Source organism: Methylorubrum sp. GM97 (genome assembly GCF_024347855.1).
Classification (GTDB): Bacteria; Pseudomonadota; Alphaproteobacteria; order Rhizobiales; family Beijerinckiaceae; genus Methylobacterium; species Methylobacterium extorquens.
Genome location: NZ_AP025942.1, coordinates 226,886 through 450,578 on the forward strand (window position 1 = coordinate 226,886; position 223,693 = coordinate 450,578).

General features: G+C 68.5%; 202 protein-coding genes, 3 tRNA genes and 11 pseudogenes (1 of these 216 only partly in view). 118 read left to right on the plus strand and 98 right to left on the minus strand.

The genetic code is table 11. The features are described 5' to 3' along the window. A protein-coding gene (locus tag MSPGM_RS01090; protein ID WP_012751997.1) for a sensor histidine kinase crosses the window boundary here: on the plus strand, positions 1-1,191 show its end. Its footprint begins 1,527 nt before the window's first position; only the last 1,191 of its 2,718 coding nucleotides appear in the window; its start codon lies off the left edge, out of view; the stop codon is at positions 1,189-1,191. Continuing rightward, positions 1,188-1,934 carry a response regulator gene (locus tag MSPGM_RS01095; protein WP_003603511.1) on the plus strand — a complete coding sequence of 249 codons (747 nt, stop codon included), beginning with the start codon at positions 1,188-1,190 and terminating at the stop codon, positions 1,932-1,934. The genes MSPGM_RS01090 and MSPGM_RS01095 overlap by 4 nt, the downstream gene beginning before the upstream one ends. Before the next feature lie 248 nt (positions 1,935-2,182). Here MSPGM_RS01095 and MSPGM_RS01100 read toward each other — a convergent pair whose 3' ends face one another. Beyond that, positions 2,183-2,419, minus strand: a complete 237-nt coding sequence (locus MSPGM_RS01100) for a hypothetical protein (RefSeq protein ID WP_003603510.1) — start codon at positions 2,417-2,419, stop codon at positions 2,183-2,185. Positions 2,420-2,625: 206 nt separating this feature from the next. Between MSPGM_RS01100 and MSPGM_RS01105 the strand changes: the two genes are divergently transcribed. Further along, positions 2,626-3,987: a TAXI family TRAP transporter solute-binding subunit gene (locus tag MSPGM_RS01105; RefSeq protein ID WP_261926125.1), complete on the plus strand. Its 1,362-nt coding sequence runs from the start codon at positions 2,626-2,628 to the stop codon at positions 3,985-3,987. Between the two features lie 113 nt (positions 3,988-4,100). On the opposite strand, the pseudogene MSPGM_RS01110 reads toward MSPGM_RS01105, so the two are convergent. The 20 genes and pseudogenes from MSPGM_RS01110 to MSPGM_RS01205 all read right to left on the minus strand — a co-directional run. Continuing rightward, positions 4,101-4,244: pseudogene (locus MSPGM_RS01110) on the minus strand (IS3 family transposase); the annotation flags it as partial. A 47-nt stretch (positions 4,245-4,291) separates the two neighbouring features. Further along, the gene (locus tag MSPGM_RS01115) at positions 4,292-5,230 is read right to left on the minus strand and encodes a hypothetical protein (protein WP_003603508.1); all 939 of its coding nucleotides are present in this window, start codon (positions 5,228-5,230) and stop codon (positions 4,292-4,294) included. After that, positions 5,227-6,015, minus strand: coding sequence for a TIGR04290 family methyltransferase (locus MSPGM_RS01120; protein WP_003603506.1), 789 nt, complete (start codon positions 6,013-6,015; stop codon positions 5,227-5,229). The genes MSPGM_RS01115 and MSPGM_RS01120 overlap by 4 nt, the downstream gene beginning before the upstream one ends. Next, on the minus strand, positions 6,012-6,797 hold the full coding sequence (locus MSPGM_RS25330) for a histidine phosphatase family protein (RefSeq protein WP_003603504.1): 786 nt from the start codon (positions 6,795-6,797) through the stop codon (positions 6,012-6,014). The genes MSPGM_RS01120 and MSPGM_RS25330 overlap by 4 nt, the downstream gene beginning before the upstream one ends. Beyond that, positions 6,794-7,891 (minus strand): inositol-3-phosphate synthase, encoded by a 1,098-nt coding sequence (locus tag MSPGM_RS01130; protein WP_003603503.1) that lies wholly within the window; start codon positions 7,889-7,891, stop codon positions 6,794-6,796. Before MSPGM_RS01130 ends, MSPGM_RS25330 begins: the two co-directional genes overlap by 4 nt. Further along, a complete protein-coding gene (locus MSPGM_RS01135; RefSeq protein WP_003603501.1) occupies positions 7,891-8,931 on the minus strand; it encodes a UDP-glucuronic acid decarboxylase family protein in 1,041 nt (346 codons plus the stop codon). Before MSPGM_RS01135 ends, MSPGM_RS01130 begins: the two co-directional genes overlap by 1 nt. An 11-nt stretch (positions 8,932-8,942) precedes the next feature. Continuing rightward, complete coding sequence (locus MSPGM_RS01140) at positions 8,943-10,058, minus strand: glycosyltransferase (RefSeq protein ID WP_003603500.1); 1,116 nt, start codon at positions 10,056-10,058, stop codon at positions 8,943-8,945. Beyond that, on the minus strand, positions 10,055-11,161 hold the full coding sequence (locus MSPGM_RS01145; RefSeq protein ID WP_003603499.1) for a glycosyltransferase: 1,107 nt from the start codon (positions 11,159-11,161) through the stop codon (positions 10,055-10,057). The genes MSPGM_RS01140 and MSPGM_RS01145 overlap by 4 nt, the downstream gene beginning before the upstream one ends. After that, a complete protein-coding gene (locus MSPGM_RS01150) occupies positions 11,158-12,285 on the minus strand; it encodes a glycosyltransferase (protein WP_003603498.1) in 1,128 nt (375 codons plus the stop codon). Before MSPGM_RS01150 ends, MSPGM_RS01145 begins: the two co-directional genes overlap by 4 nt. Further along, positions 12,282-13,388, minus strand: a complete 1,107-nt coding sequence (locus MSPGM_RS01155) for a glycosyltransferase family 4 protein (RefSeq protein ID WP_012752003.1) — start codon at positions 13,386-13,388, stop codon at positions 12,282-12,284. Before MSPGM_RS01155 ends, MSPGM_RS01150 begins: the two co-directional genes overlap by 4 nt. Beyond that, entirely contained in the window at positions 13,379-14,674 is a 1,296-nt protein-coding gene (locus tag MSPGM_RS01160) for a TIGR04295 family B12-binding domain-containing radical SAM protein (RefSeq protein ID WP_003597223.1), read from the minus strand. Before MSPGM_RS01160 ends, MSPGM_RS01155 begins: the two co-directional genes overlap by 10 nt. Then, positions 14,671-15,762 carry an NAD-dependent epimerase/dehydratase family protein gene (locus MSPGM_RS01165; RefSeq protein ID WP_003597226.1) on the minus strand — a complete coding sequence of 364 codons (1,092 nt, stop codon included), beginning with the start codon at positions 15,760-15,762 and terminating at the stop codon, positions 14,671-14,673. The genes MSPGM_RS01160 and MSPGM_RS01165 overlap by 4 nt, the downstream gene beginning before the upstream one ends. After that, complete coding sequence (locus tag MSPGM_RS01170) at positions 15,759-16,871, minus strand: SDR family NAD(P)-dependent oxidoreductase (protein WP_261926127.1); 1,113 nt, start codon at positions 16,869-16,871, stop codon at positions 15,759-15,761. The genes MSPGM_RS01165 and MSPGM_RS01170 overlap by 4 nt, the downstream gene beginning before the upstream one ends. Before the next feature lie 301 nt (positions 16,872-17,172). Further along, positions 17,173-17,457, minus strand: coding sequence for a DUF2971 domain-containing protein (locus MSPGM_RS01175; RefSeq protein ID WP_003597232.1), 285 nt, complete (start codon positions 17,455-17,457; stop codon positions 17,173-17,175). 8 nt (positions 17,458-17,465) lie between these two features. Continuing rightward, a complete protein-coding gene (locus MSPGM_RS01180) occupies positions 17,466-17,843 on the minus strand; it encodes a hypothetical protein (RefSeq protein WP_003597234.1) in 378 nt (125 codons plus the stop codon). A gap of 350 nt (positions 17,844-18,193) precedes the next feature. Beyond that, positions 18,194-18,625, minus strand: coding sequence for a hypothetical protein (locus MSPGM_RS01185; protein WP_012752009.1), 432 nt, complete (start codon positions 18,623-18,625; stop codon positions 18,194-18,196). A 669-nt stretch (positions 18,626-19,294) separates the two neighbouring features. Further along, positions 19,295-20,290 (minus strand): helix-turn-helix domain-containing protein, encoded by a 996-nt coding sequence (locus MSPGM_RS01190; protein WP_003597235.1) that lies wholly within the window; start codon positions 20,288-20,290, stop codon positions 19,295-19,297. A gap of 48 nt (positions 20,291-20,338) precedes the next feature. Then, complete coding sequence (locus MSPGM_RS01195; protein WP_261926128.1) at positions 20,339-20,896, minus strand: PilZ domain-containing protein; 558 nt, start codon at positions 20,894-20,896, stop codon at positions 20,339-20,341. Next, positions 20,896-21,777, minus strand: coding sequence for an alpha/beta hydrolase (locus MSPGM_RS01200; protein ID WP_003597237.1), 882 nt, complete (start codon positions 21,775-21,777; stop codon positions 20,896-20,898). The genes MSPGM_RS01195 and MSPGM_RS01200 overlap by 1 nt, the downstream gene beginning before the upstream one ends. 2 nt (positions 21,778-21,779) lie before the next feature. Next, positions 21,780-22,670: a helix-turn-helix domain-containing protein gene (locus MSPGM_RS01205; protein ID WP_244426830.1), complete on the minus strand. Its 891-nt coding sequence runs from the start codon at positions 22,668-22,670 to the stop codon at positions 21,780-21,782. Positions 22,671-23,051: 381 nt separating this feature from the next. Between MSPGM_RS01205 and MSPGM_RS01210 the strand changes: the two genes are divergently transcribed. From MSPGM_RS01210 to MSPGM_RS01230, 5 genes are all read left to right on the plus strand, one after another. After that, the gene (locus MSPGM_RS01210; protein ID WP_209688023.1) at positions 23,052-24,350 is read left to right on the plus strand and encodes a flagellin; all 1,299 of its coding nucleotides are present in this window, start codon (positions 23,052-23,054) and stop codon (positions 24,348-24,350) included. Between the two features lie 213 nt (positions 24,351-24,563). After that, a complete protein-coding gene (locus MSPGM_RS01215) occupies positions 24,564-24,890 on the plus strand; it encodes a hypothetical protein (RefSeq protein WP_261926129.1) in 327 nt (108 codons plus the stop codon). A gap of 17 nt (positions 24,891-24,907) precedes the next feature. Then, a complete protein-coding gene (locus tag MSPGM_RS01220; protein ID WP_003597241.1) occupies positions 24,908-25,819 on the plus strand; it encodes a hypothetical protein in 912 nt (303 codons plus the stop codon). A gap of 30 nt (positions 25,820-25,849) precedes the next feature. After that, positions 25,850-26,359 (plus strand): hypothetical protein, encoded by a 510-nt coding sequence (locus MSPGM_RS01225; RefSeq protein WP_003597242.1) that lies wholly within the window; start codon positions 25,850-25,852, stop codon positions 26,357-26,359. 168 nt (positions 26,360-26,527) lie between these two features. Further along, positions 26,528-28,276 carry a flagellin gene (locus MSPGM_RS01230; RefSeq protein WP_003597243.1) on the plus strand — a complete coding sequence of 583 codons (1,749 nt, stop codon included), beginning with the start codon at positions 26,528-26,530 and terminating at the stop codon, positions 28,274-28,276. Here MSPGM_RS01230 and MSPGM_RS01235 read toward each other — a convergent pair. Beyond that, complete coding sequence (locus tag MSPGM_RS01235) at positions 28,198-29,847, minus strand: DUF6538 domain-containing protein (RefSeq protein WP_245265516.1); 1,650 nt, start codon at positions 29,845-29,847, stop codon at positions 28,198-28,200. The two genes, MSPGM_RS01230 and MSPGM_RS01235, sit on opposite strands and share 79 nt — an antisense overlap. A 169-nt stretch (positions 29,848-30,016) precedes the next feature. Continuing rightward, positions 30,017-30,105, minus strand: a tRNA-Ser gene (locus MSPGM_RS01240). Between the two features lie 132 nt (positions 30,106-30,237). On the opposite strand from MSPGM_RS01240, the gene MSPGM_RS01245 reads away from it, so the two are divergent. From MSPGM_RS01245 to MSPGM_RS01285, 8 genes and pseudogenes are all read left to right on the plus strand, one after another. Continuing rightward, complete coding sequence (locus tag MSPGM_RS01245) at positions 30,238-31,551, plus strand: replication-associated recombination protein A (protein WP_003597247.1); 1,314 nt, start codon at positions 30,238-30,240, stop codon at positions 31,549-31,551. A 35-nt stretch (positions 31,552-31,586) separates the two neighbouring features. Beyond that, positions 31,587-33,080, plus strand: a complete 1,494-nt coding sequence (locus MSPGM_RS01250; protein ID WP_003597249.1) for a carboxypeptidase M32 — start codon at positions 31,587-31,589, stop codon at positions 33,078-33,080. A 162-nt stretch (positions 33,081-33,242) separates the two neighbouring features. Next, positions 33,243-34,490, plus strand: a complete 1,248-nt coding sequence (locus MSPGM_RS01255) for an Hsp70 family protein (RefSeq protein WP_003597250.1) — start codon at positions 33,243-33,245, stop codon at positions 34,488-34,490. Positions 34,491-34,716: 226 nt separating this feature from the next. Then, complete coding sequence (locus MSPGM_RS01260) at positions 34,717-36,108, plus strand: RluA family pseudouridine synthase (RefSeq protein ID WP_003597252.1); 1,392 nt, start codon at positions 34,717-34,719, stop codon at positions 36,106-36,108. Positions 36,109-36,752: 644 nt separating this feature from the next. After that, a complete protein-coding gene (locus MSPGM_RS01270) occupies positions 36,753-37,454 on the plus strand; it encodes an HAD-IA family hydrolase (RefSeq protein WP_003597254.1) in 702 nt (233 codons plus the stop codon). A 60-nt stretch (positions 37,455-37,514) separates the two neighbouring features. After that, positions 37,515-38,317 (plus strand): annotated as a pseudogene (locus MSPGM_RS01275) (ATP12 family chaperone protein). Between the two features lie 171 nt (positions 38,318-38,488). Further along, on the plus strand, positions 38,489-38,626 hold the full coding sequence (locus MSPGM_RS01280) for a hypothetical protein (protein ID WP_003597261.1): 138 nt from the start codon (positions 38,489-38,491) through the stop codon (positions 38,624-38,626). A 285-nt stretch (positions 38,627-38,911) separates the two neighbouring features. Beyond that, positions 38,912-40,444 (plus strand): acyl-CoA carboxylase subunit beta, encoded by a 1,533-nt coding sequence (locus MSPGM_RS01285; protein WP_003597263.1) that lies wholly within the window; start codon positions 38,912-38,914, stop codon positions 40,442-40,444. Between the two features lie 60 nt (positions 40,445-40,504). Here the strand turns inward: MSPGM_RS01285 and MSPGM_RS01290 are convergent, their stop codons facing one another. Further along, positions 40,505-41,059 carry a TerB family tellurite resistance protein gene (locus MSPGM_RS01290; protein WP_003597265.1) on the minus strand — a complete coding sequence of 185 codons (555 nt, stop codon included), beginning with the start codon at positions 41,057-41,059 and terminating at the stop codon, positions 40,505-40,507. A 138-nt stretch (positions 41,060-41,197) separates the two neighbouring features. Further along, a tRNA-Val gene (locus MSPGM_RS01295) sits at positions 41,198-41,272 on the minus strand. 223 nt (positions 41,273-41,495) lie between these two features. Between MSPGM_RS01295 and MSPGM_RS01300 the strand changes: the two genes are divergently transcribed. The 4 genes from MSPGM_RS01300 to MSPGM_RS01315 all read left to right on the plus strand — a co-directional run bounded on the left by MSPGM_RS01300 (position 41,496) and on the right by MSPGM_RS01315 (position 44,953). Then, positions 41,496-42,143 carry a TetR/AcrR family transcriptional regulator gene (locus tag MSPGM_RS01300; RefSeq protein WP_003597266.1) on the plus strand — a complete coding sequence of 216 codons (648 nt, stop codon included), beginning with the start codon at positions 41,496-41,498 and terminating at the stop codon, positions 42,141-42,143. A gap of 33 nt (positions 42,144-42,176) precedes the next feature. After that, complete coding sequence (gene ilvC, locus MSPGM_RS01305) at positions 42,177-43,196, plus strand: ketol-acid reductoisomerase (RefSeq protein WP_003597269.1); 1,020 nt, start codon at positions 42,177-42,179, stop codon at positions 43,194-43,196. A 167-nt stretch (positions 43,197-43,363) separates the two neighbouring features. Beyond that, positions 43,364-44,017, plus strand: a complete 654-nt coding sequence (locus MSPGM_RS01310; RefSeq protein WP_003597270.1) for a pyridoxamine 5'-phosphate oxidase family protein — start codon at positions 43,364-43,366, stop codon at positions 44,015-44,017. Between the two features lie 111 nt (positions 44,018-44,128). Further along, on the plus strand, positions 44,129-44,953 hold the full coding sequence (locus MSPGM_RS01315; RefSeq protein WP_043706707.1) for a class I SAM-dependent methyltransferase: 825 nt from the start codon (positions 44,129-44,131) through the stop codon (positions 44,951-44,953). Between the two features lie 72 nt (positions 44,954-45,025). Here the strand turns inward: MSPGM_RS01315 and ccrA are convergent, their stop codons facing one another. Together ccrA and MSPGM_RS01325 are read right to left on the minus strand one after the other, a co-directional pair. Continuing rightward, positions 45,026-46,324 (minus strand): crotonyl-CoA carboxylase/reductase, encoded by a 1,299-nt coding sequence (ccrA, locus tag MSPGM_RS01320; RefSeq protein WP_003597276.1) that lies wholly within the window; start codon positions 46,322-46,324, stop codon positions 45,026-45,028. A gap of 180 nt (positions 46,325-46,504) precedes the next feature. Then, positions 46,505-47,977, minus strand: a complete 1,473-nt coding sequence (locus MSPGM_RS01325; protein ID WP_003597278.1) for a catalase — start codon at positions 47,975-47,977, stop codon at positions 46,505-46,507. A gap of 366 nt (positions 47,978-48,343) precedes the next feature. Between MSPGM_RS01325 and MSPGM_RS01330 the strand changes: the two genes are divergently transcribed. Further along, positions 48,344-50,410 carry a protein meaA gene (locus MSPGM_RS01330; RefSeq protein ID WP_003597279.1) on the plus strand — a complete coding sequence of 689 codons (2,067 nt, stop codon included), beginning with the start codon at positions 48,344-48,346 and terminating at the stop codon, positions 50,408-50,410. 109 nt (positions 50,411-50,519) lie between these two features. On the opposite strand, the gene MSPGM_RS01335 is transcribed toward MSPGM_RS01330, so the two are convergent. Together MSPGM_RS01335 and MSPGM_RS01340 are read right to left on the minus strand one after the other, a co-directional pair. After that, positions 50,520-51,206 (minus strand): DUF2490 domain-containing protein, encoded by a 687-nt coding sequence (locus MSPGM_RS01335; protein ID WP_003597281.1) that lies wholly within the window; start codon positions 51,204-51,206, stop codon positions 50,520-50,522. A gap of 297 nt (positions 51,207-51,503) precedes the next feature. Next, positions 51,504-52,250: an SDR family oxidoreductase gene (locus MSPGM_RS01340; RefSeq protein ID WP_003597283.1), complete on the minus strand. Its 747-nt coding sequence runs from the start codon at positions 52,248-52,250 to the stop codon at positions 51,504-51,506. A gap of 108 nt (positions 52,251-52,358) precedes the next feature. Between MSPGM_RS01340 and MSPGM_RS01345 the strand changes: the two genes are divergently transcribed. Together MSPGM_RS01345 and trpS are read left to right on the plus strand one after the other, a co-directional pair. Next, positions 52,359-52,688, plus strand: a complete 330-nt coding sequence (locus tag MSPGM_RS01345) for an ArsR/SmtB family transcription factor (protein ID WP_003597287.1) — start codon at positions 52,359-52,361, stop codon at positions 52,686-52,688. Positions 52,689-52,839: 151 nt separating this feature from the next. Next, the gene (trpS, locus tag MSPGM_RS01350) at positions 52,840-53,901 is read left to right on the plus strand and encodes a tryptophan--tRNA ligase (protein WP_003597289.1); all 1,062 of its coding nucleotides are present in this window, start codon (positions 52,840-52,842) and stop codon (positions 53,899-53,901) included. 13 nt (positions 53,902-53,914) lie between these two features. Here trpS and MSPGM_RS01355 read toward each other — a convergent pair whose 3' ends face one another. Continuing rightward, positions 53,915-54,088: a hypothetical protein gene (locus tag MSPGM_RS01355; protein ID WP_261926131.1), complete on the minus strand. Its 174-nt coding sequence runs from the start codon at positions 54,086-54,088 to the stop codon at positions 53,915-53,917. A gap of 172 nt (positions 54,089-54,260) precedes the next feature. Between MSPGM_RS01355 and leuD the strand changes: the two genes are divergently transcribed. Then, positions 54,261-54,866, plus strand: coding sequence for a 3-isopropylmalate dehydratase small subunit (gene leuD / locus MSPGM_RS01360; protein ID WP_003597293.1), 606 nt, complete (start codon positions 54,261-54,263; stop codon positions 54,864-54,866). 7 nt (positions 54,867-54,873) lie between these two features. Here the strand turns inward: leuD and MSPGM_RS01365 are convergent, their stop codons facing one another. Both MSPGM_RS01365 and meaB read right to left on the minus strand, forming a co-directional pair. Beyond that, on the minus strand, positions 54,874-55,494 hold the full coding sequence (locus MSPGM_RS01365) for a peptidase C15 (protein WP_003597294.1): 621 nt from the start codon (positions 55,492-55,494) through the stop codon (positions 54,874-54,876). Beyond that, positions 55,491-56,480: a methylmalonyl Co-A mutase-associated GTPase MeaB gene (meaB, locus tag MSPGM_RS01370; RefSeq protein WP_003597297.1), complete on the minus strand. Its 990-nt coding sequence runs from the start codon at positions 56,478-56,480 to the stop codon at positions 55,491-55,493. Before meaB ends, MSPGM_RS01365 begins: the two co-directional genes overlap by 4 nt. 146 nt (positions 56,481-56,626) lie before the next feature. Here meaB and MSPGM_RS01375 point away from each other — a divergent pair, with 146 nt between their 5' ends. Together MSPGM_RS01375 and MSPGM_RS01380 are read left to right on the plus strand one after the other, a co-directional pair. Next, a complete protein-coding gene (locus tag MSPGM_RS01375; protein WP_003597299.1) occupies positions 56,627-57,661 on the plus strand; it encodes an alpha/beta hydrolase in 1,035 nt (344 codons plus the stop codon). 185 nt (positions 57,662-57,846) lie between these two features. Further along, positions 57,847-58,194: a hypothetical protein gene (locus tag MSPGM_RS01380; protein WP_003597301.1), complete on the plus strand. Its 348-nt coding sequence runs from the start codon at positions 57,847-57,849 to the stop codon at positions 58,192-58,194. 77 nt (positions 58,195-58,271) lie between these two features. On the opposite strand, the gene MSPGM_RS01385 is transcribed toward MSPGM_RS01380, so the two are convergent. Together MSPGM_RS01385 and MSPGM_RS01390 are read right to left on the minus strand one after the other, a co-directional pair. Then, positions 58,272-60,152 (minus strand): S9 family peptidase, encoded by a 1,881-nt coding sequence (locus MSPGM_RS01385; RefSeq protein ID WP_003597303.1) that lies wholly within the window; start codon positions 60,150-60,152, stop codon positions 58,272-58,274. Positions 60,153-60,220: 68 nt separating this feature from the next. After that, positions 60,221-61,138 carry a L,D-transpeptidase gene (locus MSPGM_RS01390; protein ID WP_003597305.1) on the minus strand — a complete coding sequence of 306 codons (918 nt, stop codon included), beginning with the start codon at positions 61,136-61,138 and terminating at the stop codon, positions 60,221-60,223. 726 nt (positions 61,139-61,864) lie between these two features. Here MSPGM_RS01390 and MSPGM_RS01395 point away from each other — a divergent pair. The 3 genes from MSPGM_RS01395 (at position 61,865) to MSPGM_RS01405 (ending at position 68,392) form a co-directional block, all read left to right on the plus strand. Further along, positions 61,865-63,112, plus strand: a complete 1,248-nt coding sequence (locus MSPGM_RS01395; RefSeq protein WP_003597310.1) for an exonuclease SbcCD subunit D — start codon at positions 61,865-61,867, stop codon at positions 63,110-63,112. An 11-nt stretch (positions 63,113-63,123) separates the two neighbouring features. Beyond that, positions 63,124-66,870, plus strand: a complete 3,747-nt coding sequence (locus MSPGM_RS01400) for an AAA family ATPase (RefSeq protein ID WP_012752018.1) — start codon at positions 63,124-63,126, stop codon at positions 66,868-66,870. Between the two features lie 262 nt (positions 66,871-67,132). Continuing rightward, complete coding sequence (locus tag MSPGM_RS01405; protein WP_003603607.1) at positions 67,133-68,392, plus strand: MFS transporter; 1,260 nt, start codon at positions 67,133-67,135, stop codon at positions 68,390-68,392. Positions 68,393-68,473: 81 nt separating this feature from the next. Here the strand turns inward: MSPGM_RS01405 and MSPGM_RS01410 are convergent, their stop codons facing one another. Next, a complete protein-coding gene (locus MSPGM_RS01410) occupies positions 68,474-69,241 on the minus strand; it encodes a ComF family protein (RefSeq protein ID WP_003603608.1) in 768 nt (255 codons plus the stop codon). Between the two features lie 29 nt (positions 69,242-69,270). Further along, positions 69,271-69,498 carry a hypothetical protein gene (locus MSPGM_RS01415; RefSeq protein WP_003603609.1) on the minus strand — a complete coding sequence of 76 codons (228 nt, stop codon included), beginning with the start codon at positions 69,496-69,498 and terminating at the stop codon, positions 69,271-69,273. A gap of 203 nt (positions 69,499-69,701) precedes the next feature. On the opposite strand from MSPGM_RS01415, the gene MSPGM_RS01420 reads away from it, so the two are divergent. Both MSPGM_RS01420 and MSPGM_RS01425 read left to right on the plus strand, forming a co-directional pair. Further along, positions 69,702-70,595 (plus strand): methyltransferase domain-containing protein, encoded by an 894-nt coding sequence (locus MSPGM_RS01420; protein ID WP_003603610.1) that lies wholly within the window; start codon positions 69,702-69,704, stop codon positions 70,593-70,595. Next, on the plus strand, positions 70,592-70,948 hold the full coding sequence (locus MSPGM_RS01425) for a DUF427 domain-containing protein (protein WP_012752021.1): 357 nt from the start codon (positions 70,592-70,594) through the stop codon (positions 70,946-70,948). The genes MSPGM_RS01420 and MSPGM_RS01425 overlap by 4 nt, the downstream gene beginning before the upstream one ends. Positions 70,949-70,956: 8 nt before the next feature. Here the strand turns inward: MSPGM_RS01425 and MSPGM_RS01430 are convergent, their stop codons facing one another. From MSPGM_RS01430 to argJ, 4 genes are read right to left on the minus strand one after another with little or no spacing between them, the layout of a single operon-like run. Further along, positions 70,957-72,498 carry a DUF6880 family protein gene (locus MSPGM_RS01430; protein ID WP_003603613.1) on the minus strand — a complete coding sequence of 514 codons (1,542 nt, stop codon included), beginning with the start codon at positions 72,496-72,498 and terminating at the stop codon, positions 70,957-70,959. Positions 72,499-72,529: 31 nt separating this feature from the next. Continuing rightward, positions 72,530-72,946 (minus strand): (deoxy)nucleoside triphosphate pyrophosphohydrolase, encoded by a 417-nt coding sequence (locus MSPGM_RS01435; protein ID WP_003603614.1) that lies wholly within the window; start codon positions 72,944-72,946, stop codon positions 72,530-72,532. Further along, positions 72,943-73,665: an SIMPL domain-containing protein gene (locus tag MSPGM_RS01440; protein WP_003603616.1), complete on the minus strand. Its 723-nt coding sequence runs from the start codon at positions 73,663-73,665 to the stop codon at positions 72,943-72,945. Before MSPGM_RS01440 ends, MSPGM_RS01435 begins: the two co-directional genes overlap by 4 nt. Next, positions 73,662-74,906, minus strand: a complete 1,245-nt coding sequence (argJ, locus tag MSPGM_RS01445) for a bifunctional glutamate N-acetyltransferase/amino-acid acetyltransferase ArgJ (RefSeq protein WP_003603618.1) — start codon at positions 74,904-74,906, stop codon at positions 73,662-73,664. The genes MSPGM_RS01440 and argJ overlap by 4 nt, the downstream gene beginning before the upstream one ends. Before the next feature lie 380 nt (positions 74,907-75,286). Here argJ and MSPGM_RS01450 point away from each other — a divergent pair, with 380 nt between their 5' ends. Together MSPGM_RS01450 and MSPGM_RS01455 are read left to right on the plus strand one after the other, a co-directional pair. Further along, positions 75,287-75,757, plus strand: coding sequence for a sensor histidine kinase (locus MSPGM_RS01450; RefSeq protein ID WP_012752023.1), 471 nt, complete (start codon positions 75,287-75,289; stop codon positions 75,755-75,757). Positions 75,758-75,848: 91 nt separating this feature from the next. Next, positions 75,849-76,403 carry a glutathione peroxidase gene (locus MSPGM_RS01455; RefSeq protein ID WP_003603621.1) on the plus strand — a complete coding sequence of 185 codons (555 nt, stop codon included), beginning with the start codon at positions 75,849-75,851 and terminating at the stop codon, positions 76,401-76,403. Positions 76,404-76,419: 16 nt separating this feature from the next. Here MSPGM_RS01455 and MSPGM_RS01460 read toward each other — a convergent pair whose 3' ends face one another. Next, positions 76,420-76,644 carry a hypothetical protein gene (locus MSPGM_RS01460; protein WP_244426834.1) on the minus strand — a complete coding sequence of 75 codons (225 nt, stop codon included), beginning with the start codon at positions 76,642-76,644 and terminating at the stop codon, positions 76,420-76,422. A 101-nt stretch (positions 76,645-76,745) separates the two neighbouring features. On the opposite strand from MSPGM_RS01460, the gene MSPGM_RS01465 reads away from it, so the two are divergent. Both MSPGM_RS01465 and MSPGM_RS01470 read left to right on the plus strand, forming a co-directional pair. Beyond that, positions 76,746-76,973, plus strand: a complete 228-nt coding sequence (locus MSPGM_RS01465; RefSeq protein WP_003603625.1) for a hypothetical protein — start codon at positions 76,746-76,748, stop codon at positions 76,971-76,973. 87 nt (positions 76,974-77,060) lie between these two features. Beyond that, positions 77,061-77,303 carry a DUF2188 domain-containing protein gene (locus tag MSPGM_RS01470; protein WP_003603627.1) on the plus strand — a complete coding sequence of 81 codons (243 nt, stop codon included), beginning with the start codon at positions 77,061-77,063 and terminating at the stop codon, positions 77,301-77,303. Positions 77,304-77,309: 6 nt separating this feature from the next. Here the strand turns inward: MSPGM_RS01470 and putA are convergent, their stop codons facing one another. The 3 genes from putA to MSPGM_RS01485 form a co-directional block, all read right to left on the minus strand. Then, positions 77,310-80,417 (minus strand): bifunctional proline dehydrogenase/L-glutamate gamma-semialdehyde dehydrogenase PutA, encoded by a 3,108-nt coding sequence (gene putA, locus MSPGM_RS01475; protein ID WP_261926391.1) that lies wholly within the window; start codon positions 80,415-80,417, stop codon positions 77,310-77,312. A gap of 87 nt (positions 80,418-80,504) precedes the next feature. After that, on the minus strand, positions 80,505-84,032 hold the full coding sequence (locus MSPGM_RS01480; RefSeq protein ID WP_261926132.1) for an AsmA family protein: 3,528 nt from the start codon (positions 84,030-84,032) through the stop codon (positions 80,505-80,507). 160 nt (positions 84,033-84,192) lie between these two features. Then, on the minus strand, positions 84,193-84,444 hold the full coding sequence (locus MSPGM_RS01485; RefSeq protein ID WP_003603766.1) for a hypothetical protein: 252 nt from the start codon (positions 84,442-84,444) through the stop codon (positions 84,193-84,195). A gap of 115 nt (positions 84,445-84,559) precedes the next feature. On the opposite strand from MSPGM_RS01485, the gene MSPGM_RS01490 reads away from it, so the two are divergent. Both MSPGM_RS01490 and MSPGM_RS01495 read left to right on the plus strand, forming a co-directional pair. Next, positions 84,560-86,947 (plus strand): ATP-dependent helicase, encoded by a 2,388-nt coding sequence (locus MSPGM_RS01490; RefSeq protein ID WP_003603767.1) that lies wholly within the window; start codon positions 84,560-84,562, stop codon positions 86,945-86,947. A 396-nt stretch (positions 86,948-87,343) separates the two neighbouring features. After that, the gene (locus tag MSPGM_RS01495; RefSeq protein ID WP_003603768.1) at positions 87,344-88,060 is read left to right on the plus strand and encodes a PhoH family protein; all 717 of its coding nucleotides are present in this window, start codon (positions 87,344-87,346) and stop codon (positions 88,058-88,060) included. Between the two features lie 70 nt (positions 88,061-88,130). Here MSPGM_RS01495 and aqpZ read toward each other — a convergent pair whose 3' ends face one another. Both aqpZ and MSPGM_RS01505 read right to left on the minus strand, forming a co-directional pair. Continuing rightward, positions 88,131-88,871 carry an aquaporin Z gene (gene aqpZ / locus MSPGM_RS01500; RefSeq protein ID WP_003603769.1) on the minus strand — a complete coding sequence of 247 codons (741 nt, stop codon included), beginning with the start codon at positions 88,869-88,871 and terminating at the stop codon, positions 88,131-88,133. Between the two features lie 371 nt (positions 88,872-89,242). After that, entirely contained in the window at positions 89,243-90,136 is an 894-nt protein-coding gene (locus tag MSPGM_RS01505) for a 3'-5' exonuclease (protein WP_003603771.1), read from the minus strand. Between the two features lie 150 nt (positions 90,137-90,286). Here MSPGM_RS01505 and MSPGM_RS01510 point away from each other — a divergent pair, with 150 nt between their 5' ends. Continuing rightward, positions 90,287-91,501, plus strand: a complete 1,215-nt coding sequence (locus MSPGM_RS01510; protein WP_003603772.1) for an oxalate decarboxylase family bicupin — start codon at positions 90,287-90,289, stop codon at positions 91,499-91,501. Between the two features lie 5 nt (positions 91,502-91,506). Here the strand turns inward: MSPGM_RS01510 and MSPGM_RS01515 are convergent, their stop codons facing one another. Both MSPGM_RS01515 and MSPGM_RS01520 read right to left on the minus strand, forming a co-directional pair. Then, a complete protein-coding gene (locus MSPGM_RS01515) occupies positions 91,507-94,464 on the minus strand; it encodes a bifunctional [glutamine synthetase] adenylyltransferase/[glutamine synthetase]-adenylyl-L-tyrosine phosphorylase (protein ID WP_261926133.1) in 2,958 nt (985 codons plus the stop codon). Between the two features lie 106 nt (positions 94,465-94,570). Beyond that, on the minus strand, positions 94,571-95,248 hold the full coding sequence (locus MSPGM_RS01520) for a DUF2161 domain-containing phosphodiesterase (RefSeq protein WP_209688018.1): 678 nt from the start codon (positions 95,246-95,248) through the stop codon (positions 94,571-94,573). 434 nt (positions 95,249-95,682) lie between these two features. Between MSPGM_RS01520 and MSPGM_RS01525 the strand changes: the two genes are divergently transcribed. Continuing rightward, positions 95,683-95,898: a hypothetical protein gene (locus MSPGM_RS01525; protein ID WP_003600770.1), complete on the plus strand. Its 216-nt coding sequence runs from the start codon at positions 95,683-95,685 to the stop codon at positions 95,896-95,898. A 7-nt stretch (positions 95,899-95,905) separates the two neighbouring features. Here MSPGM_RS01525 and MSPGM_RS01530 read toward each other — a convergent pair whose 3' ends face one another. The 7 genes from MSPGM_RS01530 to MSPGM_RS01560 all read right to left on the minus strand — a co-directional run bounded on the left by MSPGM_RS01530 (position 95,906) and on the right by MSPGM_RS01560 (position 101,945). Further along, positions 95,906-97,336, minus strand: a complete 1,431-nt coding sequence (locus MSPGM_RS01530; protein WP_003600769.1) for an ATP-binding protein — start codon at positions 97,334-97,336, stop codon at positions 95,906-95,908. After that, the gene (locus MSPGM_RS01535) at positions 97,333-98,031 is read right to left on the minus strand and encodes a response regulator transcription factor (RefSeq protein ID WP_003600768.1); all 699 of its coding nucleotides are present in this window, start codon (positions 98,029-98,031) and stop codon (positions 97,333-97,335) included. Before MSPGM_RS01535 ends, MSPGM_RS01530 begins: the two co-directional genes overlap by 4 nt. A gap of 26 nt (positions 98,032-98,057) precedes the next feature. After that, positions 98,058-98,567, minus strand: a complete 510-nt coding sequence (locus tag MSPGM_RS01540; protein ID WP_003600767.1) for an OsmC family protein — start codon at positions 98,565-98,567, stop codon at positions 98,058-98,060. Positions 98,568-98,642: 75 nt separating this feature from the next. Beyond that, positions 98,643-99,422, minus strand: a complete 780-nt coding sequence (locus tag MSPGM_RS01545; RefSeq protein WP_003600766.1) for an ABC transporter ATP-binding protein — start codon at positions 99,420-99,422, stop codon at positions 98,643-98,645. 7 nt (positions 99,423-99,429) lie between these two features. Then, positions 99,430-100,269 (minus strand): ABC transporter permease, encoded by an 840-nt coding sequence (locus tag MSPGM_RS01550; protein ID WP_003600765.1) that lies wholly within the window; start codon positions 100,267-100,269, stop codon positions 99,430-99,432. A gap of 60 nt (positions 100,270-100,329) precedes the next feature. Further along, entirely contained in the window at positions 100,330-100,962 is a 633-nt protein-coding gene (locus tag MSPGM_RS01555; protein ID WP_003600764.1) for a LysE family translocator, read from the minus strand. A gap of 8 nt (positions 100,963-100,970) precedes the next feature. Further along, a complete protein-coding gene (locus MSPGM_RS01560) occupies positions 100,971-101,945 on the minus strand; it encodes an aliphatic sulfonate ABC transporter substrate-binding protein (protein WP_003600763.1) in 975 nt (324 codons plus the stop codon). A 159-nt stretch (positions 101,946-102,104) separates the two neighbouring features. Here MSPGM_RS01560 and MSPGM_RS01565 point away from each other — a divergent pair, with 159 nt between their 5' ends. Both MSPGM_RS01565 and grpE read left to right on the plus strand, forming a co-directional pair. Then, positions 102,105-104,891, plus strand: coding sequence for a [protein-PII] uridylyltransferase (locus MSPGM_RS01565; protein ID WP_003600762.1), 2,787 nt, complete (start codon positions 102,105-102,107; stop codon positions 104,889-104,891). A 91-nt stretch (positions 104,892-104,982) separates the two neighbouring features. Continuing rightward, complete coding sequence (gene grpE, locus MSPGM_RS01570; RefSeq protein ID WP_003600761.1) at positions 104,983-105,591, plus strand: nucleotide exchange factor GrpE; 609 nt, start codon at positions 104,983-104,985, stop codon at positions 105,589-105,591. Between the two features lie 107 nt (positions 105,592-105,698). On the opposite strand, the gene MSPGM_RS01575 is transcribed toward grpE, so the two are convergent. The 4 genes from MSPGM_RS01575 to MSPGM_RS01590 all read right to left on the minus strand — a co-directional run bounded on the left by MSPGM_RS01575 (position 105,699) and on the right by MSPGM_RS01590 (position 107,990). Continuing rightward, complete coding sequence (locus MSPGM_RS01575; protein ID WP_003600760.1) at positions 105,699-106,016, minus strand: BrnA antitoxin family protein; 318 nt, start codon at positions 106,014-106,016, stop codon at positions 105,699-105,701. Next, a complete protein-coding gene (locus tag MSPGM_RS01580; RefSeq protein ID WP_003600758.1) occupies positions 106,006-106,281 on the minus strand; it encodes a BrnT family toxin in 276 nt (91 codons plus the stop codon). Before MSPGM_RS01580 ends, MSPGM_RS01575 begins: the two co-directional genes overlap by 11 nt. 91 nt (positions 106,282-106,372) lie before the next feature. Further along, positions 106,373-107,230: a prephenate dehydratase gene (locus tag MSPGM_RS01585; RefSeq protein ID WP_003600757.1), complete on the minus strand. Its 858-nt coding sequence runs from the start codon at positions 107,228-107,230 to the stop codon at positions 106,373-106,375. Between the two features lie 16 nt (positions 107,231-107,246). Next, the gene (locus MSPGM_RS01590; RefSeq protein ID WP_003600755.1) at positions 107,247-107,990 is read right to left on the minus strand and encodes a 3-deoxy-manno-octulosonate cytidylyltransferase; all 744 of its coding nucleotides are present in this window, start codon (positions 107,988-107,990) and stop codon (positions 107,247-107,249) included. A gap of 307 nt (positions 107,991-108,297) precedes the next feature. Here MSPGM_RS01590 and MSPGM_RS01595 point away from each other — a divergent pair, with 307 nt between their 5' ends. The 8 genes from MSPGM_RS01595 (at position 108,298) to MSPGM_RS01630 (ending at position 117,566) form a co-directional block, all read left to right on the plus strand. After that, positions 108,298-109,215 carry a c-type cytochrome gene (locus MSPGM_RS01595; RefSeq protein ID WP_003600753.1) on the plus strand — a complete coding sequence of 306 codons (918 nt, stop codon included), beginning with the start codon at positions 108,298-108,300 and terminating at the stop codon, positions 109,213-109,215. A 172-nt stretch (positions 109,216-109,387) separates the two neighbouring features. Further along, positions 109,388-111,301: an extracellular solute-binding protein gene (locus MSPGM_RS01600; protein ID WP_261926134.1), complete on the plus strand. Its 1,914-nt coding sequence runs from the start codon at positions 109,388-109,390 to the stop codon at positions 111,299-111,301. Continuing rightward, positions 111,298-113,172, plus strand: a complete 1,875-nt coding sequence (locus tag MSPGM_RS01605; RefSeq protein WP_003600750.1) for an extracellular solute-binding protein — start codon at positions 111,298-111,300, stop codon at positions 113,170-113,172. The genes MSPGM_RS01600 and MSPGM_RS01605 overlap by 4 nt, the downstream gene beginning before the upstream one ends. A gap of 92 nt (positions 113,173-113,264) precedes the next feature. Then, positions 113,265-114,362, plus strand: coding sequence for a microcin C ABC transporter permease YejB (locus MSPGM_RS01610; RefSeq protein WP_003600749.1), 1,098 nt, complete (start codon positions 113,265-113,267; stop codon positions 114,360-114,362). A gap of 68 nt (positions 114,363-114,430) precedes the next feature. Then, positions 114,431-114,934, plus strand: coding sequence for a GNAT family N-acetyltransferase (locus MSPGM_RS01615; protein WP_003600748.1), 504 nt, complete (start codon positions 114,431-114,433; stop codon positions 114,932-114,934). A gap of 113 nt (positions 114,935-115,047) precedes the next feature. Further along, positions 115,048-116,595, plus strand: coding sequence for an acyl-CoA synthetase (locus MSPGM_RS01620; RefSeq protein ID WP_012752030.1), 1,548 nt, complete (start codon positions 115,048-115,050; stop codon positions 116,593-116,595). A gap of 60 nt (positions 116,596-116,655) precedes the next feature. Continuing rightward, on the plus strand, positions 116,656-117,438 hold the full coding sequence (locus MSPGM_RS01625) for a glycosyltransferase family 2 protein (RefSeq protein WP_003600746.1): 783 nt from the start codon (positions 116,656-116,658) through the stop codon (positions 117,436-117,438). Positions 117,439-117,473: 35 nt separating this feature from the next. Next, positions 117,474-117,566 (plus strand) — tRNA-Ser (locus MSPGM_RS01630). A gap of 372 nt (positions 117,567-117,938) precedes the next feature. Here MSPGM_RS01630 and MSPGM_RS01635 read toward each other — a convergent pair. The 3 genes from MSPGM_RS01635 to MSPGM_RS01650 all read right to left on the minus strand — a co-directional run bounded on the left by MSPGM_RS01635 (position 117,939) and on the right by MSPGM_RS01650 (position 122,754). Beyond that, complete coding sequence (locus MSPGM_RS01635) at positions 117,939-119,387, minus strand: DUF1254 domain-containing protein (RefSeq protein WP_261926135.1); 1,449 nt, start codon at positions 119,385-119,387, stop codon at positions 117,939-117,941. 1,040 nt (positions 119,388-120,427) lie between these two features. Next, a complete protein-coding gene (locus tag MSPGM_RS01645) occupies positions 120,428-121,426 on the minus strand; it encodes an alpha/beta fold hydrolase (protein WP_003605755.1) in 999 nt (332 codons plus the stop codon). Between the two features lie 144 nt (positions 121,427-121,570). Then, a protein-coding gene (locus MSPGM_RS01650) for an IS3-like element ISMex5 family transposase (RefSeq protein ID WP_209688052.1) occupies positions 121,571-122,754 on the minus strand; the annotation gives its coding sequence in 2 pieces (ribosomal slippage) (positions 121,571-122,490 and positions 122,490-122,754; 1,185 coding nt in all). Positions 122,755-122,805: 51 nt separating this feature from the next. Between MSPGM_RS01650 and MSPGM_RS01655 the strand changes: the two genes are divergently transcribed. Continuing rightward, complete coding sequence (locus MSPGM_RS01655) at positions 122,806-123,087, plus strand: hypothetical protein (protein ID WP_261926136.1); 282 nt, start codon at positions 122,806-122,808, stop codon at positions 123,085-123,087. Positions 123,088-123,315: 228 nt separating this feature from the next. Here the strand turns inward: MSPGM_RS01655 and MSPGM_RS01660 are convergent, their stop codons facing one another. Together MSPGM_RS01660 and MSPGM_RS01665 are read right to left on the minus strand one after the other, a co-directional pair. Then, complete coding sequence (locus MSPGM_RS01660) at positions 123,316-123,558, minus strand: hypothetical protein (RefSeq protein ID WP_003606541.1); 243 nt, start codon at positions 123,556-123,558, stop codon at positions 123,316-123,318. 2 nt (positions 123,559-123,560) lie between these two features. After that, complete coding sequence (locus MSPGM_RS01665; RefSeq protein ID WP_003606542.1) at positions 123,561-123,815, minus strand: hypothetical protein; 255 nt, start codon at positions 123,813-123,815, stop codon at positions 123,561-123,563. 140 nt (positions 123,816-123,955) lie between these two features. Between MSPGM_RS01665 and MSPGM_RS01670 the strand changes: the two genes are divergently transcribed. Next, positions 123,956-124,411, plus strand: a complete 456-nt coding sequence (locus tag MSPGM_RS01670) for a LexA family protein (protein WP_261926137.1) — start codon at positions 123,956-123,958, stop codon at positions 124,409-124,411. A gap of 46 nt (positions 124,412-124,457) precedes the next feature. Beyond that, positions 124,458-125,134 (plus strand): annotated as a pseudogene (locus MSPGM_RS01675) (DUF4113 domain-containing protein); the annotation flags it as partial. A 366-nt stretch (positions 125,135-125,500) separates the two neighbouring features. On the opposite strand, the pseudogene MSPGM_RS01680 reads toward MSPGM_RS01675, so the two are convergent. Together MSPGM_RS01680 and MSPGM_RS01685 are read right to left on the minus strand one after the other, a co-directional pair. After that, positions 125,501-125,895: pseudogene (locus tag MSPGM_RS01680) on the minus strand (hypothetical protein). Between the two features lie 74 nt (positions 125,896-125,969). After that, a pseudogene (locus MSPGM_RS01685) lies at positions 125,970-126,236 on the minus strand (hypothetical protein). A 143-nt stretch (positions 126,237-126,379) separates the two neighbouring features. Here MSPGM_RS01685 and MSPGM_RS01690 point away from each other — a divergent pair. Then, positions 126,380-127,393, plus strand: coding sequence for an IS110 family transposase (locus MSPGM_RS01690; RefSeq protein ID WP_261926138.1), 1,014 nt, complete (start codon positions 126,380-126,382; stop codon positions 127,391-127,393). Positions 127,394-128,310: 917 nt separating this feature from the next. Here MSPGM_RS01690 and MSPGM_RS01695 read toward each other — a convergent pair. The 3 genes from MSPGM_RS01695 to MSPGM_RS01705 all read right to left on the minus strand — a co-directional run bounded on the left by MSPGM_RS01695 (position 128,311) and on the right by MSPGM_RS01705 (position 131,265). Further along, positions 128,311-128,763 (minus strand): c-type cytochrome, encoded by a 453-nt coding sequence (locus MSPGM_RS01695; RefSeq protein WP_082222820.1) that lies wholly within the window; start codon positions 128,761-128,763, stop codon positions 128,311-128,313. An 89-nt stretch (positions 128,764-128,852) separates the two neighbouring features. Further along, complete coding sequence (gene tehA / locus MSPGM_RS01700) at positions 128,853-129,872, minus strand: dicarboxylate transporter/tellurite-resistance protein TehA (RefSeq protein WP_261926139.1); 1,020 nt, start codon at positions 129,870-129,872, stop codon at positions 128,853-128,855. 1 nt (position 129,873) lies between these two features. Next, positions 129,874-131,265 carry a PLP-dependent aminotransferase family protein gene (locus MSPGM_RS01705; protein WP_043765813.1) on the minus strand — a complete coding sequence of 464 codons (1,392 nt, stop codon included), beginning with the start codon at positions 131,263-131,265 and terminating at the stop codon, positions 129,874-129,876. A gap of 190 nt (positions 131,266-131,455) precedes the next feature. Between MSPGM_RS01705 and MSPGM_RS01710 the strand changes: the two are divergent. Further along, positions 131,456-131,859, plus strand: a pseudogene (locus MSPGM_RS01710) (DUF983 domain-containing protein). 106 nt (positions 131,860-131,965) lie between these two features. Beyond that, positions 131,966-132,567, plus strand: a pseudogene (locus tag MSPGM_RS01715) (aminotransferase class I/II-fold pyridoxal phosphate-dependent enzyme); the annotation flags it as partial. A gap of 215 nt (positions 132,568-132,782) precedes the next feature. On the opposite strand, the gene MSPGM_RS01720 reads toward MSPGM_RS01715, so the two are convergent. After that, entirely contained in the window at positions 132,783-134,177 is a 1,395-nt protein-coding gene (locus MSPGM_RS01720; protein ID WP_012752038.1) for a PLP-dependent aminotransferase family protein, read from the minus strand. A 404-nt stretch (positions 134,178-134,581) separates the two neighbouring features. On the opposite strand from MSPGM_RS01720, the gene MSPGM_RS01725 reads away from it, so the two are divergent. The 11 genes from MSPGM_RS01725 (at position 134,582) to MSPGM_RS01775 (ending at position 144,641) form a co-directional block, all read left to right on the plus strand. Continuing rightward, entirely contained in the window at positions 134,582-135,064 is a 483-nt protein-coding gene (locus MSPGM_RS01725) for an MSMEG_0572/Sll0783 family nitrogen starvation response protein (protein WP_012452016.1), read from the plus strand. An 83-nt stretch (positions 135,065-135,147) separates the two neighbouring features. After that, positions 135,148-136,224, plus strand: a complete 1,077-nt coding sequence (locus MSPGM_RS01730; RefSeq protein WP_012752039.1) for a Nit6803 family nitrilase — start codon at positions 135,148-135,150, stop codon at positions 136,222-136,224. Further along, positions 136,178-137,281 (plus strand): MSMEG_0568 family radical SAM protein, encoded by a 1,104-nt coding sequence (locus MSPGM_RS01735; RefSeq protein WP_043766645.1) that lies wholly within the window; start codon positions 136,178-136,180, stop codon positions 137,279-137,281. The genes MSPGM_RS01730 and MSPGM_RS01735 overlap by 47 nt, the downstream gene beginning before the upstream one ends. Continuing rightward, a complete protein-coding gene (locus tag MSPGM_RS01740) occupies positions 137,278-137,823 on the plus strand; it encodes an MSMEG_0567/Sll0786 family nitrogen starvation N-acetyltransferase (protein ID WP_012752041.1) in 546 nt (181 codons plus the stop codon). The genes MSPGM_RS01735 and MSPGM_RS01740 overlap by 4 nt, the downstream gene beginning before the upstream one ends. Continuing rightward, positions 137,823-138,818, plus strand: coding sequence for a sll0787 family AIR synthase-like protein (locus tag MSPGM_RS01745; protein WP_012752042.1), 996 nt, complete (start codon positions 137,823-137,825; stop codon positions 138,816-138,818). The genes MSPGM_RS01740 and MSPGM_RS01745 overlap by 1 nt, the downstream gene beginning before the upstream one ends. Beyond that, positions 138,815-139,990: an MSMEG_0565 family glycosyltransferase gene (locus MSPGM_RS01750; RefSeq protein WP_012752043.1), complete on the plus strand. Its 1,176-nt coding sequence runs from the start codon at positions 138,815-138,817 to the stop codon at positions 139,988-139,990. Before MSPGM_RS01745 ends, MSPGM_RS01750 begins: the two co-directional genes overlap by 4 nt. Beyond that, on the plus strand, positions 139,983-140,264 hold the full coding sequence (locus tag MSPGM_RS01755) for an MSMEG_0570 family nitrogen starvation response protein (RefSeq protein WP_043765827.1): 282 nt from the start codon (positions 139,983-139,985) through the stop codon (positions 140,262-140,264). Before MSPGM_RS01750 ends, MSPGM_RS01755 begins: the two co-directional genes overlap by 8 nt. A 38-nt stretch (positions 140,265-140,302) precedes the next feature. Then, on the plus strand, positions 140,303-141,571 hold the full coding sequence (locus tag MSPGM_RS01760; protein WP_012752045.1) for an MSMEG_0569 family flavin-dependent oxidoreductase: 1,269 nt from the start codon (positions 140,303-140,305) through the stop codon (positions 141,569-141,571). Between the two features lie 342 nt (positions 141,572-141,913). Continuing rightward, positions 141,914-142,846: a transporter gene (locus tag MSPGM_RS01765; RefSeq protein WP_043766648.1), complete on the plus strand. Its 933-nt coding sequence runs from the start codon at positions 141,914-141,916 to the stop codon at positions 142,844-142,846. A 232-nt stretch (positions 142,847-143,078) separates the two neighbouring features. Continuing rightward, positions 143,079-143,825, plus strand: coding sequence for a Pnap_2097 family protein (locus tag MSPGM_RS01770; RefSeq protein WP_244426947.1), 747 nt, complete (start codon positions 143,079-143,081; stop codon positions 143,823-143,825). 549 nt (positions 143,826-144,374) lie between these two features. Beyond that, positions 144,375-144,641: a hypothetical protein gene (locus tag MSPGM_RS01775; RefSeq protein ID WP_012752048.1), complete on the plus strand. Its 267-nt coding sequence runs from the start codon at positions 144,375-144,377 to the stop codon at positions 144,639-144,641. Positions 144,642-144,857: 216 nt separating this feature from the next. On the opposite strand, the gene MSPGM_RS01780 is transcribed toward MSPGM_RS01775, so the two are convergent. After that, entirely contained in the window at positions 144,858-145,814 is a 957-nt protein-coding gene (locus tag MSPGM_RS01780) for a GlxA family transcriptional regulator (RefSeq protein ID WP_012752049.1), read from the minus strand. 145 nt (positions 145,815-145,959) lie between these two features. Here MSPGM_RS01780 and MSPGM_RS01785 point away from each other — a divergent pair, with 145 nt between their 5' ends. The 5 genes and pseudogenes from MSPGM_RS01785 (at position 145,960) to MSPGM_RS01805 (ending at position 150,887) form a co-directional block, all read left to right on the plus strand. Next, positions 145,960-146,364: a DUF3817 domain-containing protein gene (locus MSPGM_RS01785; protein ID WP_012752050.1), complete on the plus strand. Its 405-nt coding sequence runs from the start codon at positions 145,960-145,962 to the stop codon at positions 146,362-146,364. Then, positions 146,361-146,765: a CopD family protein gene (locus MSPGM_RS01790; RefSeq protein WP_012752051.1), complete on the plus strand. Its 405-nt coding sequence runs from the start codon at positions 146,361-146,363 to the stop codon at positions 146,763-146,765. The genes MSPGM_RS01785 and MSPGM_RS01790 overlap by 4 nt, the downstream gene beginning before the upstream one ends. A 460-nt stretch (positions 146,766-147,225) precedes the next feature. Beyond that, positions 147,226-147,489, plus strand: coding sequence for a hypothetical protein (locus MSPGM_RS01795; protein ID WP_012752052.1), 264 nt, complete (start codon positions 147,226-147,228; stop codon positions 147,487-147,489). Positions 147,490-147,640: 151 nt separating this feature from the next. Further along, positions 147,641-148,882, plus strand: a complete 1,242-nt coding sequence (locus MSPGM_RS01800; RefSeq protein ID WP_209688010.1) for a DUF3829 domain-containing protein — start codon at positions 147,641-147,643, stop codon at positions 148,880-148,882. A gap of 821 nt (positions 148,883-149,703) precedes the next feature. Continuing rightward, positions 149,704-150,887 (plus strand): annotated as a pseudogene (locus tag MSPGM_RS01805) (IS3 family transposase). Between the two features lie 32 nt (positions 150,888-150,919). On the opposite strand, the gene MSPGM_RS01810 reads toward MSPGM_RS01805, so the two are convergent. Continuing rightward, complete coding sequence (locus MSPGM_RS01810) at positions 150,920-151,468, minus strand: hypothetical protein (protein WP_043766658.1); 549 nt, start codon at positions 151,466-151,468, stop codon at positions 150,920-150,922. A 606-nt stretch (positions 151,469-152,074) separates the two neighbouring features. On the opposite strand from MSPGM_RS01810, the gene MSPGM_RS01815 reads away from it, so the two are divergent. The 6 genes from MSPGM_RS01815 (at position 152,075) to MSPGM_RS01840 (ending at position 155,886) form a co-directional block, all read left to right on the plus strand. After that, the gene (locus tag MSPGM_RS01815; RefSeq protein WP_012752054.1) at positions 152,075-153,535 is read left to right on the plus strand and encodes a helix-turn-helix transcriptional regulator; all 1,461 of its coding nucleotides are present in this window, start codon (positions 152,075-152,077) and stop codon (positions 153,533-153,535) included. A 95-nt stretch (positions 153,536-153,630) separates the two neighbouring features. Continuing rightward, entirely contained in the window at positions 153,631-153,786 is a 156-nt protein-coding gene (locus tag MSPGM_RS01820) for a CsbD family protein (RefSeq protein ID WP_012605517.1), read from the plus strand. Positions 153,787-153,844: 58 nt separating this feature from the next. Then, a complete protein-coding gene (locus tag MSPGM_RS01825; protein WP_012752055.1) occupies positions 153,845-154,186 on the plus strand; it encodes a CsbD family protein in 342 nt (113 codons plus the stop codon). Positions 154,187-154,229: 43 nt separating this feature from the next. Then, positions 154,230-155,141 (plus strand): hypothetical protein, encoded by a 912-nt coding sequence (locus MSPGM_RS01830; protein WP_012752056.1) that lies wholly within the window; start codon positions 154,230-154,232, stop codon positions 155,139-155,141. A gap of 90 nt (positions 155,142-155,231) precedes the next feature. Next, positions 155,232-155,435, plus strand: a complete 204-nt coding sequence (locus tag MSPGM_RS01835) for a CsbD family protein (RefSeq protein ID WP_012752057.1) — start codon at positions 155,232-155,234, stop codon at positions 155,433-155,435. A gap of 67 nt (positions 155,436-155,502) precedes the next feature. After that, complete coding sequence (locus MSPGM_RS01840; protein WP_012752058.1) at positions 155,503-155,886, plus strand: CsbD family protein; 384 nt, start codon at positions 155,503-155,505, stop codon at positions 155,884-155,886. A 220-nt stretch (positions 155,887-156,106) separates the two neighbouring features. Here the strand turns inward: MSPGM_RS01840 and MSPGM_RS01845 are convergent, their stop codons facing one another. From MSPGM_RS01845 to apaG, 3 genes are read right to left on the minus strand one after another with little or no spacing between them, the layout of a single operon-like run. Next, positions 156,107-157,027 (minus strand): bestrophin family protein, encoded by a 921-nt coding sequence (locus tag MSPGM_RS01845; protein WP_003601776.1) that lies wholly within the window; start codon positions 157,025-157,027, stop codon positions 156,107-156,109. Between the two features lie 10 nt (positions 157,028-157,037). Then, entirely contained in the window at positions 157,038-158,213 is a 1,176-nt protein-coding gene (gene argE / locus MSPGM_RS01850) for an acetylornithine deacetylase (protein ID WP_003601775.1), read from the minus strand. Next, on the minus strand, positions 158,210-158,602 hold the full coding sequence (gene apaG, locus MSPGM_RS01855; RefSeq protein WP_003601773.1) for a Co2+/Mg2+ efflux protein ApaG: 393 nt from the start codon (positions 158,600-158,602) through the stop codon (positions 158,210-158,212). Before apaG ends, argE begins: the two co-directional genes overlap by 4 nt. A 167-nt stretch (positions 158,603-158,769) precedes the next feature. On the opposite strand from apaG, the gene MSPGM_RS01860 reads away from it, so the two are divergent. Both MSPGM_RS01860 and MSPGM_RS01865 read left to right on the plus strand, forming a co-directional pair. Continuing rightward, the gene (locus MSPGM_RS01860; protein ID WP_003601771.1) at positions 158,770-159,219 is read left to right on the plus strand and encodes a hypothetical protein; all 450 of its coding nucleotides are present in this window, start codon (positions 158,770-158,772) and stop codon (positions 159,217-159,219) included. Beyond that, a pseudogene (locus MSPGM_RS01865) lies at positions 159,216-160,333 on the plus strand (2'-deoxycytidine 5'-triphosphate deaminase). The gene MSPGM_RS01860 and the pseudogene MSPGM_RS01865 overlap by 4 nt, the downstream one beginning before the upstream one ends. Positions 160,334-160,381: 48 nt before the next feature. Here MSPGM_RS01865 and MSPGM_RS01870 read toward each other — a convergent pair. Both MSPGM_RS01870 and MSPGM_RS01875 read right to left on the minus strand, forming a co-directional pair. Further along, entirely contained in the window at positions 160,382-161,269 is an 888-nt protein-coding gene (locus tag MSPGM_RS01870; RefSeq protein WP_003601768.1) for a formate/nitrite transporter family protein, read from the minus strand. 111 nt (positions 161,270-161,380) lie between these two features. Beyond that, the gene (locus MSPGM_RS01875) at positions 161,381-162,118 is read right to left on the minus strand and encodes a competence/damage-inducible protein A (protein ID WP_003601766.1); all 738 of its coding nucleotides are present in this window, start codon (positions 162,116-162,118) and stop codon (positions 161,381-161,383) included. Positions 162,119-162,201: 83 nt separating this feature from the next. Between MSPGM_RS01875 and sfsA the strand changes: the two genes are divergently transcribed. Beyond that, positions 162,202-162,948 (plus strand): DNA/RNA nuclease SfsA, encoded by a 747-nt coding sequence (gene sfsA, locus MSPGM_RS01880; protein ID WP_003601764.1) that lies wholly within the window; start codon positions 162,202-162,204, stop codon positions 162,946-162,948. On the opposite strand, the gene MSPGM_RS01885 is transcribed toward sfsA, so the two are convergent. Beyond that, on the minus strand, positions 162,905-163,846 hold the full coding sequence (locus MSPGM_RS01885; RefSeq protein ID WP_003601762.1) for an FkbM family methyltransferase: 942 nt from the start codon (positions 163,844-163,846) through the stop codon (positions 162,905-162,907). The two genes, sfsA and MSPGM_RS01885, sit on opposite strands and share 44 nt — an antisense overlap. Positions 163,847-163,889: 43 nt before the next feature. On the opposite strand from MSPGM_RS01885, the gene MSPGM_RS01890 reads away from it, so the two are divergent. Next, the gene (locus tag MSPGM_RS01890; protein ID WP_003601761.1) at positions 163,890-164,666 is read left to right on the plus strand and encodes an alpha/beta fold hydrolase; all 777 of its coding nucleotides are present in this window, start codon (positions 163,890-163,892) and stop codon (positions 164,664-164,666) included. A 138-nt stretch (positions 164,667-164,804) separates the two neighbouring features. Beyond that, positions 164,805-165,269: a hypothetical protein gene (locus MSPGM_RS01895; protein WP_003601759.1), complete on the plus strand. Its 465-nt coding sequence runs from the start codon at positions 164,805-164,807 to the stop codon at positions 165,267-165,269. 24 nt (positions 165,270-165,293) lie between these two features. Here the strand turns inward: MSPGM_RS01895 and MSPGM_RS01900 are convergent, their stop codons facing one another. The 3 genes from MSPGM_RS01900 to MSPGM_RS01910 form a co-directional block, all read right to left on the minus strand. Next, positions 165,294-166,073, minus strand: coding sequence for an ABC transporter permease (locus tag MSPGM_RS01900; RefSeq protein ID WP_003601757.1), 780 nt, complete (start codon positions 166,071-166,073; stop codon positions 165,294-165,296). Beyond that, the gene (locus MSPGM_RS01905) at positions 166,070-166,996 is read right to left on the minus strand and encodes an ABC transporter ATP-binding protein (protein ID WP_003601755.1); all 927 of its coding nucleotides are present in this window, start codon (positions 166,994-166,996) and stop codon (positions 166,070-166,072) included. The genes MSPGM_RS01900 and MSPGM_RS01905 overlap by 4 nt, the downstream gene beginning before the upstream one ends. A gap of 215 nt (positions 166,997-167,211) precedes the next feature. After that, positions 167,212-169,209, minus strand: coding sequence for a 4Fe-4S binding protein (locus MSPGM_RS01910; protein WP_003601753.1), 1,998 nt, complete (start codon positions 169,207-169,209; stop codon positions 167,212-167,214). A gap of 182 nt (positions 169,210-169,391) precedes the next feature. Between MSPGM_RS01910 and MSPGM_RS01915 the strand changes: the two genes are divergently transcribed. The 12 genes and pseudogenes from MSPGM_RS01915 to MSPGM_RS01970 all read left to right on the plus strand — a co-directional run bounded on the left by MSPGM_RS01915 (position 169,392) and on the right by MSPGM_RS01970 (position 179,665). Next, positions 169,392-170,150 carry a biotin/lipoate--protein ligase family protein gene (locus MSPGM_RS01915; protein WP_003601751.1) on the plus strand — a complete coding sequence of 253 codons (759 nt, stop codon included), beginning with the start codon at positions 169,392-169,394 and terminating at the stop codon, positions 170,148-170,150. Then, entirely contained in the window at positions 170,147-170,713 is a 567-nt protein-coding gene (locus tag MSPGM_RS01920; protein WP_003601749.1) for a DUF6505 family protein, read from the plus strand. Before MSPGM_RS01915 ends, MSPGM_RS01920 begins: the two co-directional genes overlap by 4 nt. Next, positions 170,710-171,720: a DUF6352 family protein gene (locus MSPGM_RS01925; RefSeq protein ID WP_003601748.1), complete on the plus strand. Its 1,011-nt coding sequence runs from the start codon at positions 170,710-170,712 to the stop codon at positions 171,718-171,720. Before MSPGM_RS01920 ends, MSPGM_RS01925 begins: the two co-directional genes overlap by 4 nt. 8 nt (positions 171,721-171,728) lie before the next feature. Beyond that, complete coding sequence (locus MSPGM_RS01930) at positions 171,729-172,247, plus strand: DUF3305 domain-containing protein (RefSeq protein WP_003601746.1); 519 nt, start codon at positions 171,729-171,731, stop codon at positions 172,245-172,247. After that, positions 172,244-172,954, plus strand: a complete 711-nt coding sequence (locus MSPGM_RS01935; RefSeq protein ID WP_261926140.1) for a DUF3306 domain-containing protein — start codon at positions 172,244-172,246, stop codon at positions 172,952-172,954. The genes MSPGM_RS01930 and MSPGM_RS01935 overlap by 4 nt, the downstream gene beginning before the upstream one ends. 87 nt (positions 172,955-173,041) lie before the next feature. Continuing rightward, positions 173,042-173,676: pseudogene (locus MSPGM_RS01940) on the plus strand (molecular chaperone). A gap of 76 nt (positions 173,677-173,752) precedes the next feature. Continuing rightward, positions 173,753-173,998 (plus strand): formate dehydrogenase, encoded by a 246-nt coding sequence (locus MSPGM_RS01945; protein WP_003601742.1) that lies wholly within the window; start codon positions 173,753-173,755, stop codon positions 173,996-173,998. A 7-nt stretch (positions 173,999-174,005) separates the two neighbouring features. Next, entirely contained in the window at positions 174,006-176,948 is a 2,943-nt protein-coding gene (locus MSPGM_RS01950; protein ID WP_012752061.1) for a formate dehydrogenase subunit alpha, read from the plus strand. A gap of 17 nt (positions 176,949-176,965) precedes the next feature. Then, positions 176,966-177,562: a formate dehydrogenase FDH3 subunit beta gene (gene fdh3B, locus MSPGM_RS01955; RefSeq protein ID WP_003605051.1), complete on the plus strand. Its 597-nt coding sequence runs from the start codon at positions 176,966-176,968 to the stop codon at positions 177,560-177,562. A 68-nt stretch (positions 177,563-177,630) separates the two neighbouring features. After that, positions 177,631-178,668, plus strand: coding sequence for a formate dehydrogenase subunit gamma (locus MSPGM_RS01960; protein WP_003605053.1), 1,038 nt, complete (start codon positions 177,631-177,633; stop codon positions 178,666-178,668). Positions 178,669-178,763: 95 nt separating this feature from the next. Further along, complete coding sequence (locus MSPGM_RS01965) at positions 178,764-179,003, plus strand: hypothetical protein (protein WP_003605055.1); 240 nt, start codon at positions 178,764-178,766, stop codon at positions 179,001-179,003. Between the two features lie 44 nt (positions 179,004-179,047). Then, a complete protein-coding gene (locus tag MSPGM_RS01970) occupies positions 179,048-179,665 on the plus strand; it encodes a hypothetical protein (RefSeq protein ID WP_003605056.1) in 618 nt (205 codons plus the stop codon). Between the two features lie 38 nt (positions 179,666-179,703). On the opposite strand, the gene MSPGM_RS01975 is transcribed toward MSPGM_RS01970, so the two are convergent. Next, the gene (locus MSPGM_RS01975; RefSeq protein WP_003605058.1) at positions 179,704-180,297 is read right to left on the minus strand and encodes a YgjV family protein; all 594 of its coding nucleotides are present in this window, start codon (positions 180,295-180,297) and stop codon (positions 179,704-179,706) included. A 319-nt stretch (positions 180,298-180,616) separates the two neighbouring features. On the opposite strand from MSPGM_RS01975, the gene MSPGM_RS01980 reads away from it, so the two are divergent. The 4 genes and pseudogenes from MSPGM_RS01980 to MSPGM_RS01995 all read left to right on the plus strand — a co-directional run bounded on the left by MSPGM_RS01980 (position 180,617) and on the right by MSPGM_RS01995 (position 185,944). After that, positions 180,617-180,931, plus strand: a complete 315-nt coding sequence (locus MSPGM_RS01980) for a hypothetical protein (protein WP_003605060.1) — start codon at positions 180,617-180,619, stop codon at positions 180,929-180,931. A gap of 113 nt (positions 180,932-181,044) precedes the next feature. Beyond that, positions 181,045-181,449, plus strand: a pseudogene (locus MSPGM_RS25460) (TetR/AcrR family transcriptional regulator); the annotation flags it as partial. Between the two features lie 109 nt (positions 181,450-181,558). Continuing rightward, positions 181,559-182,800 (plus strand): efflux RND transporter periplasmic adaptor subunit, encoded by a 1,242-nt coding sequence (locus tag MSPGM_RS01990; protein ID WP_012752062.1) that lies wholly within the window; start codon positions 181,559-181,561, stop codon positions 182,798-182,800. A 48-nt stretch (positions 182,801-182,848) separates the two neighbouring features. Further along, a complete protein-coding gene (locus tag MSPGM_RS01995; protein WP_003604861.1) occupies positions 182,849-185,944 on the plus strand; it encodes an efflux RND transporter permease subunit in 3,096 nt (1,031 codons plus the stop codon). A 144-nt stretch (positions 185,945-186,088) separates the two neighbouring features. Here the strand turns inward: MSPGM_RS01995 and MSPGM_RS02000 are convergent, their stop codons facing one another. Together MSPGM_RS02000 and hrcA are read right to left on the minus strand one after the other, a co-directional pair. Then, a complete protein-coding gene (locus tag MSPGM_RS02000) occupies positions 186,089-186,478 on the minus strand; it encodes an EamA family transporter (protein WP_003604862.1) in 390 nt (129 codons plus the stop codon). A gap of 229 nt (positions 186,479-186,707) precedes the next feature. After that, positions 186,708-187,799 carry a heat-inducible transcriptional repressor HrcA gene (hrcA, locus tag MSPGM_RS02005; protein WP_012252194.1) on the minus strand — a complete coding sequence of 364 codons (1,092 nt, stop codon included), beginning with the start codon at positions 187,797-187,799 and terminating at the stop codon, positions 186,708-186,710. Positions 187,800-188,076: 277 nt separating this feature from the next. Between hrcA and MSPGM_RS02010 the strand changes: the two genes are divergently transcribed. The 4 genes from MSPGM_RS02010 to hemW all read left to right on the plus strand — a co-directional run bounded on the left by MSPGM_RS02010 (position 188,077) and on the right by hemW (position 191,272). Then, positions 188,077-188,340: a hypothetical protein gene (locus tag MSPGM_RS02010; protein ID WP_012752063.1), complete on the plus strand. Its 264-nt coding sequence runs from the start codon at positions 188,077-188,079 to the stop codon at positions 188,338-188,340. Between the two features lie 164 nt (positions 188,341-188,504). After that, entirely contained in the window at positions 188,505-189,218 is a 714-nt protein-coding gene (rph, locus tag MSPGM_RS02015) for a ribonuclease PH (protein ID WP_003604865.1), read from the plus strand. Next, entirely contained in the window at positions 189,215-189,850 is a 636-nt protein-coding gene (gene rdgB, locus MSPGM_RS02020) for an RdgB/HAM1 family non-canonical purine NTP pyrophosphatase (RefSeq protein WP_003604866.1), read from the plus strand. The genes rph and rdgB overlap by 4 nt, the downstream gene beginning before the upstream one ends. Positions 189,851-190,093: 243 nt before the next feature. Further along, positions 190,094-191,272, plus strand: coding sequence for a radical SAM family heme chaperone HemW (hemW, locus tag MSPGM_RS02025; protein WP_003604867.1), 1,179 nt, complete (start codon positions 190,094-190,096; stop codon positions 191,270-191,272). A 4-nt stretch (positions 191,273-191,276) separates the two neighbouring features. On the opposite strand, the gene MSPGM_RS02030 is transcribed toward hemW, so the two are convergent. Then, positions 191,277-192,488 carry a penicillin-binding protein activator gene (locus MSPGM_RS02030; RefSeq protein ID WP_012752065.1) on the minus strand — a complete coding sequence of 404 codons (1,212 nt, stop codon included), beginning with the start codon at positions 192,486-192,488 and terminating at the stop codon, positions 191,277-191,279. Between the two features lie 120 nt (positions 192,489-192,608). On the opposite strand from MSPGM_RS02030, the gene rsmI reads away from it, so the two are divergent. Beyond that, positions 192,609-193,559 carry a 16S rRNA (cytidine(1402)-2'-O)-methyltransferase gene (gene rsmI, locus MSPGM_RS02035; protein ID WP_003607541.1) on the plus strand — a complete coding sequence of 317 codons (951 nt, stop codon included), beginning with the start codon at positions 192,609-192,611 and terminating at the stop codon, positions 193,557-193,559. Further along, a complete protein-coding gene (locus MSPGM_RS02040; protein ID WP_012752066.1) occupies positions 193,543-193,929 on the plus strand; it encodes a YraN family protein in 387 nt (128 codons plus the stop codon). Before rsmI ends, MSPGM_RS02040 begins: the two co-directional genes overlap by 17 nt. 29 nt (positions 193,930-193,958) lie before the next feature. Here the strand turns inward: MSPGM_RS02040 and MSPGM_RS02045 are convergent, their stop codons facing one another. Next, positions 193,959-194,351: a response regulator gene (locus MSPGM_RS02045; RefSeq protein ID WP_012252201.1), complete on the minus strand. Its 393-nt coding sequence runs from the start codon at positions 194,349-194,351 to the stop codon at positions 193,959-193,961. 292 nt (positions 194,352-194,643) lie between these two features. On the opposite strand from MSPGM_RS02045, the gene MSPGM_RS02050 reads away from it, so the two are divergent. Genes MSPGM_RS02050 through MSPGM_RS02060 form a run of 3 tightly spaced genes read left to right on the plus strand, consistent with a single transcriptional unit; the run spans position 194,644 to position 197,419 of the window. Beyond that, positions 194,644-195,555 carry an ABC transporter substrate-binding protein gene (locus tag MSPGM_RS02050; RefSeq protein ID WP_003607414.1) on the plus strand — a complete coding sequence of 304 codons (912 nt, stop codon included), beginning with the start codon at positions 194,644-194,646 and terminating at the stop codon, positions 195,553-195,555. Next, on the plus strand, positions 195,552-196,694 hold the full coding sequence (locus tag MSPGM_RS02055) for an ABC transporter permease subunit (protein ID WP_012752067.1): 1,143 nt from the start codon (positions 195,552-195,554) through the stop codon (positions 196,692-196,694). Before MSPGM_RS02050 ends, MSPGM_RS02055 begins: the two co-directional genes overlap by 4 nt. After that, positions 196,691-197,419 carry an ABC transporter permease gene (locus MSPGM_RS02060; protein ID WP_261926141.1) on the plus strand — a complete coding sequence of 243 codons (729 nt, stop codon included), beginning with the start codon at positions 196,691-196,693 and terminating at the stop codon, positions 197,417-197,419. The genes MSPGM_RS02055 and MSPGM_RS02060 overlap by 4 nt, the downstream gene beginning before the upstream one ends. 6 nt (positions 197,420-197,425) lie before the next feature. On the opposite strand, the gene MSPGM_RS02065 is transcribed toward MSPGM_RS02060, so the two are convergent. After that, on the minus strand, positions 197,426-198,535 hold the full coding sequence (locus MSPGM_RS02065; protein ID WP_261926142.1) for a L,D-transpeptidase: 1,110 nt from the start codon (positions 198,533-198,535) through the stop codon (positions 197,426-197,428). A 106-nt stretch (positions 198,536-198,641) separates the two neighbouring features. Then, on the minus strand, positions 198,642-199,559 hold the full coding sequence (locus MSPGM_RS02070) for an extensin family protein (RefSeq protein ID WP_043766660.1): 918 nt from the start codon (positions 199,557-199,559) through the stop codon (positions 198,642-198,644). A 198-nt stretch (positions 199,560-199,757) separates the two neighbouring features. Here MSPGM_RS02070 and MSPGM_RS02075 point away from each other — a divergent pair, with 198 nt between their 5' ends. Then, positions 199,758-201,857, plus strand: a complete 2,100-nt coding sequence (locus tag MSPGM_RS02075) for a M3 family metallopeptidase (protein ID WP_043708200.1) — start codon at positions 199,758-199,760, stop codon at positions 201,855-201,857. A 113-nt stretch (positions 201,858-201,970) separates the two neighbouring features. Here the strand turns inward: MSPGM_RS02075 and MSPGM_RS02080 are convergent, their stop codons facing one another. Both MSPGM_RS02080 and MSPGM_RS02085 read right to left on the minus strand, forming a co-directional pair. Then, the gene (locus MSPGM_RS02080) at positions 201,971-203,644 is read right to left on the minus strand and encodes a formate--tetrahydrofolate ligase (protein WP_003606333.1); all 1,674 of its coding nucleotides are present in this window, start codon (positions 203,642-203,644) and stop codon (positions 201,971-201,973) included. A gap of 241 nt (positions 203,645-203,885) precedes the next feature. Beyond that, positions 203,886-204,107 carry a heavy-metal-associated domain-containing protein gene (locus tag MSPGM_RS02085; RefSeq protein WP_003606334.1) on the minus strand — a complete coding sequence of 74 codons (222 nt, stop codon included), beginning with the start codon at positions 204,105-204,107 and terminating at the stop codon, positions 203,886-203,888. A 287-nt stretch (positions 204,108-204,394) separates the two neighbouring features. Between MSPGM_RS02085 and MSPGM_RS02090 the strand changes: the two genes are divergently transcribed. Then, complete coding sequence (locus MSPGM_RS02090) at positions 204,395-205,873, plus strand: EAL domain-containing protein (RefSeq protein ID WP_012752069.1); 1,479 nt, start codon at positions 204,395-204,397, stop codon at positions 205,871-205,873. 34 nt (positions 205,874-205,907) lie between these two features. Here the strand turns inward: MSPGM_RS02090 and MSPGM_RS02095 are convergent, their stop codons facing one another. The 3 genes from MSPGM_RS02095 to MSPGM_RS02105 form a co-directional block, all read right to left on the minus strand. Beyond that, positions 205,908-206,135, minus strand: a complete 228-nt coding sequence (locus MSPGM_RS02095; protein WP_003604013.1) for a hypothetical protein — start codon at positions 206,133-206,135, stop codon at positions 205,908-205,910. Positions 206,136-206,305: 170 nt separating this feature from the next. Then, positions 206,306-206,842 (minus strand): protein phosphatase CheZ, encoded by a 537-nt coding sequence (locus tag MSPGM_RS02100; protein WP_003604012.1) that lies wholly within the window; start codon positions 206,840-206,842, stop codon positions 206,306-206,308. Between the two features lie 183 nt (positions 206,843-207,025). Next, positions 207,026-207,409 (minus strand): response regulator, encoded by a 384-nt coding sequence (locus MSPGM_RS02105; RefSeq protein ID WP_003604011.1) that lies wholly within the window; start codon positions 207,407-207,409, stop codon positions 207,026-207,028. 306 nt (positions 207,410-207,715) lie between these two features. Between MSPGM_RS02105 and MSPGM_RS02110 the strand changes: the two genes are divergently transcribed. Next, complete coding sequence (locus MSPGM_RS02110; protein WP_003604010.1) at positions 207,716-208,729, plus strand: bifunctional riboflavin kinase/FAD synthetase; 1,014 nt, start codon at positions 207,716-207,718, stop codon at positions 208,727-208,729. Positions 208,730-208,920: 191 nt separating this feature from the next. Here MSPGM_RS02110 and MSPGM_RS02115 read toward each other — a convergent pair whose 3' ends face one another. Continuing rightward, positions 208,921-209,925 (minus strand): 2-hydroxyacid dehydrogenase, encoded by a 1,005-nt coding sequence (locus MSPGM_RS02115; protein WP_003604009.1) that lies wholly within the window; start codon positions 209,923-209,925, stop codon positions 208,921-208,923. A gap of 326 nt (positions 209,926-210,251) precedes the next feature. On the opposite strand from MSPGM_RS02115, the gene MSPGM_RS02120 reads away from it, so the two are divergent. Next, complete coding sequence (locus tag MSPGM_RS02120; RefSeq protein ID WP_003604008.1) at positions 210,252-210,845, plus strand: SH3 domain-containing protein; 594 nt, start codon at positions 210,252-210,254, stop codon at positions 210,843-210,845. Between the two features lie 105 nt (positions 210,846-210,950). On the opposite strand, the gene irrA is transcribed toward MSPGM_RS02120, so the two are convergent. Then, entirely contained in the window at positions 210,951-211,451 is a 501-nt protein-coding gene (irrA, locus tag MSPGM_RS02125; RefSeq protein WP_003604007.1) for an iron response transcriptional regulator IrrA, read from the minus strand. A gap of 276 nt (positions 211,452-211,727) precedes the next feature. Here irrA and fabA point away from each other — a divergent pair, with 276 nt between their 5' ends. The 5 genes from fabA to MSPGM_RS02150 all read left to right on the plus strand — a co-directional run bounded on the left by fabA (position 211,728) and on the right by MSPGM_RS02150 (position 216,244). After that, positions 211,728-212,267 carry a bifunctional 3-hydroxydecanoyl-ACP dehydratase/trans-2-decenoyl-ACP isomerase gene (gene fabA / locus MSPGM_RS02130; protein ID WP_003604006.1) on the plus strand — a complete coding sequence of 180 codons (540 nt, stop codon included), beginning with the start codon at positions 211,728-211,730 and terminating at the stop codon, positions 212,265-212,267. A gap of 159 nt (positions 212,268-212,426) precedes the next feature. Further along, entirely contained in the window at positions 212,427-213,653 is a 1,227-nt protein-coding gene (fabB, locus tag MSPGM_RS02135) for a beta-ketoacyl-ACP synthase I (protein ID WP_012752073.1), read from the plus strand. Positions 213,654-214,126: 473 nt separating this feature from the next. Further along, entirely contained in the window at positions 214,127-214,957 is an 831-nt protein-coding gene (fabI, locus tag MSPGM_RS02140; protein ID WP_003604003.1) for an enoyl-ACP reductase FabI, read from the plus strand. A gap of 67 nt (positions 214,958-215,024) precedes the next feature. Continuing rightward, on the plus strand, positions 215,025-215,786 hold the full coding sequence (fliP, locus tag MSPGM_RS02145) for a flagellar type III secretion system pore protein FliP (RefSeq protein ID WP_003604002.1): 762 nt from the start codon (positions 215,025-215,027) through the stop codon (positions 215,784-215,786). A 56-nt stretch (positions 215,787-215,842) separates the two neighbouring features. Continuing rightward, positions 215,843-216,244, plus strand: a complete 402-nt coding sequence (locus MSPGM_RS02150) for a DoxX family protein (protein WP_003604000.1) — start codon at positions 215,843-215,845, stop codon at positions 216,242-216,244. 3 nt (positions 216,245-216,247) lie between these two features. On the opposite strand, the gene MSPGM_RS02155 is transcribed toward MSPGM_RS02150, so the two are convergent. From MSPGM_RS02155 to MSPGM_RS02165, 3 genes are all read right to left on the minus strand, one after another. Beyond that, a complete protein-coding gene (locus MSPGM_RS02155) occupies positions 216,248-219,598 on the minus strand; it encodes a hypothetical protein (protein ID WP_012752075.1) in 3,351 nt (1,116 codons plus the stop codon). Between the two features lie 115 nt (positions 219,599-219,713). After that, positions 219,714-220,145, minus strand: a complete 432-nt coding sequence (locus tag MSPGM_RS02160) for a hypothetical protein (protein ID WP_003606494.1) — start codon at positions 220,143-220,145, stop codon at positions 219,714-219,716. A 153-nt stretch (positions 220,146-220,298) separates the two neighbouring features. Then, positions 220,299-222,443, minus strand: coding sequence for a S9 family peptidase (locus MSPGM_RS02165; RefSeq protein ID WP_261926143.1), 2,145 nt, complete (start codon positions 222,441-222,443; stop codon positions 220,299-220,301). Between the two features lie 428 nt (positions 222,444-222,871). Here MSPGM_RS02165 and MSPGM_RS02170 point away from each other — a divergent pair, with 428 nt between their 5' ends. Next, the gene (locus MSPGM_RS02170) at positions 222,872-223,309 is read left to right on the plus strand and encodes a MucR family transcriptional regulator (protein WP_003606492.1); all 438 of its coding nucleotides are present in this window, start codon (positions 222,872-222,874) and stop codon (positions 223,307-223,309) included. A gap of 150 nt (positions 223,310-223,459) precedes the next feature. Further along, entirely contained in the window at positions 223,460-223,654 is a 195-nt protein-coding gene (locus MSPGM_RS02175; protein ID WP_003606491.1) for a hypothetical protein, read from the plus strand. The last annotated feature ends 39 nt before the right edge of the window (positions 223,655-223,693 follow it).

A 223,693-nucleotide genomic window follows, 5' to 3' on the forward strand; every position in this document is an offset into this window, starting at 1 on the left:
GTGGTCAGCCAGGGCCGTGCGAAGGCGACGGAGCGGCTCTTCGGATTCTCGCGCAAGCTCGCGGCCTGCGGGACCCTCGACGACGTGCTCTGGGCGACCTCCGCGCAGGTCGCGGCCATGCTGAGGGTGCGCGTCGTCCTTCTCCTGCCGGATGCTCAGACCGTCGCAGTCCGTGCCGGCTACCCGCCGGAGGACATGCTGGACGAGGCCGACCTGGCGGCGGCGCAGTGGGCCTTCGACAACGAGCGCCCGGCCGGGCGCGGCGCCGACACCCTGCCCGGGGCCAAGCGCCTGTTCCTGCCGATGCGCACCGGGCGCGGCACCATCGGGGTGATCGGCCTCGATGCGGACGGCACGGGACCGATCCTGACGCCGGAAGGCCGGCGCTTGCTCGACGCACTCGCCGATATGGGCGCGCTCGCCCTCGAGCGGGTGCGCCTCGTGGAGGATCTCGACCGGGCCGAGCGTGCCGCCGAGACCGACCGCCTCGCCCGGGCTTTGCTGACCTCGATCAGCCACGATCTGCGCACGCCGCTCGCCTCCGTGCTCGGAGCCGCCAGCACATTGCGGGACCTCGAGGGCGCCCTCCCGGTCGAGTCCAAGGCGGAATTGTTGACGACCATCATCGAGGAATCGGAGCGGCTGAACCGCTTCATCGTGAACCTGCTCGACATGACGCGGCTGGAGGCCGGAGCCGTGGCGCCGAACCTGGCGCCTCAGGATGTCGCCGAGACCATCGACACCGCCCTGCGGCGGACCCAGAAGATCCTTGCCGGCCACCGGGTCGCGGTCGAGATCGCACCCGACCTGCCGACCCTGCGGCTCGATCCGGTCCTGTTCGAGCAGGTGCTGGTCAACCTGCTCGACAACGCCGCGAAGTACGCCCCCGAGGGCTCGACCGTCACTTTGCGCGCCCGGCAGGACGGCCGCACCGTGCGCATCGAAGTTCTGGACGAGGGGTTCGGGCTCCCGGAGGCCGACGTCGAGCGCGTGTTCGACAAGTTCTACCGCGTCCGGAAGAGCGACCGGGTGCGGGCCGGGACCGGACTCGGCCTCGCCATCTCGCGCGGCTTCGTCGAAGCCATGGGGGGCACGGTCACCGCTGGCAACCGCCGGGACCGGTTGGGGGCCGCCTTCACCGTGATGCTCCCGGTTCCGGCCCGGACCACGCCAAGGGATATCGCCGCATGAGCCCGACCATCCTGGTCATCGACGACGAGCCGCCGATCCGCAAGCTGCTGCGCATGGGGCTCGCCACCCAGGGCTACGCCATCCTGGAAGCGCCGAACGCCGCCACCGCCCTGGAAGTGCTCGGCCGCGACAGCCCGGACCTCATTATCCTCGACCTGGGGCTTCCCGACATGCGCGGGCACGACCTGCTCCGCGCGATCCGGGCGAGCCATCCCGGCCTGCCGGTGGTGGTGCTGTCGAGCCGGGACGACGAGGGCGGTAAGGTCGAAGCGCTCGATCTCGGCGCCGACGACTACGTCACCAAACCCTTCGGCATGGCGGAGCTGCTCGCGCGCCTGCGTGCGGCCCTTCGGCACCAACTGGCCGCCCGCGGCGAGCGGCCGGTCTTCCGGGTCGATGGGCTCTCGGTCGACCTCGTCCGGCGCATCGTGAAGGTCGATGACGTCGAGGTGAAGCTGACCCCGCGCGAGTACGCTTTCCTGCGCATCATGGTGCTGCATGCCGGCAAGGTGCTCACCCACGCCCAGCTCATGCACGAGGTCTCGGTCTCGTCGGACCCACAGTATCTTCGCGTCTACATGCGCCAGCTCCGGCAGAAGCTGGAGGCCGATCCGGAGCGGCCGCGCATCCTACTCACCGAAACCGGTGTCGGCTATCGCCTGCGGGCACCCGACGACGAACCGAACCTCAAGCTGCGCGCGGCGAACGATGCCAAGCCGGCCGTGACGGAGGCAGGCCCGTGATGGCGATCTCCGAACGTCGTCGGCTGGCACGATGACCCTCGACGTGTTCCTCGATTCGGCAGTGTTCGCGCGCGCATGGAGAAGCGCCGGAACGGCCGTGCGCCGACCGAGCAGGTGTTCAGTCGAGGCAGCATCCGGAGCCCAGCGGCCGGCTCGGACGGAACGGATGGATGCTGAAAACCCCCACGGCGATTGACGGGAGGGATTTGGGTGCCGGGCATGGCCGCACTAGGCCAACGCCCGCAGCCTCAGATGCGCAGCTCGATGCAGGCGCCGGACAGGAGCACGGCATCGGGCCGGTGGTCGGTCTCGTCCTCGGCGAAGTCGATGGCGTCCTTCCGGCTCCGGAACAGGCCGCCGGCACGCCCGTGGATCTCGATGGCCACCCAGTGACCCTCGGGGTCCTGTCCGACGATGAACCGGTCCGCGTCCGTGGCGGAAGCGTCGGCGTGGATGGCGGCGATTTGGAGGGTGGGCGACATCATATGTCTGGGGCTCACGCGGTCCTCTGGGGACCGCGCCCCTAAGCTGTACCGGAACGCGTAAAGGTTCGAGCGGGTCGCGGGGCCGATCCCATAAGCGTCTCGTTAGGATTCCGCGGGGCCGGCAGGCCGATCCCCTCGAAAACCGGTGGCGCGTCGCCCACCTGGGCAGCAGGGCCGAACCAGCCCAGAGCAAGCGAGGGGCGTGCGTGCGTCGGTTGGGGTTTTCGAGTGTTCGCGAGGTATTTCTCCCCCTCGGCTTGGCGCTTCTGCTCGTGCTCGGAGCCGTCGCGGCGTTCCATCTCACGCGTCCCACGACCCTGACCATCGCGGTCGCCCCCAATGGCGGCACCGAACCGGCGCTGCTGCGGGCCTACGCCGACGAGCTCGCCCGGCGGAACCTCGGCATCCGGCTGAAGGTCGTATCCTTCGCCGGGGTGCGCGAGAGCGCGGAGGCGTTGAAGGCCGGCAAGGCCGACCTCGCGGTGGTTCGGCCGGACGTGGCGATGCCGGGTAACGGCCTGACCTTGGCGGTCCTGCGGACGCTCGCCGCCTTCGTCGCCGCGCCAGGCGCCTCCGGCACCAAGGACATCCCGGATCTGGCGGGAAAACGACTGGGTATGCTCGCGAGCCGGACTGCCGACCGGACGCTGCTCCACGAGCTCGTCGGCCACTACGGGTTCGAACTCCTGACCGACGCTCCGGCCGGGGCCGTGAACACCACCGCGGTGGTGCTGGTGCCGATTGAGGAGGCCGATGTCGCAACGGCGCTCCGCGACGGGCGCATCGACGCCATGGCTCTCGTGACGACGCCCAGCTCCCCGGCTGCGCGGCGGGTGGTCGCCCTGGTGGGCGAGGCGAGCGATGGCAGTGAAGTCGCGCTGATCGGTTTGCCCGATACCGCAGCGGTGCTGGCGCGGCGGCCGCGCCTGCAGCCGGTGACGGTGCCGGCCGCCCTGTACGGCGGCAATCCCCGCCTGCCGGCCGAGGACGTCGCGACCGTAGGCTCATCCTACCGCCTGATGGCGCGGGCCGACCTGTCGCGGAGCGTGGCCGCGGAGGTGACCCAGCACCTGTTCGAAATGCGCGCGGCCCTGGCCGAGACAGTACCGGCGGCGGAGGACGTCAGCCACCCGGATTACGAGGATACGGCGGACGCGACCAGCGCCCGTTTGCCCATTCATCCGGGAGCCCTCGATTACTACGAGCGCGAGCAGGAGACTTTGATCGAACGCTACGAGAGCTGGATCTACCTCGTGGCAATCCTGGGGGGCGGCTTGGGCTCCACAGCAGCTTGGCTCCGGCAGCGCATCGGGCGCCAGCGCCGTGAACGGATCGAGGTGGCCACCGCACGCCTGCTGGAACTGCGCTCCGAAGCCCGCCGCGAAACCGACCGCGAGCGTCTGGAGGCGATGGCAGGCGAGGTGGATGATCTCGCGGCCAGTATCGCACGCCACGCCCTGAACAAGCCAACCGAACCGCGGACCTTGAGTGCTGCCACCGTCGCCATTGACGCGGCACGCTCGACACTCAAGCGGGCACTCAGCGGTGCGGGTAGGCCAATCGGCTGACCGCCCGAACGACCGAGCGAGGTTCGGCGACGCCAATACGAAGCTCTGCTGATCGGTCCTCACGCGGTGGTCCGACTTCGAAGTCAGTGCAGGGTCGGTCTCTGCACGACGATTCGCTTGGCCGGCACCTTCCGGCCTTCCCGCCGCCAGATCCGCTCGACCCGCTTGTCGTTGACCCGTCAGCCGACCGCCTTCAGCCACGCGCTGATCTTGCGATCGCCGTCGCGGCCGTAGCTCTCAGCCGACACGACGAGGTCGATTGATGGAGTCCGAAGCTACTCGATTCGGCGAAAACTGCCTTACACTATAAAAACGGCATCTCCGGTATCGGCAAGGCCTCGACTTGGACAGGCTGGCGATCCGCGTATCGACGCACCATCGCGGCGCAAAATTCCGCGAACTCTTCTCGAACCAGCGGCGGGCTGGTGTGGTGGGCGGCGATGCCGCGATGCTCGGGCGTGAAGCAGAAGGTCACCGTCACTTTGAAGTCCTGCAGAGCCGTCATCTGCCGGTCGAACCAGTCGAGGGCGTCGGGGCGGAAGCTGTCGGCCCAGGACAGGCCGGTGCGCAGGTAGGTGACGCCGAGGCGCTTCATCCAGGCTACCGCTTCGTCCAAGCGGTGATCCTGGTAGTGGAACCATTGGCACAGCCCGAAATCCGGGGTGCAGCGGACGAATTCCTCCAGCGCGAGCTTCGGCGTGCCGTCCTGGCGCAGCAAGCCCATGTGGAAGTGGCGGTAGTAGGAGGAGCCCTCCGCCTCGCGGTGGCGGGTGGTGGCCTCCCATTCCCGCGGCAGGTCGTAGAGGCTGTACCAGTGGATACGTGGGGCCTGCCCCCGCAGCAGCTCCGCGGTGCGGCGGCAGCCCCAGGCCTGGACCTCCTCGGCGCCAAAACTCGACACGCCGACCTCCGAGACCCAGACCGGTAGGTGGGTCACCGCGCGGATCTCGGCGATCTTCTGGGGCCAGTCGTGGATCGGCCACAGGTTCCAGTCGAGAGGGAAGCCGTGCACCGCCACCGCATCGAGCCCATCGAGCACGCCTCGGGCCTGCATGTGCTGCATGAACACCGGATCGATCGGCGAGATGCCGCCGAGCACCTGGGGCAGGTCCGGTGCCTCCGCCCGGATCGCGCGGGAGGCCTGCTTCACCATCTCGCCGAACAGAAACCAGTCGGGGTCGATCTCCGGATCCCAGTGAGACTTATTGTTGGGCTCGTTCCAGAGCATGACCGCTTCGATCATCGGCCCTCCCTCCCGTTGATCCCGCGTGCCGGATAGACGGCTTCTGCCCCAGCCGGTGCGGGCGCCCGCCGACAGAGATAAACCTCCGCCTCCGGCCGGCTCTCGATCGTAAAGCCGCTCGCGCGCAGCATCGCCTCCATCCCCGCGCGGTTGGGGATCCACCAGTTCGTCCAGTCGTGGGCGTAGGAATGCTCGACGAAGTGCAGCCGCGGGTAACCGGGCCGCTCGAACTGATCCATGTCCCAGAAGTCGTAATCGTCCGCGACCGGCTCGACCTGAGACGATCCGCGCAGCATCGACTGGAACACCAGGAGATCACCGGCCACGTGCTCGTGGATCAGGTCCAGGGCCAGCATCGGGTGGCGCAGGTGATAGAGCACCCCCATGAAGAGAACCACGTCGAAGCGCTCGGCCAAAGCCCCGACATCGTAGACCGAGAGCTTGCGGAACTCGATGTCGTGGCCAAGGTGGCTGGCCGCGAAGCGGGCCTGCGCGAGGTAACGCTCGTCGGAATCGAGGCCGAGCACCCGGGACGCACCGCGACGTTTCATCTCGATCGAATAGAAGCCGCCGTTGCAGCCAATATCGAGCACGGACTTGCCGGTGAGATCGGCGGAAAGTGCGGACGCGAACCGACGCCACTTCAACCCTGGATAATCGCCGAGGAAGTGATCGGGCGCAGTCCAGACCCCGCCGAGGTCGATGTTGTGGAACCAGGGCCCGAGGGCGTCGGCCTCTCGGCGTAACGCCTCGGAACTGGCGGCATCCGTCGCAAGACGCGTCATGGGCTCGCTCGCTCATTGATCGACACCACCCGGCCGCCGCCGGGCCAGAGCGCGAGCTCGCTCCACGAGGACGGGGCGACGACGAGGCGGTCATAGGCGTCGAGGCCGAGCCCCAACACGCCAAGCAAGGCGGCGCGGATCGTATCGGCGTGGCTCACGAGGATCGCGGGCGGGCCCTCCTCGCGGCCGAGGCGGTCGAGCAGACGAAGGGCGCGCGCCTGCGCCTCGCCCATGCTCTCGCCGCCCGGCGGGCGGGCGGTGGCACGTTCCGCGTTCCAGGCGACCCAAGCGGGATCGGAGGCGAACTCGGCAAAGGCGCGACCGGTCCAGGCGCCGAATTCGATCTCGTCGATCTCGTCGGCAGTCTCGATCGCGGCGCCGAGCTTCTGCGCGAGCGGCGCGGCGGTTTCCTGCGTGCGGGTCTGCGGGCTTGAGAGGACCCGGATGCCGCTTCGGGGCGTTCGTTCCCCATCGCTCACCGGGGCGAGACGCGTGCGCTCCCCTCCTCCCGGCGAGTCAGGGGCGGGCAGTGGGTACCGGGGCGCCTCGTCCTGAGCCACCTCCGGCTCCTCCCTCCTCCCCGCAAGGACGAGGAGAGGCGCGCGATCCTGCTCGGTTGAAGATGTGTGAAGGTCGGGAGCGAGCCGTCGCGCGAGCACGGTCGCCATCGCCTCCGCTTCGGCCCGACCCTGCGCACTCAACGAAACGTCGGGCATTCGCCCGCACAGCACCTTCCCGAGCCGGTCATGGCTCGCATGGCGCACGAGAAAGACCCGCCTCATCGGGTAGCGGGCTCCTCCGCCTCGCCCGCGGCGAAGCGGAGCGTGCGCGCATGCGCCTCGGCGTCGGTGAACTGGACCGGAGGCGACTTCATGAACCAGCCCGAAGGCCCGAGCAGCGCGCCGCCGATGCCGCGATCGAGTGCGATGCGGGCGCAGCGCACGGCGTCCACGACGACACCCGCGGAATTGGGCGAGTCCCAGACCTCCAGCTTCAGTTCGATATTGAGGGGCACGCCGCCGAAGCCGGTGCCCTCCAGCCGGATCTGCGCCCATTTGCGGTCTTCGAGCCAGGGCACGTGGTCGCTCGGGCCGACATGGATGTCGCCGTCTGCCAGCGGCGTAGCAAGCTGGCTCGTCACCGCACGGGTCTTGGAAAGCTTCTTCGATTCCAGCCGCTCACGCTCCAGCATGTTGAGAAAGTCGGCATTACCGCCGAAATTGAGCTGGTAGGTGCGCTCCAATTTCACGCCGCGCTCGCGCAGAAGATTCGCCAGCATCCGGTGCACGATGGTGGCGCCGACCTGACTCTTGATGTCGTCGCCGACGATCGGCAGGCCCCGCTCCTCGAAACGCTTCCGCCAGCCGGCATCCGAGGCGATGAACACCGGGATGCAGTTCACGAGAGCGCAGCCGGCCTCCAGCGCGCAGTGGGCATAGAACTCGCCCGCCGCTTGCGAGCCGACTGGCAAGTAGGAGAGCAGCACCTGCGTGCGGCTGCGCTGCAACTCCACCGCCACGTCGGCAACCGGCTCGTCCGATTCAGCGATGACGCCCTGAAGGTAGCGGCCGATCCCGTCCAGTGTCGGCCCGCGCCGCACGGTCACGCCGGTCGGAGGCACCGCAGCGAAGCGGTGCGTGTTGTTGGGTGGAGCCAGGATCGCGTCGGCCACGTCGCGCCCGACCTTGTCCGCCGCCACGTCGAAGGCGCTCACCACTTCGATGTCGCCGATGCGGTAACCGCCCAGTTCGGGCGAGATCAGGCCCGGCACCGCCGTATCGGCGTCAGCCTCGCGGTAATAGTGCAGGCCCTGCACGAAGGAGGAGGCGCAATTGCCCACTCCGATGATGCCGACGCGGATCGGTGCGGAGGCCATCACGGGGCCTGCCGCGCAAGGGCGGCCTCGACCGGGCGAAGGTGGCGTCCGCCGATGGATCGGGGCTTCGCAACGGGTTGCTCGGGCGCGCGGATCTCATCGGCAAACCACGCGATTGTCGCCTCAAGGCCCTGTTCCAGCGCCACCTTCGGCGACCAGCCGAGCAGCGCCTGGGCGCGGGCGATGTCCGGGCGGCGACGCTGCGGGTCGTCCACGGGAAGCGGGCGGCGCACTACGGGCGAGCGCGTGCCGGTCATTTCAGAGACCAGGCTGACGAGTTCGGCCACCGTCATCTCGCGCGGGTTACCGAGGTTGACCGGGCCGCCCGACGCGGCCTCGCACGCCATGAGCCGCATCAGCCCCTCGACGAGGTCGGTGACGTAGCAGAACGAGCGGGTCTGCTCGCCGTCGCCGTAGACGGTGACGGGCGCGTCGGCGAGCGCCTGACAGATTACGTTCGAGACGACGCGCCCGTCATCGGCCCGCATCCGGGGTCCGTAGGTGTTGAAGATGCGCGCGACCCGGACTTCCAGCCCCTGGCCCCGCTCGAAATCGAAGGCCAGCGTCTCGGCGGCGCGCTTTCCCTCGTCGTAGCAGGCGCGCGGGCCGGTCGGATTGACGTTGCCCCAATAGGCTTCCGGCTGCGGATGCACGAGCGGGTCGCCGTAGACCTCGCTGGTCGAGGCCTGGAGGAAGCGCGCCCCGTCGTTGCGCGCTCGCTCCAGCAGACGCAGGGTTCCGACGACGCTCGTCAGCATCGTGTGGATCGGATCGGCCTGATAGTGCGGGGGTGAGGCCGCGCAGGCGAGATTGAATACCCGTTCGAAGCGCGGCAGCCGCGGCAGCGGCTCCGTAATGTCTGCCTCGACGAACTCGAAACGCGGCTCGCGGCTGAGATGGGCGAGGTTGTCGCGGCGGCCGGTGAGCAGGCTATCGAGGGCGACGACGCGTGCGCCCCGCGCCAGCAGAGCATCGACGAGATGTGAGCCGATGAAGCCGGCCCCACCTGCGACGAGCACCCATTCAGCCTGTCTGTCCATCGCTGTTGTCCTCAGTTGGTGACCGTTCGAGGAGGCGTTCGGAGGAATGCCAGTCGGGCCGCTGCTTCGCGCAGGTGCGTTTCGAACTCCGCGGCGCGGTGGGCGGCGGAATGCCGGGCGAGGATCGCGGCACGGCCCGCCTCGCCGATCCGGAGGCGCTCGGGTTCAGGCCGGTCGCGCAGGATCGCCAGCACGGCGTCCGGCCCCTCGGGGCACAGGATCTCGCGGCCAGGCGCGAGGATCGTGTCGAGGCCGTCCCAGCGGTCGCTCAGGATCGGGATGGCGCAGGCGGCGGCCTCGAACAGGCGCACGCTCGGGCTGTAGCCCGCCGCGGTCATGTCGGCGCGGGTGACGTTCAGAGTGTAGCGGCTCTGCCCGTAGAAGGCCGGATGGGCCTCCGGCGGAAGGTGATCGCTGCGGGTCACGTTGTCCGGCCAGTCGATCCCGTCCGGGTATTGCGGGCCGGAGACCGCGAAGCGCAGCTCGGGCGCGCGGCGCGCCGGCTCGAGCAGCAATTGCTCCAGGATCGGTTGCCGGTCGGGGCTGTAGGTGCCGAGATAGCTCAGGTCATAGGCTTTTTCTCCTGCAAACGGCGGATAGGCCTCCGGATCCACCGAGCAGTAGAGAGCACGCGCCGCGGGCGAGCCGTAGCGCTCCTCCAGCCGCTCCAGGGTCGGGCCGCCGGTGAAGGAGAGATAGAGGTCGTAAGCTTCGATCTGATTGGCTTCGAGATAGGTGCAGGTGCCGGCGGCGAGGCTCGCCAGCGTCACCGGCGTGTCGATGTCGTAGAAGGCGCGGGTGCCCTCCGCCCAGGCGAGGACGCGGCGGCCCACCGCGATCCCATCGGGCACGTAGGAGCCGACGACGACGGCATCCGCCTGTTCGATCGCTGCGCGGTGGTCCTCGAGGTCGTCGAGGTCGGCGTAGAGGGTCAGTCTGCAGAAGCCCGGATCGGTGAGGTCACGGTGGGCCGCGTACCAGGGCACGTCGCGCTCCAAGAACAGGACATCGTGGCCGCGGGCCGCGAAGGCCCGGAGCAGGGCGCGGTAGGTGGTGGCGTGGCCGTTGCCCCATGACGAGGACAGGCTCAGACCCAGCACAACCAGGCGCAACGGCGTGCACGTCATGCGACGCTCCGGCGAAGCGCTCCGCAGGCCCGGCGCTCCCTCTCGTCCCGGAGAATCGCGTCGACCTGGGAACCGCGGCGCGCATAGGTGTGCTCGGCGGCGATCCGCAGGCGGGCGGCCTCGCCGATGGCGCGGGCGCGCTCCGGCGTCAGCGCGGCGACGTGGTCGGCGACGTCGCGCCCGTCACGGGCGACGAGCACCTCCTCGCCCTCCTTGAGGAACAGGCCGAGGCCTTCCCAGGCGTCGGTGATGAGGCAGGCGCCCGCGCCCGCCGCCTCGAACACGCGGGTGGCGGGCGAGAAGCCGACCGCCGCCATGCTGTCGCGGGCGATGTTGAGAACGGCGCGGGGGGTGACGTTGAAGGCGTTGTGATCGCGCGTCGAGACGTGGCCGAGATGGCGGACGTTGAGCGGAAGCCCGCGGCTTTCCCAGCCGCTGCCGCCGAGTAGAAAGCTCCGCTCCGGCAGACGCGCAGCGGCCGCGAGGAAGAAGCGCTCGACCCGCGCCTCACGGTCCGGCAGCCGGTTGCCGAGAAAGGCGAGGTCGGCCGAGAAGCGCGGATCAGGCGGGACCGGATGGTGAGTCTCGGAATCCAGCGCGTTGTAGACCGGGATGCAGGCACGCGCTCCGAAACCCTCATACGCTGCGATCACCGGCGGGCCGCCGCCATAGGTCAGCACGAAGTCGAGAGCGGGCATCGCCCGGTGCAGGGCGTGGTCCGGGTTGGCCCGCATCTCGGCCAACGTCGCGGGCGCGTCGACATCCCAGAAGATGCGGATGGCGTCCGGACGCGCGGCGGCGACGACGCCTTCAAGCAACTCGTCGTCGAACACGCCGACGCCACTTGCCTTGACGACGACGTCGGCCTGCGCGGCTTGCGCGATCACCGCGCGGGCGGCCTCGATGGTCGCGGGATAGACCTGCACCTCGGCCCAGTCCGGCGGGTCGATGTCGCGGTGGCTCTGCCGGTCGAAGGCGTCCGGCTCGTAGAAAGTGATGCGGTGGCCGCGCCTTGCGAGGTCGGCGAGCATGCCCCGGTAATAGGTCGCCGCCCCGTTCCAGTAGGACGAAAGCAGGGAGGAGCCGTAGAACGCGATTTTCACGGTGCGGCCTCCATCCGGACAGGCAGGTTCAGGGGCGTGGTCAAGGATTCATGGATCGCGAGGAGTTCATCGGCGCGGTGCCGGCAGGTGTGGCGGGCTCGGATCGTGGCGAGGCCATGGGCGGCGAGCGACCGGCGCAGGCTCGCATCCTCGCGCAGCGCCAGCAGGTGGGCCTCCATCTGCTCTCCGTCGCGGGCGATCAGGTAGTCCGAGCCCGGCGTGAACAGCCCTTCGGCATCGTTCCAAGGAGCGCAGGCCAGCGGCAGGCCGCAGGCGAGGGCCTCGAACACCCGGATCGTCGGGATGCCCGGTAAGGCCTCGACATAGAAGCGGCGCGGCACGTGAACCGTCGCCAGCGCATGGGCGAACAGGGTGGGCGCGGCGGCGTTCGGGGCCCAGCCGTGATAGCGGGCGCCGTAGCGTTCGAGCGTGGCGAGCGCCTCGGCGGGGTAGCGCACGCCGTGGATGTCGAGGGAGAGGCCCGCGGCCTGAGCTGGACGAAACAGGAACGTCTCAAGTTCCTGCGTGCGCTCGCCGTCGCCCCAGTTGCCGATCCAGACGAGACCGGCCCGCGTTACCTCCGTCTCTGCGGGTGGCCGGAACAGGCGCGTGTCGGCGGCCTCGTGCCAGACGTAGGCGCGCGCGCCCCAGCCCCAGCTGCGATAGACCTCGGCCAGCGTCTCGCCGAAGGCGAGGATTCCGTCGTAGCCCGAGAGGTCGAAGCGGCGCATCGCGTCAGGCGCGCTCACCGCACGGTGATGCGTATCGTGGAACAGAAGCGTGTCGACGCGGCCGCCCTTCCGGGCCCGGCCGAGCGCAGCGACCAGAGCCGGCTCGTTCCATTCGTGGACGACGACGAGGTCGGCTCCCTCGACGTATTCCACGGCCGCCTCGATCGTGGCGTAGGTCTTCGGCGACAGCTCAGGATAGGGCGCGAGCGAGGCCTCGAGTCCAGCCGGGCCGTGGTCGCGAAGCAGGTTCTCCCGGCTCCAGGCGCCCTCTGGCTCGTAGGCCTCGATTGCATGGCCGAGGTCGGCCAACTCGCGCAGCACGCCGCGCAGGAAGTGGGCGTTGCCGTGATTCCAGCACGAGGCGAGGGAGTGGGTGAAGTAGACGATCCTCATGCCGCCGCCTCGTCGAGCGCCGGGTGCAGGCCGCAGACGATGCGGGCCACGCCCGCAACCATGGCCTCGGTGCCATAGGCGGCGGCGCGGGTGCGGGCGGCCCGGCCGAGCGCCGCGCGGCTGGCCGGGTCGGCAAAGAGGTCTTGGACGGCGCGGGCCGCCGCCGCGTCGTCGTCGGATGGGACGAACAGCGCCGCGCCGTCCCACAACTCGCGAAAACTCTCGATGTCGGAGAGCACCAGGGCGCAACCGGCGCCCGCTGCCTCCAGCACCGCGAGGCCGAACGGCTCGTAGCGGGCAAGACTCACGAAGACCGGCCGGAGGCTCAGCTCCCGCGCGATCTCCTCGTCGTCGAGGCGGCCGAGGCAGTCGAGGGTGGTAAGCGTCACCCGTTGGCCGGTCGGCCCAGCCATGGGGCCGGCGGCGCGAACCGGCACCGATAGGCGCGCGGCCAGCCGATCGAGCGCGGCGGCGTTCTTGGCCAGGTCCCACAGGCGCCCGGCGGTGAAGACGTGGGACGCGGGTTCCGCCTCGGACGAGACGGGGACATCCCGGCCGTTGCGCACGACGAGGGGCGCCTGCGCCAGTCCGTAGGCTGCCTGCGTCGTCCGGGCGAAGGCGTGGGTCGGGGCGATCAGCCGGTCGGCTTTGCGGCAGCCCTGCGCATTGAGGTCGCGCCGCCACGCCAGATCAGCGGGCAGCGGGCCCGACCCCACAGTGGCCCACCAGGTCGCAACGCAGGAATGGCAGACCGCCACGACCGGCGCGGTGAAGTCGGCGAGGGCCAGAGCCGGGCTATGCAGGTGGACGAGGTCGGCGCCGGTCTCCTCCGCGAGTTGGGCGAGCGCGTCCGATGCATCTCGAACTTCGGCGGCACTCTCGGCGGTCCAATCGAGGGGCAGGTTCGTCGTGAGAATGCGGACGCCGCTGATCTCTTGCGCTCGCGCGATCCGCTCGGGCGCAGGCGCCGGTCCCATCAAGGCGACGCTGACGGAGGCGCCCCGGCGGGTGAGACCGGCAGCAAGGTCGAGGGTGTATTGCCAAACGCCGCCCAGCGCGTCGGCGCTCATCAGAATGTGGGGACGGGCGGCAGTCAGCGGCATCCGCAGGTCGCTTCCAACTCGGGCAGCGGGAGCGGGCGCTCCTCCTGGATGTCGCTGAAGCGGGTGAACTGACTGAGATAATGGGCGTGCGCCCGCTCCCAGGCCGCATCGTCCGGCTCACCCCACAGCCGCCGGTAGTCGGGTGAGCTGGGATAGGGGTAGAGCGGCACCGGATCGTTCGCCCAGACTCCCGCGCCGCGCAGCCGGTCGCGCCAGGCGGCGACGAGGTCGGGATCGTCGCCGGCCACCGCGATCAGGTTCGCCTGGACGAATGGCACGGTGCGGCGGGCGTGGATCAGGCGCTCAGCGAGGTCGTCGGTCGAGGCGCGGCAGCGCTTGTCGAGTGCGGCGCGTCCCTCCTCGGTCAGACTCTCAATGCCCGCCTCGATCGAGACGCAGCCCGCCGCCCCGAGCAGGTCGAGCATATCGGGCTTCCACAGATCGATCCGGGTCTGTACCCCGAACTTCACCCGGCGTCCGACCAGGGCTTCCAGAAGCGGCTTCTGCGGCAGAAAGATCTCGTCGACGAAGTAGAGGTAGGTGACGCCTTGGGAGATCAGCCCGTCGATCTCCTCGAGGACGATCGGCAGGTCGCGGCGACGATAGGCATCGCGAAAATCGATCTTCGCGCAGAAGCTGCAAGTGTAGGGGCAGCCGCGCGAGGCCTCGATCTCGGCGCCGGGCCCGTCGGGCGCGGTGTCGAAGCGGTGGTGATGGTGATGGTGGCGGGCAATCCAGGCATCGGGCCAGGCAAGCGCCGGCAAGTCGGTGAAGCGCCCGGCATGGGGCGGCCCTGTCACGACCACACGGCCCTCTGCATCGCGATACGCCAGGGCGGGCAGGCTGCGCAGATCGTTCGTCTCGGCGAGACGGGCCACGACCTCCTCGCACTCGCCCCGCACGACCACGTGGCAACCGAGTTTTTCCAGCGTCGGGCGTGGCGTGGATGAGCCATGCGGGCCGACCGCGACGGTGCGCCCACCGCGGCCTTGAAGCGCGTCGAGGAAGGCGCGCGGCACCCGCATCTCCGGCGGGGCGCAGCGCCAGAACAGGTAGGTCGGCGCCGTCGTGATCACGGTCATCGCGGGCGCGAAGGCCGCGATCCGCTCGGCGCCCTCTGCGGCACACAGGCCTTCGAGATGGCAATCGACGAGCAGCGTCTCGTGGCCGCCCGCCTCCAGCAAAGCGGCGGCGTAGCCGAGTTCGAGCGGCAGATGGGGCTCGCGGCAGCCGAAATAGATGCTGTTGCGGTAGTCCCAGGGCGGATTGACGAAGGCGACCCTCATAGCACCGCCTCCGGTTGACGGGCGGCCCGGCTCGTCGCGGCCTCCGCGGCGAGCCATTGCGTGAGCCACGCTGCGAGGTCGGCCACGCCCTCGCGCCAGGGTAGCGGGGGTTCAAGCCCGAGCATCGATGCGGCGCGGCGCGTATCGGAGACGTAGTAGCGCTGGTCGCCGGGCCGCCATGCGCCGGTCTCGATCCCGACCTCGCGGTCGAGCAGCGTGCCGAGATAGGCGATCAGTCCGCGCAGGCTCACCGCGTTGTCCGGGCCGCCGCCGAGGTTGAACGCTCGCCCGGCCACCCGGTCGATCCGCGCGAGCGCCGCTCGGTAGGCCGCGACCGCGTCGCGGACATGAAGGATGTCGCGCACCTGCCGCCCGTCGCCGTAGAGGGTCACGGTTCGGTTCGTCAGTGCCCGGATCAGGAAATGGGCGACCCAGCCCTGGTCCTCGTTGCCCATTTGGCGGGGGCCGTAGATGCAGCTCATGCGCATCACGACGGTCGGCAAGCCGTAGCTGCGGGCGTAGTCGAGCACGTAGGCATCCGCCGCGCCCTTCGAGCAGCCGTAGGGGGTGTGAAAATCGAGCGGGCGATCCTCGCCGACACCATGGGCGCGCAAGTTTGAATCGGTCGGTCGGTAGGCGTCGCCCTCGACCGCCAGCTCCACGTCGGGCAAGCCGCCATAGACCTTGTTGGTCGAGGCGAAAAGCAATGGGACCGCACCCCGGCGGGCGCGCAGGGCCTCCAGCAAGGTCAACGTACCGCCGAGATTGACCTCCATGTCCTCCCAAGGCGCGGACATGCTCGTCGTCACAGCCACTTGGGCGGCGAAGTGGAACACCGCGCCGGCCTCCCGCACGGCGAGGGCGAGCTCGGCGCCGTCGCGGATGTCGGCGATCACCGGCACGATCCGCGCGCCGTGGCGCTCGGTGAGCCAAGCCAGGTTCGCCTCGACGCCGGGACGCGTCAGAGCATCGTAGACCAGGACGGTCTGCCCCTCGCCGGCGAGCTGGTCGGCGAGGTTGGCGCCGACGAAGCCGGCACCACCCGTGACGAGGACCGGGCGCGTGGCGGTCGTGGCCGGCCCGCTCACGCGACGAGACCTCGGGCTTCGAGTTCGCGCCTTGCCTCGGCCACGCGGTCAACCGCCTGCTGCTCGGCAACCCATGCCGCGAGTTCGGCTAATCCTTCGGCGAAGTCGCGCTTTGGCGCGTAGCCGAGTTCGCGGGTTATCTTGCCGATGTCGGCGATGCAGTGCCGGATGTCGCCAGCCCGCGCCTGCCCCGTAACCTGCGGAGCGATCTCCTCGCGACCCATGGCGCGGGCGAGCAGACGCGCCACCTCGTTGACGGTGCGGTCCTCGCCGGAGCCGACATTGTAGACCTGCCCGGCGGCGGCCGGGTGCTCCAGCGCCAGCACAAAGGCCTGGGCCACATCCTCGACATGTACGAAATCGCGCCGCTGCTCGCCGTCCTCGAAGATCATCGGCGGCTGTCCGTGGAGGAGGCGCGCCGCGAAGATCGCCAGCACGCCGGTATATGGGTTCGAGAGCGCTTGGCCCGGCCCGTAGACGTTCCAAAGGCGGAGCGCCACGCCCTCCATGCCGTAGGCGGGTGCGAGCGTGAGCGTCAGGCGTTCCTGCATGTACTTCGTCAGCGCATAGACCGAGGCGAGTGCAGGGCGCTTCGATTCCGGGGTCGGCACAGGGCGCATCGGGCGGCCCTGCTGATCGGGCGGATCCCACGGTTCGCCGGGGCGGCGCGGCGGGCGCACGGCGTCCTCGACGGTGGCATCGGCTTCCGTCCGGTAAAGGCCCTCGCCGTAGATGCTCATGGAGGAGGCGACGACGACGCGCTGGACCGGCGCCTCGATCAGCGCCTGAAACAGGGTCGCGGTCCCACAATCATTGACCGAGACGTAGCGTTCGACCGCGTACATGCTCTGCCCGACGCCGACCTCCGCCGCCAGGTGGACGACATGGGTCGCACCCGCGATCGCCCGCGCCACCGCCTCGGCATCACGGACATCGCCCTCGACGAACTCCACGGCCGGATCGAAAGAGAGGGGCTGGCCGGTGCCGCCATGCACCTGCTCGATCAGGCTATCGAGCACGCGGACTCGGTAACCCCGCGCCAGCAGCGCAATCGCAAGATGCCGGCCTATAAAGCCCGCTCCACCGGTGATCAGAGCCAGTTTCTTCATATTTGCGCGACGACTCCTGTGCTTACAGAAAACGTGCAAATATAATCAAAAATCAAATTTCGTAACTTAAGTTATTTTATCGCACCTTCATGGATTGATGGTCGATAAGCGACCGATTTCGCCGAGGTGTATGGTCTCGTTGCGGCGAAACACTGGGATGAGGATCTTTGTTCCTGCTTTTCATCTGGCGATGACGGGAAGCCGTCCGACCGGCCCGGCATCGAAATTGGCCTACGCCTCGCTGTGGCGGCATGCGCGGCCAAGACGTGCATTGGGGTGTCTACTCGGAAGCACAGTGGCGTTAATTGCCTTCTTGAGGGAGGGCGATCAGCCTCACCTCCTGCTCGTGTTGCCAGTCCGGCCGTTTCCGAAGGAAAAGCTTGAAGGGAACGGCCTTGAGCTTAGATTCTAGAATGTCCTTGTCCCTGATCGTCGCTCCGAGGATCCAAACCCACCCGTCGTTGGCCGAGACCTTGAACGGCGTGTCGGAATATTCAACCTCGAAGCAAGAGCCGGCGAAGAGCGGGTGGTTCTCGTTGAATCCTACGACGAGTCCGGCGTGGCTGTCGGAGTTGTAGGCCCGCATCGGCTCATTCAGAACCCGGCTGAGGCTGAAGATGCCGACGGACTGTCGGCCAGCTCGCCTACGAGTTCGACGGCGCGTTCGCCGACGCCGCGGTCGAATTCCGCGGTCGTAGCGAAGGGCTCCGGCCTCAGTCGTAGCTCCTTAACCGGCCACAATCCTGGAAAGCTCACCTCGTCGAACCGCCTCGACGGAAACGGAGTCATGAACATCGCTTCCAATTTCCGGGTCGCCTTCTCCCGGGCTACAGCGTAGTCCTCCTCCGTGAACCGTCCGAACAACAAATTCGGAAGGGACTCGTCCGGATCGTTCAGAGCACTCGGTTGGGTGAAGCGGACCATCTGTTTCTCGAAGAACCGCACCGTCGGATAGTATTCGTACAGCTTCATAGTAACCCCGCCCGCGAATGATCCTAGAAGGCGTTCGCGCGCCGGATGTACCCCGCCACAGTCCTCGGGTTGTGATGGCCCGACTGCTCCATGATGCAGGCTAGGTCCGCGCCGCGCTAGCGGCTGAGGTGATGTAGCTGGCGCGCAGGGAGTGTGGGCCGAAGGCCGTAGGATTGAGGTCCGCTGCGACGTAGCGCTTAACGACGTTGCCGACGGTCCGGCTCGTCAGGCGGCGGCTTCGGCCTCTACCGCTAGGATCCTCGCCACCGTTTCGAGGCTTGCTGGCCAGGGCCTGTTGCCGTGCCCGGCACACCAAGCCTTGAACGCCGCACGATCAGCTTGGCAGGCTATCAGGTTGGCGTCTGCCTTGCTGGCGCGCCGATAACAGGCCCGCGCGGTTGGCGAGCGCCGCGGGTAACGCCGGCTCGGCCACGGCGGCGACGATGGGGCTGGCGAAGCCGTTGTCCATTACGGTCGAGTCGGTCGATGAGCCCGCAGAGGATTCCAGCATACCGTTCCTGCCGCGCATCCGCCGGCGGGCGGGTGTCCGCCTCAGAGGGACCTTGGATCATGCGCAGCTGGCCGCGGACGTAGGGCATCAGCCGCTCCTTCTCGGTAGAGACGGCCGCCGCGTGCGCCTCGATGGGGGCGACGTAATCGTCGATCCCCGCGCGCGGTTCAGCGCCAGGATCCATCTCGTGCTTGGTGGCGAGTTGGCACGCCTCATCGACGAATTTCCGCCCGTAGAGCGGCGGGGATTGAAAGGGATCCTGCGGGGTCATGCGGGCGTTTCGCGTGGAGCGTGTGATGCCGACGTCGCGTCTATAAGCGAAAGAGCTCAGACGGAGTCATATCGCTAAAACAATCAGAAAGAATCAATCTGATCGCCGCGCAGCTGGTAAAGGCCAAGCATTGCACGGGTTGACTCACACAAAACGGTGATAAATCATTGCATGATCATTCGGAGATTTCTGCGCTTGTTCTACAAACTTATGATAAAAAGAGACGTTGAAGCAGGTCGGGAGAAAACAGCAACAATTCGCAGGGTATTTATCCCTGCCACCAGCGACTCAGAGGCACGCGATTTTGCGGAGCAGCTCCGCGTGCCCGAGATGCAGCCTGGAGATAGTCTAGAATTAATTCGACCTGACGGCACGATGGTCGCGAAGCGTCTGTTAGGCGAGCGCTAAATTCCGGCATCTGTCTCGCGCACCGGCTCTCAAATGCGACGTCCGGCCGGACATCGGCCCGGCGATTGAACGCACCCGGTCCTACATCGGAGATTGGTGGCGAACGGCGGGCTGGGGATGGGCGGAACGCCGCCGGGGTGACGTGATCGTGTCCGCCCGGCTTCAAGCGCAGGGATAGACCTGCCACCGTCCGCACGCCACTGATGCCTCACGCGAGATCAGTCCTGTGAGCCGTATCCACTCGTGCCGCCATCGGGTCGGTCAGAGGGCGTTGATCCACGACATCAGGGTCGCCCCGTATTCGAGATGCGCCTGCGGGCGGTAGCCGGCGTCGACCTCGCTGGGGTTCACGCCGTACTTCCGCTTGAACGCCCGGGAGAACATCGTCTCGGTCTCGAAGCCGCAGGCATAGCCGACGCTGGAGATGCGCCGGCGGTCGCCCGCCTCAAGGCCGGCGAGGATGCGCATCGCGCGGGCGAGCCGCCGGTCGCGGATGTAGGAGGCCACGCCTCCATCGGCCTCGAACAGCGCGTAGAGCCGCGTGCGCGAGATCGCAAATCGGGCGCAGAGCTTCTCGATCCCCAGATCGAAGCTCCGCAGGTCGTCCTCGATGAAGCGGCGCATGGCGACACCTAGCACCGTGTCCCGCTCGTAGGGGCCGTCTCCGGGCTTGGTCAGGACGGCATTCACCATCGAAACCGTGGCCGCCGTGAGTGCGGTCCGCTGCCCTTCGTCGGCGGCGTCGATGCAGGCGGCGAGGCTGCGCATATGGTCGGTCATCAGCCGGGTCAGCGGGCTGGCGTCGGGACGGATCGTGCTGCCGTGAAATGCGGACACGTCGCCGAGGCGCTTCTCGAACAGCCGGCGTGGCACGATCAGGTGGATGACGGGCTTAGACCCGTGCGACGTCGACCGCATCCATTGCGATAGGTCGAGCATCTGCAGGTCTCCCGCCCGCAACACGGAGGAACGTCCATCCACGTGCAGGTCGGAGGTTCCGCTAAGGAATAGCCTAAAGGAGATATGATCCAGCGACTGCCGCGAGATCTGCTCCAGCGACCGTTCCATGTACATCTCCGGAGCGATGCTTTTACCAAGGATGCAGGTCCCGAGGTTGAAGTTCCGGATGAAGACGTCGTCTCCCACTGGCACGTCACGATCGATGTCGGTGCGATAGAGTGGGGCGGCCGATTCGATCCAGGCCTCGCGGCGGAGTTTGAGATCTGGGATCTCGCCGAATGTCTGCTGGTAAATCATGCGGGAACGTCGGCGAGGTTCGTGTGAACGGTTCGGTGCGGTCGCGGGTCAGAGGCGAATGTCGGCACTCACGTCCTGGGGACGCAGCGGCAGCACGAACCGGACGGCGATGCCGGCGTCCGTCTGCCTAACGACGCGGGCGCGGCGCCGTCCCACGGTCAGAACAGCATCTACGGGAGGCATGAGGACCATTTCCAGCGCCGCCCCGGTTGCGGACAAGTCGGCAATCCGCGCCTCCACGGCCATACCGTCCGAGAGCGTCACCTCGACGGATGGGTCGAGCGGTATCACCCGCATGGCACCGCGCTGGTCCTCACGCCCGTCCAGTCGCGCGCGATGCCACGCTAGACGCGTCGCTAGGCGGGCCATGTGCGCCGGTGAACCCTCGACCGACAGCCGAAGGCTGCCCCTGGAGACGGTGGTGACGCTCGCCTCGATGACCCCCAGCCCGTCGACGTGGCAGATGACGCGCGAGCCGACGGCCGCGCTGGCATCCCCGATCACAACGTACACTTCGTCGGCCCGAGACAGTCGGCAGAGGCAATCCCGCTCCGCGCCGCAAGGCAGCAGGATCCGGCCGGCCAGCGCGACAGGCATCGTGTCCATCACGACAGCGCCTCGGCTTGCTCTACGCCGCCGACCGGCTCGTTTGCCCATCGGGCAATGTCGCCGCTGCGAGGCTCTTCGCGGCGGGCACCGATGGTCTGCGCCCAGGCGGCGATGCGGTCGGCGACGGTCTCCCAGCCGGGCTCCAGCATCATGTCGTGTGCCATGCCCGGGACGAACTCCAGGCCAGCCCCATGCGCCGCCGCGACCTCTTCCATCTCTCGGCGCGTGAAGAGGGCGTCCGCGCCGGCTCCGAGCACGAGCATCGGCGACGCTCCCCACCTGGGCCGGCAGAGATCGAGGCCCAGCAGGTCGAGATAGGCGAGGAAGGCTTCGCCCTGGAGACGGGCCTGATGGCGGCGAACCGCTTCCTCGGGCATCCGCGCCGAGAAGAAGAGTGCGCGCGCCATGGCCGGGGTCGCGGCGATGGGGCGTGCGCCGAAGCTGGCATGGATGCGCGCGACCGCCCCTGGTACGCGCCGCAGGAGCCGGCCCATGCAGGGAGCGACGCCGAAATGCGGCATCGGCGCGAGAAGCACTGCACCGGCGGCGGCAGCCGTTTCCAGGTGCTTCTGGACTACGTAGGCGCCCCTCGAATGACCGACCAGGAGGACCGGGCCACCGACCGCATCGATGACCCGCCGCAGGTCGGCGACATGATCCCGGATCCGCGCCCGCCACAGACCGCGACGGCCCTCGCTGTTGCCGTGCCCCCGCAGGCTGACGGCATGCACGTCGCGCCCGTATGCTGCGAGCCGGGCGGCAAAGCCCTCGTCCCAGCACCACGCCGCGTGCCAGGCCCCGTGGACCAGGATGATGGACGGCCCGGCCGGAGCTCCGGCCGCCGAATGGGAGATGACCTCAAGGCCGGAGACCCGCATCCCTACAGGTCCTTCATCCAGGACATCAGCGTGGCGCCCTGCTCGAAATGCGCCTGCATCCCGAAGGAGGCATCGACCTCGCTCGGGTTGACGCCGTAGCGGCGCTTGAAGGCCCGGCTGAAACTCTTCTCGGTCTCGAACCCGCAGGCGTAGCCGACGGAGGCGATGCGCTGCCGCGGGCCGCGCTCGATGCCGGCGAGGATGCGCATGGCACGGGCGAGGCGGCGGTTCCGGATGTAGGAGGCCACGCCTCCGTCCGGCTCGAACAGGGCATAGAGATTGGTGCGGGAGATCCCGAACCGCGCCGTCAGCTTGTCCGCGTCGAGATCGTAGGCGGTCAGGTCACCATCAATGAACTGCCGGATCGCGATGCCGAGCATCGTGTCCGGCGTGTAGGGCGTGTCGCCCCCTTCCGGCGTCAGCATGGCGTTGCAGAGGGCGACGGTCGCGATGGACAAGCTGTCCCGCTGCCATGCATCGGCCGCCTCGACGCAGGTCGCGAGGCTGCGGAGGTGATCCCCCATCAACTGCGTGAGCGGGGTCAGATCCTGCCGGAACACCCGGCCATGAAGCGGCGACAGGTCGCCGAGCCTGCGGTCCAGGGAGCGGCGCGGCATCAGGAGGTTGATGCTCGCGATCTCGCCCGTGTCCGAGCGCATGACCTGGGACAGATCGAAGATGGTGAAGTCTCCCGGCTTGACGGCGCGGTCGCCGCCGCCCGCATCCACGCGGGCGGTGCCGTCGAGGTAGATCCGGATGAGCAGGTGATCGACGGCCTGGACCGAGATCTGGCTGGGCGTCCGCTCGATCCTCTGGCGCGGGGCGCGCAGGACGCCGAAGAGGCATCGCTGCAAGTTGTGGTTCTTCATCAGGACATGGGGCGGAACCGTCACGGCCTCATCGACGGTCGCATGAAAGATCGGCGAAATCGCATCGATCCAAGCCCGTTTTCGCGCGCGCTCGTCTTGAATGTCGCCTGGCTGAATATCGGGACGCATACGAACGCCGGAAGTCGGAAGAGGATCACTTGGGCAATCTGTCGTTGTGTTTATCCGGGTCGATGGCGGTGTCCAGCCCCGCTGGAGCAAAAAGCCCGCAGTCGTCTGTGGAAAGCTCCGCAAAAAGCGCTACTGGACGAAAAGTACCCTGATCTGTATAAATAGTACCTAAGTAACCGCCAGCAACTGTTGGAATTTATATTTGAGGAAAGGTCGGTCTTTGAGGATGTGCGGGCCGCCAGAACGGGCGGAGGTCGGCCCAAATCGGAGCCTCGCATGTCCTCTTCGATCACCTTGTCCGCTGCCACGCGCCAGAACCTGTTGTCTCTGCAGGACACCGCCGGCTTGGCCGCCACGAACCAGGGCCGGCTCGCCACCGGCAGGAAGGTCAACTCCGCCCTCGACAACCCGGTGAACTACTTCACCGCCCAAAGCCTCTCCGACCGCTCCTCCGCTCTGTCGGGCCTGCTCGACGGCATCTCCAACGGCATCCAGACCATCCAGGCCGCCAACACCGGCGCCTCGAAGATCGCCGACCTCGTGAAGTCGCTGCAATCGACCATCGCGCAGGCCCAGTCCGATGCCGCCGCCAATCGGCCGACCGTGACCGGCTCGGCCCTCGCCACCGCCGCCCAGGCGAAGTCCGCCGGCACCAGCCTGCGTACGACGGTAATGAACATGGCACTCGGAGGGACCGCCGCGCCCCCGAGCGACACGGCGGCCGGGGCGCTCGGCATCTCCGGAGCCGCCCTCTCCGTCACCCTGACGGACGGCGAGAACACCTTCACCCGCGCCCTGACCCCGACCTCGACGGTGGGCGACCTCGTCGATGCCATCAACGCCTCGGGCCTTGCGACGGCCGCGGTCGACGACGCCGGCAAGCTCACCGTGACCGGCAACTCCGACAAGCTCAAGGTCGGCGTGGGCGGCGGCACGAACGCCACCACCGCGCTGGCGGATGCGCAGCTCGGCACGGGCAACGCCGCACTCGGGCTGACGGCGGGCGCCTACACGACCGGCCTGACCAACGACAGGACGTCGGCGGCCCGCACGGCGCTGGCCTCGCAATTCAACGACCTGCGCACGCAGATCGACCAGGTCGCCAAGGATTCCGGCTTCAACGGTACCAACCTGCTCGGCGGCGACGCGCTGAGCGTGATCTTCAACGAGAAGACCGGCTCGGACCAATCGAAGCTGACCATCGCCGGGCGCAAGCTCACCGCCGACAGCCTCGGTGTCGACAAGGCGGTGAATGGCACGGCGGCCACCGGCGAGTTCAACATCCAGACCGACAAAGGCCTGTCGGCGATGCAGGACACGCTGAAGACCGCGCTGGCCAGCCTGAAGAACCTGCAGTCGGGTTTCGGCTCGAACCTGTCGAACGTGCAGGTGCGCCAGGACTTCACCAAGCAGGTCGGCAACATCCTCGACACCGGTTCCGCCAACCTCGTCAACGCCGACATGAACGAAGAGGCGGCGAACTCGCAGGCGCTGTCGACGCGGCAGTCGCTCGGGGTATCGGCGCTGTCGCTCGCCAACCAGGCCAACCAGGGCATCCTCCAGCTCCTGCGCTGAGCCGTCTCCCGGCGAGATCCCGGTCGCCGCGCCGCACCCTCGATACGGCGACTGGGGTCGCGCTTCTGCCTCGCACCATCCTCGCGCGCCGCCGTTCCCGACCGCCCTGCAACACCTGCGGCGCCTCCATTGCGGACACATGTCCGCGCGCTTCCACGCCCCCGCCTCTCATCGGAGCCTTCTTCCGTGATCTCGAAGCTCGCCCTTCTTCCCATGGCCGCGCTCGGCCTGACCCTGGCCGCTTGCTCCGGCGAGCCGTCGGAAGCCGAGATGCTTCAGGCCGTCTCCCGCTTCACGTCGAGCGTGTACCAGCAGCAGGCGGCCGCGTTGGCGTTCCTGGTGGGACCGTCGCGCGGCGGCGTGCCTCAAGTGCCCACCATCACGGCCTTCCGGAAACTCGGTTGCGAGCCGGCTACAGGCGGCGCCTCCGGACACGTCTGTCAGTTCGAGGCGACCATGAACAACGGCAAGGGCGAGACGCGGGATCGCGCCCGCTTCTTCAAAGCGGCCGACGGCTCCCTGGCGATGTCCATCAACTGACCGGCGCGGGGAACGACATGCTTCGCGTGGCTCTCACCGCATGCCTGCTCGCTGCGGGTACCGTCCTGGCGTCGGCGAACCCGGCGCGGTTGGAGAAGGGGATCGTACCGTCCGGACCGGCGAAGGCCGCTGTCGAGCGCTGGTTCACCGCGGGCTCCGGACCGATCTGCTCCGATACGAACGGGGCCGATGCCCCCTGCGATCTCGGACGGGCGCTCGCCTTCCGGACGTTCTACGATGCCGGCGGGACGGACGCGCTGGTGTTCGCCCACTACTCGCCGTCCATCGGCAATGCCGTTTCCCTGGCGGTCGCACAGTTCCGGCGCGCCGGACAGGATTGGACCCTCGTTCGCACCGTCACGGGCGTCTACGGTGAAGGACCGGACGGCCTGTCCTTCGAAAGCGGCCGGGCGACCTTCACGATGGACGCCTTGATGCCGGGGGATGCCCGCTGCTGCCTCACCGGCAAGCAGCGTTACACGCTCGACCTCGCGACGGGGGCGGTGACGGCGGGTCCGAAAACGGCGGCCAAGGCGACGCCGGCGTCCGGCAAGCGGAGCTTCGCCCCGCGTCCCGAGGGCTTCGAGGGTGCCACCTACTTCCACAACGGCAGCGAGGTGTTGATCGACGAACGCGCCGGCGTGATCCGCTACGACGTGCCGAAGGCCTCGATCCGTGCGGCAGTGAGCAAGGGCACGGTCCTGTTCCGCGGAACCTTCGCCGCGAGCGGGGCGGTGACCAGCACCGCCTACGTGTTCAAGGCGGGATGCGAGCCGGCTCCCTACGCCGTTTCAGGTCATTCGAAGGGCTCGACCATCACTCTGAAGGGCAATGCCCCCCGTCGCGATGCGAACTCCTGTGCCGTCACCGGGACGACTGCGCGCGGCGCGCACACCGTCCTGACCTTCCAGGAATACGGCGACTTCTGATCTCCCCAACCCGATCCGCAGGAAGGCATCATGGCACGGTGGAACTTCAGGGCCCAGGTCATCGACCTGGGCGTCATCGAGATGGGCACGCACTTCGTGACCTATAGCGGCGTCAAGGTCGTTACCCCTGACGGGAAGCGAAACTTCCTGGGCAGGGTGACGATGCACAATGAGATCAACGCCCTCTTCCGGGAGACGGAAGGGGAGTTCGTGGACCTTCATTTCGTCGGTCCCAAAGGGAATCACGTGCCGCTGCTTTACGGCTTGAAGACTGATCGAGAGGACGCGCACAGCCGGTTCACTCCCATGTACGAGGCCAAGGCACAGGTTTACGGCGCTCTCATCGTATCGCTGCTCTTGTGCTTTCTCCTGATCGGCTTCGTGATGATTCCGGTCTGCCTGCTTTGCCTCGCGCATCTGGCGCGATGGAACCCGCCCTCGCGGAAGGTTTTCGAGGCCCTGACCGACCGGGGTACATCATCCCCTGGCGCCGGCTCGGGACGCGTCATCGCGCAGGAGCAGCCAAGCCCCGCTACATGACGTCAAGCGATGGACTGCGGATGCCGAGGATGGCTGTCCGAAACGAGCCATAACGAGGCCGTCGGCCGCGATCATCGCGGCGGTCGGGCCACCGAGTGATTTCGGCCGCCTCGACCGCCTGCTGCATGAGCCAAAACGCCTGCTGACTGAGTCAACAAGAGCAGTCCCGTGACGAGCCTCTCGACGAACATCGCTGCCATGACCGCTCTCGGCACGCTCAAGGGCATCACGGCGCAACTCGCCACGACGGGCAACCGCCTGGCGACCGGCCAGAGGATTGCGGCCGCCTCGGACGGTGCAGCCTACTGGTCGATCGCGACGGCGATCCGAACCGACAATGCCTCGCTGCGTGCGTTGGGCGACACGCTCGGTTTGGGTGCCGCGGCGTTCGACGTGGCCTATGCCGGCCTCGACAGCGTGCTCTCCGATCTCCGGTCGCTGCGCGCGACGCTCCAGACCGCCTTGGCGCCCGGCATCGACCGGGCCAAGGTCCAGACCGAGGTCGCCGCGATCCAGAACCGGATGCGCGCGACCGCCGACACCTCCGTGTCGGCCGGCCGGAACTGGCTCTCGGTCGATTCCGCGTCCGCCACCTATCGCCCGCGAGAGGACATCGTCGCGGGGCTTTCCCGCGGCCCCTCGGGCGCGGTGACCTTCTCGACCTTTCCGGTCGAGGTCGAGGTGCTGAAGCTCTACGATGCTAGCCCGACGGTCATCCGCGCCGCACCGACGCCAGCCTCGCTGTCCGGCGACATCCCCATGGCGATGACGAGCGCCTTCGGTGGCAGAGGACGCGCCGACTTCACGACCACCACGGAAGTCGGCTTCCGCCTATCGACGGGAAGCGGCTCGGACGTCATCAGGTTGAATGCGGTGAACCTCGCCTCCCGGGTCCGCGACATGTCCGCAGTTACCCCGGCCGAGCTGACGAAGGCCATCAATGCCGAGATTGCCCTTTCGCCGACGCTGTCCGGTCACGTTACCGCGTCCCTGATGGCGGACGGGCGCCTGAGCTTCGCCACGATGGCGACGGGTGCCTCCGCGTCACTCATCCTGCATCACCTCGTGCCGTCCCCGGGCTACACAACAGCCGACCTCGCCATCGTCTCTGTCGACAGAAGGCAATCGTTCAGCCCCCTGGCCTTCGCGCCGGATCTCTATCGAAACGTCGATCTTTCGGGTTCGAACACGAAGTCCATCACGCTCGGCGACGGCACCGCATCGGTTACCTACACCTTCGGCGCGAGCAGCCGACCGCCGCCGGCCGACCGGACCTCGGTCACGTTCGACGAGATGTCGGCCATGTTCGTGCACGAACGGCGCCGGGTGGACGCCGACTTCTGGATGAACATCGGCGGTGGGGCGGGCGGGCACGTCTTCGTCGCGACCGGCAGGGCAGAGGGGCCATCGGCCGTCGTCACCGTGAGCGGCCCCGACGTTGCGGCCTTCGGCTTCACCCCGGGGCAATCCGCGGTGGGAAGCGAGTATGTACAGTACGGGATGCCGAGGAGCGCGTCCGGCCGCGACGGCATTCAGACGGCATCGACGCGCGGGCTGCTCGACACTCCCGGCGCCTCCGGCTACGCGGTCGCCACGCTCGACGTGTCCGGCCTGAGCGGCGCATCGGGCGCCGCCACGCTCCAAGCGGTGATCCGGGACGTCGAGACGGTCATCGCCCGCGCGACCGACACCGGTGCGCGGCTCGGCGCCGGCAAGCTCCTCGTCGAGGGACAGAGGATGTTCCTCGACGCGCTCGTCAAGACCAACGAGCGTACCATCGGCGCGCTGGTCGATGCGGACATCGAGACGGAGGCGACCAGGCTGAAGGCGCTGCAGGCTCAACGGGATCTCGCCGCACAGGCGCTCAACATCGCCAACGCCGCGCCCCAAGCCATCCTGACCTTGTTCCAGTCGTGATGGTCTGCGAGCGGATCACTCAACCTTTGTCTCGGCGTTCGGGCATTCCGCTGGCTTCGTGATCCCGTTCTTCTTTCGACGGTCGATGGCGGCACTTGCCACGACTTGTAGCGTGGGATCTTATCGATCTCCGGCTTCAAGGCGTTCGAAAGAAATCCTCCGTACTTGTCACCCTCCGTCGCCGGAGCATGGTCTTGGATGGCATCAAGCTTTGCCGAGTCCATTCCTACGGCTCTCCCGATCGTCTTGAACCGGCGCCGCCACCCGTGGTTCGGCTGGACGTTCTCGTCATCAACGCCAACGGCCCGAACCCATTCGGCGAGCTTGCCGCCGGCCTTCACGTCGCTCGGGTTGCCGGCTGACGCACCGCGCTGGCGCTCGACGCTATAAAACAGCGGACCGGCCTTCTTGGACCGCACAAAGTCGAGGAAACCCTGCTCAATGAGATGGTCGTGGAGCGGCACCTCGCGAGCACCGGTCTTGGTGTTGCCGGCCTCGGGAGTGATGTTGATGATCCAGACGCCCTCGCTTCGCCTCACGTCCTGCACACGAAGCTGCGTGATCTCGTTCACACGGGCGCCGGAATAGGCGCACAGCCATGGGACCCAGCGGCGAGCGTCCTTCAGCTCGCGGGAAGCGAGGCTGTTTTGCGGCGCAAGAGATGCGGATAGGATCAGGTCGGCCTCCTCGGCCGAGAATCCCAGCTCGCGGAGCTTTTTCTTCTTCTTGACCCGTACGACCACGCCCGCGGCCGGGTTACTTCCGATTTTCGACTGCGAGACCGCGAACCCGAAGAGGGCCTTCGGCGCCGCGAGGTAGACGTCCCTGACGGTAAGCGGGCTCAGGCCCATCGTCTCGTCGAGCATCTTCTCCCGCCATCGGATGACGTCGGCCGTCGTGACGCGGCGGATGTCCTCCGTCCCGGCGAAAGCCATGAACTTCGTCAGGATCGGGTACCATCTCTTGATGGTCGCCTCACTCGGCTCAAGCGACCGGCGGTATTCGGCCGATAGAACGTCGAGTTTGAGCGGCCCAGCCGCGGAGAACGGTTCCGGGAAGCGCTCCGCCTTCCGGTCCGGCGTGTAGTCGCCCTCGGCATTCCGGAGCAAACTCTCATTCGCGAGGCCGGTTGCTTCGGCGGCGGCGAGGATGATGCGGCGGCGATCCGCCTCCGTGACGATCAGGCCCTTGTTGGCGATGAACTTGTCGACCTCGGCCCCGTGACGGGAACGGACGACCGCCTCCGCTTCTGACCACCCGGTTGCCAACCTCAAGGCCGATGGCTTGCCGGCAGTGCGTTTGCGAAGACCCTGCAGGCTCTGGTCCGCCGATGTCCGACGGCGCCATTCCTCAGGCGTACCGGGGTTGTCGGCGTGCTCGGCGACTTTCCTGTTGTAAATCTCACCCGCCAGGGCCTGGACCTGACGGTTTGAGAGGGCCTGTTGGCCCTTCCTCAAGTTCGCCCAGCGCTCCTCCAACGCAGCGTTCTCGGCGAAGTGGCGGGCCCGCGCCTCGGCCGGCTCCTTGGTGCCCAGCGAGATTTTTACGACCGCCTTGCCGACCTGCTTCACCAGATCCGCCGGCACACGCCTGCGAAGATAGTAGACGCCGGTCTTGTCGTGTTTCCAGGGTCGGGGCATCGGGAGAGCCACTGTGTACCACCTGTGTGTACCACCAGGCGGATCAAGAAAGCCTTACCGGACAACGACTTCTGGAAGATCAAGCACTTAGGGAAAGGCTTGGCGGAGAGGGGGGATTCGAACCCCCGATGGGCTTGCACCCATGCCGCATTTCGAGTGCGGTGCATTCAACCGCTCTGCCACCTCTCCGCAGAGGTGTCGTATCGACGCGGAGCGCCCTAGCATGGGGCGGGCCGGCCCACAAGCCGGCTTTGCAGCGAATGGGGGACTTCGCTGTTTGGGGCCTTGCGGATGGATGGGCGTGCGGTGTTCATGCCACCCATGTCCGACCTGTTCGTTTCCGCTGGTCTTGAGACGGGTGCGCCCCGGCCGCTCGCGGATCGTCTGCGCCCGCGTCGCCTCGCGGAGGTCGTGGGGCAGGAGCATCTCACTGGGCCCGACGGGGCGCTGACGCGTCTGCTCGCCTCGCGCAGCCTCGGCTCGCTCGTGTTCTGGGGGCCGCCCGGCACCGGCAAGACCACCGTGGCGCGTCTGCTTGCGCACGAGACCGCCCTACATTTCGAGCAGATCTCGGCGATCTTCTCGGGCATCGCCGATCTGCGAAAGGTGTTCGAGGCGGCACGCAAGCGGCGCGCAACGGGCCAGGGCACCCTCCTGTTCGTCGATGAGATCCATCGCTTCAACCGCGCCCAGCTCGATGCCTTCCTGCCGGTGATGGAGGACGGGACCGTCACGCTCGTCGGCGCGACGACGGAGAATCCGTCGTTCGAACTGAACGCCGCTCTGCTGTCGCGTGCGCGGGTGCTGCTGTTCCGTGCGTTGGACGCGCCCGCCCTCGCCCGGTTGCTGGCCCGGGCCGAAGAGATGGACGGCCAGCCGCTGCCCCTCGATGAGGAGGCGCGCGCGGCGCTGATCCGGATGGCGGACGGCGACGGGCGCGCGGCGCTGACGCTGGCGGAAGAAGTGTGGCGCTCGGCTCGACCGGGCGAGATCCTCGACGCGGAGACGCTTCAGAGCCTCGTGCAACGCCGGGCGCCGATCTACGACAAGGCGCAGGAGGGGCACTACAACCTCATCTCGGCGCTGCATAAGACGGTGCGCGGTTCGGATCCCGACGCGGCGCTGTACTATCTCTGCCGTATGCTGGATGCCGGCGAGGATCGATTGTTCATCGCCCGGCGCCTCGTGCGGATGGCGGTGGAGGATATCGGACTGGCCGACCCGCAGGCCCTCGTCGTGGCGAATGCGGCCAAGGACGCCTTCGACTTCCTCGGTTCGCCCGAGGGCGAACTCGCGCTGGCGCAGGTCACCGTCTATCTCGCCTGCGCGCCGAAATCGAACGCGGTATACAACGCCTACAAGGCGGCCACGCGGGTGGCGAAGGCTGCGGGCTCGCTCGCGCCGCCGCGGACCATTCTCAACGCCCCCACGGGGCTGATGCGGCGGATCGGCTACGGCGAGGGTTACCGCTACGACCACGACGAGCCCGATGCCTTCTCGGGCCAGGATTATTGGCCGGAAGCGCTCGGGCGCCAGCATTTCTACGAGCCGACCGACCGGGGCATGGAAACCCGCTACCGGGAGCGGCTGGCCTACTGGGAACGGCTGCGGCAGGAGCGCCGCGGCGACGATTGACCGTCACGGACGACACCGAGGGATCTCCACCGATCATGCAGGCTTACGCGACGCTCACCGCCACCTTCGCCCGGCTCGGCGCGCTGGAGGATGCGAGCGGTATCCTCGGCTGGGACACGCAGACCCAGATGCCGGACGGCGCCTCCGATACCCGCGGCGAGCAATTGGCCGTGCTGAGCGTGCTCGCCCACGAGATCCTCACCGACCCGCGCAACGCCGAGCGGTTCGACGCGGCGGAGGCGGAGGGCCACCTCGGCGAATGGGAGCGGGCCAACCTGCGCGAGATGCGCCGGGCCTATGCCCACGCGGCGGCGGTGCCGGGCGATCTCGTCGAGGCGGCCTCGAAAGCGGCGACGCGCTGCGAGATGGTCTGGCGCGAGGCACGGCGCGATTCGGATTTTGCGCGGCTGCGTCCCTATCTCGAAGAGGTGCTGCGGCTGCGACGCCGCGTCGGCGAGGCCAAGGGGGCTGCGCTCGGCCTTGCGCCCTACGACGCGCTGCTGGACGGATACGACCCCGGCATGCGGCGGGCGCGCATCGATCCGATCTTCGCGGCGTTGCGCGCCGTCCTGCCGGATCTCGTCGCCGCGGTGCGCGAGCGGCAGGCGGCCGACGCCCCTCCCCTGCCGCTGCCGGGTCCGTTTCCGGTGGTGACCCAGCGGGAGATCGGCCTGCAGCTGATGCGGGCCGTGGGGTTCGATTTCGCACGCGGACGCCTCGATATCAGCCTGCACCCGTTCTGCGGCGGCGCGACCGACGACGTGCGCATCACCACCCGCTACGACGAGGCGAGCGCCACGGGGGCGCTAATGGGCGTGCTGCACGAGACCGGCCACGCGCTCTACGAGCAGGGCCGCCCGGCCGCATGGCGCCACCAGCCGGTGGGGCAGGCCCGCGGCATGAGCTTGCACGAGAGCCAATCGCTGCTGGTCGAGATGCAGGCCTGCCGCTCCGCCGAGTTCTGCGCCTACCTTGCGCCGACCCTGCGCGCGGCGTTCGGCGGCGAAGGGCCGGCCTGGGAGGCGAAGAACCTGCATCGTCTCTACACCCGCGTCGAGCCGGGCTTCATCCGGGTGGATGCCGATGAGGTGACCTACCCGGCTCACATTCTGCTGCGATACCGCTTGGAGACGGCGATGATCGCCGGCGACCTCATGGTGGCCGACCTGCCGGGCGCCTTCAACGACGGCATGAAGGAATTGCTGGGGCTCACCGTGCCCGACGACCGGCACGGCTGCCTTCAGGACATCCACTGGCCGGGGGGCAGCTTCGGCTATTTTCCGACCTACACCCTCGGGGCGCTTGCCGCCGCGCAGCTCTTCAAGGCCGCCTGCGCCGCCCATCCCGGCATCCGCCCGGCGCTCGCCGAGGGCGATTTTTCGCAGCTGCGCGGCTGGCTGCGGGAGAACGTCCATGCCCGCGCGAGCCTGATGGAAACCGATGAGCTGCTGACCGCCGCGACCGGAAAGCCACTCGGGGCGGACGATTTCCTGGCGCATCTGCGCAGCCGCTATCTCGGGACCGTGTAGGAGCAGATCGAACGAGGTGGCAGGGCACTCGCTTTAGGCCTGCGTGAAAAGGGCGATCCCGTCAGGTGATCGCCCTCAACGAGACCGGTCCGGGGATTGCACTCTGCGGCCGGGGGCCGTAACGGAGCCGCCCTCCCCTCAGAATCCAAGCGATCCGGTCATATGGCGGCCTGCGGCCTCGATTTCGGCACGTCCAACACCACCCTCGGAATTGGCATGGGCGCCCGTCCGACCCTGGTGCCGCTGGAGGGGACGCACCGCACCCTGCCGAGCGCGATCTTCTTCGCGCCCGGACAGGAGGCGCAGATCGGGCGAGGGGCGATCGAGGCCTATGTCGAGGGTACGCCCGGCCGGCTGATGCGGGCGCTGAAATCCGTGCTCGGCTCACCCCTGATCGAGGAGACCACGCCGGTCGGGCGCGAGCGCATCCGCTTCCGCGACGTCATCGCCCGCTATCTCACCCTGGTGAAGGCGCGCGGCGAGGCGGAAGCCGGCGTCGAACTCGACACCGTGGTGCATGGGCGCCCGGTCCATTTCGTCGACAACGACCCAGCCGCCGACCGCAAGGCGGAAGACACGCTGCGCCAGATCGCCGAGAGCATCGGCTTCCGCCACGTCCGCTTCCAGTACGAGCCGATCGCGGCCGCACTTGATTACGAGCGCACGGTGACCTCGGAGGAGATCGCGCTGATCGCCGATATCGGCGGCGGCACCTCCGACTTCTCCATCGTCCGGCTCTCGCCCGAGCGGCATCGGCGCGACGAGCGGGCCGAGGACATCCTGGCCAATGACGGCATTCGCATCGGCGGCACCGATTTCGACCGGAACCTGAGCCTCGGCGCGGTGATGCCGCTCTTCGGCCTCGGCAGCCCGATGAAGCGGGCGGACCTCGCCGTGCCGAACGCCTATTTCCACGACCTCGCCACATGGTCGAGCATCAACCGGCTCTACAATCCGAAGACCCTACGCGAGATCGACGAGGTGGTGCGCGACGCCGCCCGGCCGGAACTCGTGACCCGTTTGCGCACCGTGGTCGAAGCGGAGCGCGGACATTCCCTCGCCATGGCGGTGGAGGGCGCCAAGATCGCCGCCTCCGATGCGGGGGCGGGTACGGTCGATCTCGAATGGGTCGAATCGGGCCTTGCGGCGGATGTCGATCGAGCACGGCTGGCCGGACATACCGATGACCTCGCGCGGCGCATGGCGCAGCGGATCAGCCGCTGCCTCGATCAGGCCGGGCTGACGGCCGATCGGATCGACGCGCTGTTCCTCACCGGCGGCTCGACCGGTCTGCCGCATGTGCGCGCGGCGCTGACCGCCTGCGTGCCAAGCGCGCGGGTCGTCGATGGCGACACGTTCGGTTCGGTCGGGCTCGGCCTCACCCTGGAGGCGGCACGGTTGGCCACCTGAGGCGCCAGTTCGGCGCAGCGCGCCCTCCTGCCGCCCCACTTTCGAGAGCGGCTTTCGCAGGATCTGCAGACGGTCGGATCGATCCCGGCCGTTCATGGACGAGCGGAAGTTACACCGATCGCCAGGGCGCGCTGCCTCTGCGCGCCGAGGGATCGTTGGCAAGGATTCTGCCGCGCAACCGGCCGCAGCGCTTTGCGCCGTCATCTCAGGGTGATAGCAGCGGCACATGAAGGGACGTCCACCACATCGCGGGTCCGGCGCAAAACGCGGACCCAGCGGGTTCGCGCCGCGTGCCGGCACGGGGCCGCGCACCTCCGCCAAAGACGCCGCGCAGCGCGCCGCCCGCAACCGCGGCGAGGACGCCGCCGAGCGCTCGCCCTGGGATGACGGCGCGGCAAGCGAGAGCGCACCGCGCCCGAATCGCGTGCCCGAAGCCGCCGCACCGAAGCCGGATGCGCCGCGCGCTCGCGCCAAATCGCCTTCTGACAAGCCTCGCGCTGCCAAGCCGTCGTTCGCCAAGCCCTCCTTGACCAAGCCTGACCCGGCCAAGGCGCCGCCCGCGGAGGCTCCTGCCGGCCCGACGCGCCGCGAACAGCGGGCTGCGGCCTCGGCGACGCTGGCAAGCGGCGTGCAGACGCTGACCGTGGACCCCGACGAGGCCGGGATGCGCATCGACCGCTTTCTGGGAGCGCGCTTTCCGCAGCTTCCCTTTACCCGCGTGCAGAGCATCGTGCGCAAGGGCGAGCTGCGGGTCGATGGCAAGCGCGCCAAGCCGAACGACCGGCTGGAGCCGGGTTCGAGCGTGCGGGTGCCGCCGCTCAAGCTCGACCAGCCGACCGAGAGGCCGCGTAGCGCCGCCAAGATCGATGGGGACGCCGAGTTCCTGCGTTCGCTGATCCTCTACGAGGATGCGGACATGATGATCCTCAACAAGCCGTTCGGCCTCGCGGTTCAGGGCGGCTCGGGCACGGTGCGCCACGTCGATGGCCTGTTGGAGGCGTTGACCGGACCGGACGGGCAGCGCCCGCGCCTCGTCCACCGCCTCGACAAGGACACGGCGGGCTGCCTGATCGTCGCCAAGACGCGTCTGGCCGCTTCGACGCTGGCCAAGAGCTTCCGCTCCCGCGCCGCGCGCAAGATCTACTGGGCGCTGGTGGCCGGCGTGCCTCGCACCCGCCAGGGCCGAGTCTCGACCTATCTCGTCAAGGACGAGCCGACCGATGCCGATGCGCGTATGCGCGTTGCCAAACACGGCGACGACGGCGCCAGCCACGCGCTCACCTACTACGCCACGGTCGATCAAGCGGCGCAGAAGCTGGCCTGGCTCTCGCTGAAGCCCGTCACCGGGCGGACGCACCAGTTGCGGGCTCACGCCGCGCATATCGGCCACCCGATCGTCGGCGACCCGAAATATTTCGACGTGGAGAACTGGGAGCTGCCCGGCGGCATCCAGAATCGCCTGCACCTGCTCGCCCGCCGCATCGTGATCCCGCATCCGCGCACCGGCCAGCCGGTCGATGTCAGCGCCCCGCTCCCGCCGCACATGGCGCAGAGTTGGAACCTGCTCGGTTTCGATGCCGCCCGCTACGACCCGATCGTCGAAGCGCCGGAAGCCTGACAGAATCCGGGGCTCTTCACGAAAACGAGGAGAGCCTTGGAACACGGGCCTGTTGCCATAACTCTTGCTTCGTCAGTCGTTGCGTGGACGAGGACACCGCGAGGTGCTTCTATCGGAACCACGTTCAGACCCGGAAGCCCGTTGCCACAGTTCGAATCGACGGGCTGAGGCAGAGGTCGTCGGGACTGTCCAAAGCCTTTCCCTGCCACGGACCGGTACAACGAGGTTCAGGATTGCATGAGGCCCGTCACCCTGTTGTCCGTCGCGCTGGCCGGTCTGCTCTGGGCCGCTGCGCCGGCTGGTGCGGCGCCGCCCGGCGATGGAGCGCCGGGGCAGCCCCAAGGACAATCGCAGGGGCAGTCTCAAGGACAAACCCAAGGACAGGTCCAAGGCCCGCCCCACGTTGCGGCCCCTGCCCCGCCTCAGGCGGTACCGGCGGCGCGACCGCCAGGTCCGGGCATGCGGGCCTCCGAGCGCCGACGCCGCATCTCTTACGCCGCCTGTAACCGCGAATCGCACCGCCGCAGGCTGTCCGGCGGCGTACGTCGACGCTTCCTCGTACGCTGCCGCCTCGGTTACGAGCGACGCCCGGCCTCGCAGCCGGCGCCCGCTCGCAGGCCGTGAGCCGACAGGGCGCTCCGGCCGTGCTCAAGCTGATCGTCTTCGATGTCGATGGCACCCTCATCGACAGCCAGCACCTGATCGTGGAGGCGCAGCACCGCGCCTTCTCCGAGCATGGCTTAGTAGCCCCGCCGCGCAAGGAGGCGTTGTCCGTGGTCGGGCTGTCCCTGCCCGAAGCGTTCCGTCGGCTCGTCGGCGAGGCCGGGCCGATCGAATCGCTCGCGCACAGCTATCGCAAGGCGTTCCAGGCGTTGCGGGTCGATCCCGATTATGAGGAGCCGCTGTTCCCGGGCATGGCCGAGTTGGTCGAGCGGCTGCACCGCCGCGACGACATCCAGCTCGGCATCGCCACCGGCAAGTCGCGCCGGGGCGTCAATCATCTCGTGGACAAGTACGGCTGGGAGCGCTGGTTCGCCACGATCCAAACCGCCGACGACGCCCCCTCCAAGCCCGATCCGGCGATGCTGCTTCAGGCGATGGCCGAGACCGGCGCCGAACCCTCGATGACCGTGATGATCGGCGACACGACCTTCGACATGATGATGGCCCGGAGCGCGAGCGTGGCCGCCATCGGCGTCGGCTGGGGCTACCACACCCCCGGCGCCCTGTTCAGCGCGGGTGCGGTCACGGTCGTCGATTCGGCGGCGACCTTGGGCGACCTGTTCTCCGGCCCCCTAGACGATTCGAAGCCGGGCCCGGTGACGGAACGGCTCGCGACGCAATAGGCGCATCCGCCGCCGCGACCGAGACTCGCGCGAGGCGATGAGAAATCCTATTTGCGGACCATGAGCACTTCAGGCGACGACGTCACCCGAGATTGGCTGGGCGAACCCGGCGAGAACGGAAAGCCGGACCGCGTTCAGGCCTCTCGCGGCGGTTCGGGCCGACGCTGCCGAAGCGCTTCTACGCGCAGGCCGGCCTCGCGGAGGCCGAGGGCGGCTTCCGCCTCGTCCTCGACGGGCGCGGCGCCAACACGCCGGGCCGCCGGCCGCTGGTCGTGCCCGACCGGGTGCTGGGCGAAGCGCTCGCGGCGGAATGGGAGGCGCAAGCGGACGTAATCGACCCGCGCACCATGCCGCTGACCCGCCTCGTCAACACCACGATCGATGGCGTGGTCGAGCGCCGCGCCGCGGTCGCCGAGGATCTCGCCGCCTTTGCCGGCACCGATCTCGTCGCCTACCGGGCCGGCGCGCCCGAACGCCTCGTTGCCGTTCAGTCCGAGGCCTGGGACCCGCTCGTGGCTTGGGTCGCCGAGACGCTCGGCGCACGGCTGTTCCTCGCCGAGGGCGTCATGCATGTCGAGCAGCCGGAGGGCTCGGTGGCCGCGTTGCGCGCCGCGATCGAGGCGGTGGACGACCCGTTCCGCCTCGCGGCCCTGCACACACTCACGACGCTGACCGGCTCCCTCGTGATTGCGCTGGCCGTACTGCACGGCCGCCTGAGCGCGGACGACGCCTGGGCGGCGGCCCATGTGGACGAGACCTATCAGGCGAGCGTCTGGGGGCGCGATGCCGAGGCCGAGGCGCGCCTTGCCCACCGCCGGACGGAGTTCGAGACCGCGGCGATGGTGGCGCAACGACCCAATTGAACGGCCGTCTGCACATGGATGATGCGGGTGCGACCACTGGTAAGGCAAGATGCCTAATCTCGCACCGATTATAATTTCCTGGTCATACTAAGTTTAAGTGTCACTGCGGCGCACTAGCGGGCCGGCCTGTTCCTATTCCAATTTGGCAACGTCCAACTTTTGGAGACGAACGTGCCGACCCTTCGACTCAACACCCAGCGGATCGCCCTTGCCACCCTCACGGCCGTGCTCACCCTGAGCGCCGCCGCCTGCGCGACCAAGCCCCCGCCCGCACCGGTCGAGCCGGCGCCGCTGATCAAGAAGGGCTGAGGACGCCGGTTCGTCCGTATCGAATCTCTGAGAGCGCGTGGCCCCGGCATTCGAACCGGGGCCGCCATTTCGACCGCAAGGCCCGCGGATTGGCTGCGGTCGAGCGTCGTCCCGAACGGTGGCAACCGGCTTTCGGAACAAAGGAGGATGCTCGCGGCGCGTCGCTGGCCGTTTCCGAGGGCGGGAACGCGTGCTAAGGGCGATCGATCGATGCAAGGTCAAGCTCTTACGCTCTGATCTGTATTCAAAAAACGATTTCGATCCCCAGGGAGTCTCGCCAGCACCATGAAGGACATTCTCGAGAAGCTTGAGGAGCGTCGCGCACAGGCCCGTCTCGGCGGCGGGGAAAAGCGGCTCGAGGCGCAGCACAAGCGCGGCAAGCTCACGGCGCGCGAGCGCATCGAACTCCTGCTCGACCACGGGTCGTTCGAGGAGTTCGACATGTTCGTGCAGCACCGCTCCACCGATTTCGGCATGGAGAAGCAGAAGATCCCCGGCGACGGCGTCGTCACCGGCTGGGGCACCGTGAACGGGCGCACCGTCTTCCTGTTCTCGAAGGACTTCACGGTGTTCGGCGGCTCGCTCTCCGAGGCGCACGCAGCCAAGATCGTTAAGGTCCAGGACATGGCGCTGAAGATGCGCGCCCCGATCATCGGCATCTTCGATGCCGGCGGTGCGCGCATCCAGGAGGGCGTGGCCGCGCTCGGCGGCTACGGCGAGGTGTTCCGCCGCAACGTCGCTGCCTCCGGCGTGATCCCGCAGATCTCGGTCATCATGGGGCCGTGCGCGGGCGGCGACGTGTACTCGCCGGCCATGACCGACTTCATCTTCATGGTGCGTGACACGAGCTACATGTTCGTGACCGGCCCCGACGTGGTGAAGACCGTCACCAACGAGGTCGTGACCGCCGAGGAACTCGGCGGCGCCAAGGTCCACACCTCGAAATCCTCGATCGCCGACGGCTCGTTCGAGAACGACGTCGAGGCGATCCTCCAGATCCGCCGCCTGCTCGACTTCCTGCCCGCGAACAACATCGAGGGCGTGCCGGAGATCGAGAGCTTCGACGACGTCAACCGCCTCGACAAGTCGCTCGACACGCTGATCCCGGACAACCCGAACAAGCCCTACGACATGGGCGAGCTGATCCGCCGGGTCGTGGACGAAGGCGACTTCTTCGAGATCCAGGCGGCTTACGCCCGCAATATTATCACCGGCTTCGGCCGCGTCGAGGGCCGCACCGTCGGTTTCGTCGCCAACCAGCCGCTGGTGCTGGCCGGCGTGCTTGATTCGGACGCCTCCCGGAAGGCGGCCCGCTTCGTGCGCTTCTGCAACGCCTTCTCGATCCCGATCGTCACCTTCGTGGACGTGCCGGGCTTCCTGCCGGGCACGGCGCAGGAATATGGCGGCCTGATCAAGCACGGCGCCAAGCTGCTCTTCGCCTACAGCCAAGCCACCGTGCCGCTCGTGACCATCATCACCCGCAAGGCCTTCGGCGGCGCCTACGACGTCATGGCCTCCAAGCATGTCGGCGCCGACCTGAACTACGCGTGGCCGACGGCGCAGATCGCGGTGATGGGCGCCAAGGGCGCTGTCGAGATCATCTTCCGCGCCGAGATCGGCGATGCGGACAAGATCGCCGAGCGGACCAAAGAATACGAGGACCGCTTCCTCTCGCCCTTCGTGGCGGCGGAGCGCGGCTACATCGACGAGGTGATCATGCCCCACTCCACCCGCAAGCGGATCGCGCGGGCGCTCGGGATGCTGCGCACCAAGGAGATGGAGCAGCCCTGGAAGAAGCACGACAACATCCCGCTCTGACGGCGGGACCACGGTGGGCCGCCCTTCGGGGCGGCCTTTTTCGTTATCGTGGGGTCCGTTCTAGCCGAAGCGGCCGGCCCGGCTTGTCGCCAATTCCGGCTTGCCGGCGATCAGCCGACGGTTCAGCCGTGCCAGCGCCTCTCGCTGCAGCTCGCTCGGGGCGGAATGGGCGGAGGCGACCTCGGTCAGCATCTCGACGAGCTGCATCCGCTCCTCGCCCGTCAGCTTTTCGCGAAACAGCGGCAGCAGCGGGTCGGCGACGAGCGAGAACGGGCGGCGCTCCTGCGTGTAGCGCCACGCCCGCTCGAAGGTCGCCGAGATCGTCTGAATCTCCAGCGGGTTTTCCATGAGCTCGAAGATGCAGGTCTTCTCGGACGCCGTGATCGGGCTACCGGTCCGCACGACCTGGATCATCAGGATGACGGCGGCGAGCCGCACGTCGTTCACCCGCTGCAACGGCGTCCCGACGAAGTTCTCGAAGGCCGACTTCGCCTTGCGCTGAAGCCCCTTGGTGTCTTGATCGATCTCTTTGAGCTGCTTGACCGTGTAGTGGGCCCGCAGAAGCCAGATCAAAACGCTGACGATGACGGCGGTGAAAATGACGAGGATCGGCAACCAGCAGTCTCCGCGAACGCACCAATGATGCGAATCGCCGCGTAACCCATCACGCAGACACGCAAGCGTCAAATGCCTGCTGATGGCCGCATAGACGCTGTTTGTGCCGAGAACGACCGAACTGCCGTGGAGGGGCGGTGGTGGGCGCGACAGGGATCGAACCTGTGACCCTTCGCGTGTGAAGCGAATGCTCTCCCGCTGAGCTACGCACCCAAACACCCGACGTGCCGCCGCGGGTGGGCGACACGGGCGTCGCTGTGGCGACGGAGGGCCGTATACGCCGAGGCTGGGCGCTCGGCAAGCGGGTTCAGCAAGGCGGCGACAGAAACGTGACGGTGCACGGGATCGGACGATCTCGACCATCCCGCTTGTCCCGGGCGGCTGGCTCGGTTAGACGAGCGTACCGTACGGTACGGTACTGTCCAGCAACCGGATCATGCAGCCGAGCCCCCTCATCACCGACGAGCTTTCGGCCGAGACGCCCACGCCGCGCCAGCAGGCGGTGCTGGATGCCGCGTTGGCGCTGATGGTCGATGGCCGTGATCCGCTCACCATGGACGCAGTGGCGCGCCGGGCGAGCTGCTCGAAGGAGACGCTCTATCGCTGGTTCGGCGACCGCGACGGTCTGCTGACCGCCACGGTCCGCTGGCAGGCCTCGCGGGTCCATGCCGGCCGCTACGACGTGAGCGGGCTGGATGCCGTCGCCCTGCGCAAGAACCTGCTCGACTTCGCCGAGAGCTGGCTTGCGGTCATTGCCAGCCCGACCTCGGTCGCGCTCAACCGTATCGCCATCGCCGATGCGGGGTCCCGAAAGAGCAATCTCGGTGGCATCGTGCTGGCCAATGGCCGCTTCGCCATCGGCGAGCGGGTGAAGCCGGTGCTCGAAGCGGGCCGCGCGGCCGGCCTGCTCGCATTCGAGGACAGCGAGGCGGCCTTCCGGACCTTCTTTGGTCTGGTCGGCCGCGATATTCAGATCCGACTTCTTCTCGGCGACGCGCTCGACCTCCACGCCGCCGAGATCCGGAGCGACGCGGCCCGTGCCGTCGAGCAGTTCCTGGCCCTCTACGGCCGGGCGAAACCCTGAACCGAAACCACTGACACGAGAGAGGACACCACCATGCGCGTCTATTACGATCGCGATGCCGACCTGAACCTGATCAAGGGCAAGAACGTCGTCATCGTCGGCTACGGCTCCCAGGGCCATGCTCACGCGCTGAACCTGCGCGATTCGGGCGTCAAGGACATCGTCATCGCCCTGCGCGAGGGCTCCGCCACCGCCAAGAAGGCTGAGCACGAGGGCTTCAAGGTGATGAACGTCGCCGACGCCGCCAAGTGGGGCGACGTGGTGATGATGCTCACCCCGGACGAGCTGCAGGGCGACATCTACAAGGAGTCGCTGGAGCCGAACATGAAGCAGGGCGCCGCGCTCCTGTTCGCCCACGGCCTCAACGTGCACTTCAACCTGATCGAGCCGCGCAAGGACCTCGACGTGCTCATGGTCGCCCCGAAGGGCCCCGGCCACACCGTGCGCGGCGAGTACCTCAAGGGCGGCGGCGTGCCGACCCTGATCGCCATCGCCCAGGACGCCTCGGGCAACGCCCACGACCTCGGCCTCTCCTACGCCTCGGCCAATGGCGGCGGCCGCGCCGGCATCATCGAGACCACCTTCAAGGAAGAGTGCGAGACCGACCTGTTCGGTGAGCAGGCCGTGCTCTGCGGCGGCCTCGTCGAACTGATCAAGGCCGGCTTCGAGACGCTGGTCGAGGCGGGCTACGCCCCCGAGATGGCCTATTTCGAGTGCCTGCACGAGGTGAAGCTGATCGTCGATCTCATCTACGAGGGCGGCATCGCCAACATGAACTACTCGATCTCGAACACCGCCGAGTACGGCGAGTACGTCACCGGCCCGCGCATCGTCACGCCGGAGACCAAGGCCGAGATGAAGCGCGTCCTCAATGACATCCAGTCGGGCATCTTCACCCGCAACTGGATGCTGGAGAACAAGGTCGGCCAGACCTCGTTCAAGGCCACCCGCGCCAAGCTCGCCGCCCACCCGATCGAGGAAGTCGGCGCCAAGCTCCGTGGCATGATGCCGTGGATCTCCGAGAAGGCCCTGGTCGACAAGACCAAGAACTGATCTTTTCGGACTTGGAGGCCGGGCTTCGCTCGGCCTCCGCTGTGGTGCCTGAGGCCGGTTCGCGCGAGCGTGACCGGCCTTTTTCGCGGCCCCGTTTGCGCCCTTGCGCCTTTGCCTTAAACGCTCCCTCAGGAGGCCCGAAGCAATCGGCCCCGGAGGAGACGCATATGGCATCGCTCTACTCGGAGGCGCACCGCGCCCTCCAGGAGGAATTCGGCACGACCAAGCTCGCCGTACGCCTCGACGAGGATTGGGTTCACGAGACGATTCAACCCGACGAGGCCGCCTTCATCGCCTCGCGCGACATGTTCTTCCTCTCCACCGTTGATCCCGACGGCATGCCGACCGTCTCCTACAAGGGCGGCCCGACCGGCTTCGTGAAGGTGGTCGACGGCTCGACGCTGGTCTTCCCCGGCTTCGACGGCAACGGGATGTTCTACTCGATGGGCAACATCGAGGGGCAGGCCAAGATCGGCCTTCTGTTTATCGACTTCGAGACGCCGCACCGCATCCGCGTCCAGGGTCACGCCTCGCTGCTGCGCGACGATCCGCTGATGGCCGAGTACACGGAGGCGAAGTATCTCGTGCGGGTCGATGTGACGAAGATCTGGATCAACTGCCCGCGCTACATCCATAAGTACAAGAAGCTCGAGCAGAACAAGTACGTCCCCCGCCCCGACCGGGAGACGCCGCTCGCGGCCTGGAAGCGGCTCGATCTTGCCGGCGACGTCATCAGCGACGAGGACAAGGCGCGCGTCGCCAAGGAAGGCCGCCTCGAAGTCCCGGAATACGAGGCGCTCGTCGCCCGCGGCGAGGCCTGAGCCCGACCGGCGTCGCCTCTCGCATTCGTTCGACCCGGCCGGCTTTACGAGCCGCGCCGGGTCGTGCTTCGTGCCCGCGACCTCGGACAGCACGACGGGCCGCATCTCGGCATGACGTTTCTTAAGCGAACGCTGCACAATCATCCGCAGATCAAGCGGGCACTTAAGTCCGTCGCCAAATCAGCGGGATTATTTCGCAACAGCCCGGCCAACGACTTCTATCGCGATCTGGCCGAGGTAAAGACGCGGGGCGACGACGCCTTCTCGAAGCTGTTCTACGGCTATGACGGCGACCACCTGATCAACAAGTGGAACCACTTCCTGCCGATCTACAGCCGGCTGTTCGCGCCCTTCCGCGACGGCAGGACGGACGGGCGACCGCTGCGCTTCCTCGAGATCGGCGTCTACGAGGGCGGCTCCCTCGACCTTTGGCGTCGTTTCTTCGGACCGAGCGCCATTCTCTACGGCGTCGATGTCGATCCGCGCTGCGCGGTGTTCGACGGTCGCGCCGCGCAGGTCCGTATCGGCTCGCAGGCCGATCCCGCTTTCCTTCGGTCCGTGGTCGAGGAGATGGGCGGCGTCGATGTCGTCCTCGACGACGGCAGCCACGTCGCGAGCCACCAACGCGTCACCTTCGAGACGCTGTTTCCGCTCCTGGCGCCAGACGGTCTCTACGTCGCCGAAGACCTGCACACCTCGTACTGGCGGGACTACGAGGGCGGCTACCGCCGCCGGGGCACGTTCCTGGAGATGACGAAGGGGTTCATCGACGACATGCACGCTTGGTATCACGACCGGGGCGCGCAGGAGATCGGCCGGAGCATCGGCGCGATCCACGTCTTCGACAGCATCGTCGCCTTCGAGAAGGGGGGCGGTGAACGGCCGTTCCACACCACGATCGGCACACCGCAGCGGGCGATCGACCGGGTGCGCTGAACGCGTCCCCCAACGAAAGAAGCCCGCGCATCCACCGGGATACGCGGGCTTCTTCGTGTCACGTGGACTGGCTCACATCGCCTTGAGCGGGCCGGCCTCGATCACGTCCTCGACCGTGCGCAGACCCGCGCGGGTGGAGTTGACGAGCACCGCCATGTTGCCCGGCGGGTGCTGGTTCTTCCACATCTTGGTGTGGGCCGCCGGGATCTTGTCCCAGGGGAACACCTCGCTCATGCAAGGATCGACGCGCCGGTCCATCACGAACTGGTTGGCGGCCGAGGCCTGCTTGAGGTGGGCGAAGTGCGAGCCCTGGATGCGCTTCTGCCGCATCCAGACGTACCGGGCGTCGAAGGTGATGTTGAAGCCGGTGGTGCCGGCGCAGAACACGATCATGCCGCCGCGCTTGGCCACCAGCGTCGAGACCGGGAAGGTCGCCTCGCCGGGATGCTCGAACACGATGTCGACGTCGTTGCCCTTGCCGGTGATGTCCCAGATCGCCTTGCCGAACTTCCGGGCTTCCTTGAGCCAGGTGTTGTATTCGGGGCTGTTGACGGTCGGGAGCTGACCCCAGCAGTCGAAGTCCTTGCGGTTGATGACGCCCTTCGCACCGAGGCTCATCACGTAGTCGCGCTTCGACTCGTCCGAGATCACGGCGATGGCGTTGGCGCCGGAGGCCGCGCAGAGCTGGACGCCGAACACGCCGAGGCCGCCGGAGGCGCCCCAGATCAGCACGTTCTGGCCCGGACGCACGGTGTGCGGCGCGTGGCCGAACAGCATGCGGTAGGCGGTGGCGAGCGTCAGCGTGTAGCAGGCGGCCTCTTCCCAGGTCAGGTGCTTGGGGCGGGCCATGAGCTGACGCGACTGCACCCGGCAGAACTGCGCGAACGAACCGTCGCCGGTCTCGTAACCCCAGATCCGCTGGGTCGGCGAGAACATCGGATCGCCGCCGTTGCACTCCTCGTCGTCGCCGTCGTCCTGGTTACAATGGACGATGACCTCGTCGCCGACCTTCCAGCGCTTCACCTTGGCGCCGACCTTCCAGACGATACCCGACGCGTCCGAGCCGGCGATGTGGTACTCGCCCTTGTGCACGTCGAACGGCGAGATAGGCTCGCCCAGGCCGGCCCAAACGCCGTTGTAGTTCACGCCCGCGGCCATGACGTAGACGAGCACCTCGTCGTCGCCGATCTCCCAGACGGGAAGCACTTCGAGCTGGTGCGACTGCTCCGGCGGCCCGTGGCGCTCGCGGCGGATCGCCCAGGCATACATCTTGGCAGGCACGTGGCCGAGCGGGGGGATCTCGCCGAGCTCGTAAAGGTCCTTGGCTTCCGCCGTCTGCCCGGTCCAGGCCGGTGCTGCGCTTGCAGCCATCGTGGCACTCCCTGTTGGTTCTGGCACGCGCGTGACGAACCGCGCGACCTTGGCCGACGCTATAAGCACGATGTTTCCAGCCTTCCAAGTGGTCTAAAAGGCAAGGCTTTGCCTCGTCCGCACAAAAAAGAGGCACCGACCAACGTCGATGCCCCTGTATTCAAAATAATGTTGAGATGACTATTCGGCGGCGGCCTGTGCCGTATCGATGCCGAGCCCCTGGGCCACACCGCGCCCGAAATCCTCGTGCACCTTGAACCAGTGCGCGATCATCCGCTCCTGAATGTGGCGCGGGCTGTCGCCCATCGAGGTGACGATATTCTCGACGAGCCGCTTGCGGCCGCCCTCATCCAGCACCTTGGTCCAGAACAGCTTGGGCTGACCGTAGAGATCCTCGTCGTCGCCCGGCCAACCGTAGCGGCCAGCATCGCCCTGGATCCGCAGTGGCGGCTCGCTGAAGGACGGGTCCTGTTTCGGACCGCCGAAGGAGTTCGGCTCGTAATCGACCTGGGCGCCGTGATTGCCGTCGGTGCGCATGGCGCCGTCGCGATGGTAGGTCTGAACGTCAGCGTTTTTCGCCTGGTTCACCGGGATCTGCTGGTAGTTCACGCCGAGCCGGTAGCGGTGGGCGTCGGCATAGGACAGCACCCGGTTCTGCAGCATCTTGTCCGGCGAGAAACCGATGCCGGGCACCACGTTCGAGGGCTCGAAGGCAGATTGCTCGATCTCGGCGAAGTAGTTCTCGGGATTGCGGTTGAGCTCCATCTCGCCGATCTCGATCAGCGGATAGTCGCCGTGCGGCCAGACCTTGGTCAGGTCGAACGGGTTGATGCGGTAGGTGTCGGCGTCCAATTCCGGCATGAGCTGCACGGAGACCTTCCATTTCGGGAAGTCGCCCTGCTCGATGGCAGTCGAGAGGTCGGCGGAGGAGTAGTCCGGATCCTTGCCCGCTACCTCGTCGGCTTCGTCGGCCGAGAAGTTCTGGATGCCCTGCTTGGTGTGGAAGTGGAACTTCACCCAGTGGCGCTCGCCCCGGTCGTTCCAGAGCGAGAAGGTGTGCGAGCCGTAGCCGTTCATGAAGCGCGCCGATTTCGGCGTGCCGCGATCCGAGTACAGGAACATGACCTGATGGATCGCCTCCGGCGACAGGCTCCAGAAGTCCCAGCGGCGCCAATGCGGCTTGAGGTGGGTGCGCGGATCGCGCTTCTGGGTGCGGATGAAGTCGGAGAACTTGATCGCGTCGCGCACGAAGAAGATCGGGGTGTTGTTGCCGACGAGATCCCAGTTGCCCTCCTCGGTGTAGAACTTGAGGGCGAAGCCGCGCGGGTCGCGGGCGGTGTCGGCCGAACCGGACTCGCCGCCGACGGTGGAGAAGCGCGCCACCATCGGCACGTCCTTGCCGACCTCGGTCAGCACCTTGGCACGGGTGAACTCGGACAGGCTTCTGGTGAGCCGGAACGTGCCGTAGGCGCCGTAGCCCTTGGCGTGCACCACCCGCTCCGGGATCCGCTCCCGGTTGAAGTGGGCCATCTTCTCGATGAGGTGGTAGTCCTGCATCAGAACCGGCCCACGCGAGCCGGCGGTGAGCGAATTCTGATTGTCGGAAATCGGGTTTCCGAAGGCCGTGGTCAGGCGCGGGCCCTGGTCTGCCATCGCATGTCTCTCCGTGTCGATGCCTCTGCGGGCGGGCGTCGCAACCAGCTTTGCGCCGTGCGAACGTTGCCGCCCCAACGCGTGAGGCCGAGCTTGGAGCCATTCGTTTCTGCAACGATGCGGTGCATCTGTCGCCCTCCGGTTGAACAATCGCGGGGAATTGAAAGGCGGCGGGGGCTCGCGTTGTGTCGGGAGCCGGCCGCCCAACGACAAATCCGCTTCACCGCCACATCAAGTTTTTCCAGGGCTTGAGGCACGCACCCTCGACCTTTCTCCCAGATGACGCGACGCAGCGGCTTCGCTACGGTGCCGGCCAATAGCCGCGCCTCAAGGCGCGCGATTGCATCGGACAGGGAGTCGAGTGGGATGAGCGCGCAAGCGAGCGTCGCCGAGGTCAAGCGCGACAAGCCGTGGATCATCCGCACCTATGCGGGGCATTCCACGGCGGCGGAGTCCAACAAGCTCTATCGCGGCAACCTGGCCAAGGGTCAGACCGGCCTCTCGGTCGCCTTCGATCTGCCGACGCAGACCGGCTACGACCCGGATCACGAACTCGCCCGCGGCGAGGTCGGCAAGGTCGGCGTCTCGATCGCGCATCTCGGCGACATGCGGGCCCTGTTCGACCAGATCCCGCTGGCACAGATGAACACCTCGATGACGATCAACGCCACGGCGCCGTGGCTGTTGTCGCTCTACCTCGCGGTGGCCGAGGAGCAGGGCGCACCGCTCGCGGCACTCCAGGGCACCACGCAGAACGACATCATCAAGGAATATCTCTCGCGCGGCACCTACGTGTTTCCGCCCGCGCCTTCGCTTCGGCTCACCAAGGACGTGATCTTGTTCACGACCAAGAACGTGCCGAAGTGGAACCCGATGAACGTCTGCTCCTACCACCTGCAGGAGGCGGGGGCGACGCCGGTTCAGGAACTCTCCTACGCGCTGGCCATCGCCATCGCCGTGCTCGACACGGTGCGCGACGACCCCGATTTCGACGAGGCCAGCTTCTCCGACGTCTTCAGCCGGATCTCGTTCTTCGTGAACGCCGGCATGCGGTTCGTCACCGAGATCTGCAAGATGCGGGCGTTCGCCGAGCTATGGGACGAGATCGCCCAGGAGCGCTACGGCATCACCGACGCTAAGAAGCGGATTTTCCGCTACGGCGTGCAGGTCAACAGCCTCGGGCTAACGGAGCAGCAACCCGAGAACAACGTCCACCGCATCCTAATCGAGATGCTGGCGGTGACGCTGTCGAAACGCGCCCGCGCCCGCGCGGTGCAGCTCCCGGCCTGGAACGAGGCGCTCGGCCTGCCGCGCCCGTGGGACCAGCAATGGTCGATGCGGATGCAGCAGATCCTCGCCTTCGAGACCGACCTGCTGGAATACGACGATATCTTCGACGGCTCGACGGTGATCGAGGCCCGCGTCGAGGCGCTCAAGGAGCAGACCCGGGCCGAGCTGACGCGCATCGCTGAGATCGGCGGGGCGGTCACGGCGGTCGAGGCGGGCGAACTCAAGCGGGCGCTGGTCGAGTCGAATGCCCGGCGCATCTCGGCGATCGAGAAGGGCGAGCAGATCGTCGTCGGCGTCAACAAGTGGCAGCAGGGCGAGCCCTCGCCGCTGACGGCCGGAGACGGCGCGATCTTCACCGTCTCGGAGACGGTGGAGATGGAGGCCGAGACCCGCATCCGCGAGTGGCGCTCCAAGCGCGACGAGCGCGCGGTCGGCCAGGCGCTCGCCGATCTGGAACAGGCCGCGCGCTCGGGCGCCAACATCATGCCGCCCTCCATCGCCGCTGCGAAAGCGGGCGTGACGACGGGCGAATGGGGCCAGCGCCTGCGCGAGGTGTTCGGCGAGTACCGCGCGCCCACGGGTGTGACGCTGCAGACCGTCACTTCCGGCGCGGCGGAGGATGCCCGCCTGCTCATCGCCGACCTCGGCGAACGGCTCGGCGAGACGCCCCGCCTCGTGGTCGGCAAGCCGGGCCTCGACGGCCATTCCAACGGCGCCGAGCAGATCGCTTTGCGCGCCCGCGATGTCGGCTTCGATGTGACCTATGACGGCATCCGCCAGACGCCGACCGAGATCGTCGCCAAGGCGAAGGAACGCGGCGCCCACGTCATCGGCCTCTCGGTGCTGTCGGGCAGCCATGTCCCCCTGGTGCGCGAGGTGAAGGCCAAGCTGCGCGAGGCCGGGCTCGATCACGTGCCGGTCGTCGTCGGCGGCATTATCTCGACCGAGGACGAGTTGGTGCTCAAGAATATGGGCGTCACCGCCGTCTACACGCCGAAGGATTACGAGCTCGACAAGATCATGGTCGGGCTCGCCAAGGTGGTGGAGCGGGCACTCGACAAGCGCGCTGCCGACCGGGCGGATACGGAGGCCGGCGTGCCGGGCGCGCCGAAGCGGAACGAGAGCGGGGCGCAGGTCTTCTGAGGGCCGCCGCGATGGACCTGGAGCGGTGCCGAACGGATCGTCACCGCTTCCCAGCATCGATGTCCGCGATCCTCGCCGAGCCGGCGTCGATCGCGGCGCGGGGCGCCTGTCAGTATCGAACGAAGAGATTGAGCGACAGGATGTGATCCAGCTCGATCCCGCTGGCCTGCGTCCGGGCCGTCTGGTTCAGGTACCCGATCTCGACCGTCGATTTCCCACCGATCGGCAGCTCGAGGCCGATGAAGGCCCGGACGCGGTCGAAGCCGGCCCGGGTGCCCCAATCCGTGTCGTTCAGGGCCACGAAGAGCTCTGTCCAGCCGACGGCCGAGACGCCGCCCCAATCCTTCGGCAGGGGCATCGCGAAACGCAGATTCTCGCGCAGCCGAAACCCCACATCCCGCCCGGCGGATTGCCATCGCTGCTCGAAGCGGGTGCGGGATGAGACCTTCACGCCGGAGAACTCTCCGATCTTCCAGTTGATCTCCTGGAAGCTGCGATCCTCGATCCGCACATTGTCACGCATGCCGTGGTCTTCGACATAGGCGTAGCCCTGGTAGAGCACGAGCGCGTCGTTGACCTTCCAGCCCACCGCCGGGCGTAGAATGATCTGGTCGAGCTGCGAGATGCCGTTGCCGATCCGCGGCTGAACTTCCGCGAAGTAGGCCACATCGCCGACGGACCCGAACAGGGTCGTGTTGATCCAGAGCTGACCGTCCTGCACCGGCTCGGCGGAGGCCCGTGCGCCTGTCGCGATCAGGCACAGGGAAGCGAGGAGGAGGCGCGTATGTCGGATCACGATCCACTCTCCGCCCGCAGCATCGCCCCTCGTCGGCTTGGGGTGTCAGGGCTGGAGCGTGATTGTCCGTTCTCCGAGCCTACCGTCAAGCTCACCAAGGGCCGCATGCGGCGAGAGCCTCGAACGGGCTTGGGTCGAGATCGTTCGCGGCGCCACGCACCAAGTGACGGGGCCCCGCCTCCCGCAGGAATCGTTGAAACGACGCAGGCCGACGATGACGGAACAGGGCCGGCCCGCTTCCTTCGAGGTTTCTTCCTGCGCCCCCTTCGCGTGGGCGCAGGAGGAAACGCAGCGCCTTTAGCGAACGCCGCCGCTGGCGTTGATCACCTCGCCGGTCACCCAGCGGGCATCGTCGGAAGCGAGGAACGCGACGACCCCGGCGATGTCGTCCGGCTGGCCGGATCGGCCGAGCGGTGTCTGTGCGACGAGGCCGGCCTCCATCTCCGAGCCGGCGATGCCGGCGGTGTGGGTGCCCTCGGTCACGACGTAGCCGGGGCTGACGACGTTGACCCGGATCTTGCGCGGGGCCAGCTCGTTGGCGAGGACGCCCGAGATCGCGTTCAAGGCCCCCTTGGTCCCGCTATAGACCGCACTCGTCGGCATCAGCACGTCGGTGACGACGGACGAGATGTTGATGATGCTCCCGCCCTCTCCCAGGTGTTTCGATGCCGCCTGGGTCGCGAGCAAGACGCCCAGCACGTTGACGTCGAAGATGCGGCGGTAATGCTCTTCGGTCACTTCTTCGATCGCCGCGAATTCGTAGACGCCGGAATTGTTCACCAGCACGTCGAGCCGGCCGAATTGCTGCACCGCGGCCTCAACCAAGCCCCGCGCCTGCACGGCCTGCGAGACATCGGCCTGGACCGCGATGGCCTTGCCGCCGGCGGCCGTGATGGCTTCGACGACGGCATCCGCGCCGGCCTTGCTCGATGCGTAGTTGACGACGACGGCCGCGCCATCCTTCGCCAATGCTTTTGCGATGGCGGCGCCGATCCCCTTCGACGCACCGGTGACGACCGCGACCTTGCCCTCAAGCTTTGACATCTGTGCTAACCCTTCGACATGGGCCGGCGCCGGTACGGTCACCTCAGTCCCATAGTTCGGGATTTCGGAACTACCGAAGCGGGGTTCAAGCCCCCATATGGATAAATCATGAGGCCCCTGTTTCACCCCGCGATCGAGGACGTCCAGCCGGAGGCGATCCTCCACGCCCTGTCCGATCCGCGCCGGGCGGCCATCTTCGCCCGGATCACGAAGGCGGGCTGCGTGGAGGCGTGCTCGGCCCTCTCATCGGTGGGCGATCAGGTGATCCCGAAATCGTCGCTGTCGAGCCACTTCAAGGTGCTGCGCGAGGCCGGCTTGATCCGCTGCGAGCGTCATGGCGTCGAGATGCGCAACCACTCGCGCTGTGCGGAAGTGGAGACGCGGTTCCCCGGCCTGCTCTCCGCGATCATGAACGCCTACGCGGCGCGGGCTTCGTAATCGCCCACGGATGATGTGGCCGCGGGACGGGAGGCGCCGGAGCGCGACCCATCCTGCTTGACCGGCCGCCGCTGCGGGTGCCAGAAACCGCCGCTTCAAGCGGGATGCGAGATCGCCTCGGCCCGGACCTTCTTTCCAGGGACCCGCGCCGATGGCCGCGTTCACCGAACTCGTGTTTTCCGGCGTCCAGCCGACCGGGAACCTGCACCTCGGCAATTATCTCGGCGCCATCAAGCGCTTCGTCGAAATGCAGGCGCGCGACGCGCAGTGCCTCTATTGCGTGGTCGATCTCCACGCGATCACGATGTGGCAGGACCCGGAGGCGCTCAAGGGCCAGATCCGCGAAGTGACGGCGGCCTTCCTCGCCGCCGGCATCGATCCGAAGCGCTCCATCGTCTTCAACCAGTCCCAGGTGCCGCAGCACGCGGAACTGGCCTGGATCTTCAACTGCGTCGCCCGCCTCGGCTGGCTCAACCGCATGACGCAGTTCAAGGACAAGGCCGGCAAGGACCGGGAGAACGCCTCCATCGGTCTCTACGATTACCCCGTGCTGATGGCCGCCGACATCCTCGCCTATCGTGCCACGCATGTGCCCGTGGGAGAGGATCAGAAGCAGCACCTCGAACTGACCCGCGACATCGCGCAGAAGTTCAACAACGACTTCGCGGGGTCGATCCTGGCGCATGGCCACGGCGAACAGTTCTTCCCGATCACCGAGCCGCTGATCGGTGGGCCGGCGGCGCGCGTGATGTCCCTACGCGACGGCACCAAGAAGATGTCGAAGTCGGACCCGTCCGAGTACTCGCGCATCGCGCTCACCGACGACGCCGACGCCATCGCCCAGAAGGTGCGCAAGGCCAAGACCGATCCGGAGCCCCTCCCCTCGGAGGTCGCGGGCCTTGCCGGCCGGCCGGAGGCGGACAACCTCGTCGGCATCTTCGCGGCACTGCGCGGCATCACCCGCGACGAAGTGCTGGCGGATTTCGGCGGAGCGCAGTTCTCGAGCTTCAAGCCGGCGCTGGTCGATCTCGCCGTCGAGACCCTGGCGCCGATCGGTTCCGAGATGAAGCGGCTCGTCGCCGATCCGGCCTATATCGATTCCGTTCTCGGAGACGGCGCGAGCCGGGCCGAGGCGATCGCGGCGCCGACGCTGGATGCGGTCAAGGACATCGTCGGCTTCGTCCGGCGCGGGCCGGCACTCAGGGCGGTTTAGGGTTTCAGTGCCGTCACCGCCGGGGCTCGTCCTTGCGCAGGTGGCGGCCATAGGCCTGCTCCTTCTCCTCCCGCTCCTTGATCAGGTCGGCATAGGCTTGGCGCATCTCGGGGGAAACGCTCACGCTCTTGCCCTTAGCGGGCTTGTGCTTGGGCGCCTTCTTGAAAGTGTCTGAAGTGTCGGCCATCGGTCTCGCTATCCCCCTTCGCGACCCATCCTATCATAACGCAAGCGCAATGCCGGCTGAAACGGAGCGGCTACCGGTGGGGCGCTCGGACTGCTAAATACCGGCGCACAAGGCCGCAGGATTGATACCCGGCCGCCGACGACGATTTCGAGAAGACCCCCGAGAAGACCCCATGGAAAAGTTCACGACCTTGGAGGGCGTCGCCGCGCCCATGCGGATCATCAACATCGATACCGACCGCATCATCCCCAAGCAGTATCTCAAGACGATCAAGCGCACCGGGCTCGGCCAGGGCCTGTTCTCGGAGATGCGCTACAACGACGACGGCTCGGAGTATCCCGATTTCGTCCTCAACCAGCCGGCCTACCGCCACGCCAAGACCCTCGTGGTCGGCGACAATTTCGGCTGCGGCTCCTCGCGCGAGCACGCGCCCTGGGCGCTGGCCGATTTCGGCATCCGCTGCGTGATCTCCACGAGCTTCGCCGACATCTTCTTTAACAACTGCGCGAAGAACGGCATCCTCGCGATCGTCGTCTCGCCGGAGGATCTGGAAAAGCTGTTCCAGGACGCAGAGCGCGGCGCCAACGCGACGCTGACGATCGATCTGGCGGCGCAGACCATCAAGGGCCCGGACGGCGGCACTCTGCATTTCGACATCGACGAGGGCCGCAAGCACAACCTGCTCAACGGCCTCGACGAGATTGGCCTGACCCTCGACCAGAAGGCTCCGGCGATCGACGCCTACGAGGCGAAGCTCGCTCAGCGCGAATGGGCCTGAAGACCCGCTAAGGCTGCGCCCTGCCCCGCAGGGCGAGCACCCGGGCCGCCTCGATCAAGGCCTCAGTCCATCGATCGAGCGCGGGGGGCCGGCGGCCTCCGCCGACCTTCGGACGGCGGGTGCGCGGCGGCATCGGGATGTGCACGAAAACCGCCGGGCACCCCGTCGCCAGCACCCGATAATACGAAGCGTTGCACAGGTAGCGTCCGGCATCGCGTGACGCGGCGGCATCGAGTCCGGCGCGCTTCAGGGCGACCCGCACCTGCGCCGCCGCCCCGCTCCGCCGCTGCGCCGGGCCATCCGGCTCGAAGGCGAGGAAACGCCCCACCGCCCCACTCGCATCGGGAAACAACCGGCTGACCCGGTTGACCGCTCGCGTCTCGACGCAGACGCGGGACCGGCGCGCCGCAACGCCGATCATCAGCACGGCACGCGGCCGCCTCGCCAGAGCCGGGGCGAGTTGCGTGTCGAGGGCGCCGTAGCGCGTCTCCAGCACGAGGCAGTCCGGCGCGTGGCCGAGGAGGCGGCGCAGATGCGGCGAGGCCGCCACGCGCCGCGCGAGGCGGGCGCTCGGATTGTCGGGCACGGTCGGGAACGGGCCGAAGCCCGTGATGAGCAGACGGCTCACAACCCGATCAGGGTCGCGATCGCATCGGCGCCGGCAGCGGGCGAGTGCTCGCCGCCCGCAACCGCCCGCTCAGCCTCGGCGGTGGCCTGCCGCACCTCGGCGCTGCCGACGAGGCGCTGGTGCAGCCGCTCGTGAACGAGCGCCCACATCCACTTCACGTCCTGCTCGCGGCGCTTGCCCGCGATCTCGCCGGTCGCGGTGAGCTTGCTGCGGTGATCCTCGATCCGGCTCCAGAGGGAATCGAGCCCCTTGCCGTGCAGGCCCGAGATCGTGACCACCGGCGGCGTCCAGGTGGCGGAAGGCGGCGTCAGGATGTGGAGCGCAGCGCGGTACTCGGAGGCGGCGGCACTCGCCCGCCGCTCGCCGTCGCCATCGTCGGCCTTGTTGACCGCAATCATGTCGGCGAGTTCGAGAATGCCCTTCTTGATGCCCTGAAGCTCATCGCCGGCGCCCGGCAGCATCAGCACGAGGAAAAAGTCGGTGAGATCGGCCACCGCCGTCTCCGACTGGCCGACGCCGACGGTCTCCACCAGGATCACGTCGAAACCCGCCGCCTCGCACAGCAGCATGGTCTCGCGGGTCTTGGCCGCGACGCCGCCGAGCGTGCCCGAGGAGGGCGAGGGCCGGATGAAGGCGTTGCGGTCGATGGCGAGCCGCGCCATCCGCGTCTTGTCGCCGAGGATCGAGCCGCCGGTGCGGGTCGAGGACGGATCGACGGCGAGCACCGCCACCTTGTGACCCGCCGCGGTCAGGAGCGAGCCGAGCGCGTCGATGGTGGTGGATTTGCCGACGCCCGGCACGCCGGTGATGCCAACGCGGATCGCCCGCCCCGTCTGCGGCAGCACCGCGTCGATGAGGTCGCGCACTGCCGCCCGGTGATCGGCCCGGCGCGACTCGGCCAGCGTGATGGCGCGGGCGAGCGCCGCTCGGTCGCCGGCCAGAAGCCGCTCGCGGAGTGTGTCCATGTCGGGAAGGGTCGCGCTCATGGCCCCTTCATGCCGGGGCGTCGCGCGGGCGTCGAGTGCCCAAAATCCCAATCGTGCCCCGCCACGGTCAAGATCGTGCGCGAAGGAGGAGCGCCCAGCGCCGGCTTGCCACCGGAGCGGGATTCCTCGGGGACTCGAAACCGCTCATGCAGCCCTCCGACGCGACCCGCCGCTCTCTCCTGCGCCTCATGGGGTTGGCTGGCGTGGCCGGACTCTCCCCTGCCCTGTCGGGTTGCGTGATGGACGGGCTCGCCACCGGCGCCGTCGGCGAGACGCAGTCGGCGCTCGACGTGAGCCCGGTGCTCCTCATCGCCACCACCCGTCGCCCCGCCGCCGGCAATCCGCCCAAAGCGCCGTTCTTCGGCTCCGAGCGCGGCCGGGGCCTGAGCTTTGCCGAGGCGCGCATGACCGCGCCGGACCGCTCGCTGATCGGCAAGGTCTCGGCGGTGGTGGGCGGCGATTGGGGCGTCCGCTCCGTCGGCGACGTCACGACGGGGTCGGGCGCGGCGGCGGCCTTCGCCCAATCCGCCTTCGGCCGCGACGTGCTGATCTACGTCCACGGCTACCGCGAGAGCTTCGAATCGGCCGCAATCAGCGCCGCCCGCCTCTCCGACGGCATCCGCTTCAATGGGGCTTCCGCCCTGTTCACATGGCCCTCGGCGGCGGCAACCTTCGATTACGGCTACGACCGCGAGAGCGCGCTGTGGTCCCGCGACGCGTTCGAGGACCTGTTGAAGACCGTGGCGACCACGCCGAGCGGCGGGCGCATCCACATCGTCGCCCACTCGATGGGCACGCTCCTCACGCTGGAGACGCTGCGCATGCTGCGGGCCGAGGCCGGCGAGGCGGCGGTCGCCCGGATCGGCGCGGTGGTGCTTGCCGCGCCCGACATCGACATCGACCTGTTCACCAACGGCGTCGAGCGCCTGGGGCCGGACGCCAAGCGCATCACCGTCATCTCGGCGACGAACGACCGCGCACTCGAACTGTCGGGCGCCATCGCCGGCGGCGTCGTCCGTGCGGGCGCCGCCGACCGGGAGCGCCTGGAAGCTCTGGGCGTGCGCGTGGCCGATGCCTCGGATTACGGCGGCGGGCTCTTCAACCACGATCTGTTCCTGTCGAACCGCGAGGTTCAGGCCGTCGTGAAGCGGGCCGTCTCGCGGGGCAGCAGCGGCACCTGAAGCAAATTCAGGAGCGTGGATCGCCGCTTTGCGGCGATTGCCCTGAACGCGTGGCTTTCGCCCATCGACGAATCCGGCCCCGGCGTCCTACAAGCGCCGCCGAACCCGGCCAGTCCGGTGCGGGTTTCCCGTGCAGCGCCGCCCGTCGGCCCGCGGCTCTTTTCCCTCTTTCGAGGACAGTCCCGATGTTCACGCTCGAGATCGACGGCAAGGCGATCGCGGTCATCAACGGCGACGAGGCGACCGCCCGCGACCTGTTCACCTGCGACGGCTTCAAGGAAGACATCCGCACGATGACGATCGACGGCCAGCCGATCTGGAACGGCACGTCGGACCTGATCGTACGCAAGGCCAATGAGGACGAGATCGAGGAGTTCGAGGACGCGCTCGCCTCCGATGACGGCGAGGGCGATTTCGAGCCCGACGCGCAGCACGAAGCCGAAGGCGACGGCTCGGACGACGAGGACGAGGCCGACATCGTCTTCCTCGTGGACATCGACGACGAGGACGAGGATCAGACCCTCGACGCCTGACGGAACGCGGATCTCCGCATCAAGACAGGCCATGCCGGCGAAGGCCGCCGGCATGGCCAAGGGATCGGGAGGCGCGCCTATCCCTCCCGCACCACCTGCATCGACGTCCCGGCCGATTCATCCTCGCGGATCGGCTCGCAGCGCCCGCCAAGATGGCGCGCCAGGAACTCTTCCGCCCGCGCGAAGAAGGCCAGCCGGTTGGCCGGGCGCACGAGGCCGTGGCCTTCGTCCGGAAACAGCAGGTAGGTCACGGGGATGCCGCCGCGCTCCATCGCCGCGACCATCTGGTCCGACTCGGCCTGTTTCACCCGCGGATCGTTGGCGCCCTGTACGATCAGCAGCGGCGCCTTGATCCGGTCGGCGAAATAGACCGGGGAGCGCTCGCGGATCAGCGCCATGCCTTCCTCAGTGTCGGGATCGCCGATGGCGCGGTGGAGCTGCGCCCGCATCGCCTCCCAATAGGGCGGGATCGTCCGCACCAGGGTTTCGAGGTTGGCCGGACCGACGAGGTCGATGCCGCAGGCGTAAGATCCGGGGTTGCGGGTCAGCGCCATCAGCGTGGCATAGCCGCCGTAGCTGCCGCCCATGATCGCGACGCGGGCCGGATCGGCCACACCCTGCGCCACCGCCCAGGCGACGGCGTCGCTGAGGTCGTCGTCCATCCGCTGACCCCATTCGCGGTCGCCCGCATTGAGGAAGGCCTTCCCGAAGCCGGTCGAGGAGCGGAAGTTGACGCTGAGCGCGGCATAGCCGCGATTGGCCAGCCATTGATGGAGGCCGTCGAAGCCGAAGCTGTCACGCGCCCATGGGCCGCCATGGACGAGCAGCACCAGCGGGCCGGGGGCCTGCGCATCGAGCGGACGGCTCAGATAAGAGACGAGATCAAGACCATCGCGGGAGCGGATGATCGCCGGGCTCATCGGGGCGAGCGGCGCACCCTCCAGTTCCGGCCGGGCGCTGCCGAGCGAGCGCAGCGTCTTTGCCTGCCGGTCGTAGATCGCGGCCTCGCCGACGCGGGTGTCGGCGCGGGCCACCACGATCCAGAGCGCATCGTCCTCCGTGCGGCTCGCCGGATACCAATCGCCGAGCCCCTGTGTTTCGAGAAAGGCGAAGTCGTCGGTCAAGCGCGGGTCGAGCACGTGCCAGGATTTGCGAGCATGGGTGACCGAGTAGGCCACCGGCTCGTGTGTCTCGGCGTCCTGCAGCACCGCGCCGATATCCGCCTCCTCGTGCGCGGCGAGCACGCGGGTCTCGCCGGTGGCGAGATCGATGCGGGTGAGTGCGGCGGTGTTGCGCCCGCGGCTGTCGCGGCAGAACAGGGCGGTGCCGGCGGCGTCGAGATTCTCCGCGCCGGAGACGCGGGCATCCTCGGGCGGGAAGGTGAGCCACGGCTTCCAGTTCGCGCCATCGGGGGCAATCAACTGGCTCGAACCGTCCGGAAGGTTGCGGAAGGCGAAGCGCACGGCGTAGCGCTCGTCGATCAGGAAGCCGGCAAAGCCCGGATTCTCGATCACGAGGCTACGCTCGCCGGTGGCGAGATCAATGCTGTGCAGGTCGTGGAAGCGCGGGTCGCGGTCGTTGATTGCGACGAGCACGCGGTCGCGCACGATGCGGCTGAGGCCCACGATCGCCGCGGCGATGCCGGGGATCGGCGTCAGGTCGCGCCGCTCGCCCGTGGTGAGATCGACGGCGTAGAGGTGGTGGTTCTCGTCGCCGTCCGCGTCCTGCACGTAGAGCAGGTGGCGCCCGTCATAGGCAAAGGCGTAGGCGTCGATGCCGCGGCGCCGGTCGGTGGTGACGGGCACGGCCGCATCGAGGTCGTCGATCGGCGCCGACCAGATGTTGAGCACGCCCTCATGGGGCGCCACCCAGCCGAGGCGGCGCCCGTCGGGGCTGATCTGATGACCGTAGCGCGTCGGGTTGCCGAAGAGATGCGCGCGCGGGATCAGATCGACCATGATGTTTCCTCGTTTCGGGTGCCCGCCGTCCGAAGGCGGGCTGACCGTACGAGGAAACTATCGCGGGATCAGCCGAGCACCACCACCTTCGCGCCGACTTCGACGCGGTTGAACAGGTCGATGGCGTCCTGATTGATCATGCGGATGCAGCCCGAGGACACGCTCTTGCCGATGGAGTGCGGCTCCAGCGTGCCGTGGATGCGGAACAGCGTGTCCTTGTTGTTCTGCCAGAGGTACATGGCCCGGGCGCCGAGCGGGTTGCGGCTGCCGCCGGGTACGCCGAGGCCGCTCTGGAGCTTGTCGACCTCGCGGGCGAGGTCCGGCCGGCGGGCGATCATCTCCTTGGGCGGATACCAATCCGGCCAAGCCTGCTTCGAGTTGACGGTGGCGCTGCCCGACCACGAGAAGCCCTGCTTACCCACGCCGACGCCGTAGCGCCGGGCCCGGCCGTTCGGCAGGACGAGGTAGAGGAAGTGCGCCTTGGGATCGACCACGATGGTGCCCGGCGCCTCGTTCGTGCGGAAATCGACCTCCTGGCGCAGGAAGACCGGGTCGAACTTCTTGTAAGGGATCGCCTGGACCGGGAACGGCTCGTTGGCGATCGCCGCGTAGGCCCGCGTGTAGTCGATCGGACCGTTATCGGGCTCCTGCGGCGGCACCGGATAACCGGCCTGCTGCTGGCGCGGCGTCTGGTTCGGCGCCTCGGCGGCGGGCGGCTCGCCATAGCGCTCGGCCCGGCGACGGGCATAGGCCTCGGCGTCGAGATCCGTCTGCGAATCCGGCACCGGCCGTCCGTTGCTCACCCGGCCATTATAGGGAACGTACTGCCCGCCCCGGCGGCGGTAGAGTTGGCCGGCGCTGTCCTGATAAAGACGGTCGTCGTCGAACCCTTCGAAACTCTGGGCGAGGACGCGCGCCGGCAGGCTCGCGAGCCCGAGGCTCGTCATGGCTCCGAGAAGAAGCTTACGGCGGTTCTGAACTGACATGGATCGCTCGATCGAAGTGGCCGGGCCGGGAAACGTCTCCGGAATACGGGGAAACGGTCACGATCATCCGGGCCGGCTGAACTGCCCCGCTTGCTCCCTAGCAAGGAAGCGGCCGGGCGTCAGGGCCGATCGCAACCGTCACGCCTCCTGCACCGGCAAGTGTGCGAACATTGTGTCCGAAAGGTTACACGCGCGGCCGCCATGCGCCGAATGAAGGGCTTTAACGATTTCGTAAAAAAGGTGCGGATTCCGGGGCGAATTGTGGCGGACGGCGATTGCATTGGCCGGGCCGGTCTCTAGATCAAGCGTAGCCGTTCGGCCCGATCCACGGACCCCTTCCCTTGCGCGCCTCCCTCCTCCGCTCTTCGCTCGGACTGCTTTGCCTCGGCCTGATGCTGCCCGGCGAAGCCCTCGCCGCCCGCAAGGCGGCCCCCCGCGCCCGGCGCGAACGGCGGTCGCGCAGGCGGTACCGCAGCCGCTCGGGCCGCAGACCGCCTGGACCGCGGCCGAATCCCCCAACTGCAACCGCGTACGGCGCAAGCTCTGGCAGGCCGACGAGGGCTGGATCGTGAAGACGGTCACCGTCTGCCACTGAGCCGGTCGCCGACGAATCACAGGAGATCCGGGCCTGCGGCCGGGACGCTCTCGAAGCCGGCGTCCTAACCCGCTACAAACCGCTCGAGGCGGCGACGGTCGCGGCCCCGGTAGCGGTGAGTGGCGTCTCCAGTGATCCGCGTTCTCCATACGGGCGACTGGCATATCGGCCAGACGCTGCGCGGCTTCTCGCGCGAACGCGAGCACGACGCGGTGTTCGGCTGTCTCGAGAGCATCGTCGTGGAGCGCGAGGTCGATGCCCTCGTCGTGGCCGGCGACGTCTTCGACAGCCAGAACCCGTCCGGCGAGTCGCAGGCCCGCTTCTACACCTTGATGGCGCGCCTCCACGCGGCGCGGCCGGCCATGACCATCGTCATCACCGCCGGCAACCACGATGCCGCCGGGCGGCTGGAAGCACCGCGCCCGCTGCTCGAAGCCATCGGCGTCCACGTCGTCGGCAATGTCCGCCGCCGCGACGGCGCGATCGACCTCGACCGGCACCTCGTGCCGGTTCGCTCGGCCAACGGGGAGGTGGCCGCGCAGGTGCTCGCCGTCTCCTATCCCACCGCCGCCTGCCTGCCGCCGCTCTCGTCGCTGGGCCAGCAGCCCCGCATCGGCGAGACCTCGCCGATCGTGCGGGCGGTGCGCGACCTCTACGGCCAGCTCTTCGAGGCGGCCCGGCCGCGGCTCGCCGGCCTGCCGCTCCTCGTCACCGGCCATCTCCACGTGGCCGGCGGGCTCGAATCGGAGGGGGCGGAACGGCGCATCCTCGTCGGCGGCGAGCATGCCGTGCCGTCCGACGTGTTTCCGGAGGAAGCGCGCTACGTCGCGCTCGGCCATCTTCACCGGGCGCAGGTGCTGGGCCGGGGACAGGTGCGCTATTGCGGCTCGCTGATCCCGCTCTCGGCGGCCGAGCAGCCCTACCGCCACGGGGTCACCCTGGTGACGCTTGGCGCGGGCGCGGCGGAGATCGAGCATATCGCCATCCCCCGCCCCGTACCGTTCCTGCGCCTGCCGCCATCGGGCGACATGCCGCTGGCCGATCTCGGTGATCATCTCGCCGCCCTTGCGCTCGACCCCGATCTTCCGATGGAGGCGCGGCCCTACATTCAGGTGCGGCTCGCCCGCGAGGGATTGCTGCCCGGCTACCGCGCCGAAGTGGACCGCATCGCCGAGAGCTTTCCGGTGCGCGTGGTCGATGTGCGGGTGACGGTGCCGCCGCGAGCCGCGATCGCGATCGAGGAATCCGAGGCACCGCCGCCGCGCCTGTCCGAGCGCGACCCGGAGGAGCTGTTCCGCCTCGCCTTCCGCGCCAAGTGGGACGAGGACCCCGAGCCCGCTCATCTCGACGTGTTCCACCGCGCACGAGCGGAAGCCTGAGGCTTTAACGCATGCGCATCCTCGCGATCCGCGGCGAGAACCTCGCAAGCCTCGCCGCGCCCTTCGCGGTCGATCTCGCGGCCGAGCCGCTCGGCGCCACCGGCCTGTTCGCCATCACCGGCGAGACCGGCGCCGGCAAGTCCACCATCCTTGACGCGCTCTGCCTCGCGCTCTACGGCCGCTATCCCCGCGTCGCCGTGAGCCGACGGGAGGACGTGCCCGATCCCGGTGGCGAGGCACTGAGCGCCAGCGACGGGCGGGCGATCCTGCGCCGGGGCGCGGGCTCAGGGTATGCCGAGGTCGATTTCATCGGCCAGGACGGCGTCGCCTACCGCGTTGGCTGGGAGGCCTTTCGTGCCCGCAACCGGGCGACCGGGAAGCTTCAGGCGGAGCGGCGGCGCCTCCACCGGCTCGACGACGGCAGCGCCATCGCCGCGGGCAAGACGCAGGTGCTCGACCGGGTGGTCGCGCTGACCGACCTGACCTTCGACCAGTTCCGCCGCACGGTGCTGCTGGCGCAAGGCGAGTTCGACGCCTTCCTTCTCGCTGCCGAGGGCGAGCGGGCCGAGCTGCTGGAGAAGATCACAGGCACGGCGATCTATTCCGAGATCTCGAAGCGGGTGCATCTCGGCTACGAGGAGCACCGCCGCGCGGTCGAGGCGCTGGAGCTCCGCCGCGGCGAGATCGGTCTGCTCGATGCGGAGGGCCTGTCGAGCCGCAATACCGAGCGCGAGGCCTTGCGCGCCGGGGTCGGGGCATGGCGCAACGAGCAGGCGGCTGTCGGCCGCATCCTAGAAACCGCCCGCCGGATCGAGGCCGCGCGCACGGCGCTCGCAGAGGCCGAACGGCGCGCCGTGTCGGCGGGTGAAAGCCTGGACGCGGCCGGGCCGGACCGGGCCCGGCTCGCCGAACTCGACGCGGTCGAGCCGCTGCGCGGACGGGCGGAGGCCTTGGGCGAGACCGCCCGCGAGCGCGGCGAGGCGCAGGCGCGGGTTGAGGCGACCGCTGCCCGTGTCCGAGACGCCCGCGCCGCCGCCGCGGCGGCCGAGGCGAAGCGGGCTGAGGCGAATGCCGGGGACGAGGCGGCGGAAGCCGTCTTCAAGAGCTTCGGGCCGCTGTGGGACCGCGCCGCAGCGCTCGATGCGACCATTGCCATCGCCGAGCAGGAAGCCGCAGCTGCCGCGCAGGCGGCCCTCCGATCGAGCGAAGCGGCGGCGGCGGCGGATGTCGCACTCTCCGCGATCGATCGCCGCCTCGACGAAGCGCGGGCGGCACGCGACGCCGCGGCCCACCAGCTCGAGGCCGACCGCAGCCATGCGCCGCTGGCCGAACGCGGCGACGATTTCGCCCGGCGCATCCGTGAGCGGGCGCGGTTGCGCGAGCAAGCGGAGGCGGCCGGGAAGGAAGGGGCGGCGCGGCGCGCCGAGATTGCCGGCTGCGACGGCGAGGCGGAAGCCGGCACGGCCCGCCTCGCCGCGTTCCGCGCGCGCCGAGAGACGTTGGCCGGCGCTCGCGCGGAACGCGAGGCCGCACTCGCAGCGCTCGCCGAGCCCGCCGCGCAGGCGCGCAGCGCCGCTCTCGAAGGGCTGCTCGATGCCCTGCGCGAGGCCTATGCCCTGGCTGGACGCCACGGCACGGCACTCGCCGACCGGGCCGCCGCCACGGAGGCCGAGGCCGAGGCCGGCGTGGTCGCGACCGAGGCCGCCGCGCGCTACCGGGTGGAAGACCAAGCTTTGCACGAGGCCGGAATCCGCCGCGCTGAGATCGCGCCCCTGGCCGAACTGGCCGAGGAAAGCGTCTCGCGCGAGGCCGCCCGCCTGCGCAGCCTGCTCGTCGCAGGCGGGCCCTGCCCTGTCTGCGGCAGCTCCGACCATCCGCACGCCCACGAATCCGACGGCGCGCTCGGCCGCCTCGCCGAGGAGATGCGGGCCCGTCGCGCCGAACTCGATGTGCGGATCGGCGAGCATCAAGCCGCCCGCGACCGCGCCCGCGGCGACTTCGCGGCGGCGGAGGGCCGGCGCGACGATGCCCAAGAGCGCGCAGCCGCCGCGGCCGAGGCGGCGGCGGCCACCGCTGCCCGCTATCGCGCCACGCTGCCCGGTCTCCTGGCCTCGCTCGAAGCGGCTGGCCTCGCGGCCGTGCTGCCGCCAGGGCCCGATGCGCCAGCGCTCGCCGCCGCCGGGACGACCGCCCGGGCCGAACGCGACGCCACGCTGCATGTGCTTGCCACGGCGCGGACGCTGCGAAGCGAGATCGACGGCCTGATCCGCGAACGCGACGCGGCGGAGGCGCGGGCCGAAGCGGAGGCACGCGCGCTCGATGCCCTCACCCGGCGCCGGACCGAGGCCGGACTCGCGGCCGAGCGCGCGGAGAGCACGCGGGCCGCCCTCATCCAGCGCGTGGCGGAGCTGGCAGATGAGATCGCCCCCGCCCTGAGCGCCGCCGATCTGAGTCTGGCCGATCTCGATCGGGCGCCCGAGATGTGCGCCGACCGTGTCGCGAGGCTCGGGCAGGCTTACGCGGCCTTGCGCACCCGGCTAGCCGGCCTGGAGGCGCAACTCGGCGCCCTGGCGCCCGAACGGGCCGCCGCGGCATCCTCACGGGAGGCCGAGACGCGGGCCGCCGTGAAGGCCCGCGCGGAGGCCGAGGAACGGCAGACCCGTCTGCAGCAGGCCCGTGCGGAACGCGCCGGCCTTCTCGACGGCGAACCGACCGGCACCCACCGCACCCGGCTCAACAACGAGCGCCGCGCCGCCCGCGAAGCCCTCCAGGCCGCGCAGACCGTGTGTGCCGAAGCCGCCCGTGCGTTGACCGGTGCCGTCACCGACGAGGCCGGTGCCATCGCGGCCTCGGAGCGTGCCGCCGCACGCCACAGCTCGGCCGAGGACGCCTTCGCGCAGGCCTGCGGTGAGCGCGGGCGCGAGGCGGTGGCCGCGCTGCTCGCCGTGCCGACCGAGACCCGCGACGCGCTGCGGGCCGGCCTCGACCGGCTGGCGCGTGAGGCCGCCGAGACGCGAACCGCCCTCGCCACCCGCCGCGCGGATGTCGAGGCCCTGGACACCGAGGCCGGGATCGACGTCGCCGCCGCCGAGGCCGAGACGGCTCGGCTCGCCGAAGCCATGGCGCAGGCCCAGCAACGCCTCGGCGCCCTCGATGCGGAGTTGCGCCGGGACGAAGCCGCCCGCGCCAAGGCCGCCGACCTTGCAGGGGAGATCGAGGCGGCCACGGCCGAGCTGACGACGTGGCACAGGGTCGAGGAGGCCATCGGCTCGGCGGGCGGCGACCGCTTCCGCCGCTTCGCGCAAGGGGTGACCCTCGATCACCTCGTGCATCTCGCCAACGAACAGCTCCGGGCCCTGAGCCCCCGCTACCGCCTCGCCCGCAGCGTCGGCGCCGACCTCGCGCTGCATGTGGTGGACCGCGACATGGGCGACGAGCGCCGGGCGACCCGTAGCCTGTCGGGCGGCGAGCGCTTCCTCGTCTCGCTGGCGCTGGCGCTGGCGCTGTCGGGCCTGGAAGGGCGGCAATCCTTCGTCGACACCCTGTTCATCGACGAGGGCTTCGGCTCGCTCGACGCCGAGACCCTCGATCTGGCCGTCGATGCCCTCGAAACGCTCCAGGGCCGCGGCCGCAAGGTCGGCGTCATCACGCACGTCGCCGGAATGATGGAACGCATTGCCGTGCAGATCCGGGTGGAGAAGCGCGGCAGCGGCCGCAGCGTGGTCCGGGTGGTGGATCGCGGCGCTGCCATCGTTTGAGGCAGCGCTACGACTGCATCGTTCATAGGCAGTGGTGCCCGCATCGACAGCACGCGGCGATCACATCCTGACGTGACCGTCGGTTTGAAGCGGGGAGAGAGTTGGCACGCCGGCTGCATTGTCGGACTCGCAGCCCTCGGGCGGCGAGCGGGGCAACGGCGCCTCGCGCTCGGACGGCGCATGTCCGGACACACTCTTCCGCATGAGAGACCGCGCCCGGCTAAAAGCCAGCGGCGCGTCTTCGAGCCCAACGAGCACGCCGATGGCATCCTTCAAGACCGTGATGAAGTCGGGCCACCCCCCGACCCTGTTCGCCGCCTTCCTCTATTTCGATTTCTGCTTCGCGATCTGGGTGCTCAACGGCGCCATGGGCCCGTTCATCACCGAGACCTACGGTCTCACCCCGGCGCAGACCGGCTTCATGATCTCGCTGCCGATCCTGGCCGGCGCGATCATGCGCTTTCCGCTCGGGATCCTAGCCCAGTATATCGGTCGCAAGAACGCGGCGCTGACGGAGATGGGCGTCATCGTTCTGGCGATGGCCTACGGCTTCTTCTTCGTCTCCTCCTACAACGACGTGCTCGCCATGGGCGTGCTGCTCGGCATCGCCGGTGCCTCGTTCGGCGTGGCGCTCTCGCTCGGCTCGGGCTGGTTCCCGCCGGAGCACAAGGGGCTCGCCATGGGCATCGCGGGCGCCGGCAATTCCGGCACCGTGCTCGCCGTGCTGTTCGCGCCGCCGCTGGCCCAGGCCTATGGCTGGCAGGCGGTCTATGGCTTTGCCGGCCTCGTGATGATCATCCCGATCCTCGTGATGATCTTTCTCGCCAAGGAGCCGCCGGACTGCCACGGCCAGACCTTCAAGGAGCACGTCTCCTGCCTGTTCACCAAGGACGGCTGGTCGTTCTCGCTGATCTACATCATCACCTTCGGCGGCTTCATCGGCTTGTCGAACTTCCTGCCGACCTTCTTCTACGAGCAGTTCGCGGTCACGAAGGTCGAAGCCGGGCGCCTGACGATGCTGGCCGCCCTGATGGGCTCGGGCATCCGCATCCTCGGCGGCTATTTCGCCGACCGGATGGGCGGCATCCTCGTCCTCTCCCTGGTGCTGCTGGCCGCGATCGGCTCGTTCCTGGCGCTGACCGCCACGCCCTCGCTCGCGGTGACGACGCTACTGTTCATGCTCTGCTTCGCCGCACTCGGCGCGGGTAACGGCGCGCTGTTCCAGCTCGTGCCCCTGCGCTGGCCGACCAACACCGCGGTGGCCGGCTCGATGATCGGCGAGGTCGGGGCGCTCGGCGGCGCGATCCTGCCCAACGTCATGGGCTTCTCGAAGCAATACACCGGCGGCTTCGCCACCGGCTTCGTGGCCTACGCCCTGTTCACCGGCCTCGTGCTCGGCTGCCTGTTCCTGTGGCAGCGCAAGTGGGTCGGCGCCTGGGTTGGGCCCCGCGGCAAGGTGCTCGACCAGCCGGCCGAGGCGCAGGTTCAGGCCGGGGGCCGCATGGAACCGGCCAACGCGTAAGACGCATCGCTCCGTCCGAGATGGATCGGTTGGACGGGGGCCCTTGCGGCCCCCGTTTCCGTTCGCGGTAATGGGACGGGCCTACAGCCCGTCCCGCGTTACGGTGGCGAAGGTGAGGAGATCGACGCTCGCCGCACCGCCGCGCAGCAGCACCCGCGCGGCGGCGTTGCCCGTGGCACCGGTTGTGGCGACGTCGTCGATCAGCAGGAGGCGCCGGCCAGCGATCCGCGATCGCGCGTCCTCCGGTACACGAAAGGCGCCCTGAAGGTTCATCGCGCGCTGGTGGCGGGTCAGGCCGACCTGGGGCCGTGTCGCCTTCACACGGGCGAGCGCCCGCAGGTCGCACGGTGTTCCCGAAACCCTCGCGATTTCTCGAGCCAGCAGGGCCGACTGGTTGAAGCGCCGCCGCCAGAGGCGCAGGCCGTGCAGAGGCACGGGCAGGATCAACTCGGCCTCGTCCAGCAGCTCACGCCCGGCCGAAGCCATCATGCGGGCCATGGTCCGGGCGAGGTCGAGGCGGTCGTTGTATTTGAGACGGTGAACGAGGTCGCGCGCGGTGCCGTCGTAGACCGCGACGGCCCGGGCCCGACCGAAAGCAGGCGGTTCGGCGATGGCGCCGGGCGACAACAGGCGGCCGACGCCGAGATCCAGGGCAAAGGGCGTGCCGAGCCGCTCGCAATAGGGCCGCTCGATCAGCCGCAAACCGCTCCAGCAGGTGGCGCAGAGAGCATGCGGCTGACCCGTCGCCGCTCCGCAGGACACGCAGGTCGGCGGATAAATCAGGCCGATGAGGGTCGAAGCGATACGCCGGATCCCACCACTCAGAGCGGGAAGGCCGGGCGCTGCCATCAAGAGCTGATCGTTGTCACACCACGCCGTTAGCGCGCGCTATTTCCCGGACCGCCCTGCTGCGCGGCCTTGTCCCGCTTGTTCGCCTGATGCCGGCCGATTGCACATCCGGCCGCGGCCCCCATGACGCCGTGCCCGGCCATATGCCCGGCCACGCCACCCACCGCGGCACCCTTCAAGCAACCCTTGGCCTCCGCGGTGCTGGCCAGCGCCACGGCGGCAAGGATCAGAGCGGCGCGGATCAAAATCCGTGTCATCTTCAATCTCCTCGATCGACGAGCAAAACGGAGAGACCCGGTTTCCGTTCCAAGACCAGCCCGACCGGACGATAGTGTAGAGGCATGATTCGCGAAATCGTGAAACCGCGCCGTACACTGCCGGACCGAAGCCTGCGGACATAAGGTCGGGGCTGAACTTACGCCCTGGCCGTCGTGCCCTCGGAGCCCCATCTCCCCGATCGATGAACGAGTCCGCCCCCCTGTTTGATCCCGCCCTTGTTCGACGACGCATCGCGCGTGCGCGGAGATCGGGTTATGCCGGTTTCCTGCTCGAGCGGGTCGCCGAGGATCTGGAGGATCGTCTGGCGGCGGTTACCCGCTCCTTTCCCCTCGGGCTCGATCTCGGCACACCGCTTCCCCTCGTATCCGAGCGCCTGCTGCAGACCGGACGCGTCGAGCGGATGATCCGCCTCGCTCCGGTCTCCGAGCCGGGCGGGTCGATGGTCGGTGACCCTGAAGTGCTGCCGTTCGGTGGACATGCCGGGTTCGACCTCGCGGTGTCGGCCCTGGCGCTTCAGCACGTCAACGACCTGCCGGGCGCCCTGCTGCAGGTGCGCCGTGCGCTCAAGCCCGACGGCCTGTTCCTCGCCGGCCTCCTCGGAGGGGCGACGCTGACGGAGCTGCGCCAGGCCTTTCTCCAGGCCGAGAGCGAAACCGAAGGCGGCGCGAGCCCACGCGTGGCGCCTTTCGCCGAACTGCGCGACCTCGGCGGCCTGCTTCAGAGGGCGGGCTTCGCCCTGCCGGTCGTGGACGCCGATACCATCACCGTGCGCTACGGCGACCCCTTCTCGCTGATGCGCGATCTGCGGGCCATGGGGCTGACCAATGCCCTGCACGACCGGCGCCGTGCGCCGCTGCGCCGGGCGACGCTGATGCGGGCCGCCGCGATCTATGCCGAGCGCTTCTCCGATCCGGACGGGCGGCTGCGGGCGACCTTCGAGATCCTGTGGCTGTCCGGCTGGGCACCGCATGAGAGCCAGCAGAAGCCGCTTCGGCCCGGCAGCGCCAAGGCGCGGCTCGCAGATGCGCTCGGCGCCGCCGAGCACAGGTTTCCGATCCGGGAGGAGCCGGCATGAGGGAGCCCGGCCCCTCCCACCCGATCACCATCACGCCCCATCCGACCCCCGTGCGGGTGCGGCTCGGCGGGCGCATCGTCGCCGAGACGCGGCGGGCGTTGAAACTCTGCGAGGCGGGCTACGACCCCGTTCTCTACCTCCCGCGCGAGGATGTCGCCGCGGACGCGCTTGGCCCCAACCCGAAGCGGACCTTCTGCCCCTACAAGGGCGAGGCTTTCTATTTCGACCTGACCGCCGGCAGCGCGACGCGGGAAGCGGCGGCGTGGTCCTACGAGAACCCGTTTCCGGCGGTGGCACGCATCCGCGGCCACGTCGCCTTCTATCCCGACCGGGTCGATGCCATCGAGGCGTGAGTCTCGCCTTACCCTTCCACCTGCGACCAGAACCCGGACTTGCGCCCGTGCGCCTTGCGAAGCTGCGCCACGTATTCGGCGTGGCTCGGCGTCAGGTCGCCCGGCGCCAGCTCCCGTGCGAGTTCGCCGAGCCGCGTCAGGTGGCGGGCGCCGTGGCCGTAGGCGGGCGAGCGGCCGCGTTCGAGGATGTCGTCGATGAGCGCGCGGTAGAGCACGCTTGCCGCAAGCGGATGGTCCGGCTCCAGCGCCTCGGCCGCCGGGGCGAGAAGCTCCCAGATGCGGCCCGACCACGCCTCGCGCCGGTCGAGCACGAGGCGGGCGGCGCGGTCCAGATTCGGCCAGCGGATCAGGAAATAGAGGCCGCCATGCGGGTCCTTCCGGCTCGCGGCGTGGGCAAAGGCGCGCTCCAGCGCCTCCTCGTCCTCGAAATCCGGCAGGCGGGCGAGGTAATCGCGCAGGGCCTGCGGATCGAGGCTCTTCTCGAACCGCGACCAGCGGAGCGCCTGCGCCTCGTCCTTATGGCCGAGCGCATCGAGGATGCGGATCTCGACCGCCTCGCGCTCACGTTCCGGACCTTCGGGATCGAATCCGCCGACAATCAGATCCTCGCGCGTCACCACGGCCATGCCGCGCTTCTGCTTGCGGCGGATCCAATCGAGCGCTTCCTCGGCGCGGCCCGCCGCGAGCAGCCGCTCGGCCACCGCCGCGAGGTCGGGCCGCTCGGGTGACATTTCCAGTTCGAGGGCGATGAACGCGTCGGCATCGCCGCGGGCGTCGGCGATGACCTGACGCAGGCGGGTGAGACTCAGGCGCTGATAGCGCTGCTCCCATTCCTGCCCGGCCCTCTCGGATGCGGCCGGGCCGGTCTTCTTCCCGGCCGAGGCCGGAAGCTTGGCGAGGGCTTCGACCAGATGTGCGTCGAGCGGTTCGAGCGCCACCTTCGGCAGCTTCGGCAGGAGATCGACCAGTAGCGCGCCGACGAGGCCGAAGCCGTCGTCGTCGAGACCGTCGAGGGCGCGGGTCGCGAAGCTTAGCGCGGCATCCGCCGAAAGCCCCGCCGCGAGGCCCGCGGCGGCTTCCGCGGCCGCCTCGTAGAGGCCGTGCACCTGCCCGCTGGAATCATCGACCCGCTCCAACGTGGCGCTCGCGCCGCGAAGGAAACGGAGCAGCCGGTCGAGGGCCATGCCGGCATCGAGCGGCTTCAGGTCGGAGATGATGGTCGCGAGCGTAGCATCGAGGTCGGCGACGAAGGCGCGGCGCTTCTGCCAGTCGATGTAGCCGCGGGCCTTTTCCAGGGCCGAGAGGCGGCGGTCGATCAGGGCCGCCACCCGGTCCGGCCCTTGGAGTGCTGCGATCGCGGCACTCACCCGCTTCTTAAAGGGCGCGCTCTGGCCGACCTCCTGGAGGATCAGGGCGATGAGCCGCTCCTGGCTGAGCGCTGCGAGGTTTTCCGCCGTCGGCGTGGTGCTTCGGGACTTTCGCGGCGTCGCAGCGGCCGGTATCGGCGCCTCCGCCGCCTTCTCGACCGCCGCTTTTGCCCGTCGCGCCATCGCTCCCGCCCCTCTCAGGCCTCGGGCCCGGTCAGGGTCCGAGCAGATCGATCAGGAAGGGGATCAGCGGCAGATCGGCCGGCGGCATCGGCAGATCGCGCAAGCCGCCGGGCCGCACCCAGCGGAGCGCTTGCGCCTCGCGCGACTGCGGAAGCCCCTCCCAGCGCCGACAGATGTAGAGCGGCATCAGAAGGTGGAAATCCGGGTAGGCGTGACTCGCGAAGGTGAGCGGCGCGAGGCAGGGCTCTTTCACCGTGATGCCGAGTTCCTCGGCGAGCTCGCGGATCAGCGTCTCCTCCGGCCGCTCGCCGGGCTCGACCTTGCCGCCGGGAAACTCCCAGAGGCCAGCCAGCGCCTTACCCTCGGGGCGCTGGGCCATCAGCACCCGGCCGTCGGCATCGACCAGGGCCGCCGCGACGACGAGCAGGAGCTTGAGCGGTGTGCTCATCGGCTGATCGCGAACACGGCATCGACCTCGGCCGAGGTCTCGATCGAGCCAGCCACGACCGGCACGGCGGTGCGGCCGCGGGGGGCCGCCGCCTTCATCGCCATGGCGTAGGGCATGGGGCGGGGCGATTCGGCTCGCGGCGGCGATTCGATCGAGACGACGGTGCCGAGTTTCACACCAGTCGCCTCGGCGATGCGCTCGGCCTGGGCGCGCGCATCCTTGACCGCGGCGACCTGCACGGCGGTCTCTGCCGCGGCCGGGTCACGCAGGCCGAAGCTGATCCCCTGGATCCGGTTGGCACCGGATTCGAGGGTGCGCCGCATCAATTCGCCGAGCTTGCCCATCTCGGCCAGTCGCACCCGCACGCGGTTGCCCGCCGTGTAGCCGTCGTCCCGCTCGCCCATCGTTCCGTCGGGCTGGCGGACGGTCTTGGTCCGCGGCTGAAGGGTGATCGAGGAGGTGCCGATATCGGCCTCCGCCACGCCCATCTCCCTTGCGCTCGCAACGATGCCCTTCGCCGCCTGGCTCGCGGCATCGAGGGCGGCGGCCGGCGTGGCGCCGCCGGTCTCGACGCCGATCTCGACGGAGGCGAAGTCCGGCGCGACCTCCTGGGAGGCCCGGCCGATCACCCGGATGCGGCCGGTTTCGTCATCAGCCATGGCGAGCGCCGCCACGGTGAAAAGCAGGACGGGAACGGCCAGCGCGGAAAAGAACCTCACGAGCGATAGTCCCCGTTAATGGCGACGTAGGCCTTGGTGAGGTCGCAGGTCCAGACGCGCGCCCGGCCCTGGCCGAGGCCGAGATCGACCCGCACGGTGATCTCGGGCCGCCGCATCACAGCGCTGGCCGCCTCCTCGCTGTAATCGGGGTCGCGGGCGCCCTGCACCGCGACGCGCACGTCGCCGAACCAAATCGCGAGGCGGTCGCGGTCGGCGGGCTCGCCGGCCTTGCCGACAGCCATCACCACGCGGCCCCAATTGGCATCCTCGCCGGCCACCGCGGTCTTCACCAGCGGCGAGTTGGCGATCGACATGGCGATGCGGTGGGCAGACGGATCGCTCTCGGCGCCCTCGACCTCGACGGTTACGAGCTTGTTGGCGCCCTCCCCGTCTCGCGCCACGAGCTGCGCGAGTTCGATCAGCAGGTCGTCCAGAGCGGCCCGGAAGCCGGCGAGCCGCGGATCGTCCGCCCGCGTCACCGCCGCGTTGCCGGCGGCACCCGTGGCGAAGAGCAGCAGCGTGTCGGAGGTGGAGGTGTCGCCGTCCACCGTCACGCAGTTGAACGAGGTCTTCGTGCCCGCGCTCAGCAGTTCTTGGAGCACGTCCTGCGGCAGCGCCGCGTCGGTGAAGGCGAAGGATAGCATCGTTGCCATGTCGGGGGCGATCATGCCCGCGCCCTTGGCGATGCCGTTGATCGTCACCGGCACCCCATCGATCTCGACCCGGCGGGTGGCGAGCTTCGGGAAGGTATCGGTCGTCATGATCGCCTGCGCCGCCTGCGCCCAGGCCTCGGCACCGCCCTCGGCGCGCCCGGCGCACTCGGCCAGCACGCCGTCGAACTTGCGCGCGTCGAGCGGCTCGCCGATCACGCCGGTGGAGGCGATCATCACCGCCTCCGGGGCGCAAGCGGCAACCCGGGCGGCGATGTCGGCGGTCAGCGCCACGGCCTCACGACCTTTGAGCCCGGTGAAGGCGTTGGCATTGCCCGAATTCACCACGAGCGCACGCGCGCCCTTGCCCGCCTTCAGGGCGTCGCGGCACCAATCCACCGGTGCCGAGGGGCAGCGCGAGCGGGTGAAGACGCCCGCCACTTGCGTGCCCTCGGCCAAACCGACGTAGAGCACGTCCGTGCGGTTCTTGTAGCGGATGCCAGCCTGGGCCGTGGCGATGCGCACGCCCGCGATCTCCGGCAGCGACGGCGCGGTGGCGGGTGCCAGGGGGGAGATCTCGGTGGATGACATCGGTCGTCGGCTCCGTCTCGTGCCCGCTCTCGCCCATTCGGCCGCGTCGGGAGGGGCGGCCTCGCATGCGCAGGCGACACGGGCATGAAAGTCATGGGTCGCGGGTCGCTGTCTTGCGCCCGCCGTGCCTCACGTCAACACGCAGGGTGGGGCCCGTGGCCGCGAGAAGGCGCCTCCCCTGCGCTGCCGCTCCTGTGAGGCCCCAGACCGGATTGGTCGGGCTAGCCCGCCCTTCGGCGATGCAACTCTGCGACGTAGAAGACAAAGGCCTCCCGAGTCCCGTTGCGAAATCTTCGACAGAAAGTGTGTCTCGAAAAATGCACCATCGCTACCGTCGGGCGTTGCCGCTTGAATGCCTTGTGTAACCTGCTTAACCTAGAATGATGCAGCGCACCCAAGATCGTGAGGAAGTGACCATCGACCTCGATCCCGTTCGCTCGGACTTACAGGTTGGCGCCGTCGCGGCGCCGCGCAGTTGCTACGGGGTCCAGGTGCTGGTCGCCGGGCGCCGCAAACAGTGGCGCGATGAGATCAACGGGCAGATCCGCCGCGCCGGCTATAGCGCCATCTCCGTCGATTCGGCCGTCGACGCCCTCACCGTGCTGGTGCTCGGCCTGCCCGTCGATGTTCTCGTGACCGATGCCGAACTGCACGGCTCCCTTGGCCTCAGCGAACTCGCCGCGGAAGCGCGTGCTTTGAGACCGAATCTCGGCATCGTCGTCGCCTGCGATTCGGCGGTCAACGACTGTGCCGACCTCGTACCGGCGGACGCGCTGCTGATATCCTCCCTGGGTGAGGAGGAAGCCGTCGCCTCCTCGGTCCGTGAGGCGATGGCGGCCCGCTCCGGCTGATTCCACTTTCGATCACCGCGCCCGCGACGATCCGGCCCGTACCCGACGGCCGGCCGGGTATGGCAGCCTCCGGGCTGGAGGACACAACGCCATGACGATTCGCCGCCGCGACTGCCTTGCGATGCTCGCCGTTCTCGCCGCGAGCCGCGCCCATGCGGCGGAAGCCGGGCCGGCGGGTGCCTTCGCCTTCGACAAGCCGGAGGGCGGCGGCCTTCCGCTCTCGGCCTATGCCGGCAAGCCCATCCTCGTGGTCAACACCGCCACGGCCTGCGGCTACGCTCCGCAATTCGTCGGCCTTCAAGGTCTATGGACCCGCTTCGGCGGGCGGGGCCTGACGGTGATCGCGGTGCCCTCGCCCGATTTCGGCAATCAAGAGCCGCTCGACGGCGCCGCCATCGCCGATGCCGCGCGAAAGAACCACGGCGTCACCTTCCCGGTCACGGACAAGACCCATGTGCGGGGGCCGGCCGCCCACCCGTTCTACCGCTGGGCGGCCGAGCAGAAGCCGGGGCAGAGCCCGCAATGGAACTTCCACAAATATCTCGTCGGCCGTAACGGCACCCTGCGCGCGGCCTTCGCGACCCAGGTCGATCCGAGCGATCCGCGCATCGTCAGCGCGATCGTCGCGGAACTGGGGCAGGCCTGAGCAAGGCGGCGTTCGCTTACCGGCCCGGAACGTCGGCCGGCGGCAGCAACCCGCGCTCGATCCGGCCGGGCGGCAGGGGACGCCGGGCGCGCGGGGCCTGAAGGCGCCCCTCCCGCTCGACCATACGCGGCGGCGCCGAAGGGTAGTTCGAGGCGAAGGGGTTCGACGGCACGCCTTGGGCCCGGCATGGCAGGGCAGCGAGGCAGAGGCTCGCGGCGGCGAAGACAGTGCTCGGGCGCATCGGCGGTGAGATTTTCCGGTCGGCGGGGACTCGCGCCGGCATGGGGCGCCTCCCCACATGCCAGCCGGTCGCGTCATCATTGCGGCCGGAAAGATCGCGCCATGGAACCGCACAGCTTCGAGCAGGACGGCACCGAATACGAGGTTCGCTTCGAGCGGACGCCGGAGGGATGGATCGCGCATATCCGGCCCGAAGGCTGGACCGAGGCCCACGTCGTCGCCTTTCCCGAGGGCGTCGGCTTCGACCGGGACGACGTGCGCGGCTCCCTGATCGCCGGCTGCGAGGCCGCGGTGGCCCGCCTCCCGCGCCGTGCGCCGACACGGCATTGAGGCCGTCGAACGGAACCTCCGGCATCCCGACCGGTTCGGGCTCCAGCACGTGAAACCAAGCACGTTGGAAACGAACGGGATTTTGCGATGACCGAGGTGACCTACCATATCGTCGAGCACGACGGCGGCTTCGCCTACAAGGTCGGAGACGTGTTCTCGGAGACCTTCCCGAGCCGGGCGGAGGCGTTGCAGGCCGCGCAGGCTGCCGCCGCCGAGCAGCAGGTTCCGGGCTCGACCGAAGGCATCCGCTATCAGGACGGGCGCGGCCAGTGGCACGACGAGACCGCGCAGGGCAGCGACCGGCCGGTGGCCCGGGTCGTGGAGGACTGAACCGCCTCAACCCTCCAGGGTGATGAGGCCGACGCTGCCGCCCGCCGCGGCGGTGTTGACGGTGAGCGTCCGCTCCGTGGCGAAGCGGGCGAGATAATGGGGACCGCCGGCCTTCGGGCCGGTGCCCGACAGGCCGGAGCCGCCGAAGGGCTGGCTGCCGACGACGGCACCGATCATGTTGCGGTTCACGTAGACGTTGCCGTGCGGCAGGGCCTCGGCGATGCGCTCGGCGGTCTCCTCGATCCGCGAATGGATGCCGAGGGTGAGCCCGTAGCCACCGGCCCGGATCGCCGCGATGACCGAGCCGAGGCCGTCCGCCGGGTATCGGGCGACATGGAGGATAGGCCCGAACACCTCCTCCCGCAGGTCGGCGACGCCGCCGATTTCAAAGATATGAGGCGCCACGGTGAGGCCGCCCGGCGCCGCACCGGCATAGTGCAGCCGCGCCGAAGTGGTCATGGCCGCGATATGTGCGTCGAGCCGTTGCTTGGCGCCCGCGTCGATCACCGGACCGAGATCGGTGGCCAGATCGCGGGGGTCGCCGACCGCCAGCTCCCGCGCCGCGCCGGCCACGGCCGCGATCATCCGGTCGGCGACATCCTCCTGCACGAGGAGCAGGCGCAGGGCCGAGCAGCGCTGGCCGGCGGAGCGGAAAGCCGAGACCACCACGTCGTCGGCCACCTGTTCGGGGAGCGCCGTGGCATCGACGATCATCGCGTTGATGCCGCCGGTCTCGGCGATCAGCGGCAGGATCGCGCCGTCGCGGGCGGCGAGCGCCCGGTTGATCCGCTGCGCCGTCGCGGTGGAGCCGGTGAAGACGACGCCGGACAGGGCCGGATGCTCGATCAGCGCGGCGCCGGTCTCCGGGCCGCCGGGGACGAGGTGAAGGGCGCTGCCGGGAATGCCGGCCGCATGGAGCAGGCGCACGGCGAAATCCGCCACCAGCGGCGTCTGCGGCGCGGGCTTGGCGACGACGGCGTTGCCGGCCATCAGTGCCGCGGCGACCTGCCCCGTGAAGATCGCGAGCGGGAAATTCCAGGGCGAGACGGCGACGAACACACCCCGGCCGACGAGGCGCAGGCTGTTGGCCTCACCCGCCGGACCGGGCAGGTCCTGCGGTTCGCCGAACAGATCCCGGCCCTGCGCCGCGTAGTAGCGCAGGAAGTCGATCGCCTCGCGCCACTCGGCCACAGCGTCGTCGAGGGTCTTGCCGGCCTCGGCTTGCAGCAGGTGCAGCAGCCGGCCCTGCTCCCGCACGAAGGCGTCGGCCGCCCGTTCCAGGCAGGCGGCACGCTCGCGGGCGGGCGTCGCGGCCCAGGAGGGGAAGCCGCGCACGGCCGCTTCCATGGCGAGCGCGGCGGTGGCGGGGTCCGCCTCGATGACACTGCCGAGGGCCGCGCCGTCGATGGGGCTGACCACGGGGCGGGCGCGGCCTGTTTGGACGGCGCCGTCCAAGATCGGCGCGGCGTCGGCGGGGCCGGCGGCCCGCGCGACGGCATCGGTCCACCGTCGCAGCGCCGCGCCGTCGCCGAAGGCGAGCCCCGGAGAATTGCGGCGCTCAGGCCCGAACAGGTCACGGGGCAGCGGGATCTTGGGGTGCCGGGCCTGCGAAGGCGCCTCCACCAGGGCCTGAGGCCGGGCGAGCAGTTCGGCCGCCGGCACCGAGGGATCGGCGGCGCGGGAGACGAACGAGGAGTTCGCCCCGTTCTCCAGCAGCCGGCGGACGAGATAGGCGAGCAGCTCGCGGTGGCCGCCGACGGGCGCGTAGACCCGCTGGCCGACGCCCGGCGCCCGTTCGGCAAGCCGCTGGTAGAGCGCCTCGCCCATGCCGTGCAGGCGCTGGAACTCGAAGCCGGCCTCCTCGTCCGCGGGACGATCGAGCAGCCCAGCCAGACCGAGCACGCTCGCCACGGTCTGCGCGTTGTGGGTGGCGAATTGCGGGTAGAGGCGCGGGCGCAGCGCCAGCAGCCGCCGGGCGGCAGCCAGATAGTTCAGGTCCGTCATCGCCTTGCGGGTGAAGACGGGGTAGTCGGCCGCCCCTTGCGTTTGGGCGAGCTTCACCTCCGTGTCCCAGTAGGCGCCCTTGACGAGGCGCACCATCAGCCGCCGGTCGTGCCGCTCGGCGAGTTCTGCGACGTAATCGATCACGGGAAGGCAGCGCTTCGAATAGGCCTGGATCGCGAGGCCGAATCCGTCCCAGCCGGCCAAACTCGGATCGGCCAGCACGGCCTCGAACACGTCGAGGGAGAGTTCGAGCCGCTCCGCCTCCTCGGCGTCGAGGGTGAAGTTGAGGTCGTGCGCGCGGGCGTCGCGGGCGAGGTCGCGCACCACCGGCACCAGCTCGGCCATCACCCGCGCCCCTTGCGTCGGGGTGTAGCGCGGATGCAGCGCCGACAGCTTGACCGAGATCCCCGGCCGGGCCGGAAGCGGCGCGTTGCCGGCTTCCCGCCCGATCCGGGCGATGGCGCGGGCATAGGCTTGTCGGTAGCTCTCGGCGTCGTCCGCCGTGCGGGCGCCCTCGCCGAGCATGTCGAAGGAGAAGCGGGAACGGCGGGCAGTGCCCGAGCCGGCCCGCTTGAGGGCCGCGCCGATCTCCTCGGCCAACACGAATTGCCCGCCCATCACCCGCATCGCCCGGTGGGCCGCCGCGCGTACCGCCGGGCGGCCGAGGCGGCGGACCATGCTGCCCAGCGTCGCCTCGGGCGTGTCCTGCGGGCCGACGAGCCGGGCGCCGAGGCCGAGCGCCCAGGACGCGGCATGGGCAAGGCCGCTCTCCGAACGCACCGCGTGATGGACGAAATCGCCCTCGCGCAGCTTGTCGGCGATCAGCCGGTCGGCGGTGGCCGCATCGGGCACCCGCAGCAGTGCCTCGGCGAGGCTCATGAGGGCGAGACCCTCGCGGGTCGTCAGCGCATATTCCCGCAGCAGCGCCTCGACGGCGCCGTGGCCGGCATCCGCGCGGATCGCGCCGATCAGGTCGGATGCGAGCCGATCGACCGCCGCCTCCGTGGCCGCCGGCAGGGGCGCCTCACGCAGCAATGCCTCCGCCAAAGCGGCATCATCCGGGGCGTAGGCGGCCTGAAAGCGCGGAGCAGACATCGGGCCATCGGTCATGTGAAAGAGTAGCACTCTCTCTGTCGTCCGACAGGCCGATTCCGTCACTCACGAAATCGGTGATCCGTGATCGCCCCGCGCCCGCTGTTACGGCCGCGCGCTCGGCGGGCTGATGTCGAGCGGCTGCGTCGCCGGGGCGGGCGCTGGCTCGGCTTCGATCCGGGCGCGGCGGGTGGCCTCCTCCGCCTCGCGCTGGCGGGCTTGGCGCGCCGCCTCCTCGGCGGCCTGCTGCGCCTTGATCCGGGCCTGCCTGGCCGCCTCCTCGGCGGCAAGGCGGGCGCGGTCCATCTCGATACGCGCGCGGCGGCGCTGGCGCTCGCTTTGGTCGGCGTCGAACAGCTCGATCTTCTCGAGTTCGCGCTGGAGCACGAGGGCGGCAAGGCCAGTGGTCAGAGGCGCCGCGTCGAGCCGCCGCTCGGGCGCGATCAGCGGACCGCCGAACCCGAGTTGGATCGACGGCGCCGCCCCGGTCCAACCCTTCGGCCCGGCCGCCGCCGTCAGGGCGCCGCGGGCGTCGAGCACGCGGTTGCGCAGATTGACCTGAAGCGTGCCGTTCCAGCGCGCCGGGCCGAGATCGATGCCGAACGGGCCCGTGCGCAGGGTGCCGGCGGAGAGGGTGAAGGCGGCCGAAACCGGTCCCTTGGCCCGGAGCGGACCAGCGGATAGCTCTTCCGACACGAGCGCCTGGAGCCGACCCTCGCGCAAGGGGTCGTCTTCGGCCAGCGCCTTGCCGAGCGCCCGGTCCAGGGCACCCGCATCGGCGCCGGGGAGCACGAGGTCGGTGAGCCGGATCTCACCATTGCCCGAGAGGTCGTTCGCGAGGGCGGAGAGGCTCACGCCCGTGGCGCCGAACCGCAGGGCGGCCGAGAGCCGACCCGTGACCGGCCCCGCCCCGATCAAGCCGGTGAGATCGGCGCCCTCGACGCTGCCCTCGCCTGACACTGCAGCAGCACTCGCCGGCCGGGCCAGGGTGATGCTGCCACCGAGCCGCCCTCCGGCGAGACCGGCCGAGAGGTCGCGCAGGCTCAGCGCGTCGCCCTCACGCGCCAGCGTCAGACTCGCATTGTCGGCAACGAGTCCCCGGCCGAGATCGAGCTGGCCGATCGTGAGGCCGAGGCTGACCTGCGGCTGCGCCGGCAGCGGGGCGAAGCGCCCGCTGGTGTCGGTGGGCAACACCGTCGCCGCAAACAGTGCCGGCAGGGACAGGCGGGCGAGCGTCGCGGTACCGGCGAGCGCGCCGTCCGGGGCGCGGTCGAGGGCGGCGGTGAGGTCGGTCCCCGCCACCTGCCCCGTGACATCGGCGTGCAGCGCGGCATTCCGGCGCGACAGGGCCAGGGTGAGCGACGCGGGCAACGGCCCGGCCGCCGGGGCGGCACCGCCGGCGAGGATCAGGAAAGGAGCAAGGTCGGGGGCCGCCAGCCGCAGCGTGCCACCGGCCGGAGGGCGGTCGAGGGCGTCGAGCAGGATCGGGTGCGGCGTCGAGACCGCGAGGCCGGCCAGATCGCCCTCGATGCCAAGCGCGAGCGGCGGCGTGCTCTGCTGGCCGGCCTCGGCGGCGGGTCGGGCGCCGGTCAGCCGCAGGCGACCCGGCTGACGCAGGGCGGCGATGTCGTCGCGGCCGAACCAGCGGCCGGTCTTCTGGGTCGTCAGCGTGGCGTCGAGGCGGTCGATCCGGCCGGAGCGGGTCAGGAGGGCGAGGTCGAGATCGCCTTCGCCCGCTTTTCCTTTCGCGGATGCGCGCAAGGCGTCCGCCTCGCCCGATTCACGTTCCAGGGTCAGATCGAGCGCCAGCCCGCTCTGGCGGACACTCTGCGGCACGAAACGGGCCTCGGGCAGGAAGCCGCGTTCGAGCAGGGCCAGCAGCGGCGCCGTCTTGCCGGCCGTCACCCGGCCCTCGATCCGGCCCGACCCATCAGGCGCGATCCGTCCGGCGAGCTGGGCGCTCGCGCCCGCGAGGTTGGCGATGTCGAGCGTATCGACGACGAGGCTGGCGCCATCCGATTGCAGGCTCACCGCGATGGTGCCGTTGCCGGAATGGGCGCCGGCGGGTCCGTAGCGCACGTCGCGCGCCTTCAGCGTCAGGCCGAGATCGTGCCGGTGAAGGCCCGACATCAGCTCACCGAGCGGGGGCAACTCGGCGATGTCGATGCCGGTCGCCGAGAGCTGCGCGTCGAGCCGCCCGCGCCCGTTCGCGTCGGCTCGCTGGTAGCGGGCATTGCCGGTGACGCGGGCTTCGCCCAGGGCGAGGCGCAGATTGCGCAGGGAGAAGTCGGTGCCGGCCGCCGAGAGGTCCGTGCCGATCTCGAAAGCGCGCCCGTCGAGAATGGCCGTGACGCTCTCCTCGGCGCCGATCCGGCCGAGATAGCGCCCCAGTGCCTCCGAATTGCGCGTGGCGACGTCAATATGCCCGGTGAAGCGCGGCGAGCCCGACAGCTCGGCCTCGCCGGTCGCCGCGACGGTCGCGGCCCCCGGCGCCCTGCCCTCGAAGCGGCGCAGCACGAGACCGCCGGTGCGATCGAAGGTTCCGCGAAACCCGACATCGGCCCAGTCGTCGAGGCCGAGCGCGACGCTCTCGGCGGAGAGATCGAGATCGAGCAGCAGCGGCGGCGTCAGGGCGCCCGATGTCAGCCCCTGCGCCAGCAGCCCGCGGGCACCGCCGGAGAGCAGCAGCCCGTCGAGGTCGAGGCGGCGGGTCCGCAGCGTCAGGCCGAGCCGGGCCTCGCGCAGGTCGAGGCGGCCATTGCCCGACAAGCGGGCGGCCTTGCCGCCGGGGTCGAGTTCGAGCTCGACGGTCTTGGCCTGCACCAGGGGACCGCGCGACGCGAACTTCGCCGCCAAAGTGAGCGGCAGGACGGCGCCCGCCGGCTGCACCGGCGGCCCGACGGTGAGCCGCGCGGTGCCCTCCGCCTCTGGCACGAGGCCGCGGCGCACCCGATCCGCATCCGATGCGTCCTCGGGCTTGAGGGTGATGCGGGCATCGAGTTCCAGGCGGGGCATGGTGTCGCCGCCGCCGGTCAGCTTCAGCGAGAGGCTGCCGTCGCTGCCGGCCACGCTAGTGGCGAGGTGGAACGGGCTTCCCTTAGCCGTCCCCTCCGCAAGCCAGGGCCCGGCGAGCGCGGGTGCCCTGAGGCGAAGGTTCTCGGCCGCGAACTGCTCCTGCGGCGCCTCGCCCGTCCGCAGAATGGCGACCGTGAGGCGCCGGATGCGCAGGTCGTCGATGACGATGTCGCGGCGCAGCGTCTGCGGTTCGCGCGGCAGCAGCAGCGCCTCATCGGAGACCGGCAGGGTAAGCCCGGCGCGCTCGACCGAAGTCTGGACGAAGCGGACCTCGCCCTTGAGCAGGGGGGCCAGCGCGATCTCCGCATCGACCGCCTGCGCGTCGAGGGCCGGCCCGTCCTCGGCGCCGAGCCGGAGGCGCGCGAGGCGAAGGTGCGGCGAGGGCAGCAGGCGCAGGTCGATGGCGCCCTCGCTGCGGGCACCGGCTCCGAGGGAGTCGCTCAACGTGCGGTCGATCAGCGCGCGATGAGCCGACCAGTCGATGAACGGCGGCACCGCAAGGGCCGCCACGAGAACCAGCACGACGGCGCCCGCGAGCGCGGTCAGGGAATCACGCACCGTTATCGCTTCCGCCTGGCCTGCGGACCGCAGGACTTCGTTCGCGTGTCACACGCGTTCGAAGGGCCGATGCCTTTTGAACGGCGCGAAACCCGCGTTCCTGCGGCCATAGCACAGGCCGCGGTCGGCCCGCACCTCAAGCTCAAGCTTTCGCCGAGTGTCAGCGGCGGATGCCGAAGGATGGCCCGGCCGGCGGCGGAACGTTGAGCGGCGCACGCTGGATCTGGTTGCGGATGGCGCTGTTCTCCAAAGTCTGGCGCTGTTCGAAGTTGCGGTTCTGGTTCTGGTACTCGAACGACTGGTTCTGCCGGCTCGTGGCGCCGCGATTGCCGGGGCTCTGGGCCCAAGCGGGCGTCAGTGCCGGAGTCAGGGTGGTGAGCAGGGTAAGGAGGGCGAGAGACGGGGCGCGCATGGCCTCGCATCCTTCATCGGTGTCGGGTTCAGGTTTCCCGAGTGACGCGTGAGGGGGGCCGCCGGTTCCGGATCGGGTCTCGACGGCGTTCGCCTTTTGGTCCAGGGATGCGCGCATGATGCAAGAGCCCAACGACGCGCACGGCGCGTTCCGGCCGCGCCCGTCCGACGACGAAGCGCCGTCGGCCCCGACCTCCATCGCCGCCCGCGCCATGGCCGCCCTGCGACCCGAGGGCGCGTCCTACCTCTCCGGCCTCAACCCGGAGCAGCGTCGCGCCGTGGAGGCGACGGAGGGCCCCGTGCTCGTGCTGGCGGGCGCGGGCACCGGCAAGACGCGGGTTCTGACGACGCGCATCGCCCACCTCATCGCAACCGGCAAGGCGCGGCCCTACGACATCCTCTCGGTGACCTTCACCAACAAGGCCGCCCGCGAGATGAAGCACCGCATCGGCGGGCTGATCGGGCCGGCGGGCGAGGGCATGCCCTGGCTCGGCACCTTCCACGCCATCGGCACCAAGATCCTGCGCCGCCATGCCGAACTCGTCGGGCTGAAATCCGACTTCACGATTCTCGGCACCGACGACCAGCTCCGCCTGATGAAGCAGGTCATCAGCGACCAGAACATCGATGAGAAGCGCTGGCCGGCGCGCTCGCTGGCGCACACCATCGACGGCTGGAAGAACCGGGGCTTGAGCCCCGAACAGGTGCCGCCGGGCGAGGCGCAGTCCTTCGCCTTCGGCAAGGGCGGGCAGCTCTACGCGGCGTATCAGGCCCGGCTCGCGACGCTCAACGCGGTCGATTTCGGCGACCTCCTGCTGCTGTGCCTCAAGCTGTGGCGCGAGAATCCGGACATCCTGGCCAACTACCAGGACCGCTTCCGCTACATCCTCGTGGACGAGTACCAGGACACCAACGTCGCCCAGTATCTCTGGTTGAGGCTTCTCGCCCAGGCGCGGAAAAACGTCGCCTGCGTCGGCGATGACGACCAGTCGATCTACGGCTGGCGCGGCGCCGAGGTCGACAACATCCTGCGCTTCGAGCACGATTTCCCCGGCGCCACCGTGGTGCGGCTGGAGCGCAATTACCGCTCGACCGGCCACATCCTCGCCGCGGCCTCCGGGCTCATCGCCAAAAACGAGGGACGCCTCGGCAAGACCCTGCGGACCGAGGACGAGGCGGGCGAGCCCGTCACGGTCACGGGCTCATGGGATTCCGAGGAGGAGGCGCGTCAGGTCGCCGAATCGATCGAGTCGCTCCAGCGCAGGGGGCACGCGCTCTCGGAGATCGCGGTGCTGGTGCGGATTTCGGCGCAGATGCGCGAGATCGAGGACCGGTTCGTTCAGGTCGGCCTGCCCTATCGCGTCATCGGCGGCCCGCGCTTCTACGAGCGGGCCGAGATCCGCGACGCGCTAGCCTATCTGCGCGTCACCATGAACGGCGCCGACGACCTCGCCTTCGAGCGCATCTTCAACACGCCCAAGCGCGGCCTCGGCGACGCGACCCTGCAGACGCTGCACGCCTTCGCCCGCGCCGACCGGATCCCGCTGCTCGCCGCGGCGCGCAAGCTGATCGAGACCGACGAGCTGAAGCCACGCGCCCGCTCGATGCTGCGCGGCCTCGTCGAGAGCTTTACGCGCTGGGTGCGACTGGTGGAGACCAAGCCGCATCCGGAGGTGGCGCAGACCATCCTGGAGGAATCCGGCTACACCGAGATGTGGCAGAAGGACCGTTCGGCCGACGCCGCCGGGCGGCTCGAAAACCTCAAGGAATTCGTCCGTTCAATGGAGGAATTCCCCGACATGGCCGCCTTCCTCGAACACGTCTCCCTGGTGATGGAAGCCTCGGAGGCGGAAGGGGCCGACCGTGTCTCGCTGATGACGCTGCACGCCGCCAAGGGGCTCGAGTTCGACACCGTGTTCCTGCCGGGCTGGGAGGACGGCCTTTTCCCGAACCAACGCGCCATCGACGAGAGCGGGCGGGCCGGCCTGGAGGAGGAACGGCGTCTCGCCCATGTCGGGCTCACCCGCGCCCGCAAGCGCGCCAAGCTGTCCTTCGCCGTCAACCGGCGCATCCACGGGCTATGGTCCTCGACCATCCCCTCGCGTTTCATCGACGAGTTGCCGCCGCAGGCCGTGGACGTGGTCGAGGCGCCCGCGCATTTCTCGGCCGGCGCCTCACGCTTCGACCGCAACCCGACGCCGTTCGGCTCGTCCTACGGCACGCCGGGCTGGCAGCGGGCCCAGGCCAACACCTCGGGCGGGTTCGGAGGGGGACTGAACGGGGGACAGGGCCGGGGTGGCCGCGCGAGCGGCCCGCGGGAAATCGAGGGCGAGCTGGTCGCCAAATCCACGGGCGCGCCCTCCACCTTCGAGAACGGCCAACGGGTCTTCCACACCAAGTTCGGCCCTGGCACCGTGGCCGGCATCGACGGCAACAAGCTCACCGTTGACTTCGACAAGGCCGGCCGGAAAATGGTGCTCGACAGCTTCCTCCAACCCGGTTGAAGCGTCCCGCCGGCGGTGATCCGCCGGCTGCGCCGCCGCCCGAGGAGGGCGACGCCCGCGATGACCCAGGCAGGGATCGTCCCGATCCGCAGGCAGCGCCGAGAGGCGCATCGGTCAACGCTTCTTGGGTCATCGCTTCTTCGCAAAGCCGTCACGCCGCCGTCGCCCCCGCCTGCAACCCTTGCGGCGTGGGCGAAGCGTTGCCTGAAAGCCGCTCTCCACAGCCTTCATGTTGCGCCGTGGAACCGACTCGTAGGGTTTGGCTTTGCTCTTGCGTACAGTTGAACGAAGATCGGCAATGTCTTCGCCGAATCGAAGGAGAGTCGCGGAAGTCGAGACGGGTTGAAAAAGCGAGTTTGCGAGAGTCACGCACGAGTCAAGGTGGAGTATCGATCCATGAAGAGACGACGCGCACGGCTTGAACTGGTTGAGGACCGACCGATCCGGATGCATCGCACCCGCTTCGACGAGGAACGTAACCCCGCACCGATCCAACCACTGACTGATCGACAAGGTCAGTACCTCGACGCCCTCGCGTCATCTTCGCAAGTCATCGTCTTAGGTCCGGCCGGCACCGGAAAGACTTTCATCGCCGGCACCCGCGCCGCCGATCTTCTCCGCCAGCGCCGGATTTCGAAGGTCGTCATCACCCGCCCCAACGTGCCGTCCGGCCGTTCGCTCGGGTTCTTCCCCGGCACGCTCGAAGAGAAGATCGCGCCCTGGGTCGCGCCGCTGACCGAAACCATGAAAGAGCGCATGGGTGCGGCCGCCTTCGACATCGCGGTGAAGGCCGGCGACATCGAAGTGGTGCCGTTCGAAGTGATGCGCGGGCGCACCTTCAAGAACTGTCTCGTGATCCTCGACGAGGCGCAGAACACCACCACCGCCGAGATCAAGATGTTCCTGACCCGCATCGGCGACGATTGCCAGGTCATCATCAACGGCGACGTGTCCCAGACCGACCTGCGCGAGACCTCGGGGCTTCGCACCGTCATCCACCTCGTGAAGAGCCGGATGATGACGATCCCGATCGTGGAGTTCACCCTCGACGACATCGTCCGCTCCGGCATCTGCGCGGAATGGGTGAGGGCGTTCGAGGAAGAGAAGCTCTAGTAAACGCAGAAGCGTGACGGTGCAGGATGACGGGGCAAGGGATTGCCTCGTCATCATTGGCGAGCCGCCGTCAGATTTCGGCGCCCCTCTCGAGCACCGTTGTTTCGACCATGTCGGCGGGTTCGTAGAGCCATCGGCCGACGACGCCGGCCGCGATCGCTCCAGCGATCGGCGCGAGCCAGAACAGCCAGAGCTGCGCGATGTATTCCGGCCCTGCAAACAGGGCCGGCCCGGTGCTGCGCGCCGGGTTGACCGATGTGTTGGTCACGGGAATCGAGATCAGGTGGATGAGCACGAGGGCAAACCCGATGGGAATGCCGGCAAAGCCCGCCGCCGCGCCCTTCGACGTCGTGCCGACGATGATGAACAGGAAGATGAACGTCGTCAGGACTTCGGTGATCAGGCAAGCGGCAAGACCGTACTTGCCGGGGCTGAGTTCGCCATAGCCGTTCGCGGCGAACCCGTTCGGCACCCAGCCGGCTTTTCCCGAGGCTATGGTGTAGAGGGCGAAGGCCGCCACCGTTGCACCGATGACCTGGGCGATGACGTAGGGCAGGACGTGCCGGCTCGCGCAGCGTCCGGCCGACCACAATCCGAGCGTGACCGCCGGATTGAAGTGGCCGCCCGAGATATGGCCGACGGCGTAGGCCATCGTCAGCACGGTGAAGCCGAAGGCGAAGGCGACGCCGAGGAAGCCGATCCCGAGTTCGGGAAAGGCCGCGGAGAGGACGGCCGCACCGCAGCCGCCGAAGGTCAACCAGAACGTACCGAAGAATTCGGCGGTCGTCCGACGCATCGTATCGTGATCCATGGCGACACCTCTTGGTGAGAGGGTCGCGCGGCGCGCACTCATCGATCGTGTCGAAGGTTCAATCGGCGCACCGCGAGACCGAGGTCGTCTGCGTTGGCACCCGCCGGGACGCATCGGGCGAGGATTTCACGCGCCGATTGCGCCGACAATGATCGGCGTCATAGGTCGAGCGGCATGAAAAAGTCGTACCACCTCCGTGGCTGCCGTGTTCTCACGGGCGATTCTGCGCTCTCAGAGCTCCGATAAGGAGGAGGGTCGCCCGCTTCGGGAGCGGCTTCCCCGCCAACGTCCACGGTGTACCGCCTCCGCTCGGGAGGGGAGGCACGAACGGCAGCATGATGCCGCTCAACGAGCCACGCAAAGCCATCATTTCAGGCAGCGGCGACGCCCTTGATCCGCAGCGGTCCGACGCTCTTGCCGTCGAGCAATTGGCGCAGCCGCTCGACATCGTCGAAATTGTTCGATGTCAGCTCGGTGATATCGCCCTCGACCAGCGCATCGACATGGCGGCAGCGGCGGCGGTGGGTGCCCGCCGGGCAGGAGCAGCGCAGATACGGCCCATCCGTCCGCTCCTCGAATTCGAGCGAGTAGCGGTTACCGGTGCTGCCGCGCATGGCGAAGCGCAGGGCATTCGTGGGACGGAGATCGACGATGCCCGAGGCGCGCAGCGCTTTCGCCGAAGTCGAGCGGGTCATGTCCCGGCGCGGCGTGGTGAGGGCACGGATCGGGGTAAGTCCGAGGCCGCGAGCGAGGTCGGCGATGTCGGCCGCACCCGTCTCGCGCAGAGCCGCGAGCGCGATCTCGGCGCAGGCAAAGGCATCCTCGCCGGCATCGTGGTGCTCGAAGCGGATGCCGAGGCGGCTCGCCACCTTGGCGAGGCCGTGGCCCGCGGGATCGGGAAAGACGCGCCGGGCGATCTGAAGGGTGCAATGGCCGGCCATGTCCGGCACCGGCTCGCCCCAGGCAGCGAGCGAGGCGGCGAGCACGCCCATGTCGAAGCCGGCATTGTGCGCGAGCATCAATCCGCCCGACAGGTCGGGCAGGAACTCGGCGATGACCTCGGGAAAGGTCGGCGCGTCGCGCACATCCGCCGGCAGGATGCCGTGGACGCGGATATTGCCGGGCGAGAACCGCAACTGCGGCGGGCGGATCAGCCGGGATTCGCGCCGCACCACGCGGCCCCCTTCGATCCAGGCAAGCCCGACCGCGCAGGCGCTGTCGCGCCGCTCGTTGGCGGTCTCGAAATCGATCGCGACGACCTTCATGGGGTTGAGATTAGGGGGTGGCGGGCCGATCCCGCAAGGCAGGGAAAGCCGCGCAGGATCGAGAGCTGCGCCGGATGTCGTGATCGCCGCCGATGATACGAAGGCGGCCTGAACTCGTTACCGGGCGACAATGGGATTACCGAGGTCGTCATGAACGTGTTCTCACGCCGGGGCCTGATCGCTGCCGCGGGCGGCGTGGCTTTGAGCGCCGGCCCCGCGCGATCGGCCGAGGGGCCATCGCCGCTCCGGGGCAGCAAGGGGGCCGACATCCTCGGGCCGCGTAACGCGCCGAGAGAGGCAGAAGACCCCTTCACCATGGCGCCGCCGAAAACCGACCACGGCACCATGCCGAACTTGAAATGGTCGTTCGCCGACAGCCACATGCGCCTGGAGGAAGGGGGCTGGGCGCGGCAGACGACAACGCGGGAACTGCCGATCTCGACGGCCATGGCCGGCGTGAACATGCGCCTGAAGGCCAACGTCGTCCGCGAGATGCATTGGCACAAGGAGGCTGAGTGGGCCTACATGATCAAGGGCCGCGCCCGGATCACCGCGATCGACGGCGACGGGCGCACCTTCGCCGACGATGTCGGTGAGGGCGATCTCTGGTACTTCCCTTCCGGCATTCCGCACTCGATCCAGGGGCTTGAAGGACCGGAGGACGGCTGCGAGTTCCTGCTGGTCTTCGATGACGGCGGCTTCTCGGAAGATTCGACCTTCCTGATCACCGATTGGCTCGCACATACCCCGCGTGACGTGCTCGCGAAGAACTTCGGGTTGCCGGAAAGCGCGTTCGACGCGATCCCCGAAAAGGAACTCTACATCTTTCCCGGCCCGAAGCCGGGGGCGCTGGCCGACGATCAGCTCGGCGGGACGGGACCCGTCCCGAAGCGCTTCAGCCACAGGATGCTGGCGCAGGAGCCGATCCGCACGAAGGGCGGCAGCGTGCGGATCACCGATTCCTCAATCTTTCCGGCCTCCGCCACCATCGCCGCAGCTCTGGTCGAGCTGGAGCCCGGCGCGATGCGTGAACTGCATTGGCATCCCAATGGCGACGAGTGGCAATACTACCTCTCGGGGCGGGGGCGGATGACCGTGTTCGGCTCGGAATCGAAGGCGCGCAGCTTCGATTATCAGGCCGGCGATGTCGGCTACGTGCCCTTCGCCATGGGGCATTACATCGAGAATACCGGCGACACCCCGCTCACTTTCCTCGAGATGTTCCGCAGCCCGCGCTACGCCGACATCTCCCTCCGCCAGTGGATGGCGCTCACCCCGCACGCGCTGGTGCAGGCGCATACCAAGCTCGATCGTGCCGCGATCGATGCCCTGCCGCAGACCAAATCACCGGTCGTACCGGGCTGAGCCCGTCAGTTCGGCTGCCCGAGCCGGCGGTCGAAAATCGTCCGCACCGTCCGCCGTTCCTCGTCGAGCCGAGCACTGAGCGCCTTGGCATCGGGCAGGTTGGCGGCGCGGGCGAGGCGGGCGAGCGCCACGTCGGAGGCCTGGGTCGGGTCGCCCTCGACCATCAGGCGCTGCCACTGGTGCACGTCGTCGAGGAGCCGGTAGGCGTCGGCGAGGGGCTCCGCCTCGTCCGCCGCGATGATCCCGCCTCCGGCCGCGCGGGAAAACACCTCGGGCGCATCGAGGCCGATCAGATCGGGATGGGTGTGGGCATGGCCGAGGACCAGGGCCTGCGCCAGAAAATCGAGGTCGAGCAGGCCGCCGGGGCTGAGCTTGAGGTCGAGGGGGCCGTGATCGCCCTTCTCGTTCTCGACCGTGGCACGCATGCTGCGCACGGAGTGGTTCACCGCGTCGGCGTCACGCGGCTGCATCAGCGCGTCACGGATCGTCGCTTTCGCCTCCTCGGCGAGGCTCTCGTCACCGGCAATGACACGGGCGCGGGTCAGCGCCATGTGCTCCCAGAGTTCCGCCTCCTCGCGCTGGTAGGCGCGGAAGCTGCGGAACTGCGCCGCTACCGCACCCTGGCCCCCGCCGGGACGCAGGCGCAAATCCACCTCGTAGAGCAGGCCGCGGCGAGTCGGGGCGGTGAGCGCTGCGACAAGGCGCTGGGTCAGCCGATTGTAGGCCACCGCCGCGTCGAGGGGTTTGGGCCCGGTGCTGGTGCGGTTCTCCGGGTCGAAATCGTAGAGCACCACGAGGTCGAGGTCCGACTCCGCGGTGAGTTGGTGCGAGCCGAGGCGGCCATAGCCGAGCACGACGATGCGGCCGTTCGGAATCGGGCCGTGCTCGGCGAAAAAGGTTTTCGACACGGCGTCCAGCGCCGTCGCCACCGCGGCGTCGGCGATCGCCGAAAAGGCGCGGCCGGCCGCCTGCGGCGTCAGGATGCCGGAGAGGAGCCGCGCCCCGGTGAGGAAACGGAGCTGCCGGGCCGCGTCGCGGCTGCGGTCGAGAAACACCTCATGGCTGTCGGGCCGGCCGAGCAGGGCGCGGTAATGCGCGGCGATGGCTCCGGCATCGACCGATGGGTCGCCGAAATCGGGGTCGATCACCGCGTCGAGCACGTGCGGCGAGAAGGCGACGGTGCCCGCCAAGCGCGGGGCGCTGCCGAGGAGATCGGCAAAGAGCAGCCGCAGGCGCTCGTGCTCGCGCAGGATGGTCAGCAGCTCCACCGCCGCCGGCATCCGGCCGAAGGCGCGGTCGAGATTGGCCAGCGCCGCGTCCGGATCGGGCGTGCCCGAGAGCGCCTTGAGCAGGGCCGGAACCAGTTCGGTCAGAACCTCGCGGGCGCGGGGGCTGCGCACCGCCGCACGCCGCCCGAAATGCCAGCCGCGCACGGTGTCGGTGACGCGTTCCGGATCGCGAAAGCCGAGGCTGCGCAGGGTGGCCAGCGTCGCCGGATCGTCGGCGGCACCGCTGAAGACGAGGTCGCCCACCTCGGATGAGAGATCGGGCCCGGCCTCGAACAGCAAGGCGTAATGCGCCTGCACCCGTCGGGCATGGGCGAGCAGGGCCGCCTCAAAACCGGCGAGGTCGGCAAAGCCCGCGAACCGAGCGAAATTCTCGAGTTCGGTCCGGTCGGTCGGCAGGCGTTGGGTCTGCTCGTCGCGCACCATCTGCAGGCGGTGCTCGACCGTGCGCAGGAAGGCGTAAGCCGCGCCGAGTTCATCGCGCGCCTCCGGGGAGATCCAGCCATCCTCGTGCAGCTTGGCCAGCATCGGCACGGTGGAGCGCCCGCGCAGCATTGGGCGCCGGCCGCCGAAGACGAGTTGCTGGGTCTGGACGAAGAACTCGATCTCGCGGATGCCGCCGCGTCCGAGCTTGATGTCGTGGCCGGCCACCGCCAGCGCCTCGTGCCCGCGCACGGCGTGGATCTGCCGCTTCATCGCGTGCACGTCGGCGATCGCCGCGAAATCGAAATACTTGCGCCAGACGAAGGGGGTGAGGTCGTCCAGGAACCGCTCGCCCGCCGGGATGTCGCCGGCAATGGCGCGGGCCTTGATGAAGGCTGCCCGCTCCCAGTTCTGGCCCGTTGTCTCGTAATAGACGTAGGCCGAGGCGAGGCTCATCGCGGTCGGCGTCGAACCGGGATCCGGCCGCAGGCGGTAATCGACCCGGTGGACGTAGCCGTCGCGGGTGCGCTCCTGCAGCAGCTTCGAGACGCCCTGCGCCAACTTGGTGAAGAACGGCGTCGGCTCCAGCCCCGGCTTCAGCGGCGCGGCCTCCGGATCGAAGAACACGATCACGTCGATATCGCTCGAATAATTCAGCTCGCGTCCGCCGAGCTTGCCTAAGCCCAGCACGACGAGACCCGAGCCGGCCTGCGGCTCGCTCGCATCCTTCGGCAGGAAGCGGCCGGCGGCGGCCGCTTGCAGCAGCATCGCATCGACGGCCGCCGACACCGAGGCGTCGGCGAAATCGGAGAGCGCGGCGGTCACCCGCTCCAGCGGCCAGAGACCGCCGATATCGGCGAGCGCGACGAGGAGCGCGTGCTCGGCCCGGTTCCGGCGCAGGGTCTTGCCGACCGCATCGAGGTCGGGCGCGGCGCCCTCCCCCGCCCGGCCGGCGGCGCGCTGCGCGGCAATGATGCGGGCGTCGGCCGCTTCCGGCGCCTCTTCGAACAGGCGGACGAGACGGGCGGCATCGCGCGAGGCGAGCGACCACAGGAAGGTCGAGTGGTCGGCGAGCGCCGCGAGGAGATCGCGGGCCGGTCCCTCGCGCAGGGCGGCGGGAAGCGCGTCGGCGATCTCGTCGAGGCGCGCCTGCGCCGCCTCGGGGTTCGAGAGCGGCGGGGCCTGCCCCAGCCGCGCGATCAGGGGCGCCGTGCCGTCGTCGCGGGCAATCTGCCCGTCGTGTCGCCTGCCCATGCCGTCCCTTCTTCGATTCGAAGCGTCCGCATCGCCGTCGCGCCGCGGCCCTGCCCATCAAACGCGCAAATCGAGTTCTGCCAAGGGCATTTCGGGAGGGCGCGCGTCAGGGCGGCGTCGCAGGCCATCGCCCGATCGCCTCGTGCCCGGCCGGCGTCAGCGCGTAGACGCCGTGGCCGGTGCGCTCGAACCAGCCGTAGACGTTGCGGCGGAGGATGGCAGCCGCCGTCGGGACGGCGCTCGTCAGGTCGCGCGGGCGCAGCGGCCCGGGCGCCAGGGCGCGGGCGCAGAGGAGGGCCTGCTGGCGATAGGCGGTCATCACCGGCGCGCGCGAACCGCCGCCGGCCACGGGGTCGCCCTGTCGGCGGCGATGCTCGTTCAGAAGGCGCGAGCGCCGCTTGGGGTCGCGCCGGGGCATCGGCGCTCCAGGGCCGAGAAGGACATGGACGCCGTCGTCGGCACCGACGCCGAGAAGGCCGAAGCCGAGGCGCCGGCATAGGTTGCGGAAGCGCGCATCGGCCTCCCGCCCCTTGCCGCGCACCGACAGGCGCGCCGCCAGCCACACCTCGTCGCAGGCGCCGGCGCGGTCCACGGCCTGCAGCACGAGTTCCAGGTTGAAGCTCTGCTTCAGCTCGCACACCACCAGCACCGGCGGCTCGCCCTCGCGCACCCCCAAGAGGTCGCAGCCTCCGATCTCGCCTTTGACGGCAAAGCCGAGGGTTTCGAGGAAGCCCTTCACCGGCGCGTAGAGTGCCGTTTCCGGCGGGCGGGCGGACGCGCTCATGGCGGCGGCGACCGGCAAGCGCGGGAGGCCGTGCGGATGGGACGGAGCGGATGGATCATCGGGCGACACGCGCGAGGCAGATACCACCCGAAGCGCGCGACCTCCACCGCGCGACGCGTCTTCCCGCTCCCCGTCAGGCCGGATCGCGCGGCGCCGAGCCCGGCCAGCGCCGCCTCGATGGTCAGGGCGAACCGGTCGAAGCGATGGCCCTGGAAGCCGCTCTAACGATCGCGCGAACGAAGACAGTGTGTCGGACCCGTCCCTCGGCCCCGGCGCGCCGCCTCGAGGGAATTTTTCCGCGGCCCGGCCGTCCTGTCCTGAAGGGCTCGGGAGCAGGAACACGCTTTCTTCGGTTGATCCCAGCTGGGCCGGAGCGGCATCCTCTCGCGGTACTTCCGGCGGACGACACGGCGACTGAGGACGAAAGCGAATCGATGAGCAGCACCAATTTCGTTCCCTTCGTCGAAGCCGCCGTCTTCACGCTTGGCTGCGCCCTGATCGCGAGCCGCCGGTTCGAACCGCAGCGGGTCGGTGCGGTGCTGGGGCTCGCCACCGTCACGCTCTCGGTCCTGCTGGTGGTCCTCGCGCTCCCCGGTAGCCCGCTGGCGACGCTCGCCGACCCCGACGGCGTGCGCAATTTCCTGAACTGAATTCGCTTCAGGCCGCGCCGGCCGGCAGGCTCAGGGTGACGGAGAGCCCGGGAGCATTGTCGGCAAGGTCGAGGCGTCCGCCATGCAGCCGGGCGACGGCGGCGACGAGGCTGAGGCCCAGGCCGAAGCCGGGGCGGGTGCGGGCGGCATCGAGGCGCACGAAGCGGTCGAGCACCCGCTCGCGCTCGGCTTCCGGAATGCCGGGGCCGCGATCCGCCACCCGGAGTTGAACGACGCCGTCGGCGCGCACGGCGCTGACCGTGATCTCCTGCGGGCCGGACGCAGGGGAGCGGGCACCGTACTTAATGGCGTTGTCGAGGAGGTTGGCGATCGCCTGCCCGACCAACTCGCGATTGCCGTCGAGCATCAGATCCGGCTCGATCTCAACGGTCAGGCTTAGGCCCCTGTCCTCGGCCAGCGGCTCGTAGAGTTCGGCCACCTCCCGCGCCACCGCCCCGGCATCGAAGCGGCTCACGCTCTCGGGCGCGTTGCCGGCCTCCAGGCGGGCGATGGTGAGAAGCGCGTTGAACACCCGGATCAGCCCGTCGCTGTCCTCGATCACGCCCTCCATCGCCGTGCGCAGGGCCTCCGGCGTCTCGGCCGTGCGCAGGGCCTCGTCGGCGCGGTTGCGCAATCGGGTCAGCGGCGTCTTGAGGTCGTGGGCGATGTTGTCGGAGACTTCCCGCATGCCGCGCATCAGCTCGCCGATGCGCTCCAGCATCAGGTTGAGGTTCTGGGCAAGGCGGTCCAGCTCGTCCCCGGTGCCGCCGACCCGCAGGCGACCGTCGAGATCACCCGCCATGATGGTGCGGGTGGTCTCGGTCATGTCGTCGACGCGCTTCAGCACGCGGCTCGCCACGAACCAGCCGCCGAGCACGCCGAGCAGCACGACGAGAGCGAGCGAGGAGCCGAAGGTGTTGCCGATCGCCGCGCGCAGGTGGTCGCGCTCCTCGGTGTCGCGGCCGACGACGAGGCGGAAGCCTCCGGCGAGGTTGAAGACCCGCATGATCGCGCGATGCTCGCTCGGGCCCGCATCGGAGCCGCGCCCGTAATAGCTCTCGTACTGGCCGGACCGGGCGAGGATGTCGGCCGGCAGCCGGCTCACGTTGCCGACGATGTGCTCGCCCGCGGGCGTGGTCACGAGGTAGAGCGAGGCGCCGGGCTCCTTGGCGCGCCGTTCCACCACGGCGATGAGACGGCGCAGCCCGCCCGCCGTGTATTGCTCGGACAGCCCGTTGATCTCGGCATCGATGGTCGAGAGGATCTGGTCGTCGAGCACCCGCCGCGCATTCCAGGCGACGTAGCCGAGGCCGAGCGAGGCCAGCACCGCGAACAGCACGAGATAGGCGAGCGACAGCTTGAACGCCGTCGTGCGGAAGATTTTTCCGAGGCGCGCGAGGAGGCCATCCGGCGGCGGCGATGCGGTGGTTGGGCTCACGAGGCTTGCGGCTCGTCCGCCCGGATGACGTAGCCCGCGCCGCGCACCGTATGGATCATCGGATGCTCGAAGCCGCGGTCGATCTTCGCGCGCAGGCGCGAGACGTGGACGTCGATGACGTTGGTCTGCGGATCGAAATGGTAGTCCCAGACATGCTCCAGCAGCATCGTCCGGGTCACGACCTGCCCGGCATGGCGCATGAGGTATTCGAGCAGCCGGAACTCGCGGGGTTGGAGCACGATCTCGCGGCCCGCCCGCGTCACCCGGTGCGAGAGCCGGTCGAGTTCGAGGTCGCCGACCCGGTAGGCGGTGGCCTCGCTCTGGCCGGTCGCGGCCGTGCGGCGGCGGGCCAGCACCTCGGTGCGGGCGAGAAGCTCGGAGAAGGCGTAGGGCTTCGGGAGATAGTCGTCGCCCCCGGCCCGCAGACCCTTCACCCGGTCGTCCACCTGGCCCAGTGCCGAGAGGATGAGGACCGGCGTGGCGATCGCCTGCTCGCGCAGGGAGCGCACGAGCGAGAGCCCGTCGAGCTTCGGCAACATGCGATCGACGATCAGCACGTCGTAATCGCCCTCACGGGCGAGTGCATAGCCGTCGAGGCCGTCGCCCGCATGGTCCACCGCGTGCCCGGCTTCCCGGAACGCTTTGACCAGATAGGCGGCGGCCTCGCGGTCGTCCTCGATGATGAGCAGGCGCATGACGCCTGTCCGATACGCTTCGCCGCTCAGGAGCGCGAGGCGTTCACCGACAATTCCGGCTTGTGGTTGAGGGTCTGGAACACGACGCAGTAGCGCTCGGTCAGCTTCAGAAGCTGGTCGAGCTTCTCCTGGGGAGCGTCGGTGTCGAGGTCGAACTTCAGGCGGATCGAGCGGAAGCCCACCGGCGCCTCCTTGTCGACGCCGAGCGTGCCGCGGAAGTCGAGGTCGCCCTCGGCGCTGACCGTGCCGGCCTTGAGCGGGATTTCGAGCGCGGTCGCCACCGCCTTGACCGTCACGCCCGCACAGGCGACGAGCGCTTCGAGCAGCATGTCGCCGGAGCAGAGTTCGGCGCCCGAACCGCCGGTGGCGGGGTGCAGGCCGGCCACGGCCAGCGCGCGGCCGGTTTCGACCTTGCAGGCGATGCTGGTGTCGTCCAGCGAGCCCTTCGCCTTGAGCGTGATGACGGCGGAATCCGGCGTCTCACGGTACTTGTTCTTGAGCGGGGCCTGGAGAGCGCGCAGGGCGTCGGCGTCCATGGATTTCCTCCTGTTCTCTTGGTGGCGCGTTTTTTGGTGTCGAGGATTTAGCGGCTTTCGCGGGTCCGCGACACCTCAGAACGAGCTGCCGCCGGCGAGTTCCGGTGCACGGGAGGCGTCGCGCGGGCGCAGCGAATGATCGAGGGCGGCCAGGATGTTGCGGGTCGCCGCCTCGCTCGTCGGCGCGGCCGGGTCGCGCGGCCGGCGCATCGGAAGGGCCACCGTGTCGTCGAGGCGGCCGGGGCGCGGGCGCATGACGATGGCGCGGTCGGCGAGCGCCACCGCCTCGGCGACGTCGTGGGTGACGATCAGCACCGTCGGCCGCATCTCCTCCCACAGGGCGAGGAGATGGCGGTGGAGATCTTTGCGGGTGAAGGCATCGAGCGCCGAGAACGGCTCGTCGAGAAGCAGCACCCGCGGGTTGGCCACGAACGCCCGTGCGATCGAGACGCGCTGCTGCTGCCCACCGGACAGTTCGCGGGGCCAGCGCCCGGCCTGTTCGGCGAGTCCGACCCGCTCCAGCGCATGGGCGACGCGCTCCCGCCGCTCGCGCCTCGGCAGGTGATCGATGCCGAAGCCGACATTCTCGGCGACTGTCAGCCAGGGCAGCAGGCGCGATTCCTGGAACACGAGGCCGACGCCCGGATGGGGCCCGGTGATCGGTTCACCGTCGAGGGCGATGTCGCCCGCGCTCGGCCGGTCGAGCCCGGCGATGAGGCGCAGCAGCGTGGTCTTCCCGCAGCCCGAGCCGCCGATCAGAGCGACGATCTCGGCGTTCGGGACGTCGAGGTTGATGCCCTCCAGCGCGCGGGTGCCGTCGGCATAGGTCTTGGACAGGCTCTGGATGCTCAGCATGGCGGGCTCACAGTGTCTCCCGCGCCGTATCCTGCCAGCGCACCAGCGGGCTGGTCAGGGCGACGAGCCCGGCATCGGCCGCCTTGCCGACCACGGCGAAGCTGATGATCGCGGCCAGGATCTGGTCGGGCTTGCTAAATTGCTGGCCGTCGAGAAGCAGGTAGCCGAGCCCCTCGGAGGCCCCCATCAGTTCGGCGGCGACCACGAACAGGAAGCCGAGGCCGAGCCCGGTGCGGAGCGCCGTCAGGGTGGCCGGCAGCACGGCCGGTAGGAGGATGCGCCGGGCGAGCGCGACCTTCGAAAGCCGGAAGATGCGGCCGACCTCCACCAGCTTGCGATCGACCGAGGCGATGGCACCGGCCACGCCGATGTAGACGGGAAAGAACACCCCGACCGCGATCAGGGCGACCTTCGGCGTCTCGAGAATGCCGAACCACAGGATGAACAGCGGCACCCAGGCGAGTGAGGGGACGGCGCGCAGGGCCTGAAGGCTCGGATCGACCAGCCAGCGCAGGGTCGGCAGCGTCGCGGTGAGCGCGCCCGCGAGGATGCCGGCGCCGGCCCCGAAGGCGAAGCCGAGGCCGACGCGGATCAGGGTCGCCTCGACATGGGTCCAGAGTTCGCCCGAGGCCGCGAGCGTCCAGAGCGCGGCCGTGACCCGGCTCGGCGGCGGGAGCAGGCGCCCGGAGGCGAGCCCGGCCGCGACAGCCACCTCCCAGCCGAGCGCCAAGACGAGCGGTAGCAGCAGGCCGAGCGCCAGCCGCGCCCCGCCCCCCAGAACAGCGGAGCGACGCGCAGGAACCGCCTTCGGCTCCGTGTCGTCGGAGAGAACGGTGGTGACGCTCATGCCAGGGTGCCGCGCCGGATCTGCATCGTGTTCTCGAAAAGACTCGGCCGGGTCGGCCGTTCAGCGCCGCGCATCGGTCGCCGCGCCCAGCGCGAGCCCCGCCAACACCGTCCCCATGAACCAGCGTTGCGCGAGGAGCCAGAGGGGCCGCCCTTTTAGGAACGCAGCGACGGACCCGGCGGACAGAACGATCACCGCGTTCACCGTGAGACTCACCGCGATCTGGAGAAGGCCGAGCGCAAGGGATTGCGTCAGCACCCCGCCCGCCGCCGGATCGATGAATTGCGGCAGCAACGACAGGTACATCACCGCGATCTTGGGGTTCAGCACGCTCGTCAGGAAGCCCATGGCGAAAAGCCGCCCCGCCCCGTCGGGCGGCAGCGGGCGGGTGTCAAAGGGCGAGCGCCCGCCGGGCCGAACGGCCTGCCACGCAAGGAAGAAGAGATAGGCCGCCCCGGCCAAGCGCAGGGCATCGTAGGCGAAGGGCACCGCCACGAGGAGGGCGGTGATGCCGAAGGCCGCGCAGAGCAGGTAGACGACGAAGCCCGCCGCGACACCCGTCAGCGACACCAACCCGGCCGCTCGTCCCTGCACGACGGTGCGCGAGACGAGGTAGGCCATGTTCGGGCCGGGCGTCAGCACCATGCCAAGGCAGACCAGGGCAAAGGCGGCGAGGTGCGCGGCGTCCGGCATTAGCAGGCTCAGCGGGTCGGGGCCGGGTTGAACTGCGGATCGATCAGACCCTCCACCGCCGCCGCCACGTCGGTGGACGCGGGGATGACGCCCGCCTGCTGCAGGGCAAGGCCGGCGGCGCGGATGCTTTCGGCCTGGGCCGAACCAACGGCGGGCTGGCTCAGGTCCGTGCGCTCGATCTGCTTGGCGATGACCGCCTCGGGCAGCTTGGTGGCCGAGACGAGCGCGCCCTTCAGGGCGTCCGGGTTGGCGAGCGCGTAGGCGCGGGCCTGTTCGTAGGCGGCAATGACCACCTTCACGAGATCGGGATGCGCCTTGGCGAAATCCTCGCGCACGTCGAGCACGCCCCAGGTGTTGGCGGCGGCATCGCGGTGGAACAGCACGTCGCCGCTCTCGATCTCGGCGGCGGCCATCATCGGATCGAGTCCGGCCCAGGCATCGACGTCGCCGCGGTCGAGCGCCGTGCGGCCGTCGGCGTGCTGGAGCAGGACGAGCTTGGCGTCCTTCTCGGTGAGCCCGGCACCCTGGAGGGCGCGGATCAGGAAGATGTGGGGATCGGTGCCGCGGGTGACGGCAATGCGCTTGCCCTTGAGGTCGGCGGGTTTGCCGATCCCGGTCTCCTTGCGGGTGACGAGCGCGGTCCATTCCGGCCGGGAATAGGCGTAGACGACCTTGATCGGGTTGCCGTTGATGCGTGCCAGGAGTGCGGCCGCCCCGGCCGAGGAGCCGAAATCGATGGCGCCGCCGTTCAGGAATTCGAGCGCCTTGTTGGAGCCGAGCGACTGGACCCAGCGCACCTTGATGCCGCGGGCCTTCAACGCCTCTTCCAGAAAGCCCTTCTCCTTCAGGACCAGGCTGACCGGATTGTAGGTCGCCCAGTCGAGCCGGATCTCGGAGACGTCGGCAGCCCGCAGGTTCGAACCGGTCGCGAGGAGGCCGAACAATCCGGCGAAGGCGGAGAGGACGGTGCGGCGTCGAATCATGCGGCTGTCTCCCATGTCGGCCCGGCTTATTGCCGGATCCACCTGATGGCTAGAACAGTCACGTTCGTTTCGTCAAACGAAAAATCCGCGAAACAGAACGGCTGAGTTGCCTGCAACCGCCCGATGCCGCCGCCGGCTTTACATGCTAACGGGACGGCCATGTTCGACCCCGTTCCCGTCCTGGAAAAGATCGTCGCCTCTCTCGACCGCGACGCCCGCGAGCCGACCAAGCTGCGGGGGCTCCTTGTGCCCGAGTTGCGCAAGGTGATCGAGACCGGTCACGCGGAGGCCGAGCGGCTTCTCCTCAAGGAACGCGACGGCCTCGCCTGCGCGCAGCGTCTGAGCCGCCTCACCGATGCGGTGGTGCGGGCGATCTACGACGCCGTGGTCTGGCGCCTCTATCCCAACGACAACCCGTCCACCGGCGAGCACCTCGCGATCGTCGCGACAGGCGGCTACGGCCGGGGTACGATGGCGCCGGGCTCGGACATCGATCTGCTGTTCCTGCTGCCCTACAAGCAGACCGCATGGTCCGAGAGCGTCGTCGAAGCGATGCTCTACGTGCTGTGGGACCTCAAGCTGAAGGTCGGCCACGCGACGCGCTCCGTCGAGGAATGCCTGCGCGAGGGCCGCGCCGACATGACGATCCGCACCGCTTTGCTGGAATCCCGCTTCCTGTTCGGCTCGCGCTCGCTGTTCGAGGAGATGGTCACCCGCTTCGACACCGAACTGGTGATCGGGTCGGCCTCGGAGTTCGTGGACGCCAAGCTGCGCGAGCGCGATGCCCGCGTCGCCAAGGCGGGCGCCTCGCGCTACCTCGTCGAGCCCAACGTCAAGGACGGCAAGGGCGGCTTGCGCGATCTCAACACCCTGTTCTGGATCGCGAAATACACCTATCGCGTGCGCAATCAGGCCGAGCTGGTCCATGCCGGGCTGTTCACGCCGGACGAGTACCGCCTGTTCGAGCGCTGCGAGGAGTTCCTGTGGCGGGTGCGCTGCCACATCCACTTCGTGACCGGGCGGCCGGAGGAGCGGCTGTCGTTCGGGCTGCAGCCGAAGATCGCCGAGCGGCTCGGCTTCGGTTCCCGCGGCGGCCTCTCGGGCGTCGAGCGCTTCATGAAGGCGTATTTCCTCATCGCCAAGGATGTCGGCGACCTCACCGCCATCGTCTGCGCCGAGTTGGAGGCACGCCACGCCAAGCGCACGCCGGTGCTCGACCGCTGGATCGGCCGCTTCCGCGACCGCTTCCGCGCGACCTCGATCGAGGCCGAGGATTTCTGGATCGACAACGGCCGGGTCAACATCCGCGGCGAGGACGCGTTCGAGCGCGATCCGGTCAACCTGATCCGCCTGTTCTGGCTCGCCGACCGGCACAACCTCCCGATCCATCCGGACGCGGCGCGGCTGGCCAACCGCTCGCTCAAGCTCATCACCCACGCGGTGCGCATCGATCCGGAGGCCAACCGGCTCTTCCTCGACATCCTCACCTCGAAGAACGCGCCCGAAACGATCCTGCGATCGATGAACGAGGCGGGCGTGCTCGGCCGGTTCATCCCGGAATTCGGCCGCATCGTCGCGATGATGCAGTTCAACATGTACCACCACTACACGGTGGACGAGCATCTGCTGCGCTCGCTCGGCGTGCTCGCCGCGATCGATTCGGGCCGGGTGCGCGACGAACATCCGCTCGCCACGCGGCTCATCGATACGATCCACAACCGCCGCGCCCTCTATGTCGCGATCCTGCTCCACGACATCGCCAAGGGCCGGCCGGAAGACCACTCGATCGCGGGTGCTGCCATCGCCCGCAAGCTCGGGCCGCGTTTCGGATTGAGCCAGGCGGAGACCGAGACGGTCTCGTGGCTGGTCGAGCACCACCTGCTGATGTCGATGACCGCGCAGAGCCGCGACCTCTCCGACCGCAGGACGATCGAGAAGTTCGCGAGCGAGGTGCAGAGCCTGGAGCGGTTGAAGCTGCTCGCGATCCTCACCGTCGCCGACATCAAGGCGGTCGGCCCCGGCGTGTGGACCGCCTGGAAGGGCACGCTGCTGCGCACTCTCTACGACGAGACCGAAGTCGTCCTGTCCGGCGGCCATTCAGAAATCGCCCGCACCGACCGGGTCCGGCTGATCCAGATGGCCCTGCGCGAGCAGCTCTCCGACTGGAACTCCGAGCTGTTCGACGGCTACGCCGCGCGCCACAACCAAGCCTACTGGCTCAAGGTGGATTCGACGCGCCATTTCAAGAACGCCCGCTTCCTGCGCACGGTGATGGAAGAGGGCCGCACCAGCGCGACGACCTACGAGACCGATCCGGTGCGCGGCGTGACCGAGCTGACGGTCTATTCCCCCGATCATCCGCGGTTGCTCGCCATCATCACCGGCGCCTGCGCGACCATGGGCGGCAACATCGTCGATGCGCAGATCTTCACGACCACCGACGGCTTCGCCCTCGATTCGATCTTCATCTCCCGCGCCTTCGAGCGGGACGAGGACGAGCTGCGCCGGGCCGGCCGCATCGCCACGGCGATCGAGCGGGCACTGAAGGGCGAGATCAAGATCGCCGAACTCGTCGCCGACAAGCACCCGAAGCAGCCGCCCAAGACCTTCCTCGTGCCGCCGGACGTGTCGATCGACAACGCCCTGTCGAGCCGTGAGACCGTGGTGGAGATCACCGGCCTCGACCGGCCGGGCCTGCTCTACGAGCTGACGACGGGGCTCAACCGCCTGAGCCTCAACATCACCTCGGCCCATGTGGCGACCTTCGGCGAGCGGGCGGTGGACGTGTTCTACGTGACCGACCTCACTGGCACTCGCGTGGTGCAGCCGGACCGCCTCGCGATGATTCGCGCTGCGGTGATGGAGGTGTTCGCCAGCGACGTCGCCGCCCTCCGAGCGGAAGGGCTCGACGCCCTCGTCGATTCGCCGCCGCCGCGCGAACTCTGACCCGTCCCTGGCACGGTGCGCTTGATTTCGGGGTTTGCCCGAATGATATCAGCCCCATCCCGGAACCCTTCGAGACCTGATCGATCGCACGATGATGGCTGACGACATGGAGAAGCACGAGCGGCACGATGGCGCGGAGGCGGAGGTTCCGCCGCAATCCGGTGCCTCGCAAGCGGGCGCGGATGCGGAAGGGCTCGCGGCCGCGATCGCCGAGCGCGACGAGTTCAAGGATCGCCTGCTGCGCACGCTGGCCGAGATGGAGAACCTGCGCCGCCGCACCGAGCGCGAGGTTGCGGATGCCCGCACCTACGCGGTGACGAATTTCGCCCGCGACATGCTCAACACCGCCGACAACATCCGCCGCGCGCTCGATAGCGTGCCGGAGGAGGCCCGCGCGGGTGCCGAGGGCCCCTTCAAGGGTCTGATCGAGGGCATCGACCTGACGGAGCGGGATCTCACCAAGACGCTCGAGCGCCACGGCGTGAAGGTGGTCGATCCCAAGGGCCAGCGCTTCGACCCGAACCGCCATCAGGCGATGTTCGAGGTACCCAACACCGAGGTTCCCAACGGCACCGTCGTCCAGGTGGTGCAGACCGGCTACGTCATCGGCGACCGGACCCTGCGCCCGGCTCTCGTCGGCGTCTCCAAGGGCGGCCCGAAGCCCGAGGCCAACAAGGACAAGTCCGCCGACGCGGCGTGAGCCGCGAGGGCAGCCGATCGCCGGTTTAGAGTGCCTCACGAAACTCCCGATCTTCGACCGTTCTCGCTCTAGCGAGGACGGCGCAACGGGAGCTTTGTCAGAGACACTCAGTCGGGAAGATCGGCCGCGGCCCGGCGCAGGGCTTCGTTCATCCGAGACTGCCAGCCCGGACCGGTCGCCCTGAAACGAAGCAGGACGTCCTGATCGAGCCTCAAGCTGACGAGCTGTTTGGTCGGAGCGCTTTGGGGGCCGCGGGTGCGGCGCAGTTTCTCTGCGAGGACGGGAAAGGCCTGTTCGAAGGGCACGGCGCTTCGAAAGTCCGCTTCGGTCCATTCCGGATTGTCGGGATCGGCCGCGATGCCGGCTTGGATCCCGGCCTCCTCCGAGGTCGTGGTCGGTCTCCGATCGGGCTTGTCAGCGGGCATAGTAGAGCCTCCGTTCGCTCCGGCTGGCTCGGCGCAGGCTGATGAGCGAGATCGCTTCCCGTCCCAAGGGAGCGATGATCGCTGCCACCACCGTCTGTCCGTCGAACTCGCCGATGATCTTCATTCGGGCTGAGCCAGTGGCGCTCGGTTGGGCAACCGCGACAAGAGCGGTCTCGAAGTCGAAGCCCGCCTCGAAATCCGCGAAGTCGAGACCGTGCTTTTGCAGGTTGGTCAGGCGCTTGGGCTCGTCCCAGACAATCAACATCTGAAACGTAGCTCCGTTCGATCGTCGCGGCAATCAGTTTGTAGATACAATCCGATCGTCCTGCGGCGAGCGCAGTCAGTCGAGCCGCGCTTTATTCCGCCGCCTGCCGCGTCGTCTCGCGGAACGGGTGGGCCGGATAGGTGCCGATGATGCGCAGCTCCTTCGAGAAGTAGCGCAGCTCCTCGAGGGCCCGGCGCAGGCCGTCATCCTCGGGGTGGCCATCGACCTCGGCGTAGAACTGGGTCGCGGTGAACTGGCCCTCGACCATGTAGCTCTCGAGCTTCGACATGTTGACGCCGTTGGTCGCGAACCCGCCAAGCGCTTTGTAGAGCGCCGCCGGGATGTTGCGGACCCGGAAGATGAAGCTCGTCACCGTCGAGTCGTTACCCGGCTCGCACTCGGCGGGCTCCGGCGAGAACACGACGAAGCGCGTGGTGTTGTGCGCCTCGTCCTCGACGTCGCGCTCGAGGATATCGAGGCCGTAGACCTCGGCCGCCATGGCCGGGGCGAGCGCTGCGCGGCTGGGGTCGCGCGCCTCGGCCACCTCGCGGGCGGCGCCAGCCGTGTCGCCGGCGACCACCGCCTTGAGGCCGAGCCGCCGGATGATCCGGCGGCACTGGCCGAGCGCGTGGATGTGGCTGTGCACGCTCGTCAGCTGCTCCGTGCCCACGCCCGGTAGGGCCATGAGCTGGAAGTGGATCGGCAGGAAGTGCTCGGCGATGATGTGCAGCCGCGACGTCGGGATCAGGTGGTGGATGTCAGCGACCCGGCCGGCGATCGAGTTCTCGATCGGGATCATCGCAAGGTTCGCCTTGCCCTCGTTCACCGCGGCGAAGGCGTCCTCGAAGGTGGCGCAGGGCAAAGCGGTCCAGCCGGGATAGGCCTGCGAGCAGATGATGTGCGAGTTGGCCCCGGGCTCGCCCTGGTAGGCAATGGTGCGGTCGGTCATCGGTGCTTCGGCAGGCTCAGTTCAGGCGGCGGATGGCGAGCAGCGTGCGGGCGCGCTCAAGGTCGGCGGGGGTGTCGACGCCGAGCGGCAGGTCCTCGACGATCATCGCGTCGATGCGCATGCCGGCCTCCAGCGCGCGCAGCTGCTCCAGCTTCTCGCGTTGCTCCAGTTCGCCCTGCGGCAGGGCGACGAAGCGCGCGAGCGCCTTACGGCGATAGGCGTAGAGTCCGATATGGTGAAACAGCGGCCCGTCGCCCCAGGGGGCACGGGCGCGGGTGAAGGCGAGCGCGCGCAGACGGTTGGGTCCCACCGTGTGGCCGATGATCTTGACCACGTTGGGATCGTCCATCTCCTCGGGCCGGTGGATCACCGCGCAGAGAGTGGCGATGTCGACCTGCGGGTCGGCGAGCGGCATCACCGAAGCGGCGATGATCGCCGGGTCGATGGTCGGCAGGTCACCCTGGACGTTGACGACGACGTCGTGATTGCCGTCGGGATCGACGATCTCCAGCGCCTCCGCAAGACGATCCGAGCCGGAGGGGTGGTCGGGCCGGGTCATCACCGCCAGCCCGCCCTGCGCCTCGATCACCTCGGCGACCGCGTCGGTGTCGGTGGCGACCACGACGGGACCGATGCCGGCTTCCACGGCACGGCGCCAGACATGCACGATCATCGGCACGCCCGCGATGTCGGCGAGCGGCTTCGACGGCAGCCGGGTCGCGGCGAGGCGGGCCGGAATCAGGATCAGGGGATCGGACATGGCCTCGGGCGGCTCGGTCGAACTCAAGCGGAAGGGGTTTTAGGCACGCGGGAGCGCTCTAGCAGCGGCGGCCCGGCTTGTCATGATCGGGCGTTTCGCCCTCACAGTGCGGCAGAGCTGCAACGAAAATGCCCGCTCGCTCGAAGCGTGTGACGAATAACGGTGTGCGACAGCGCGCAGCGCGCATGGCCCATTGTCAAGATCGGGCCCGACCGGGTAATCACCCTTGAAATCCTCCAAAGTCCGGCGTCTGCCCGTCGGGCCCTCATCCGCCGGGTCCTGATCCCGCGCGCCGGAGCTGTCGAGCATGGATTCCTTCGAGCTGAACAAGGTTGCGGGCGCGGTCCTGGGTGCCCTCCTGTTCGCGGTTGGGTCGGGCTTCGTGGCGGAGCTGATCTATCACCCGAAGCCTGCCGGAAGCGCCGGCTACCCCCTGCCTGAGCCCGAGCCGAAGAGCGGTGGCGCGGCGGCGGAAGCCCCGAAGGCCGAGCCCATCGCCGTGCGGCTCGCCAGCGCCGATGCCGACAAGGGCAAGGGCGGCACCAAGGCCTGCCAGGCCTGCCACAGCTTCGAGAAGGGCGGCCCGAACAAGGTCGGCCCGGATCTCTGGGAGATCGTGGAGCGCGAGAAGGCGCATGCCGCCGGCTTCGATTACTCCGCCGCGCTCAAGGAGAAGGGCGGCACCTGGACCTACGAGGATCTCGACCACTTCCTCGAAAGCCCGAAGGGGTACGTGAAGGGCACCAAGATGGCGTTTGCCGGCATCGGCTCGCCGACGGACCGCGCCAACGTCATCGCCTATCTGCGCACGCTCGCCGACAGCCCGAAGCCGCTGCCGGCCGCCGAGAAGAAGGCTGAAACGGCGCCGGCGGCCGACAAGAAGGCCGAGACCGAGAAGCCCGCCGAGGGCAAGCCCGACGCCAAGAAGGCCGCCGAGGAGAAGAAGCCGGCCGGCACCAAGCCGGTGGAGAGCGCAACGGGCGACAAGAGCAAGACGCCCGAGACCAACGCGCCGCAGGGCAACACCCAATCGGGTGACGGCAAGGACACCGCCCGCCCGGTCCCGGCGCCGCAGGTCCAGCCCCAGCGCAACGAGGTCGCCCCGACCCAGGCGCCCGAGGCCAAGCCCTCGGGGGACATCCCGACCAAGGCGGATCCGGGCTCCGAGTCCACGCCGGCCACTGAGCCCCCGGCCAAGCCCGACCCCGACGCGCCCAAGCCGTAAGGCGGAGCGGCGCACGAGTTTCCGAGAAGGCCGGGCCCCTGAAGCCCGGCCTTTTTCATGTCCGGCCACGTGGCCGCGTCGGCTGCGCGCTCGCGGCGGGTGGCGCCGGCCCCGGGCTCGTCCTAGAACGACGCCCGACTGACCTCTCACGGGATCGGGAGACCGCGCCAACGTGACGGAAAACGCCGTAATTGCCCGCCGCAGCTTCCTTGCCGGAGCACTCGTCCTCCTGGGACTGCGAGGCCCCGTCTCCGCTCAGGAGCCCGCCGAATCCGCCTCGAAGGTCTCGGCGCAGGAGGCACCCGGCAATTGGCGCCACGCGCTGACTCTGCTCGGCGAGCCGAAATACGGCCCGGACTTCCAGCATTTCGACTATGCCGACCCGAAGGCGCCGGTCGGCGGCCTGGTGCGGCTCGGGTCGCAGGGCGGCTTCGACAACCTCAACTTTATCGTCAACGGCCTGAAGGGTGATCTCGAAGGCGGGATCACCCAGATCTACGACACGCTGATGGAGGATTCCGGCGACGAGCCGTTCTCCTCCTACGGCCTCCTCGCCGAGGCCGTGCGGATCGCCGAGGACGGCCAGTCGGTGACCTATCGCCTGCGGCCGAACGCGCGCTGGCATGACGGCAAGCCGGTGACCGTCGAGGACGTGATCTGGTCCTTCGACACGCTGAAGGCCAACAACCCGTTCTATGCCGCCTACTACCACACCGTGGCCAAGGCCGAGCCGGGGGCCGAGCGCGAGGTCGTCTTCCGCTTCAGCGAGGCCGGCAACCGCGAACTGCCCCAGGTGCTGGGCCAGATGCAGGTGCTGCCCAAGCACTGGTGGACCGGCACCGACAAGAACGGCAAGCCGCGCAGCCCTACCGAGACGACGCTGGAAATCCCGCTGGGTTCGGGCCCCTATCGGCTGACCAAGATCGATGCCGGCCGCTCGGCCGTCTACGAGCGCGTGGCCGATTACTGGGGCAAGGATCTGCCGGTGAACCGCGGCCGCAATAATTTCGGCACGGTCCGCTTCGAGTACTTTCGCGATGGCTCCGTGCTGCTGGAGGCGCTGAAGGGCGACCTCTACGATTTCCGCACCGAGAACATCGCCCGCAACTGGGCGACCGCCTACGACGACTTCCCGGCGGTGAAGGAAGGGCGCCTCATCAAGGAGGAGTTCCCCGGCCGCGGCACCGGCATCATGCAGGCCTTCGTGTTCAACCTGCGCCGGGACAAGTTCAAGGACGAGCGCGTGCGCCGCGCCTTCAACCTCGCCCTGAACTTCGAGGAGATGAACCGGCAGCTCTTCTACGGCCTCTACAGCCGGATCGATTCCTACTTCTACGGCTCGGACCTCGCCTCGTCGGGCCTGCCCGACGGGATGGAGAAGGTGATCCTGGAGAGCGTGAGGGACAAGCTGCCGGGCAGCGTCTTCACCGAGACCTACATCAACCCCGTCAACGACACGCCCGAGGCCGCGCGGGCCAACCTGCGCAAGGCGGTCGGCCTGCTGCGGGAGGCCGGCTACGAGCTGAAGGGCGGCAAGATGGTCGCCAAGGCGACCGGCGAGCCGCTGACCGTCGAGTTCCTCGAATTCCAGAACGTGTTCGAGCGGGTGATCCTGCCCTACGCCGCGCAGCTCAAGCTCATCGGCATCGAGTCCTCGATCCGGGTCATCGATCAGGCGCAGTACCAGAATCGCCTGCGCAGCTTCGACTTCGACATCACCACCTCGAACTGGCCGGAATCGCTCTCGCCCGGCAATGAGCAGCGCGAGTTCTGGGGCTCGGCCGCCGCCGACAAGCCGGGCTCGCGCAACATCGCCGGGATCAAGGATGCGGGCATCGATGCGCTGATCGAGAAGGTGATCTTCGCGCAGGACCGCGAGACGCTGGTCGCCGCCACGCATGCCCTCGACCGGGCGCTCCTCGCCCACAACTTCGTGGTGCCGCAATGGTCCTCTGCCGCGACGCGGACGCTGCGCTGGAACCGCTTCGGCCGCCCGGCGGTGCTGCCGAAATACGGCTCTTCCGGCTTCCCGACGACGTGGTGGTACGACGAGGCGCTCGCCGCCAAGACGGGGGCCCCGCGATGAGCGCGGGCGCGACCCGCCGGAGCGTCGTCCTCGGAACGGGGGTGCTGGCGCTCGCGGGCGCCCTGCCCCGTTCGACCCGCGCCGAGGATGTCCGCACGGCTCATGGCGGGATTCATGGCCTTTCGAGCTTCGGCGAGCTGAAATACGCGCCCGACTTCCCGAATTTCGATTACGTGAACCCGATGGCGCCGCGCGGCGGGCGCTTCTCGACAACTCTGGTTCAGACCTTCGGCAATCAGGCGTTCGACACCTTCGACACGCTCAATCCCTACGTCTTCCGCGGCAACGGCGCGGCCGGGATCAACCTCACCTTCGACAGCCTGATGGTGCGCGCGCTCGACGAGCCGGACGCGCTCTACGGCCTCGTCGCCCGCTCGGTCGAGATCAGCCCCGACGGCCTGACCTATCGCTTCGCCCTGCGTCCCCAGGCGCATTTCCACGACGGCTCACCCCTGACCGCGCGGGACGCGGCCTTCTCCCTCACCATCCTCAAGGAGAAGGGGCACCCGACGATCGCTCAGGTGATCCGCGACGTCGCCGAGGCGACGGCCGAGGGCGACGAGACCCTCGTCGTCCGCTTCGCCCCCGGCCGCAGCCGCGACCTGCCGCTGATCGTCGCCGGGCTCCCGATCTTTTCGGCCAAGTTCTTCGAAGGGCGCGACTTCGAGGCTCAGACCCTCAAGCCCCTGCTCGGCTCCGGCCCGTATCAGGTCGGGCGGATCGACATCGGCCGCTTCATCGAACTGGAGCGGGTGACCGATTACTGGGCGGCGGATCTTCCGGTGATGGTCGGGCAGAACAACTTCGACCAGCTCCGCTACGAGTATTTCCGCGACCGCCAGGTCGCCTTCGAGGCGTTCAAAGGCGGCGCCTACACCTATCGTCAGGAATTCACCTCGCGAATCTGGGCGACGGGCTACGATTTTCCCGCCGCGCGCGAGGGCCGCGTCAAGCGCGAAACCCTGCCCGATACCTCGCCCGCCAACATCCAGGGCTGGTTCTTCAACACCCGCCGCGAGGTGTTCAGGGATCCGCGCGTGCGCGAGGCGATCGGCCTGTGCTTCGACTTCCCCTGGACCAACCGCACGGCGATGTTCGGCTCCTACGAGCGCACCGTCTCGTTCTTCCAGAAGACCGACCTGATGGCGACGGGCAAGCCCTCCGCGGAGGAGCTGGCCCTGCTCGAACCCTTCAGCGGGCAGGTGCCGGCCGAGGTGTTCGGCGAGGCCTGGACGCCGCCGGTTCCGGACGGTTCGGGCCAGGACCGGGCCCTGCTCGCCCGCGCCGTGGCCCTGCTCAAGGAGGCGGGCTGCACCCGCGAGGGCGGCTCGCTCCGGCTACCGAGCGGCAAGCCGATCGAGTTCGAATTCCTCGATTCGGATTCCGTCTGGGAGCCGATCGTCCAGCCCTTCATCCGCAATCTCGGGCTGATCGGCATCAAAGCACGCCAGCGGGCGGTCGATGCCGCGCAGTATCAGGCGCGGGTGCGCGATTTCGATTTCGACATCACCTCCCGCGCCGCCTCGGGCGACGCGACGCCGGGGCCGGAGCTGCGCGAGGCCTATGGTTCGCGCGCGGCGTCGATCCCCGGCTCCAACAACCTCGCCGGCATCACCGATCCGGTGATCGACGCGCTGCTCGACCGCGTTGCCAACGCGGATTCGCGCGCGAGCCTCACCGTGGCCTGCCGTGCCCTCGACCGGGTGATGCGGGCCGGCCGCTACTGGATCCCGATGTGGTACTCGCCCGAGTACCGCCTCGCCCTGTGGGACATGTACGGCCGCCCGGCGAAGCTGCCGACCTATGGGCTCGGCGTGCCGGGCCTGTGGTGGTACGACGAGGCCAAGGCGCGCCGGATCGGCCGGGGCTGAGAGTGCCTCACGAAAACTCCCGGTCACCGACGGCTTTCGCTCTGGCGACGAAAGTGCGGCGGGAGTTTCGTGAGAAACACTGAGGATCTTCCATGCTCGCCTACATCCTGCGCCGCATTGCGTTGATGATCCCGACGATCTTCGGGATCATGCTCATCACCTTCGCCATCATCCAGTTCGCCCCGGGTGGACCGGTGGAGCGGGTTCTGGCCCAGCTCCAGGGCCAGCAGGAAGGCTCGCTCTCGCGCATCACCGGCGGCCAGGGCGATCTCGGCGGCGGGGCGGCCCGCGGCGGCGGCGAGGCCTCGAAATACCGCGGCGCGCAGGGGCTCGACCCCGCCTTCATCAAGAAGCTCGAGGCCCAGTTCGGCTTCGACAAGCCCGCCTATGAGCGCTTCGGCAAGATGCTGTGGGACTACCTGCGCTTCGATTTCGGCCGCAGCTATTTTCGCGACGTCTCGGTGCTGGACCTGATCAAAGAGAAGCTCCCGGTCTCGATCTCGCTCGGCCTATGGATGACGCTGATCTCCTACGCGATCTCGATCCCCCTCGGCATCCGCAAGGCGGTCGCCGACGGTTCGCGCTTCGACGTCTGGACCTCGGCGGTCGTCATCGTCGGCTACGCGATCCCGAGCTTCCTATTCGGCATCCTCCTCGTGATCCTGTTCGCGGGCGGCTCGTTCCTGCAGATCTTCCCGCTGCGCGGCCTCACCTCGGAGAATTTCGAGTCCCTGAGCCTCTGGGGCAAAGCCCTGGACTACGCCTGGCACCTCGTGCTGCCGCTCTCCGCCCTGGTGCTCGGCGCCTTCGCCACCTCGACGCTGCTGACCAAGAACTCGTTCCTCGACGAGATCCGCAAGCAATATGTCGTCACCGCCCGCATGAAGGGCGTGAGCGAGCGGCGCGTCCTCTACGGCCACGTCTTCCGCAACGCGATGCTGATCGTCATCGCCGGCTTTCCCGGTGCCTTCATCACCGCCTTCTTCACCGGCTCGCTGCTGATCGAGACGATCTTCTCGCTCGACGGGCTTGGGCTTCTGTCGTTCTCCTCCATCGTCGGCCGCGACTATCCGGTGGTATTCGCCACGCTCTACATCTTCTCCCTGCTCGGTCTGGCCGTGAATCTACTCTCCGACCTCACCTACACATGGATTGATCCGCGCATCGATTTCTCCGCGCGCGGCGCCTGACGCGCGCCTCTGTTTGCCGACTGCGCAGCCGGCTGCTATCGGCGCGCATTCGCCGCCGGACGCCGCCCGTGACCGCCCTCCCCCTCGTCATCCGACCCGAGCATCCGGACGACGCCGCGGCGATCGAGCGGCTGCACGCCCGCGCCTTCGGCCCCGGCCGCTTCGCCCGTACCGCCTACCGCCTACGCGAGGGCGTCGCGCCTCTGCCTGATCTCTGCCTGACCGCGCTGGTCGGCACCTATCTCGTCGGCTCGGTGCGGATCGGCCCGGCCGAGGCGCAAGGCGGATCGCTCCTCGTGCTCGGGCCGCTCACCGTCGATCCGAGCTTTTCCGACCGCGGCATCGGCACCAGCCTGATGCAGGCGAGCCTCGACGCCGCCCGCGCCGCGGGACACGGCCTCGTCGTCCTCGTCGGCGACGCGCCCTATTACCGCCGCTTCGGCTTTGTGCCCGTGCCCGCGGGCCGGCTGATCCTGCCGGGCCCGGTCGATCCCGCGCGCTTCCTCTGGCTCGAACTCAGGGATGGGGCGAGCGCCGGCCTCTCCGGCGCAATCCGGCCGCGACGCGTATAGCCGGCTGCGGGCGCGCGCCTCCGCGCAGCGTTCCACGGTCGAGGCACCGCTTGACCGTGAGAGATCAGGATCGGACACCGGGGCAAACGCCGAGATAACGGGAAACGCCCGCCGTGCCGACCACCGACGACCGCCAGCCGCCGCCCCGCTTCAACGCGGCCCGCTACTGCCTTGCCGAGAACGCAAGGCTGCGCGGCGACAAGACGGCGCTGGTCATGGTGGGTGACGGCGGCACCATCAGCCGCCTCACCTATGCGCAAGCGGACCGGGCAGTGCGCGGCATTGCGGCAGGGCTGCTCGGCCTCGGGCTGAAGGCCGGCGACCGGGTGATGATCCGCATGGGCAACGAGGCCGACTACGTGCTGGTCTATTTCGGTGCACTCGCCGCGGGGCTCGTCGCCCTCCCCTCCTCGCCGCAACTGACGGCCGACGAAGCCGGCTTCCTGATGGAGAATGCCGGCGTCGCCGCCGTGGTGACCGGTCAAGGCTTTTCGAATTCCAGCGGGGCTGCCGGCTGCATCCACCTCGAGTCCGAAACAATCGCGGTGATGAAGGCCGGCGAGCCGCTTGCCAACTACGCCGACACCGCCGCCGACGATCCGGCGACCCTCGTCTACACCTCCGGCACCACGAGCCGTCCGAAGGGCGTGCTCCATGCCCACCGCGCCATCTGGGGCCGCCGGCCGATGCACGCGCATTGGCTCGGCCTCACCGAATCCGACGTGATGCTGCATGCCGGCACCATGAACTGGACCTACACCCTCGGCGTCGGCATCACCGACCCCTGGGCCTGTGGGGCCACGACGGTGCTCTATAACGGCCCGCGCGACCGCGGGATCTGGCCCCGCCTGATCGCCGAGCAGGGCGCGACGATCTTCGCGGCGGTGCCGAGCGTCTACCGTCAGATCCTGAAATACGCCGACCTCTCCGAGCACGATCTCTCCCGTCTGCGCCACGGTGTCACCGCGGGCGAGGCCCTGTCGGCCGACCTTCTCGACGCCTGGACGGATGCCACGGGCAAGCCGCTCTACGAGGCGCTCGGCATGAGCGAGATCTCGACCTATGTGTCGAGCGGCCCGACCATCCCCGTTCGTCCCGGTTCGCCCGGCCGGCCGCAACCGGGGCGCCGGGTCGCGATCCTGCCCGCTGCGATCCTGCCCGCCGAGCGCCCGCCCGAACCGCTGCCGCCGGGGCAGACCGGCCTGCTGGCGATCCACCGCTCCGACCCCGGCCTGATGCTCGGCTACTGGCAGCGGCCGGAAGAAGAGGCGGCGGTGATGCGGGGTGAATGGTTCGCCGGCGGCGACCTCGCGAGCTTTGATGCGGACGGCTATCTCTGGTTCCACGGCCGCAACGACGACCTGATGAACGCCATGGGCTACCGCGTCTCGCCCGTTGAGGTGGAAGGCGTGCTGGCGGGCCATCCCGACATCGCCGAGGTCGGCGTGACGGAGCTTTCCGTCCGCGTGGACCTCCGGGTCATCGCCGCCTTCGTGGTTCTGCGCCCCGGCGCCAAGCCCGACGCGGAGGGACTGATGGCGTGGTGCGGCGAACGTCTGGCGGCCTACAAGGCACCGCGCGCGGTCCGCTTCGTCGAGGCGCTGCCCCGCACCGCCAACGGCAAGGTTCAACGCAAGCGGCTGGCGGAGGCCGCCGGATAGCCGCGCTTGTTCGCGCCAAATCGCGCCGGTACAGCGAAGGCCCCGCGCGCTTCGAGACCCATGGCCCCGCTCCCGATCTCCGTCTTCATCATCGTCAAGAACGAGGCCGACCGCCTTGGTGCGACCCTCGCGGCGGTGCGCGCCTTGGCCGACGACATCGTGGTGGTCGATTCCGGCTCGACCGACGGCACCCAGGCGCTCGCCGCCTCGCTCGGCGCCCGGGTGATCCACAACGACTGGCCGGGCTACGGCCGGCAGAAGCGCTTCGCGGAAGAGCAGTGCCGCCACGATTGGGTGCTCAACCTCGATGCCGACGAGGTAGTGCCGCCCGACCTCGCCGAGCAGATCCGCGCCGTCTTCGCCCAGGGCGAGCCAGCGCACGCCGCATGGTCCATCGCCATCGCCGAGGTTTTCCCGGGCGAGACACGCCCCCACCCCTGGGCCTACGTCCTGACCCCCGTGCGGCTCTACCGGCGCGACTTGAGCACCTACTCCACCTCACCGGTCCACGATCGGGTCGTGCTCGGCCCCGGCGTCACCACGGGGCGGATCAAAGGGCGCGTCCACCATTTCTCGGTGCGCTCGCTGGGCGACCAGCTCGCCAAGCTCAACCGCTATTCCGACCAGCAGGCCGACGATCTCGACGCCCGCGGCGTCACGATCCCGGCCTGGCGCCTCTACGTCGAGCTGCCGGGCAATTTCCTGAAAGCCTATTTCGGCCGCCGCCACTTCGTGCGCGGCGCTTACGGCTTCCTCACGGCGATGAACTACGCGATCTCGCGCCATCTGCGCGTGGCCAAGCATTACGAGCGCCGTGTCACAACCCCGCGCCGACCGGGTTGACCCGCCCCGCCGGAGCTTCTACAGCCAAGCGCAGTGGAGACGTGGCCGAGAGGCTGAAGGCACTCGTTTGCTAAATGAGCATACCCCTAATAAGGGTATCGAGGGTTCGAATCCCTCCGTCTCCGCCACTCTTTCTATTCGTCTGCAACACGTTGATTTAGCCCGTGTTTCTGATGTGCCGTTTCGGCATTTGTCCCTGAGTCGGCCTGCCACTGAAGGAGCCGTTCCAAGTGCGGGGAAAGGACGGGTTTGGCGCTCTGGCGTCCATTTGCCCGAGCGTCGTTCCTTCAAAGCACCGCGCATCGTGCGGCTACCCGCCCAGATCGATTCCCGACCTAGCTCCGCGCAAGCGCGGATCGCCGGGATGCCCGGAGGGTGCAACTCGGCTACGGCTCCAGGTCGGCGTTCGTGTACGCGTTTCGCACCGAACTCGGGTGCAACGCACAATCGTGGCAAAGAACTGACCCGCTCAGCTGACTATGCCGGTATTGCTGAGTGACTTAGAGAGAAGCGCTCGTGCTGCGCGTGACGGGCGGTGGCGACCACGATCCATTCAGCAGAGTGTCCTTCGGCCAGTAGGTCCGCATCATAAGAACAATGGGCCCAGACGGGGCTGGGAGCCAGTTCGATTCGTGATGCGCTCCCGGGCTCTCAGCTTGGATGAAGAGATCGACTGAGCCGTCCGGGTTGGCCTTAAGAGCGTCACGCGGGCTCACTGAGTAACGATTGATTGGATTATCGACAAAAAAGTAGTCTGCGTCATACATCGTCACAGACCAAAAGCCATTGACGGGCGGCAGCTCGCCTTCCGCAAACCTTATCACATACTTCGAGTTGCCATTCAGCTTGCGGCCGGCGGCATCGACCGTTGTGGTTGGGTAGACCGCATCCTGAGGTAAGTTGCAGCCGAGCCCGATCGCCGTGATTAGGGCACGCTGCAGGTAATCCTTACCGTAATCACCGCCGTCCGTTGTGAATGTCCACCCGTTCACGTGGCTGCCCGTATTCTTGAAGTGCTCCATGATGTGCGGGATAGCCTCCCTTGGCGCCTTGTCGATCGCCTCTCGGATAACAGGCGGCTGACTTGCCAGATCGAAGGGCTGACCGGGCACGATCCCAAGGGAGGCCATCTTAGCGACTGGAACTCCATCCGCGAGCGCCGGTGGGTTATCCTTCATCAGGGAGGCCAGCAAGTTGAAGTAGGTCGCCGCGTCCATGCGGTTGACCTGCTCGCGCACGGCCGTCTTCATATCGATGCTTGGATCGACCCGACCCGGAGCGGGCGTGTATGTCTTACCGGTCGCGCTCGCTGGGATAAGTCTGTAACGATCCTGCAACTCGTGCACAGCCGTGTAGTCCTCGGGCGTACCCGTGCAGTAGGTCCGGCCTAGGATCCAGATCAAATTGGTCGGTGCCTGGATCAGTTTGGCGCCAGACGGCACACTGCCGCTCCAGCCGGGTCCTGCTATGAAGTAGGTCTGCGGTCCAGTCCCCGTAGTGCGCTTGCCCGGCACGGCGAAGACATTCGTCCAGGCGCTCAGCATCGGCATGAGGAAATAGCGCCCGTTTTCCTCCGGGATGGTGAGGAGGTGGGGCTCTTGGCCCACGTCGAGGAAGGCGCTGGAATAGAGTGTGTCAGCATTCGGCGCGGTGACGGCGCGAAATTTGGCGTTCGGGTACTCCCGCATGCTGGCGAACTGGCCCATCGGAGCGCCCTTACCCTCAGGCGCGACCACGTTTGTGAGAACGCGCCGGGTCAACTCCATGGTAACGAGCGGGTAGCCGTAGATGTAGGCGTCTATTGCCAGTTCCAGCGGATCGGCCGCCGCTTGGCTGCCAATAATCGGTGCATCCTGCTCTGTGGCCCTCGCTCGGCTGATGGGTAGGCCTGCTCCGACGAAGGGGATTGTAGCGGCGCCTGCGGCAAAGATCCGTCGAGTGACGTTCATGTTCGCCTCCTGTGAGTGGCCCGTTGATTTCAGGCGCATCATGACAGATCTGATCTGCTACCTACTCGGCTAATAGGTCCACCAGCACCTGTCTTCGTTTAAGAAGCTTCGAAGCCAAAGTGGCACCAAGTTCTTAGCTGAAGCGAACACGTATCGAGGGATTAGCGGCACTGCTGCCCGCTGAAGAGACGGAGTCGGATCTCACCAGCGCCGGCCCCCGAATGCCCGAGGTCCATAGTATCCGCGTCGGTAGATCCCCACTGCGCGTGGGCCATACACCCCGCGTCGGACTCCAACCGCACCACGCGGACCGACACAACCTGCTCGATAAACACCACGTGCGCACACGGCCGCGTTAGCCTCCGTCGGAAAATACGCCATGAGGCCCGCAAAGATACCAACGGAGACCAGGATGAGCTTCATGACAAGCTCCCAGCACGCTGCCAGCTTGGCTGCCCGGAGAGCACCAAACCGAATCAAGGTAAAAAATTACTGTATCATTGCAGCGTACAGCTGCAATGTCATTTGCAATAACCAATAGCTTGGCCGGATTGGGCAGGCAACGAACGCCATTTTATATCGATCTGGGCCGGCGCACCTGTACGAGCAACTATGTGTTTGAGCGGAATACGTTGGCAGGCACATAAGATGAAGCGCATTCGAGGGACAAGCCCTGCGCCAGTAAAGCATGAGTGTTACATCGAAAGCGCATGACTGGAGGCAGGAAGCATCTACTAATGATGCAATAAGCCGTGCGCAGATTCTGGGCTGTAGGTCCGCTTCTTTATCAAGATCGAACGTCGAGGCGGCAAGCCGAACGATCTGTAAGGGATCGCAATCTCGGAATTTATGAGAACTGGCGGAAGGTCCGAGTGGGGTGGAAAGTAGGAATCGGATGAAGCTGCCGTAACGGACAACAGCGCCATAGTGTCGCTGCAGACTATGTGGCGGAAGCGACCGGTGATGTCCTCGCCCCTGACGAGGTCGCTGCCACCGGGCTACACATCGATCAAGCGACGGCGCTTTGAGATGGAAGCTCCTCAAGGGATCTTGGCCGGCGACCTCTCTGCCGCTCGATCGATGGCTCTGATCACCTGTTCGGGCGAGAGGTGGTGGATCATGTGACCCATGCCCGGAACAGCGACGAACTCGCTGTTCGCCACCTCACTGTGCAGCCGCTCGGATTGGCGGCCAACATCCACTATCTGATCTTCCGCACCCGTGATGATCACCACCGGCAACCTCAGCTCGCGGTAGTGCTGCTGAAGCTCGACGGCGACCGGCGTCATCAGGGCGGCGTCTTCGGCAGCCGCACGCAGCTGTGAAGGCCGGAGCATGAGCGCTTTCGGGAACAGCTTGTCGAAGCGCTCTGGTACCTCGGCCGGCGCAAACATAGCCTTAATCAGGCTCGGCAGGATCAGGCGCGAGATCACTGGTGACACGGTATAGCGCATCACATCTCCGATCACTGGGATTGCCGGTGGAGAGAACAGGAAGACGTCGGCGCGCAGCGTTGGGTAGTAGTAGCCGGAGGCCAGCACGAGGCTCCGCACGAGCTGCGGAGCCTGGAGCGCAAGGGCCACCGCGACCAAGCTGCCCCATGAGTGTCCAAGCACCACCGCCTGTGACACGCCGAGACGGTTCAAGGCTGCTTGGTAGAGCCTGGCATGAGCGCGTGGCGTCCAGAGCGCCCGTGGACGCTCGCTGTAGCCGTAGCCGGGCCGGTCGATGATGATCACGCGGTAACGCTCGGCGAGCTCGTCAACAATGCCGCTAACAAGGAAGTCCTCGGCCATAGTGCCGTTGCCGTGGATGAGGACCAAGGGTTCGCCTTCCCCACGCTCGATGTAGTGCAGGCGCACACCGTTCACCGTTATGAAGCGGCCAATGGGCGGGTAGCGATCCTCCGCCTCACGCGCCTTCGCGGCCGAGTAGAGCGCCGTGATCCCAAGGGCAGCTGCCGAGCCGATCAGGGCAGGAGCTAACCAGCCCCGACGGTTGCGGGCGGGGCTGACATCTTGAGCGCTGTCGTCGTGCATGCATCCTCGCTTGATCAGTGAGGAAACCGAGAACCTGCGGCTTGTTCCGCAGACGGCAGTGCTGAACGCTACGCTGATGCCTTAGCCACGAAGGGCTACCGACCCCACGGTGATCGGCCCCCACGCGGTGGTCCAAGTTCTAAGTTAGTGCAGGGTCGGCCTTTGCTCCACGGGTCGCTTGGCCGGCGGAGCCGACCGAGTGAGCGCAGCCGGCCAAGCGGTGAAGGCCGGCACGAACACCTCCGGGGCCGGTGGTCGGTAGCCGAGCGAGGCGTGCGGGCGCACGCTGTTGTAGTGTAGACGCCAACTCTCGATCACGATCTGCGCCTCCTTGAGCGTGTAGAAGATCTCACCGTTCAAAAGCTCGTCCCGTAGTCGTGCGTTGAAGCTCTCGACGTAACCGTTCTCCCATGGCGAGCCGGGTGCGATGTAGGCTGTTCTGGCGCCGACACCGGTGATCCAGGCCTGCACGGACTTGGCGATGAACTCCGGACCGTTGTCCGAGCGGATATGGCTGGGCACGCCGCGCAGGATGAACAGGTCGGACAGCACGTCGATCACGTCCGCCGCCTTCAGCTTGCGTGCGACGCGGATCGCTAGGCACTCCCGCGTGAACTCATCGACCACGTTCAGCATCCGGAACTTGCGGCCCTCGTGCGTGCGGGCTTCGACAAAGTCGTAGGACCAGACGTGATCGCGACGCTCCGCCCGCAATCGCAGGCAGGAACCATCCCCGTCCCAGATGCGGCCGCGCTTGGGCTGCCGAGACGGGACCTTCAGCCCCTCGCGCCGCCAGATCCGTTCGACCCGCTTGTCGTTGACGAACCAGCCCGCCGCCTTCAGCAATGCACCGATCTTCCGGTAGCCGTAGCGCCCGTACTGGCGAGCCAGTTCCACGAGGTCGGCTGTCAGCGCGGCCTCATCCTCTCTTCCCCGCGGCACCTTGCGCTGCGTCGAGCGATGCTGCCCGAGCGCCCGACAGGCGCGGCGCTCGGAGACGTCTAGGACGTTCATGACATGCGCGATGCAGGCGCGTCGGCGCGCGGGGCTGGTCAGTTTCCCCGAGCGGCCTCCTGCAGGATCAGCTTGTCGAGGGTGAGATCCGCAATCGCCTTGCGCAGCCGCTGGTTCTCAACCTCCAGGTCCTTCATCCGTCGAACCTGATCGCTCTTCAGGCCGCCGTACTCCTTGCGCCAGCGGTAGTAGGTCACTTCCGTCACGCCGATGGCCCGGATCGCCTCCGCCACGCTCTGGCCCTGCGAGACCAGAACATCCACCTGCCGCAGCTTGGCGACCACGTCTTCCGGCTTGTGCCGCTTCGTTCCCATCTGTCCGTCCTCATCTGGCTCAAAAGCCATACCTCAGGGCGGACCACTTCAGTGGGGGCGGATCACTTCTTCTTCGACTTCACGCCCGGTGAGGATAAGATCCAGCTGAACGCAACCGCTTTCGGGATCGGTACCGCTGTCAACCAATTCGTTACTGGCGTGAGCTTCATCGAAGGCCCTGATGTCACTTCGGCGGCGCCGACGGTGCTCTACAACAAAGATAGCGGCTATCTGTTATACGATGCGGACGGCACCGGTGCAGCCGGTCCGTCTGTGCTCGCTCTCTTGAACGGCACGCCGACCCTTCACGCCTCCGACTTCATGTTCTACTGACGCGATCCTGCAACATCAGTTGGAAGGTCAGCGCTGAGAGCTGACCCGCCGAACTCCCCATCAGCCCCAGCCCCGCCCGGCTCAGCCGCGGCGGGGTTTTTCGTATCAGACTCTCGCCGCCGCGAGCATCCGCTTCCGTACCTCGGCCATGCGGTCGTCATCGCTGGCGCCGGCCTCCGCAGCCTGTTCCCCGACGGTCTCGTAGATCTCCCGTACGGTCGCCTCAGATCAGAAAGGCCACGGCTCCGGCTTGTCCTCGGCGGAAAACCGCTCGCCGGGAGAGATCAGCGGCAGGATCTCGTCGAGGGCCTGAGGCAAGCGGATCGTCTTGCCCGCCGCAGTGATGAAGGTCTCGTTGTGCATCAGGTCGGTGTCGCTGACCGCCTGGACGCTGGAGACGCGCAGGAGGTGGCGGCAGCCGTCGCCGTCCTGAACCTGCAGGTAGGCCCCGACCCGCCGCACCCTTTCCATGGTCAGGCCGCCTGCAGGCTTTCGGCAAAATCGTCAGGCACGTCGCCGTACTGGCCGAGGATCGTCGCGCGTTCTAGTTCGCCCGTCTCGTCGTCGGCCATGATCTGCAGGGCGGCCGTCCCTGGCATGCGCGTCGCCATCGCCTCCGCCCGCTTCATCGCACCGCTGCTCGTCGGTGAGACCTGCCGTTCGCCTGGGAGCAGCCGCTTCCGCTTCAGCACGAAGGTCTGCACGAGGAAGGTCGTCTTCATCGCCATAGCCGATTTCCCTCACCAAGCCCCGATTAAGCGTTGTCCACGTTTTCCACAGGGCGGCACGGTCACGTTTTCGCTCGCGTTGACCCGGAACCGCCGGACTGCTTGTTCTCTTTTCGTTCTGACCCCAGGGAGAGCACAGCGTGAGCCTGTTTCGGGTCGATGAGCTAACGGACCAGGGCTTCTCCACCGTGCGTGTGCCGCGGATGGGGCCGTCGCTCTGCGCGGGCTTTCCCTCACCGGCCGACGACTTCCCCGAGAACGCCCTCGAGCTGCCGCGCTGGCTCGTGCCGAACCCGCCGGCTACCTTCCTCTGGCGCATTGCCGGCGACTCGATGCGCGATGCTGGGATCTTCGACGGCGATCTCGCCTGCGTCGATCGCAGCCTGAAGCCCGGCCACGGCAGTGTCGTCGTGGCGGCCGTCGATGGCGAGATGTCGATCAAGCGCATGGTGGTCGAAGGCAACCGCGCGCACCTCTCTTTCGATAAATCCGAACTCCCCATCTACGCACTGGAGGAACTGGCCGAGGTCAACGTCTGGGGCGTGGTGCGCTTCACCATCCGCTGGCACATCTCCCGCGCTGGCCAAGGCCGATGAGCAGCGCCGAGGCACGCCTGCGCGACCGGATTGGAGGTGGCCGCGCGTGTCCTGCCTCGGGCTTGAACTCGTGCCGGCCCGGCGCAAGAGCTGCGCTGTGACGCGCTCATTCTCCGGCCGGGTGACGGAGCGGGCCGAGTTGGGGCAGGCGGTCGCCGCGCACGCGGCTCGGCTCGGCTCGGCTCGGCTCGGCTCGGCTCGGCTCGGCTCGGCTCGGCTCGGCTCGGCTCGGCTCGGCTCGGCTCGGCTCGGCTCGGCGAGAAGCTGCGGCGGGAAGGGCTCGGTACCAACCACATCACGATCTTCTATCACACGAGCGAGCACGACCGCGGCGAGCCGATGCGCTCGATCTCGACGGTGGTGACGCTGCCGGAAGCGACGAACGACACGCTGGCTCTGATCCCGGCGGCGCTGCACGGCGTGGCGCGGACTTGGCGTGAGCAGGGCTGCCCACCCTGGCGCTACTCGAAGGCCGGCGTGGTGACGGTTGACCTCGTGCCGCTGGCGGCCTCGCAGCGGGCGCTGATCGGCCGGTTCGACCGCGAACGCTCGACACGAGTGATGGGTGCAATGGACGCTTGCAACGTCCGCTTCGTCCGCGGCAGCGTCGTGCCGACGCGGGCCAGGCTAGCGCAGCAGCGGCGCACATGGACGAAAAAGTTTGAGATGCGCACGCAATGCTACACGACGCAGGTGGACGAGCTACCGGTCGCGCAGGCCTGATGAGGATGTTTCCTAACTGATGGCGGAGATTGCATCATCGCGGCCAACGACGCGGGGCAAACACGCAGCACTCATCACTCGAAGCCCACGGTGAAAATTGCGATCCCGAGCGCAGAGAGACCTGCCCATACAATGCTGGCGTGACGATCGCTCGAAGCCATCATCGTGGCGCCCGATGCGAATGCAACCATGAGCAACAGTCCAACCACGGCACCTGCCCTGCAACGTACTGCTGGGACCACCATTGGCATTCTGAACATATAATTCATTCACAAAGGTGAGAACATCGTCCTGTCCGCTGAGGTGCTGCAAGGCGCACCGAACTGTACGCGAGGTGCGTGGCTCGCGTGTCGCCAGGGGCTTCGGTTATTTCCCTTCGCGACGGGCCGCGAATTCCCAGACCGCATGCGGGTCGGTGCGCCGGCCGTATTCCGGTATCCGCTCACATTGCCAAATTGGATCCGGCTCGGCTCACTGCCGATCACCTTATGCCCGCCGGTGATCATCACCCCGCACCAGTCGATGTGGAGCGTGCCGTGCTGGGGGTGGACGCCGAAGATCTGTGGCGCGGTCCAGCCCAGGCGTACGGCCTCGGAGCCAAAGCGCTCGATGAAATTAGTGCAGGCCTGGTGGATGTTCGCCCAGGCGGTGGCGCCGAGATAGCCGCACGGTGAGGAGGTGGGGCGCAGGGCGTCGAAGGCTTTCCGCCACTCGGCGGACCCAGGCGGCAGCAGATCGGGCGCAAGTTCGGGAAGGAGCATCACGGCTGCCGGCTGATAGCGGGGCCGACGGCATAGGGTGGCCGGGTTGCTTCAGGCTTACCGGCCAATCTTCCTCACGCCTTCTGCGCTCGCGCCAGCAAGATCGCGGTGCGGACGGCGACACGCTTCAGGCCAAGGCTCGACTCCGCGTTGGCGATGGCGTGACCGGCCCATAAATGCTGAACAACCGCCGCATCGACATCGACGATATATCCATCAGTAATCGGAAAGATGCCCGATTCTAAATCCGAAAATTACACCTCTACCGCCGCGTTCACCTGCTCGTCGGTGATGGCCTTGGCCTTAAAGAGTTCGCCGATGGTCGGATTCGAATTAGGCATGCCGCCAGTTACGCCGGACCGGCGCGCGGCCGCTCAGCACTCGATCCAAATCCGACACGAGTTTTTCAACATCGGGTAATGGGCGGCAGCTCTTCTGCGGAAGTCGCTAGGATCGGCTCCGCTGCCGGAAGAGGAGGCTGATCATGGAGTATTTCGCTGGCCTGGATGTCTCGATGGAGGAGACGCACGTCTGCGTGGTCGACCGCGAGGGAGTAGTTACCCATCAGGCGAAGGTGGCCTCTGCGCCTGCCGACATCGCGCAGGAACTCGCGAAGGCGCCCGCCTGTCGTCGGGTTGTGTTCGAGACAGGCCGGATGGCTCCGATGCTGTTCCACGGCTTGGCCGACCATGGTGTGCCGGTCGTCTGCGTTGAGAGCCGGCAGGCTTACCAAGCCTTGAAGTCGCTTACGACGCACAAGACCGACCGCAACGATGCGCGCGGCCTCGCTCACCTGGCACGAACCGGCTTCTTCAAGCCGGTCCACGTGAAGTCGCTGCCGGCACACGCTGTGAGGTCGTTGATCATCGCACGCAAGAAGCTGGTCGGCCAGCGGGTCACGCTGGAGAACCAGATCCGCGGTCTTGCCGTCGTGTTCGGTGTGCGGCTGCCGCGGGCGCTCAGCCCTGTCTTCATCGAGCAGGCTCTGCGTTCGAGCGAGGGGATCGCCGGACTGTCCGCCGCCATGCGCGGCCTGATCGGAGCGCGAACTGCTGTGCTGGCGGCTGTCGCCGCCATCGACGCAGATATCAAGCGGATGGTCCGAGCCTCAGATGCCTGCCGGCGGTTGATGACGATCCCGGGCGTCGGTCAGCTCACCGCGCTCGCCTTCACGGCAGCCATCGATAATCCGGAACGCTTCAAACGCTCTCGCGACGTCGGGCCGTATCTCGGGCTCGTCCCACGGCGTTACCAGTCGGGCGAGGTCGACTACACCGGCAGCATCTCGAAGTGCGGCGACCGGCGGGTCAGAACGTTGTTGTACGAAGCCGCCAACGTGATGCTGACGCGCTGCAGGCAGCCCCTGAAGCTGAAGGCTTGGGCTCTGGCCATCGCGAAGCGCTCGACGATGCGCAAGGCTCGCATCGCGCTCGCGCGCCGGCTAGCGATCATCATGCACGCGATGCTGCGGCAGGGCACCGAGTTCCGACCTGCGTAGCGGCTGACATCACCGGACAGGAGGCCGAACCGAGCTCCCGAGCGGGAGCGACGCCCGAGGGAGGGAGCAGAAGATGGCGCCGATTCTGTAGCATGCGGCCTTGCGCCGACTGCGCTTTCAACCGAGCCGCTTTGCACCCAGCTGACCCCATCAAGTGCCGCACGAGCACGTAGAGAACGCAGGCACCCGAAAGCGTCGAACGCTCTGGATCGAGCTGCCGCCCATTGACCCATTAGAGAACGAAATTGGCACACAGCTGAACAAGCGGGGTGCGAACTCCTCAACCCTTGCGGACATTGAGCCCGAGGCTTTCCAATGTCTGCTTCGCCACAGAAAGCGGATATGCTAGATGCAAACGGCATTCTGAACAGCTAGCTTGGTGGATTGACGAGACGGCTCATAACGGTCCATCCGAACCATCGATCCCCTGGGCGGTACTCACGTTTTGTCCGGTAGGGCACGAGAAGCGGGACGGGAAACCTCCTGTTTCGCATGTGGGACGCGTTACTCATCGAAGGCGGCGGCCGCGGATCCCAGAGCAATTTTCTCCTCGACCGAGACCATCCCGGATACTGCGTGAACACCCATTGTTGGCTGGCTGGAACATCGGCCAACTCCGGAGCCTTGCACCGTAGCGATACCTCCGCGGACACGGACGGGCACGATGCATTGACCGGTGTGGCGGGTGCGCTTGCCGGCACGCTATAAGCCGGTCGGTTCGGGGACCGGCCTCGCACACGGCCTCCGGTCGCATGTGGGGGCACGTCGAGGATGTCGCCGCTGTCTACCTCGCTGCGGCGCTGATCATTTTCGCGGAACCTCAGCGGCAGAGCGAGCCCCGGCGAATGCATGGTCCGCTTCGTCTCCCGACATGACTGGACGTACATCCCGACACCGGGGAAGTCGGAAGGAGATGATCAAGGCCGCGAGGAGAGCGCCTCAGCACCTCCGGCCTCAACCGACTGCGCTTGCATATATGCAACGATGTCCGCCCGGTCGAGCGGGTCGGGAACTCCGCGAAAACTCATACTGGTGCCCGGCGCGAACTTCGCAGGAGCGGCAAGCCAAGCGTTCAACCTCTCCGGCGTCCAGACGCCGCCCGCCGACCGGAGGGCCCCTGTGTAGCCGAAGCGTCGGCTCCTGCTCGCAACGGGCTTGCCAACCACGTCGTAGAGACCGGGTCCGTTTCGGTCGCCGGCTCCCATCCTGACCGTGTGACAGGCGGCGCACTGGCCAAACAAGCGGGCGCCCCGACCCGCGTCGGCCACCCGCATGAAGTCGCCGAAGCTCGGGGCGTCGCCCAAGGAACGGCGACGCTCCTGGCTATCATCTGAGCAGGCTGTGACGAGGAAGGCCAGCGCCAGCAGCATGACGGGCTGGCTGAGTGGGGGAAGACGGAAGGCGCGCGTCACCCGTTCGATCACGTGAACCAACGTCAATCGTAGTTATCCGTCCGCCTTCACAGAGGTCGGACAGGCAAGAGCTTGCCGCGCAGCAGCAGGCCCAAAGTCCTCAGAGCGATCCAGCCGATGATCAGGTTGGCCGTGACGAATAGCGGAACTGCGAGGGACGCGCTCGGCCCTTCCAAGCCGCGTTCCGTCAATCGCAACGCGGCGAGCGGAAGGGCCGAGACGCCGAACGTGTAGGCCCAGGCCGCTGGTGAGAACGGCTGCTGGCGCAACCAGGGAACCAGCCGAACCATGACCAAAGCATGCAGCAGGGCGTAGCCGAAGAGGATCTGCGCAAGCTGGTCGGGCGGCCCGTCCGTGACCGCCAGGTAGGCGACGCAGGCCACCGCGGGCGGAGCCAAGTGAAGCCCGAGCGAGGCGCGAAGCGGCACGGGCAGGGTCTGCAGGATCAGCCTGTGAATGACGACCGACTCCAACGTGAGCCATGACAGGAGGCCGGCGCCGAAGAAGAGCAGACCGACCTCCTTCATGCCGAAGGCGGCGCAGGTGATGGCCGCCACGAATCCCCCGCCGACAGTGGGCATGTAGAGGATCGGCGTCGTCGCCTCGAAGGCGCGGTCGCCCATCCAAAGGCCGCCCACGCCCCAGACGGCGGAGAGGGTCGCCCCGGCAAGCCCTGCCAAAGCCATCACCCAGGCGACGTCCGGCCAGTGCGGCGCAAGGCCAACGCTGGCGATCATCGTGGCGACGGGCGCCAAAGAGGCGAAGAACGAGGACGTCGGGTCACGCGCCTCGAAGAGTACCGTCTTCCGGTCGTTCAGCCACCGAGAGGCATAGAGGGCCAGCCATGCCGCCCAGACTGCCACGCCGAGGAGGGAGAGCGCCTCGCCTATCCAGGCGGGCGCAAGCCCTAGGCGCGCGGCGGCGCGCCAGCCGTTTCCTAAGCCGCACAACCCCAGGACCATCCCGAAGAAGGTGGCCGGGACCCTGGTCCGTCGAAGCCAAGTGAATTCACGCCAAGGTTTGACGGAGTCTTCTCGCTCCCCGGCCGGGCTCGCAACGTCAGGCACGTCAGACGACCGTGGAGATCGCGCCGGGCGAATGCGCTAGGAGCGTCGCGAGCAGGCTCAAGCCGTACCGCAAGGTCTCGGCATCCGGCGCCGCGCCCAAGGAAACGCGAATGGCCTCGGGTGCCGGTCCCACCGCGAAGGCGTCGCTCAGGATGACCGACAGCCCGAGCTGACGCGCGTGCGCCCCGAACTCGCCGCGACGCCACGGTTCGGGAAGCCGGAGCCAGAGGTGGTGCCCGCAGGAATGGGCCTGCACGTCGAGACCCTGCAAGGTCTCGTGCGCGACGGCCTGCCGGCGGCCGTTCTCCTGCCGAATGGACGCGACGACCGCATCGAGCTCGTCTTCCACGATCCACTGCGAGGCTAGCGCGGCCGTGAGCGGCGAGGCCATCATGTTTATGGCCCGCAGCTCGGCGGCGAGCCGAACCGACTCGTTCGTCCCCGGTACGGCGACGTAGGCGATACGCAGGCCTGGGCTGACGCACTTGGACAGCGTCGCGATGTGCCACGTGATGTCGCCGGCCATGGCGGCGATGGGAGCCGGAGCGTCGGGCGGCAGCGCGCCGTAGGCGTCGTCCTCGATGATCACGACGCCGTGCAAGCGCGCGACCTCGGCAATCCGCTCGCGCCGCGCCGTCGGCAGAGTCGCGGTCGTCGGGTTGTCGAGCGTCGGCACTAAGTACAAGGCCCGCGGCCGCTCGGCCTTGCAGCACTCCAGGAGCGCGTCCGGATCAAGCCCGTCCGCGTCGCAGGCGACCGGAACGAGGCGAACGCCACGGCGCTCGGCGGCCATACGCAGGCCGGGATAGGTCAAAGCCGGGACGCAGAGCGCATCCCCCGGCTTGAGGATGGCGGCGAGCACGGCTGCGAGCACGACCTGGGCGCCGCCTCCCACAAGGACGCGGTGCACCGGAAGCGGCCCGAGCCGCTGGCCGAGCCACTGCGCCGCCGCAGCGCGGTCGGCCATGTTCCCGGCGCTGTCCTGGTACTGCATGCGATCGAGGAAGCCCGGCGAACCGGCAAGCCGCGATAAGCCTGTCTGCATACGCTCGGCCAGACGCGCCGCGAGCGGCTGGGGCGGCATGTTCATGCTGAAGTCGACGCTTCCGGACGGGTCCGGCCGACGCATCTCAGCAGACGGCGGCTTGGGTCCGCGAACGAAGCTGCCCCTACCGGCGGTGGCATCGATCAAGCCCGTCCGGCGCGCCTCGTTGAAGGCACGGGTGACCGTGGTGAGGTCGACATTGAGGTGCTTGGCTAGGGTGCGCTGCGGCGGCAGGCGCATGCCCGGCGGCAGCCGACCGGCACGGATGTCCTCGGCCAGCGCCTTGACGATGGCCAGGTACTTCGGGCCTGCGTCGCCGGTGATTGTAGGGTTCCAAGATTCCATCATTGACCCCCGCGCCAGTTTTAATGTATGCATACATATATCGTACAGGCAAGGCGCGACGTAGCTTCGGCCGGGAAAACGCCGCTGAAGCAGTCGGTTTTGGCCAGGAATGTATGGATATTTAGGCCATACATTCGGGGCGCGCAAGGCGGCCTCCATGCCGCGGGTGGCGAGCAATTCAGGAACGGGAACGATGCAAAGGACAACCGATCAATCGATGCTTTGCGTTGGGCTGCGCTGCCGCTGCCCTCGCTGCGGCGAGGGGGCTTGTTTGACGGCTTCATCACTCTGAAGCCACGCTGCGAGGCGTGCGGACTCGACTATAGCTTCGCCGACCCAGCCGATGGGCCCGCCTTCTTCATCATGATGACGATGGCCTTCCCGGTGACAGCCTTCGGCATTTGGCTGGAGCTCGCCTACGAACCGCCGGTCTGGGTTCATGCGGTCGTGACGCTCCCGCTTCTCTTGCTCGCTTGCGTGCCGGTCATCCGGCCGCTGAAGGGGCTCTTCATCGCCAGCCAGTACATCAACAAAGCGGGAGAAGGTCGCCTCGCGACTTCGCCGGCCCCCAACGCGGGTCCTACGACCGGCGGCTGACCCCGCCGCTCCGCCGCGCGGTCCCGGACGGATGCGCTTTGGTGGCATGACCTGTCCTGCTTGGGCACCATGGCCAACTTGATCAGACCTCACGAGGACAGGGACGATGCTCCCCCATTCTGACGTGCTCGAGGCCTCTCTCCAGAAGTTGCGTGAGGACGGCCGCTACCGGGTGTTCATAGCGCTTGAGCGGAATGTCGGCACGTTTCCGATAGTTGTCTGGAGGCATCGGACCGCAGCCGCCGGCCGGTCACTGTCTGGTGCAGCAACGATGACCTTGGGATGGGACACAGCCCCGAGGTCCTAGGCGCCATGCACGAGGCCTTCGACCGCTACGGCGCGGGTGCGGGTGGCACCCGCAACATCTCCGGCACGGCCCACGAGCACGTGCTGCTGGAGCGCGACCTGGCCGACCTGCACGGGAAGGAGGCCGCCCTCCTGTTCACCTCGGGCTACATCTCGAACCTCGCGGCGCTGAGCGTGTTCGGCCAAGTGCTGCCGGACAGCATGATCCCGTCGGACGCCGGCAACCACAACTCGATGATCGAGGGCATCCGCCGCGCGGGAACCGAGAAGGCGATCTTCCCGCACAACGACGCCGCCGCGCTCGATCGGCTGCTGTCCCGGTACGAGCCCGATCGGCCGAAGATCGTGGCTTTCGAGAGCGTCTACAGCATGGACGGAGGCCTGGCGCCTATCGTCGAGATGTCCATCGCGCGCTGAGGCGCCGGTGAGCCGCGGCACGTGCTGCCAGGGGACGTCGCGATCCGAGCTATACCGCGCATCGCTGCCGGCGCTGGCCCATTGCTCCTCTCAGAGGAGCCCTCATGGCCAAACCATCCTATGCCGAGAAGTCACCTATCGGGGTGGCAGTGCGAAGCCGGGCCCCCGTTGTGGGCGAGGTCGCCTGAGTGCCATTTTTTTCAGATATAGGTCGAGGCAAGTGCCGGCGAGCCTTCGAGGGCGTGGGCGAGCACTTCCAGGCCGTGCGTGATCTGCTGCCGGGTCGAGGGGCCGCCGAGGCAGAGGCGCGCAGCCTCCGGCGGGGTCCCGGCCACGCAGAAGGGATCGCTGCCGACGACACCGAGCCCAGCCGACCGGCCCTGGCTAGCGAAGGCCGAGCGCGTCCAGCCCTCCGGCAGCGTGATCCAGACGTGGAAGCCGTGCGGATCGGCGGTGTAGGTCCCGGCCGGAAGCAGCGAAGTCACAATGCGCTGGCGCGCGGCCGACTCCTCGCGGACGAACTGCACGATGGCATCCGCCGTGCCGTCCATAATCCAGCGGGTCGTCAGGGCCGTCGAGATCGGCGAGGCCATGACGGTCGCGGCCCGCAGCGCACCCGCGAGCGGCAGGGCGGACCGGGCGCTCGGGGCGACCAGGAAGGCAAGGCGAAGGCCGGCGCCCAGGCACTTGGCCACCCCTGCCACGTAGTAGGTGACCTCGGGCGCGAGCTCGGCGAAGCTCGGCGGCGGCGCCGGGCAGATGCGCGCGTAGGCATCGTCCTCGATGATGGTGACTGCGTAGCGCCGCGCCACTGCGATGATGGCCTCCCGCCGCGTGCGGGACAGGGTCGCGGTGGTCGGGTTCTGCAACAGCGGGTTCAGGTAGATCGCCTTCGGCGCGACCTTGGTGCAGGCGGCCGCGAAGGCGTCGGGGTCGATTCCGTGGCGGTCCATCGGCAGCTCGACGAGGCGCAGCCCCAGATGCGCCGCGAGCGCGCGGATGCCCGGGTAGGTGATGCGCTCCGCGCAGATGGTGTCACCCGATCGGGCAATCTGACCGAGCACGCTGAACAGGGCGCTGTGGGCGCCGGGACAGATCAGCACGCGCTCCCGCGTCGTCTCGATCCCTCGGCCCTTCAGCCACCGCAGCGCCGCCTCCTTGTCGTCGTCGGTGCCACCGAAGCCCTGGTAGCGGAGAAGGTTGGCAAGGTTGCCGGAGAGTTCCGCGAAGGAGGCCTGCATGCGTGCCCGCAGGGCCGGCGCGTCGGGCTCCGGAGGGAGGTTCATGGTGAAGTCGACCGGCCCGACTTGTGGCACGCCGGCGGCAGCCCCTGCACGGGCAGAGCGAGCTGGATCGACCACGAAAGTGCCTTGGCCGACACGGCCCTCAATCAGACCGCGCTTATGCGCCTCGACATAGCCGCGGGAGACCGTCGTGAAGTTGAGGTCGAGCGCCTCGGCGAGGGCGCGCTGGGTCGGCAGGCGCGTGCCAAACGTCAAGCGCCCCGTCCGGATGTCTTCCGCCAGGGCTTCCGCGATGGCCAGGTAATGCGGCTTGCCCCAGCGCTTCAGGTCCGGCGTCCAGGCCACGGTCATAACATCCTGAGGGCTCGTCGGCCCTCCTCGCTTCGCCGCCCTCATCCGTTCCGAGCCTGCACCATCAACACACGATCAATGTTCGATTGTATGGCTAGCAAGCGTCATACCGCAACAACGCTCCGGAGCTGCTGTTCAAGTTATCCATACAATGCCAGCAATCGTTGAGCCTCGAACGTGCATCTATTGATCACCAAATGCGCAGGGGATGCTTTAAGAGTGGGCGTATCGAAGTGCGGTGCGCGTCGTGAAATCCGCAAGTTGATCGCATAATTGTATGCATACTACTTCGGCGTATTGATCGGCATATTGATCGCCGAGGTTCTGGCACACCGCTTGCCATGATGGTCCGGTGACCGTTCGCAGCCCCACCTGCCGCGGTCTCATCCTTCAAGGAGAGAGCAATGCCTGCCGTGAACCGCGAACCCCACAAGAAGGGCGACTTCCTGGTCGACTACGAGGAGAAGGTCTTCGAGGACGTGAAGGCAGAGCCGGGCCAGAAGGCGCTCGTCACCTTTCACACGGTCGCGTTCGAAGGCTCCATCGGCCTCGTGAACCTGCTCCAGGCCACCCGCTTGCAGCGCAAGGGCTTCGACACCTCCATCCTGCTCTACGGTCCTGGCATCACACTCGGCGTCCAACGCGGTTTCCCGCGTCTTGGCGACGAGGCCTTCCCTGGCCACCTCAACTTCAACAACCAGCTTGAGAAGTTCATGGCCGAGGGCGGCAAGGTCTATGCCTGCCGCTTCTCGACCCAGGCCCTCTACGGCCACGGCGAGGCGGCCTTCATCGAGGGCATCCGCATGATCAACCCCCTCGACGTCCTCGACTGCATCCTCCTGCACAAGCGCGACAACGCGGTGATCATCGACACCTGGACCGTCTGAGCGGGCCGTCGGGTCCGTCGACCGGGACGTCGCATCCGGCGGCCGCACGCGACGCGGCCGCCGTCACAGCCGGAGGATCATCCATGTCAGAGAACCGGATCGTGCGGGCCGCCGCCGTCCAGGTCGCGCCGGACCTCGACCGGCCGGACGGCACCCTGGAGCGCGTGCTCAACGCCATCGACGATGCCGCCGCCAAGGGCGCCCGCTTCATGGTCTTTCCCGAGACCTTCGTGCCCTACTACCCGTACTTCTCCTTCGTGCTGCCGCCGGCCCTGCAGGGCCCGGAGCACCTGAAGCTCTACGAGCGCGCGCCCACTGTCCCGGGCCCGCTGACCCAGGCGGTCGCGGCCGCAGCCCGCCGCCACGGCGCCGTGGTGGTGCTCGGCGTGAACGAGCGCGACCACGGCTCCCTCTACAACACGCAGCTGATCTTCGACGCGGACGGCAGCCTGGCGCTGAAGCGCCGCAAGATCACCCCGACCTACCACGAGCGCATGATCTGGGGTCAGGGCGACGGCGCCGGCCTCGCCGTCGTGGAGACCGCGGTCGGCCGCGTCGGCGCGCTCGCCTGCTGGGAGCACTACAACCCGCTCGCCCGCTACGCGCTCATGGCGCGCCACGAAGAGATCCACGCGGCCCAGTTCCCGGGCTCGCTCGTCGGCCAGATCTTCGCCGACCAGATGGAGGTGACCATCCGTCACCATGCCCTGGAGGCGGCCTGCTTCGTGGTCAACGCCACGGGCTGGCTCACCGACGAGCAGGTGGCGCAGGTCTGCCCGGACGAGCGCCTGCGCGGCGCCTGCCGCGGCGGCAACTGCACCGCCATCATCTCGCCTGAGGGCAAGCACCTCGCGGACCCGCTCGGGCCCGGCGAAGGCATCCTGATCGCCGACATGGACCTCGCGCTGGTGACCAAGCGCAAGCGGATGATGGACTCGGTCGGCCACTACGCCCGGCCCGAGCTCCTCAGCCTCCTCCACGACGACCGTCCGGCCTCATTCGTGCACCAGCCGATCCGTTCCCAGACCGTTTCCCGGAGCCTCGACCATGAGCAGCAGCCCGCTTCCGACGAGCCTTCCTTCGATCCCGCCGGCCGTGGCGGGCCTGGTCGGGATGCCGACGGAGCGCCTGATCAACGCGTTGCAGTCCTACGGCGTTAGACTGGCCGACAGCCGCGCCGGCGCGCCGAGCCGACGCGGCGGGGCCGGGCCCTCCGACCACAAAGCGATGACCATCGCGGGCCGCACCGTGATGGTCCCGGTCCACACCGAGACTGCCTTCGAGTCGCCCTTCCTGGTGCGCCGCCCGGACGCGAACGGCGTCTCGGTGATCGAGCACGACGGCGTCGTGATCGGGCAGGCTACCTTCCCGGGCAAGCCGCGCTTCTACGCGCTCTCGACCTTCGACGGCGTGCCCTACTCGAAGATCGCCGTGCTGCACGGGCGCGACGTGCTGGCGACGACCGTGCTGCAGACCTGCATCCGCTACGCCAGCCGCACGAAGACCTGCCAGTTCTGCTCCATCGGCCAGTCGCTCGCCGCCGGCCGCACGGTGGCCCGCAAGACCCCGGAGCAACTCGCCGAGGTCGCCCGCGCCGCGGTGCTGCTCGACGGCGTCAAGCACATGGTGATGACCACGGGCACGCCGAACGCAACGGATCGCGGCGCGGCCGTCCTCTGCGAGAGCGCCTTCGCGGTGAAGGCCGCGGTCGACCTGCCCATCCAGGCCCAGTGCGAGCCCCCCGACGACGACCGCTGGTTCGAGCGAATGAAGGCGTCCGGCATCGACGCCCTCGGCATGCACCTGGAGGCCGTCACTCCGGAGGTCCGTACCCGCATCATGCCGGGCAAGGCGAGCGTGCCACTGGAGCGCTACTACGAGGCCTTCGAGGCGGCCGTGCCGGTCTTCGGCCGTGGCCAGGTTTCGACCTACATCCTGGCCGGGCTCGGCGACGCTCCCGAGGCCATCCTGGAGATGGCCGAGCGGCTCGTCGGGATGGGGGTCTACCCCTTCGTGGTGCCGTTCGTGCCGATCTCGGGCACGCCGCTGGAGAGCCACCCGGCCCCCGGCCCCGACTTCATGCACGCCATCCTCAAGCCGCTCGCGGACATGCTGGCGGGCGCGGATCTGCGCTCGACCGACATCAAGGCCGGCTGCGGACGCTGCGGCGCCTGCTCGGCCCTCTCCACCTACGAGCGCGCGGGGGCGACGGCATGATCCTCGAACCCGTCCAGCCGTTCCGGCCGAGCCATTTCCGCGTGAAGTTCGCGGTCGCGCCGTGGGAGCGGCGCGCCTGCGCGGCGCTGCGCCGCCAGGTGTTCTGTAGCGAGCAGGGCATCTTCGCGGACGACGACCGCGACGCCATCGACGCGCACGCCATTCCCATCTGCGCCCTCTCGACGCTTGGTGGCGAGGCCGACGCCGTCGTCGGCACGGTGCGCATCCACGAGGTCGCGGAGCGGCCTGGCGAGTGGTGGGGCTCGCGGCTTGCCGTCGCCAGGGCATTCCGCGGCATGGCCGCGCTCGGGGCCGGCCTTATTCAGGTCGCGGTCTCGTCCGCCCATGCCCGGGGCTGCACCCGCTTCCTCGCCCATGTGCAGGAACGCAACGTACCGCTGTTCCAAGCCCTGCACTGGGCAAGCCTTGACGCCATCGACCTCCACGGGCGCCCGCACCACCTGATGCAGGCGGATCTTTCCGCCTACCCGCCGATGTTCGACCCCGAGCACGGGCTTGTCACCCTCGCCAAGGCCGCGTGATGACGGCCCCCTTGGATATCCAGGCCCTGGCCCGTCAGATCCAGGACGCGCGCGGCGTCGCGCACAAGCGCGACATCGACGCGGTGGTGGCACGGCTGGGGCTGGGCGGCCGGCACGCCGCCGTGCCGGTCGGCGACGACTGTGCCGCCATTCCCGACAGCGACGGCCATCTGCTCCTCGCCATCGAGGGCTTTCTCGACAGCTTCGTCGCCGCCGACCCGTACTTCGCCGGGTATTGCGGGATCATGGTCAATCTGAGCGACGTGGCCGCCATGGGCGGGCGTCCGCTCGCGGTGGTCGACGCCCTGTGGAGCCGAGACGCCGGGGCGGCGGACCCGATCCTGGCAGGCCTGGCCGACGCGGCCGCGCTCTACGGCGTGCCGGTGGTGGGCGGCCACACCAACACGCGCGCGGATGCCGGCAACCTCGCGGTCGCCGTGCTCGGGCGGGCGGGCCCGCGCCTGCTGACGAGCTTCGACGCAGCGCCGGGCGACGACCTCGTCGCCGCCATCGACCTGCGCGGGCGGTTCCGCGATCCGCACCCCTACTGGGACGCCTCCACCGGCGCTCCGGGCGAGCGGCTGCGCGGCGACCTCTCACTGCTGCCGGGGCTCGCCGAGGACGGCCTAGCCTGTGCGGCCAAGGACATCAGCATGGCAGGCGTCGTCGGCACAGTCCTGATGCTGCTCGAATGCTCGAACATCGGCGGCGTCATCGACCTCGACGCGATCCCGAGGCCGGACCACGTCCCACTCGCACGCTGGCTGACCGCCTTCCCCAGCTTTGGCTACCTGCTGAGCGTGCGCCCGGACCGCACGCCGGCCGTGCTCGCGCGCTTCGCGGAGCGCGGCATCGCGGCCGCCGGGATCGGGCGCCTCGATAGGAGCAGGGTTGCCCGGGTCCGTGCCTCTATGGGCGACGAGGCCGTGGTCTGGGACTTTGCGGCCAACCCCCTCATTGGCTGCGGCCGGGCCTGTTCCGGAGCCGCATCATGACGGCCCTGCGCATCGCCATCCTGACCCACTCCACCAATCCGCGCGGCGGCGTCGCCCACTGCCTTGCCCTGGCCGAGGCGCTCTGCGCCCTCGGGCACGAGGCGGTGGTCCACGCGCCTGATCCAGCCGGCCGCGGCTTCTTCCGGAACGCCGCCTGCACCACCGTCTCGGTTGCCGCCGAGCCGGTGAAAGGTGCGACTGTCGACCTCGTGCGGGCTCGCATCAACGACTACTTGCGTCACTTTTCGACGCCGGCCGCCTGCGACTTCGACGTCTTCCATGCCCATGACGGCATCGGCGGCAACGCGCTCGCGACCCTGAAGCGCCGGCGGCTGATCCCAGGCTTCGTGCGCACGGTCCACCACGTCGACAGCTTCTCCGACCCGCTGCTCGCGGAGTGGCAGGACCGCTCGATCCGAGAGGCCACGCGCCTGCTCTGCGTCAGCCGAACCTGGGCGGACTGGATCCGGGACGACCTCGGTGCAGAGGCCGACATCGTCGGGAACGGGGTGGACCTCTCGGTCTTTCGCAGCGAGCCGACCGAGGCGGACGCGGCCGTGCGGGAGCGCTGGGGCCTCGGCCAGGGACCGGTGATCCTCAGCGTCGGCGGTTTCGAGGAGCGCAAGAACGCCCTCGGCATTATCGAAGCCATCGCCCGATTGCGCGCGCGCTACTCGCAGGCTCAGCTCGTCGTCGCCGGCGGCGTCTCGCTCCTCGACCACGCCACCTACCGTGCCCGGTGCCGCTCCGCCCTGGCGGCCGCGGGCCTGACGGTCGGCCGGGGCGCGGCCGTCATCGAGACGGGCCCCGTCCCGCAGGCCGTCCTGCCGGCCCTCTACCGGGTCGCCGACGCCCTGGCCTTCCCTTCTTGGAAGGAGGGGTTCGGCCTGTGCGTGCTGGAGGCGATGGCCTGCGGCACGCCCGCCATCGTGTCCCGGCGGCCGCCCTTCACCGAGTACCTCGCGGCGACGGACGCCCTCTTCGTCGACCCGGCCGATCCTGACGCCATCGCCGCCGCGATGGCGGAAGCCCTGGCGACGGACACCCGCGCGCGACTGCGAGCCGCCGGCCAAGTGCGGGTCGTCGCCCATTCCTGGCGCGCCTGCGCGGAGCGCAACCTCAACACCTACGCGGCCTGTGCCCGCACCCGACAGGAGCCGATGCATGCCTGAGATGCACTTCCACGTCCGCTGGCCCGATGGCCGCCGCGAGGCCTGCTACTCGCCCTCCCTCGTCGTGAAGGACTTCCTCACGCCGGGCGAGAGCTACGCCCTCGACGATTTCGTCGAGAAGACCCGCACGGCCCTGAACATCGCGAGCGAGCGGGTGCGCGAGAAGTACGGCTTCGCGTGCTCGTCGGCCATGGACCAGCTCGCCCGGATCGAGGCCGCCGCGAAGCGGCAGGAGCCCGGTGGCCACGTCACGGTCGAGTCCTTCGAACCCTGAGCCGACGCCCTTTCCCTGACCCTCACGGAGCCAGAGCCATGCCCGCCATCTCCCGTCATGTCCCCGTCGTTGTCGTCGGCGGCGGCCAGGCCGGCCTCTCGGTCAGCTACCACCTCAAGCAGCGCGGCATCGAGCATCTCGTCTTCGAGAAGCAGACCGCGGCGCACACCTGGGAAACCCAACGCTGGGATACGTTCTGCCTCGTCACGCCGAACTGGCAGTGCGACCTTCCCGGCCACCGCTATGACGGTCCGGACCCGGACGGGTTCATGCGGAAGGACGAGATCGTCGCCTACCTCAAGGCTTTCGTCGCCAAGGTGAACCCGCCGATCCGCGAGGGCGTGGCGGTCACGCGCGTCGAGCGGCGCGAGGACGGCCTCTTCTCGGTCCAGACCTCGGAGGGCGACTACACCGCGGACGAGGTCGTCGTCGCCTCGGGCGGCTATCACACCCCGATCATCCCGCGCATGGCCGAGAAGCTGCCGGGCTCGATCACGCAGATCCACTCGAACCAGTACCGCAACCCGGACCAGCTGCCCGAGGGCGAGGTGCTGGTGGTGGGCTCGGGCCAGTCGGGCGCGCAGATCGCCGAGGACCTACACTTGGCCGGCCGCAAGGTGCACCTGGCGGTGGGCGACGCACCCCGCTGCGCCCGGTTCTATCGTGGTCGCGACGTCGTCACTTGGCTCGCCGACATGGGCTACTACGAGATGACCGTCGACAACCATCCGCTGCGTGACGGCGTCCGCGACAACACCAACCACTACGTGACCGGCCGCGACGGCGGGCGCGATATCGACCTGCGCCGCTTCGCCACCGAGGGCATGAAGCTCTACGGCCTCATGGAGGATTACCAGGACGGCAGCTTGCGTTTCCGCGACGACCTCAAGCGCTCGCTGGATCAGGCCGACCGGACCTATAACGGCATCAACGCGGCGATCGACAAGTACATCGCCGAGAAGGGCATCGAAGCCCCGGCGCAGGAGCACTACACGCCGGTCTGGGAGCCGGACGAGCTGGTCACCAGCCTTACCCTCGAAGGGTCCGGCATCACCAGCGTCGTCTGGTGCATCGGCTTCACACCGGATTTCCGCTGGCTCGATGCCTCAGTGTTCAACGGCGCGGGCAACCCGAAGCACAAGCGCGGCGTGACAAACGAGGACGGCGTCTACTTCATCGGCCTGCCCTGGCTGAACACCTGGGGTTCGGGCCGCTTCGGGGCGGTCGGTCGCGACGCCGAGCACGTCGTGCAAGCGATCCAGAAGCGCCTCGGTGCCGAGCGGCCCGCCCTCAGGTTCGCGGTCTGACCCGAGAGCCCGTCGGGCCTTTGGCGCCACCCGTTAGGGGCTGGCGAATACGCTTCGTGGGCGCCGAGGCGGGCCGATCCGATCTGTCATCCAGGCGCATCATGTGCCTGTGCCGTTCCTGCAACAAGACGATCCTCGAAGCACTGCCTGAGCATTATCGAGTAGACTCTAAGATTTTGCGGTGAAGAATATAAGCATTGAAGGAAATACATACAGTTTGTATGTATTTCCATGCAATCAAGACAAATCCGCCATAACATCTCACGTTGACTTCATCGCCGCCGATGCTTTCCGGCGAACGGGCGCGGCTGGCCGGTGTGTAGACCAAGAAGGGGACCGATGATGCTGAAGAACTTCGCGGCCGCGGCGGGAGCGTTCGCCGCAGTCACCCTGGGCGCGACCGCCGCCTACGCCCAGGCAACCACGATCCCCGGCGAGCAGGTCGGCCTCGCAGTCGGTGCCCCTCTGCCCGAGGGCATCTACGCCATCGACACCTTCATCTACCGCCGGAACGACACCCGGTTCTCGACCGAAACGGCGATCAACGTGCCGGTCCTAGTCTGGTCGACCGGCTACAAATTCCTCGGTGCCAACATACAGCCCTTGCTAGCCCAGCCGACTGTGTTCGGGTTCCCCAACAACCCGGCGGGCGTGCCCAACCGCGACTTCACCGTCAACGTCGGCACCCTTGTCGGATCGATCTTCGCCTGGGATCTCGGTAATGGCTTCGGCGTCAGCTACCTCGCGGCTGTCCACTTGAACGACCTCGACGCCGGCCGCGGCCTGCCGCAGTTCTCCTCCAACACCTACCGCCAGGGCTTCGCGGCCAGCTACACCGCCGATGGCTGGAACCTAACGGCCAACCTGACCCACAACTTCTACGACTCCCCCGGCCGGTTCGAGGGTGCCGTCGGACGGGCGATTGGTCCGCTCTACCTCGCGGACGCCCTCCTGCTCGACCTCACGGCGACCAAGAAGTTCGGCAAGTTCGAGATCGGCGCGGTGGCATACGGGGTGACGGATCTGCCGCTCGGCGGTCGCGACTTCGCGCGCGCCTCCGCGCAGGGCTACACCCGGGCCGGACGCTTCGCGGTCGGCGGCTTGATCGGCTACGACTTCGGGCCGTTCACCGCGCAGCTCATGGTGGCTCGCGACGTCGCGGTTCGGACCCGCGGCACGGAGTCGACGGACGGCTTCATCCGACTCATCGCGCCGCTCTACACGGCTCCGAAGGCCGCCGCGGTCGAGCCCGTCGCTCTGATGCGAAAGTATTGAAGAGCGTTCCCGCGGCCCTGGCCCCCTCTTCGAGGTGATGCCCCGGGCGCGGTCGAGATCGAAGTGAACTCCTTCCCAAAGATCCCGCTTCGACAGCGGCCGGGTGGCCAAGTCTCAACAGCTACCACCACCCGGTCCTGCCCTTTCCCGAAGGAGAAGGCCGTTGGGTCTGCACATGAGGCTCGAAGGGGTCGACACGCCCCTGACGGATGCCTGTCGCCATGTCCTGGGCATGCCGCATCTCTGCCCGAGCGGCCTCTCCGAGAACTGGCTCTGGAAAGAGCTTGGGCACCGCCACTGGGGTTTGATCGCCAAGGCGTTCGGCAGGGCCGAGGCCGGGTTCGGGCCTACGGGCGAGCCGCCCGTCTACGCGGCGTTCCGGAGGATCTCCCTGCAGGGCGGCGACCTCGGCGCCGTTTGCGAGAACGACGCGTTGGACGTGCGCTCGACGGTCACGTACCTTTCGGAGACCCGGGTCGTCAGCCGGCACGTCGCGGCGTGCCGGGACCGGCTGGTCGCGGATGTGGAGATGACCTCCGTGTTCGTAAGGCGCCAGACCGAGGGCGCGAACCGTTCCATAGCCCGGGTAAGGATCGAGGGTCGGCGGCGCACCATGCCCGCTTTCGGGGCTATGCCCGCCCAGCCCCCTAGCACCGAGCACGCGTCTTCGGGGGCTATCACAGCGCTGGACGAGCGCGAGCTCGGAACTTTGGTCGTCGATCCATGTCCCCACCTAACTTTAACGGGGCCGGGCTCCTGTACTTCAGCAGCTTCGTCGCCGCCGTGGATCGGGCCGAGTGGCACTTCCTCGGGAAGCGATCAGGCAACTACGCCACCCGTGTGCGTCGAGCTTTGTTCCACGCGAACGTCGATATGGGTGACCGTCTCTCAGTGCGGGTGCTGGCTTCGGGCGACGAGGCTAATTGCTGCCATCGTGCGATTTTGTCGACGGTGGATGGCAAGCTACTGGCGGAGATAGTAACGCACCGCACCACACTATAAGATGGATACAAGAGGCCGGTGCTACACACTGATTTGAGGCCGGCCATATGGCGAGCATGTAATCGGTTCCTGGGCATCGCCAACTTCCGGCGCGCTGTTGCCAAGTTCTGCTAATACGTTGATAGCGGACCTTCGCATACGTAAATTCGTATATCCGCTGATGGCGCACAGCAGAACAAGCGGCGTGCGAGCTCCTGACCCTGAGCGGTCCTCGCCCGTTGGACTAACTGGGCGTTCGAGGGTTGAGTGCTACGTCTGCGCCATGGCCGATCACATCCTCGTGGCCTGCGCCGAATGCACTGGCCTGCGGGATCGGCGATGACGCGCGGAATCGGCCGCGAGTACCGACGCGCGTCAAATGGGATGTTCAGGAGGGGCGAGGCGGCGCCCTGCCCGCACGTCTCACGACGAATAGCGTAATGCCGGGGATCGCACGACGGGGTCAAGCGGCTACTGCGGGTTGACGCCTGTAGCGGCGCACTGTCTGTGGGGCCACCCTGCGCTCGCCGCTGAGTATGAGAGCACCGTGACCCAATTCCTAACGATCAAGGTCTACTGCACGAACATCGGCGATGCGGGCGTGCCCGACGTGCCTCATCCCAAGGAGGATCTGGACGGAGCGATAGAGGCCACGGGTAGCCGCTTAGCGTACAACTTCAAGTCCAAGAAGGGCCCCAAGGAGAAGCCTACCCAGTCGATCCTCGTCAACGACAAGAACCGGGTCTTGGCGCGATTCCGCATGACGCCCCAGGGGCTGGAGCGCGTAGAGATTGGAACGGAGTATGCCGACTAGCCGTCAAAATTCGGTGTTTGATACCAGCTGCGAGGGATCGTGATCGACCCGTTTCTGACATTCGAGGCGCCGCGGCCGAAAGTCTGGATGAGGTGGAAAGCGGCACCTGGGCTTTCGCGTCGAAGCGGACCTTCCACTTGAGACACATGGATCGCCTCCGACCCATTGGCCATCGACGTCCCGAGCGGCCTCTTAGAACTTGCCAGTCCCCAGCATTCACCGTTCCAGCCTACGCTCTGCGTTGAAGCGTGCTCGATAGGATGCCGGACTGACCCCAGTCAGCTTGCGGAAACTCGTCCTGAAGGTGACTGGTGATGCGAAGCCGCTGGCCAGCGCCACTTGATCAATCGACGCACTGCCGCTTTCCAGCAATTCTTGGCCACGCCTGATCCGAACTGAGAGGAGCCACTGCATCGGTGTGGTGCCTGTCTGTTCCTGGAAACGCCGGGCGAAGGTACGCTCACTCATGCCTGCACGGGCGGCCATGGCCCTGATGCTCAGGGGCTGGTCGACGTTCTCGAGCATCCATTCGAGCACGGGTGCAAGGCAGGCGCTCGTGCGTGGCGGCTCGTGGCGGATAAACTGCGCTTGTCCGCCGTCACGGTCGAGCGGAGCAACTGCGAGACGGGCAGCCTGCGCCGCCGCCGACTGTCCCAAGTCGCGCCGCACCAAATGCAGGCACATGTCCAGGCCTGCCGAGGCACCGGCCGATGTAATGATGCGCCCCTCGTCGATGAACAGCCTGTTCGGGTCCACGTCGATGGAGGGGTAACGCTCGGCGAGGCGACCCGCAGCAAGCCAGTGCGTCGTAGCACGCCGTCCATCCAGCAAGCCGGTTGCCGCGAGCACGAAGGCACCCGAGCAGATCGATGCGACCCGTGCGCCGGCTGCCCAGGCCTGGCGGATGGCAGCAAGCACGGTCGGCGCCACCGGCACAGTCGGATCATCGATGCCCGGGACGACGAGCGTGTCGACCGTAGAAAGTGCATCCAGTCCGAAGGGAACCCGTAACCCGAACGCGCGGGCACGGACCTCTGGCGCTTCACCGCAGACCCGAATTTCGTAGAAGGGCACGCCATCCGCCCGTTCGACCCGCTCGAAGACCGCGCAGGGGATCGATAGATCGACAGGGACGACCCCGTCCATCGCCAACACGCCGACGACGTGAACCATGCCACCGATGCCCCTTCGCTACCCGTCCATCCATAGTGGATCGCATGGTTGGCAGAAAGCGATCGGTCAACGTCGTTTCCGCCACTCACGGTGCGTCTATCGCGTCCGGTAACCAGAACTGGCATCGAGCGCGGGGGCAAAAATCTTGAGTACGGATCGTTGGCGAAACGAGTGGCTTTACGGGCCCGAACCGATCGGATCGGTTGTCCCGACCATCGAGAGCGAACAGGCCGACCTGAAGCCGCTGCAATGGCTCGGGATCGCCGCTATTGCGGAGGCGACGACGCTGCTCCTTCTCGTTGGCGTGGCAGTCCCCTTGAAGCACCTCGGCGACTGGCCCTTGGCAGTCCGCGTCCTAGGTCCGGTCCACGGCTTCACCTTCGTCGCTTACCTCTGGCTGCTCCTCCGATCGCTCGGTGCCGGCCTTCTGTCGCGCAGCGAGGCGGCCCGGCTTGCCGCCTCCGCGTTCGTTCCCGTGGCCGGCTACCTCACGGCACGCTTCCTCACTCGACGCGTCTCGGGACGGCCCGATCGAGAATCGGCGAGATGATCCCGATAGACGCCTACACATGGCTCAAAGCGCTGCATGTCGCGTGCGCGCTGCTGTTCGTCGGCGGTGTCGTCGCAAGCAGTTTGGTCCTCGCCGCAGGGCGTGAGGCGAGGGCCCGGGTCGCGCCAGTCCAGAGGCGATGGGATCGCCTGATCACGGTGCCGGCGATGTTGGGCGTCTGGGCCTTCGGCATAAGCCTGGCGACTTCGGGCGGCTGGTTCACGTACGGCTGGCTCCAAGCAAAGCTGGTGCTCGTCGTGCTTCTGTCCGCTGTCCACGGCCTGCAATCAGGACAGATCCGGAGGCTCACGGCGGCGACGGACGTAAAGCCCCTGCGGGCCGCAGCCCTCGTCATACCGTCCGTGATCGCGATAGCTATTCTCGCGGTGCTCAAGCCGTGAGGGGAGTCAGACAGGCGACATCCATCTCCACATGCCGGTCCCCCGGGGGCGGGTCGTTCCACATCACCCTGACCGCAGGTTTCGTAGCTAGCCTCGCGCCGGAATGCGGACGTCTCCGACAGCCGCAATGGGTGGTTAGCGGTCTGCCTGGTTCTGGATGCGAGTTTGGCAGGAGCGGACGTTCAGGTGAGGAGAAGCTCGCGGGTGCTTGACGCCGTGTGCGCATGAAGCCGCGTGCAAAGCTGGGAGCGTGTCGTGGCTGCTGATCAAGGCTCAGGATGGGGTAGCACGCTCCGTCACAGCACAAGGTATCCGGGCGGAGCGCCCCTTATCGGTCATTTTAGGCCGCTGCATTGAGGCTATCACAGAGCCGTCGTAACGCAGCTCGTGGATCGGAAGGTGTGGCTCGGCGCGTCGCCCGACCTCCTCATCGACGAACCTCACCTCCGAGCTGACGTTCATGCTGTTCATCCAGTCGGGTTGGGGCATCCTAGTCGTCCCCATTGTCGTCGGCACCGCGATCATCGTCGGGGCACTGGCCCTGCTATCGCTGCAAGCGCTTGACACCCCGAACTTGCCGTTGCTCGCCTTTTGCCTTGGCCTTTTCGCGGCCGCTCTGAACTGGGTGACCGGTCGACGCCTCAAAAACACGCCCCCGCATGAGCTCATCTATCCCGCCACGAATGCGCGTGTGCTGCTCACACGGCGGCATGCGCTGATCTAGATCCGAATGGAGTACTAGTCGGCACCCGTCGTACTGGCCGGCTCCGTCCCGCTGCTCGCCATCCGAAATCTCTAGCGTCGTCGTTCCAGGGCCCAGCGCTTCAACCTCTAGGACAAGAATGCGCAGCACAACCTCGACGAGAAAGCCAGGCATGTCTCACCGTTCGGCCTATGCGCTGACCCTCCTGTTCGCGATCTCGGCCACACCCGTGGTGGCGGTTACGCCGGTGACACCGGTGGGCGTCGAGAGCTGTGACGCCTTCTTGGAGGCTTATGCCCAATGCGCGGCCAGCCCCGGCGTACCGGAAGCCGCTCGCCCCGGCATCAACACGATGCGCGAGAGCTTCCGCGACTCGGTCCTGCGCAACGAGGTGGCTCGACCGACCCTGGCCTATCAATGTGCCCAGGCTCACAACGCCGTACGCAAAAGCCTGATCGACGCCTTCAAATGCGATTTTCCCCCCGCGCCCCCGGCCTCTCAGTCTCTGCTGCAGAGCCCACCGCCGTCGCCCGGAGCAGCCCGGGTGGCAGCCCGCTCGGCGTCAGCGCAGACTCCCGACGCTCAGGCTCTGGCGAAGGCCAATGCCTACGCCGAGGCCCAGAACTACCTAGTCCGGTCTCATCCCCTGGAGCAGCAGTTGGCCGACTACCGGCGCGACAACGAGCGGGTTCTCAAGCTCGGAACGAAGCTCGGCGCCAACGCCTGGTACCACTTCGGCATCGTGGATTTCGATGGGGTCATCGACGAGTTGGAGAAGGCTGTCGCCTTATCGGGCGTAGTGCCAGAGGTTGATGCTCAGGCCGCCCGGCTGCTGGCAGCCCTACGTGAGGTCAATCCCAACCTGAAGGCGCTGACGCGGTATCAGACCACGCGGGAGTTCAAGGAGGATGGCTTCAAGTTCGCACGCGAGCAGCACGCGATCCTCGTCCCACGTGTCGAGGCTGTCGCCAAAGCGATGGACGCTTACGGCACGGCCCTGTTCGAGCGCGAGATCGCTCGGGATGAGCGCCGTTTGGTAGCTCTGCCGGACGATGCGCCGGCGCGCCGTCTCCTCGCCACCAGCCTCACGCTACGTCGCGCGGTACGGCAGTTCGAGGCACTGAGACCCAAATCGGATGTCGCCCCCTTCCTGGCCGCACTCGGTGAGGTCTCGAACGCCAACCGTCAGCTTGGTACGACCTTTGATGGCATGAGCCCAAAGGCGAACTCATCCTGCACCGGCTACACCGACACGGTCGCAAGCATGATTGGGCATGGCCGGGATGTAGCCCGGGACATTCGCGCCACGGGTGATCCGAGCCAATCGGCGCAACGCTTCAACGAGACCTACAACCGCTCCGTACGCGATCTAGAGTCTTGCCAAAAGAACGAGAGTCGGGTGCGCCCAAGCTGAGATCGGTGACCAGATCGCTGAAGACACCCTGAGCACGAGTCGCGTTGCGTATTGGCTCATCGTCGTGTGGACACGACATGCCCCGCCAGCCCGTGAGCAGATCGGGCGGCGGGCCTCTCGAAAGCACCGATGCGACCTCTGAGAGTCGCATCCCCGCGTTCATGCAGTAGCTCAAGAAGTATATCCAGACTCGCCTCTGCGTATCTGACTAATCCCATTGAGTAGAGTGGCGAGCTCCGTCTGCAGTGACGTCCTAGTCTTAGCGAATACTGCATTTAGCTCGCTACGAACGGTACCTTCGGTCACGCTGGCTTGAACCGCTGCCTCGGGGATGCCCAGTCCTCGGGCGATGTCGCGGGCGACCCGTGTCTCCGCTGGAGTTAGGTCGAACAGTCCCTGGACGAGCCGAGAACTCGGCAAGCGCTCTGTGTCGGACGTTGTGATGACGACGAGGCAAGCCGTGCGCGCAAAGATGTCCCGTGCTGCACCGCTCACCGGCACCAGATGGACAATCGCTGGCCCACGCCCTGGCTCAGTAGGGATTGGGATTGAGGCACCTGGAGCTGTGTCCGGCGCCAAGCGGGTACGTGCCAGATACGCTTGCACCTGTGCCTGCGCCGTCTGGTGAGTTACGACGAGCCCACTGGGGCCATCTTGGACCAGAGACGGCATCAGAGCCTGGAAGCCGGCATTGCATGCAATCAGGCTGCCATTAAGCGACACCGCAGCTGCAGCGAGGCCGAGAGCTTCAAGGTTGATCCGCCCCCATCGAAGTAGTCCGCCCTGAGGTATGGCCTGCGGGCCAGGACGAGGACGGACAGATGGGAACGAAGCGGCACAAGCCGGAGGATGTGGTCGCCAAGCTGCGGCAGGCGGGCGTGTTGATCGCGCAGGGCCAGAGCGTGGCCGATGTGATCCGCGCCCTCGGTGTGACCGAGGTGACGTACTACCGCTGGCGTAAGGAGTTCGGTGGCCTGAAGACGGATCAGGTCCGGCGGATGAAGGATCTAGAGGTCGAGAACCAGCGGCTGCGCAAAGCAATTGCCGATCTCACGCTCGACAAGTTGATCCTGCAGGAGGCGGCCCGGGGAAGCTTCTGAGCCCCGCGCGCCGCCGTGCCTGTGTCGAGCATATCGTGCAGACGATGAAGGTGTCCGAGCGTCGCGCGTGCCGCGCGCTAGGCCAGCATCGCTCGACACGGCGCGAGCTGCCGCGGGGCAGAGATGACGAGACCGCTCTGACAGCCGATCTCGTCGAGCTGGCGGAGCGGTATGGTCGCTACGGCTATCGGAAGATCAGCGCGTTGCTGAAGGCGGCCGGCTGGCTGGTCAACGACAAGCGGGTTGAGCGGATCTAGCGGCAGGAAGGCCTGAAGGTCCCGGCTCGGCAGCCTAAGCGCGGCCGCATCTGGGACGGGGATGGTTCCTGCCTGCGATTGCGGGCGGAGCACCGCGATCATGTCTGGTCCTACGACTTCGTCGAGGCCCGCACCCATGACGGGCGCAAGTTCCGGATGCTCAACGTGGTCGATGAGTTCACGCGCGAGTGCCTGGCGATCCGCGTCGCACGCAAGCTCAAGGCGGCGGACGTCATCGACGTGCTGTCCGACCTGTTCATCCTGCGCGATGTGCCCGGCTACACCCGCTCGGACAACGGTCCAGAGTTCATCGCCAAGTCGGTACAGGCCTGGATCACCGGCGTCGGCGCGAAGACCGCATACATCGCACCCGTTTCACCATGGGAGAACGGTTACGTTGAAAGCTTCAACGCACGGCTACGGGACGAGTTGTTGAACGGTGAGATCTTTTACACGCTCAAGGAGGCGCAAATTGTGATTGAGACTTGGCGACGACACTACAACGGCGTGCGTCCGCACGCTTCACTCGGCTACCGGTCGCCAGCCCCGGAGGTGTTCGTGCCGGCCCCATCCGCTTGGCCGGCTGCGCTCACCCGACCGGCTCCGCCGGCCAAGCTACCCGTGGAGCAAAGGCCGACCCTGCACTAACTTAGAACTTGGACCACCGCGGGGGCGGCCGATCAGTCCTTGAGGGATCGCTCCTTGATCTTCGTGCTTTTGATGAAGGCGTCGTGACGGAGGGCGATGGGTGTCGCGGTGCCGAGAGCCACGGCCGCGAAGTGTGCCGCCCGCTGTTCCGCATCTTCGCGCGGCACGGCTTCCTCGTGCTGCTCAAGCGACTCTCCGTCGTCGACGTCGACCAGCTGGGTTGCCGCGCCTACGAACTTGATTTCGTAGGCGCGAAGATCAATGGCTTCGAGGAGCTCATAAAGCTCCGGATCGTTTCGTTGGCGAGCATCGGAGACAATCTTCGCCCATTCGATTGCTTCCGCTTGAGTCGAGCGCGGCTGGTCTCCGAGTATCCCCCAGGCTTTGTCTATCCGCGCTCTGAAAGCCTTCACGACGGGCCGTTTCAGCACGTTGGCAGATAACAGAGACTTCGTGCCGAGCGCCTGCTTGAGCCGGTAGCTGAGCAGTGGACGTAGCTTAGCCGGAACGCCCATCGTGACGCGGTAGTAGCCGTCGTGCAGTTCCGGATAGCCGTTCTTCAGATCGGGCTTTCGGGGCATGGCGGCCGCCTCGGAACATCGATTTGTCCCCGATATGCCCCGAAAGTCCAGCGACCGCAGAGACTTGTGCGCAGGAGAACGGGTTGGGCCATTCCTTCGGAAATTCCCTCCGTCTCCGCCACCTGCTTTGCAAACTCGTAAGCCGTTGAGATCACTGAGCTCCGGCGAACGTTAAAGTCAGCTTCCCGACCGACTTTCAGCATATCTGGTCGTGCAGAAGCTTCGGCTCTGCGGCGCGATCGTAACCACCGCCTTGCGGATACGCGGGGTGGTGCGAGGGTATGCTTGCCTAATTTCAAAATGAACGATGATGGCCCCGCCCATCGTCGTGTCGCCCCGTCAAACCGGTGACGATGCTGCCGAGATCGGCCGTGGCCGCGGCACACGGTCAGCACACGCGAACTGCCCTCCCACCTACGCTTCGTCGCCGGTGCTGACGGCTTCACAGTCGCGACACCAGACGTCGGACCGAGCGAGGCGTTCGGTCCCCTGATATCAGCGGCATGATCCCGAATTACTATATCCGTTCCGGAACCGCTTTGCGCGCAATTCGTTTGAGCACGGCTGTCGGCTTGGCAGCTTGGCGCAAGAGGGAGCAACGCGGGCGTGACGGCGGATGTCGACAGGCATGAGCTTCGGCAGATCATCGCCGGCCTAAGCGAGGGCGTGATCCTGGTCGAGCCCGACCAGACCATCGCCTACGCCAACGAGGCTGCGCTTGCCATGCACGGCGTCGAGACCCTCGACGGACTCGGCGCGACCGTCGATGCCTATCGCGAGCGCTTTGCCCTGCGCTACCGCAACAATCGCGCGCCCGAGCATTATCCGATCGAGCGGGTGGTCGCAGGCGAGCGTTTCCACGATGTCGTCGTCGAGGTTCGGCGGCCCGACGCGCCGGACGTCTACTTCGTCCATTCGCTCCGCAGCTTGGTCGCCACCGACCGCGGCGGCGAGCCGAGTTGCCTCGCCCTCATCCTTAAGGACGTGTCGGACCAGTTCGAGGCCGAGGAGCGCTTCGAGAAAACCTTCAACGCAAACCCGGCTCCCGCCATTATCACCCGGCTGCCCGACCTGCGCCACGTCAAGGTAAACGCCGGCTTCCTGGAGATGACGGGATATGTCCGTGATGCCGTCATCGGGCGCAGCGTCTACGAGGTCGATGTGCTGGCCGGCGCCCGCAACCGCGACCTCGCCGTGTCGCGCCTGAACGAGGGCGGCACCATCCCGCAGATGGAAGCCTGCCTCAACCTGCCGGATGGCGGTTCGCGTTTCGTCATCGTCGCGGGCCAGCCCATCGAGATGGGCGAAGAGCCCTGCATGTTGTTCACTTTCGCCGATCTCGAACTGCGCCGGAAGGCCGAGACCGCGCTCCGGCAGAGCGAGGAGCGTTTCGCCACGGCGTTCCGGTTGACCCCGGTGCCGACGCTGCTGGCGCGCCTGGACGGCTTCACGGTGACCAGCATCAACGACGCGTTCACCCGCGTCTTCGGCTACGGCGAGGACAGCGTGGTCGGGCGCTCGCCCTCCGAGACCGGGCTGTGGGTGGCCGATGCAGCCCGCGAGCGGTTCGAGGAGGCGGTCGGGCGCACCGGCTTCGTCCCTGGGCAGGAGGTCTGCCTGCGCCACCAGGACGGGTCGGAACTCGACTGCCTTGCCTCCGCCGAGCGCGTCGAGATCGGCGAAGAAACCTTCGCTCTGCTCGTCCTGCAGGACATCACCGAGCGCAAGCGCGGCGAACGCGAGCTGTTCGAGGCCATCGAGGCGGTGATGGCCGACACCTCATGGTTCAGTCGCGGGCTCATCGAGAAGCTGGCCAACCTGCGCCAGCCCGGCGGCCACGACGGCGATGGAGCTAGCCCGATCCTCACCGTGCGCGAGCGCCAGATCCTGAACCTGATCTGCACCGGCCTCGATGACGACGCCATCGCCAAGCGGCTCAACCTCTCCCGCAACACCGTCCGGAACCACGGTGCCGCACTCTACCGCAAGCTCGGCGTCCACAAACGGGCGGAGGCCGTGATCTGGGGACGCGAGAACGGATTTCCGCTCCACCCCGCCGGTACATAAAAACCGCTCTACTGGTATTTTGATACTATTGATTGGCGCGCGCGAGCGGACATCTCAAGCCGGCCGGGTTTTTCCCAGTCACTCGCGAGGTGCTCATGACCGACCGCGTGAAATCGACGTCCACCACCGAAGCCAAGGGTTCGGTGAAAGAGGCCATCGGCAAGCTGACGGGTGATGCCCGCGTCGAGGCCGAGGGCAAGGCTCAGAAGCGCCAAGTGCAGCCGTCGAAGGCCGCGCCGCGCAGCAAATGACCCGAAGGTCATCCGGCACATCGGTGTGCCGGTCCTTCAAGAACACGAGGAGAATGACATGGTCGATACGGACAGGATCACGGGCGCCGCGAAGGAGTTCGGCGGCAAGGCTCAGGGCGCGGTCGGCGACCTGACCGGCTCGAAGAACGATTCCGTCGAGGGCCGCTTCCGCGAAGCACAAGGCACCGCCGAGAACCTTTACGGCCAGGCCAAGGACGCTGTCCGGCACGCCGCAGACGAGGTCTCCGACTATGCCGAGGACGCCTACGACCGGAGCCGCCGCACCCTGCGCGAGGGGTCCCGCGATGTCGGCGGGTACGTCTCCGAGGCGCCGGGCACCTCGCTTCTCATTGCCGCCGCGGTCGGCTTCGGCCTGGGCCTTCTCGTCAGCCGGCTCTGACACCTCCCTTCTTTCCGACTTCTCTGACCACCGGAGTAACTGCGTGACCACGACTACAAGCCTATCCCCCGTCGCCGCCGGCGACACGCGGGCCGTACTGCTCAACGAGGTGTCCTGGGGCGCCATCTTCGCCGGCGCCGTGACCGCTCTCGTGACCCAGGTCGTCCTGAACCTCGTCGGGGTGGGCGTCGGCTTGGCCTCCGTCGGCACCAATGCCGCCGACAATCCGGACGCCTCAACCTTCTCGCTCGGTGCGGGGCTGTGGTTCGTGGTCTCCGGCATCGTCGCCTCGCTGGCCGGCGGTGTCATCGCCGGTCGCCTCTCCGGCAAGCCGCTGCCCGGCGTGGCCGCCCTGCACGGCCTCGTTGCCTGGGCCGTGACCACGCTGGTGGTTCTGTACCTCATCACCTCGGCCGCGAGCGGCCTCGTCGGCGGCACGCTCGGTACGGTTTCGGGCGCGCTCGGCGGCGCCGGCAACCTCGTCGGCGGCACGGTGCAGACCGCGGCCCAGGCCGCAGCCCCCTCGCTGTCGAAGATCGCCAACCCGCTCGACGGAATCGAGCGGACGGTTCGCGAGCAGTCCGCCGGCCAGGACCCGCAGGCCGCCCGTGATGCGGCTGTCGCAGCGGTTCGTGCCGTCCTGTCGGGCGACCCGGCCCAGAAGGAGCAGGCCAAGAGCCGCGCCGCCGACGCGCTCGCCAAGGCGCAGGGCATCGCGCCCGATCAGGCCAAGGCGCAGATCGACGGCTACGAGAAGCAGTACGAGCAGGCCGTCGCAACGGCCAAGCAGAAGGCTGAAGCGGCCGCCGTCTCCGCCAAGTCCGCCGCCACCCAGGGCGCCTTCTACGCGGCCCTGGCGCTGATCCTCGGCGCCCTCGCCGCCTTCTTCGGCGGACGCCTCGGCGCCCCCAAGCCCACGACGCTCGTCGGCACCTACGACGCCCGCCGCGCCTGATCACCCTTCCCTCGGCTCCCGCCGCCGCAGGCGGGAGCCTCCACGACCGGCGCTGCCGGTGAACCTGACCACCTAAAAAGAGAGCATCCGATGAGCAGCACGACCGACAAGATCAAGGGCCTGGCCAACGAGGCGGCCGGCAACGTCAAGCAGGGCATCGGCAACGTCACCGGCAACGACAAGCTCGTGGCCGAGGGCAAGGCCCAGGAGCTGAAAGGCGAGGCCCAGAAGACGGTCGGCGACGTCAAGGACGGTGCAAAGAACCTCGCCGACAAGGTCAGCGGCAAGCACTGATCCTTGTTCGGGGCCGGCCGGGCCGGCCCCGTCCCTATCCCTTCCCACTCGTCATTCGGAGAGAGCCATGAACCGCGATCAGTTCCGCGGCGCGTCCCGTCACATCAAGGGCCGTGCCCAGACCGCCCTCGGCGGCGTCACGGGTGACCCGGTCCGCCAAGTGCGCGGTGCCGCGAACCAAGTGGCCGGCGGGGCGCAATACGCCTATGGCAGCGCCCGCGACCGCATCGAAGATCTCGCCCGCGACGGCGAACACTTCGCCCATTCCGCACGCGAACGGGCCGACGACCTGCTTCGGGATGGGCGCCGTTATGCCGGCGAAGCCCGCCGCCGCGGCCGGGATTACGGTCGCCGCGCCGTCCGCTACGCCGATGCCAACCGCACCTCGACCCTGCTCGGCATCGCCGCGGCCGCCTTCACGCTGGGCTGGCTCGCGCGTCCGTCGCGCTGACCGCCGCAATTCGGGAGACAACCATGATCCGCAAGCTTCTCACCGCCCTCGTCCTGCCGAGGGTCATCGCCTTCATCAGCCGCCGGCTCACCGGCCGGGCCACGACCCCGACGCGTCACAGGCGCTGAACCTCCGGAACGGCCATCGACGACGACGCGAAACCCTAGTTGGGCCAAGCTCGTCCTCGCCGCGACCTTGGCCGCGCTTCAGGGATGCGCGGCTATCGCAGCATGAACCGGTCGGCCTTCGGTGCCTCGCGGCCGGTCTCGCCCAGCGCATCGAGGATCGCCGCGTCGGCGGTGTGCAGCAGGGTGTCGAGGGGCAGGTCGTTGGCGTCGGTGCCGAACGGCTCTTCCAGCTCGTCGCCGAGCGCGTCGAGGCCGAAGAACGCGTAGGCGACAAGCGCGGCGATGATCGGGGTGGACCAGCCGAGCGAGCCGGCAAGCCCGAAAGGCAGCAGCAGGCAGTAGAGCCAGGCCGTCCGGTAAAGCAGCAGCGTGTAGGCGAAGGGCAGCGGCGTGCCGTGAATGCGCTCGCAGGTCGCCTGGATCGCGGAGAGGCTGGCGATCTTGTGCTCCAGGCTCACGAACAGCACGTCGCTCAGCGCGCCGGCCTTCGCCGCCCCGGCGAGATCCCGCGTCAGTCCCGTCAGCGCCGCGTCGGCTCCGCTCGGGCGCTGCCCGAGGGTCGCAAGCTCCTCCGAGGGCAGCCAGGGGGCGAGCGCCTCGCTTTCGTCGAGTCCGCGCAGGCGGGCATGCAGGGCATGGGCGAAGCCGGCGCCCCGGCGCAGGCAGCGGTGGCGCAGGGCCTCGTGTTCGGGTTCCGGCAGCAGTGCCGGCAGAAGCCGGGCGAGGCCGCGCAACTCGACGATCAGGCTGCCCCAGGCCCGCCGCGCCTCCCACCAGCGATCGTAGCAGGCGCCGTTGCGGAAGCTCAGGAAGATCGAGAGCGCGAGCCCGACCAGGGTGAAGGGACCGATCCCGGCCGTGACCGGGAACCAGGCCGCGTGCCGCTGCTCGATCGCCACCACGAGGAAGGAGAGCGCGGCGATCACGATGACCTGCGGCGCGACCTTCGGCAGGATCGAGCCGCGCATGGCGAACAGGATCGTCAGCAGGCCGGGGCGGGGACGGACGATCATGGCACGGGTCTCAGCCGGCGCAGGCCGCGACCAGCCGGCGCATGAAGGCCTCGCCACGGGCGAGTTCATCGAGGGTGATGAACTCGTCGGGCTGATGCGCCTGATCGATCGAGCCCGGCCCGCACACCACGGTCGGGATGCCGGCCCGCTGGAAGCGTCCGGCCTCGGTCGCGTAGGGCACGGTGATCGTCGCGTTGCGGCCGGCGAGCCGCAGGGCCAGCCGCTCGGCCTCGGAGCCCGGATCGAGCGCGAGCCCCGGCACGGAGACCTCCTCGACCGTCGCGATGTGCCCGAACTCGCCGTAGCGGTTGAGGCGTTCGCGGGTCACGCGCTCGCAGGCGGCAGCAAACAGGGCGGGAATTTCGGCCATGTCGAGGTCGGGCAGGCCGCGGAACTCCCACAGGAAGGTGCAGAGCTTCGGCAGGATGTTGCGGGCGGTGCCGCCCTCGATCACGCCGACATGCACGGTGGTGTTCGGCGGGTCGAACCGGCCGGAGGCGTCGCCGCGGGCGACCATCGCGTCGGCGATGCGGTTCAGTTCGGCGATGAGGTCGGCCGCCGCCATCACCGCGTTGGCGCCGAGCCCGGGCTTGGCCGAATGCGCCGCGTGGCCGTGCACGGTGGTGTTGTAGGTCACGACGCTCTTGTGCGCGTCGGCCACCTGCATCTCCGTCGGCTCACCGACGATCACGGCTCCCGGCCGCGGTAGGTCGGCGCCGAAGCGGGCGATGGTGTCGGCGACGCCGAGGCAGGTGGTCTCCTCGTCGTAGGAAAGCAGGATGTGGATCGGCCGTGTCAGCCCGGCCTCCAGCGCCGCTGGCACCATGGCAAGCGCCAGGGCGTCGAACCCCTTCATGTCGACGGCGCCGCGGCCGTAGGCGCGGCCGTCGGCAACGCGCAGGCGGAACGGATCGGAGGTCCAGGCCTGACCCGTTACCGGCACGACGTCGGTATGGCCCGAGAGCACGACGCCGCCATCCGTCACCGGCCCGAGGGTGGCGAACAGCGCAGCCTTGTCACCCTCCGCGTTCGGCACCCGGAGATGGGGCACGCCCCAGCTGTCGAGATACTCGGCCACGAAGTCGATGAGCGCGAGGTTCGATTTCGAACTCTCGGTGTCGAACGCGACGAGCCGCTCCAGAAGCTCCAGCGGCGTCAGGCGGGTGCCGCCGGCCGGCGTCGTCAATGGACGACGCGGCGCAGATGGGGCGAGTCCAGCGAGAAGGCCGGAATCTCCGCCTCGAAGCTCTCGCCGCCAATCGTGGACATCGTGTAGCTGCCGGCCATCAGGCCGTCGGGCGTGGTGAGCGGACAGCCGCTGGTGTAGCTGAACGACTCGCCCGGCTCGAGAACCGGCTGCTTGCCGACGACGCCCGCGCCGCGCACCTCCTGGCAGGCGCCGCGTCCGTCAATGATCCGCCAGTGGCGCGAGCGGAGCTGCACCTGTTCGCTGCCGTTGTTCACGATCTCGACCGTGTAGGCAAAGAAGTAGCGGCTCTCGCCCGGCGAGGACTCCTCCTCGACGAAACGGGGCTCCACCGTCACCATGATGCCGCGCGTCTCGGCCTTGTACATCGCGTGAAAGCATCTCCGTGGACGGCACGCAGGCCGCATCGCGACATCCGCGACGCGCCGTGGTACGTGGCGCCAGAAACCTCGTCAATCACGGTATCCTACGGTGAGCGGAGGCCGGAGACCACGTGCCGAACGCTTCGCACCGGGGAGAATTCGAGGGAGCCTTGATGGCTACGCGGCCCGACCGACCGCCCTTGGCGGCGGGGCTGGCTCTCGGCTCCGTCCTGACGCTCGCTCTTGCCCTCGCCTTCGCGTGGTGGGACCCGGCTCAGAACCGGTGGCCGGCGCTCGCGCTCGTGATGGCGCTCGGCCTCGATACCGCCGCGCGGATCGCGGCTCGGGCCGTCCGGCAGCGGACGGGCGTGGAGACTGAGATCCGCGGCCTGCCCTCACCGATGCTGGCGCTCGGCAAGGCGATGGGGATCGGTGCGCTTGTGGTGGCGGGCGTATCTTATCTGCGGCCCGATCTGTTTCCGCTGCTCGCAAGCGCGCTCGCCGGTCTCGTGGCGATGGGCGCTTGCGCCCGGCTCGCGCTGGCACGGATGGTCGTCGCCATCGAGGCGGCGGAGCGCGCGGCGGCCGAGGCCAAACGCAAAGGCGAGGGGATGGGACGATGAGCGGAGACGTGCCGGCAGCATCCGGTATCCTGCCGGCGCAGGCCATCACGGCGCTGACGCAAGCCGGGGCGATCCGCCCCGCGACCGCCTACGCCGCCGACCAGATCCAGCCCGCCAGCCTCGACCTGCGGCTCGGCCGCCGCGCCTACCGGGTCCGCACGAGCTTCCTGCCCGGCAGTGGGCGTTCGGTCGCGACCTGCGTCGAGGCCTTCGCGCTGCACGAGATCGACTTGACGCAGGGCGCCGTGCTGGAGACGGGCTGCGTCTACATCGCCGAATTGCAGGAAACCCTGGCGCTCCCCCCGATCTCAGCGCCAGCGCCAACCCGAAAAGCTCGACCGGGCGCATCGACGTGTTCACCCGCGTCATCACCGACCGCGCCAGCGCCTTCGACCAGATCGAGGCAGGCTATGCCGGCCAGCTCTACGCCGAGATCTCACCGCGAACCTTCCCGGTGCGGGTGCGAACCGGCTCGCGCCTGTCGCAGATCCGCTTCCGCCAGGGCGACCCGCGGCTACGGGAGACGGAGCTTGCCGCGCTCCACGCCAGCGACCCGCTGATCGATGCCGCAACCCCCTCGCTTCAGGGCGGCGTGCCGGTTTCGGTCGATCTCGCGGGCTTCGACGGGCTGATCGGCTACCGGGCCAAGCGCCATACCGGTCTGATCGACGTGGATCGGCCGCGGGGTCACCGCACCCGCGACTTCTGGGAGCCGCTGCCGGCGGACGGCAGCCGCACGCTGATCCTCGATCCCGGCCAGTTCTACATCCTGGCCTCGAAGGAGGCGGTGCGGGTGCCGGCCGACTACGCAGCCGAGATGGTGCCGTTCGATCCCCTCGTCGGCGAGTTCCGCGTCCACTATGCCGGCTTCTTCGATCCGGGTTTCGGCCTCAGCGAAGCGGGCGGGGCCGGCGCCCGCGCGGTGCTCGAAGTGCGCTCGCGCGACGTGCCGTTCCTCCTGGAAGACGGCCAGATCGTCGGCCGCCTCGTCTACGAGCGCATGCTGGAGCGGCCCGCGACCCTCTACGGCGCGGGCGCTGGCTCGAACTATCAGGCGCAAGGCCTGAAGCTCTCGAAGCATTTCGCCAGCGAGCCGGAGCTGCCCGCAGCCTGATCGATCCGCCGCGGACTGGGGGCTTCAACCGGCGGCGCCCCTGCCCGCTCAGGCGCCGACGCGATTGTGATCCTCGATCTCGGGCGCCACCTGCCCGAAATTGAGCACCGAGACGAGCGTCACGCCGCCGACGATGTTGCCGAGCAGCGTGGGGACGAAGAACCCGGTGAGGTACTTCGAAAAATCGATCTCGCCGATGGCGACGAGGTAATAGGCATCGACTGAGCCGGCGACGATGTGGGCGAGCCCGCACATCGAGACCAGCCACGTCATCAGGATGATGATGAAGGGCGCCGCCGAGCCCGAGGCCGGCAGGATCCACACCATCAGGGCGATCAGCCAGCCTGCGAAGACCGCCTTGATCACCGTGGTCCAGAACGGGTCCTCGATGGTGTGGCGGCTGATCTCGGCAAAAGCCTCCCGCACCTCAGGCTTGAACGCATCGGTATGAGCCAGCACCGAGGCGATCGCGATCGTCGCCAGGATGTTGGCGACGAGCACGATGCCCCAGAGCCGCACGACCCGCAGCAACGCACCGAAGGTTCTCTCGGTGAGGAGCGGGAGGATCGGCGTGACCGTGTTCTCGGTGAAGAGTTGCTGGCGCCCGAGCACAACGATGAGGAAGCCGATCGAATAGCCCGCGCTGGTGACGAGTTCGGCCCAGGGCGCGTGCGGCAGATGCCCCTTGAGCACGCCCGGCACGATCAGCGAGAAGCCCATGGTGAGCCCGGCGGCGAACCCCGAGAGCGAGAGGGCCAGCCAAGTGCGGCGCATCTCCTCCTCGCCTTCCCGCCGGATGATCTCGTGCAGGATCAGCGCGTCCGGGCGGTGGGCCTTCTCGACCTGGGCGTTGTCCTTCTCGCGGGTATGGGCGCCGTGGGTCTTCGCTTCACCCTCGTCTTCCGGGTCTCCGTGCGTACGGGATTCCTGGGACATGCGGCCCTCGGCGGTCGTCTCGTCGCAGCCCAACGTATGGCAGCGCTTGCGCGCTCCCAGCGCGCAGAGATTTATTTCATGAGATCCGGCTCGCGGCCGGAAGTGGAATGCCTACGGCCGAAGTCCGGCCAGCAAGGCCTCCACGGCCGCCCGCGCGGCCGCCACCGCGTCTGCGTCCCGGCCGCGCACGACGATGCGGTTGCGAAACCCCTCCGGCGTCATCGACGGATAGGAGCCGATCGAGACATCGCCATGTGCGGCGGCGATGTCGGAGAGGCCGCCGGCGAAGTTGCCCTCGGGGATCGCACCCGCCTCGATCGTCTCGGAGATCACCGGCGCGTTGCCCGTCAGCGTCGGGCGAATCTCGTCGAGCATCGCCGCCATGATCTGCGGCACGCCGGCCATGACGAAGACGTTGCCGAGCCGGAAGCCCGGGGCCTTCGACACGGGATTGGCGATCAGGTCGGCCCCGTCGGGGATGCGGGCCATGCGCAGGCGCGCCGCGTTGAGATCCTCCGGCCGGTGCCGCTCCAACAGCATGGCGCGAGCCCGCGGATCGACGTCGATGCCGACGCCGAAGGCCTCCGCCACGCTGTCGGCGGTGATGTCGTCGTGGGTCGGGCCGATGCCGCCGGAGGTGAAGACGTAGGTGTAGCGCGCCCGCAGCGCGTTCACCGCGGCGACGATTTCGTCCTTTACATCCGGCACGATGCGCACCTCGCGCAGGTCCACGCCGATCTCGGTCAGCACCTCGGCGATGGTGCCGATGTTCTTGTCCTTGGTGCGGCCCGAAAGGATCTCGTCGCCGATGACGAGGATGGCGGCGGTGACGTCTGAACTCTGGGGCATGCGGCCTCGGGGGCGATGATCGGGGTGGAAGCTAGGGCGCGGATGCGCGAAAGCGAAAGCCCCTCGTTCCGCCCCGGCTCGCGATGCGTTTCCCTACCTCCCTGATCGAAGGGCGCCTCGTGCGGCGCTACAAGCGCTTCCTCGCCGATGTGCGGCTTCCCGACGGGACGATGGTGACGGCGCATTGCGCCAACCCCGGCGCGATGCTGGGGCTCAACACGGACGGGTTTCGGGTGCTGCTCTCGCCCTCGACCAATCCGGCGCGCAAACTCGGATTCTCATGGGAGCTGGTGGAGGCGGAGCTGCCCGGCGGGCCGCAATGGGTCGGCATCAACACGGCCCGGCCCAATGCCCTCGTCGCCGAGGCGTTTCGCGAGAACAAGCTCGCGCCGCTGATCGGCTACGAGACGCTCCGGCCGGAGGTCGCCTACGGTAAGGCGAGCCGGGTCGATTTCCTGGCCAGCGGCGGCGGCCGGCCGCCCTGCCATGTCGAGGTGAAGAACTGCCACCTCATGCGCCAGGCAGGCCTCGCGGAGTTTCCCGATTGCAAGGCCGCCCGCTCGGCCCGCCACATGGAGGAGTTGGCCGGCGTCGTCACTGCGGGCGGAAGGGCGATGCTGATCGTGGTGATCCAGATGCGGGCAGGCGCCTTCGACGTCGCCCGCGACATCGACCCGGTCTTCGATCGCGCGCTCCGCATGGCGCTGGAAGTGGGCGTTGAGGCCTACGCCTATACCTGCGCGGTCGGGCCGGAGGGCGTCGCCATCGACACGCCCGTCCCGATCCTCACGCCGGGCGCGACGGTTCAACCCGCTCGAACATCAGGTTGAGCCGCGTGCGAGCGATCTGGCGGTAGCCGTACTTGTTGAGCAGGTTCGGCAGGTCGATCTGCCACTGGTCGGCGCCGTTCTCGATGACAAGCACCGACGGGAGCAGGGAGGCCGGCGCATCGCGCAGGAACGGCTCCAGAATCAGATCCTCGGCGCCCTCGACATCGAGCTTGATCGCGTCGATGCGCTCGATCCCTTCCGACCGGCACAGCTCCACCAGCGTCACCGCCGGCACGCGCACCGTCGCGTTCTTGTGGGTGCCGACGATCTTCACGCTCGATTCGCCACGGTTGCGCGGATCGATGAACAGGGTCAGCTCGCCCGACTTGTCGGCCACCGCGCAGGCGATGGCCTTCACCGTGCCGAACGGGTTCTGGCCGATGTTGAAGGTCAGCCGGTCGAACACGTCGGGCTGCGGCTCCACCGCGAGGATGCGCGCGCGCCGGCCGGTGAAGCCCGCAACGAACAGGGCGTAGGCGCCGATATTGGCGCCGATATCGAGGAACACCGCATCGTCACGCAGGCGCTCCTTGAGGAAGGCCCGCTCCTGCGGATCGAAGAACTGCGGGGTGAACAGCACCTTCTTCTCGCAGTTGTTGTTGTAGGGATGCAGCCGCATCCGCGCGCCGTAGCGCTCGACGTCGAGCGGCCGGCCGCGCATCATCGAGATGGCGAGGCGGCGCAGGAACATCGCCATCCGCCGCGCACGCCAGGAATGCTCGGGGAGCTTCTGGGTGCGCTCCGCGATCCGCGCAACGAGGCCGGTGGGGGCGTAGGTGCCGTAGGGCGAGGTGTCCGTCATCGTGCCGGGGTGATGCCAGCCCGGCGCAGCCGCGGCAAGTCGGGTGCCATCGAGCGCGACGCGCCAAACGCCGTCCGTTGTCGCACGAAGCACCATCGCCGCCTTTGACAACGGCGCGCCGGCACCCGAAGACATCGGGATGCAGAGCTTCGACTCCGACGGCGTGCAGATCGCCTATATCGACGTACCGCCCAAGGAAGGTGCCTCCGGCGGCAGCGGCGATCCGATCCTCCTGATCCACGGCTTCGCCTCGAACCACGCGGTGAACTGGGTCAATACGCTCTGGGTCCGCACCCTGACCGAGGCCGGCTACCGGGTCATCGCCCACGACAACCGCGGCCACGGGCAGAGCGAGAAGCTCTACGATCCCGCATCCTACACCTCCGACCAGATGGCCGGCGACGCGGTGCGGCTGCTGCGCCATCTCGGCATCGAGCGGGCAGACGTGATGGGCTATTCCATGGGCGCACGCATCGCCGCGCATATGGCGCTCGATTACCCGGCGGAGGTCCGCTCGCTGCTGATCGGCGGGCTCGGCTTCAACCTTGTGGACGGGCGCGGCCTGCCGCAGGGCATCGCCGAGGCGCTGGAAGCGCCCGCCGGCGCGCCCGCACCGAACCCGACGGCCGCCTCCTTCCGCACCTTCGCCGAGCAGACCAAGAGCGACCTGCGGGCGCTGGCCGCCTGCATCCGCGCCTCGCGCCAAACCCTGTCGCGGGCCGAACTCTCGGCGATCGAGACGCCGACCCTGGTCTCGGTCGGCACGCTCGATACGGTGGCGGGCTCGGGCCCGGAATTGGCAAAGCTGCTGCCGAACGCCCGCGCCCTCGATCTGCCGAACCGCGACCACTCGACGGCGGTCGGCGACCGGCTGCACCGCAAGGGCGTGCTGGAATTCCTGGAGCAGCGTCCGTAGCGGCACGCCTCACGAGGCAGAGCCTGTCCCGCCGGCTCCCGAGCCAATCCGAACGGCCTATTGGTGGTAGATCGTTTGACGGACTGCGCCCGGAGCCCGATCCGCCCCTAAGCTGTGGCCATTCTTCGGGAATGGGTCATGCCGGGTCGGACTTCGCAGACAGCCGCGGACGGCGTTCTTCGCTCGGTGGTGGCGGATGCGCTCGCCAGCGCGCTCATCGTCCTGGCGATCCTGTTGCTGGTGTTCGGCGGCACCGCCCTGGCGCGGCCGAAACTCACCTATGCCGCCGGCAAGGTCGTCGGCTTGAGCAACCTCTCGACCGATGAAGGCTGCCTTCCGGCCAATCTGGCGGGCCGGGTCGTGAAGCGGGCGTTCGGCCGCGACGGGCTCTCTCTCGGGTCGGTCATCGTCGAGGAGAAAACCGGCCAGCGGAGCTTCATCAACGTCGAGGACGGCTATCGCAATCTCGACGTCGCCACCAACGGCGCGGTCAAGCACTCCCTCGAAACCATGCTGAGCGTGGGCAAGAGCGTTTCGCTCCGTGTCCTCGGATGCGGGGCGGCGGCACGGACGCTGACCCTCGACGCCGTGCGCCCGCTCTGAACGGATCGCCACCCCTGTCCGAATTCAGCTCTTCAGCCGGTACCCCGTGCGGAAGATGTAGGTCACGAGCCCGAGGCACAGGGCGAGGAACGCCAGCGTCGCGGCGATGCTGACCCCGACCGCCACATCGCCCTTGCCGAAAAAGGCCCAGCGGAAGCCGCTGACGAGGTATACGACCGGGTTGAACAAGGTCACCGCACGCCAGAACGGGGGCAGCATGTCGATGGAGTAGAAGCTGCCGCCGAGGAATGTCAGCGGCGTGACGATGAGGAGCGGCACCAGTTGCAGCTTCTCGAACCCGTCCGCCCACAGGCCGATCACGAAGCCGAACAGGCTGAAGGTCAGCGCCGTGAGCAGCAGGAAGAACACCATCCAGAACGGGTGCTCGATGTGCAGCGGCACGAACAGCGAGGCCGTGCCGAGGATGATGAGGCCGATGATGATCGACTTCGTGGCCGCCGCGCCGACATAGCCGAGCACCACCTCGAACGGCGAGATCGGCGCCGAGAGCAGCTCGTAGATCGTGCCGGCAAAGCGCGGGAAATAGATGCCGAAGGCGGCGTTCGAGACGCTCTGCGTCAGCAGCGAGAGCATGATCAGCCCCGGCACGATGAAGGCGCCGTAGGGAACCCCATCGACCGTCTGCATTCGCGAGCCGATGGCGGCGCCGAACACCACGAAATAGAGCGAGGTGGAGATCACCGGCGCGACGATGCTCTGCAGGGCGGTGCGCCAGAACCGGGCCATCTCGAAACGGTAGATGGCGAGGACCGCCGGGACGTTCAGCATGGATACGCCCATCATGCGCGCTCGCGGACGAGATCGACGAAGATGTCTTCGAGCGAACTCTGGCTGGTATCGAGATCGGTAAAGGCGATGCCGGCATCCGCCAGCTCGCGGAGCAGGCCGGTGATGCCGGTGCGCTCGCGCCGCGTGTCGTAGGTGTAGACGAGGCTGCGCCCGTCCTCGCCGAGGTGGAGGTCGTGGCGGGCGAGGTTCTCGGGCAGGGTCGTGACCGGCGCGCGCAGGTGCAGGATGAGCTGCTTCTTGCCGAGCTTGCGCATCAGCTCGACCTTGTCCTCGACGAGGATGATCTCGCCCTTGCGGATCACGCCCACCCGGTCGGCCATCTCCTCGGCCTCCTCGATGTAGTGGGTGGTGAGGATCACCGTGACGCCCTGCTCGCGCAGGCGGCGCACGAGGCGCCACATATCCTGGCGCAGCTCCACGTCGACGCCCGCCGTCGGCTCGTCGAGGAACAGCACCTGCGGCTCGTGGGCGAGCGCCTTGGCGATGAGGACTCGGCGCTTCATGCCGCCGGAGAGCTGCATGATGCGGCTCTCGCGCTTGTCGTAGAGGGAGAGATCCTTGAGCACCCGCTCGATATGCGCGGGATTCTTAGGCAGACCGAACAGGCCGCGGCTGAAGCTCACCGTGTCCCACACCTTCTCGAAGGCGTCGGTGGTGAGTTCCTGCGGCACCAGCCCGATCATCCGGCGCGCGGCGCGGTACTCGCTGAGGATGTCGTGGCCGCCGACACGGATCTCGCCCGTGCTCGGCGTGACGATGCCGCAGACGACGTTGATGAGGGTCGATTTACCGGCGCCGTTGGGCCCCAGCAGCGCGAAGATCTCGCCTTTGGCGATGTCGAGGTTCACGTCGCGCAGGGCGTGAAGCCCCGAGGCGTAGACCTTCGACAGGTTCGCGATCGAGACGATCGGTGGCATCGGGGCTCGGGGCTGACGAATGGGCGGCGCGCTATAGCACGGCGATCGGGGCCGCGAACCCCGCGATCGCCGGTTACATTTCCCGCCGTTTCCCCGCCCCTGACGCGCGAACCGCGGAACCAGCCAGCACTCCAGGGTTTGACCGATTGTTCTCCTGCGACAAAAGACCCCCTATCCGACCTGCCCTCGATGCGATGGCGGGTCGTTTTTTATGCTCATCCCGGCAGCCGGCCGGCGGCCTCGCGCTCGCGCAGGTAGTCCTCGGTGGTGCGCGTCTTGGCCGGCGGCACGGCGTGCGGGTCGAAACCTTGGGTCAGCGCCGCCTCGACGCGACAATCGTCGCACATCATCAGCGAGCGGATGCGCTGCTCACCGGCCTCCCCTGAGAACATCCAGTGGCGCTCGCGCAACTTGCCGATCACCCGCTCGATGGTGGCGCGGGTGCCGAACGGCTTGGCGCAGGTAATGCAGCAGAACGGCTCCTCCTCCTTCACGATCCGGCGGGGCTCGCCCCAAGCCTCGAAGTCGATCTGCGGCTTCAGGCTGATCACATCCTCCGGGCAGGTGGCCGCGCACAGGCCGCACTGCACGCACAGGCTCTCCTCGAAGGCCAAGAGCGGCCGGTCAGTGCTGTCCGACAGCGCGTGGGTCGGGCAGGCGCCGACGCAGGAGAGGCAGAGCGTGCAGTCCTCCGTGCGAAACTGGAGCCCGCCGAACGGCGCCCCGGCCGCCAGCGGCACCGCGGCCACCGGCGTCGGGGCCGCAGCGTGCATCTCGCGGAAGGCGAGGCGCAGCATCTCGCGCTTGCCGCCGACGGGCACGAAGCCGGCCGGCGCCGTGGTCGCCCGGCCGGGAACGTCCGAGCGGAGCGCCGCACCGAGCGCATCGGGGTCGTCGGTCTCGATCAGCGCGACGGTCGGCGCCTCCGTGCCGGCGCCGTAGCCGAGGGCGTCGGCAAGCGTCCGGCCCAGCGCGACGGTGCGGTGCAGACTGTCGAGGTCGTGCTTCGGGCGCTCACGCACGAGCACCCGCGCCCCGGCCGCACCGTAGGCGAACAGCGCGGCCAGAACCTCGGGACCGAACTGCGTCACCTCGTTGACCCGCACCGGCAGGACGTGGGCCGGGAGGCCCTCGCCGTAGCGGCCGAGTGCGTCGATCAGCGGCTCGCCATGGTCGCCGTCGTGGAACAGCACCACCGCGTCCGCACCGCCGGCTGCCCGGTAGGCGCGCATCAGGCTGCGCAGGCGGCGCATCAGCGCGTCGGCCGGCGGCAGGGCGTAGTTGGCCGCCCCCGTGGGGCAGACGGCGGCGCAACTGCCGCAGCCGGCGCAGACATAGGGGTCGATCGCCACCGTATCGCCGGCCGGCGCGATGGCCCCGGTCGGGCAGACGTCGAGGCAGCGGGTGCAGCCGGTGATGCGCGAGCGGGAATGGGCGCAGAGCTCGCCGCGGAAATCGATGAAGCGCGTCTTGTCGAACTCGCCGACGAGATGGGACGCCGCCATCACCGCGCGCTCGACCGCTGCCGGGTCGCGCGGGTCGGCGCGCAGGTAGCCGCTGCGCAGTTCGTGCGCGGGGAAGAGCGGGGTGCCGCCGGTGAGGTCGAGGATCAGGTCGCAGGTCGACACCGCCCCGTCGCGCCCCGCACCGAACACGAGGTGGGTGCGCGAGGACGGCGCCGGCAGGGCGTAGTCGTCGATGCGCAGGTCGAACGCGCCGAGATGGCCGGTCGCGCCGCGCACCGTGCCGCGGATCACTGGGAACTCGTTGCGGTGGAGCGGCGCGACCTCGCCCGGCCGGCTGAGCAGCACGGTGACGTCGAGATGCTCGGCCAAGCGCCGCCCGGCCTCGATGGCGATCTCGTCGCGCCCGTAGATCAGGGTGACGCCGCGGCTCTCGAGCGGCACCGTGCCGGCGACGGGGACCGCCTCCGCGGCCGCAGCCAGCAACGCCGCCATCTTCGGACCGGCCCGTTCGGCCTGCGACGACCATCCGGCGGTCTCGCGGATCTTGGCGAAGGTGACGCGCTCCTCCGCCTCCATCTCGGCGGCGATCTCTTCAAAGAGCGGCGCCTGGAGCGTGCAGGAGACCGTGACGGGCGAGCCCGTCGCGAGAGCCTCGCGGTAACGGTCGAGTTCTCGACCGCATAGCTGGTCGGCGGTGCGCACGCGGGTGACGCAGCCCTTTTCCAGGGCCGCGACATCGAGCGGCATCGTCTTCTCGCAGGAACAGGCGAACACGAGACGATCGGACACGATTAAACCTGAGACGATTGGGAGCACGAGGGCCTTCGCGCGGAAGCCTGCCTTCCTTATAAACGTATCATTCTAAAACGACGAACGGACATGCGGGCGCAGGTCCTCTTCCCAGGACCGTGCCCCGCCCGAGACCGCCTATGACCCTCCCCCTCGATATCGGCTCGCCGGGATTGCGCCTCGCGCCGCTCGTCCTGCCGCCGGCCTTCACCGGTCTCGTCGCGGCTGGCTCCGCGGCCGGGCTGGCCTGCCGGATGGCGGAGAGCGGCGAGGCGGATGCCGCCACCCTCCTCATGGAAGAGCGCGACGACGTCATCGCCTTCGCGGTGGTGCTGGCGCCGACCGAGCCGCTGGCCACGGCCCGGCGCGCCGTCTTCATCGGGATGCAGGCGCTCGCCGACGCGGTCGGCGCGTTCGGGCCGCCGGAAATCCCGGTGACGTTCCACTGGCCCGATACGCTGAGCTTCAACGGCGCCCGCCTCGGCGGCGGCGCGCTGCACTGGCCCGAGGGCTGCGACGAGACCGAGACGCCGGACTGGCTCGTCTTCTCGGCGATGCTGCTCGCCTCGAAGCGGGATGCCGGCGATCCCGGCCTCACGCCCGACTCGACCTCCCTGGAGGAAGAGGGGTTCCCGAACGACCTGCGCGAACCCCTGGTCGAGAGCTTCGCCCGGCATCTCACCAAGGCGTTCGAGATCTGGGACGAGGACGGCGCCGCGCGCTCGACGGGCCGCTATCTCACCCGCCTCGCGCTGCCGCCGGGGGTGCGGGCGACGATCGACCCGAGCGGCGATGCCCGGCTCGTCCACGCCGATGGCCGCAGCGAAACGCTTCCGCTGCGGCCGGCGCTGGCCGCCCCCTCTTGGCGCGACCCGGCCACCGGCACGGTGCGGCTGTGAGTGCGGGCAAGCTGCCGCGGACCCTGCGGCTCGACCCTTCCGATACCTTCGTCTTCGCGCGGGCCGCCGAGGCCGGCGAATGGGCGGTGACGGGCTCGTTCCTGTTCTTCGATACCGACCTCTCGGCGCTTGCCGGTAAGGAGCGGGCAGCGTTCCGCTCGGGTTTCGTCGGCGTGCGCTCCCTCGGCTTCTCGACCCTCGTGGTCGTCAGCGAGGCGAGTGACGCCGAGCGCGAGGCGGCGATCGAGGATCTCGCCCGCCACATTCACGAGCGCTTCGGCGCACCGGATCGCGAGGCGGCCTGCGCCGCCGCGCGTGAGGAGATCGAGGTCGCGGCCTCGCTGTGCAATCTGCCGGTCGGCAGCGTCGTGGCCATGCACCGAAGCGCGCAGGATGGGGAAATCGCGGAGGAATTCCGCACCCTGCACCAGCGCGCACCGGGCGCGGACCCGATGCACGGACGCGCCTTCCACTTCGTCGAGACCGACGAGGACGGGCCCGACGAACAGGCCGACCTCGTGGGACTTTTGAGCGACGCCTCCGCGGGGGCTGAGAGAGCATGACCGAGTTCTGGGTATCGAGCGGCCATCACCTGACGCAGCGCACCGAAGGGGGCGGCCTCGCCGTCACCGACGAGCTGATCCTCGCCTATCTCGCGCGCCCCGAACTGGTGCCGCCGGAGGAGGCCTGCGCCGCCGAACGCGCGCTACACGCCAGCCTTCTGAGCGATCCGCGCCGACCGGTCTCGACCGGCGAACTCCAAAAAATCGCGGACGCGGATGCGCGGGAGAACTGGGAGGTGATGCTGGCCTTCCGCGAGCGGCTGCTCACGGCCCGCTCGGTCGAGGCGGCCTATCTCGCGCTCGTGCGCGGCGGATTGCAGGGCGTGCCAGGGCTGTTCCTGACCCAACTCGTGCATCTCATCCTGCGCAATGCGCTCGACGGCTGCGAAGACCCGTTCGTGCTGCGCGCGGCCGAGTTGTTCTTCCGCTCCCAGCGCGCCAGCCTGCACGAGGGTGCGGTGCTGCTCGCCGATGCCGAGGTGATCGAGGCGCGGGAGGGCGGCGCGCCGCTCTCGCCGCTGGTCACGATGCTCGGCAAGGAGGCGGCGAGCGAACTCGACGTGCTCAACGAGGAGAACGCCTGGACCTATTGGAGCCGGTCGGACGCCTTCACCATGGCGCTGAACCTCGGCACCAGCGGCCGAAGCCGGGACGGTTTGGCGCGGGCGATCGAGGCCTTCGTGCGTCACCTCCTCAACGCGGAGGTGACGGTGAAGCCCCTCGACCGGCTGGAGGACCCGGATTGGCGCTGGTTCGTCGGGCTCGACGCGGAGGGCACGCGGATCGGCAACGCGCTCTGGCGCGGCGAGGCGCTGGACGACGCCGCCCGCGAGCGGGTGATCGCGGTGTTCAGCCTCACCTTCGCCGATCCGGCCCGCGTCGATCCGCGGGTCGGCGAGCGGCCGGTCTATCTCCTGCTCGCCATGTCGCCGGACAAGACCGTGCAGCTCAAGCCACAGAACCTCGTCGTCGGATTGCCGCTGGCCTCCGACCGGGCCGCCGCGTGAGGTCGGACATGACGCCGGAACAGATCCCGGAAGACCGCTTCGAAGTCGGCATCATCGTGGCGCGCCGCCGCCTGAAAGGGCCGTGGGCGAGCCACGCCTGGCTGCCGATCGAGGCACTTCCGGCAGCGCCGGAGACCGGGCCCTGGACCCAACTCTCCGAGACCGAGGAGGAGGCGACCTTCTACGCGGGTGCCCACGAGGTCACGCTGCACATCGGCGAGACGGCGCATTACCGCGACAACCTCATCTCCGGCCGTCCTTCGCTCTGGGTCACGCTGCACGCCACGTCGGAGGACACCTACACGGTGGCGAGCGTGACCGCCGATCCCTACGAGGGCGAATCGATGGCCGAGGGCATCGGCGAGATCGTCGAGGCGGTGCCGATGCCGCCCGAAGTGCAGGCCAAGCTGCTCGCCTTCTTCGAGGCCTTCCACATCGAACGCAAGTTCGAGAAGCGGAAGCGCGACCGCGCCGATCCCGAGGCCCTGGCGCGCCGCGCGCCCGGCACGCAGGGGAAGCCGGAATGAGCGGCAGCTTCCTCTCCCGATGGGCCCGCCGCAAGGAGGCCGTGCGCGCCACCGAGCGGACCGTTACGCCCGCCGTCACGGATGAGGTCGAGGCGAAGGCCGCCCTCGATGCGGAGGCGCATACCGGCGAGGGATCACCTGCGCCGCAGCCTGTCGCCCTGACCGGCGACGAACCGGAGGCGGGGACCGACGATCTTCTGGCGCGGCTTCCCTCGCTCGACGCCCTGACGCCGGAGACCGACCTCACCGCCTTCCTCCAGTCCGGCGTGCCGACGGCCCTGCGCAACGCGGCCCTGCGGCGGATGTGGTCGCTCGACCCGGCGATCCGCGACTTCGTCAGCGAGGCGCGGGAATACGCCTATGACTGGAACACGCCCGGCGGCGTGCCGGGCATGGGCCCGCTCCTGCCGACCGACGACGTGAAGGCGATGCTGAAGCGGATCATCGACGGTGTCCCCCTCCCGGCGGAGGAGGAACCGGATACCGAGCCGCAGGACGCTCCCACGGCGGCGTCGGAGGAAGCTCCGCAGATCGCCGACGCAGCGCCCCTGGAACCCGAGACCGCCCCTGAAACCGACGGCGTTCCGCTTCCGATGTCGGATCTGCACGCTCCGGTCGCGGTTGCCGCCGTCGAGTCCCCTGAGGTCGTACAATCCACCCTCCCCCGGCCTCGCCTGCGGCGCCATGGTGGGGCGATGCCCTCGTAATTCACGCGCATTTCGATTGCGGCAAAGCCAAACGCTTTTTATTATCGATCCAAACAAGCGGTCCTCCAGGCGGGCCCGAGGGAAACGATGAGTTCGGTCGCGTCGGTGATGGCACTTCCGGGAGATGAGGTGTCTGGAGTCGTCGGCGTTCCGGACGAGATCGACCTCCTGCGCGCGCAGCAATACGATCTCTTGGCCGCGCTGCTCGGCCGGGCACCGGGTTCGTCGCTGCTCGCGGCGCTCGCCGCCGTGAAGGAGGGCGACGGGGTTCTGGGCCGACAGGTCGCGGCCCTGCGCCGTGCGGCCGCCGAGACCGATACGGAGTCCGTCGAGCGCGAGTTCTTCGCGCTGTTCATCGGCGTCGGTCGCGGCGAGCTTCTGCCTTACGCCTCCTACTACCTCACCGGCTTCCTTAACGAGCGTCCGCTCGCCCGCGTGCGCGAGGACTTCGCTGCGCTCGGCATCGAGCGGGACGAGTCGATGAGCGAGCCGGAGGATCATCTCGCGATCCTTCTGGAGGTGATGGCCGGGCTCGCGGCGGGGCGGTTCGAGGCGGAGCCCGGCATGCAGGCGCACTTCTTCGCCCGGCACATCGAACCCTGGGCGGACCGTTTCTTCGCGGACTTGGAAAAGGCGAAGGCGGGCCGGTTCTACCGCGCGGTCGGGGGCTCGGCCGCGCCTTTATCGAGATCGAGGCGGAAGCTTTCGCCATGGAAGGCTGAAGGGCTGCTCCGTCGTGACAAATGAAATCGAGGCGCGTTGCCCCAGAGCAGGCAGCCGCCGGAGGAGACGAGGGTGATGCGACAGGATCCGAAGACGCTCGGTCGTCGCCAGTTCTTTCGGGCGCTCGGCGGCAGCACGGTGGCCGCTGCGGCCGCCGTCGCCTCGCCGATGGGGGCGACCGAGGCCCAGGCCTACGATCCGGGCAACGACGAGACCAAGGCCCGTTACCGGGAGAGCGACCACGTGAAGGCGTTCTACCGGACCAACGGCTACGAGACGCTGAAGAAGAACACTGATCCGGCTTCCACCGGTCCGAAGTGAGGCTGCCATGCTGATCAAGCGCAAGAGCGGCGACGCTGCTCGCACCAAGCACCAGGCCGTCGCCGCCGGCCTCGCCGCGGGGGTGCTCGACCGCCGCGCCTTCCTCCGCAAGTCCGGGCTGACCGCCGGCGCGCTCGCCGCGGCCGGCACGATTCAGCTCGGCTCGGTGCGCAAGGCGCAGGCCGCCGGCTCCTCCGCCGTCGGGCCGGACACGGTCATCAAGAAGAACGTCTGCACCCACTGCTCGGTGGGCTGCACGGTGACGGCCGAAGTTGTGAACGGCGTTTGGGTCGGCCAGGAGCCGTCCTATGCGAGCCCGATCAACCGCGGCACGCACTGCGCCAAGGGCGCGGCGATCCGCGAGCTCGTCTCGTCCGACCGCCGCCTCAAGTACCCGATGAAGCTCGAAGGCGGGCAGTGGAAGCGGATCTCGTGGGATCAGGCCTACGAGGAGATCGGCGACAAGCTGGTCCAGATCCGCGAGAAGAACGGCGCCGACTCGGTCTACTGGCTGGGTTCGGCCAAGTTCACCAACGAGGCCTCCTACCTCATGCGCAAGTTCGCGGCCCTGTGGGGCACGAACTCGATCGACCATCAGGCGCGCATCTGCCACTCGACGACGGTGGCGGGCGTGGCCAACACCTGGGGCTACGGCGCCCAGACGAACTCCTACAATGACATCCGCAACGCCAAGACGATGATCATTCTCGGCGGCAACCCCGCCGAGGCGCACCCGATCTCCATGCAGCACGTGCTGTCCGGCAAGGAGATCAACCGCGCGAACATGATCGTCATTGATCCGCGCTTCACCCGCACCGCGGCGCACGCCACCGAATACGTGCGCATCCGCTCCGGCACCGACATTCCGGTGGTCTGGGGCATCCTCTGGCACATCTTCCAGAATGGCTGGGAGGACAAGGAGTTCATCGCCCAGCGCGTCTACGCGATGGACGACGTGCGCAAGGAAGTCGCCAAGTGGACGCCCGACGAGGTCGAGCGCGTCTCCGGCGTGCCGGGCGAGCAGCTCAAGCGCGTGGCGGAGAAGTTCGCCAAGGAGAAGCCGGCGACGCTGATCTGGTGCATGGGCGCGACCCAGCACACGGTCGGCACCGCCAACGTGCGCGCGCTGTGCATCCTGTGCCTGGCCACCGGCAATGTCGGCAAACCGGGCACGGGCGCCAACATCTTCCGCGGCCACACCAACGTGCAGGGCGCGACCGATCTCGGCCTCGATGTAACGTCGCTGCCGCTCTATTACGGCCTCGTCGAGGGCGGCTGGCGCCATTGGGCCCGCGTCTGGGACGTGGAGTACGAATGGCTGCAATCGCGCTTCGATGAGGTTCCGGCGAAGGGCGGCCGCAAGGCGCGCACCCGCAAGGAAAACATGGAGGCGCCCGGCATCACCTCGACCCGGTGGTTCGATGCCGTGAACCTGCCGCCGGAGCAGATCGACCAGCGCAGCCCGATCAAGGCGTTCATGGTGTTCGGCCACGGCGGCAACACCGTGACCCGCATGCCCGAAGCCATCGACGGCATGAACAAGCTCGAGCTGCTGGTCGTCGCCGACCCGCACCCGACCACCTTCGCGGCGCTCGATGCCCGGCAGGACAACACCTACCTCCTGCCGATCTGCACCTCGCTGGAGATGGACGGCTCGCGCACGGCCTCGAACCGCTCGATCCAGTGGGGCGAGCAGATCGTGAAGCCGGCCTTCGAGTCGAAGAGCGACTACGAAGTCCTCTACCGCCTCGCGCAGAAGCTCGGTTTTGCCGACAAGCTCTGCAAGAACATCAAGATCGTCGACGGCGCCCCTGAAGCGGAAGACATCCTGCGGGAGATCAACCGCGGCGGCTGGTCCACGGGCTATTGCGGCCAGTCGCCGGAGCGGCTGAAGGCGCATATGCGCAACCAGCACAAGTTCGACCTTGTGACGTTGCGCGCGCCGAAGGACGATCCGGAGGTCGGCGGCGACTATTACGGCCTGCCCTGGCCGTGCTGGGGCAAGCCGGAGCTGCGCCATCCGGGCTCGGCCATCCTGTACAACACCAGCCTCCACGTGAAGGACGGAGGCGGCGGCTTCCGCGCGCGGTTCGGCACCGAACGCAACGGCCAGACCCTGCTTGCCGAGAACTCCTTCTCGAAGGGTTCGGACCTGACCGACGGCTACCCCGAATTCACCTTCGGGGTGTTCAAGAAGCTGGGCTGGGACAAGGACCTCACGCCGGACGAACTCGCCACGATCCTCAAGATCGGCGGTGAGAAGCCCGACACCGTGAGCTGGGCGACCGACCTCTCGGGCGGTATCCAGCGGGTCTGTCTCGATCACGGCGTCTCGCCCTTCGGCAATGGCAAGGCCCGGGCCAATGCCTGGAACCTGCCCGACCCGGTGCCTGTGCACCGCGAGCCGGTCTACTCGCCCCGTCCCGAACTCGTGGCGAAGTACCCGACCCGGCCCGACGAGCGGCAATTACGCATGCCGAATATCGGCTTCTCGGTGCAGAAGTCGGTGGTCGATCGCGGCGTCGCCAAGGACTTCCCGATCATCCTAACCTCCGGTCGCCTCGTGGAATACGAGGGCGGCGGCGAGGAGACCCGTTCGAACCCATGGCTCGCCGAGCTGCAGCAGGACATGTTCGTCGAGATCAACACCGGCGATGCGGCCGCGCGCGGCATCAAGGACGGTCAATGGGTCTGGGTGAGCGGCCCTGAGAACGGCGCCAAGACCAAAGTCAAGGCGCTGGTGACCGACCGCGTCGGCAAGGGCGTGGCGTTCATGCCCTTCCACTTCTCCGGTTGGTACCAGGGCAAGGACATGCGCGACTTCTACCCGAAGGGCACCGACCCGGTGGTGCTCGGCGAGAGCGTGAACACTGTGACGACCTACGGCTTCGATCCTGTGACGGGCATGCAGGAAACGAAGTGCACCCTGTGCCAGATCGCAGCGGCGTAAGAGGAGCACCCCGAACCATGGCCCGGATGAAGTTCCTCTGCGACGCGGATCGCTGCATTGAGTGCAACGCCTGCGTCACGGCCTGCAAGAACGAGCACGAGGTGCCCTGGGGCATCAATCGCCGCCGCGTCGTCACCCTCAATGACGGCAAGCCCGGCGAGCGCTCGGTCTCGATGGCCTGCATGCACTGCACCGACGCGCCCTGCGCGGCGGTGTGCCCCGTGAACTGCTTCTACACCACGGCCGATGCCGTGGTGCTGCACTCCAAGGACATCTGCATCGGCTGCGGCTACTGCTTCTACGCCTGCCCCTTCGGCGCGCCGCAGTATCCGCGGGTCGGGAACTTCGGTTCGCGCGGCAAGATGGACAAGTGCACCTACTGCTCGGGCGGCCCCGAGCCCGACTTCTCGACCGCCGAGTACGAGAAGTACGGCTCGAACCGTCTCGCGGAAGGCAAGCTGCCGCTCTGCGCCGAGATGTGCTCGACCAAGGCGCTGCTCGCGGGCGACGGCGAGATGATCGCCGAGATCTACAAGCAGCGGGTGATCAAGCGCGGCTACGGCTCGGGCGCCTGGGGCTGGAAGACGGCCTACCGCGAGACCGTCGCAATCTGATCCGGTGTCGAGCGCGGGCTTTGCGGCCCGCGCCCGCGAGCTGTGACGAGACTTCGAAAGGAACGCCGATGCGGCGGGCAACGACCTTCCTCAGCACCCTCCTCCTGGCGGTGATGCTTTTCGCGGTGCCCGGCGCCCTCAGCCCGGCGCAGGCGCAGAACCCGATCCAGGCCGACGGCCAGAACCCGATGGGCGCCCGGCCCACCGCGGATTCGGTCAACGAGGAATTCCTGTTCAAGCAGGAATCCAAGATCCGCGGCCGCGTCTCGATCCCCGACGGCAAGTCGGCCAACCTGATCCAGCCGCAGGGCCGCGAGTATCAGAACTTCCGCGAGCGCTGGCTGCCGTGGATCGGCGCGCTGACCATCCTCGGCATGCTCGCCGCGCTCGGCGCGTTCTTCCTGTTCCGCGGCCGGATCATGATGGAGCACAGCCAGGAATCGGGAAAGAAGATCCTGCGCTTCAACGCCTTCGAGCGCTTCACGCACTGGATGACGGCGGTGTGCTTCATCATCCTGTCGCTGTCGGGCCTGAACTACATCTTCGGCAAGCGGCTGCTGATGCCGCTGATCGGCCCGGAGGCGTTCGGCGCGATCGCGCAATGGGCGAAGTACAGCCACGTCTACCTCGCATGGCCGTTCATGCTCGGCGTGGCCTTCATGTTCGTCCTTTGGATCCGAGACAACATCCCGAACAAGGTCGACTGGGCCTGGATCAAGGCCGGCGGCGGCTTCATCGGCAAGGGTCATCCCCATGCCGCCCGCTTCAATGCCGGCCAGAAGGGCGTGTTCTGGATGGTCGCCGGATTCGGCGCGGCCATGGGTATTACCGGCCTGATGATGCTGTTCCCGTTCGCGCTCACCGACATCAACGGGATGCAGGTGATGCAGGTGATCCACTCGGTGATCGGCATCATCTTCATCGCCGGCATCCTCGCCCACATCTACATCGGCACGCTGGGCATGGAGGGCGCCTACGACGCCATGGGCAGCGGCAAGGTCGATCTCGCCTGGGCGCGCGCGCACCACGACCTCTGGGTCGAGCAGGAGCAGGCGCGCACTGCCAGCGGCCCGCAGCTCAAGGGCCATCCCGCCCCCGCGGAGTGATGAGAGCGGGAGACCGGCGGCGCAGGCCGGTCTCCAGCCAAGGGCAAGACCACCTGCGCTGACCAAGGCACCAGGCCTCCAGGGAAGACAAGACCATGAAAGCCTTCCTCGCCGCCGTGATCGCCGCCATCGCCCTCGGGGTGCTGGCGATGTTCGCGCTCACGAGCAATCAGAAGTTCGCCTATCAGGCCTTCGCGACCTCCGGGGCGCGGGTGTCGGAGCCCGGCACCAACCTCGTCGGTCCCCGCTGGAACGGCGATCCGAAGCCGGACGAGTACAACGGCGAACCCCACGGCAAGGCCGAGGGTGAAGCGTCGCACCCGAAGCGCTCCTGAACGAATTCAAGAAACCTGAAAACGAAGACGAGGGAGTGAGCCCGATGAAGCCTTCGCCGATCATCCGGCACCTAGCCGGCGGCCTTGCGGCCTGTGCACTTCTCGCCGGCACCGCCCTGGCTCAGGATGCGAGCCCGAGCGCGCCGGCGACGCTGCAGACTTCCGGTAAGCCGGCCAATCTCTGCCAGGAACTGGTGGCATTCGTGAAGCAGCCGGAGCCGGCCAACAAGGCCGCGGCGACGCCGCCGCAACAGGCCACCGCCGTCTCGAACCCGTCCGGCAAGACCGAGGGCGGCAAGCCGGCGGATGGCGGCGAGCCCCAGAAGACGTCAGGCCTCAGCGGCGCCGTCAGCGAGACCGGCAACGGACCCGCGCCCGGCGCCGCCACCAACAATCCCAAGCCTGAGGCCGCAACCGGCAACCCGGCGGACAACCCGAACGCCAAGGCGAATGCCCTGGCCAAGAACCCGCCGCCCCCGGCCCCGCCCGCTCCGGCGCCGAAGCCCGACCCGGCGACCATCGAGAAGATCGAGGCGGCGGCCGGCGCCAACGACCTCGCCGCCTGCCGCGAGGCCGCTCGCTCCATGCGGGTGGCCGGAATCGTCATGCCGCCGCCCCTGCTCGCGCTTGCGGCGTTGGATCTGAAGTTCTTCCAGCAGTAAAAAAGGCAGCGGAGGAGCCGTCAGGCTCCTCCGTCCGGTCAGGCCGCGCCCTGCAGCGGTGCCACCGGGTTGGGGACGGGTGTCGGCTTCTCCGCACCGCCGCGCACCAGTGCGATCACCAGCGCCGTGAGCGTGAGCAGATCGCAGGTCAGGCCGAAGACCGATCCGACCAGCATGTTGTGAAGCGCCCAGCACGACGACGCGCCGAGGAAGAAGCGGCGCATCGCCTGGGAATTTCCCTGAAGCCGTGCCGTCGTCGCCAGCAGCGACCCGAGCCCGGCGCAGGCCGAGGGCCATCCGTTCCAGGTCGCGAGGGTGAGACCCAGCGCGACGAGGCTGCTTGCCAGGAACAACGGGGCGACCCAGGCCGCGCGGGACTCAGGACCGATCCAGCGGGCCGCCACCACGCTCTGCATCACCGAGACGAGGCACATCGCCGTGCCGGTCTGCGCGCCGAGCCGCAGGAAGTGCAGCGCGAAGCAGGCCGAGCAGGCCGCCGAGGTGAAGAGGATCAAACTTCGCCGCGGCATCATTCCGCCGGCAAAGCCCAGGCAGAGCCCCAGGCCTCCAAACAGGTCGAGGTGTTCACGCGCGGCATTCCACGCGAGGGGAGCGAGATCTGCGGGTGACATGATGAGGGTCTCGAACGACGTGTTCGTGATTGGCTTGTGACGGGCGATTTACTGAAGATCGTTCTTCGCTCTTCCTTCGCGATCCTTGCGGTCCGTCGCGAAAGCAGTGCCGACCGCGCCAAGAGCCGCAGCGGTCTTGCCTGCTGCGCTATTCCTGCGTGGTAACCGGTTCGTTAACGCGACGATAACGGTCCCTCGGCGTGGCGCTGGCGCCTCACTTGGTGAGCGAAGCACGATCGCCCCGACAGTGAGAATGAACGTTCATTGACATGAGAATGAACGTTCACTATCAAGCTCAAGGCAGCGTTGGAGTTGGGCCATGAGCATGATTGTCAGTGATCGGGCGTCCTTCCCTCACTCCGTCGGGCTCGGTGCCAATCTCGCCACCGCGCAGGAGGGCTTCAGCCCGGTGCGGCTGTTAAGGGCGGTCTGCACGCCCGCGAACCTGCTGGTTTGCGCCGTCGTGGCGTTCGGCTGGTTCGCGCTGCTCGGCTGGACCGGCGCCGGTCCGGATGGCTGGCAGGCGCGCCTCTGCGCCGATCTCGACCTTCAGCCGCGCTCCTGCGCCGCCGTGCAGCTCCTCAGCGAGCCGGGCCGCACCGCCGCCACGGACACCGTAGGAACCACATCATGAGTGCAGCGGCCGGCGCCGTCATCGACGCCCGGAGCGGACAGGCGGCCCGGCGCGAGCATATCCTCGACGCGGCCGAATCCTGCTTCGTCCGCAACGGCTTCCACCGCACCACGATGCAGGATCTCGCCCGCGAGGCTTCGATGAGCCCGGGCAACATCTACCGCTACTTCGATTCCAAGGAGGCCGTCGTCCTCGGTCTGGCCGAGCGCGACCGCGAACGCGGTGCCGTCCTCGTCGAGGCGATGGAGCGAGCCGGCGACAAGCGTGCCGTGCTGATGGGCGTGCTCGCCCGGTTCTTTCTCGAAATCAGCCGCGAGGCCGCGGTGCTGCGTCTTGATCTGTGGGTGGAAGCCACCCGCAACCCCGCCATCGCCGACCTTGTCGAGCGCGGCGACGAGGAAGGCCGGGTCTGGCTGACCGAGATGTTCGACGCACTCAAGACCTCGCCGGATTGCGATCCCGCCGCCCTGTTCGACGCAATCGCGCCACTGATGAAGGGCATGATCGTCAGCCGGGCGCTCAGTCCCGGCTACGACGCCCGTCCCGCCGTCGCTCAGCTCCAGTCGCTGATCAAGGCGGGTCTTTCGGGCGCGCTGGCCCTCCCCCTGCCGACAAGGAAGCCGGCCGATGATCCGCGCCCGGACCCTGGCCGTTCCGGCCCTGGTGCTCACTGCCCTGAGCTTCGGTCCCGCATGGGCCGAGACCGCCCCGCCCCCGGCGAAGACCGCCCCGGCGGCCACCGTCAGCGTGGTCGAGGCCGAGCGGCGCGAGATCGTCGAGAGCGTGGTCGTGACCGGTACCCTGGTGCCGCGCGACGAGATCCTCGTGACGCCCGAGATCGACGGCTACCGTCTCGTCGAGCTTCTGACCGAGGAGGGCATGCGCGTCGAGAAGGGGCAGGTGCTGGCCCGCCTCAACCGCGACCTGATCGACCGTCAGCTCAGCCAGCAGAACGCGCTGATCGACAAAGTGAGCGCCGCCGTGCTCCAGGCGCAGAGCAACATCGAACAGGCGGAGGCCGCCGAACTCGAAGCGCGGCTGGCCCATGATCGCGCCAAGCAACTGATCCAGACCGGCATCACCACGGCGGCCGTCATGGAAAACCGCACCGCCGCCTTGCGGCAGGCGGAGGGTAAGCTCGCCTTCGCCCGCAATGGGTTGGCGATGGCCAAGGCCGAGCTGGCGCAGGCCAAGGCCGTGCGCGACGAACTCGAACTGCGCCTCGCCCGCACCGAGATCCGCGCGCCGGAAGCCGGTATCGTCAGCCGCCGCACGGCGCGGGTCGGCATGGCAACGTCCGCCTCGGCCGAGCCGCTGTTCCGGCTGATCGCCCGCGGTGAGATCGAGCTGGAAGCGGAAGTCATCGAGACCAAGCTGCCGCTGCTGCGCGAGGGCGCTCCCGCCTTCATCGAGATCGGCGAGGACGAGCGCGTCACGGGCAGCGTCCGCGCGGTCTACCCGGAGGTCGACAAGGCGAGCCGGCTCGGCAAGGTCCGCGTCCGCCTCGATCCCGATCCGCGCCTGCGCATCGGCACCTTCGCCCGCGGCGCCGTCGAACTCGCCCGCACCCGCGGCGTCACGGTGCCCCAGGCCTCCGTCCTCTACGGCGGCGGAAAACGAAGCTCCGTGCTCGTCGTCGCGGAGGACAAGGTCGAGTCCCGCGAGGTCCGCACCGGCCTGTCCGACGACGACGACATCGAGATCCGCTCCGGCCTCGCGGAAGGCGAGCGGGTCGTGGCCCGCGCCGGCAGCTTCCTGCGCGACGGCGACCGCGTCCGCCCGGTTCCGCTCGCGCGGCAGGGGCAGACACCGGCCGCCGTCTCGGCCGCCCCCTCGCCGCAGGCCACCGCCGACGCCGGCTCGCGCTGAGGCGGCTCCGCCTCGGCCCCTCGACATTCCTTCTGACGGTTTGCCCCGATGCGCCTGAACATCTCCGCCTGGGCGATCCGCAATCCGATCGCGCCCCTCGTCCTGTTCCTCGTGCTGGTGGTGCTCGGCCTCGTCAGCTTCCGGGGGCTCGCGGTCACCCGCATGCCGAACGTGGACGTGCCGATCGTCTCGGTGACGATCACGCAGGGCGGCGCCGCCCCGTCCGAGTTGCAGACCCAAGTCACGAAATGGGTCGAGGATTCGATCGCGGGCGTGCGCGGCGTCAAGCACATCACCTCGGCGATCACGGAAGGGGCCTCCGTCACCACCGTCGAGTTTCGGCTGGAGGTGAACACCGACCGCGCCGTCAACGATGTGAAGGATGCGGTGTCGAAAATCCGCATCAACCTGCCCCGCACCATCGATGAGCCAGTGATCCAGCGCGTCGAGATCACCGGCCTGCCGATCCTGATCTACGGCGTGACATCACCCGCGATGACGCCGGCCGACCTGTCGTGGTTCGTCGAGGACAAGGTCGCCCGCACGCTGCAGGGCGTGAAGGGCGTCGGTGGCGTCGAGCGTGTCGGCGGCGTCGCCCGTGAGATCCGCATCACACCGCTGCCCGACCGGCTGCTGGCGCTCGGGATCACCGCGGCGGACGTGAACAAGCAGGTCCGCGTCACCTCCGCCGACTTGGCCGGCGGGCGCGGCGAGGTCGGCGGACGCGAGCAGTCGATCCGGACATTGGCCGCCTCGCGCACGATCCGCGACCTGAAGGCGACCTCCATCGTCCTGCCCGGCGGGCGCAAGGTCCGCCTCGACGACCTCGCCACGGTCGAGGATTCGATCGAGGAGCCGCGCACTTTCGCCCGCTTCAACGGCGAATCGGTCGTCGCCTTCTCGGTCTCCCGTGGCTCGGGCGCGAGCGACGCCGAGGTTGCGGCGGGCGTCGAGAAGAAGATCGCGGAGTTCGCCCAGGGCTACCCCGACATCCAGTTCCAAGAGATCGATTCGTCGGTCGCGGCGACGCGGGGCAGCTACGCCTCGGCGATGCACACCCTGATGGAGGGCGCGGCGCTCGCCGTCATCGTGGTGTTCCTGTTCCTGCGCGACTGGCGCGCCACGCTGATCGCCGCCGTCGCCCTGCCGCTCTCGGTCCTCCCGACCTTCTGGGCGATGGACGCGCTGGGCTTCACCCTGAACGGCATCAGCCTGCTCGCGATCACGCTGGTCACCGGCATCCTCGTGGACGACGCCATCGTCGAGATCGAGAACGTCGTGCGCCACATGCGGATGGGCAAATCGCCCTACCGCGCCTCGATCGAGGGCGCTGACGAGATCGGGCTCGCCGTCATCGCCATCACCGCGACCCTGATCGCGGTCTTCGCCCCCGTCTCGTTCATGGGCGGCATCGCCGGGCGCTACTTCATCCAGTTCGGCCTGACCATCGCCGTCTCGGTGTTCATGTCGCTGCTGGTGGCGCGCCTGATCACGCCGCTGCTCGCCGCCTACTTCCTGCGCGATCACGGCCATGCCGAGGAGCGCGAAGGCCCGGTGATGCGCGCCTATACCCGCCTCGTCGGCTGGTCGGTGCGCCACAAGTGGATCACCCTGATGGTCGGGCTCGCACTGTTTGCCGGCTCGATCGTCTCGACCAAACTTCTCCCCTCGGGCTTCATCCCGAAGCAGGACAACGCCCGCACCCTGTTCATGATCGAGCTGGCGCCGGGCGCCCGGCTCCCCGACACCATCGCGGTGGCCGACCGCGTGGTCGAGCGCATCCGCGCCCTGCCCGAGGTCACTTCGGTCTTCGTCGATGGCGGTCGTCAGGCCGGCGGCAAGAAAGAGACGCGGCTCGCCACGCTGATCGTGAACCTGAGCCCGAAGAGCGAGCGCGTGAAGCGCCAATGGACCATCGAGTCCGAGATCGCCGGGCTTCTGGCGCAGGAGCCCGACATCCGCTCGTGGACCCTGCGCGACAGCGGCCAGCGCGACCTCGCCCTCGTCGTCAGCGGCCCCGACGTCGATGTGGTGACGGAGGTCGCCGCGCGGCTCCAGCGCGACATGGCGGTGATCCCGCACCTCGTCTCGGTGATGTCTACGGCGCCGCTCAACCGCACCGAGGTGCGCATCCGCCCGAAGCCCGGCGCCGCGGCAGATCTCGGGGTCGCGACCGACGTGATCGCGGAAACGGTGCGGGTCGGCACCATCGGCGACATCGGCATCAACCTCGCCAAGTTCAACGCGGCGGACCGCCAAGTGCCGATCCGGGTGCAGCTTCCCGAGAGCGCCCGCGGCGCGATCGCGCGGCTCGAAAACCTGAAGGTGCCGGCCAAGAACGGCACGGCAGTCCCGCTCGCCGCCGTGGCCGACATCGAACTCGACCAGGGCCCCGGCGCGATCGAGCGCTACGACCGCGCGGTGCGCGTGGCGGTCGAGGCCAACATGGAGGGCTCGGACGCGCTCGGTTCGCTGATCGAGCAGGCGCTGGCCACGCCGACGGCGAAAAGCCTGCCGCCGGGCGTGACGATCCGCCAGACCGGCGACGCCGAGATCATGCAGGAGGTTTTCTCCGGCTTCCTCATGGCCATGGGTGCCGGCATCATGATGGTCTACGCGGTGCTGGTGCTGCTGTTCGGCTCGTTCCTGCAGCCGCTCACCATCCTGTTCTCGCTGCCGCTCTCCATCGGCGGGGCGATCCTCGGGCTCCTGATCTGCCACATGCCGATCTCGATGCCGGTGGTCATCGGCCTGCTGATGCTGATGGGGCTGGTGACGAAGAACGCGATCATGCTCGTGGATTTCGCCGTCGAGGAGATGGCCCGCGGCGTCGATCGGGTCACCGCCATCGTCGATGCCGGCCGAAAGCGCGCGCGGCCGATCGTGATGACCACCATCGCCATGGCCGCCGGCATGGTCCCTTCAGCGATGGCGCTCGGCATCGGCGGCGAGTTCCGCGCGCCGATGGCGGTCGCGGTGATCGCCGGACTCATCGTCTCGACCCTGCTTTCGCTGGTCTTCGTCCCCGCGGTGTTCCTGCTGATGGACAGCCTCGGCGGCTTGATCGGCCGTGGGCTCGGCCGCTTCGTCGGCCCGCGCGACGAAACAGAGGACGCACCCGCCCCGGCCGCCCATCACGGCTGACCCCCTCCCCGCATCGGCCCGTGCGACGGGCCGGTGCGGAATATAGGCCAGGCGGGCAGACGGGCGCGCTGCGATGTCGTTTCGCGCATCCCGCCGGATGCCCCGCCACCGGCGATGGAGCGCCTCGGGTTCGTCTCCGCCCGCTCAGATATCCCGGCCCTGATAGAATCTGGGCTCTTCGATGCGCCGTCTCCTCACGCGCCTGAGAACCCGTCCGTCGATGGCCGCGAGCCCCGAGGCTATCTGCGTCTGCGCCCAGACGATGAGACAGAAGGGCACGACGTTGTTGAGGAGCCCCATCCCGAAAAAGGCAACCCAGACCTCTCGGCCGTGGGGAAGACAAATACCGGCCAGCGGCAGGGCGGCATTGAGGATCAGCGCAGCCAATCCGATACGCAGCACGACGAGCGTCAGAGGCGGCAGCGCGGACAGGGCCACACCCGCGAAGAAGAAGGATCCGCCCCAGAGCACGGACAATCCGAGCAGCATCGCCCATTCGAACGGCGACATGGTGCGGTTGACGACGGTTGGCACGAGGGGGCTCCGGCAAGTCCGACCCCGTGCCTACGGCCCCATGGAGGCCGCGCATCCCGCTTCCTGCTGTCGAATCACCCCTGCGCCGAGACACAAGCCGTATCCGGCCTGATGGCATCAGGCCGGCGTCTCTCGGTCCTTGTTGTGACGCGCATTCTTTCGACGAACCGGTGACCACTTCGTCGGAATGCGCTCGAGCGCAATACTCCGGACCGGCCGAAGCGACGCCCTACCGTGACCGGTCGAGCAAGCCCGAGACCACGCGGGCAGTGTAGTCCACCATTGGCACAATGCGGGAATAGTTGAGCCGCGTCGGGCCGATGACGCCGACGACACCGACGATCTTCTGCGCGCTGTCGCGGAAGGGGGCAGCGATCATCGAGGAGCCGGAGAGCGAGAACAGCTTGTTTTCCGAGCCGATGAAGATGCGCACGCCGTCGCCCTGCTCGGCCCGCGCCAGCAGCTCGATCACGTCCTTCTGCGTTTCGAGGTCGTTGAACAGCAGGCGGATGCGCTCCAAGTCTTCGGCCGCGCGCAGGTCGTCCAGAAGGTTGGCCTGCCCCCGCACGATGAGCTGGCGCGCCTCTGACGGGCCGACCGTGGTGGCGAGCCCGGCATCGACTAGCCGCTCGGTCAGGGCGTCGAGTTCCCGCTTCATCTCCTTGCGGCCGTTCTCGATATCGGCGCGCAGGGTATCGAGGGTGCGGCCGCGCAGGCGGGCGTTGAGGAAGTTCGAGGCCTCCTGCAGCGCCCCCGCCGGCAGGCCCGGCGGCAAATCAACGAGGCGGTTCTCCACCGTGCCGTCGATCGAGACCAGCACCACGAGCGCGCGCTCGGGATCGAGCCGCACGAACTCGACATGCTTGAGCCCGGCATCGACCTTAGTGGTCAGCACCACGCCCGCCCCGCGGGAAATGCCCGAGAGCAGCGAGGACGCCTCGGCCAGGGCCGAATCGAAGGTGTGGCGCGAGGCTGCCGCCTGCATCTGCGCCTCGATGCGCGCCTTCTCGGCGAGATCGACATCGCCGATCTCCATCATCGCATCGACGAAGAAGCGCAGACCCAGCTCCGTCGGCAGGCGCCCGGACGAGGTGTGGGGCGCGAAGATCAGCCCGGAATGCTCGAGATCCGCCATCACGTTGCGGATCGAGGCCGGGGACAGGCTCATCGGCAGGATGCGCGCGAGATTGCGCGACCCCACCGGCTCGCCGGTGGTGACGTAGCTCTCAACGATCTGCCGGAAGATCTCTCGGGAGCGCTCGTTGAGGGCGGCGAGCGCCTGGGGTTGCGGATTCACGATGGGCTGAACGGCCTCGATCAAGGAGATGAGCACCTGACGAATGCAGGATCCTGACAAACGATTGTGAGCGCTTGGGCGCCGCCGATCAATCCTGTCGTGCGGCGACGTTACGGACGATGTCCGGACCGCGCCGACCCGGCGAACGACACCCTGCGGGCTTCAGCCGAGGAATCCTAGGGATCATTCTGCGGCCCCGAGTCGTTTGATGAGCAGGGCAGCGTTTCGAGCCGCGATCCGCCGCCCCGTAACTCGAGTAAAGATGGAGCCTCCGATAGTGCTGACTGGCGCACGAAAGACCATGGTCAAGGTCGCCGCCCTGGCGATCGCGGTCACCGGCTTGAGCCTCGCTTCGGCGCCCCGCGCTGCGCAGGCTGCCCCGCTCCCGATCCAAACCGAGGCGACCGCGCCGGTCGGTGACATGATCGAGCAGGCGCAGTACCGCGGCGACCGCCGTCACTACCGCCGCCACATGCGTCACCGTGGCCATTGGCACCGCCATCACCGCTTCGGCGGCCCGCGCCATCACCATCACCGCCGTCACTGGAACCACCGTCGCTGGTGATCGGCTAGCAGGTTATCTGAAGGGCCGCCGTCGCGAGACGGCGGCCTTTTTCGTGCCGGAGGCGGGTCTTCCGCTGAAAACCGCAGACCTTGCGGCGGTTGCCGCGGGGGCTGGCAGCGCCTAAGAGCCCGGGCTTCGATTTTCGACACGGGAGCTTACCAAGCATGCGGCCCTCGAAGCGCGCGGCGGACGCGATGCGCGACGTTACGCTGGAGCGGGCGGTCGCCCGCTACGCGGAAGGCTCCTGCCTCGTCACCTTCGGCAACACCCGCGTGCTCTGCACCGCCTCGCTGGAGGAGCGCGGCCCGCCGTGGCTGCGCGGCTCCGGCAAGGGCTGGGTCACCGCCGAATACGCGATGCTGCCCCGCGCCACCCACGAGCGCACCCGCCGCGAGGTCAATTCCGGCAAGCCCTCGGGCCGCACGCAGGAGATTCAGCGGCTGATCGGCCGCTCCCTGCGAGCCGTCACCAACCTGCCGGCCCTGGGCGAGCGCCAGATCACCGTCGATTGCGACGTGATTCAGGCCGATGGGGGCACCCGCACCGCCTCGATCACCGGAGCGTGGGTAGCCCTGCACGATTGCTTCGCCTGGATGCGGGCCCGCTCGATCATCTCGGTCGATCCCCTGAAGGACCATGTCGCTGCGGTCTCCTGCGGCATTTACAAGGGCCAGCCGGTGCTCGACCTCGACTACGCCGAGGATTCGGCGGCCGAGACGGACGCGAACTTCGTCGTCACCGGCAAGGGTGGCATCGTCGAGGTGCAGGGCACCGCCGAGATGGAGCCGTTCACCGACGAACAGTTCCTCGAATTGCTGCGGCTCGCCAAGGGCGGCGTGGCGGGGCTCGTCGAGCTGCAGCGCAAGGCCATCGCGTGAGCGCGCATCGCATCCTCTCGGGCAAGGTCGTCATTGCGACCCACAATGCCGGCAAGCTCGTGGAGATGCGCGAGCTGCTGGCCCCGTTCGGGGTCGAGGCGGTCTCGGCCGGCGAACTCGGCCTGCCCGAGCCCGACGAGACCGGCACGATGTTCTCGGAGAACGCGGCGATCAAGGCGCACGCCGCCGCGAAGGCCTCCGGCCTGCCAGCCTTCGCCGACGATTCCGGCCTCTGCGTCGATGCGCTCGACGGCGCGCCGGGCTTGTTTTCCGCCCGCTGGGCCGGCCCGGACAAGGACTTTTCCGGCGCGATGGCCCGGATCGCCGCCGAACTCGACACGCGCGGCGCCACGGACCGGCGCGCCCACTTCGTCTCGGCCCTGGTTCTGGCATGGCCCGATGGCCATACCGAGCTGTTTGAGGGCCGCGTCTTCGGTGATCTGGTGGCGCCGCGCGGTAGTCTCGGCTTCGGCTACGATCCGATGTTCCGCCCCGAGGGCATGGACCGCACCTTCGGCGAGATCTCCTCGGAGGAGAAGCACGGCGTCGATTGGCAGAGCGGCAACGCGCTCTCGCACCGGGCGCGGGCCTTCGTGCAACTTGCGCAGGCGTGCTTGCGTCGGCCGGGCTGAGCTTTCGCTCGGCGTTGGGCGTGCTTACATCAAGCTAACACGACGAAAAGCGCACCGGCCGTACCCCTTCGATCCCAATCGCACCCTCATCCTGAGGTGCCGCGAAGCGGCCTGGAAGGATCCTCCAGTTTCCGCGCGGCCCCTGGAAGATCCTTCGAGGCCCGCTGACGCGGGCACCTCAGGATGAGGACGGTGGATGGGAGTCCCGAGAGGCGCGCGGATCAGAGAAGTTTTGACAGGCCGATGCCCCCCGCGACACCGCCCGACCATCCGACCCGCGACGCGGGATTCGGCATCTACCTGCACTGGCCGTTCTGCGCCGCGAAGTGCCCCTATTGCGACTTCAACAGCCATGTCCGCCATGCGGGCGTGGACCAGCCGCGCTTTCTCGCCGCTTTCCGGCGAGAGATCGCCCACGCCGCAGCACTCGCGCCGGGGCGGACCGTCACCAGCATCTTCCTCGGCGGCGGCACGCCCTCGCTAATGGCGCCGGACACGGTAGCGGGCCTGCTCGATGCTGTCGCCGGAGCCTGGAGCGTGGCGCCGGATGCGGAGGTGACGCTGGAGGCCAACCCCACCAGCGTCGAGGCGACCCGCTTTCGCGGCTACCGGGCGGCCGGGGTGAACCGCGTCTCGCTCGGCGTTCAGGCGCTCGATGACGGCGACCTCAAGCGGCTCGGGCGGCTGCACAGCGTCGCGGAAGCGCTCGACGCCGTGCGCACCGCATCGGCGCATTTCGAGCGCTTCTCCTTCGATCTGATCTATGCCCGACCGGAGCAGACACCGGAGGCCTGGGCCGCCGAACTGCGCCGGGCGATCGATTATGCCGCCGAGCATCTCTCGCTCTATCAGCTCACCATCGAGCCCGGCACGCCGTTCTTCGGCCTCGCTCAGGCCGGCCGCCTCGTGCCGCCCGACGACGACGCCTCCCGCGCCCTCTACGACGTGACGCAGGAGATCTGCGGGCGCGCGGGCCTGCCGGCCTACGAAATCTCGAACCACGCCCGGCCCGGCGCGCAGTCGCGCCACAACCTGCTTTACTGGCGCTACGGCGAATATGCCGGCATCGGCCCCGGCGCCCATGGCCGCCTCGTCCTGCCGCAGGGCCGAACCGGCACGCTCACCGAGAAAGCGCCCGAAGACTGGCTCGCCCGCGTCGAGCGCGACGGCCACGGCATCGTCGAGACGGAAACGCTGTCCGCCGAGGATCAGGGCGACGAGTTCCTGATGATGGGGCTGCGCCTCACGGAAGGCATCGATTCGGCTCGTTACGCCAGCCTGAAGGGGCGCCCGCTCCATGCCGGTCGCCTCGACGCGCTGGCGAGAGACGGCCTCGTGGCGCGGCGCCCCGATGGCCGCATCGCCGCGACCGCCCGCGGCGCTCCGGTGCTCAACGCGGTGGTGGCGGAGTTGGCAGGCTGATCCGTCAAATCCCAGACGGCGCGAGCACCTTAGGGGCCGGGCTCACCACGTTCGCCGCGTTGTTGCGGATCTCGTAGACCGCCAAGGTCCGCTCGCTGACGCCTTCGGGCAGGAAGCGGAAGGTGCCGTCGAGGCCGGAGAAGCCCGCTGGATTGGTCAACGTCGCGTCGGCGAAGCGCTGCGAGCCGTACTGGCGCACCAATGCGGCCATGAGTGAGACCGCATCGTAGCCGAGCGAGGCGGTGCGCGGCGGCATCGTCCCGAAGCGGGTCTGATAGCGCTGGGCGAAACCGGAAAAGCCGGCGGTGTCGGGCGCGGCGAAGCGGCCGCCCTGGAAAGCCGCCTGCGACAGCACCCGCGGGTCGTTCCACAGGGCGAGCCCGAGAGGACGGACCCGCGCGGGCGAGAACCCGACCTTGGTCAGCGCGGGCGCGACGGCCATCAGGCCCTCGGCGGTGTCGGGCACGAACAGCGCGTCGGCCTGGGCGCCGGCGCCCGCGATCACGCCGCGCAACCGGTCGACCGCCGGGCCGGGATTGCCGGCCGGGTAGCGCTCGATACCGACGAGCCGGGCGCCGCGCCGGGCCACCGCCTCACGAAACTGCGCCTCGACGGCATTGCCGTAGACCGTCTCGGGGATCAGCGCGGCGAAGGAGCGGCGACCGCCCGCGCTCGCCTCATCGACGATCCGGTCCACCTCCGATTGCGGCAGGAAGCTGATGAGATAGACGCCGCGCGCGGCCACCGCCGCGTCGGTCGAGAAGGCGATGACCGGCTTGCCCGCCCCGCGGGCGACACCCCCGGCCGCCTGGACATTGGCGGCGAAGAGCGGGCCGAGCACCATTTCGGCGCCCTCGGCGAAGGCCGCCTGCGTCGCCTCGCGCGCGCCCTCCGGCGTGCCGCGGTCGTCCTTCACGAGGATCTGGAGGTTCGGCTTCTGGAAATCGTCGTAGGCGAGTTCGGCGGCGTTGCGCAGGGCGGCGCCGACCGCCGCCCCCTGCCCGCTCAGCGGGACGATCAGGGCGACTTTCACGGTGCCCGCGCCGATGACGTTGCCGGCAGTCACCGTGGGGCTGGGCTCGCCTTCGGGCACCGCCCGAGCCGCCGGCCGCGGCGCATCCGGAACGCCGAGGCACCCCGCAAGCCCGATCGTGAGCCCGAGTCCGACAAGCGCGGCACCCGCGCGGGCCGTCCACCGTCCGCCGCGTCGCGCCATCGCGACCCCCTGTCCGAGCCCAATTCGCGATCACGATGCGGAGGGGCTTGCGAAAAGTAAATGTGAGGCCCTGCCTTTCCCCGGTCTTCAAAGGCGTGCGGGCATGGCATTGTCGCGGCGATGACACAGCGACTCGACAAGCGCCCCGAAGGGGCCCCCCGCAGCCCTGCCACCTTCACGGCCTTCGGCCTCGCCGCCGAGGCCGAGTCTCTGGCGCCGGGACTCTACGTGGTGGCGACCCCGATCGGTAACCTGCGCGACGTCTCGTTCCGCGCGCTGGCGACGCTCGCCGCCGCCGATGCCGTGCTGGCCGAGGACACCCGCGTCACCCGCACCCTGCTGATGCATTATGGGATCACGACGCCGCTGCTCTCCTACCACGAGCATTCCAACGAGGCGGTGCGCGAGCGGATGGTGATGCGGCTGAAGGCCGGCGAGACCCTGGCGCTGGTCTCTGACGCCGGCACGCCGCTGGTCTCGGACCCCGGCTTCAAGCTGGTTCAGGCGGCGATTGCCGCCGGCATCCCGGTGACGCCGATTCCCGGCCCGTCCGCGGTGATGACCGCTATCGTTGCCGCCGGCCTGCCGACCGACCGGTTCTTCTTCGAGGGGTTCCTGCCCCAGAAATCGGGTGCCCGGCGCAACCGTCTGGAGGCTTTGGCCACGATCCCCGGCACGCTGGTGGTGTTCGAATCCCCCCATCGCCTGCCCGAAATGCTGGCGGATGCCGCCGCCACCCTCGGGCCGGAGCGGCCCGCGGCGGTGGCCCGCGAATTGACCAAGCTGTTTGAGACGATCCGCCGCGACAGCCTCGGTGCGCTGGCCGAAGCCTTCGCCCAGGAGGGTCCGCCCAAGGGCGAAGTCGTCGTGGTCATCGGCACGGCACCCGAGGACGCCGCCCCGCGCGAAGCCGATACCGGGCTCGACGCCCGGATCGAGGCGGCGCTCGCCCGCCACTCGATCAAGGATGCGGCGGCACTCGTCGCCGACGAGACCGGCCAGCCCAAGCGCGTCGTCTATGCCCGCGCCCTGGTGCTCGCCCGCCGGGCGGACGATGAGACCTCCGGCTGATCCGGAGGCGCGGCGCCGCGCCACCCACGGACGCGGCCTATCGGCCGAGGGGTTGGCGCTGCTGGCGCTGATGCTGAAGGGTTATCGGCCGCTTGCCCGGCGCTTCGCGGCCGCGGGCGGGGAGATCGACCTGATCGTCCGACGCGGGCGCACCATCGCCTTCGTCGAGGTCAAGGCTCGCGCGACGCTGGACGCCGCCGCGACCGCCATCGACGCGCGCAAGCGGGCACGCGTGTCGCGGGCCGCGCGGGCTTGGCTCGCGCGTCACCCGCTTGCCGCCGACGCCACCCTGCGGGCGGATGCCGTCTTCGTGGCGCCGCGCCGATGGCCGCGCCATCTGCCGAACGCGTTCGAGATCGAAGGTTTATGAGCGTCCGGCCCAGAGCCGGACGGGCCGCGTCAGCCCTCGGCGGCGGCGGCGATGGCCGCGGCGAGGGTGCGCTTGAGGTCGGCTTGGCTGAACGGCTTCTGCACCACCAGCCGGTCGCGGAACGGCTCGCGGATGCCCGCGCCGCCATAGCCGGTCGAGAACACGATGGGCAGGTTGCGCTCGGCGATGGCCTCGGCCACCGGGTAGATCGGCTCACCCGCCACGTTCACGTCGAGGATGGCGACCGTGAAGCTCTCGCTCCGGGCCATCTCCAGGGCGGTCGCAAGCCGGGCCGCTGGCCCGACGATCTCGCAGCCGAAATCGAGCAGCATATCCTCGAGAAGCATCGAGATGGCTGCTTCGTCCTCGACAACCAGCACCCGCGCGCCGGACAGACGATCCTCGTTCGAATCCACACTCACGCCGGGTCGTCTTCCCTATCGATTCGTTCCCGATCCGGAACGCCGTCTCGAGTCTGTCAGTCGCGCCTGGGTTGTTCCGGAGGAGACCCCTCCGATACGCTTCGAGAGCGGATGAGCGACCCGGAAAACGCTGCCCGGCACCGCGAGCCGTCGCCCGTAAAGCTGGGCGTGTCAAGCGCCGCAAAGCCCCGCCCGTGCTATGCTGATCGACCCAATGTTATTCCGCAAAACATTTCACGCTCATTGTCGCAACCGGGCGACAGCCCAGGCACGAGGCGAAGCCCGCTCAACCATGAGTCGGCTGGGCTTCCTCGCCGCGGCGGTCGCCGCGATGCTTCCGATCCACGCCCGTGCCGAACCGGGGCGTCCGATCGTGATCGGCTCGAAAAGCGATACCGAAGGCGCGCTGCTCGGAAACCTAATTTCTCTCGTCCTTGAGGATCTTGGCTTGCGCGTGGAGCGCCGCCTCGGCCTCGGGCCGACCCTGATCGTCCGCTCGGCCCTGCTCGCTGGAGAGATCGACCTGTATCCCGAATATACCGGCAACGTCGCCTTCTTCTCCGGCACCGAGACCGATCCTGCCTGGAAGAACAATGCCGGTGCCTACGGCCTCGCCCTGCGGCTCGACGCCGCGCATGGTCTGGTCTGGCTCGGCCGGGCACCGGCCAACAACACGTGGCTGATCGCGGTTCAGGGCCGTCTCGCCCGTGAGCGGGGGCTCGCGACAATGGCGGATTTCGCGGGCGCCGTGCGGGATGGTGCGATCCGCCTCGCCGCCTCGACGGAATTCGTGGAGAGCCCCGCCGCCCTGCCCTCCTTCGAATCCGCCTACGGTTTCTCCCTGCCGCTCTCGCGCATCGTCAGCCTGCCCGGCGGCGACACGGCGGTGACCGCCCGCGCTGCGGCGGAAGGCATCAGCGGAATCAATGCCGGCATGGTCTACGGCACGGATGGGGCGCTGGCTGCCCTCGACCTCACCGTGATGAGCGATCCCAAGGGGGCGCAGATCGTCTACGAACCCGCCCCCGTGATCCGTGCCGCGACGCTCGAACGCCACCCGCGGATCCGCGAGGCCCTCGACCCGATCTTCGCGCGTCTCGACGCCGACACGCTGCGGCGGCTCAACGCGGCGATCACCGTGGAGGGGCGCACCGCCGAGGCGGTGGCCAAGGCGTGGCTGGCTGAAGCAGCAAGCCGCCCGTGACGGCACGCCTTCTTACCGGCCTCGCCGCGGCAGCTCTGCTCCCGGCGGTGTTCGCTGGGCTGCCCCTGCTTCATCTCGCTCCGAACCGACTGGTGACGGGTGCGCCCATCGGCGCTTCGGACGCACTCGGCACCGGGCTCTGGCCCATCGCCGCCCTGGCCGCCGCGGGACTCGGCGTGCTCGCGGCGGGCCGGGGACGGATGGCGGCTGGCCTCGCCGGGCTCGCCTGCCTCGGCGCCCTCGCTCTCATGCTGGCGGGGCTCGGCTCCGGCGCCGCGGACCTCACTGCCGGCCAGCCGTTCGCGACGCGGGCGCGTCTCGCCTCCGGGGCCTGGACCGGCGTGGTCGTGCTGGTCTGTGCCCTGGCCTTCGCCGCGCGGCGTGCCCGCTTGCCCGGCGGCGGCCTCATCGCGGCTGCTGCCGTCCTGGCGCTGATCGGGGGCCTGTGGCGCGCCGGCCGCCTCGATGCGCTCTCGCTCGTCGTCGAGGGGCGTGCCCGGTCCGATGCCCTCGACGGCGCCATCCGCGATCATCTCGTCCTTGCCCTCGGCGCCCTGGTGCTGGCCGCCGGCCTCACCGGCGGGCTCGCACTGTGGCGTCGGGGGCGCGGGACGGTCGACCTCACGGTCAGCGGCTTGCAGGTCGTGCCGGCGGTCGCCCTGCTCGGCGGCCTGGTAGCCGGCCTCTCGGCGCTGCTCACAGCAGCCCCAGCACTGCGCGGCTACGGGATCTCGGCGCTCGGCATCGGGCCGGCCCTGATCGGCATCGCGGCCTACCTGCTCCTGCCGCTCTGGCGCGGCCTTCAGGCGGCACGCCGCGCCACGGGCCCCGACAACATCGCCGCGGCGCGGGCCCTCGGGCTCACGTCGGGCCAGATCCTGACGACCCTACGCCTGCCGCTCGGTACCCCTGCCCTCATCGGCGGCCTGCGGGTCGCCACGGTCCAGGCGCTCGGTCTTGCGACTCTTGGCGCCCTGGTCGGGGCGGGCGGGCTCGGTACGCTCGTCTTCGACGGGATGGCGCAGTTCGCGCCGGATTTGATCCTGCTCGGCGCCCTGCCGATCATCGCGCTCTCGCTCGCCGCCGAGGGGGCGCTCGGCAGGCTGGAAGCGGCCCTGCGCAGACGGTGGCCGCGATGAATCGCGTCTCTGAGGCCCTCGGACCGCTCGCACTCGGCTTGGCGCTGGCCGCCGCGAGCCATCCGGCCTTTGCCGGCCTGATCGGCGCAAGCGGCCGGCCCCTGACCGTCCGCCACATCGCGGAACTGGCGCTGAACCACCTCACCCTGGCCGCGACCGGGCTCACCCTGGTCGCCGCACTCGGAATCGGGCTCGGCCTGATCGCCACGCGGGCGCGCTTCGCGGGGTTTCGGACCAGCATCGACACGCTCGTCGCCTTCGCCCAGGCGGTGCCGCCGGTGGTCGTCGTGGCCCTGGCTCTGCCGGTGCTCGGCTTCGGCGGGCCGCCGACCCTGCTGGCGCTGACCGCCTACGGGATCATGCCGACCCTGCGCGGCATGGTCGGCGCGCTCGACGCCGTAACCGCCGAAGCCCGCGAATCGGCCCAGGCCATTGGCCTGACACCGGCCCAGATCCTCATCCATATCGAATTGCCGCTGGCCGCCGCGGGCCTCGTGGATACGTTGCGCACCGCCCTGATCCTCGCCGTCTCCGTCACCGCCGTCGGAGCGCTTGCAGGAGCCTCGACGCTGGGCACGCCGATCGTCGCCGGGCTCCAGAACCAAAACATCGCGGCGATGCTCCAGGGCGCGCTTGCGACCGCGGCGCTCGCCTTCCTCGGCGATGCGCTGCTGCTTGCGATCGGCGCCAGACTACGTCCGCCCGAAGGACGGACGGCCGGCTGATCGAGGCTACTTGTCCAGGAACTCGACCTTCGCGCCCTTCTTCGTATGGCTCGCGAGGTCGCGCGCGTCCCAGTTCGTGAGTCGGATGCAGCCATGCGACTCGGTCTTGCCGACCTTCTCCGGCTCCGGTGTGCCGTGAATGCCGTAGGAGGGAATCGACAGGTCGATCCAGACGACGCCGACCGGGCTGTTCGGCCCCGGATGGATCGAGAACTTCTTCGTCGCCTTCACACCCTTGAACTGGTATTTCGGGTTGTAGGTGTACCAGGGGTCGAAGGCGACGGCCTTCACCTTCGCTGACCCGTCCGGCGCCGGCTTCTCCGAACTGCCGATCGAGGCCGGATAATCCGCCGTCAGCTTGCCGTCCTCCGCAAAGGCGCGCACCCGCTTCGTGCGCTTGTCGACCTCGATGCGGGTGACTTTGGGGGCGACCGGCGCGCCCTCGACCTTGCCCTCGCCGAGCGGCGGCACGGCCGCGACGACCAGCGTGCCGCCGGCCTTGTCGAGCGGTACGTTCGGGTTGAGGGCGGAGAACAGGTCGCGCTGCATGTGGAAGCGCTCGGCCAGCATCTCGCGGGTGTTGGTGTAGCGCATCGGCCCGACCTCGGCCTGCTCCTCCATCTTGGGCGGCATCTTCTCGACGAAGGGGCCTTTCACGTCCTCCTCCGTGATCGTGTATTGGGTCACGACCGGTTCCTTGCCGTTGGCCTGAAGCCGGTCGAAGATCTCGCGGGTGAGGCGGTCGCCCTCGGGCAGCCCTTGCGCCGCGGCGAAGGCTTTGAGCGCGCCGCGCAGATTCTCGCCGTCGCGCCCATCGATGGCGCCGGGGGAGAAGCGGGCCCGATCGAGCAGCACCTGCACCTTCACCAGCAGAGGGTCGGGCTTCTTCTCCGCGTCCTTCTTCGCTTCGGCTTCCTTCTTGGCCTCAGCTTCCTTTTTGGATTTCTTCCCCGGCTTGGACGACTTGTCGGGCATGGCCTCTTCAAGCGACTCTCGGAACGCCGCGTTCTCGATGGCCTCGCGGGTCAGGTCGGGCGCCCCGGACTCGGCGGCCTGCGCAGCTGCCGACCATACACCGAGCGCTGCCAGCGCTCCTCGCATCCACGCCCGTTCCATAGCCCGCTCGCGCTCCTCGACTCACGACGAAGAGGAAGCGATGGCCAAACGCTACCGTTCCCGCGGCGAATGGCGTTTCGTCATGCGTCCGGTCACGGAAAGCCGCCTACTGGCAGAGGCGGTGCCCGGCATTGCGCTCGCGCAGGTCGAGATGCAGGTGGTTGCCGTGCGCGGCGTCGCTGCCCGGCCCCAGCACCGTGCGGAAGAAGGTGCAGGCGCCCGTGCGCGCCGAAGCCAGGAAGGCCGCCTCCGGCGTGCCGTCCGGCGCCGCCGTCACCTTGAGGCTCGCGCGCTTGGTGAAGCCGTAGGCCATCACGTCGATGGCGTTGGCGAAGCTGTGCTCGCTGAGTTTGGCGTCGGTGTCGTGGTTCTGCCCGCGGCAGACATAGGTGCCGCCGAGCGCGAGGCTCTTGAGGCTCTCGCCGAACTCCTTTTGCGCCGCGACCTGCACCTCGGTCGTCCAGCGCGCCAGCGCCTCCGCGGCCCGGCAGTTAAGGGTGGCCGCCGGCTCCAGCGCGACGCCGTCGGCAAGTGCTGTGACGGTGAGAGGATGCGGCGCGCTGCACTGGCCGTTGCCGAGCGGCGACGCCGCCTCGAAGCGCGCCCCGAGCCGCTCCAGCCGGCGCAGGCAGGCGGTGTCGTCGGGCGCCGAAACCTTGAGGGCGAGCGCCGACTCGCCCGACAGCTCCGGCGGCCGAGCCGGCGGCAGCGGCGCCTCCGGCAGGCCGGCGGGCGCGTCCTTCGTGTCGTTGGTGTTCTTCGTCTCCTTGGGCGGCTCGTCCGGCTTGCCCACGGCGCCGTTGTCCGGGCCGGTGGCAAGCTCCGGCGGACGCTCCGGCGGCAGCGGCGTCACCTGCGGGGCGGGCGGCACGAGGTCGTCCGGGCGCGCCGGCGGCTGAGGCGGCGGCAGCGGCACCGTCGCGGGCGGCGGCTTGGCCGGATCGGACCATGCCGGGTCCGGCGGAAGGGCGAGCCCGGCAGCGAGGAGGCAGGCGAGAAGGGAAGCGAGGGTGGAAGGCTTCATGCCGTGTGTGTCCCGCTCGCCCGGCCGCGCACCGTCGCCCCCCTCATCCGCCGCGCGGCCGTTCCCGGCAAGGACGCGGCGGACACGGCCGGCGAAAACGTGAAAGAACCGGGCGCGGGCAGCTGTCGCTTTGCGCCGCTCGGCCCACAAACCTATGCTCGACGCTTCACTGTCCGACGCGCCCCGAAGGTTTTGCCCATGACCGCCGACACCGCACGCGACCTCCCCGAGGGTACGGAGCCCGGCCGTGGCGGCGTGCAAGCCAACCCGTTCGACGTGTCGGACTGGGCGACGCCGTTCGGCCTGCCGGATTTCGAGGCGATCCGGCCCGAGCATTACGTGCCGGCCTTCGCGCACGCCCTGAAGGCGCACGAGGCCGAGATCGCGGCGATTGCCGGGAACGAGGCGGCGCCGACCTTCGCCAACACGGTCGCGGCGATGGAGCGCGCGGGCGCCGCGCTCGACCGCGTGGCCAACGTGTTCTTCAACCTGACCGGCAGCAACACCAGCCCCGAGCTTCAGGCGATCGAGCGGGCGGTCGCGCCGCAGCTCGCACGGCATTCGAGCGCCATCACCCTGAATCCGGAGCTCTGGGCCCGGCTCTCGGCCATCGATGCCGATGCGGAAGAGTTGAGCGCAGAGGAGCGCCGCGTGCTCGACCGCTACCGCAGCCGGTTCCGCCGGGCCGGCGCCGGCCTTGTCCCGGAGGCCAAGACCCGCATCGCCGAGATTGCGGTCCGGCTGGCTGAACTCGGGACGCAATTCTCTCAAAACGTACTCGCCGACGAGCGCGACTTCGTCCTGCCGCTGAACGGCGAGGCGGATCTCGCCGGCCTGCCGCCCTTCCTGCGCGATGCCGCCGCTGAGGCGGCCAAGGAGCGCGGCGGCGGGCAGAGCCATGTCATCACCCTTTCGCGCTCGCTGATCGAGCCCTTCCTCGTCTTCTCGACCCGCCGCGATCTACGGGCGCTGGCCTACGCGGCCTGGACCCGCCGGGGCGAGAATGGTGGCGAGACCGACAACCGCGCCATCATCGCCGAGATCGTGCGCCTGCGCGCCGAGCGAGCCCGGCTGCTCGGCTTCGACAGCTTCGCCCATCTCAAGCTCGACGACACCATGGCGGGCTCCCCCGACGCGGCGATGGAGCTGCTGCGCAATGTCTGGAAGCCGGCGCTCCAGCGCGCAGCAACGGAACGCGAAGGGCTCCAGGCCCTGGTTCGGGCGGAGGGGCACGACTTCGCTCTCGAAGCGCATGACTGGCGGCACTATTCCGAAAAGCTGCGGCGGGCCGAGCACGACCTCGACGAGTCCGAGATCAAGCCGTACCTGCCGCTGGAAGGCATGATCCGGGCGGCCTTCGACACCGCGTCGAGGCTGTTCGGGCTCGCCTTCGAGGAGTTGCGCGACGTGCCGCGCTATCACCCGGACGTGCGCACCTGGCTCGTGCGCGACGCCGACGGCTCCGAGGTCGGCCTGTTCCTCGGCGACTACTTCGCCCGCCCTTCGAAGCGCTCGGGCGCTTGGATGAGCGCCTTCCGTTCGCAGGAGCGGCTGAACGGCGACATCCGGCCGATCATCGTCAACGTGATGAACTTCGCCCGCGCCCCGCGGGGCGAGCCGACGCTGCTCTCCTTCGACGACGCCCGCACGCTGTTCCACGAATTCGGCCACGCCCTGCACGGGCTTCTGTCCGACGTCACCTATCCGCTGCTGTCCGGCACCGCGGTCTCGCGCGACTTCGTCGAACTGCCCTCGCAGCTCTACGAGCACTGGCTGCAGCAGCCGGAGGTGCTGCGCGCCCATGCCCGCCATGTGACCACCGGCGAGCCGATGCCCGACGCGCTGCTCGAACGCCTGCTCGCGGCGGCCAACTTCAACCAGGGCTTCGCGACGATCGAATATGCGGCCTCGGCTATCGTCGACATGACGCTGCATCTCTCCGCGGCCGGAGAGGACGGGCTCGACGTCGTCGCGTTCGAGGCGGACGCCCTGCGCCGCATCGCCATGCCGGCGGAGATCGCGGCGCGGCACCGGGCGCCGCACTTCGCGCATATCTTCTCCGGCGACGGCTATGCGGCCGGCTATTACAGCTATCTCTGGTCGGAGGTGCTCGATGCCGACGCCTTCGATGCCTTCCGCGAGGCGGGCGACATCTTCCACCCGGAGACGGCGCAGCGGCTGCGCCGCATGATTTATGGCGCGGGCAACCTGCGCGATGCGCGCGAGGCCTATACGGCGTTCCGGGGGCGGCTGCCGAGCATCGAGCCGCTGCTGAAGAAGCGCGGGCTGGCGGCGTAGCGCAGAGGGCAAAGGGCCCTCCCCCGACGGACCTCGGGCTTGCCCGAGATCCGCAACGATCCGCCCAAGTCGGGCAAGCCCGACTTGGGTAGGGGGAGGGCTGAGAGCAGCGGCTAGAACAGCCCGTCGATCTGACCGTTGGCGTCGAGGCGGATGGTGTCCGCCGCCGGCACCTTGGGCAGGCCCGGCATGGTCATGATCTCACCGCAGATCACCACGACGAAGCCGGCGCCCGCCGAGAGGCGCACGTCGCGCACCGAGACGAGGTGGCCCGAGGGCGCGCCCATCAGGGTCGGGTCGGTCGAGAACGAGTACTGCGTCTTGGCCATGCAGACGGGCAATCCGCCGTAGCCATCCTTCTCGAAGCCGGCGAGCTTGGTGGCGGCCTTCGACTCGATCTGGATATCGGCCGCACCGTAGAGCTTGGTCGCGATCGCCTTGATCTTGTCGGTGATCTTCGTCTCAGTTTCGTAGGCGAAGGTCAGCGGCTTCTGCTCGCCCTCGGCGAGCTTCACCACGGCCTGCGCCAGAGCCTCGGCGCCCGCGCCGCCCTCCGCCCAGTGCTTGCAGGTGATCGCCTCGACCTGAAGACGGTCGCGGCAGAGCTCCTTCAACCGGGCATGCTCGGCGTCGGTGTCCTGGAAGAAGTGGTTCACGCCCACCACCACCGGCAGGCCGAAGCTCCGCACGTTGTTCACGTGGCGCTCGAGGTTGGCGAAACCCTTCTCCAGCGCGTCGAGGTTCTCAGCCTGGAGATCCTTCTTGTTGACGCCGCCATGCATCTTGAGGGCGCGGATCGTGGCGACGATCACCACCGCCGAGGGCTTGAGGCCGGTCTGGCGGCACTTGATGTCGATGAACTTCTCCGCGCCGAGATCCGCGCCGAAGCCGGCCTCGGTGACGGTGTAGTCGGCCAGCCGCAGGCCGGTACGGGTGGCGATCACCGAGTTGCAGCCGTGGGCGATGTTGGCGAACGGGCCGCCATGGATCAGGGCCGGGTTGCCCTCCAGCGTCTGCACGAGGTTCGGCTGCAGCGCATCCTTGAGGAGAACGGTCATCGCGCCGGTCGCCTTCACGTCGGCCAGCGTCACCGGCTTGCGGTCGCGGGTCTCGGCGATGACGATGCGGCCGAGCCGCTCCTCGAGGTCGGCCAGATTCTTGGCGAGGCAGAACACCGCCATCACCTCGGAGGCGACGGTGATGTCGAACCCGTCCTCACGCGGAAAGCCGTTGGCGACGCCGCCGAGCGACTGGTTGATCGCGCGCAGCGCCCGGTCGTTCATGTCGACCACGCGGCGCCAGTGGATGCGGCGCACGTCGATGTTGAGCTCGTTGGCCCAGTAGATGTGGTTGTCGATCAGCGCGGCGGCGAGCGAGTGCGCCGAGGTGATGGCGTGGAAGTCCCCGGTGAAGTGCAGGTTGATCTGCTCCATCGGCACGACCTGGGCCTTGCCGCCACCGGCCGCGCCGCCCTTCATGCCGAAGCAGGGGCCGAGCGAGGGCTCGCGCAGGCACATCACCGCCCGCTTGCCGATCCGGTTGAGTGCGTCGCCGAGACCCACGGTCGTGGTGGTCTTGCCCTCGCCCGCGGGCGTCGGCGAGATCGCGGTGACGAGCACCAGCTTGCCCTCGGGCTTACCCTCGAGCGAGGCGATGAAGTCGTGGTCGATCTTGGCGATGTGCTTGCCGTAGTTGTGAAGCGCCTCGTCCGGGATGCCGAGCTTTTCGGCGACCTGGGCGATCGGCTTCAGGGTCGCCGCGCGGGCGATCTCGATATCTGAGGGCATTTCTCTCACCGTCGTTTCTTGTTCACGCGGGCTCGCGGCGTGCCGAGCCGTCGCCCGGTCCGTCCCTATGCTTCCGTGGTAGCGAACGGAACGGCCACGATAAACCGATCGTGGCAGTGTGAGCGAAACGACGACGAAAAGCGTCTCGGATTTTTTTTAACCCGACCGTTAAGTTTTCTCATGGGACAGGTGGTTTGGGACAGGTGATCCGCCGCCGGCCGGCGCGCGAGGCCGAATGGTTTCAACCGGTCATCGCGGTGGCGGTGTAACCGGCCTGGGTCAGCGCTTGAGCCACGTCGAGACTCTGCGCGACGGTCGTGGCGGAGACCCGGCCCAGGCCGACATCGACTGAGACGTCCGCCTGCGGGTCGAGGCGACGGATCGTGCGGCGCACCGCCTCGGCGCATCCCTCGCAGGTCATTCCGTCCACGCGCATCGTCAGTTCGATCGGGCTCTGGTCCATCGCCATCGTCTCCTTGGCAGCCCGCCGGGTGCCGACGCGCCTCCGCAGATGTGGCTTCCGGATCGCGCGCGGCAAGCACACGGCGCGTTCGGGCCGAATGAACGGGAGAAACCTATGATGCCGCCTTGCGGCGGGGAGCGGCGTCGGCGACATTAGGGTTACGACGATCCGGATGCGTCCTCTCACGCGATCCGGCGCGTTTCACCCACACGTTCTGCGGGCGCCCGCTTCGCAGCGTGAATGAGAAGCCCGGCCGCGGCCGCCAGACAGAAACGCGTCGATCGACGGTGAAAACACCGAAAGCCCGAACGATCCGCCCGCGCGGCACCCCCTGGATCCTCGGCCTCATCGGCGTCCTGGTCCTCGTTCCGCTGGCGCTCATTCTTCCGCTCGCCGCCGTCGCCGCCGTGTCCGGCCTCGCGATCGTCGGCGGCGCGCTGCTGTGGCGGCGGCTTTCCGCCTTCGCCGTGGCGCAGGAGGTCGTCTCGAAGGAGATCGGCGTCCTGTCTCAGCGCCTCGTGAAGCTGGAAGCCGTCACGGCGGCCCTGATCCAATCGCGGATGCAGGATTCGGCGGCGGCGGACGGCTCGGCGCGACCGCCGGACGAAGCGGTCAAGGCGCTCGACGCACGGTTCGATGCCGGGATCGAGGAGGTGACCGCTGAGATCGGCATCCTCAGCGGCATCGTCCGGGAACTCGCCGCAGTGGTGGCGTCGCAGGACGGCGACATCGCCCGCCTGAGGGTGCAGGCGCAGGCGCCCCAGCCGAAGCCGGTTCCGCAAGCGGCGCCGGAGCCGATCCGGCCGCGCCCGGCGCCGGCCGCGCCCCCTCCCCCCGAGACGGAACCGGTGGCCCCGCCGATGCGGCTCGTGCCCCGCACGACCCTGCCGGCGGCCCGTCCCTCCGATCATTTCGCCACCGACGCCGACGCGGCATTGCTGATCGAGGCGTTCGACGGCGAGGGGCTGGAAGTGTTCCTGCAGCCGGTCGTCACCCTGCCGCAGCGCAAGGTAGTCGCCTACGAAGCGCTGGCGCGGCTCAAGGTCGGCGACGCGGTCTACGCGCCGGAGACGTTCCTGCCCGTCCTGGAGCGGCACGGCCGCACCACGGCGCTCGACCGGCGCATGCTCCAGCGCGTCGCGACGATCGCGCGCCATCTCCAGGGGCGCGGCAGCCCGGCCTCGGTAAGCTACAGCCTGACGCCACATTCGCTGTTCGAGCCGGGCTTCCTGCGCTCCCTCGGCCGCCTCGTCAGCGAGGGGCCGGAACTCGCGGGCCGCGTCGTGATCGCCCTGCCGCAATCGAGCTGGCGCAGCCTCGATGCGGAGCAGGCCGCCCTGCTGGCGGGGTTACGCGGGCGGATCGGCTTCGTGATGGATCGCCCGATCGACCTGCGGTTCGACCCGACCGCTCTGGCCGAGCGCGGCATCACGCAGGTCAAGGTCGCGGCCGCGCTGCTGCTGCGACCGCTCGACCGGGAGGCGCGGCCGGATATCGCCCTGGAGGATCTGGTGACATCCCTGGCGCGGGCAGGAATCCGGCTCGTCGCAACCGGCGTCGAGGCCGAGACGGAGGTGCCGGACCTGATCGATCTCGACGTGCCGCTGGCGCAAGGCGGAGTGTTCGCCGCCCCGCGGGCCGTGCGGTCGGAGGTGCTCTCGGCCTCGCCCGAGGCGGCGCCGCCGCCACCGCCCTCCCCCGATCCACCGCCGAGCCCGCCGCCGCAGCGTCGCCCGTTCCGGGATTTTCTGCGCAGAGCCGGGTGAAACCGGCCGCGGGCGCGACGCCGGTGGAGGAGGTTCAGCCCCGCGCGGCGTCGCGCTCCATCCGCTTGCGCAGCCGGGAGGCTCCGTAGATTTTCGCCAGACGCTGGCGCGCCGCATGGACCGGAGGCGCCGCGCGCTCGGCGCGGGCGGCCGCGATCACGAGAAGCGTCGTCGCGATGGAATGGTGCATCTGCCCCTGCGCGCGGGCGCGGTCGAGGGCATCGCCGGATGCGCGATCGGGCAGCAGATCGGAGTTCGCCATGGTCCAGCCCCTGCGGAATCCCGAGCTCGGATCCCGCACCCTTTTTCAGGGATGACCTTGACGGCTTTTCGCAACGGCGATGTTCGGAACAAGGCAGCTTGGCCGTAACGGCCAGCGGATCTCAGCCCCGTCCGAGGCCGCGTCGATCCGGCGTCCGCTTGTCCCGTGGGTCAGGCGAACAGAGCGTCGATGGCATCCTGCGCGGTCGCGGGACCGCCCATCTGCGGCCCGTTGAGCAGGAGCGACTCGTTGCGCTTACGCCGGTCGGCTTCGGTCTCGTCGATGCCGGCCGCGTCGCGGGCTTTCACGGCGGCGGTGAAGCGGGCGAGCCGTCCTTCGAGCTGGCTCATCGCCTCCGCCACCTTGGCGATGCGCTGGCCGGTGATGTCCTGGAAGGTGCAGGCCTCGAAGATGTCGTAGATCTTGGCCTCGACCGCGTCCCGGTAGCCCGGCCCATCGCGCAGGGCGAGCACGGCTTCCGCGGTGCTCATGATCGAATTGGTCGCGCCGGCCGTCGCCGCCACCACCTCGCTCAGCTCCTCGTGGACCATCGGCAGACGGTCACGCGTCAGCTCGTTGGCCCGCAGGATCGCGATCGCGTCCCGCAGACTGGCGATGTAGTCCGCGATGTCGAGAAGTTCCTTCACCATCGCCGACGGGTGGGAATTCTGCGACCGGCCGTCGCGTGCCGTTGCCATCATTTTCATGGGCGATCTCTCGCGACGTTCTCGTGTTCGATCCGTTGACGGCCACCCGCAGGGACGGCCGCTCCTCCTGCTCCGACCCCGACGGCATGACGGCCGGGATCGGCTCTCGTTACCGTTTCAGTCCGCTCGTTTTCACTCGGCGCGCCTCTGTTCAGCGCGACGGTCCACCGGCGGATCGTGCGATCAGGCGCCGCAGACCGCCTCGATCTTCGACTTGAGGGTGGCGGCATTGAAGGGCTTGACGATGTAGTTGTTCACGCCGGCCTTCTTGGCGGCGATGACGTTCTCGGTCTTCGACTCGGCGGTGACCATGATGAACGGCGTCGTGCGCAGGCCCTCGTCGGCGCGGACATGGCGCAGAAGCTCGTAGCCGGTCATCGGCTCCATGTTCCAATCCGAGATGACGAGGCCGTACTTGCGGCCCTTCAGGCGCGCCAGTGCGGCGGTGCCGTCGGAGGCATCATCCACGTCCTCGAAGCCAAGCTGCTTGAGGAGGTTGCGGATGATACGCACCATGGTCTGGTAGTCGTCGACCACCAGGATAGGCATGCTGAGGTCGAGGGCCATATGACGATTGCTCCGTTTGTCCCTGATCGATACTGGCGGCGCGGCTCTCTCGAGCGATCTACGTCGCATCGACGCGTGCGAGCGGAGCTGCCTTCCGTTCCCAGACAATAGGTGGCGCGGATTGCGAAGCAGTTAATCCCGCGCCCTTCTCCCTCGCTTGACCCGAGAGACTGATTTCGCCAAGTCTCCCGCCGCTCTCCCGCCGCGCGGGGACGAGGCGGACGAGCCCGGCCGCGCCGACGCTTCCCGTCGATGCTCCCTGCCGACAATCCCTTGAGACTCGCAGACATTCGATCGCAGGAGCCGATGCCCTCAGGCGATGAGAACGCCGTGCCGCCCGCCGGGACCGGCCTCCGCCCCTCTTCGAGACCCTTCACGGTCTGCCGCGAGGACGACCCGGTGCCTCCGGCGCTGGCGGGTGCCGTCGCCGCGCTCGGGAACTTCGATGGCGTCCATCGCGGCCACCGCACGCTGATCGAGGCGGTGCGCGCCGAGGCCGGGTCACACCCCGCCGCCGTGCTGACCTTCGAGCCGCATCCGCGCGCCTTCTTCGCACCCGACCAGCCGATGTTCCGCCTCACCGGCCCCAGCGCCAAGGAGATCGTGTTCGCGCGCCTCGGTCTCGACGGCCTGATCGTGCGCCGGTTCGATGAGCGGCTTGCCGGCACCAGCGCCCGGGATTTCGTGGAGGGCTGGCTGCGTGACGGGCTCGGCCTGTCCGGCGTGGTGATCGGCCACGATTTCCATTTCGGCCGCGGACGTGAGGGTTCGCCGGGGACGCTCGCCGAGCTGTGCGCCGAGGCCGGTCTGTCCTGCCGGATCGTCCCCGCGGTCTCGGCCGATCCCGGCGATGCGCCGATCTCGTCGAGCGCGATCCGCGCTGCCCTCGCATCGGGCGACGTGGCGCGGGCCAACGACCTTCTCGGCTATCGCTGGTTCGTGCTGGCCCAGGTGCGCCACGGCGACAAGCGCGGACGCACCCTGGGCTACCCCACCGCCAACCTCGCCCTCGAATCCTGCGGGCTCGCCCACGGCATCTACGCGGTGCGGGTGCGCCTGGCCAACGGCAGCCTGCACGACGGCGTGGCGAGCTACGGCCGCCGCCCGACCTTCGACGACGGCGCGCCGCTCCTCGAAGTGCACCTGTTCGACTTCAAGGGCGATCTCTACGGGCAGGAGGTCGCTGTCGAGCTGCTGGCTTATCTGCGCGGCGAGGAGAAGTTTTCGAGTGCCGAGGCGCTGATCGCGCAGATGGATGTCGATTCGGCTCGGGCCAAGGCGGCCATCCGCACGGATCGCGTGCCGTCGATGCTGGGCTGAGGAGAGCCTTCGGCTCGGCCGTCGGACGAATTGCCCGCGGTTGGCGAGGCTGGGTGCAATCGGCCTCACCGCGCTTCTGAACGGATGCGCCCGACAAATCGCGATGGCGTTACGCGCTCTCCGCCCCATCGCTGCGGAGCGGAGCCGATAACAGGGCTCCGTCGCCGCAGCGACCGAGTTCAGGCCTGCCCTCAGAGCATGCTCGGAAGGATCCGGTCCGGCGGACGGTGGCCGTCCATGAAGGTCTTGATGTTGATGATGACCTTCTCGCCCATGTCGGTGCGGCTCTCATGCGTCGCCGAACCCATATGCGGCAGCAGCACGACCTTGCCGGTGCGAGCGAGCCGCACGAGGCGCGGGCTCACCGCCGGCTCCTGTTCGAACACGTCGAGGCCGGCGGCCGAGATCTCGCCCCCCTCGATCAGGCGCGCCAGCGCGTTCTCGTCGATCACCTCGCCGCGGGCGGTGTTGACGACGATCGCCTCGGGCTTGAGCAGCTTCAGGCGGCGGGCCGAGAGCAGGTGATAGGTCGCGGGCGTGTGCGGGCAGTTGACCGACACGATATCGACCCGGGCCAGCATCTGGTCGAGGGATTCCCAGTAGGTCGCATCGAGCGATTCCTCGATATGCGAGGGCACCCGGCGGCGGTTGTGGTAGTGGATCGACAGGCCGAATGCCTTGGCGCGGCGGGCGAGCGCCTGGCCGATGCGGCCCATGCCGACGATGCCGAGGCGCTTCCCCGTGATGCGGCGGCCGAGCATCCAGGTCGGCGACCATCCCGTGGTCCAGTCGTCGTCGGGGATGATGCGCGCACCTTCGGCGAGCCGGCGGGCGACCGCCAGGATCAGCGCCATGGTCATGTCGGCGGTGTCCTCGGTCAGGACGCCGGGCGTGTTGGTGACGGTGATGCCGCGCTCCAGCGCACCGGCGACGTCGATGTGATCGACGCCGTTGCCGAAATTGGCGATGAGCCGCAGGTTCGGCCCCGCCTGCGCGAGCAATCCGGCCCCGATCTCGTCGGTCACGGTGGGCACCAGCACGTCGGCTTCGCGAATCGCGGCCGACAGCGCCTCCTGCGAGAGCGGCGCATCATCGTGGTTGAGGCGGGTATCGAACAATTCGCGCATGCGCGTCTCGACGGCGTCCGGCAGACGCCGCGTGACGACCACCAGCGGCTTGCGCTTCAACGACGACATGTTCCCTCCCCGACGAGGCGGCCCGCATTCCTGTGCCTGCGCCGGACGCCGCCCCGCTATGCCGCGAGGGGTCGGCTTACGCTCCCTTAACCATGGCGCGGCCAGATGGAGCGGAAGGCGGACCGGTTCCCCGGTCCGCTGCAGGACGTTCGGCCTCTCTATCAGAGAGGTCGGCGAACACAATGCGGCCCTGGCCCGGATGGATCAGTGCCGGAGGGCCGGCCGATCCTGCGCCGACCCATGGACGTTTCCGGCCTGTGCCCCCGCACGCGCCGAAACGCCACCGCCGGACCGACTTTGGAGACACGGATCGGAGACGAGGCACGATGCGCCCGCCTGAGCTTCCCCCGATGAACCCCGCGCGCCTCGCGCTGCTCGCGGCCCTGTTCGCCCTGTTGATACCTCTGACGGCCGAGGCCGCGCCGGCTCCCGCGCCGGAGGTCGGCAAGGGGCCCGTGACCAAGCTGCCCCTGCCGCGCTACGCCAGCCTGAAGACCAACCGCGTCAACCTGCGCGAGGGGCCCTCGAAGGATCACAGAACCCTGTGGGTCTTCCAGCGCGAGGGACTGCCGGTCGAGATTGTCGCCGAGTTCGAGACTTGGCGCCGCATCCGCGATTCCGAAGGGACGGAGGGCTGGGTCTTGCACTCGCTGCTCTCGGGCCGCCGGACCGCCGTGGTGATTCCCCCGTCGGGCGAACGAGCCGATTCCGCCAAGGCGACGGTTCCGCTGACCGCCCGCGCCGACGAGCAATCGGCCGAGCAGGCGCGGCTGCAGCCCGGCGTCATCGGCAGCGTGAAGGGATGCACCGGCTCGTGGTGCCGCCTCGTGGTGCCGCTGCCGGACAAGCGCGGCGACGTCGACGGCTACATCCGTCAGAGCCGGTTATGGGGCGTCTACCCCGACGAGCGGGTGGAGTAGGCCGAGCCGCCGCGCCGCGATCGACAGCCGCCGCGCCAAGAATCGACATGAAAAAGGCCCGGGAAATCCGGGCCTTTTTTCGTCTCGAAATCGGGCGGCGTCGGATCAGGCGCGTCCGGACACCTTGCGGCGGCGCAGGCGCACGATCACTTCGACGCCGGCAATCTCCATGCCCTCGGGCGCGTCGGGCAGCGAATCGACCGAGATGCCGCATTCCGGCATATCGAGAACCTCGCCTTCTTCCTCGAAGAAGAAGTGGTGATGCTCGGTCGGGTTCGTGTCGAAATAGGCCTTCGATCCATCGAGCGCGAGCTGGCGCAGCAGGCCCGCCTCGGTGAACTGATGCAGCGTGTTGTAGACGGTCGCCAGCGAGACCGGCACCTTGGCGCGCATCGCCTCGTCGTAGAGCATTTCCGCCGTCAGGTGGCGGTCGCCGCGGCCGAACAGGAGCCAGCCCAGCGAGAGACGCTGACGGGTCGGGCGCAGGCCGGCCCGGCGCAAGCGATCGCGCAGGTCGGAGAGGGGACAGCCCCGACGGCCGCTAGCGTCGCCCGGCGAGGCGGACCGTGCGTTCAGCACAGCCTGGAGAGGCATCAAGTCGGACATCGTCGGGAACGATTCCCAGTTATTTAGAATGAGTATAGCGTAGAAATTATACGGATCATGGAGCCCTGCGGCAACCCATGCCGATGTCGACACCGGGTTGATACGTGGATGGTGCATGGCTCTGGTCGATTCGCCGAGCGTCGACCGAGCATAGGTACTGCGCAGGCGCCGCTTTGTGAGCGCGCGGAGGCTGTGCTAACGAGGCGCCCATTCCATCACGCCTCGTCCGTTCGCTCGCATCGGACCCGTCCGTCACCGAGGACCCGTACGTCATCCATGGCCTCTCTCGACCAGCAATCCGACGGTGCTTCTCCGCAGCGCGCTTCGAGCTTCTCCTACGAGGATCTCCTGGCCTGCGGGCGCGGTGAGCTGTTCGGAGCGGGCAACGCTCAGCTTCCGCTTCCGCCGATGCTGATGTTCGACCGGATCACCTCGATCGGGACCGAGGGCGGCGCCCACGGCAAGGGCCACGTGCTGGCCGAGTTCGACATCCGGCCGGACCTCTGGTTCTTCCCCTGCCACTTCAAGGACGATCCGGTGATGCCCGGCTGCCTCGGGCTCGACGCCCTGTGGCAGCTCGTCGGCTTCCATCTTGGCTGGCTCGGCGCACTGGGTCGCGGCCGGGCGCTCGGCGTTGGCGAGGTGAAGTTCACCGATCAGGTGCTGCCGACCGTCAAGCAGGTCGTCTACGGCATCGACATCAAGCGCGTGCGTCAGGGCAAGCTCGTGCTCGGGATCGCCGACGGGTGGCTCGAGGCCGATGGCCGGCGCATCTACGAGGCGAACGACCTGCGCGTGGCGCTCTTCCGGGCCTGAGACCGGCTCAACGCGCTCGGTTCTGAGGGTTTTTCGCGCCGAACCGCCCTCCGGTTCGGCGCCGAGTGCGCGAAGCGCGGTTGAGATTGGCCGCGCATCATCCTAACTGACCCCCGAGGAAACGCCGCACCAGCCGCGGCGTCAGCAGCACGAGCCATCATGCGGCGTGTCGTCATCAGCGGGATGGGCATCGTCTCGTCCATCGGCAACAATACCGGGGAGGTTCTGGACTCCCTGCGCGAGGCCCGTTCCGGGATCGCTCGCTCCGAGGCGCAAGCCGCGCACGGCTTCCGCAGCCAGGTAGCCGGTGCCCCGACGATCGATCCCGAGGGCGTCGTCGATCGCCGCGCCATGCGTTTCCACGGCGGCGGCACCGCCTGGAACCACATCGCCATGGATCAGGCGATCCGCGATGCCGGCCTCGAGGAGCGGGAGATCTCCAACGACCGCACCGGCATCATCATGGGCTCGGGCGGTCCCTCGACCCGGACCATCGTCGAATCCGCCGCCATCGCCCGCGAGAAGGGGCCGAAGCGCGTCGGCCCGTTCGCGGTGCCCAAAGCGATGTCCTCGACCGCGTCGGCGACGCTGGCGACCTGGTTCAAAATCCGCGGCGTGAACTATTCGATTTCCTCGGCTTGCGCGACCTCGAATCACTGCATCGGCAACGCCGCGGAGATCATCCGCGGCGGCCGGCAGGACATCATCTTCGCGGGCGGTTGCGAAGAGCTGGATTGGACGCTCTCCGTCCTGTTCGACGCCATGGGCGCGATGTCCTCGCGCTACAACGAGACCCCTTCCCGTGCCTCGCGCGCCTATGACGTGAACCGCGACGGCTTCGTCATCGCCGGCGGCGCCGGTGTGCTGGTGCTGGAGGAATACGAGCACGCCAAGGCCCGCGGCGCGCGGATCTACGGCGAGGTCGCCGGCTACGGCGCCACCTCCGACGGGCACGACATGGTCGCCCCCTCCGGCGAGGGTGCGGTGCGGTGCATGCGCCAGGCCATGGAAGACCTGAAGGGCGTCAAGATCGACTACATCAACCCGCACGCCACCTCGACGCCGGTCGGCGACGACAAGGAGATCGAAGCGATCCGCACGGTGTTCGGCGCCGGCGACGCCTGCCCGCCGATCTCGGCCACCAAGTCGCTGACCGGGCATTCGCTCGGTGCGACCGGGGTGCAGGAGGCGATCTATTCGCTGTTGATGATGAACAACGGTTTCATCTGCGAGAGCGCGCATATCGAGGAACTCGATCCTGCCTTCGCCGACATGCCGATCCTGCGTCAGCGCCGGGACGGGGCGCAGCTGGGCCACGTGATGTCGAACTCTTTCGGTTTCGGCGGCACCAACGCGACGCTCGTGCTCAAGCACCCCGACGCATAAGGGACGGAACCGCTGCGCGGCGCCTTGCCGTGCAGCGTAGATTTTCTCGCATCTGCGAGAAGACGGACCAAGCATAAGCCTGGCTGTAGGCTGATGAATTGGGGGAACCGACCAGTTGTCTTCGCGTTCCTGCTTCGATAGGCAGGTAACACCATGATCGTCCTCCTCGCTGTGTTCACCGTCTCCAGCTTGGCCATTGCGGCCGGCGTGGCGGTGCGCGCCAAGCAGACCTTGATCGAGGACGCGCAGACCGGCACCCGCGGCTACTTCTGAGCGCCAGCTGCCCGCCCCCATCTGAGCCCCCGTCCAGCCCCGTCGCATCCGCGCCGGGGCTTTTTCATGCCGGCTTCCTCATGCCATTTCCCGCCGCCCAGGGTGCAAGGCGGCCCCGCGCGTGGACAGGCCCTCGCCCGGCGGGCTAAGCCGGGATGAGGGCGCTGCGGCGCCGGGCCGATACGCGTACGGATTTGAGAATGACGGGTTTGATGGCGGGCAAGCGCGGCCTCATCATGGGGGTCGCCAACGATCATTCGATCGCGTGGGGCATCGCCAAGACCCTGCACCGGCACGGCGCCGAACTCGCCTTCACCTATCAGGGCGAGGCGCTCGGGCGCCGCGTGACCCCGCTCGCGGCCTCGGTCGGCTCCGATATCGTGCTGCCCTGCGACGTTGAGGATCTCACGACCGTCGATGCCGCCTTCGCCACCCTCGATGAGCGCTTCCCCGACGGGATCGACTTCATCGTCCACGCCATCGGCTTTTCCGACAAGGCGCAGCTCAAGGGCCGCTACGTCGACGTCACGACCCGCGCGAACTTTTCGCGGACCATGACGATCTCCTGCTTCTCCTTCACCGAGATCGCCCAACGCGCCGCCGCCCGGATGCCGCGGGGCGGCGCGCTGCTGACGCTGACCTATGCCGGCTCGACCCGCGTGATGCCGAACTACAACGTGATGGGCGTGGCCAAGGCCGCGCTCGAAGCGTCCGTCCGCTATCTCGCCAGCGACCTCGGCCCCGACGGTATCCGCGTCAACGCCCTCTCGGCCGGCCCGATGCGCACGCTGGCCGGCGCCGGCATCGCCGATGCGCGGCTGATGTACAACCACCAGAAGGCGCACGCCCCGCTCCGGCGCACGGTGACGCTGGACGATGTCGGCAACTCCGCGCTCTACCTGCTGTCGGACCTTTCGGGCGGCGTGACCGGCGAGATCCACTTCGTCGATTCGGGCTACAACATCATCTCGATGCCCCGCCCGGCGGTGCTTCAGGCCCAGGACGAGGCGGGCGTCGTCGGCGATCTGTGATCGCACCGGCAGCGTGTCGTCGCGTCGCTTGTGCGCGTCGGCGTCACGCCGCAGGGTGCGGCCCGCAATGACCCCCTCCCCCAGCCGGCCCGTGCCGCGATCCCTCCCCCTGACGCTTCTCCTGGCCGCGCTGCTGCTGGCGGCCGGCTCGGGCGCGGCGTGGGCGCAGAGCGTCACCCTCGATCTCGGTGCCGGCGGCACCACGGAACGGGCGTTGCAGCTCGTCGCGCTGATCACGGTGCTGGCGCTCGCGCCCTCCGTGCTGGTGATGGCGACCTCGTTCACCCGGATCGTCGTGGTGCTGTCGATCCTGCGCTCGGCGCTCGGCACGCAGACCGCGCCGCCGAACACGGTGATGGTGAGTCTGGCCCTGTTCCTGACCGCCTTCGTGATGGCGCCGACGGCGCGGGAGGCCTACCGGACCGGCGTCGAGCCGCTGATGGCGGGCCAGATCAGCCAGTCCCAGGCGTTCGAGCGGGCGTCGGCGCCGTTCAAGACCTTCATGTTGCGCAACGTGCGCGAGAAGGACCTCAAGCTCTTCCTCGACATGGCGCGCCAGCCGGCCCCGGCGGGCCCGGAAGCGATCGGCCTGGAAATCGTCACTCCCGCCTTCATGATCTCCGAGCTGCGGCGCGCCTTCGAGATCGGCTTCCTCCTGTTCATCCCCTTCCTCATCATCGACCTCGTGGTCGCCTCGGTGCTGATGGCGATGGGCATGATGATGCTGCCGCCGGCCACGGTCGCGCTGCCGTTCAAGCTGATCTTCTTCGTGCTGGTCGATGGGTGGACGCTGGTGGCGGGCTCCCTGATTCAGAGCTACGGAAGCTGAAGCCCGTCACGATACGATTCGAGGTTGTGGCGGCCGCGTAACGAGGACGCCGACGCATGGATCTGACGACCACCACCACGCACTGGGCCCCGCGGATGCTCAGCATCCTGCGTATCGTCTCGGCGCTGATCTTCATGGCGCACGGGACGCAGAAGATCCTCGGCTTTCCGGCCAGCTCGATGAACCCGCCGCTGCTATCGCTGCCGGGCATCGCGGGTCTGCTCGAACTCGTCGGCGGCGCACTGCTGGTGGTCGGGCTGTTCAGCCGGCCGGTGGCCTTCATCCTCTCCGGCCAGATGGCCTTCGCCTATTTCATCGCCCACGCCCCCAAGAGCTTCTTCCCGGCCCTGAACGGCGGTGATGCGGCGATCCTCTTCTGCTTCGTCTTCCTCTACATCGCCTTCGCCGGCCCCGGCCCGTGGAGCATCGACGCGCAGCGCGGCCGCGGTCGCGTCTGACCGTCAGCCCGGCGGCGGGGACGGCGCCTCGGCGCGGCTGCCCGTCGCGGCGCTGCCGGGTTCCGGCACGGCGCTGTCGGGGTAGCGCTTGCGGTACTCCGAGAGGAAGGCGGCGAGCGTCTCCGCCTTGGTCGCCCGAAGGGCTGCATCGCGGAAGGCGGCGGAGCGGGGCGCATCCGGCCGCGTCAGCATGGCGAAGGTGCGGGCATCCGCGCTCTCGGCCATCGGCCCCGCGAACTTTGCCTTCAGCCGTTCGAGCCCGAGGGATTCGCCCGCGAGTCCGTAGGCGATGCCAGCGCGGATCACGTCGGCCCGCGCGGTGTCGTCGAGCGGCTTTCCGGAACGCCATGCCGGCCCGAGGATCATCTCGTGTGCCTCGCCCGCCTCGCGCCAGCGCCGGGCCGCCCACAGGATGTCCGCCCGCAGCCGCTCGGCATCGGCGCCGGTCTCGCCTTCGACGGTCTCCAGGGCGAGATCGGTGCGGGAGAGATCCGACAAGGCGCGGGCGCGCAGCATCGCGCGGGCGCGGCGCACGTCCTCGGGCAGTTCGGGCAGGTGCGTCGCGTCGAGCGTCTGGAGCGCCTGGAGCGGCTTGCCCTCCATCAGCCGGATCGTGGCGAGCCGCGCCGAGACCGAGGAGCGGGCCGCACCCTCGAGCCGGTGATCGATCTGGTACTGCAGCAATTCGTCCGCCGACTCGAGCAGATCGAGGGCCACGAGGCGGTCGGCGAGGCGCCGCACGATCTCGTCGGCGCGCCGGCCGGCGGGCGCGAAATCCTTGAAGTCGAAATACAGCGCCAGCGCCTCGACACCGCCGAGCCGCTCGCCGCGCGCGCCCAGGAACAGATCCTCGAACACGGCCAGGGCGCGCTCGTGCAGCGCGCGGGCGATCGGCGCCTCGGGGCTGAGCGCGTTGGCGCGGCGGGCGGTGGTGAAGATCTTGCGCCAGCGCCCGGCCTCTTCGTAGAGGCCGCCGAGCGCGCCGAGCGTCCCGATCTCGGTCGGGCCGCCATGCCAGGTCAGAGCCAGAACCTCCAACTGATCGATCGCTTCGGGCAGGGGCGTCTTGCCGAGGGTATGGCCGAGGACGGCCGCCCGTAGGGTCGCCTCCGCCGCCAGCGGCCAAGGTGCTTGGTTCCGCAGCGTCTCGTAGGCCGCCAGCGCCGCCGCGCTGCGGCCGGTCGCCTCGTCCATCTTCGCCCGCAGTAAGGTCAGCCGGTCGCGGGTGTAATCGGTGGCGGCACGGGTGGCGGCGATCGATTCGCGCGTGACCGCTTCCCAGTCGCCGGTCTCGACCGCGGCCTCGGCGGCGGCGGCGTGGAACAGCGATGCGAGGGGTTCGGGGTAGCGCTCCAAGACCGATTCGCCGGCGCGCAGCGCAACGGCCGCCTCGTTCCACCGGCCGACCAGGGCGTCGGCATAGCCGCGCCAGAGCCGGGCTTCGGGATTGGTGGCGAGCCGCTCGTCGGAGAGGAGTTTGCGCGCCTCTTCGGCCCGCCCGATCCGGGCGAGCAGGACGCCGCGCATCAGCGCCGTCTGGCGGTCACCGTCGATGACCACATCCTCGGCGGCGGCGGCAGTCAGCGCACCGAGCGCCTCCACGTCGAGATCGTTGGCCATCATTGCCCGGGCGAGACCGAGACGGGCGCCGCCACGGTCGCGGCGATGGGCGTCGACGGCGGCAGCGAGTCCCTCCCGCAGCGTCGCGCGCACATCGCCGCGCTGCGCCCGCTCCCACGCGTCGCGATCGACCGCGAGTTCCGTGACCGCCCCGACGGGCGGATCGGCGGGGCGGGAGATGCCCGACACGGAGAGCCCGCCGTCGCGGCCTTCCCGTGCGCCTTCCCTTGCGCCCTCACGGCCGATCGTCACGCCGTCGAGATCCGGCCGCACGATGAGGTCGTCGGCATTGGCGAGAACGGCGAGGCCGAGCCGGCTCGGAATCAGCTCGAACTCGACGAAGCGCTGCGCCTTGACCACGCCGGCAGGGCGGCTGCCGTCGGTGGTGACGACGGCGATGCGTTCACCGTCGAGATCGAGCCAGCCGGCCGGGCCGGCCTGGGGCAGCCGCACGCTGACGCCGAGCCGGCCCTGGGCCGTCGGGGCGCGCTGCGCGGTCAGGCTCTCGCTCGGGGAAAGGCCGTCGCCGGTCGCCAGCTCCCATCCGGCGGGCTCAGTGACGGGCAGAAGATCGACGAGCCGTCCCGCGGGCGCAGTGAAGCGAAGGATGGTGAAGCCGCCGCTCCGCAGCGGCGGCGCGAGGGCGACGAGGCCCGTGGCACCGGGCGGCGGCACGACGACCGGCTCGGTCGTGGCGAAGACGAGGGTGACGATGCCGCCGCGCTCGAACAGAGCCGCCGGCACACGCTTGGCGAAGGGGAAGACGAGGCCCGAGCCCGCCTTGCGCGACACCACGGCCGGCGCGGCGGCCCGCGGCGATGCGTCGGCGCTCGACGCGGCGGGACGCGCGGCTTCTTTTGGCGCCTCCTTCGCCGCCGCGGCCGAAGCTCCGGCAGGCGGAGCGGATGACGTCGCAGTCTCGGGTGTCTTCGGCTTGGTGACGAAATCGATCGCCACGACATCTTCGTCACGCAAGGTGGCGAGTGTCACGCCCTCGGCCGGGCTCGCGACGATCCGTGCCTCGCCAGTGTCTGTCTCGACCGTGACACGGCCGAGATTCGGGTCGAGCCGGCCGCGGAGGGCGTGGTCGTCGAGGCGCCACGCCCCCGGCAGCGTCAGGCGCGTGCCGGTGCCGTCCGGGGCGAAGGCGGCCTCGGAGCCCGCCGGCAGGCGCAGGGAGAGCCGGGTGCGGGCATCGGTGCGGGCGAGTTCGAGGGTGAGCGGACGCGGCACCGGGGCCGGGTTGCGCGCCTTCAGGCTGGCCTCGGCGGCGGCAGCCCGGCGGGCGAGGTCGGCAACGACTTCGGTGGGAAGCGGCGGCAGGAAGCCGTTCCAGCTTTCCGGCAGGAGATCGATGAAGACCTGCTCGCCGGCATCCTGCACGTTGACGCGGTAGGGCCGCTGCAGGGCGAGGCGCAGGGCCGAGCCGTCGGGGTCGCGCCGCACCACGGTGACGTAGTCCGGCATCCCCGCCGCGATCCGCTCGGGACCGGCCCCCACCGCCTCGCCGAAATTGAGCACGAGGATCGCGCCCGACAGCCGCGCCTTGACGGAGACCGGCTCATCAAACGTCAGGACGATGCGGCCGAAGCCCTCCGGCGGCTGCGCGCCCTTGGCCGAGACGAGTCGGGCCGCCTCCGCCGCCGAGGTCGCGGCGCAGAGGCCGACGGCGAAGCCGGCGCGCAGGAGAGCCCTGCCCGGACGCCGCTTTGCCTGACCGGCCCGTCCCCCCATCGCCCGAAACGCCCGCCCTCACCGGCGGCCGGCCTTCGGAGGCCGGGCGCCGAACGCCACTCGTGCCGGCACTCTCGCCCAGCGCAGTGAACGGGCGCTTAAGGACGAACCTTCGTTACGAGGCCTTGCGCAGGACGAGGCCGGGGATCGCCTTGCCCTTCTCGCCGAACATCTCCTGCGCCTTACGGCAGCTCTCATCGACGTTCTTCCGGTAGGCTTCGGTGTAGCCCATGCTGCGCATGAGCAACTCGCCCTTCGAGATCGCGTCGAGATCGACGCCCATGGCGGAGACCACCGCCTTGAACCGCTCGTAATCGGGCTGCGCCTCCTTGCAGGATTCGCCGACGAAGCGGACGAGCCCAGCGAGCTTGGCGGCATTCGCCTCCTGGCGCTCCTGCGCGGTCTGCGGCGCCTTCGGGGCAGCGTCCGGAGCGGGGCTGGCGGCCTCAGGGCTGGTCTTGACGGTGTCGGGCGCGGCCGGCGACTCGGCCCCAGCGGCGAGCGGCCATGCGAACAGAATCGCGGCGGCGATCGCGAGATGCTTCATCGTGTTTCTCCCTGGGCGTCGTGCTTGATTATTATTTTGAACTTATTTTTCGTCGAACCAGCATAGCAAAGGCGCGGGCTTTGTTCTGCCCGCTTCGCGAAGCTTTGTCGAAGCGCCGGCCGCGCAGCATGTCGCGGCCGGCGCCGATCGGCGTCAGACCCGCTTGGCCGCGCGTGCCGCCATCAGCGCGAAGGCGTAGATCAGGCCGACCTCCTCGAGGCGGTCGAACCGCCCGGCGGCGCCGCCATGCCCGGCCTCCATGTTGATCTTCATGAGGACCGGGCCGCCGCCGGTCATGGTGGCGCGCAGCCGCGCCACCCATTTGGCGGGCTCCCAATAGGTCACGCGCGGATCGGTGAGGCCGCCGAGCGCGAAGATCGCGGGATAGGTTTTGGCGGCGACGTTGTCGTAGGGCGAATAGGACAGGATCGTCTTGAAGGCCTCTTCGCTCTCGGCCGGGTTGCCCCATTCGGGCCATTCCGGCGGCGTCAGCGGCAGGTCCGCGTCGAGCATGGTGTTGAGCACATCGACGAAGGGCACGTCGGCGACGATGCCGGCAAACAGCTCCGGCGCGAGGTTGGCGGCCGCCCCCATCAGCATGCCGCCCGCGCTGCCGCCATGGGCGACGATCCGCCCCTGCGCGGTGTAGCCCGCATCGATCAGCGCCCGGCCGCAGGCGACGAAATCGGTGAAGGTGTTGGGCTTCTTCTCGCGCTTGCCCTCGAGATACCAGTTCCATCCCTTCTCGGTCCCGCCGCGGACATGGGCGATGGCGTAGACGAAGCCGCGATCGACGAGGCTGAGCAGGTTGGTGCGAAAGCCCGCCGGCATCAGTGTACCGTAGGAGCCGTAGCCGTAGAGCAGCAGCGGCGCCGAGCCGTCGAGGGCGAGCCCGCGGCGGTGCAGCAATGAGATCGGCACGCTCTCGCCGTCGGGCGCGGTCGCGAACAGGCGCCGGGTGACGTAGTCGGCGGGCTCGTGGCCGCTCGGCACGCTCTGGCGCTTGCGCAGGATGCGGGCGCGGGTGACGCAATCGTAGTCGTAGGTCTCGGCCGGCGTCGTCATCGACGAGTAGCTGAAGCGGATGCGCGCCGTCTCGAACTCGTAACCCGGCAGAAGCCCGAGCGAATAGGCTTCCTCGGCGAAGGAGACGGTGTGCTCCTCACCCTTCATGTCGCGCACGACGATGCGCGGCAGGGCGTTCTCCAGTTCGAGCCGCACGAGGTGGTTACCGAGCACGTGCAGGTGCCGGATCATCACGCCGGGCCGATACGGCACGGCGTCCTGCCAGTTCTCCCGCGCCGTCGCGTCGAGGGGGCAGGTGACGATCTTGAAGTCCACCGCCCCGTCGGCATTCGTCAGGATGACAAGATACAAGCCCCAGTGCTCGACCGAGTAGATCAGCCGCTCCTCACGCGGCGCGACGCAGGCCAGCGCGCCCTCGTCATCGGCCCGGTCGAGCAGATGGACTTCCGCCGTCTCGTGGTCACTCGCGGTGACGGTGAGGTAGGTGCCCGACTGGGTGCGGCCGATATTCACGAAGAAGCCTGGATCGGGCTCCTCATAGACGGTCGTGTCCTGCGCCTGATCGGTGCCGAGGCGGTGGCGCATGACGCGGGCCGGACGGTGGTTCTCATCGAGCGCCACGTAGAAGAAGGCGGTGCCGGCCGCGTTCCAGACCGCCTCGCCCGCGGTCGATTCGACCTGCTCCGGGCGGTCCTCGCCGGTGTCGAGATCGCGCACGCGGATGGTGTGGAGTTCCGAACCCTTGGTGTCGACGCCCCAGGCGAGCAGGCGGTGGTCGTCGGAATGGGCAGCACCCGCGATCTCGAAGAAGGCGAGCCCCTCCCCTTCCCGGTCGCCATCGAGCAAAATCTGCTCGCCGATCTCGCCATCCTCCGGCTCCTCGGCGATGCGGTGGACGGTGCGCGGACGGCGGCAGATCAGCGGATGCTGCCCGCCCTCGCGGTGGCGGGAGTAATAGGCAAAGGGTCCGTCGGGTTCGGGCACCGAGGCATCGTCCTCGCGGATGCGCCCGCGCATCTCGGCGACCAGGGTTTTGCGCAGGTCGGCAGCGTCGCTCAGCGCCGCCTCGGCATAGGCGTTCTCGGCCTCGAGATAGGCGCGGATGTCGGGGGCAAGGGCCGACGGGTCCTTCAGCACCGCGCGCCAGTTCTCGGCCTTCAGCCACGCAAACGGGTCTTCGACGCGCCGTCCGAAGAGCTCGAAGACGTGGGGGCGCGTCTCGGCAACGGGCGCCTCGGGCGGCAGGGCGAAGGGGGGTGGCTCGAAGGTCATCGCCGGACTCCGGTGGGAACGCTTGGCTGGCAACGTTTGGATAGACGCGTCAGATATCAGGCGGTGTGCCGTGCGACGGCCGTGGCCGCAAGGCTGGCAAACGAGCCGCCCCTTCGTCGCACCCTCGCCGCGACGCGAGAGCGATGAGGGCGGGCGGGCCGCCGCCCCGGAAGCGATGTCGAGCATTCACGACAAATTGCGCACGTCCCAGATCGCGAGGAATCCGTTCAGTTGTGCATACCGGCCCCGTCTTGCAGGTCTAATTTGGATGTTCTAGGTAGAACCCGTGACTGCGGGGGCGTCACGCCAAACCGAAATCAAGCGGCACCACTGCACAGGCCGATAGGTACCTGTCCGTTTCCGTCTTCGCACAGGATGATGGACCGGATCGATTGCGCGCGATGCACCGCCAAGGGACAACCACGAACATGAACGAAACCGAGACGCCGGTCGATTACGTCGCTCTCACGGCCGACATCGTCGCCGCCTATGTGAGCAACAATCCGGTGCCGGCCGCCGAACTTGCCGGTCTGATCGGCAACATCCACGGCGCCCTGATCCAGGTCGGAACGGGCCGGGCCGCCGCGCCGCAGCCCGTGGCCCAGGAGGCGCTTCAGCCGGCCGTGCCGATCAAGAAGTCGATCCAGCCGGACTATCTCGTCTGCCTGGAAGACGGGCGGACCTTCAAGTCGCTGAAGCGGCACCTGCGCGCCAAATACAACCTCTCCCCCGAGCAGTATCGCGCCAAGTGGGGCCTCTCGCCCGACTACCCGATGGTGGCGCCGAACTATGCCAAGGCCCGCTCCGACCTCGCTAAGGCGATCGGCCTCGGCCAGGTGCGGCCCGGCTACGACGCGGCCGCCTAAGGTTTCTCCCGGCCCGGCCCTCACGCGAAGCCCGTTGCGCCGCCCTGTTCAGGGCCGGCGCAGCGGCGGCTCATGCGGGTGGAGATTGACGAATCGGGTTATCAACAACAAAGTCGTGGAACGGCACAACTTCTGCTGCATTGCCCCCACATGAGCGACGACAGCCCCTCCGAACAACTTGCCAAGACCAATGAAGCGCTCGCAGAGTGGGCAGCCCGCTCTGCCTGCGACAGTGACCGTCTGATCGATCGCTTCGAGCAGATGGGATACGCGGTGCGCGGCAAGTCCGAGGACGAGATCGCCGAGATCCTCAAGAAGCCGCCGACGAAGCCGTCCCAGGCCTAAAACCGCCGGAAACCGGCAGCGTGACGGTGCAACCAGAGG

Excerpts from the sequence above, each read along its gene's own strand:
- MSPGM_RS01780 (WP_012752049.1), bottom strand. The coding sequence starts at position 145,814 with ATGGTTCACGTCGTCGGCGTGTTGGCGATGGACGGGGTCGTCCCTGTC.
- sfsA (WP_003601764.1), top strand. The coding sequence starts at position 162,202 with ATGCGTTTCCCTACCTCCCTGATCGAAGGGCGCCTCGTGCGGCGCTAC.
- MSPGM_RS25330 (WP_003603504.1), bottom strand. The coding sequence starts at position 6,797 with ATGAGGCGGGTCTTTCTCGTGCGCCATGCGAGCCATGACCGGCTCGGG.
- MSPGM_RS01465 (WP_003603625.1), top strand. The coding sequence starts at position 76,746 with ATGGAACCGCACAGCTTCGAGCAGGACGGCACCGAATACGAGGTTCGC.
- ccrA (WP_003597276.1), bottom strand. The coding sequence starts at position 46,324 with ATGGCTGCAAGCGCAGCACCGGCCTGGACCGGGCAGACGGCGGAAGCC.
- MSPGM_RS01135 (WP_003603501.1), bottom strand. The coding sequence starts at position 8,931 with ATGGACAGACAGGCTGAATGGGTGCTCGTCGCAGGTGGGGCCGGCTTC.
- MSPGM_RS01330 (WP_003597279.1), top strand. The coding sequence starts at position 48,344 with ATGAGCGCGCAAGCGAGCGTCGCCGAGGTCAAGCGCGACAAGCCGTGG.
- MSPGM_RS01580 (WP_003600758.1), bottom strand. The coding sequence starts at position 106,281 with ATGTTGATTGTCTGGGACGAGCCCAAGCGCCTGACCAACCTGCAAAAG.
- MSPGM_RS01450 (WP_012752023.1), top strand. The coding sequence starts at position 75,287 with ATGATGCAGCGCACCCAAGATCGTGAGGAAGTGACCATCGACCTCGAT.
- MSPGM_RS01435 (WP_003603614.1), bottom strand. The coding sequence starts at position 72,946 with ATGAGCACACCGCTCAAGCTCCTGCTCGTCGTCGCGGCGGCCCTGGTC.
- MSPGM_RS01905 (WP_003601755.1), bottom strand. The coding sequence starts at position 166,996 with ATGCCACCGATCGTCTCGATCGCGAACCTGTCGAAGGTCTACGCCTCG.
- MSPGM_RS02105 (WP_003604011.1), bottom strand. The coding sequence starts at position 207,409 with ATGGCCCTCGACCTCAGCATGCCTATCCTGGTGGTCGACGACTACCAG.
- MSPGM_RS01900 (WP_003601757.1), bottom strand. The coding sequence starts at position 166,073 with ATGATGGGCGTATCCATGCTGAACGTCCCGGCGGTCCTCGCCATCTAC.
- MSPGM_RS01745 (WP_012752042.1), top strand. The coding sequence starts at position 137,823 with ATGACGGCCCCCTTGGATATCCAGGCCCTGGCCCGTCAGATCCAGGAC.
- MSPGM_RS01460 (WP_244426834.1), bottom strand. The coding sequence starts at position 76,644 with ATGCGCCCGAGCACTGTCTTCGCCGCCGCGAGCCTCTGCCTCGCTGCC.
- MSPGM_RS01930 (WP_003601746.1), top strand. The coding sequence starts at position 171,729 with ATGACGCCGGAACAGATCCCGGAAGACCGCTTCGAAGTCGGCATCATC.
- MSPGM_RS01550 (WP_003600765.1), bottom strand. The coding sequence starts at position 100,269 with ATGAGCGTCACCACCGTTCTCTCCGACGACACGGAGCCGAAGGCGGTT.
- rph (WP_003604865.1), top strand. The coding sequence starts at position 188,505 with ATGCGGCCCTCGAAGCGCGCGGCGGACGCGATGCGCGACGTTACGCTG.
- MSPGM_RS02065 (WP_261926142.1), bottom strand. The coding sequence starts at position 198,535 with ATGGAACGGGCGTGGATGCGAGGAGCGCTGGCAGCGCTCGGTGTATGG.
- MSPGM_RS01945 (WP_003601742.1), top strand. The coding sequence starts at position 173,753 with ATGCGACAGGATCCGAAGACGCTCGGTCGTCGCCAGTTCTTTCGGGCG.
- MSPGM_RS01400 (WP_012752018.1), top strand. The coding sequence starts at position 63,124 with ATGCGCATCCTCGCGATCCGCGGCGAGAACCTCGCAAGCCTCGCCGCG.
- MSPGM_RS02080 (WP_003606333.1), bottom strand. The coding sequence starts at position 203,644 with ATGCCCTCAGATATCGAGATCGCCCGCGCGGCGACCCTGAAGCCGATC.
- MSPGM_RS01250 (WP_003597249.1), top strand. The coding sequence starts at position 31,587 with ATGCAGGCTTACGCGACGCTCACCGCCACCTTCGCCCGGCTCGGCGCG.
- MSPGM_RS01345 (WP_003597287.1), top strand. The coding sequence starts at position 52,359 with ATGAGGCCCCTGTTTCACCCCGCGATCGAGGACGTCCAGCCGGAGGCG.
- MSPGM_RS01950 (WP_012752061.1), top strand. The coding sequence starts at position 174,006 with ATGCTGATCAAGCGCAAGAGCGGCGACGCTGCTCGCACCAAGCACCAG.
- MSPGM_RS01245 (WP_003597247.1), top strand. The coding sequence starts at position 30,238 with ATGTCCGACCTGTTCGTTTCCGCTGGTCTTGAGACGGGTGCGCCCCGG.
- MSPGM_RS01915 (WP_003601751.1), top strand. The coding sequence starts at position 169,392 with ATGACCCTCCCCCTCGATATCGGCTCGCCGGGATTGCGCCTCGCGCCG.
- MSPGM_RS02120 (WP_003604008.1), top strand. The coding sequence starts at position 210,252 with ATGCGCCCGCCTGAGCTTCCCCCGATGAACCCCGCGCGCCTCGCGCTG.
- MSPGM_RS01925 (WP_003601748.1), top strand. The coding sequence starts at position 170,710 with ATGACCGAGTTCTGGGTATCGAGCGGCCATCACCTGACGCAGCGCACC.
- rsmI (WP_003607541.1), top strand. The coding sequence starts at position 192,609 with ATGACACAGCGACTCGACAAGCGCCCCGAAGGGGCCCCCCGCAGCCCT.
- MSPGM_RS01200 (WP_003597237.1), bottom strand. The coding sequence starts at position 21,777 with ATGCGGGTCTCCGGCCTTGAGGTCATCTCCCATTCGGCGGCCGGAGCT.
- MSPGM_RS01260 (WP_003597252.1), top strand. The coding sequence starts at position 34,717 with ATGAAGGGACGTCCACCACATCGCGGGTCCGGCGCAAAACGCGGACCC.
- MSPGM_RS01545 (WP_003600766.1), bottom strand. The coding sequence starts at position 99,422 with ATGCTGAGCATCCAGAGCCTGTCCAAGACCTATGCCGACGGCACCCGC.
- MSPGM_RS01770 (WP_244426947.1), top strand. The coding sequence starts at position 143,079 with ATGCCGCATCTCTGCCCGAGCGGCCTCTCCGAGAACTGGCTCTGGAAA.
- MSPGM_RS01115 (WP_003603508.1), bottom strand. The coding sequence starts at position 5,230 with ATGATCGAAGCGGTCATGCTCTGGAACGAGCCCAACAATAAGTCTCAC.
- MSPGM_RS01375 (WP_003597299.1), top strand. The coding sequence starts at position 56,627 with ATGCAGCCCTCCGACGCGACCCGCCGCTCTCTCCTGCGCCTCATGGGG.
- MSPGM_RS01660 (WP_003606541.1), bottom strand. The coding sequence starts at position 123,558 with ATGGAAAGGGTGCGGCGGGTCGGGGCCTACCTGCAGGTTCAGGACGGC.
- MSPGM_RS01635 (WP_261926135.1), bottom strand. The coding sequence starts at position 119,387 with ATGAACGTCACTCGACGGATCTTTGCCGCAGGCGCCGCTACAATCCCC.
- MSPGM_RS01225 (WP_003597242.1), top strand. The coding sequence starts at position 25,850 with ATGGCACGGTGGAACTTCAGGGCCCAGGTCATCGACCTGGGCGTCATC.
- MSPGM_RS01560 (WP_003600763.1), bottom strand. The coding sequence starts at position 101,945 with ATGATTCGACGCCGCACCGTCCTCTCCGCCTTCGCCGGATTGTTCGGC.
- MSPGM_RS01160 (WP_003597223.1), bottom strand. The coding sequence starts at position 14,674 with ATGAGGGTCGCCTTCGTCAATCCGCCCTGGGACTACCGCAACAGCATC.
- MSPGM_RS02160 (WP_003606494.1), bottom strand. The coding sequence starts at position 220,145 with ATGAAGCATCTCGCGATCGCCGCCGCGATTCTGTTCGCATGGCCGCTC.
- MSPGM_RS01835 (WP_012752057.1), top strand. The coding sequence starts at position 155,232 with ATGAGCAGCACGACCGACAAGATCAAGGGCCTGGCCAACGAGGCGGCC.
- MSPGM_RS01415 (WP_003603609.1), bottom strand. The coding sequence starts at position 69,498 with ATGACACGGATTTTGATCCGCGCCGCTCTGATCCTTGCCGCCGTGGCG.
- MSPGM_RS02040 (WP_012752066.1), top strand. The coding sequence starts at position 193,543 with ATGAGACCTCCGGCTGATCCGGAGGCGCGGCGCCGCGCCACCCACGGA.
- fdh3B (WP_003605051.1), top strand. The coding sequence starts at position 176,966 with ATGGCCCGGATGAAGTTCCTCTGCGACGCGGATCGCTGCATTGAGTGC.
- MSPGM_RS02030 (WP_012752065.1), bottom strand. The coding sequence starts at position 192,488 with ATGGCGCGACGCGGCGGACGGTGGACGGCCCGCGCGGGTGCCGCGCTT.
- MSPGM_RS01695 (WP_082222820.1), bottom strand. The coding sequence starts at position 128,763 with ATGCTGCTGGCGCTGGCCTTCCTCGTCACAGCCTGCTCAGATGATAGC.
- MSPGM_RS01120 (WP_003603506.1), bottom strand. The coding sequence starts at position 6,015 with ATGACGCGTCTTGCGACGGATGCCGCCAGTTCCGAGGCGTTACGCCGA.
- MSPGM_RS02165 (WP_261926143.1), bottom strand. The coding sequence starts at position 222,443 with ATGACCTTCGAGCCACCCCCCTTCGCCCTGCCGCCCGAGGCGCCCGTT.
- MSPGM_RS01610 (WP_003600749.1), top strand. The coding sequence starts at position 113,265 with ATGCTCGCCTACATCCTGCGCCGCATTGCGTTGATGATCCCGACGATC.
- MSPGM_RS01605 (WP_003600750.1), top strand. The coding sequence starts at position 111,298 with ATGAGCGCGGGCGCGACCCGCCGGAGCGTCGTCCTCGGAACGGGGGTG.
- MSPGM_RS01585 (WP_003600757.1), bottom strand. The coding sequence starts at position 107,230 with ATGACCGACCGCACCATTGCCTACCAGGGCGAGCCCGGGGCCAACTCG.
- MSPGM_RS02170 (WP_003606492.1), top strand. The coding sequence starts at position 222,872 with ATGAACGAAACCGAGACGCCGGTCGATTACGTCGCTCTCACGGCCGAC.
- irrA (WP_003604007.1), bottom strand. The coding sequence starts at position 211,451 with ATGTCCGACTTGATGCCTCTCCAGGCTGTGCTGAACGCACGGTCCGCC.
- MSPGM_RS01565 (WP_003600762.1), top strand. The coding sequence starts at position 102,105 with ATGTTCGACCCCGTTCCCGTCCTGGAAAAGATCGTCGCCTCTCTCGAC.
- MSPGM_RS01175 (WP_003597232.1), bottom strand. The coding sequence starts at position 17,457 with ATGCGGGCCTACAACTCCGACAGCCACGCCGGACTCGTCGTAGGATTC.
- MSPGM_RS01980 (WP_003605060.1), top strand. The coding sequence starts at position 180,617 with ATGAGCATGATTGTCAGTGATCGGGCGTCCTTCCCTCACTCCGTCGGG.
- MSPGM_RS01890 (WP_003601761.1), top strand. The coding sequence starts at position 163,890 with ATGCAGAGCTTCGACTCCGACGGCGTGCAGATCGCCTATATCGACGTA.
- MSPGM_RS02110 (WP_003604010.1), top strand. The coding sequence starts at position 207,716 with ATGCCCTCAGGCGATGAGAACGCCGTGCCGCCCGCCGGGACCGGCCTC.
- MSPGM_RS01995 (WP_003604861.1), top strand. The coding sequence starts at position 182,849 with ATGCGCCTGAACATCTCCGCCTGGGCGATCCGCAATCCGATCGCGCCC.
- MSPGM_RS01750 (WP_012752043.1), top strand. The coding sequence starts at position 138,815 with ATGACGGCCCTGCGCATCGCCATCCTGACCCACTCCACCAATCCGCGC.
- MSPGM_RS02010 (WP_012752063.1), top strand. The coding sequence starts at position 188,077 with ATGGTCAAGGTCGCCGCCCTGGCGATCGCGGTCACCGGCTTGAGCCTC.
- MSPGM_RS01325 (WP_003597278.1), bottom strand. The coding sequence starts at position 47,977 with ATGGCAGACCAGGGCCCGCGCCTGACCACGGCCTTCGGAAACCCGATT.
- MSPGM_RS01765 (WP_043766648.1), top strand. The coding sequence starts at position 141,914 with ATGCTGAAGAACTTCGCGGCCGCGGCGGGAGCGTTCGCCGCAGTCACC.
- MSPGM_RS01520 (WP_209688018.1), bottom strand. The coding sequence starts at position 95,248 with ATGAGCGCGTCCGCCCGCCCGCCGGAAACGGCACTCTACGCGCCGGTG.
- MSPGM_RS01730 (WP_012752039.1), top strand. The coding sequence starts at position 135,148 with ATGTCAGAGAACCGGATCGTGCGGGCCGCCGCCGTCCAGGTCGCGCCG.
- apaG (WP_003601773.1), bottom strand. The coding sequence starts at position 158,602 with ATGTACAAGGCCGAGACGCGCGGCATCATGGTGACGGTGGAGCCCCGT.
- MSPGM_RS01595 (WP_003600753.1), top strand. The coding sequence starts at position 108,298 with ATGGATTCCTTCGAGCTGAACAAGGTTGCGGGCGCGGTCCTGGGTGCC.
- MSPGM_RS01740 (WP_012752041.1), top strand. The coding sequence starts at position 137,278 with ATGATCCTCGAACCCGTCCAGCCGTTCCGGCCGAGCCATTTCCGCGTG.
- MSPGM_RS01180 (WP_003597234.1), bottom strand. The coding sequence starts at position 17,843 with ATGAAGCTGTACGAATACTATCCGACGGTGCGGTTCTTCGAGAAACAG.
- MSPGM_RS01390 (WP_003597305.1), bottom strand. The coding sequence starts at position 61,138 with ATGTCAGTTCAGAACCGCCGTAAGCTTCTTCTCGGAGCCATGACGAGC.
- MSPGM_RS01840 (WP_012752058.1), top strand. The coding sequence starts at position 155,503 with ATGAACCGCGATCAGTTCCGCGGCGCGTCCCGTCACATCAAGGGCCGT.
- fabB (WP_012752073.1), top strand. The coding sequence starts at position 212,427 with ATGCGGCGTGTCGTCATCAGCGGGATGGGCATCGTCTCGTCCATCGGC.
- fabA (WP_003604006.1), top strand. The coding sequence starts at position 211,728 with ATGGCCTCTCTCGACCAGCAATCCGACGGTGCTTCTCCGCAGCGCGCT.
- MSPGM_RS01825 (WP_012752055.1), top strand. The coding sequence starts at position 153,845 with ATGGTCGATACGGACAGGATCACGGGCGCCGCGAAGGAGTTCGGCGGC.
- MSPGM_RS01895 (WP_003601759.1), top strand. The coding sequence starts at position 164,805 with ATGCCGGGTCGGACTTCGCAGACAGCCGCGGACGGCGTTCTTCGCTCG.
- MSPGM_RS01215 (WP_261926129.1), top strand. The coding sequence starts at position 24,564 with ATGGCCGCGCTCGGCCTGACCCTGGCCGCTTGCTCCGGCGAGCCGTCG.
- MSPGM_RS01510 (WP_003603772.1), top strand. The coding sequence starts at position 90,287 with ATGAACGTGTTCTCACGCCGGGGCCTGATCGCTGCCGCGGGCGGCGTG.
- MSPGM_RS01625 (WP_003600746.1), top strand. The coding sequence starts at position 116,656 with ATGGCCCCGCTCCCGATCTCCGTCTTCATCATCGTCAAGAACGAGGCC.
- MSPGM_RS01860 (WP_003601771.1), top strand. The coding sequence starts at position 158,770 with ATGGCTACGCGGCCCGACCGACCGCCCTTGGCGGCGGGGCTGGCTCTC.
- MSPGM_RS01845 (WP_003601776.1), bottom strand. The coding sequence starts at position 157,027 with ATGATCGTCCGTCCCCGCCCCGGCCTGCTGACGATCCTGTTCGCCATG.
- MSPGM_RS02060 (WP_261926141.1), top strand. The coding sequence starts at position 196,691 with ATGAATCGCGTCTCTGAGGCCCTCGGACCGCTCGCACTCGGCTTGGCG.
- fabI (WP_003604003.1), top strand. The coding sequence starts at position 214,127 with ATGACGGGTTTGATGGCGGGCAAGCGCGGCCTCATCATGGGGGTCGCC.
- MSPGM_RS01965 (WP_003605055.1), top strand. The coding sequence starts at position 178,764 with ATGAAAGCCTTCCTCGCCGCCGTGATCGCCGCCATCGCCCTCGGGGTG.
- MSPGM_RS01310 (WP_003597270.1), top strand. The coding sequence starts at position 43,364 with ATGGCATCGCTCTACTCGGAGGCGCACCGCGCCCTCCAGGAGGAATTC.
- MSPGM_RS01150 (WP_003603498.1), bottom strand. The coding sequence starts at position 12,285 with ATGAGGATCGTCTACTTCACCCACTCCCTCGCCTCGTGCTGGAATCAC.
- MSPGM_RS01810 (WP_043766658.1), bottom strand. The coding sequence starts at position 151,468 with ATGCCCCGAAAGCCCGATCTGAAGAACGGCTATCCGGAACTGCACGAC.
- ilvC (WP_003597269.1), top strand. The coding sequence starts at position 42,177 with ATGCGCGTCTATTACGATCGCGATGCCGACCTGAACCTGATCAAGGGC.
- aqpZ (WP_003603769.1), bottom strand. The coding sequence starts at position 88,871 with ATGGATCACGATACGATGCGTCGGACGACCGCCGAATTCTTCGGTACG.
- MSPGM_RS01255 (WP_003597250.1), top strand. The coding sequence starts at position 33,243 with ATGGCGGCCTGCGGCCTCGATTTCGGCACGTCCAACACCACCCTCGGA.
- MSPGM_RS01195 (WP_261926128.1), bottom strand. The coding sequence starts at position 20,896 with ATGGACACGATGCCTGTCGCGCTGGCCGGCCGGATCCTGCTGCCTTGC.
- grpE (WP_003600761.1), top strand. The coding sequence starts at position 104,983 with ATGATGGCTGACGACATGGAGAAGCACGAGCGGCACGATGGCGCGGAG.
- MSPGM_RS01185 (WP_012752009.1), bottom strand. The coding sequence starts at position 18,625 with ATGACCCCGCAGGATCCCTTTCAATCCCCGCCGCTCTACGGGCGGAAA.
- MSPGM_RS01990 (WP_012752062.1), top strand. The coding sequence starts at position 181,559 with ATGATCCGCGCCCGGACCCTGGCCGTTCCGGCCCTGGTGCTCACTGCC.
- MSPGM_RS01430 (WP_003603613.1), bottom strand. The coding sequence starts at position 72,498 with ATGGCGCGACGGGCAAAAGCGGCGGTCGAGAAGGCGGCGGAGGCGCCG.
- MSPGM_RS01820 (WP_012605517.1), top strand. The coding sequence starts at position 153,631 with ATGACCGACCGCGTGAAATCGACGTCCACCACCGAAGCCAAGGGTTCG.
- MSPGM_RS02070 (WP_043766660.1), bottom strand. The coding sequence starts at position 199,559 with ATGAAGCCTTCCACCCTCGCTTCCCTTCTCGCCTGCCTCCTCGCTGCC.
- MSPGM_RS01755 (WP_043765827.1), top strand. The coding sequence starts at position 139,983 with ATGCCTGAGATGCACTTCCACGTCCGCTGGCCCGATGGCCGCCGCGAG.
- MSPGM_RS01095 (WP_003603511.1), top strand. The coding sequence starts at position 1,188 with ATGAGCCCGACCATCCTGGTCATCGACGACGAGCCGCCGATCCGCAAG.
- MSPGM_RS01885 (WP_003601762.1), bottom strand. The coding sequence starts at position 163,846 with ATGGTGCTTCGTGCGACAACGGACGGCGTTTGGCGCGTCGCGCTCGAT.
- argJ (WP_003603618.1), bottom strand. The coding sequence starts at position 74,906 with ATGTCATCCACCGAGATCTCCCCCCTGGCACCCGCCACCGCGCCGTCG.
- hemW (WP_003604867.1), top strand. The coding sequence starts at position 190,094 with ATGCCCCCCGCGACACCGCCCGACCATCCGACCCGCGACGCGGGATTC.
- MSPGM_RS01340 (WP_003597283.1), bottom strand. The coding sequence starts at position 52,250 with ATGTCAAAGCTTGAGGGCAAGGTCGCGGTCGTCACCGGTGCGTCGAAG.
- MSPGM_RS02155 (WP_012752075.1), bottom strand. The coding sequence starts at position 219,598 with ATGGGGGGACGGGCCGGTCAGGCAAAGCGGCGTCCGGGCAGGGCTCTC.
- MSPGM_RS01935 (WP_261926140.1), top strand. The coding sequence starts at position 172,244 with ATGAGCGGCAGCTTCCTCTCCCGATGGGCCCGCCGCAAGGAGGCCGTG.
- MSPGM_RS01535 (WP_003600768.1), bottom strand. The coding sequence starts at position 98,031 with ATGCGCCTGCTCATCATCGAGGACGACCGCGAGGCCGCCGCCTATCTG.
- MSPGM_RS01505 (WP_003603771.1), bottom strand. The coding sequence starts at position 90,136 with ATGAAGGTCGTCGCGATCGATTTCGAGACCGCCAACGAGCGGCGCGAC.
- MSPGM_RS02115 (WP_003604009.1), bottom strand. The coding sequence starts at position 209,925 with ATGTCGTCGTTGAAGCGCAAGCCGCTGGTGGTCGTCACGCGGCGTCTG.
- MSPGM_RS01495 (WP_003603768.1), top strand. The coding sequence starts at position 87,344 with ATGAAGAGACGACGCGCACGGCTTGAACTGGTTGAGGACCGACCGATC.
- MSPGM_RS01800 (WP_209688010.1), top strand. The coding sequence starts at position 147,641 with ATGTCTCACCGTTCGGCCTATGCGCTGACCCTCCTGTTCGCGATCTCG.
- fliP (WP_003604002.1), top strand. The coding sequence starts at position 215,025 with ATGACCCCCTCCCCCAGCCGGCCCGTGCCGCGATCCCTCCCCCTGACG.
- MSPGM_RS01555 (WP_003600764.1), bottom strand. The coding sequence starts at position 100,962 with ATGCCGGACGCCGCGCACCTCGCCGCCTTTGCCCTGGTCTGCCTTGGC.
- MSPGM_RS01410 (WP_003603608.1), bottom strand. The coding sequence starts at position 69,241 with ATGGCAGCGCCCGGCCTTCCCGCTCTGAGTGGTGGGATCCGGCGTATC.
- MSPGM_RS02150 (WP_003604000.1), top strand. The coding sequence starts at position 215,843 with ATGGATCTGACGACCACCACCACGCACTGGGCCCCGCGGATGCTCAGC.
- leuD (WP_003597293.1), top strand. The coding sequence starts at position 54,261 with ATGGAAAAGTTCACGACCTTGGAGGGCGTCGCCGCGCCCATGCGGATC.
- MSPGM_RS01355 (WP_261926131.1), bottom strand. The coding sequence starts at position 54,088 with ATGGCCGACACTTCAGACACTTTCAAGAAGGCGCCCAAGCACAAGCCC.
- MSPGM_RS01705 (WP_043765813.1), bottom strand. The coding sequence starts at position 131,265 with ATGATGGAATCTTGGAACCCTACAATCACCGGCGACGCAGGCCCGAAG.
- MSPGM_RS01315 (WP_043706707.1), top strand. The coding sequence starts at position 44,129 with ATGACGTTTCTTAAGCGAACGCTGCACAATCATCCGCAGATCAAGCGG.
- MSPGM_RS01735 (WP_043766645.1), top strand. The coding sequence starts at position 136,178 with ATGCCGACGGAGCGCCTGATCAACGCGTTGCAGTCCTACGGCGTTAGA.
- MSPGM_RS01385 (WP_003597303.1), bottom strand. The coding sequence starts at position 60,152 with ATGGTCGATCTGATCCCGCGCGCGCATCTCTTCGGCAACCCGACGCGC.
- MSPGM_RS01590 (WP_003600755.1), bottom strand. The coding sequence starts at position 107,990 with ATGTCCGATCCCCTGATCCTGATTCCGGCCCGCCTCGCCGCGACCCGG.
- MSPGM_RS01420 (WP_003603610.1), top strand. The coding sequence starts at position 69,702 with ATGAACGAGTCCGCCCCCCTGTTTGATCCCGCCCTTGTTCGACGACGC.
- MSPGM_RS01300 (WP_003597266.1), top strand. The coding sequence starts at position 41,496 with ATGCAGCCGAGCCCCCTCATCACCGACGAGCTTTCGGCCGAGACGCCC.
- MSPGM_RS01170 (WP_261926127.1), bottom strand. The coding sequence starts at position 16,871 with ATGAAGAAACTGGCTCTGATCACCGGTGGAGCGGGCTTTATAGGCCGG.
- MSPGM_RS01100 (WP_003603510.1), bottom strand. The coding sequence starts at position 2,419 with ATGATGTCGCCCACCCTCCAAATCGCCGCCATCCACGCCGACGCTTCC.
- MSPGM_RS01455 (WP_003603621.1), top strand. The coding sequence starts at position 75,849 with ATGACGATTCGCCGCCGCGACTGCCTTGCGATGCTCGCCGTTCTCGCC.
- MSPGM_RS01525 (WP_003600770.1), top strand. The coding sequence starts at position 95,683 with ATGAGCAGCACCAATTTCGTTCCCTTCGTCGAAGCCGCCGTCTTCACG.
- MSPGM_RS01285 (WP_003597263.1), top strand. The coding sequence starts at position 38,912 with ATGAAGGACATTCTCGAGAAGCTTGAGGAGCGTCGCGCACAGGCCCGT.
- MSPGM_RS01975 (WP_003605058.1), bottom strand. The coding sequence starts at position 180,297 with ATGTCACCCGCAGATCTCGCTCCCCTCGCGTGGAATGCCGCGCGTGAA.
- MSPGM_RS01425 (WP_012752021.1), top strand. The coding sequence starts at position 70,592 with ATGAGGGAGCCCGGCCCCTCCCACCCGATCACCATCACGCCCCATCCG.
- putA (WP_261926391.1), bottom strand. The coding sequence starts at position 80,417 with ATGACCGATGGCCCGATGTCTGCTCCGCGCTTTCAGGCCGCCTACGCC.
- MSPGM_RS01795 (WP_012752052.1), top strand. The coding sequence starts at position 147,226 with ATGCTGTTCATCCAGTCGGGTTGGGGCATCCTAGTCGTCCCCATTGTC.
- MSPGM_RS01870 (WP_003601768.1), bottom strand. The coding sequence starts at position 161,269 with ATGTCCCAGGAATCCCGTACGCACGGAGACCCGGAAGACGAGGGTGAA.
- MSPGM_RS01490 (WP_003603767.1), top strand. The coding sequence starts at position 84,560 with ATGATGCAAGAGCCCAACGACGCGCACGGCGCGTTCCGGCCGCGCCCG.
- MSPGM_RS01760 (WP_012752045.1), top strand. The coding sequence starts at position 140,303 with ATGCCCGCCATCTCCCGTCATGTCCCCGTCGTTGTCGTCGGCGGCGGC.
- MSPGM_RS01155 (WP_012752003.1), bottom strand. The coding sequence starts at position 13,388 with ATGCCGCTGACTGCCGCCCGTCCCCACATTCTGATGAGCGCCGACGCG.
- MSPGM_RS01405 (WP_003603607.1), top strand. The coding sequence starts at position 67,133 with ATGGCATCCTTCAAGACCGTGATGAAGTCGGGCCACCCCCCGACCCTG.
- MSPGM_RS01645 (WP_003605755.1), bottom strand. The coding sequence starts at position 121,426 with ATGCACGACGACAGCGCTCAAGATGTCAGCCCCGCCCGCAACCGTCGG.
- MSPGM_RS01790 (WP_012752051.1), top strand. The coding sequence starts at position 146,361 with ATGATCCCGATAGACGCCTACACATGGCTCAAAGCGCTGCATGTCGCG.
- MSPGM_RS02095 (WP_003604013.1), bottom strand. The coding sequence starts at position 206,135 with ATGGCGAACTCCGATCTGCTGCCCGATCGCGCATCCGGCGATGCCCTC.
- MSPGM_RS01140 (WP_003603500.1), bottom strand. The coding sequence starts at position 10,058 with ATGACGTGCACGCCGTTGCGCCTGGTTGTGCTGGGTCTGAGCCTGTCC.
- MSPGM_RS01690 (WP_261926138.1), top strand. The coding sequence starts at position 126,380 with ATGGAGTATTTCGCTGGCCTGGATGTCTCGATGGAGGAGACGCACGTC.
- MSPGM_RS01665 (WP_003606542.1), bottom strand. The coding sequence starts at position 123,815 with ATGGCGATGAAGACGACCTTCCTCGTGCAGACCTTCGTGCTGAAGCGG.
- MSPGM_RS01875 (WP_003601766.1), bottom strand. The coding sequence starts at position 162,118 with ATGCCCCAGAGTTCAGACGTCACCGCCGCCATCCTCGTCATCGGCGAC.
- MSPGM_RS01220 (WP_003597241.1), top strand. The coding sequence starts at position 24,908 with ATGCTTCGCGTGGCTCTCACCGCATGCCTGCTCGCTGCGGGTACCGTC.
- MSPGM_RS01210 (WP_209688023.1), top strand. The coding sequence starts at position 23,052 with ATGTCCTCTTCGATCACCTTGTCCGCTGCCACGCGCCAGAACCTGTTG.
- MSPGM_RS01540 (WP_003600767.1), bottom strand. The coding sequence starts at position 98,567 with ATGGACGCCGACGCCCTGCGCGCTCTCCAGGCCCCGCTCAAGAACAAG.
- MSPGM_RS01470 (WP_003603627.1), top strand. The coding sequence starts at position 77,061 with ATGACCGAGGTGACCTACCATATCGTCGAGCACGACGGCGGCTTCGCC.
- MSPGM_RS02100 (WP_003604012.1), bottom strand. The coding sequence starts at position 206,842 with ATGAAAATGATGGCAACGGCACGCGACGGCCGGTCGCAGAATTCCCAC.
- MSPGM_RS02085 (WP_003606334.1), bottom strand. The coding sequence starts at position 204,107 with ATGGACCAGAGCCCGATCGAACTGACGATGCGCGTGGACGGAATGACC.
- MSPGM_RS01720 (WP_012752038.1), bottom strand. The coding sequence starts at position 134,177 with ATGACCGTGGCCTGGACGCCGGACCTGAAGCGCTGGGGCAAGCCGCAT.
- MSPGM_RS02050 (WP_003607414.1), top strand. The coding sequence starts at position 194,644 with ATGAGTCGGCTGGGCTTCCTCGCCGCGGCGGTCGCCGCGATGCTTCCG.
- MSPGM_RS01130 (WP_003603503.1), bottom strand. The coding sequence starts at position 7,891 with ATGGCCTCCGCACCGATCCGCGTCGGCATCATCGGAGTGGGCAATTGC.
- MSPGM_RS01960 (WP_003605053.1), top strand. The coding sequence starts at position 177,631 with ATGCGGCGGGCAACGACCTTCCTCAGCACCCTCCTCCTGGCGGTGATG.
- MSPGM_RS01725 (WP_012452016.1), top strand. The coding sequence starts at position 134,582 with ATGCCTGCCGTGAACCGCGAACCCCACAAGAAGGGCGACTTCCTGGTC.
- MSPGM_RS02075 (WP_043708200.1), top strand. The coding sequence starts at position 199,758 with ATGACCGCCGACACCGCACGCGACCTCCCCGAGGGTACGGAGCCCGGC.
- MSPGM_RS01910 (WP_003601753.1), bottom strand. The coding sequence starts at position 169,209 with ATGCCGCTCGATGTCGCGGCCCTGGAAAAGGGCTGCGTCACCCGCGTG.
- MSPGM_RS01380 (WP_003597301.1), top strand. The coding sequence starts at position 57,847 with ATGTTCACGCTCGAGATCGACGGCAAGGCGATCGCGGTCATCAACGGC.
- MSPGM_RS01970 (WP_003605056.1), top strand. The coding sequence starts at position 179,048 with ATGAAGCCTTCGCCGATCATCCGGCACCTAGCCGGCGGCCTTGCGGCC.
- MSPGM_RS01485 (WP_003603766.1), bottom strand. The coding sequence starts at position 84,444 with ATGCGCGCCCCGTCTCTCGCCCTCCTTACCCTGCTCACCACCCTGACT.
- trpS (WP_003597289.1), top strand. The coding sequence starts at position 52,840 with ATGGCCGCGTTCACCGAACTCGTGTTTTCCGGCGTCCAGCCGACCGGG.
- MSPGM_RS01575 (WP_003600760.1), bottom strand. The coding sequence starts at position 106,016 with ATGCCCGCTGACAAGCCCGATCGGAGACCGACCACGACCTCGGAGGAG.
- MSPGM_RS01515 (WP_261926133.1), bottom strand. The coding sequence starts at position 94,464 with ATGGGCAGGCGACACGACGGGCAGATTGCCCGCGACGACGGCACGGCG.
- MSPGM_RS02175 (WP_003606491.1), top strand. The coding sequence starts at position 223,460 with ATGAGCGACGACAGCCCCTCCGAACAACTTGCCAAGACCAATGAAGCG.
- MSPGM_RS01190 (WP_003597235.1), bottom strand. The coding sequence starts at position 20,290 with ATGATTTACCAGCAGACATTCGGCGAGATCCCAGATCTCAAACTCCGC.
- meaB (WP_003597297.1), bottom strand. The coding sequence starts at position 56,480 with ATGAGCGCGACCCTTCCCGACATGGACACACTCCGCGAGCGGCTTCTG.